Genomic DNA, 230,686 nt, shown 5'->3' with positions numbered 1-230,686 from the left:
ACCAACCGTCAATTCATAAGTGTAATCTTCCATAAAGCCAGTGGATTGGTTATGGCTCATCACTTTAAGCAAGCGATCGAGAGCTGCAGTCTTCCAATCTCCTTCTCCAGCAAAACCATAGCCTTGTGCCATCAGTCGTTGAACAGCAAGTCCTGGAAGTTGTTTCATTCCGTGTAAATCTTCGAAGTTCGATGTGAAGGCGTTGTAGCCACCTTGATCAAGGAAACGTTTAATAGCAATTTCATAGCTTGCTTGAACTCTCACGCTAGCTTCCCAAGCTTCTTTGCTGTTAGTCCCATAATCAAATTCATACAGCTCTGAATACTCAGCGAATAAGGCGTCGATCTCTTCTTCTTTAACTTCATTAATGATTTGTACTAGATCGCCAATACCAAAGTAGTCAACAGTCCATCCAAATTGAATTTGGGCTTCAACCTTATCTCCTTCGGTTACGCCAACGTTACGCATATTGTCACCAAAGCGAGCGACCTTGATATTAAAGCTTTCGTTATAAGCAACGGCTACGTCCATCCATTCTGCAATTTGCTTTTGGACTTCAGGACGTTCCCAGTAGCCTACTACCACTTTGTTTTGTTTGTTCAAACGGGCGTTAATAAAACCATATTCACGGTCACCATGAGCGGCTTGATTTAGATTCATGAAATCCATATCGATCGTTGCCCATGGGATACTTTCATTATATTGCGTAGCTAGATGTAGCAAAGGCTTTTGCAGCATTTTAGTTCCGCGGATCCACATTTTTGCAGGTGAGAAGGTATGCATCCAAGTGATAACACCGGCAACTTCATCGCGGTAATTGACTTCTTTCATGATGTTTGTGATTTTATCTGCGCTGACAGCCAAATCCTGTAACACTAGTGGGTAAGGTAAAACTCCGCTTTTATTCAAAGCATCTGTCATCGTTTGGGCATGCGCCTTAACTTCAGCCAATGCTTCTTCGCCATAAAGATGTTGTGAACCTACGACAAACCAAAATTCTTTTGCTACTGCTGTTGACATATTCATCCTCTTTTCGTAATTTTGTGGTTTAATTATTTTTGTCCGTAATAAGCGTCTTTTCCATGTTTTCGCAAGTAATGTTTATCTAAAATACGTTGTGGCAACTCCTCAGCAAAATGGTTCAGCTCTCTTGCAAACAAATTCATTTTGGATACTTCATCCAAAACTACACTGTTTATTACCGCCGATTTCGCATTTTTCCCCCAAGTAAAGGGTCCGTGTCCTTTAAGTAAAACACCAGGAACCGCCATAATATCAATCCCACGTTGTTCAAAGGTCTCGATGATTACATTACCCGTTTCCGCTTCGTAACCACGATCGACTTCTTCTTGCGTCAAGAAACGCGCACAAGGAATGGAACCATAGAAGGTATCAGCATGGGTCGTTCCCATGACAGGAACATCTAGTCCTGCTTGAGCCCAAATGGTTGCCCAAGTGGAATGCGTGTGAACGATTCCCCCGATCTCGGAGTAATGCTTATAAAGCACGGCGTGAGTAGGTGTATCGGAGGAAGGTCTCATATCTCCTTCAACCACATTGCCATCCAGATCAACAACTACCATATCGCTGGCTTTCATTGTTTCATAATCTACGCCACTAGGTTTGATTACGAATAATCCACTTTCACGATCAATTGCACTCACATTTCCCCATGTATATTTAATAAGTCCTTGTTTCGGCAATTCCAGATTGGCTTGAAAAACCTCTTCTTTAAGTTGTTCTAACATCTTGCCACCTCCATTTTCACACTAAATTGTCAACAGCGGACTGCTCAATCGCCAGACCCTTTTTATAACGTTCGATAAAAGTTTCAAATCCTTTAATGTCGGTTGCCTCTGGATGAACTTCTTCACCCTTAACATCTTTGAACACTTTTTGATCGAGGAAGTCTTCTAAACTTTCTTCCTGATTTTTATTCATCATGTAAGCGGCAAGAATAGCCATTCCCCATGCACCGCCTTCACCGGCAGTCGACATTACGGAAACAGGAACATTCATTGAAGCTGCCATCATTTTTTGACCCACTACAGGAGTCTTAAATAAGCCGCCGTGGCCTAAAATACTATCAATGGCTACATTCTCTTCCTTCGTCAAAATGTCCATTCCAATTTTCAAAGCACCAAAGGCGCTGAATAGATGTGTACGCATAAAGTTGGACAGATTGAATTTGCTCTCCGGCGAGCGGACAAATAGCGGACGACCTTGTTCTAACCCAGTAATATTCTCTCCTGAGAGATAACCATAGCTTAGTAATCCACCGGCATCAGGATCTGCTTCCAAAGCTTTATTTAATAGCACGCTGTACAATTTATTGGCATCCATTTTGTGTCCCATGGCTTCATAGAATTCACGGAATAACCCGAGCCAGGCGTTGAGGTCACTTGAACAGTTATTCGCATGAACCATGCCCACTGGACTTCCGTTCGGAGTAGTAACCATATCAATTTCCGGATAAACCTTGGAAAGTTCTTTTTCTAATACAATCATGGCAAAAACAGAGGTTCCTACAGATACATTCCCGGTGCGTTTTCTTACGCTATTCGTTGCAACCATCCCGGTTCCAGCATCCCCCTCTGGAGGACTAAGCGGAATACCTGATTGTAAATGCAGCGATGGATCCAGAATTTTAGCTCCCGCTTCGCTTAAAACGCCTGCTTGCTCTCCTGCAACATACACCTTAGGAAGTAAATCACTGGTCTTCCACGGATAAGCTTTGCTTGCAACCAGTTCATCAAACTGCTGTATCATGGAAGCGTTAAAATTCCTTGTAGTTTCATCAATTGGAAACATACCGGATGCATCACCAACACCAAGTGCTTTATTTCCAGTCAATAGCCAATGAATGTATCCTGCTAGTGTCGTAACAAAACGTATCTGTGGCACATGTTCTTCTTCATTCAAAATCGCCTGATAAAGATGAGCAATGCTCCAGCGTTCTGGGATATTAAACCCAAACAGATCGGTCAATGCTTTAGCAGCTGCACCCGTTGTTGCATTACGCCAAGTCCGGAATGGAACAAGCAGCTCATTGTGCTCGTCGAAAGCCATGTATCCATGCATCATTGCAGAAAATCCGATGGAACCAACCGTTTGAAGGGTGATTCCGTAATTTTGTGCAACTTCTTCCTTCATCTCGCGATAGGCGTCTTGCAGACCTTTGATAATATCTTCCAAGTTGTACGTCCAAAAACCGTCCTTCAACTGATTTTCCCATTCGTAACTTCCAGAAGCGATCGTGTGAAAGCTATGGTTAATAAGTACAACTTTGATACGCGTGGATCCAAATTCAATACCAAGCGAAGTTTCTCCCTTATTAATCGCTTGTTCGATGCTTAGTCGATTCGATATCACGTTTGTCACCTCTCTGAGAGCGCTTTTTTAAAAGGTCATGATAAGAATTTGCTTTCTTAATTGACAGCTTTAGTATAATTTTTTGTACGTACATTTGTCAATTGATTAGTTATATATACATACAAATATGGAGATAATAATGATTTAACTGTATAAAAAAAGAGCCCCTTTCTATTTTTTTTGTTGTCATGCTATAATTTGTACATACAAATTTACCGAATATACGAATAACTTAGCGAACAAGAATGGAAAGAGGAATTACATGAAACCAAAGTATCAAGTGATATTAGATGACATAAAAAGCAAAATCCTTTCGGGAGATTACAATGTTGGTGAGCAAATCCCTACTGAATCTGCCTTGCAGTCCATGTACGAAGTTAGCCGGCAGACTGTTCGAAAAGCAATTTTAGAACTTTCCAACGAAGGCTTCCTGCGAAGCGAAAAAGGTTCTGGTACTTATGTCAGCAACCAATATCGTTCGAAGACCGGCGGGAGTTCCCATAAGAAGACGATCGGTGTAATCACGACCTATATTTCCGACTATATCTTTCCTTCCATTATCCGTGGGATCGAGAGCCGGCTAAATGAGGATAATTACTCTCTACTATTAGCTAGTACAAATAACGATGTTGCTCAAGAAAAAAAGGCACTGGAAATGATGTTGTCCTACGGTGTAGATGGTTTAATTATTGAACCGACGAAAAGCAATCTATATAACCCCAATATTGCTTACTACCTTTCTTTTAAGGAACAGGATATTCCGATTATAATGATTAATGCCTTTTATGAAGAAATAGAACTGCCGTACCTTTGTCTTGATGACGTGCAGTCCAGCTATTTGGCAACAAAAGAGTTGATAACCAAAGGGCACACCCAAATAGGGCTCATTGCAAAAATGGATGATTTACAAGGGAAGTATCGGATGAAAGGGTATATTAAAGCACTCGGAGAATCCAAATTACGATTTTATCCTGAGCAGATTTTTTCATTCAACACGGAGACAAAACAGACGTTATCTACAGACTTGAAGGATTTTCTGAATAAAAATAGAGATACGCTCACTGCTATTGTTTGTTATAACGACGAGGTTGGGTTGGAAGTGGTTCATGCCTGCAGACAGCTGGACATCACTATTCCGGAGGAATTATCGATTATCGGACAAGACAATTCCTATATCGCCAAAAACGCGAACATCAAACTAACCACCTTGACACACCCACAAGAAGCCATGGGACGCGATGCAGCGGATTGGGTCATTAAGAAACTACAAGGAAAAAAAGACCTTCCAAACAACACTTATTATCAGCCTGTGTTAATTGAAGGTGAGACCGTTGTTGAGAGATAGGTTGTAACAAGGCAAGCAACCCACCAGTCATGGCTGGTGGGTTGCTTTTTTCATTTTGTCTCTACATTAAGCAGTCCGTCTCCAATTTCCGTGTTTGGAATATTTACTGGATTTCCAGATAATCAAGATAAGCATCCCATGTCCCGTTATCAGCTGTTACTACGAGCTGGATCTCTTGATTTCCGGTTCCATGACTGACATTGTTTAGAGTATAAACGGCGGGACTGCTTCCCCCGAAGTAAAAGGTGCCCTTGGTTACCCCGCCGATTTTCAAATCGACCCTCGCCATATTAGAGTTATTCGAAGCCCCGCGGAGTGAAAAATTATGGGTACCGGTCGTAAAATTCTGTGTGTATTTCACTAGATCATTGTTGGCGTATAAAGCCACTCCGGAGAATGGTGAACTTATATTGGAGGTATACTGACCACTTTTAGTCATGTTTTCAGCTTCTATTTTTGTGCTTGTGCCTGGATTTGGTGTGGAGGTTGGTGTCGGAGTTGGTGTTGTGCCTCCACCATCAGGTGCGACTGCCCTGCCTGTGCTCGTCGAGATCATGCCTGAACAAAGACCGCGGTTCTTGAGATTCTGTGCAATCTGTGGAATCGCTTGAACCGTAGTTTGGTACTGATCGTGCATAAGGATCACGTCGCCATTTTGCATTGTACCAACAGCATTTACTATCTGGGCGGTAGTGGCTCCATTCCAGTCCTGGGAGTCAACGTTCCATAACACTTCAGTAAGACCATTTTGGGCCTCGATGGACTTTAAAGTTGCGTTAGTCTCGCCATATGGCGGACGAAACAACTTCGGAGCCGTACCAGTTATAGACTGTAATGTCGTTTGTGTGTTTGTAACTTCTGACGACATTTGTGAGGTAGACAGTTGGGTCAAATGCGGATGAGACCAGGAATGGTTCCCAATCCACATGCCTGCTGACTTCTGCTGGTTTACTAGGGACGGATTATTTTGGGCATTCTGTCCAAGGTTGAAGAACGTTGCACGCAAGCCGTTTTGTTGAAGTGCATTAAGTAGTGTTACAGTATTGTTAGGGTTCGGACCATCGTCATAGGTTAATGCTACATAACCGTTCGAACAATCGGCCGCGAGCGCCTTGTCGCCAGTCATCGTCAGTGAGCCTGTGAATAAGAATACGACTAACGACGCAATGGCCGTCCATTTTATTACGTTGGCTCTAAACATCTTTTTTACCCCTCCCAGCAACTTTACCTCTTCAAATTTTTCCATTACCGCTACGTCTTATTAATTGATTTCCAGATAATCAAGGTAAGCATCCCATGTCCCGTTATCAGTAGTTACGACGAGCTGGATCTCTTGATTTCCGGTTCCATGACTGACATTGTTTAGAGTATAAACGGCGGGACTGCTTCCCCCGAAATAAAAGGTGCCCTTGGTCACTCCCCCGATTTTCAAATCGACTCTCGCCATATTAGAGTTATTCGAAGCCCCGCGGAGTGAAAAATTATGGGTACCGGTCGTAAAATTCTGTGTATATTTCACTAGATCATTGTTGGCGTATAAAGCCACTCCAGAGAATGGTGAGCTTATATTGGAGGTATACTGACCACTTTTAGTCATATTTTCTGCTTCTATCTTTGTGCTTGTGCCCGGATTTGGTGTGGAGGTTGGGTTTGGCGTTGAAGTCGGATTAGGCGTTGGCGTCGGATTCGTACCTCCGCTACCTCCGATCGTAATTGTATTGCTAGTCACGGTAGCTGTTCCACTACTTTGATAACCCTCTACCGTAAGCGAAGTTTCATACATCTTCCCCATTGACATTCCTCTGCTCTCCCATGCTTTAAAGTGTTCACTAACAGATATGGTTCCGCTTGTACGTTTGGTCGTCCGGACACTCCAATATTGTTTAAAGGTTGCTGTGCCTTTAATTGAAGGTTGGTTGACTCTGGTAGTCTCATATATGTCATATGTTCCCCCATCAACGGTAATGGTACCTTTAGACGTTCCACCAGGCGGACGCCAGCTCCCCCAGCTATCAACGATGTAATATTCGATTAGTGGATCAACGGTCCATCCGTAGACACATAAATACGAATTACCGTTTGGTTGGTAGTTGGCACTGTAGTTAACAGATATGTTTCCAATTTGCTGGTGTGTCTGGGTCTCATCGAACTTCTTACCTTTACGGAACAGAGCATTTCCGATGTTGCTCCACTGAGCACTGAATGTACCTCCACTATCAAGAGTCATACTCGTGGTACCGGAATCCTTCCATAGCTCATAATAGTAGCCGTCTTGGGTGCCACTTTGATTAGATGTGATCGTTGTTGCGGCATTTACGCTTACTGCAGGCAATGCAAGCATAAAACAAATAATGATTACTAAAAATAAACGCATTCTCTTCTGTTTCATTTGCTGTCCTCCTCTTGGTTATACTGCAACTAGTCTTACTAAGATGCTGTGCAACCCGTTTGATCAACCTCCTTTTTATTCCATATTTATTAATGTAAGCGGAAACAATTAGATTCTAACATTGTCCTATTTTTTTCATATGCATAAACTAAAGCTTATACCGTGAAAAGTTTAGATCTTTTGTAGTTGGAAATAAACGAAAATTAAATAAGCTGCTTCCGGTAGAGTACCGGAAGCAGCTTATTGGCTTGATCATTTTATCATTGCTTATGAAATGGAGTCTTAACTTAAAAGAGAATAACCTTCCCGCCATTTACTCACCACGACTCACACGAAAGCCTTGATCAGGTCCCATGCCATTTGCGTCGAACTTGCCTTGAAAAGATATCTCGTTGTTGGAGATGTTACCGATCCAACCGCCGCCCTTCACAACCCGGAAAGATCCGACATCGCTTCCCCTATCCCCGTACCAGTTCCAACACCATTCCCTTACATTCCCTGACATATCATAAAGTCCTAACTCGTTGGGCTGTTTGACACCAACAGATTTTGTTTTATTATTGTTGTTTTCAATGATAGGCCAGTTCCATTCTCCCGATAAGTATTTATCTCCAGTTTTTTTCCAATACCATGCTACCTCATCTGCATTATTGCTTCCACTGTAGGTGTAACTCTTGCTTAATTGACCTCCACCTGCAGCATATTCCCACTCTGCTTCTGTCGGTAATCGATAACCATTAGCACCTTCATTGATCGTTACGGTCCATTTTATATTATCGTTTTCGCTCTTATTATTTGTATCTATTTTATTCTTATCTATATTGTAATAGGGTGTTAAACCCTCTTTTATACTCCGCTTATTACAGTACTCAACAACGTCATACCAGCTAACCATTTCAACCGGCAAATTGTCGCCCTTGAATTCTGAGGGATTACTTTCCATTACCTCATTCCATTCTTTTTGAGTTACCTCATATTTACCGATATAAAAGTTCGATAGGGTTGCACCATTGTAGTTGGACTTTGTGTTTATAAAAGTCCCTCCCTTTACAAATACATTGTCATTACTCGTTTCAGGCTTTTCTTGTGAGCAAGCGCTGATAACAACTATTGTTGCTATGAATAGGAAACTCAATAGTTTTCTCATTGATTTATCTCCTTTGAACGGATAGGAAAATAATAAGTCGTGACGATGATCTTAGTAGTATGTAAGTCTTCTTTTGGAATAAATAAGGCCGCCGGTGGTGAGACCGGCAGTCCTTAGTATTATCATCGATTAAGAGGCTACAGTTTACCTGTTACCACACCGTTACGTTAGAGCTCCCACTACTTTGATATCCTTCAGTAGCTAACACTTGGTAAGCCCAACTACTTCCCAAATTCATTCCATATTTCTTCCATGCGTTAACGTGATTGCTAAAAGTGATAGCAACATTGCTCCCAGTCGCTCTCTTCGACTGTCTTACACTCCAGAACTGAGTGAAAGTTGCAGTGCCGTCAATAGAAGGTGCGTTGGTTCGGGTTGTCGTATAGATATCATATGTGCCACCATCACTGGTCACGGTACCTTTAAATGTTCCAGTTGGTCTATAAGTGCCCCAGCTATCAACGACGTAATATTCTATGAGTGAGTTTCTCGTCCACCCATAGAGTGTCAAATATCCATTACCGGACGGCGCCCAGACTCCGGCATTGTAGTTTATTGTCCTTGTTGGTGATCCGGTATTCCAGCCTTTACCGACAACAAAGTTCCCGGTGTTTGACCATGTAACACTGTAATTCCCACCTGATCCATTCGTAGCATTTACTGTTCCTCCACCATCAGTCCAATTTTGCCAATAATCTGTCGCCGCATTTGTAGTTGCTGCAAACAAGCTAAAGCTCATTGTAGCTGCGAATAATACAGTCAAGATTTTCTTATTCATCTTAAACATAATCTACCTCCTAAGATTTTTTTTGATTACATACTACTTGACTGACCTCTAGTATTCCAAGCAATCGTCTGTGGTTTTCTTTGTTGTTTGGTAAAACTCCCGAGATCACCACATCCTTCCATTTATATAATTGTAAGCGATTTCAAATAGAAGTTTATCATAGCTTACGTACAATTTAATCTGTTCAAATTAAAGGTTTTACCCCAAAAAGTATTGTTATTTTATGGTTACAATTGGAAATATAAAGAAAGAACATACAAAAAAAGAGGACTTAGCGTCCCCCCTTTTCTTGTCATACATCAGTTTAATTATGTTCCTTACAAGCCCCTCCACAATACTATAATATTTCACCAAAAAATTACTGAACATGTATTTCTGATTTGATATCATGTTGACTTAAAAATTTCATTAAATCATTACTAAGCTGCACAATCTCATTGTTAGCATTATTCGCATAATCCGGCAACATCATATCCCTAACCATTTTAGTTCGTAGCCATGTCATAAAGAAAAGGTCCAAAAATAAGTTTGGAAATTTAAGCACCATTTTAAGCATTGGTGGATCAATTGAAACGCCAGCTTTTTGTGTTGCCCTTAGATACGCTTTTAAAGTGAATGTTATTTTGCGTGCTGTCTTTCTAGTTCTGGCTGTTTTTTTGTCAATGATCTTATTCTCAGAATGCAAAAAGCTCAACATGGCAATGTCTGATACGGAATGTGTGATCAGATACGCTTGCATATCTTTTTTAATAACGTAGGGAAGCTTTGCAGTTTTAAACAATTTTGCAAGGTTTTCTATGCGTTCTGTCACTACACCATTAATTTCTCCAAATGCAGTTGCCGCTATAAACTTTGGTAGAAATCGAGCATGCAATACTCCATCTTTAATCTGTCCGCCGAAGCCGGGAAAAGCTGGTAAAAGTCTATCCCCTACGATATCCAGCCACGAAGAAAATCCAATTGAATTACTAGTCATCGTAACTATATTTTTGCTTTGATTATCTTTGAGCGCTAACAACGCTGCTTCGGACCGATCATAACGAACGGTAACGAAAATAAAATCGTATACATCGTCATTTTCGAGCGTATCAATGACATTCACTTGTATCGATCTAACTGTACCTTTTTCTATATACTGCAGGCCATTTTCTCTTAATGATTTATATCTATTCGAATGTGCAAACAGGCTAACGTCAAACCCTGCTTCAATAAGCTTAATTGCGTACATGCTCCCGATGACACCTGCACCAAAAATTAAAATTCTATCTTGTTTTGCTGACATATAAACCACCCCTACTTATTAATATTCCCTTTTGAATATCCGACAACGTGTTGTATGATGTGATTATAAATCTTCATTATCCCTTGATCAACCATCAGTTTTTTATGATTTGTCGGATGATATTCTTATTCACTAGTAGGAGGGAAACATGAAAAAGCAACCCCAAATAACGGAGAAAACAAAACAAAAGTTTGTAGAAGTTTTTTGTGAGTTATATAGCCAAAAGCCGATTGAGAAAATTTCGATTCAGGAAATTTCGAATAAGTCAGGATATAACCGCAGCACCTTTTATCAATACTTTACTGACATTTACGAATTGTTAGACTCTGTTGAAAATGACCTATTGAATGAAATGAAAAAAGAATTGGCAAATAAAGAGCTATCGTTGGATACGGTTCAAGACACGCTCTATTGTCTGGATAAAAAAGAACATCTCCTGGTTCTTAATGCCCTTTTGGGTGATTATGGAAGTGCCCGTTTTTTAAAACGCTTAAAAAAAGAAATCACTTTGAATCAATTAGAATTAAACGTTCCGCAAAACCAATCCTTAACGCCATACTTCATTGAGTTTTACCTGACAACTGCCCTTTCTTTATTTCGTCTTTGGCTCCAGCGTCAAAAGGATTTATCGTCAGAAGAATTTTTCAAGTTAGTAGAGAACCTATATTCAAAAGGGATTACACCCTATTTTAAAGAATGAGTCTGTCATTCAAACCAAATCCCCATAAGGGTCCGCATTCTGGTTTAAGAATTATTCTTCGGTAAAGAAAATCGAGACCATTCAATTGGATAAAAAAAACCACTGATCTAGTTGACTAGATCAGTGGTTTTCTATTTTTTTGTAGATTTTTATATAATATATCCTCTTTCCAAAACTCCATAACAGAAGACAATAAATCCCTAAATGATCACATATAATGGAAGTCCGTTAAACGATATACTTCTATGTAAGCGTTAACATTCCGTTGCAGGAGGTGGCCCTTAGTCGTGTATGCTCGTATCATCACTCTTATGAATAATCTAAGACTCAGAACGAAGTTATTTCTATCATTTGGCTGTGTCGTTCTAATCCCGGTCTTAATTGTAGGGCTGTTCCTTACAAATGAACTACGGAATATGGCAATGGCTAATGCGCTTGAGCAGATTACAGCCAACGTGGATCGAGTGAAAAAACGGACTGGCGAAATGCTCAACATCCCGCTTGATATTGCTTATCGCCTATCGAATGATAGCCGGCTTGAAGAGGTTGCCAATCATCGTTATGAGTCTGTCTATGATGTTGTTGAAGCTTACTGGAACTATCCTGATTTCCGTGATTTTGTTCGACTATACAACGAAGTTTCCAGTATCCGCTTATATATCGATAATCCAACGGTTCTTAACAACTGGGAGTTTCTACAGACGAATGAGAGTGTTACGCAGGAACAATGGTACCAAACCGCACTAGCCCAAAGGGGACTGGTCTGCTGGAATTATATTCGAGACAACCGTAATGGACAATATTATTTAAGTCTAATCCGAAAGGTCAATTTTTTTAAGGCGAGATCCACCGGTGTGCTAGTCGTGAATGTGAATACCAAAAAGCTCAATGCGATCCTCAACCAAGAATCTTTTGAAACTCTTATTATGGATGAGAACGACAATATTGTCGCCTCAAATCGTGTAGATACACAAGATAAATCACTGTCGAATATTGACCTAGCAACCTTATCCGCTACAGGGCAAGGTCCCCACGATGTAACCATTGATGGCAAACCCTTCAAAATGGTGATCGATCACTGGCAACCTGGAGGAAGCTTGAATAGCCTGCGTATCATTTCCATTTTTTCTGTAGCAAGCATCGTCGATGAGCCCAACCAAATTATCTTTCTAGCTTCAATTGTAATTCTTTCGGCAATGATTATGGCTATTCTGTTGATTTACTATGTCTCGCGGCTACTCACCGGAAGGATGCTACATTTGAGCAAACATATTTCTAAGGTCGCTGCGGGAAATTTAGGAGCCACGCTTGTTATTGACGGTAAAGATGAAATCGGTCAGCTTGCCAGACAATTCAATCATATGGTTCGGAACATTAATGAACTAATGAGTGAGGTACAAGAATCCAATCGACAGAAAAATGCGACTCAGCTTAAGCAAAATGAAATTAAATTCAAGATGATGGCCAGCCAGATCAATCCTCACTTCCTCTTCAATGCCCTAGAATCAATCCGCATGAAAGCTCTTGTCAGAGGACAAGCGGATATTTCTCAAGTCGTTCGACTGCTGGGAAAAATGATGCGTAAAAACCTTGAGGTCGGCAATGGGAGGATCAGTCTGCAAAGTGAGCTAGAAACCGTAAACAGTTACCTAGTCATCCAAAAATTCCGCTATGATGACAGACTCACTTATGAGCTACTTGTGGACCCAAAGGCGAATCCTTTTCAAATTCCCCCTTTAATTATTCAGCCCCTGGTAGAGAATTGTGTCATCCACGGATTGGAGAATCGAATTGAAGGCGGCATGGTCCGGGTGGAAATCCGCTTAGAAGACAGTTATCTAAAGGTTCAGGTATCTGACAATGGAGTGGGTATTTCAAAAACACGGATACAAGAAATTAGGAAGATGTTGAATAACAATGATGACTATGAAACTAATAATATTGGGATGCGCAATATTCATTTGCGGCTGCAGCTGACCTACGGTCCACAATTTGGGCTGACCTTAGCAAGTCAAATCGGATTCGGAACGCAAATCAGCTTTGCGATTCCATTAAGGAGTGATTCTTATGTATAGCGTGTTGATAGTGGATGATGAGCTGGCGATCCGTGAAGGACTAGTTGCTCTGCTAGACTGGGAGAGTCTTGGATATCAAGTCATCGATTCCGCCGCAAATGCCATTGAGGCTAAACATAAATATGAACTTTACTCCCCTGATTTAATGATCGTAGATATCCGTATGCCCGGTAGAGATGGTCTAGAGCTTGTTGAAGAACTGAGAGCACTTGATCCGGAAATGCACATCATCATCCTCAGTGGCTATGCGGATTTTAACTATGCTAAGCGAGCGTTATCCTTTGGCATTGATACCTATTTGCTCAAGCCTGTAGATGAAGATGAACTACAGCTATACTTGGAGAATCTGTCCATTGAGCTGGATGCACGTATTACTGATCGTAAGAAACAGGCCGCAGTCAAAGTATGGAACCGGGAAATGCTAGTTCAATCCTTGTTAATGGATCGAAGTGCGCAGACTCCGTCAATAATGGATTCAATCATTCTTGAAGCAGAACTACTATGGGATTCCTATCAAGTGGTTCTGATTAGGCTGATACTTCAGGACAATGCGGATCATGGACCTTCAACAGTCGTAAAGGCGAGACTTGCAAAAAGCTTTGAAGAAAATGACTGGGGCATAGTATTCTTGCTAGATTCTTATTTGGGGGTTCTGCTTCAGCCCTCATTTCAGAAAGAACTTGTACATAAGTTAATGGTCCAGAATATACAGAAAGTAGTATCTGACCATGAACTTGAATGTATCATCACCGCAGGTGATATGGTGAACTCTCTGGAGGATATCTCTGTCTCCCACCTATCGGCGCTGGCAAGGATGAAAGAGCATTTCTTCTATGACGAGACGGGGATGATTGGACCGGATTCCATGAAAATAAAGAATGGGCTGACAGTTAGTTCAGAGGAAATAGAGAACAGGCTGGAGTCCGTTCTAGAACGGATGTTTTTTTGTATGGATACCGGCAATTGCTCGTTACTCTTCACCCTGATTCAAGAAGCTGGAGAACTTATGATTACCGCCGATTATTCCGAGATGGCCGTGAAATCGCGTTATGTGCGTATCGTCTCTTATCTACTTAACAAACTCTCGTTTCAATATAAGGAGCTGAGTCCTATGCACAGCAACATGGATGAGCAAATTGAACAAATCTATAAACATACCTCTCTGCCGCAATTGCAGCGCTATGCCTCCACTCTTCTTGAGTATTATGCAAAAGGCATTACCCGCGACGATATGGAGGTCTTCCTAAAGCGGATGCTGGATCTCATCCATCGACATTATAATAAGAATCTTAAGCTCGACACGCTAGCGGATGTATTTAGTTATAGTAGCGCTTATCTAGGGAAGCTTTTTAAGAACAGCACGGGGTATTCTTTTAACAGCTATCTAGATAATGTCCGCATGGAGAAGGCCAAGGAACTGCTTACTCAAGGCTACAAAATCCATCAGGTTGCAAACGAAGTGGGCATCAGTGATGTAGATTATTTTCGTGAAAAATTTAAGAAGCATGAAGGTGTCTCTCCCTCCGACTACCGCAGAAAGAATTAAAAGAGACTCAACATTTTTCAGAAAACGCTTACGAAAATAACAGATATACCCCTGTTTTTTATATAAAATATTCGGGTGTTTCTTTCACTTTCTGTAGATTATGATTATGGCATATCGAAGGAGGGACATAAATGAAAGCGATTACCTCAAAAGATCAACTGGAGCTGAAGAAGCCTGTTTCACGCTTTTGGCCAACTTTTATACAGCAGAAATACCTCTATATGATGGCCTTCCCATTTGTGCTCTGGGCATTTGTATTTAATTATTTGCCTTTATGGGGCTGGACGATGGCTTTTCAGAAATACAAACCCGGAAAATCCTTTTTCGATCAAAAATGGGTCGGCTTACAGTACTTCAGAGAGCTTTTTCAAGATGATCAATTCTTTAATGCACTTCGTAATACCCTCGCTATGAGCATCATGGGCTTGTTGGCTGGATTCATTATTCCCATCATTTTTGCTATCCTTCTGAACGAGCTACGGCTTCAGTTTCTGAAACGGTTTGTACAGACAGTCTCCTATCTCCCCCACTTCGTATCTTGGGTAGTTGCTGCCGGAATTATTACCAAGATGCTCTCTACCGATAACGGTGCGGTAAACGACCTGCTGCTAAGTCTTCATCTAATTAGTGAACCTATACAATTCATGGCTAAAGGTCATTTATTCTGGGGGATCGTCACAGCTTCTGATGTTTGGAAGGAAACCGGGTGGAACACAATCATTTACCTTGCAGCTATCTCAGGTATAGGTCCAGAGCTTTATGAAGCAGCAAGAGTAGACGGTGCAAGTCGCCTGCAGCAAGTACGAAACATTACACTTCCAGGTATTCAGACAACCATCATTATTCTGCTCATTATTTCCATCGGACATTTAATTAGCATTGGGTTCGAGAAGCAGTTCCTGCTTGGCAATAACCTGGTGCGCGACTACTCACAGACGCTGGATCTCTACGCATTGAACTACGGGCTTGGCATGGGCCGCTTCTCCTTCGGTACAGCCATTAATATCTTCAATTCTGTGGTAAGTGTGATTCTGCTGTTTGTCGCCAACGGGATATTCAAAAAAATAACAAAAGAAAGCATCATATAGGAGGCCCTTATGCTAAGTAAAAAACTGGCCGCCGTGTCATGGTCGGACCGCATCTTCGATCTGGTAGTCTATATTGCGGTCACTGTAGTAACCATAGTTACGCTATATCCTTTTCTGAATGTGTTGGCAATTTCCTTTAACGACTCCACAGACAGCATTAAGGGTGGAATTACGATATATCCACGCGTCTTCACTATTAAGAACTATGAGACGATCTTTGCCTATTCCGGGCTGATGACCGGACTCAAAATCTCTATATTACGTACGGTGATTGGCACGATTCTTGGGTTAGTTAGTGCCTCCATGTTAGCTTTCACTCTGAGTCGGGTAGACTTCCAAGCCCGAAAGTTCGTCTCTACATTTCTCGCGCTTACGATGTATGTCTCAGGTGGTCTCATCCCTGGCTACATCCTGATTAAAGATCTTCATATGATAGGAACCTTTAGCGTGTATGTCCTCCCCGGTCTAGTCAGCGCATTTAATGTATTTGTCATCCGTTCCTTTATCGATGGCTTGCCCTATGCACTGCAGGAATCCGCTAAGTTGGACGGTGCTAATGACTTCACGATTTATTGGCGGGTTATTCTTCCGCTGACCAAACCTGCGCTGGCAACCATCGCTCTCTTCCTCGCCGTTGGCCAATGGAATTCATGGCTTGATACTTATCTTTACAATGGTTCCAAGGATGCGTTGACTACTCTCCAGTTCGAGCTAATGAAGGTCATACAGAGTACGACAACTAATGCGGACAATTTCCGAGGTCGCAATATGACAGAGGTTATGGCACAAATTTCTCCGGAATCAGTCAAAATGGCAATCACGATTGTAGTCACTGTGCCTATTCTAATCGTCTATCCGTTTTTGCAGCGCTACTTTGTTAAAGGTATGACTTTGGGTTCAGTAAAGAGTTAGTACGCTAATGGTATAAGCAGGCTCAGCCTGTATACACAATACATTTTTTGACCAGAAAAAGGGAGGGTTTCTATTCATGACAAGAAATACAGTAAAATCGCATGTGATGTTGATGGTCTTGACTTTACTAATTAGTGTGCTGGCAGGTTGTAGCGGATCAAGCAACAAAACGGCTGATAACAACGAAGGAACTAAACCAACGAATGAAGTTAGTGCCACTGCAGAGGCTACCGCGGAAGCAACTGCACAAGCCGAAGATTTAAGCCCGCTTACACTCTCCTTCTTCGCTGAAGATCCAAATCCGAACTGGAACAATATGAAAGACGACATCAGTAAAGTGATTACAGAGAAAACAGGCGTCACACTCGATGCGGAATTTGCGGTAGGTGATCCACAACAAAAAATCGCCTTAATCGCTGCTGGTGGTGATTATCCGGATATCATCTCTGCCAAAGCTGATATCGGTAAACTTGTAGATGCTGGAGCAGTCATCGATTTAACGGAGTTAATCGACCAGTATGCACCAAATATTAAACGTGTGCTTGGTGACAACCTTGCCCGGGCAAAATACACGAATGAAGACCAATCGATTTATGCCATTCCTACCTGGGCAGCGGTTGATGAGAAGAAATTCGTGGCTGGCGGTGGATTTGAGCTTCAACATCGTGTCTTGAAGGAAGCCGGATACCCTGAAATCAGAACAGTCACCGATTATGAGAATGTAATTAAAGCCTATCTTGAGAAACATCCAACTGATGAGAACGGCAACAAGAACATCGGAGTCTCCCTGAACGCGGATGATTGGCATATGTACATTTCCGTCACTAACCCTGCTGTTGCAACGACAGGCGGTTCGGATGACGGGGAATATTACGTAGATCAACAGACACATGAGGCGATCTACCACTTTCGCCGTCCGGAGGAGAAAGAGTATTTCCGCTGGCTGAATCATATGAATGATATCGGATTGCTAGATAAAGAGAGTTTCGTGCAAAAGTATGACCAGTACAAAGCTAAAGTAGCCACAGGACGTGTGCTTGGCTTGATTGATCAAGATTGGGATTATAATGATGCTCAACAAGCGTTGAAAACGGCAGGAAAGTTCGATCAAACTTATGGTCATTATCCGGTAACATTAACGAAAGAATACAAGGAAACTAGCTTCTGGCCTACCGGCTTCATGGGTGGTTATGGCATCTCGATCTCCAGCACAAATCCGGATCCGATTCGTACAATTAAGTTCCTGGATTTTCTCGCTTCTGACGAAGGACAAATCTTGAATAACTGGGGAATTGAAGGTAAGCATTACGTGGTAGAGAACGGCAAACGGATCGTTCCGACAGATGTACAAGATCGCATCAACAATGACAACACAGCCTTCACCAAGGAAACAGGAATCGGCTTCTACTGGAATATGATGGTTCATTACGGAGACGGCGCTAAGGATGCAAGTGGAAATTATTATACTAAAAACTTCCCGGAACAACTTGTACTTGGGTATAGCGATGTTGAGAAAGAAACTTTAGCTGCCTACAAGGCAACCACTTGGAAGGATCTATTCCCGAAAGAAGAAGAATTCACTGAAAAGGCCTATGGTGCAGCATGGAATATCGCGATTCCAGGTGAAGATGAGGTCACCATTTTAGGTAACAAAATGAGAGATATTACATGGAAACGTATTCCGGAAGCCATTCTTGCCAAACCAGCAGATTTCGATAAAATCTGGGCTGACTACATGGCAGCTCTGGAGAAAGCCGGAGTAGAAAAAATGGAAAAAGGCTACACCAAATATGTGCAGGATCGTGTTGCCTTATGGAGCGCTAAATAATAACACTTTGAGCCGAGCAGATATCCGCTCGGCTCTTTACGTTTTGCACTGCTCAATTCTCCAGAATAAATCACCTCCAAGAATGGCATTATAAGGTAGACGGTGGGTCCGGTTTATTTAGGAGGATGAGGAAAATCAAAACAAATATTACGTTTATTCAATCCATCATGATTATTATGCTGAGTACAGGCCTTCTAAATCATGTCATTATCATCCCCATCCTATTGGACGCGGCAAAGCGTGACGCCTGGATCTCAGTGCTGCTTGCTGGGGCATGTGCGCTAGTTTGGATCTTTATCCTGCACATTAGTACTACCAAAATCAAAAAACAGCATCTTTTCGCTTGGCTGGCTAAAGCTTACCCTCCTATCGTGAGCCGTATTCTTGCGGTAGTCGCTAGTGTATATTTGTTTGTCTTATGCATGATTACAACTAGAGACACTGTATACTGGGTGCATCTGACCTTCTCACCAGAGACACCCATACTGGTCCTTACGTTCGTATTACTTTTGATTTCTGTGATAAATGCTTATTTAGGTATTCACTCCCTCGCGAATACCGCTGCAATTTTGCTGCCTTTTGTTATTATATTGGGGTTTTTTATAATGTTCTCTAATACAACTCATAAAGATTATTCCTTATTAAGACCGATGCTTGAGCACGGTATGCAACCCGTTTGGAAAGGGAGCGTGTACGTAGGAGCAGGTTTTGTTGAGGTCATCATGCTTTTCTTTATGCAACATCACATCAAATCGCGATTGTCATATCTATCGTTTATGATCATGATCCTACTTATCTTAGGTCTAACCATGGGTCCGATAATTGGTGCAATTGTTGAATTTGGTCCGGATGAGGCTGATAAACTCAGATTTCCCGCGTATGAAGAATGGAGATTGCTGACGATTGGACGATACATTGAGCATCTTGATTTTTTTAGCGTTTATCAATGGTTCAGTGGTGCTTTTCTGAGAATTTCTCTAACTATGTTTCTAATTCTCGATATACTCCAAATTCAAAGCAAAAAAGCGAAAATGTTGGTTCTTGGAAGCATATCTTTTGCTATTGTAGTGTTCACAGCCATTCCATTTAGTGACCAATTTTTTCTGAGTATGTTAGCTCACTATGTACTTCCCTTTTCTTTATGGGGGGTACTCGCTTTTTCTGTAATTATTGCAGGGCTGATTAGCTTGGCTCAACGAAAGGGGAAAGCAACATCATGAAAGAGCCTGAGCAAAAGGAATCCAATACGTTCGAGGATGTGTTCACACGAGTATTTGGTTCAAGTTCAGACATAAAGAGACTAACTATCTCTTTGTCTGACTCGGACAATGTCGTTCAACTGGTGTATTGCCAGGGGTTGTGCGATGAAATCAAAGTGGAAGAATATATCATCCCGGAATTAAAAAAGATCCCGGAATCTATTCTCACATCGAATGAACTCGATCTTATGCAAAAGGTTCCGTTTCACATGACCCCCCTTCCATCAAAAGAGATTAATGCTTCAATGATTGATACTGTGCTTAATGGTGATCTTTTCCTTCTTTTTACGCCATCGAATCAATACTATGTTGTGAAATTGGCTGATCCACCTAAACGGCAACCTGAAGAACCCAATACAGAAGTGTCCACAAGAGGGCCTAAGGATGGTTTTACGGAAGAATCATTTACCAATATTGCCCTTATTCGAAAAAGACTTAAGACCGAATTATTGGCTGTTGAACAATTCAGTATTGGAATCCAAACCGCGACTGAAGTTCATCTTTTATATCTCAAGGAGACGATTAAACCTCATGTACTAGATGAGATCAAGTCAAAACTAACCGGCATTCAAATCCAGGGATTGGTGAGTAGCACCCAGCTTGAAGAAAGTCTGACTGGATTTTCGTTTTTTCCATTATTCGCATATACAGGCAGACCTGACTATGCTGCGAATTCACTGCTTCATGGCAAATTTGTGCTCTTGACGAATGGTTCGCCTACTGTGATTATAGCGCCAGTGAGCTTTAGCTTCTTGTTGAATACTTCGGAAGATGCACATATGGTAAACATCTTTGTTGCCTTTACTAGGTTATTAAGAGTCCTAGGGGTTATGCTTTCCCTGTTTTTGCCGGGCTTTTGGATCGCGCTTACTACGTTTCATCAAGATCAAATCCCCTTTACGCTGCTTGCAACGTTAGTAAATTCGAGACAAGGCGTGCCTCTTCCGGCTCCCTTGGAGGCGATTGTGATGCTCATTTTATTTGAGATTTTTCGGGAAGCAGGGATGAGATTACCTACTGCTTATGGCCAGACCTTATCGGTAGTTGGAGGTTTAATTATCGGTCAGGCAGCCATTAGCGCCGGCATTGCAGGTCCAGGTACGATTGTGGTAATAGCCATTTCAGTATTGGCTACCTTTACATTGGTGAACCAGTCATTAGTTAGCGTTGTTAGCTTGCTTCGAATTGCTATTCTCATCATTAGCGGGTTTCTGGGGTTGTTTGGTACGATGACATGTCTGCTTGCACTGATCCTCTTTATGGTCAATTTACGTTCTTTCGGCACCTACTACCTTTCCCCTCTATCCCCGCCTCACTGGAAGGATTTTTATAAAGTTATTTTCAGAATGCCGTGGGGAAAGGGAAAGTTCACGGACAATACGGGAAATAAAGGACGAGATCGATCATGAAATTGATCCGGTGCATGCTTGTTACTGCTCTTCTCTCCATGCTGCTTACAGGTTGTTGGGGATCAAAAGAAATTGAGCATATGATCTATGTGAATACATTAGGCGTCGATTATGTAGATAACAAAGTCGTTGTTTATATTCAAATGGTTAACTTTAGTGGCATTGCGAAAAAAGAGGCCGGGCAGAGCCAAGAACAAAAAACTTTCATAGGGAAAGCAGAAGGAGATTCGTTTGATGCGGCAATATTTAATTTATATGCCACTAGTCCACAAAGAATTATCTGGAGTAATGTGAAAACAATCGTATTTAGTGAAGCAGCGCTAAAGAAGGGTAGCGTCATCAATCAAGTATTGGACGTTTGGGATCGATATTATGAATTTCGATATACCGTTTGGACCATGGCAACCAACGAACCCATGGAAGATGTGCTGAATACCCCGTCGATCGCCGATCTGTCAGTGATCTACTCGCAGCTTAACAGTCCCATGCGAACCTATGAACAGAGCTCGGTTATCGCTCCGTTGTATCTGTACAAGTTTATATGGAAATGGAGAGAGAAAGCCGAAACGGTTCGATTACCTTTTCTTGAAATTGCGCCAGACTGGACGAGTAATAAGAAACCTTCCCCTAACATTAGCATGTCAGGGATCTGCTTTCTGCAAAATGAGCAATTTCGTGGTTGCCTGAAGTCTAAAGAGATATTAGGGGTTCGATGGCTTGAAAAAAAGACGCAACGAACGCCTCTGATAATCAAAGATGACAAAAAAGTACTTGCTGTGATCGTCATGAACAAACTTAAATTCTCTATTCAACCCAAGATGAAGCATGACAAGCCTGTCTTCGATATTAAAGTGTCTATGCAGGGCACTCTTCCGGAATTGAGCGCAAACCTTAATCGAAAAGATATTGAACTGAAAGCGATAAAAGTAATTGAAGATCAGATTAGGGAAACTTACTTGAAAGGTTTAGAAATAAATGCCGATGTATATGGACTTTCAGGCATATTCTATCGTAATCTTCCAAAAGAGTGGAACAAACTGAATGATAAAGGAATCTTACCGCTCGATTCAAGCAGCATCGAAAAAATTGATATCAAGGTGAATCTGACCAGTGGTGGGATATCTAAGATTGAGTAAACTCAGATGAAATGATCAACTAAAGGCTGAAGAACAACTTTTAATTACTAAAAGTTGTTCTTCAGCCTTTTTATTTGAAATGATTAAACGACAGGTTTCGCACGCACAGTATAATTCTTCCTGTATATGTAAATTTCTTCTCAATAGTTATGATTAGTGCCTTTACACCGCTCCCTCAGAAGGAGGAATTCATAGTCACAACGAATAAACAGTATATCAAATTATTTCCAAACTATCGGGAGGGCTAATATGCTGGATGTAAAGGATATTTTACTGCAATTATTGTTTGCCCTAACCCCTTTTGTCCTTTATACCATTTACTATCGTGACAAAGCCGTTAACTATTCAAAACAATTTATCACGATCACCTGCATGATATGTCTTTTTATGTCGATGACCTTTCCTGCTAGTATACAAGATGGAATCATATTCGACATTCGTTACGTGATCATGTTTTTCGGAATGGTGTATGGAGGCATAACTACTGGAGTTTTTCTTATCGTTGAGTTTCTAGTATACCGCCTCCTTATAGGTGGACAGGGACTATTTTCAGCGATAATTATTCTCTCCATCACTTTCTCCTTATCCGCATTGTTATCCAATCTATACCGTCGTCGTTCCGAGTACCGAAAGCTTATTACAATCATTGCAGGGATATGCTTTTCCATTATTCCAATAGGTACTATGTTTGCAACGGAATACCAATACACGATACAGCATTTAAAGTTCAATATCCTGGTTATGCCAGTACAAAATTTCCTCGGAATTTGGATATTGATTTCCCTTTTTAATAAAGCAGTTTCTGATAAGGAATTATATCTCAGGTATCTTCAAAGTGAAAAATCGGAAACGATTGCTCATGTCGCAGCCTCTCTAGCCCATGAAGTCCGTAATCCACTTACAGCGGTTATGGGATTTTTAAAATTAATGAAGGATGATTCGATCACAAGAGAAAAGAGTCAGAAATATATTGAAATTTGCCTTGAAGAGATTAAGCGGACAGAAGTTATTCTTTCTGAATATTTATCGATAGCCAAACCCAATCATTCAATAGTAGAGAAAATTGAACTTGTGCAGCAAATCTGCTCAATTGTAGATATCATAACGCCGTACGCCAATATGAATAACGTTACTTTGGAGATGCACCCCTTGGAGGATAAACTATATGTATCTGCAAATCCTACTGAAATCAAACAACTATTCATAAATTTCATCAAAAACGCGATAGAAGCTTGCACTGTTCATTCAACAGGTATTGTGAGCATCCGTATCGAGCGTCAATCCCAATTCGCAAAAATAATAATAATTGATAATGGGGTTGGTATGAGCAGCGAGCAGATGGATCGACTGGGAAGCATTTATTTTTCAACTAAAAGCAAAGGTACCGGATTGGGACTTACGCTTTCTTATCAACTGATCCGTTCGATGAACGGTGATGTAAATGTACGAAGTAAATCAGGAGAAGGAACTGAATTTATTCTCTCGATTCCATTAACTGACTGAGTACATAGATGCTCCAACGCAACAAAAAAACTCGGCTCAAACTTATCGTTTGAACCGAGCCTATTTAATATTACTTAATTCATAAACTTCAAATATTGCAAAATCTGTTTAATCATCAACGCTGCCTCAGCACGTGTTGCTACGTCTTGCGGTGCAAAAGTTGTTCCTGTTTTCCCTTTTATTAATCCTTTCTCTGCCGCTTCTGTTACCGCTTCGCTAGCATAATCAGAGATTTGGTCCTGATCGGCAAATGATGTGCGCAATTGAGCTTCTGATCTATGATCTCCTTGAACGAGCTGAACAGCGTTCATGATCATCACGACCATTTGCTCTCTTGTAATAATTGTATCCGGGCTGAATTTCCCTTCGCCTATGCCTTGAACCAACCCGAGTTTCGCAGCTATATTCACGTCCTCCGCATACCACGCCGTGGCACTAACGTCTGCAAATACATTCGATAATGACTCCGTAGTTAACCCTATTCCTCTTACCAACAATGCCGCAAATTGTGCACGTGTAACTTGGCCTGCTGGCGCAAACGTCCGATCCGTCATTCCATTAATGATCAGCTTGGAGGCTAAGGTCTCAACATCCTTTTGCGCCCAATGTCCAACCATATCATCGAATGTTTTCTTGTTCTGAACGATGGTGTATATGCCATTTAGTTGACCGAATATTGAGACTTCAGTCTTGCCGTTCTTCATAGTGAACACCGATGGCACGAATCGCAATTGTCCTGTAAGCGGATCGATCATAACTGCGGTTGCAGTCGAAGGATCTTGAATGACACCATTCATATACATAACGCGCGTCACAAAAGAATTCCCCAGATGTTGGATCTCCTCTTCTTTATCATTCGATTTAAGAATGACTTTGAATGCGATGATGTCACTTATCCGCTTAAAGCCTTTTTCTAATTTAGAGTGTTCGAACTTTTGATCCTGCTGTGAAGTCAAATTATCGATTCGAATGACTAAGGTAGCACCCTCAGCTTTAGCAGCCTTCTCCACATCCTCACGATTCAGAATGGAAAGCGGAAGGTCATAAGAACCCAAATGACTTCGTAAGGTGAAAATAGTTTCGCTACTTCCTTTCATACTGTTGTACAGAATTGGAAGAGGGAACTCTACAGCGTTCAAGTCATGCTCTCCTGGAATTTCAAAATGAAGAACCGAACGGTCCTTAGCTGCCATGAGATCAGCTAATTTCTGTGCCAATCGCTTGCTATCAATGACCGCCGTCACCGACGTGTGGCCGTCTTGCGTTGAGATCCGTAGTTCCGTTTCTTTCAGTTCATAGCGATTCGGATTTTCTTTGACTTGTGGCGTAGTTGTGTTTCCACTGCTGTTGTTAGTATTACTATTATCGTTACCGTTGCCATTTCCGTTTTCATTACCAGATTGATTGCTTTGTCCTGTAATGGTTATGGATTTTTCTCCAATTACTCCGGAGCCGTCATTTGCAGTTACAACCACTTTTACGATGCCATCCTTAGCAGCTGTCAGCAAACCATGAACATCAATGGTCGCTTTATCTGTAGCTGTTCGGCTATCAGCTTCGAATACAGCCCATGTTACCGACTTATTCGTAGCATTATCAGGCAGCACGATAGCGCCTAATTGCAGGCTTCCGTTCTTAGCAGTAATCGTAGACACATTACCCACACTAGTGATGTCAATCGTTCCAACATACACTGTTTCAGTACCCGGATCGATAATATCCGTTTGACCACTTATGGTTATAACCATTTCATCATGAACACCAGAGCCATCCGTTGCTGTGGCGACCACCTTCACGGTTCCATCTTTCACAGCCGTGAGCAAACCGGATACATCAATGGTTGCGATATCCGTTTCTGTTATACCATCCACTTCGTATACAGCCCATGTTACTGACTTATTCGTAGCATTAGCAGGTAGCACGGTAGCACCTAGTTTCAAAGTTCCATTCTTAGCAGTAATCGCGGACACATTTCCTGAGCTTGTGATGTTAATCGTTTCAACATTCACAAGCTCAGTGCCTGGATCGATAATGTCCGTTTGACCACTTATGGTAATATTCATTTCATCATGAACACCAGAGCCATCCGTTGCTGTGGCGACCACCTTCACGGTTCCATCTTTCACAGCCGTCAGCAAACCGGAGAGATCAATGTTCGCTTTGTCCGTTGCTGTTGTGCCATCTTCTTCATACACAGCCCATGTTACCGACTTATTAGCATGGGTAGGAAGTACGGTAGCGCCTAATTGGAGCGTTCCGTTCTTAGTCGTAATCACTGATGATTCACTTGTAATCGTGATCGATTGCACCATCTCATGATTGTTGATACTCTCCTCCATCGCTTGCAACGCAGCAGTTAAGTCATTCGCCGCTTGCTGCAATTGCTGCTGCGTAACAGATAAGCTGTCGCGTACTTTCTTCGCTTGATCAATGGCTTTTTGCAATGTTTGTTTTGAACCTTCTGGATACTGGCCATCTTCAGTCCCTTCAATAGCATTGTCGTGCATGCTTTGTGCACTCATGATAAGCACTTCAAGGTCTTGATAGTCTATATCCATTTCATTCTTCACGATGTTAAGCTCTGCCGCGGAAGCCAATCCACCATGACCATCGATAGCATTAAGTCTTAGGTATCTACTAGCGACCGGAGTGAATTCTGCGTTTTTCTCAGTGCTGTCATCATCCCAGCGTCCGCTAGTAACCGGTGTGAAGTTGACTCCATCCAAGCTTGTTAATAACTCATAAGAAGTAATATTTCCGTTTTGTGCCCCATTTTGCCTTGGCAAATACTTTAATTTCGAAATGACGTGTGTATTCCCAAGATTAAGGGTGATCGACTGTGGAAGCGGATTAGACAAATCCCACTTCGTATGCCAGATTGTCGCCGGGTTCCCATCGATGGCTTGCGAAGCATCATTATTATCACCACTTGTCTCTTCACTCGTTGCCGTAGCCGTCATTTGCGATTGCGGGATCAACGACGTATCAATCGGAACTGCGCCGTACACGTCAAATTCCCAAAAACTTGCCCAACCATCGGACATATCCGTCACATGAATTCGTACATACCTTGCGTGCGTATTGAAATAGTCGAACTGCACTTGCTGTGAGCTTGACTTTTCTACTACGGAAGCCCAGTTTACATCGTCTTCTGAAACCTCGATTTGATATCCATACTTTTTATTATCCATTTCCCACTTCACTCGAGTACCCGATAAATCGTAAATCCCCCCTAAATCTACCTTGTACCAATGTCCGACATCTCCGTCGGCCGCGCTCCAACGAGTCGTTTCATTCCCATCGTTACCAGCCGCTTCTGGGTTGTTGCTTTGATAGCTGTCTGCGGTAGCGGGCTTATTAAGCGCAACGTTCTGAGGATCACTAAAGACTTGAATTTCCTTGATCGCTGGTTTCTCTTTTCCACTGCCCCCTGCTAGTGAATCTACGGATACCCGTACATATCTAACCCCAGTTGCCGTATAGTTGTCTGGTCTCATATCTTGACCTGAGGCCGAGCGGCCCGCCATTTGTAACCATTCTTTACCGTTGGAGGAAACCTCTATTCTATAGGTGTAATAGATGTTATCCCTTCCCCAAAGGATTTTGCTGCCTGTTAAATTGTAGGAGGCACCTAGGTCCACTTGCCACCATCCAGGGGCATTGCTACTAGCCTCCCACCATGTGGCATTGATTCCGTCGTTTGCATGGATAGGCTCATTGCCAGTTACCGAACTGCTTGCGCTGACGGATTTATTCAATGCGACATTTACCAACTCTGGGCGCTGAGTCGCCTGATTTTGAAACGGAGCTACGCCAAACACTTTTAACTCGTTGAAACTAGCCTGACCGGTTTGCACACCCGTTAACGTTACGCGTACATACCGAGCATTAGCAACAAGCTTATCCCTCTGCTGTGCTGTTGCTATCGTATTTTTGGTTTTATCCAAAATGGTCGTCCAGTTCCCCTGATCTTCGGATACATCAATTTTGTACTGATTATAGGAGCTACTATTCGCCCAAACGATTTCAGATCCCGTAATGTTATAGGCTTCTCCTAAATCTACTTCCCACCATTGATCTGAATTGCTGTTTGTAGCTGTCCATCCAGTAGTGTCATCTCCATCATTTCCGTTCGTTCCTGGATTTTCGCTTTGCTCGCTGCTTGTTCTAACGGTTTTGTTTAAGGCAACATTCTCACCTTCAAACCAGTTGTCTCCTCCATCACTTCCACCGGGAACAAACATACTTTGATTTGGAACACTGGTAATTTCAGCACTTCCCGACAGCAATCCGCTCGCTGAGGCCGTTAATTTTAAAGTGCCATCCACAAGAGAAGATTTCACAAGCGCAGCGGCAACGCCACCTTCCACGGCAACCGGATTGGCAAAGGTTCGTGTCTCACCATTTCCGATGAGCCCTCCTGGGCCACTCAAGTTTAAAGAAACTGAAACATCATTTGTCGGAACTATATTGTTGTTAGCGTCCCGCACCGTAATATAAGCCATTACCAGATCGGAGCCGTCTGCAACAAGTTCCTTCCCCTTCTTATCGTACTCAACCGCCAAATGATCCGCCTGTCCCGGCGTATTCACGGTATGAGAAGCGACGACCTCACCGTCAATCAGTCCATCAGCCCGCAACGTACCTGCTGACCAAGGAACATTGTTGAAAGTAAATGTCGGATGGGCGACATACTTTAATCCGCTGTCAGGACTACGGGTATCAATCAGTTTATTATTCAAATAAAGTTTAATTTGCTGCGTATTGCTAGTTACTGTAACATTCCTAGATGAAGATGGTGTCCAATAATTAGCGATATAAACCATCGGTCCAGAGTCGATACCACTTAGCTTCACATCAGGATTACGCTGACTTTGGAAGAAATAATAATTAAATTTCGGATAACGATCCAGATCCACTAGGCCTGAATATGCCGGGTCAGAATCCATACCCCGGTTGTTGTCGCTAAAGCTCCAAACTGAATGTCCGGCTATACGTGGATTGGCATTGAGGCCCGCCCAGTCGAAGTATCCTTCACCATTTAGCGCCTTTTGACGCATGATGATGGAGTTGAGCATGTCGGTTTCGCCCACTTTGCGGACTGATCGATATCCCGTAGGACTTGTTGCGCTTTCCGACCAATCATCTCCCCATTCCCTCGTAAAGAGTGGTTTGAATGCTGTATCTAATTCTTTGTAGTTCACATCATAAACTTCTTTTCCGAAGAATCCGTATTCTGCAGATGTGTATGTCTGATCTCCTGGATATTCTTCATGGGTAGCATTATGAGCGTTTTGTGCATACTCAAGCGAGTAGAACGTTTCATTCAAGCTGGATTCCCACATAATAATACTCGGATGGTTTCGATCACGGCGTACCATATCCCGTATGGCTTGATAAGAACGCTCTTGGAAGACAGAATCTCCGAAGAACTGCCAGCCTGGCGTTGGGGCGATGACAGTCAATCCAAGCTCGTCTGCCGCATCCAGGAACGCAGGATCCTGTGGATAATGACCCGTACGCACATTATTGAAACCGCCTTCTCGAAGCTGCATAGCGTCTCTGTACTGTCCAGAGTTAGGCATTGCATTACCGACATACAAATACTCTTGGTGGCGATTTGCGCCATTTAACATTAATTTTTCACCATTGATAAGAAAACCTTGATCAGGTGTAAATTGAATGTGACGAATCCCGATACGGGTCTTATAGCTATCAACATAAGCAGCTCCATCATTCACAGCGGTATACACCGTATACAGATTAGGATGGTCAGGATGCCAAAGCTGTGGTTTGGATATCGTCGTCGATTGGACAAATGTATGATCGCTTCCCGCTCCTATTTTCTGTGGATCACTCACCATTGTGGCAACCACTTGATTATTGCTGTCTACAATCGTGGTTTTTACACTGGTGTTCTTAGCGCTCGTGTATTCATTGATGATATTTGTCTTCACCTGCACCGTCGCTTCCTCTTTGCTCACCTCTGGGTAAGTAACAAAGATGCCACCGTCCGCCACCTTATTTGCGTATATAGCATCGGAAACGTGTAAATTGTCCATGACATGCAGTTTAACATCTCGATAAAGTCCGCCGAAATATTGAAAGTCCAAACCGCTTTGCGGCTTGCCAGGTGGCGTTTGTGGGTCATCTCTGTTATCAAGCTTGACTGTAATGACGTTCGTTGCCCCCTCTAATTGAACATATTTCGTGATGTCGAATGTAAACGGGGTGTAGCCTCCGTGATGGACACCTAGATAAGTGCCGTTTATCCACACTTCAGCGTTGATCATCGCACCTTCGAATTCTATAAATAGCTTCTTGCCGCTGTAAGAATTGTCGAGTGTGAAATGTCTTCGATACGTTGCAAAGCCTTGGTAACTTTGATTAGAGCCGCCGCTAATCTTTGGCTCCAGACGCACGCTATGAGGCAGATTGACTCCCTCCCAGGTGCTATCGTCAAAACTTGCCACTTGGGCTCCGCTTACATCTTCACGTTTGAATAACCAACCCGTGTTGAAATTTAATTCCTCACGGTTCGTTGGATCAGTTGACGGGTTCTCATCATTTTGACCAGTGATGATAATAATTTTTTCACCGAAGAGAGAAGAATCATTCGTCGCCGTTGCAACAACTTTTACATTTCCATCCTTCGCAGCCGTCAACACACCAGCTGGATTGATTACCGCTTTATTTGTTGCAGTGCCATCCACTTCAAAGACACTCCAAGTCACTGGCTGATCAACCGGGAGTACGACTGCCCCTAAAGAAAGACTTCCGCCTTTAACGTTAATCCGGTTAGTTGTGCTTGTGATGGTGATAGATTTGGCATTCGAATCATTAATTTTGAGCGATTCAAAGGTTTGTAGCGCGGTATTCAAGGTATCGTAAGCCTTTTGTAACTGCTGTGATGTGATTGAAGTGCTATTAATGACTTGTTGTGCTGTTTTAATGGCCGCCTGTAGCGTTTGTTTCGAACCAGCCGGATATTGCCCTATGCTGCTTCCTTCAACGGCGCCATCATGCTTGCTTTGTGCATTCGCTATAAGCTTAACTAATTCCTGATACCCTACGTCACTAGCATCTTTGCTAACATGGAGCTCTGCCACAGATGCATAGCCTCCATGACCTTCAGTAGCAGTAAGCTTCAGGTATCTGCTTGTAATCGGAGCGAATGTTGCAATTTTCTCATTGCTGTCATCACTCCAGCTTCCGCTTGTAAACCGTGTAAATGATATTCCGTCCAAGCTTGTTAATAGCTCATAAGATGTAATATTTCCGTTTTGTGCCCCATTTTGTCTTGGCAAGTACCTTAGTTTAGATATCATTCTTGGTTTCCCAAGATCTAAAGTTATCGATTGTGGCAACTCCGCAATAGGTTCCCATTCTGTATGCCAGATGGTTGAGGGATCTCCGTCAATGGCATTTCCCGCTTCTTCTCCGCTGTGATGACTGGTAGCTTTCGCTGTCATTTCACTTTGCGGAATCTCAATAGCTTCTGAATCGTCAGGTGTATAATCATTCGTTCGCGTAACAACAAACCCTTGAGCCCCATCCACGGAGTCCTTGCCAGGAATCATGCGATTGAAGTTGATTTTTTTATCAACATCGCTTTCTTTGAAGCTGTTTCCCGCTATGGTAACATCCTTGGATGCATCCAAAGCAAGGTCAAAACCACCCTGATTCGCGGTATTGTTCGTAAACGTAAAGCCGTCTACACTCTTTGCATAAATCTCAGAGTTTCCGTCCGGTTTATTAAACTGGTTACCGTCAATCACGATATGACTGTGTACAGTCTTATCGGGATTCGTCAGAGACGTGCTCGGCTCAACGCTAATCACCGCATTCCCGTTATTATTAAACGTATTGTTGCGGATCAAGACATCCTTCACCATGCCAGATTCGTACCAGCTACTCGCATCATCAGCGATCAGAATCGCACTCATCTGCATACCATTAAAGGTGTTATTCTCGATACGAACAGGACCACGCGTTGTCACGAGGATGCCTCTGGTCGGAATCGTTTCAAACTTTGAATTTGTAATGGTAACCTTCGGTGTCCATGTAGCATTTTCCACCACATAGTCATTCTCAGTTATCGACGAAGGTACCGTCTTATCTAGAGTAAGGAGAATTTGAGTATCATTAATACGTGTTACGTTGGTGACCACAGCACTTTCCTTAGAAAGCAAAGTAGATTTATTGATGTACTCCATCGTATCCCCGACGGCAAATGCATCAAAGCCCCAGCTCTCCGGATGCATAAATTGGACCTTCACCTGATTGGATGCCGGAATCTGTACAATCTGCAGATGTGTACCATGAATATTAATGGCATCATCTTGTGCTCCAGCAAAATAGGAGTTCAACACCTGAATATCGCCTTTGCTTCCCGAAACTTGTAGGAAATCCGCCATCGATGCGTTTGTCCGTCCACTTCCTGCCTTAGGCGCAAAGCTCATCTTATCGATCGCTACATTCTCACTATATTGACTGACAATTCCAAGCCCCGGAGCAGCATAGAAATTGACATCCGACCAAACAATATCTTTGCTTCGATAGATCAATGCACCCTGTTCTCTTCTTGCTGTATCCCGTAGTTGGAAGGTGTTACCCACCGTCACATTCGGGCTCTTAGAGAAATTAAATTGCACCTCGCGTTTACCGAGATCCTTCGCACTTGTTGAGCCGTCCAGAGGATTATCTACTCTCCTGGTTTGTTTGGTGAGGGGATTATACTCTTGCACCGCACGTACATTTTGAGTCCCGTACTCAGTCCAGTTCTCTTCTCCGAACCATACTAATTGATTATTCTGAATAGAGTACCATGAGTCCTGATGTATGCTCGCTTTCATGAAGTTATTGCCCACTTCAGTAACGGTCATCTCCGACACTACAGGACGGTTAAAATCAATATTGATTCCGTTCACCTTGATATTGGTCGCATGGTCAAATACGATGGGTGTCATTACTCCATGGAACAACAAGGTCGAGCCATTCCCTCGAATGGTAAGGTCATCGATATCTTTGAATAGAAGACCTACTTTTCGAGTGCTGCTTGGTGTCTGCTGAATAGTCGATGTATTTGAAATAAAATATCGCACTTGATTGGCGGTTGATGCTTTAAAGTGGTAAGTTTCTGTCGGGAAGTCTAGAATAACTGGCTTCTGTGCCGTCTTGGCGGCCTCAATTGCAGCACTAACTGCATCCCCTGCGTCTTCCCCTTTATAATTCAAGGTGATTACACTATAGTCAACTCCGTTAATTGTTTCTTTCGTTTGTTTATAATAATCCTCGGATTTATTCACGCCCTTAACTACACGAGACTGAATATCCGCACGGTCGATTGAAATAAAGGTGTTACTTGCATTGGCATTCTTCTGATCTGTAACCCGGATATTGAGCACATGCTCCTGATTCAACATCTCCGAGCTTTCAAAAAGAAGCTGTTGATCTAAACGCGAAGAGGCGTAAGTATCAACCAGTTGTTCAGGACCATCGTCGATGGAAAACGCAACAATCCCCTGATTATCGTTCTTAGCTCCATACAATTGCACCTTTGAGCCAGTAAAACGCAAAAGTGCGTATGAACCCGCCTTGTTAGAGTAGTGGTTGTCACGACTGAATGCCCCTCCTTCGGAAGTAGTATAGTCCCAACCTGAACTGTATACAAACTGATCACTTCCTGATCCAGTTGCATTGTCGTTCACGGTTCTATCTAACGAAAATGCAAACTTCTGATTATTTCCTGTTCCGGCTTTATTTTGCACGAATTGTTCACCGTTTGATAAACGGTTATCGGGCATTTCAATGACTTTGCCACTAGCCCGGTTTTTCAATTGAAAGTAACCATCACCTACATCTACGACAGACCATTCATCTTTGTAGTTCGTATCACCGATGAAAGTGGCTTGAATAATTCCCGCACCATCTGCTGTTGAAGCATTCTCTACAGCCAATGCTTTTGAACTGCTCATTGAAATTATTTTGTAATAGCCTGGATCTGTCTTCATAAACATCCATTGCTGATTCCAGCCTGAACCTGCAGTCCATTGTATGATTGCGGCCCCGTCTGCTTTTGAATCTTCATTTACGTCCATACGAAGATTGCTGTGTTGAACCGTTAGATTGAACTTCTGCTGATCATATAAATCTCTTACAGGATCTATTTTCAATAATTGCTCATCTGAATCTGTTATTGAAGTTTGGATCAGCTGTGCCCCATTCTCTGTGTTGCCTGATGCCGTAAGTGCTTTATCGCTATTGCGATTAACCAACTGATAATAACCGTTCCCTTTATCTACGAGTAGCCATTCATCATTATATGATTTGTCTGATGTATAGGTTTGCTGTACGAGCTTCGCACCATCATCCTTTGACGAATCTAATACGGCAATCACTTTTTTACTCGTGTTATTAGTAATTTTGTAGTAGCCATCACTTACACTTTCTAAATACCACTGCTGACTGCTAGATAACGATTCTGGCATTTGAATAACTGCTGCTTGCTCTTGCTCCGATGCCCCTTCAATGTCCAGTAAATGACCGCTGTTCTTCATTGTCATCTTATACATTTGTCCGTCTTGAAGAGGAATTGAAATAATCGAGTAAACGTCTCCAACTTGTGTGTCGAAGGAAATTTGATTGTTATTATCTACAGAATAGTTTACCTTCTGTCCAACCTGATTCAGGACACTTGCACCTGCTATGTTTGGATAGGCAATCACTGCACGATTACCTTTATTCGATTTGACGCTGATATTTGAAGCTCTTGAATGGTTCCAATTCACACTGACCTCAAATCCCCCGCGGGCAACCAAGCCTGAATAACTTCCTTTCGGCCATGAAGCTGGGAGCGCTGGCAAAACATCAATATTGTCCAAATGACTTTGTAGCAGCATTTCAGACATGCCGGACGTAGCTCCGAAATTGCCATCGATTTGGAATGGCGGATGTGTATCGAATAAGTTGTTTAATGTACTTCCAGTAAGCTGACCCTCTAGAATCGTATGTGCATGTGTGCCATCTTGCGCACGAGCCCACATGTTAATTTTGTTAGCTTTGCTCCACCCGGTACCCTCGTCTCCGCGATGCTGTAATGACACTCTGGCAGCTTCCATAAGCTCAGGTGTATTTTTGTTAATTTGCTTGCCTGGATATAAGGCAACTAGTTGGGACAAATGCCGATGCTTGTTATTGGGATCGTCGATGTCCTCTTTCCATTCTTGAATTTGACCGTACTTTCCTATTTTGATTGGAGACACCTGATTTAATTTACTTTGTACTTCCTCACGAAAATCGGAATCGACAGCTAATGTTGTACTTGCCTCCAAGTAGTTAGTAAATAAATCTTGTACAAGCTGTTGATCATAGGCACATCCTGTACTGATCGTACCTTGCTCTGGTGAGTAACATGGTGTGGATACCAATGTCCCATCCGTATCTTCTACTAAATACTGGGTCCAAAATCGCGTCGTTTCCTTCAAAATTGGATAAACTCGTGACTTCAGTAGATCAATATCTCCAGAAAATTTATAACTCTCCCAAATATTATTTGCTATAAAAGCATTGGATGCCGGCGACCAGCCCCAATCAAAATCCCATCCAGGTGCAGTATATCCGAATGGATTATTCGCTACTCCAACCGACCACGCGCCAGAAATGCCATAATACTTCTCAGAAGAAACTCGCCCTGGAGTACGAAGCGAATCTATGTAATCAATCAGTGGTGTCATCGTCTCCGAGAGATTCGTTACCATCGCTGGCCAATAGTTCATTTGAATATTGATATTAAAATGATGGTCGCTGCTCCAAGGCGCTCTATTAGAATTATTCCACACGCCCTGTAAGTTGGCCGGTAGTGAACCGGGACGAGAAGATGAAATCAACAAATATCGGCCATATTGATAAAATAAAACCTCAAGTGCTTTACTTTTCGTTCCTGCATAGGTGGCTAAGAGCTCGTCTGTCGGAATCGTAGGCTTAGACTCTCCCAAGTCTAATTTCACACGATCAAATAATGACTTATAATCTTTCTTATGATTCTCAAGTAATGTTTCGTAAGATTTACTCTCAGCGGCATCTAATATCGCCACTTCCTCATTATGCGGATCAGTTCCTCTATAAGTTGGATAGCTGTTGGCATAGTTGGTGCCTAATGACGTAAGAATAGTTAGCGAATCTACATTCACTGCATGGATCATTCCGTTACCTGGTGTTATATTTCCACCTTGATTTAGGACGCGGAAGTTACCTTCATATAGCATATTGTTGTCTAGTACATTACCCCTAATATTAATGTTGTTGCCATTCGCCGTGACGGTCCCTCCCTGAGCACTTGTCGGGCGTACATCCAAGGACAGCTTACCCGGCTGATTGGCTGTCAGGCGAGTAACCATTACTTTATCTGGATAACTGACAAAGTATTCTCGTGTATACTCTACTCCATCCAGCGTGTATTTAACTCGAGATATCGCGTCTTCAAGATCAAGCTCCCGGCGATAATTCTCTACATTGGTTGTTGAGGACTTCTCAAAGTCCAGGTACAAGTCACCAAAGGTTAGATAACTTCCTAATCCTTCATTCAAGCCTGTAAGATTCTCATCCGCTTCTTTGTGAGCACCATCGATATCCCCCGCGCGGAGTTTAGCTCGGACACTCTCTAAATGATCTGCACCACCCTCGCGATTACCGAATGTATACGGGTTAGACGTTGTTGGTTCATCCGTGGAAGGCCAAGTATATACAAAAGAAGAACCTGGACCACCAGACCACAACGTTTTTTCATTTAACTGAATGCGTTCTTGCTCGATGCCACCGAAGATCATCCCTCCCATAAGGCCATTGCCAATTGGAAGCGCATCAGTTTCCCAATTTATCGCCGGTTGTCGGTACCATAGGGACAATTTATTCTCCGGAGCATCAGACATTCTATTGATTGCGCTTACAGGTTCTGCTTTAGCTATGGGAACTGATATAGGATTCTGAATAATTAAGCTCAATGATAAAGCGCTTACAGTCAAATGTTTAGCTAAAGGTTTGATTTTAATCAAGATCATTCACTCCTCCTTATAACTAGTTGATAATCATTGTGCTCGGTTCACAGTTCAGTGTGAGCCGAGCACAATTTTTAAACATTTATCTAGTTCATAAACTTCAAGTATTGCAAAACTTGTTTGATCATCACCGCTGCCTCAGCACGTGTGGCTGCATCTTGCGGAGCAAAAGCTGTTTCTGTTTTGCCTTTGATTAATCCTTGGCTTGCTGCTTCTGTTACGGCTTGGGTAGCGTAACCAGAGATACTAGCTTGATCGGCAAATGGAGTGCGCAATTGAGCTTCTGCTCTATCATCTCCTTGAACGAGCTGAATAGCGTTCATGATCATCACGACCATTTGCTCTCTCGTAATCCGTGAATCCGGACTAAATTTACCTTCACCAACGCCTTGAACCAAACCAAGTTTCGCTGCTGTGTTCACATCCTGTGCATACCACGCAGTTGTATTAACATCTGCAAACACATTCGTTAACGACTCCGTTGATAACCCCAGTCCTCTTACCAGTAGTGCCGCAAATTGAGCACGTGTAACTTGGCCTGCTGGTGCAAACGTCCGATCCGACATTCCGTTAATGATCAGTTTAGAAGCTAAGGTTTCAACATCCTTTTGTGCCCAATGTCCAATCATATCATCGAATGTTTTCTTGTTCTGAACGATGGTGTATAGACCATTTTCATGTCCGAAGATCGAGACTTCAGTCTTGCCGTTCTTCACATTAAACACCGATGGTACGAAACGCATTTGTCCTGTAACCGAATCGAATATAACAGCGGTCGCAGTCGATGGATCTTGAATAACGCCATCCATATTTATGACACGTGTCATAAACGGATTTCCGAAACGTTGAAGCTCTTCTTCTTTATCATTCGATTTAAGAATGACTTTGTACGCGATGATGTCGCTTACTCGTTTCATTCCTTTTTCTACTATGGATTGTTCAAACTTCTGCTCATGCTGTGAAGTCACATTATCCATTCGAATGATTAAGGTTGCACCCGCAACTTTAGCTGCTTTCTCAAGTTCTTCACGATTAAGATTGGCAAGTGGAAGTTCATAACTGCCTAAATGGCTTCTTAGTGTTATGATTGTTTCCTTATTTGCTTTCAAGCTGTTGTACAAGACATCCAATGGCAAATTGACTGCATTCCATGAATTCATTCCCGGAATCTCGATGTCAAGATTAGGGGTTCCTGTAGTTTTGTTAAGAGCTTCTAACTTCTTCGCTAAAGCTTCCTTATCAATGTTAATGGTCAGGCTCGTTATTCCGTTCTGTGCAGTTTCACTTTGTAGTTCTTTTCCTGCTGGAACATAACGATGTGGATCTTCTTTTGTAGGAGGGGTCGTTGGTGTAGGTGTAGGACTCGTTGATGTCGTTGGGTTGCCTGGATTTGTTCCTGGGCTTGGAGTAGGCTCTGGGCTGTCATTTTGACCGCTTATCATAATCTCTTTTATTCCGTAAACAGTGGTGTTATCAACGGATGTTGCAACGACTTTCACAACGCCGTTCTTCGCAGCCGTTAACAACCCATTTGTATTGATGATTGCTTTATCCGCTACAGTTTTTCCATCTGCTTCATAGACCGCCCACGTAACGGACTTATTCGTAGCATCAGCTGGTAGAACTTCCGCTTGTAACTGCAGAGTTCCTTTCTTCACTTCAATGGACGACGAAACGCTCGATATTGAGATAGACTGTACTTTAACATGTTGATTCTTTGAAGCCTCTAATACTTGAATTGCTGAATTCAAATCATTTGTTGCTTGTTCTAACTCAGACTGTGTAGCTGAATCATTGTCAAGCACTTGCTGTGCCTCCATGATCGAATCCATCAGTTTCTGTTTCGAACCTATTGGATACTGACCAACAGCCGTTCCTTCCACGACTAAATCATGAATGGCTCGTGCATCAGCGATTCGTGCGGCAAGTTGTGCTCTATTAACATCATCGCTTACGATCACATTCGCAACAGCTGGGATCACTGTGCCGTCTACCGCTCCACTTACGCTAAAGACACCCGCTTCGGCATACTGTGAAGGATCAATTACGTCCCATACAACTGATTTATTTTGGGTTGTTCCATCGCTGTATACAGCCGTTACAACTGTTGGCAGTACAGGTGGAGTTCCAATCACCGTAGCTACATTGACTGGCATGATATTTGTAATCACTGGTGCAGCTACAGGCTCCCATTTCGCATAGAGAGTAATATCATTTGCCGGAACTGTATCAACAGTAAAATCCCATACTGTATTCAAGGCTGCGTCTTGATACCAATTCACAAATTTAAATCCATCACGAGTCGGTTCTGTTGGCGCAGTAATTTTCGTACCGACTTCAACCCCATACAAGGAAGAAATCGAACTTCCTCCATTACTATTGAAGTTAATAGTCGCACCGGTATTGAGTTGGGAGATTTTCCACTCATCATGCCAACTTACCGCAACTCTGCGATTCTCGTTATCGAGTTCAATTGGAAGCCAAACATATCTGGAATCACTCAAATTATTCGGGTACCAGCGATCGGCCATAAAGATAAATTTATTCGGCACGAGAGCGCCATTACCATCCCGATAAGGCAGTACAAATGTGCTTTGACTTCTGAAGGTAGTACCATCATAGTCGTTAACCATAGGATCGCCTTTATCTTCCCACGGTCCAAGCATACCCTTAGTGGAGACGTGGTATTTGGCACGGTTAGGATTCCAACCAGTCAGCCAGGAAGTAATCATATAATAGGCACCATCTTGCTTAAAGATCGCTGGCGCTTCTCTCTGGTCGCTATGTGCTCTAACATAGTGAGTTCCTTCTAAGGTTTCACCCTTCTCATTCTGAGCTGGACCTGTGTAATCATCATTCAACATCATGATCACGGTCGTATTGTTTTCTTCAGAAGAATAAACCAAGTAGGCTTTGTCATCCGTTGCTTCATTACCATCGTCATCGACATACAAGGTCATATCCCGAAGCATTCCTTCATTGCCACCTTTATCACCTACATTTGGCAATCGGGATGTGCCGAGATATTTGAATGGTCCAGTCGGCGAATCGCTTACAGCAACACCACCTTCTGCTGTCCAATATTCGCCAGCAATCGGTCCGTCTTGATGCCACCACATCACATAATTGTTGTTCTTCTTGTTGTAGACGACTTTAGGACGCTCGACAACTTTATCCCAGTTGAAATCTTTATACATCTTTTGCTTCTCTTCATTCGAATAATTCGAATACAGCGCATTTAGCTCAGCGATTCGAGCTGGTGAATTATGTTTACTGAGCGTATTGTTTGGCGCTTTCATGTTACCTGTGTAATCTTCATCTTTACTTTTAATTTCTACTTTCCTATCCGGATCGTATGGAACCCCGCTATTCTTGTACGTTTCAGAATTTTCATCCAGATATAATGGCAGGTCATTTCCAGCCGGCACTACAGCTTCGCCAAGTTGAGGGTTATTGAAGACAGGCAATACGATGCCTTCATTTTGCCATTTGTACAAATCTTTGGACGAATATGCGTGAACTCCAGTAGGAAGATAACCTTCCGTCTTGTCTTCACCGTACCAGTAATATGTCTTATTCTTCTCGTTGTACAGAATGCCTCCGCCATGTGCTTGAATCGGTACGCCTTCCGTATCTAACCATACTTCACCACTCTTAATGGAGTTTCTGTTATTTACAGTCAAATAGAGATTGTATAAGTCTTTTATCTGTCTGGTGTATTGCGAAATGCTTTCTTCGGTTAAATCACTAAGATCACCGATCGTTGTAATTTGCTTTTCTATCGCAGCTTTCACTTTTGGACTAATGTCTGACAACGTACGCAATTGATCAATTGCTGCTTGTAGTTTACTAGTATCAAAAGTCGCTGTTTGTTTCTGACTAACTGCAATTTCTGCAGCGCTGAGTGTGTTACCGTCACCGCCAGTAGATATAGCCTGAATGGCGATATACCGAGCTTCAACGGATTTGAACGTTGCGGATTGAACACTCGTGCTATAGTCATCAAAAGAGCCATTTGCTGCAAATTTGAAATTCTCGTCCAAATAAGCTTGCGTACCGACAGCGTCAGCAGGTAAATCCTTCAGGTTCGCATCGCTGTAATAGATTTTGAACTGTTTGATGCGGCCATTCGCTTTGTCTAGTCTTGGTGTAACAAGCACCTTCCCAACGTCAGGAACGCTCTCTCCCAGATCTATAACGATATAATCGCCAGATTTGTATTTCCGTCCGTTCTTGTCCCAGTTAGATTCGTAGAAGGTAGAAATATCGTTATCCACCATTAGATTAGCAGGATTCGCGTGATAGGCTTCTGGTGTATAGAAAAGGCTCATTCCCTTAATATTTGGATTACTGTTTTGAATATTGGATATTTCAGTTAAGATAAGGCTGGCAAATTTCACGATCTCTTCTTGTGTCGCTGTTGCGCTATTTAGCAGAGTACTTGCTTGACTAAGGATCGCGTTCAGATTCTTGAAGTAAGACTCATCTTTCCCAGAATCTGTTTTGAATTTCTCTGCAGCTTGAATTGCGCTGTCTAAGCTGGAGAAATCCACTTTATATCCCTGCTTGTTAAAAATATTGATCTCTGCAGCAGATGCATATTGCTTACCTGCATCGCTTCTCGATTCAAGTGCAGTAAATCTAACATATTTAGCACCCTGCGCATTAAAGGTTGCTGATTTCTCTGTCTTATCGGCATTCCAAGTTCCTTCTGCAACTACTTTGGTGAATTTATCACCATCGTCACTTACAGAAACTTCGAACTTAGTGACTACACCATTCCAGTCCACATCCTGTCGTGGCAAATATTGAAGTTTGTAAATACCGTTATATGCTTTACCGAGATTATAAGTAATGGAATGCGGGAGTGTTGAATATTCGTTGTTATATGCAGTATGCCATTTAGTCCAAATATCGCCATCAATCGTTTTCTCCGGCCCATCCTCAGATGCGGAATTGTCAGATGTTGCCGTCATCTGGCTTTGTGGGATAAGTCCTTGGCCTAAAACGCTATATTCTACGTTCAGTTTGTAAACGATTTGCGTGATCTCTTCCTGTGTTGCTAAAGTGTTCTTTTGAACAACTTTGGCTTCATCCACCAAATCTTGCAATTCCGATACATTTACATTTGCGTTATTAGCTGAGATATAGTCTTCTGCTCTAGAAATTGCATTAGCGAGTAAAGTCGTATCCACTGTGAAATTGGACTTTCTCATAATATTTATCTCTGCAGCCGATGCGTACTGCGCTCCAGACCCATTACTTTCATCTACCTTTAACCTTACAAACTTCGCTTTTCGCGAAGAAAACGTTGCAGTTTTTTCAGATTTATCGTTCTTCCAGGTTCCTATCGCAACCGGTGTGAAGTTATCGCCATCCGAACTCACTTCGATGGTAAACTTCGTTGCGATACCGTTCTCATCTTTATCTTGCCGAGGCAAATAGCTCAGCTTGTTGACATCATCATATTGCGCTCCAAGATCATAAGTAATCGAATGCGGCCCCGCATCATAAGGTTCCCAAGAAGTGTGCCAATTCGTCCAATTATTCCCATCCAGTGTTCTTTCAGCTTCTTCACCAGACTGAGCACTACTTGCGGTTACCGTCATATCGCTCTGAGGAATAAGTAAGTTGCTTGTAAAGGAAGCTCCATCAATTACGAAAGTTGTAATAGATTTCGCGCCAACCTTCGCTTGCAGCATTTTATCCAAAACAGGAATTTTGTCCTTTTGTACGACATTCTCTGTCGCGGAAGAAACATAAGGCGTTGCATCCCCAGTGACTGTATCGAACTGTGACAAATCTAAAGAAATATTTTGACTGGTTACGTTAGGATTTCTATAAACAACATGAATTTTTTTAGTTGAAGGATCATAAGCGGCCAACGTGTTATCGTCGGTATCCTCTATGAAACGTGCACCCTGTGGAATAAATTTACTAAATTGCTGCATGGCGTAATACTTCTTCGTATACCACCATTCTCGCGTGTCGAAATCTGCATGAAGGAGACCCCAGTTCATGTTCTCCTTATCCTTCTGCATATTCTTCTCGCTTTCAAACGCTTGCCAAGTGATCCACGCCGTAGGTTCTAGCCAAGTAATGTCCGTCATAATTCTTTCTGCCAATGCTAGTGCTGGTTCGAAATCATCATGGTCGTGGGCAACCCCAGAAGGACCTAAATCCACTTCAGACATCCACAACGTCTTGTCTGCAGCTTTCGCGGCATCTCTGATCTCAGCTCGCTTTGAACCACCGTAGGAGTGGGTATTCATTTTACCAACATTAGCTTTAGTTGTCTCATCATAAGAGTTCCAGTTACTTACAAAGGTGTCCAGAATAGATTCATCCATGGCAGCTATTTGTACAGATTGTAGATTTGCTGCATCCAATTTAGCACGTGTCGTATTTATGATCTTCATTTGAGAACCAACATCCCAGTGGGAACCCTCTTGACCCCCACCGAATCCCCAGTAACTCGTACTAGGTTCATTCACTGGTGATAGATAATTGAAGTCAATATTCCAGTCATCTTTGAAATGCTTAACCACTTCTGTCAAATAATTAGCAAAGTTCTCGTACTCATCCGGCTTCAAGTTGTCTTTTCCCGAATCCCAGTGACCAGTCGTACTTCCGCTTTCCGTCATATAATACGGAGCAGAGTTCGAGAACGCTTCCAGAATGTTGGCACCTCGTTCTTTAGCCGCCTGCAGCCACCAACGCTGATTAGCATCTTGCGCCCAATCAAATACTCCAGGTGATGGCGAGAATCCGGGTACTTCCCCTCCTTGGCGCATCGTATTGTAAGCAGGATTCTCTCCGCCGCCTATATTATATCTAGCAATATTAAAATTCAATCCGTCTGGAGAATATAGTGCATCAGCCATTGCATTTTTGACTTTATCGTTCCAACCACCAGTGATATTACCAAACCAGGCAAGTGAGGTTCCCCACCCCTCCCAAGATTGCTTCATATGGTTTGGATCTAATTTAATCGTAGTATTCGCTGCCTCTACCTTCTGACCTGTTAAACCCATAAACATAGGTACGACTAAAGAAATAGAAAGAAAAGACATGGTCAACCTTCGTTTAACTGTAGTAATCATCCAGATTACCCCCTTCTCATAAAAATAATCATAGAAACCACTTCTTTACTATCTTCCGATCAACATTGCAAACTATTTTTTAGATTCCAAACACCTCCTCCATAAAATGTAAACGATTACAAATATGTATAAATAAACTATTACATCATTCACAAATAGGATTTGGTTGCCCCAACCTTATCCATTGAGGCAACTGCTATCCGTCTCTAATTATGCTCTGCGAATTGTAAATTCAAAATCCAAATCTATTGATGGATCAATTAAATATTCATCAAGAACTGGTGCTCCCCAGCTGTCATCACCGCCAACGCCCATTTGACGACCGGCAATCGTAACAACGGTATGATGAATGTTCGGCAGCTCATAATGATGCGTCGCATTCTCCAGCTCCATTGCCGAATATGGCGATATGTTGGCTTCAACAGGGGCTGAGAATGGTGAGGATATAATAATCCCTTGACCAAGATCGTTGGTTACGGATACTTCGCGCACACCTGTACGGTTGCCTGATTCCTGCGGTACCAAATAGGACGATACATTGTCCACCGCATGATTCTGAAAGCGACACAATCTCGCGCCAAACGAACGGTCAATATAATTTTCTTCTGGCCCATTCGCATACCAATTCAGCTGGTAATAATCCGCTGGCACCTTGAAGGTTAAAGCAAAGAGGGGAAACTTCGGTAAACCCGGCTCTCCATGGTAGCTTGATTTTACCTTTATGCTCCCATCGGAGAACACCGTGTAAGTTACACTTACTCGTACTTCCTCTGACACACTCAGTTTATACACGTAAGTCACAGTCGCTCGGTCTTCTTCTTCCATAAGCTCGAAGCTTAAGGTTCTTCGGCTCAAACTTGCAGCATACCAAATGGAAGAGTCGAAATGCATTCCCGCCCCCTTGTCGTTGTCTGTCATCGCTCTCCAGAAGAGCGGTGCCGGCGGCGAAGAGATCATTTCCCGTCCCGAATATTTGACAGATATTAGTGTACCAGCCTGCTTCGAGAACATTACAGAGAAGTCACGACCGTGAACGCCAATATTTACATCCCCTTCAACTACGCGAAAATCATTTACACTAGTGCTTACCTTAGGCTGTGTTGTAACCTCATCTCCTGACTTGTTCTCCACTTGAAATACATACTGTCCAAAAGCGATTTCATAACCAGCGCTTGCCCATAACGAATCTTCTTTGAGCACAAGAGAAACATCTAAACTATACTCACCAGACAGTTTAGTCTCTGGTAAATCAAGTTCTACATATCTTTCTTCTCCGGGTTTAACCTGGGCGAATACAATGCCACGATGGAATTCCTTGCCCTCATAATTCAGACAATAGTTCAATTTATAAGCATCCAAGCCAACAAATAAGTTCTCATTTCTGATGATAACCCCATAGCAATCAGGGGAAAGTTTGACGTTCTGATATAGAAATTTCACTTCCTGCATTTTCGGAGACCATCTGCGATCCGCATACACAATTCCGTTTCCTGAGAAGTTGTAATCGGTTGAACGGTCATCGAAGTCTCCACCATAAGCCATATAAGGTTTGCCATATCGATCATTTTTTACGATGACCTGATCCATGAAATCCCAGATAAATCCACCTTGATACATTGGATACTTCTGCTCTAGCTCTGTGTATTTATGCAATCCTCCAACGGAATTCCCCATCGCATGCATGTATTCGCAGCTAATATATGGCTTTAATGGATTCTCTTTTAAATACATTTCGATATCTGCTGCTTTCGCATACATCCGGCTTTCCATATCACTCGCATCATCATAATCCCGGTTATGGAACACCCCTTCGTAATGAACCAGACGCGTAGAATCCTTCTCACGAAAATAATTCGCTACGTTCCGAATAACTTCTCCGGCAAAAGACTCGTTGCCACAGGACCAAATCAGAATCGATGGATGGTTTTTGTCTCTCTCCACCATGGAAATCGCACGATCCATTACGATATCCTGCCATTCAGGCTTACTGCCCGGAATGTTCCAAGACGGTTCTACAACACCCATTTTTTGCCATGATCCATGCGATTCTAAATTCATCTCGTCAATAACATACACACCGTACTCATCACACAGCTCATACCAGAGTGTTTCATTCGGATAGTGCGACGTCCGTACAGCGTTGATATTCGCCTGTTTCAAAGTCTTTATATCCCACAGCATATCTTCTTTCGTAATACTGCGTCCGAAGCGCGAATTAAACTCGTGCCGGTTGACACCTTTGAATACAATACGTTTACCATTTAAGTGCATAATCTTATCGATCATCTCGAATTTTCGAAATCCAACCTTTTGCGGCACAACTTCCACAAGATCCCCGGATGCGTTGAAGACAGATACGTAAAGGGTATACAAATTAGGATCTTCTGCGCTCCACAGATGAACCTTTGATGCCTCAACCGTAAGCGAAACGGAATCTCCTGAAATTCCAGTCTCGCTACGAACTACAAGATTACCTGCCTTATCCTTAAGTTCAAGGACCACTTTCGAAGCAGGCTTACCCATCAACTGCAATACAGCCGTTAGCGTTCCCTGCTCAAACTTCTCATCCAGATCGGTCTGAACGTGGAGATCCCTCACGTGAACATCAGGCACAGTATATAGATACACATCGCGAAAGATTCCGGAGAAGCGCCAGAAATCCTGATCCTCCAACCAACTTCCGGTACTGCGCTGATAGACCTCAACCGCCAGCTTATTCTCACCTGCCGTCAAGTACGGTGTCAGATCAAATTCACTCGGCGTAAAGCTATCCTCGCTATAGCCAATAAACTCCCCATTTAGCCAGATATAAAAAGCGGATTCAACTCCCTGAAAAGAGATATACAGTGGACGTTGCTCCCAGCCTAAAGGCACTTCAAAATATTTAACATAGCTGCCTACAGGATTGTGATCCTCAGATATCATTGGAGGTCTAAGATGCTCATGACCATCCCATGGATACATCGTATTCACGTACTGAGGCTGCCCAAAACCCTGAAGCTGGATATGTCCAGGAACCTCAATATCATCCCATCCTCTACAGGACACGTTCTCCTTATAAAAATGCGCCTGTCGTTCCATAGCGTTGTGGGCGTAGCTAAATTTCCAGCTTCCGTTCAGGCTATGGCGCCAACGCATATCTCCAAGCCCTTCAGCCTCAAATTTCGTCTCGTAATACCGATGATCGGAGTGCGCATGTATTCTGCCTACTGCATAAATGGAAGGGTCTGACAACCATTCCAAACTTGGAGCGACGCCCCGTTCAACCTGCTGCTTCATCTAATTTTCCTCCTTCTGCTTTAAAATGATCATTAGCTTATTTAACTGAACCCGTCATCCCAGCCACAAATTGCTTTTGCATCATGAAGAATACAAGGGCAGTCGGCAGGGTCGTAATGACAATCGCGGACATAATCAGACCATAGTCAGGCGCATAACCCGATCCAAGATTCGATATTAGCAATGGCACGGTCATATTTTCTGGTGATTGCAATACGATCAAAGGCCATAAATAGTTGTTCCAGCTGTTAAGGAAGGTGATAATCGCCGCGGCAGCATAAGTTGATTTCATCGTTGGCATATATATGCGGAAGAATAAACCAAATTCCGAAAGACCATCGATGCGACCGGCTTCCATCATTTCTTTAGGAAACATTTTTGTATTTTGTCGGAAGAAGAAAATTAAGAATGCTGTTGTAAATGTCGGCATAATAACTGCTGCTGCTGTATCGATACCAAGGAACGGCACGACACTCGATACTTTGGCGAACATTTGAAATAGAGGTACCATGATTGCCGCGAACGGAATCATCATAGAGGCTAGTAAGATATTAAATACGATATCTTTACCACGGCTGCGGTACATTTCAAAACCATATCCAGCCGCCGATGCTACCAATAGTGAAAGTAAAGTAGTAACAACAGAGATTTTTGCAGAATTCCAAAGAGCCTGCCACATATCCACTGAACTAAAGAGATTGTCTATATTTTTAAAGAGATGCGTACCCGGAAGTAATGTCCCTTTAGTTACATCAACCGACTGATTTGTGGCACTAATAACCATCCAGATAAATGGAAAGATAGAGATCAGCGCAGCGATGACTAGAAACAGGTAAGTAAACATGCGTTTAGTTTTCATTATCTCTTGTCTCCTCCTACTTTGTTCTGAATCAGCGTCAGAATGAGTACCATTACAACAATCGAGTAGGAGACGGTTGCAGCGTATCCAAAGTCAGGTGTGTATTCAAAGGAAAGGTTGTAAATATATTGGGAAATCGACATGGTTGCATTGCCGGGTCCACCTTTCGTGATGTTAACCACCTCATCAAACAACTGAAGTGTTCCAATGGTCGATGTTATCGTCGTAAACAAGATAATCGGTTTCAGTAGAGGAATTGTGATTTTGAAAAATTGAGTAAATGCACTAGCGCCATCTATGTGAGCAGCTTCATATATAGATTTGTCTACATTTTGCAGGGATGATAAATAGAAAATCATATTATAGCCAGTAAAGCGCCAGGTGATAGCAATGATGATCGTAACTTTGGCCCAGAAGGGGTCAGTAATCCATTGAATCGGTTCGCTGATTAGATGAAAATTCACCAGAAATTTGTTAATGATCCCTTCGGCTCCAAACATGTACTTGAAAACAACGGAATACGCTACAAGTGAGGTTACCGTCGGCAGAAATATAGCCGTTCTGAAAAAACCCTTAAATTTCAGTCTATCGTCATTTAGCAGGACGGCGATAAAGAGCGCCAGTACCAGCATGACTGGAACCTGAATAATCAAATAAATAAATGTATTTTTGACGGCAGTAAGAAAAGTAGTATCGCTAAACAATCGAATATAGTTATCTAGTCCGGTAAAATGAAGATTGCTTCCTCTACCCGACTTAAAAGATAGAATTAAAGCTTGAATCATTGGATAAAAATAGAAAACGCTGATCATAATGACCGGCACAAGGACGAATAACCAACCCGTCAGACGGATCTGCCGTGACCCTTTAGAGCTCTTATGTTTTTGCGGGCTTAGCCCTGTCTTTATAGTTTCCACTCCACTCCGCACCCTTCTGTCTTATATATTAGAGATGAAAGCCCCTGCTACCTATCCTTCTGTATAAATCCAATTTACAGGAGAAGAAGGAGCAAGGGCATCGGTTGTACAGCCTAAGTGCGATTAGCGAATTTGAGTATCCGCTTGCTTCTGCGCATCTTTCAGAACAGTGTCTACATCTTTGCCACCTAGATAAGATTGTACTGCTACAACCATAATGTCCTCGATTGCGTAAGTGTTCATGCCATAGTTGACGTTAGGAATTTGCTCGGTCCATGCTGCAAAGTCTGATACGACCTTTTGGCCTTTGAAAAATTCATCCGCAGCTGAGTAAGCTTCACCGCTCGCCGCAGCTTTCAAGGTGCCGATAACACCAACTTTTGTATTCAACGTCTGATACAGTTCAGCATCAGAAGCAAAAGTCTTAGATAGGAACTCAGCTGCTGCTTCTTTACCATCTACATTCATTACGTACCAGGAACTACCTCCAAGGTTGGAAGCGTGAACAGAGCCTTCTGTTGCTCCTAACTTAGGTAGTGGAGCTACTGCCCATTTACCAGATTGAGAAGCTTCTGCTTTAATCGAAGGTGTAATCCAGTTACCTGTAGGTACACTAGCCACTTCACCACCATTGAATGCACCTACAAACTGACTCCAGTCTGAAATTACTTTTACGATCCCGGAATCCATCATTTCTTTGTACATCACAAGTGCCTCTTTCAAAGCAGGGTTGCTTTCTATAGTCGGAGTCTGACCATCATCTCCGGTATACCATGCGCCCGCCGATTGGATCATCACTCGGATAAGACCAAGATCGTTCGGATCAAGTGTTAGCATGCTTTTGCCGGTTTTCTCTTTTACAGCTTTACCGATCTCGATATATTGCTTCCAGTCGATATCCTGTAATGCATCCAGGCTGTAGCCTGCTTGCTCGAGATAGTCTGTCCGTACATACATTCCAGTTACTCCAGAGTCAAACGGAACACCGTATTGTTTGCCGTCAACACTGGTAGGGCCAATCTTATAATCCGCAAAGTCAGCAGCCTTTACAACATCCGTCAATTCATAAAAAGAATCTGGATAAGCTTGTAAGAAGCTCTGTGCACGATAATCTTCGATCAACACAATGTTAGGCAGACCCTTCGTGGAACCAGAGTTTAGCCCCGTATTCAGCTTTTGAACGATATCAGCTTGCGCGTTCTCAACGACGTTAACCGTTACGTCCGGATTAACTTTCGCATAAGCATCTTTGGCAACATTCATAGCGGCAATGTTAAACGCCGGGTCCCAAGCCCAAACTGTAATCTCTTTTGGCTTGCTGCTACCTTCGGCACCGGAGTTACCAGAGTTGCTCGTTTCATTTTTCGTTCCACCTGTGGAACATGCCGACAGTAGAACCACACTAGCTAGCATTACGGATAATAATTTTTTCACTACGTAAACCCCCTTGATAGTCTGAAAAATAATAAAGATGGAAGCGTTTTCTCTGCTACGCCTCCATCTTATCATTTTGTATTCGTTTTCTTTGGCAGTATCTTTGTTAGCTTTGGTGATATTATTGGGTCCTATTTTGATTCTCATATCGACTCTGGTACTTTTTTTAGATTCATGTAAAATTTTTAGTTTTTTAACAATGGAAGCGTAACAACGATTTGTGTACCTTCATTCCGTTTGCTTGTAATATTAATCCCGTATCTCTCACCGTATAACAATTTGATTCTGTCATCCACATTCCGTATACCGATCCCCGAGAATAGTTGGCGTTTGTGCTTCGAAGCTGGTAGCTGCTCCTCTTCCAGCAAATTCGGGTCAAGATCCATTCCATCACCGTTATCTACAACTTCACATACTAGTTGCTCTTCCTGCACGGAAATCATGATGAGAATTCTTCCCTCATCTTTAAGGTTGAATGCATGAAAGAAAGCATTTTCGATAAAAGGTTGAAGAATTAGCTTCGGCATATGATAATCCAAGCTCTCTGGCTCCACAAAGTAATTCACACGGATCTTCTCACCATATCTCACGTGATTGATATACACATAATGCTTCAACGACTCCAATTCTTGACTAACAGGAATGGTAGAATGAACATCGCTTACTGTATTTTGCAGGAGTGAGATTAGTGAATTTATCGTTCCAGCTGCTTTTTCCTTATTGCCCTGCTGCACTAGAAATTTGATAGAAGCCAGCGTATTATATAAAAAATGTGGGTTAATCTGCATTTGGAGTGCCGCCAGCTCCGCATTACGTTGTTGCTTTTGAGTCTCCATCAGCTTATCAACATAATCATGAAGTGAATCAAGCATAAAATTGAAGGCGTTACCTAACTCCTTAACTTCATAACTACTATTAGTGACATCTACATGATTATCGAAATCACCTGTAGGAATACTCGACATCTGTTTAACGAGTACACGCAAGGACTTCGTCATTTTTCGGGTAATCAAAAAAACAATAATGAGCGATATTGCCACGATAGCCATGATTGTCAGTGTCACCGCTTTGGCATTCACCATCTGTCCGGTCACGGCGTTCTTATCTATCAGGTTCACCATATAAAAATCAAATTCAGGTAAGTATTCCGAGAAAACAATTCGTTCATTCCCCATCACATAGGTAGAATCGCCATTTTTACCTCCATCCTCTACTTCTTGCAGCAGCTTTTTATCGCGGAGCCCAATCATTTCTGTCTTGCTGCTGGATACAATTAATCCCTTCTTATTCAGCAACACGACGTCATTACCCTCACTCGTAAAGTTAGCATAAAAGGGCTTGAAGTCTCGATCACGAATGGCTACATACATGGTGCCATAAATTCTTCCGGTCGAATGATCAAATAAAGCTTTGGAAGCTACCAGCATAGGCTCTTTCACGTTCTCTTTATTTTCCCTTAGATCGAGCTGGTACAGGATTTGATCAGGATGGGATATGGTTTCCTTCGTTATTGGGTGAGCCATTAGTTCATCTGCAGAAATGTCCCAATACCAAGGATCTGTTGAATAACTCCTGCCATTTACACCCACGATCATGATACCAACATCAACGGCGCTGAGGTTAGAGCGGATTGCCCGCATGCCCTCTGTCATGTGATATGTTTTGATCGCAAGATTCACTGCATCCGTCTCTCCGCTAGATAAATAATTCCGGATAGCTTCATTTTGAGCCATCATAGTAGCACCGGTAGCAATAATGTTGTTATACGATTCCAGGTTTGACTTCATCTGATTCAGCAGTTTGCCGTTTGTAATACTAAAGGTCTGTAAAAATAATTTCTCCGACATACTAATTGTAATAGCCAGCGTCAAGAGTGATACAGTTACGATGCTAATTAGGGTCACGAGAAACAGCTTGAGGAATAAGCCCTGCTTTCTAATATTGTTAATGAAATTTCCAATCATGGCTGCTCTACGTCCCGTCTCCGGTACCGGCTTGGAGAAATGCCAGTCTGCTTTTTAAATACCTTGGTGAAATAACTCTGATCTGAATATCCCACGCTTGCGCTAATATCAGAAATTGATTTTTCTGTTGTCTCGAGCAATTCCATAGCTTTTTCCAAACGGACTTTATTCAGGTACTCACTAAAGCCTTCTCCATTATGGGCAGTAAAATAACTCGATAAATAAGAAGCATTGAAGTGGAACTGTCTAGCTACCCCTGTCAGTGTGATCGGATCTGCATAATGATTCTGAATATATTCGAGTAGCTTTGTCATATTGGGGTTAACCGATGAATTCGTCTCACCAATCGTGCGCTCAACTTCTCGAATGAATGCTTCGGTAACAGCAATAGCATCACTTGCATACATTGCTTCATCTATTTTTCGGAAGTAGTCGTATTTGGTCTCCTCCAGACCTCCGATCTCACATTTCATTTTTCCAAGCGTGGTCGCTACGTTAAATATAAAGTTGCCCAATAGCGATTTAAATTCGAAAATATCAATGCGATAATCCATTGAACGCAGATGGACATATTCAAGAAACTCTGTAAATGCCTTCTGGAATTGCTTACGTCTCAACTGGTCCATTAATTCTCCCATATCAATTTCCTGATATGCACCCGGAAGACCCGGCAAATGATCATTCTCAATCAGACTTCGTTCTGGCAAGTAGAAACTGTATCGTGTAAGCTTCAAGTAATTGTCTCGATAAATCTCACCAAGTCTCTCAAAGTGCGCGAAGCTCTGACTGATAATAAAATGTGTTTCTCTCACACGATGTTCTATTTCTGAGATCAGATAACGGAGTTCAATCACAAGCTCGTCCCAATGTTCTGGATTAACGTTAAGCAAATAAATGACCGAGTCGTTAACAAACTTTAACCGAATAAACACAACATCGTCCAATGCTAACTTTTGAATTCCTCTTTCGATTTCATTTGCGAACGTTAACTTATCACCAGAATCTTTAATATGCTTCATATCTGCTCCGAAAAATGCGAATTGTGCGTGTGGAAACTTGGAATGAAGCAAAGCAGGTTCTAGCACTGACTCATATCCCGTCATGAGCTTCTCGATCGCGAACAAAAGCTGCTTTTCCTCTGGATCGGCCCCTGGGTCGCTTATCTTCATCCCTGCCATCTTAGCTGTAGTTTTATTTAGGATAGACAACAGATAATCGGCTTCCAGTTTCGGCTTAAGGATGTAATCCGCTACCCCACTCTGAAATGTGGAACGGACATAATCGTATTCACTGAAGCTGCTTAAGACGATTACTTCAATGTGTGGGTACTTCTCCTTAACGATCTTGACTAGCTTCTCCCCGCCCATTATTGGCATTACGATATCCGTAATAATAATATGAGGATTCAGCTCATCCATCATACTCAGTGCTTCAACACCGTTAGAGGCCTCCCCGACGATTCGATACCCTTCTTGTTCCCAATCCAAAAGATGTTTAATTCCCTGTCTAACCAGCATCTCGTCATCCACAATCATAATCTTAAATATTGGTTTCATATCTGCCCCCTTGCAGCTGTTCAACCTGTTATTATGTTCATTCACTGATTGAACAAATTTAAAAAGTCATACAAATGATCAGAACGCCGTTCCTCCATACTATCGAAGCATTGGATGTAACCGTTTTCTATTTATCTGTTACAGTTCAATCCTTCCGACTTGGAGCGACCTTCTATACAAATAAAGCCTTGAGACTTACTTAAATTTGTTTAAACCAAATAATAGTCCTCACCAGCAATTATGGTCAAGTCCCCATTTTCAAATCCAATTCCAAGCACAAGTTAATTCATATGATTTACAATAATGATATATCGAATTACAATAAATTAATGTTGATTCGCGAGTGTTTTTTGTGTATTATATGGTTATCAAGCAAAGGAGAATGTCATATGAAAAAGAAATATCTATTAGCCGCTTCACCATTATTATTAAGCATCATCAGTTTAATGATCTCACGTATGGTGGGTTCAAGCGTGGGACCGGATGGAATCTTGCATGAGCCGGCTTTCTTCTTAATTCCGCTCAGTTACCTATTTTTTTTCTGCAGTATTGTAGCATTTCTATTCGTAGGTCTCGGGTCAGTCCTCAATAATAGAAAAAAGATTTCGTAATAGCGTTGTGTGGGGACATTAACTTTCATAGCAAAAAGAAAGAAGCCGCAATCTATCGCGGCTTCTTCTGTGTTGGATGTTCATTTTAAATTTGACATGAACTCTATAAACTCAATTTCTGCTGGAGTAAGACTACCAGCTCTTCAGCTGTATCCCAAACGATTGGACGGATATTCTTCACTTGTACGAAAAGATCATTAGCATCGCTGCTGTTCACAGTCCAAATCACTGGAATGTTCAACCCGAGCGCATATCCTGCAGTAAAATACACTTCAGGGGATTGGCCGGTTAAATCAGCGATAATCAGTTTACTCTCCTCTATAAGCTCTAAGGAATACGGTTCACGGTTATGCATTGACGTATGCCTTAGTAACCGTGGTATATAACCAAACTGCTCGATTTTAGGAAGCAGCTTATCCACCCACTCCGTGTGCAAATCCTCTGCATCTGACAATAGAACGATACAGGGTTTTAATTTTTTGCCTCCTGCGATTGCGGCAGCTTCATTCCATCCCTTGTCCGTCAGCTTAAAGGTCATGCCTTCCCTGATCATAAACTGCTCGTTAATCAGCTTATCTATGATATATACCAGTTCTTGCAGATTAGGCGAATACGTTAGGTTATAGCTACTGGAGAGTGGCTGAATAACAACGGATTCCCCAGGGGCTTCAGAATGTCTGTATAAGTATTGCAGTAAACGGTTTCCTTTATCTTCAATCGTCACTGGAATTTTCGAGGAATTTACAATGGATTCTAAATCGTCGGCCGATAGACTGACCTTTTCTCCGCGATCTGTCAGCTCCCGTATATAAGCCGATATCACATGAAACATATCGCGTTTCTTTGGATGCGCGAGAGAATTTATAGGCTCATAGCTGTCTCTCAATAAGTTATAGAACCCGTCAGGAGAACAATTACAGCCTAAAAATCTATCGTAATCACCTTCCGATGTAATGGATACCATCTCATCACAGAACAAGCAGTATTTCTTAATCATTACAACTCATCACCTCTTATTCATTGATATCCCCTTACCTTACCAAGAATATCTTAAAAAGTAGACAAGAAGATATTTCCTTTAGCACTGAACAAAGAAGTGAAATATCATAAATGTCCACAAAAAGACACTGACTTGTATCCGTGTCTTTTTATGGTCCGATGAGTATTTTTTTGGTTTTTGATATGCTCATTTAAAGCTGTTGATAGTATTATTTTTATATAAATAGAGAAAAAAATCATATTGACTCATTATTTGAAATTAAAGTATATTCTTAGCAAATGAACCATTATTTATTTATATTTTATGTATTTACTTTTGAGGATAGAGTCCTTTTTCAGATTCTATCGAATGACATGCAATACATTTACTGATTTAGGAGGTGATTAAGTTGAATACATAAATCTTGCTTTTAAAATGGACAGGCGGCAGGTTAAGAAATTAATTAAAATTGAAGAAGGAGTGTATTTTCATGAAACGAGTTCAAATTAGGTACGGAGTGAAAATGTTTTTGGCACTTGTGTTAGTTGTATCTGCATCGTCACTCGCACTAACTTCAAAGACGCACGCTGGAGTGCCAATTCCTCTCAAAATTATCAATGAACACAGCAATAACGTGCTGTCAGTCAGCGGAGCGGATTCACAAGCAGACGGTGCGCTTATCGTACAATACATCGATCAAGGAGCAGAGTATCAAAAATGGTATCTCGAAATTGCAGAAAACGGATATTATAATTTCAGAAACATAGCTAGCGGAGATTTATTGGATGTCAACGGAGCATCTTCATCCGATGGGGCCAGTGTTATTCAATGGCCGAGCAATAACGGGTGGAACCAACAGTGGGAGCTTATTCCAACTGGTGAAAAAAACATGTATAAAATTAAAAACCGAGCCAGTGGCAAGTTATTGGATATATCGGGACAAGATAAAACCAGCGGTGCGCAGGCCATTCAATGGAGTGATAACGGGGGTCACAATCAGCACTGGTATATAGAATATATACGAAAAAATTAAGCTATTGCCAAATACAAGAAATGGCGGTGCAGGGAAACATCCCGAGCATCGCCATTTCTTAATTTAACATATTTTAGGATTGTTATTCCTTTTGATAGCGGAACCAATCATAATATGCGATTGTTCGGTTGATAGAGTAGTTATACATCCCAAAGAACACTCCGGTAAATCCGCCTGCCACTTCAGTAGAGATCAAGTGTGTCTCCGCTTCACCTAGTGGATGCCATAACTGATCTGCACCTCGATAAGAGAACAAATATTTCTCAGGTAATGCTTGAATCTTCAATTCTACGACTGTGTCTTCCAATGTAGAAGAATATTTCACATCACTTATGCTACCCACTTGTCTTCGCAGCGTAATCACATTTTCACCTTCTACCTGGGTTAGTCCGATTGCGTAGTGATACATCTGATCCATAAACACAACAAGACCCGCTTCATCACCATCTAGTGGGTTGAATTCCATTTTAGTGGAAATTTCACAATCCAAGTGGCGCTGTCTACAGCCAATAAACGCAGACGTTCCCTGTTCGCTTAATCTCACATCCGCTCCATGTAATGCTAGCCACCCTGGTCGCTCCTGCAAAGACCAATCGACTTTTTTAGCATTGCGAATAAAATTCCAGCTCATTCCTAAATCAGATGGATTAAAATCATCGGTCTCAGGCTCGTCTTCCCATAGCACTGGTTGTGGAGTGTCAGCTTCCATTTCTAATCCAACAACACCGTGATCTCCAATCATCGGCCATCCATCTTCACTCCAATGGACCGGAGCAAGAAATGTCTCTCTGCCAAGATGATGTCGATATGGATATCCTACTGGTCTAATCCCTAGAAATACCGCCCACCAGCTGCCATCCTGTGCTTCTACCAGATCGCCATGTCCCGTAGCTTGTATAGGGTAATCCGAGCTCCGGTGAGTCAAAATGGGATTCCGGGGTGAGGATTCATAGGGTCCATAGGGTGATTTACTTCTTGCTATGGTTTCCATGTGTCCATATTCTGTCCCGCCTTCAGCACACATTAAATAATAGTAGCCATTTATTTTATAAAGATGTGGTCCTTCAGGAAATTTACCGCCACTGCCTGTCCATATCAAACGAGAATCGCTCAGCTTATGGCCCGTTTCAATATCAATCTCACATTGGTAGATTCCCATACCATCCTTGGTGCCAGTGCTTGTAAAATATACTTTTCCATTGTCAAAAAATAGGGATGGATCAATTCCTTCCTGATCCACATAAATAGGATCCGACCACTCACCTGCTGGATCCACCGTCCAAACATAGAAATGTCCACCGCTATCCTGATTTGTCGTCACCATGTAGAATCGACCATTATGATGACGAATAGTTGGTGCCCACACCCCTCCAGACACGACCGATTTATCAAATTGAAGCTGGGAATCACGTGTTAAGCAATACCCGAGCTGCTTCCAATGGACTAAATCTTTACTATGCCAAATGGGTATTCCCGGAGAGTAAGCAAATGAACTGTTTACCAAAAAGTAATCCTCGCCTACTCTGCAAATGCTTGGATCTGGATAAAAACCTGGTAATATCGGATTGTTATATTTCATGAAGCATTCTCCTTTTGTTGAACATTTGAATCTATGTCAAGGATTATACTCCACTAGCTAAACGATAAACCTTGATTATCCAGTCGTAAAATAGCATGATATAGACATTCATCTAGACATGCTTTTGGAGGGTTACGAATTGAGCGAATTTTATTTGAATTGGTTTACATCAGATCAGAAATTCCCATTCTTTATTCAATACGGCTTTCACGACAATGATACTGATCTTCATAGACATGTGGACTTTTCAGAGCTTGTAATCGTCTTGAGTGGTACTGCTACTCATATTGTGAATACCGAAGAATCATTCATCAAGAAGGGAAATGTTTTTGTGATTAACGGTTCAACCCCGCATGCTTTTAAAGATCCTCAGGATTTTAAGATCTGTAATATTATGTACAAGCCTGAAATGCTGTCGACGGCTGGATCGGATCTGCGAACTTCGAACGGCTTTCAGGCGCTGTTTGTATTGGAACCGTTGTATCGTCATAAACATGCCTACACAAGTAAACTAAGCTTGCCAATTCCCATGCTGGAGTTTGTCACTGCACTCATTGCCGGTATGATTGAAGAATATAGCCACAAGCTTCAAGGATATCAGACGTTGCTCGTCTCACGGTTTATGGAACTGGTTGTCTATTTATCAAGGCATTATGAAAAACAGGATAAAGGCAGCCAGGATAATCATCTAATACATTTGGCGAAGTCGCTCTCTTTTATGGAAGACCATTATCTTGAAGCGTTGTCGCTGGATCAAATCGCCGCACACGCAGGGATATCTGTTAGACACTTAAACCGGATCTTTCGCTCTTACTATCAGACGACTCCTATCTCCTATCTCCATCGATTGCGTCTGGAACGGGCTTGCAGCTTGTTGAAGCATTCTAACTTCAGTATTACTCAGATCTCACATGAAAGCGGGTTTAGCGATAGCAATTACTTTACACGACAATTCACCAAAACCTACGGTATGTCTCCTAAGGCTTATCGGAAGAAGCTATAAAGGAACTGTTCACTCGCCCTTTTCAGAAGGAATTGTGTCGTTAAGTTCCTTGTTCCATAGAATAGCTTAATGATGTTTCTGGAGTTCTACTTGGCCAAAAGAGGTGAAACGATGAGTTTTTCTGTGAACGGGGGAGCGCCCTCTGGATATTACCGGAGTGTCTTGGAACTTGAAACAGAATGGGGACAAAAAAGAACTATCCATGAAGCTGGACAGGTTATTCCGTTTGATTTCGGTCAGGTGGCCGAGTTCACCGCTCCTAAAAGCATTGAATCGAGTATTCATCCTGCACTGACGCCTTATTGTTTACAGCCGTTTGGCGGATACTTAGCCACCATCTCGAGTGGAAGGGTATGGGGAGAATCTGGTGCTGTTCTATCTCCGGAGGGAAAGCTGATCTTTGATCTGTCACAGGAATATGACGCCGTTCAAAATAGAATGCTAGAAGCTGAGGAACACCCTGTGTTCCACCGGTGGAATGATCCAAAACTTCAATATTTAGAAGGAACCGTGGCTGTGTTGACGTTTTGCGGAAGCCATAACTATTTCCACTGGTTGTATGATGTGCTCCCTAGGCTGTCGATGCTCAAAACGAGTGGAATTCCTTATTACCTCTATCATCATGAATCCAAATCCATATGGACCATTTGTGGAACAAACCTGGGCTATGCTCGGTATATCAGAGTCTTCAGTAATCCGGACAAATCCTGAAGCTTACTTTGAAGCTGATCAGCTACTTGTCCCTTCTTTGATGATGAATTCCCACTATCCCCCGTGGACCACGGATACGCTACGTAAATTATTATTGCCTCACAGGGAATCAACACTCGCTACACCTGAGCGTATTTATATTTCTCGAAACAAAGCAAGCACCAGGCGCTTGGTTAATGAAGAGGAAGTTATACGCAGCCTTGAAAAATATAGCATTCAACCTATTTATCTTGAGGATTGGACGGTTGCCCAGCAAATCCAGTTATTCGCTTCGGCAAAGGTAATCATGGGAGCACATGGCGCTGGACTGGCCAATCTGGCTTTTTGTCAATCTGGAACACAAGTTATTGAAATTGTTCATGAACAGCATGTCGTTCCAACGTATTGGATGATCAGCAACCATAACGCTCTTGATTATTACTTGATGTATGGTCAAGGCTGGCCAGATCCTGCTATTCGTTTTCCGGGATTCGAAGATATCTATGTGGATATAGATCGTCTGAAGCAGATTTTGCATTTGGCAGGTTTGAATACTTAGCCCATCGTCATTAAGCTTGTCTACGCTTCTTAAAGAGAAATTTGCGGGTTTCTGGTTTTTTAAAGCGATGTGTGTGTTTTGTTCAATACTGAACAGGTCCTATAAATGTGTTCATTTTTTTTGAAAGTAAGGAGAAACTCAAATGTCTAAAGTGGATAGAAGGATTCTTAAATCGCAAGAAGCACTTAAGAAAGCTGTTATTGAACTGATGTCCGAGAAGAATTTTGACTACATTACCATACAGGATCTCTCCGACAAGGCAAATGTAAGCCGAGGAACCATTTATCTTCATTATCAGGATAAATATGATTTGTTAGACAAGCTTATCGAGGAACATATAGAAGTTCTTAGAGTACTTTGCGAATCGGCAGCAGAATTAGATTTCATCGAGGCCACGTTGAAGTGGACGGAATACTTCGATAATCATTATTCTTTTTTCTCTATGATGCTGGCGAGCAAAGGCGCCCCTTATTTCCGTAATCGGTTCTTAACCTTTCTTCAAAAAGAGTTTAGACATGAAGTAAATGTAACGGAAGGGATAAACCACGGATTAAATGAAGAGGTTATCATTAGTTTTGTGGCATCAGCTTATGCAGGGGTTGTGGAATGGTGGTTCAAGAATGAGAAGCCTGTAACACATCAAATCTTGGCTGAACAACTCGGGACTTTGTTGGAAAGGAACTTATAGCTCCACCATCGGAAAAACCGATTGATATACAAAGCACCGCCTGATAAATTCTTCAGGCGGTGCTTTACTTTTATTTTTCCGCAGAACGGTTCTTATTTCCGGTAATTCTTCGTTCTTTCATCCTCTATAACACCATTCCAATTCATTCCAAAGGCAAAATCATATACATTTCCTTCTGAATCCGCATGACAATCCATGTCATGTGCCACATCTTCCAGCTGCTCTTCTACCGTTTGCATACCTGATGGCATTTGTACTGGGAGCAATCCCGAAGGCTCCTCGGCACCCGTTAACACCTCCATAAGTGCTTGATCCTGTAACCCAAAATTAACAAGTATAGCATCAGCCTCTCCCTCAAATTCGGCAACAACCGAAGGATTGGACAATAACATCGACACAATTACCGGTTTGTCTTTCATCAGCTTGCGAGCTTCCAGGACACGATCCAGATCGCTCTCATTATGCGTAACAACGGTTTTTCCTTTATAAGAACGGTTAAGTACATCGTTATCTCGCGCATCTCCAGCTAAGCTCTGCTCCCGAGCATGTTCCGCAGTGTACGGTCTATATTGCAAGCTAATGGGCACATAGCCGTTATCGCCTTGCTCAGAATCTTCCTGACTAAAGCCTACTCCTGATTTAGGACTGCTTATGAAGACAAGAGCAAAGTCTGCTTTTTCCGGCTGATCTGTCACATGATAATATTTAGACACAACATCCAGGTTCACCGGATATTCTGTCTTTTCCGGCGTTGGGTTGCCGAACCAATCCTTTCCTGCTGGAGTATAACGCTTCGGAACATATACGGTTTGTTTCGCTGCCAACGGCAATACCCGATTTTTGTTTTTCAGCAGCACGATCGACTTCAGCTGTGCTTCATAGCCTGATTGCATAAACTCAGGATTCCCAACAATCTGAGCGCTCTCCTCAGGCTTCAAATACGGGTTCTCGAAGAGACCCAGACGGAAAATATTAAGTAGAAGCCGAACAGCTGACCGCTCAAAGCGATTCCGCATCCATACCTCTCCATGCTCAGCTACTCCCATTCGGTATGCTTCAAGGACGGGCTCCATCTCATTATTGCCGCCGAATTGGTCAACGCCTGCCATCAAGAGCTTGTAATGCCGTTCTGCGACGGACATACCCTCTACGCCCCAAGGTTTACCACTGAGAAAGGAATCCTTACTATCTGATTCGTCTGCTGTAATGAGCCAATCTGTGCACACAACGCCATCGTAACCGTATTTTTCCCGAAGCAGATCGGTAATAAGATAGGAACTATAAGAATTTCCGACATTCTCCCCGTTCAACTGATCTTGATCTGTAGAAATTGTGTAGTATGGCATGACCGCTGAAGCCTGCTTGGTTGGACCATCCAGCTTAAAAGCTCCTTCTGTAAAAGGAATAAGATGTTCATCAAAGTTACCGCCCGGATAGACAGCATATTTGCCGCAAGCATAATGTGCATCCCTTCCGCCTTCCCCGGAACCACCGCCAGGCCAGTGTTTTACCATAGCGTTCACGCTGTCATATCCCCAGCCTTCGTTAATCTCCCGGTCATCTTCCGAGCTCTGGAAGCCGTCGACATAAGCCTTTGCCATGTCAGCAGATACCTTCGAATCCTCGCCAAAAGTGCCGTTAAAACGAAACCATCGCGGATCTGTAGCAATATCGATTTGCGGCGATAGCGCCGTCCCTAGACCAAGTGCACGATACTCACGTGAGGCAACTTGCCCGAAACGATAGGTGATCTTCGGATCGAAGGTTGCCGCAAGGCCCAGCGTCTCCGGCCACATGGAGATTTGTCCACCAGCTCCAGCATTAAACTCAGAGCTAGAATCTGAGCCATGGCGTGGGTCGGAGCTGTTGTTGGCTGGAATCCCAAGGCCGGTTCCTTCTGCAAATGCCTGCACCTGATTGTTCCACAGAGCAGCTATTTCTGGACTCTCCACGGTGGTCACCAGAATATGTCTCAGGTGGTCCTGTGCCAGAAATGCTAATTGTTCATCGGTAAGCTCCCATGGCTTAGCTCCGCTCTCCTCATAGGATTTACCGTTATATGTTCCTGAGAACCAGCTGCTACTAAGTGCTGGGATGGATTGATGACGACTATACAGCATGAGTCCAGCAATTTGTTCAATACTCATTTGTGAAGCTAGATCTTCAGCCCGCTCTCGCGGTGTCAATCGCCAGTCCTCATATTTATCCAGCTTGCCATTACGATTCAGATCTTTGAAGAAAAGTCCGTCCTGCTCGAGAATCTGCACTCCAGAATCCGGGGAATAACCCAAGGTTGGACCGCCCTTATTGCTTACGTAAGAAATGGTATGAAGGCTTTTAGTGTTAATAGTCTCTCTCTGATTCATATGGTTTCCCTCCACTGTTTTCTTGTTTGTTTTTTCTTAGACCAGATTGGCTTTTTGTGATTGCGCTTCGACAGCTGTTAGTTCAGCAGTTTGAGCTCTTTTCTCTGTTCCCACTTCTGGAAGTGGCTTCACTGCCAGCATACCGAGTATAGTGCAGACGGCAAGGAAGATGTAAAAGAAGGTCCAGCTGCCAATGCCTAACAGCACAGGAGCGATTGCTGGAACAATGGACTGAGGCAACGCATTAGCTACGTTCATAATCCCGAAGTCTTTGGCGGAATCCTCTTTACTTGGAAGAATCCGTGCAACGAGTGCCATATCTACGGCTGAGAAGCAGCCAAAGCCCAATCCGATCACTGCAGCTCCGGCAATGTAGGCCGGATAACTTGGCACAAAGGCAAACAACAGAACCCCAATAGCAATGATGAACCCTGAAACAATCAGGAATGGTTTTTGCTTACCAAATTTATCTGACAACACCCCACCGAAGATACTTGTAATTGCAACACCCACTAACATAACGATATTAATCGTAGCAACCTTTGCGGTGGCCAGCTCTTCCGTAAGTCCCATCCGGTTTACCAGCATGACTGTGAGGTATAAAGTGCTACAATATTCCATCATGATCAGGAACTTGGATACGAAAGCCCAAGAGAATTCCGGGAATTTACGTGGACTAGGAAAAATCGTACTCAGCTTCTTACCCAGCGATATTTGATTATGTGTCTTGGGAACAAGTTCTACTTTACCTTCTTTAATAATCAACGTACTGAGAAGTGGACCTATGATGCCGATTACACCTAACAAAAGCCACTTAATTTCTGAAGAAACTGAGGTCATCACTGTCATCATGATCATCCCTACCGTCATAGCGATTGGAATAGTGAGACCGATTAATCCGGAGATTGTCCCTTGTTTCTCCTGAGGTACTTGGTCTGGAATGAGCGCTGTATAGGCTGCCATCCCTACATTAAAGAAAAATTGGGCGACTGCCCAGCTAATCATGATCTGCCAAGGCTCGTTGGCGAAACCAGTACATACCAGAGCAGCACAGCCAACTAGTGGACCTAGGATAATCCACGTGCGCCGCCGTCCGAACGAAAGATGGGTTCGGTCACTGAGTGCACCGCCAATCGGATTTCCGATAAGAGCAAAGAATGCGCCTATTCCTGCAACCAGCCCATAGGAAGAGGTATATCCATTCGGATCCACTTCAATCATTTTAAAGGTCAGCAGCAAGGTGGCAGGTGTCATCAGTGCCAGCATCATCATGCCGTACCCAAGCAGAATACCAAAGGTCAATCTACGAAAAGGGGTGTGAACCTGCCCTTTAGTCGATGCTCCAGTCATTGTAATTCCTCCTCGTCCTTTTAGAAAACGTTTACAATTTGATTATAAAATAAACCACCTCTTGGAGGAGAGGTGGTCAATTACACACTTTTAGGTTCATTTTTAATCTAAATGAAAGCGTTTCAATATTATTCATCAAGATGAAGCTTAAAAATTGACTCATTTTCTCAAAACAATGGAATAAGCTCAATGAGCTCTACGCTATGAGGTTCCATTCTAATGACAACAGAAAGCTCTTCACCTACTTCAAGAAGCTGAATCTGTCTACCTGGAAGAGAGGCAGCTTTTAGATAAGCAGTGTCCTCTACAGTCAGAACGGGTGGAGCCCCCATTTCTACCCACTTGTCAAAGCTGCTGCCATGTGCCCTGCTGATCGAATGGTTCACTTGCTTATATCTGCCAGATGGTAATCCAGTTAATGTGAGTTCAATTTTAAGATGCCTCTCGTTTTTGAAGCCATTATAACGACTAGTAGGTGTAATGAATGAAGTATCACCAAGCGCGTACAAATCATCAAAATGACAGTAATTATAAGCCAAAATCTGATAACCACCTCTTCCAGCCGCCACAATATAACACTCTTCATGTGCGACTAGCCGATCCCCCAGTTTAGCGAGCATTTCATAGGCATGCATAGCGGCTTTCGGAATTCCATACTGAGCCATAAGTCCAAGACCACCATGAAATATCCGGGATGAAGCCGCCGTTTCTTCAATATTGTCACTTAGTACCCAATATCCGAACCCGCTGATGCTGTCGAGATTTTCGATGATATTTTTTACGATATATGCAGCTTTATATAATGTGTCATTGGTCAGTTCACGATGAAATGCCGTTGAATTCCATTCGGTTAAATATAGCTCTTGTCCGTTAAGTCCCAACTCAGCGAGCAGTCCGATTTCACGCTCCAGTGATTCCTTCAAATAATCGGGGTTTGGGGACACTTTGTTGAACCCCTCTACTGTAAGTGGAGATATTTCTTTTTCACTTAATCGTTCTTTAGGCTCCCAATTTTTACTAAGCAGATCATCCATGTCCTCATGCGGATAAAAATGTAACGGGATAAAGTCTGGAAGACAACCCCGTTCTTTACAGAAAGCGAAAAACTGTTCACAAAACGCATTGGAGTTCAGAGTAATAATTCTACCAGGAGCGCCAATCTGAAGGTTCAGAGAGATGGCTTTGAGGGTATCGAACGTTCGGGCATACAATTCGTTGTACACTTCTTCCGTCGCAGGCCAGAACAAACCATATTCCGGTTCATTCCAGAATTCAAACTTCCAGCTTTCCACCTCTTCAAGACCATATCGATTGATACAATGGCGAATAAACCGATCTACCAATTCGCACCAGCGGTCCATGGATTTAGGCGGACTCACGTAACTCTTTTCATAAAACACATGTTTACTGCTGTCTGCTGCGAGATCAAAAGGCATAAACCCCAGTTCTATAAAAGGCTTCAAACCGATCGATAACAAAAAATCAAACAACTGATCTACAAAGCGAAAATTAAAATGTGCCTGCCCTTCGTAATCCTCCCGGTACACCATCATTGAATCATCAAAAATTCCATGAAAACGCAAATAGCGAAACGGACACCGCTCTTGTACATATTTCAAATGAGCTTGTACATCACTTTGGAGTCCTTCATTTGCTTTACTAATCGTAATGATATTTTTCCAGCTATGCTGGATTTGCCGCTGAATCCTGTTTAAAGGAATACTCGCAGACAGCTGAACAACCGCATGTACGGGTTCAAGCTGGTGCGACTGACTACGCCGGAGGAATTGCCGAACAATACCCAGTGCGCTGGATTGATTAAATGCTAAGTAGCCGGAAGCAGAACCTTCCTGTTTCGCATGAGTTTGAGGCCGATATTTTTTGCGATATTCATGTGGTGTAATATGATATCGGCTTTTGAATGCAGCGTAAAAAGATTTTGCGTTTGGAAAGCCCTGCTCAAGTGCCAGCTCAGCAAGCGAATGATCTTGATCTCTTAAAAGGGCTTCTACGGTATTTTTTAAACGAATGCTGGTTAAGTAAGTCTGGAAGTTGACCCCAATGTTCTCGCTAAAAAATTTGGACAAATACGGCACCGACAAATACTCTCGTTCTGCGATTGTCTGCAGCGACACCGGGTCTTTATAATGTTCATCTATATAAGTGATGATGCTCATCATTCGTTCCATATATTTTATATTCATCGCTTCACCGGAATTTGGCAGCTTGAACTGTTTGACCAAAACAGAGAATAACCCAAGCATACGTGCTTCCATCCCCAGTTCATAGGCTTCTCCGCCTTTGTACTTCAGCTGTACCATTTCAGCCATGAGCTGACGCATGTTATCTAAGCCATTTTGCTTCTCAGGACCGACTTCAGCAGAATAACATTCAAAGCTGATCTTCTCCACATTGTGGATATGCTGCTTAAGATAGGTTGTTGGGATTTGAAAGGTAGCGATGATATTCTGATCTAATCCGATAACTTCATGCACGTAACACTGGTTAATGAGTAGCATATCGCCTTCTTTAAGCCTATATTGACGGTTTCCGGTCGAAACCTCTAGATTGCCGGACAGCACAAAAATCAGCTCCACACTCATATGCCAGTGATTCGGCACAAAGTTGACACTATGTAAAGAAACATCAAACGGTAGTTTGCCTTCGGTCTCAAGCTGTTCATAGCTGGAATGGCTCAAATAATCACTTCCTTGTTTACATTATCTTGTAGTAGCATACAATGTAGCGTTTCGGCGGTCAATTCGATGGTCTGTGGTCACCTCGCTAACAAAAAAACACTGATCCAAGTCAGTGTTTTTTCATAAGCCATACAAATGTTTCTTTAAATCGCTCGTTTGAACTGGGTATTGTATAACTCGTAATAGGCGCCCTGCATCGCAAGAAGCTCCTCATGACTTCCTTGCTCAGCAATTCCTCCACCCTGGATCACGAGTATGCGATTGGCGTCCTGGATCGTACTAAGCCTGTGGGCGATTACAAAGCTTGTTCGACCCTTCATCAAATTCTTCATTGCTTGTTGAATGTGCATTTCCGTACGTGTGTCCACGCTACTGGTTGCTTCGTCAAGAATTAATATGGCAGGATCAGCTAAAATTGCGCGAGCAATCGTTAACAGCTGGCGCTGGCCATGACTCAGATTACTGCCTTCTGCATTGAGGAGGGTCTCGTAACCATGCGGCAATCTTTTGATAAAAGCATCCGCATTGGCTAGCTGAGCCGCCTGCTCAATCTCTAGATCGGTCGCATCGAGTCGGCCAAACCGAATATTCTCACGAATCGTTCCCGAGAATACATGCGCATCTTGCAGCACCATCCCTAGTTGACTACGAAGTGCGTTTTTATCCAGCTCTCGGATGTCGCGACCATCAATTCGTATGGAACCGCCATTCAAATCATAGAATCGGATCAGCAGGTTAACGATGGTTGTTTTACCTGCTCCTGTTGGGCCAACGAGTGCAATTTTCTCCCCAGGTTTTGCTTCAAACGTAACGCCAGACAGAATCGGGGAATCCGCTTTATAAGCAAAAGAAACGTCCTGAAAAACAACCTCCCCTGTTAATCTTGGGAGATCCTCACTTTCTTCATCCCCGTATTCGGACGGCATCTCCAAAACCTCAAACACACGCTCCGCACCGGCGATTGCAGATTGAATTAAATTGTACTGGTTAGCAAGATCAGAAATGGGTCTACCGAACTGTTTGGAATAGGTAAGGAAGCTAACGATTATACCAACCGTAGCCATGTTATGGAAAGCCATCCAGCCCCCAACCCCGGCAATGATCGCAAAACCAAGGTTATTAATCATGTTCATCACGGGTCCTACTAATCCTGATACGATTTGTGCCTTAATGCTGACCTTATTCAGTTCTCCGCTTATTTTTCGGAATCGTTTAACTTCTGACTCTTCCCTACTGTATTGTTTGACCACCTTTTGTCCGCTGATGGTTTCTTCGATGAACCCGCCAAGTTCACCTAAATGTCGCTGCTGATTTCTAAAATAAGTGCGGCTTAAACCAATGATTTTTCGACTAGCCAATAATACGAGCGGGATCGTGATTAATGAGACTACAGTCAACGGAACGTTCAGCATTAACATAATAACGAGGGAGCCGCTTAGTGTAATCAAACTATTTAACAATTGGGTTACACTCTGATTGAGTGTGCTGGATACACTCTCTATATCGTTAGTTGCCCGGCTCATCAATTCTCCGTTAGCCCGAGTGTCAAAAAATTTAATGGGCAGCTGCTGATACTTGCTGAACAGATCACGGCGCAGCTCAAAAACAGTATTCTGCGAAACAGATGTCATGACGTATGCTTGCACCCAGGCAACTACACTGCCTAGCCCATAAATGCCAATAAGGAGTATGCAAAACCGAATAAGACCCTGATAATCGTGTGGAATAACCACAGTATCAATCGCTTTACCGATGAGATACGGTCCGATCAATGAAAGAAGTGCATTCAACACAGTAAATACATATACAATGATTAACCCGAACCGCTGACGATTCAAATAAGTCCAGATGCGTTTAATCGTGCTCGCTTGATTTTTGGCGCGCACGATTGGCACAGCGCCGCCGCGTCCGGGGCCAGATCCCGGTCCTATTCCTGGTCCGAATCCGCCTGGTCTATGGATAGGGGGAGTGTTCATGCCGTTGTCATGCTTTGACATAAGGAACCTCCTCCCCTTTCATCTGTGATTTCCAGATGTCTCGATAAATTTCACTGCTACTCATTAGACCATCATGTGTACCTTGTACAGCAATTCGGCCGTTTTCTAGAATTAAGATGCGGTCCGCGTCAATCACTGATGTGACACGCTGAGCAATCATTATATTAGTGCTGCTACTCAGCCGTTTTTTTAACTTTTGCCGAATTCGTGACTCAGTCGCCGCATCGAGCGCACTCGTACTGTCATCCATGATGAGAATTGTTGGCTGTATTAACAACGCCCTTGCAATCGAAAGCCGTTGCTTCTGCCCACCGGACAAGTTGATGCCTCGTTGGCCAAGCACTGTATCATAACCCTGTGGTAGCTCTAAAATAAAAGGGTGCGCTTCAGCAGCTTTTGCTGCTTGTTCCACTTCTTCATCCGTAGCCTCCGGTCTGCCATATCGGATATTATCACGGATTGTTCCGCTGAACAGAATGGCTTGCTGCATAACGTAACCGATCTTGCGACGTAAATGTTCCAAAGAAATTTGCCGAGTGTCGGAACCATCAATTGTGATTGATCCAGAAGAAACATCGTAAAGGCGTGGAATGAGGCTCACCAAGGTTGATTTACCAGCGCCTGTGGCTCCAAGGATGGCTACAGTTTCACCTGGCTCAGCAGTGAAATTGATGCCATCTAACACGAGGTTCTCATCCGCAGGATCATAAGCGAATGAAACGTTGTCAAATACAATTCGACCGTTTTGTAGCTTATCTTTTTCAGCTTCGGTTACATCTGTAATCTCGCTGATCGTAGAAAACACTTCATTCTCCCGATCTGCGGAGACCTTTGCACGCGAGAAGAATGTGAGCATATTGCTCAACATCAGCATGGACATCAACAATTGGGTGATATAGTTAATGAAGGCAATTAACTGACCGACCGGCAGGGAGCCGTTCCAGCTCTGCAGCCCACCAAACCAAAGAACAGCTACGATACTGACATTGAGCACAAGCATCATGAGCGGCATATTTAACGACATTAATCGCACCGCTTTTATCGCAGTCTCAGTGTAATCCTTGTTCGCTGTATTAAACCGTTTCTGTTCATGCTTAGCACGGACGAAGGCTTTGACTACACGAATACCCGATAAATTTTCCTGCAATACTGTGTTGACGCCGTCTAATTTGACCTGCATTTTCTCGAACAAAGGGAAAGAAAGTCGAATTAACCCATATAATATTGCAACCAGCAATGGCACGGCAACGACAAGGATAAGGGTCAGCGAAGGACTAATCCGTATAGCCATTATCAAGCTGCCGATTAATAGCAATGGAGAGCGAATATTCCGCAAAATCATCTGAACAAAGGTTTGTAGCTGCACCACATCATTTGTTAGACGAGTAATCAATGAACCCGTCTTCAATTGATCCAGATTCTTGTTTGAGAATTTCTGAATATGTTCAAACAGGTTAATCCGTAAATCATTCCCGAAATTTTGTGAGGCGATACTCGAAAAAACGGTGCAGCCCACCCCACCAATTAGACCGACAAATGCTACTCCAAGCATGGTCAATCCCGTCGAATAAATATGTGATAAATCTTTCGTCATAATCCCATGATCCACAATGCTTGCCATTAGTGTAGGTTGAAGCAAATCCATAAACACTTCGAGCATCATCATAAGTGGTGCTAACACAGACCACAACCAATATGGCCTTAAGTAACTCTTAAGTTTCCACATTCCATCACCTTTTAAGATAAATATGTGATTTTTGATTTCATCGGTGTTCTTGGCTTAGCATTTGGAACTTCCTCCGGATATCCAATGCCAAATAGTCCAATCACATCGTAATCTTGCGGGACACCTAGAATTTCACGATTATGAGGTAAAGCACCTAAAGAAGCCCAATAGGCTCCAACTCCCACTTCATGTGCAGCTAATAAGAAGTTCTGTGCGAAACATGCGGCAGCCATAACATTCTCATCACGTTCAAACGCTGTTGCACCAGGTTTAGATAAGATAGCAAGAACGACAGGAGCGCTTCCAAAATTCGTCTTATGCTTTAATTTAGCTCTAGTCTCAGGCCCGATAAATAGGAGTTCCCAAGGTTCGTTCATACGATGGTTTGGAGCATAACTAGCTGCTTCCAGCCAATTCAATAAATCATCCTCATGAATCGAATCCGCCTTAAATTGCTTAATACTTCTACGGGTTTTTATAAGATCAATGGTTTTCATTTTTTTGATCATTCTCCTCTTTTTTAATTTCGCCAACAGTCTTATCTTCCGGCGTTACTTCATGAATCTGAAAAATATGGATAAACTCTTCAATGATCGCTTCCGTTGCCTTCAATTCACCGCTAATCACTTGCTTAATCGAATCCAGCTCCGGTGTTTGCAGCTGCCGCTGTAAAGTGGCTCGATTCACATTCAGCTTTTCCAAAAATGCTAGAGCTCTGCCGCGACGAAAAGTTTGAGCACTTTTTGGGGGACCATCCATAGAATCCATCCCATGTCTGCTCATATGCTCGCGATCTCTATGCTCTCCACGGTCTTTGTGATCCCCATGTTCTCTATGACCGCGTTTTCCGAAATGTCCATCACGCATATTTACTCCTCCTTTACTTTGTATACATATGTATACGTTTCGTTTATGTATACAAATGTATACGTCCGATAGTTTTCTGTCAAGTTATCTTTTTCATTAGCAAGATCCACAAAGAAAAAACCGCACAGAGTGCGGTCAGCTTGGAGAGATGCTATTCATTTTACTGACCAAGATTTTTTGCTATATCTCAACTATTGATTAACCTTCTTTAATCTTTGCGGCTCCTTAGGATCTAGTTGCTTCCAATATGATGCATCTCTGTCTGTGAAAATATAATCCGTATCTGGTTCATTAGCAAATCTAACATATACAGGGAACTTCGGCATTGAGCTCAGTTTAGCTTTAATACTCAGTAAATCAGATTCAGAGTATCCTTCAACAGTGATCAAATATTCTCTTAAGTTTTTCTCAAGTGAATTATATTTAAACTGAAGTGCTGCGTACATTCCTAGAACGAGCAGAGTAATAATTACAACGGAGATAGCTACAAACTTTCTAATTCTAGAAGCACCTCCTGTAGTAAGTCTATTTTAGGAACAATCATTTTCTGTGTTAATGTGAATTGATTAATGTAGAGACGAATTAATGTTATAAAGATCGAGCAAGACGAAATCCAAGATCATCCACACTAAATGTGGGATGGCTGCGACGACGACAGGTTGCTCCACAGCCCCTAGCGTCTTCAGCCCAGCTGCCTCCTCGAAAAATCCGATAGGAGCCGTACACTTGTTCATCATATAAATCCCAGCACCACTCCCAAACATTCCCTAACATATCATAAAGCCCCCATGCGTTCGGTTCTTTCGTACCTACTACATGGAGCTCACCATCTGAATTTTCATTGTACCAAGCTATCTTATCTAACTCGCCATATTGATAGCCAGTAGTTTCTGCTTTACATGCATATTGCCACTCTGCTTCTGTTGGAAGTCGATACCCATTGGATTCCCTATCCCAAATAATATGTTCTCCATCATCGCTGATAACATAAGCTTTTTTCAATCCGGACTTCTGAGAAAGCAGATTACAGAAAGAAATAGCATCATTCCAAGATACATTCACGACAGGTTTATGATTTTCGACGGATGACTTCGTTGTTTTATTAGTAATAGCATTGTATAGATCCACCGTTACAGGATTCGGTGCAAGAAGAAATGGTTTTATTTCAGTCTTCCATTTAGTTTTTATTCGATCGTCTCTTAATTCTATTGCTCCCCCTAGAATTTTAACCATTGGATTGTTCAAGTAGCGTTCAATTTCGTTTGACACTTTATCTCCTCCCATCTTTTTATCAAAATCCAACTCATGAAGATGTATGAATTCAAATAATACTAATCAAGTATTGACAGGGTATAAAGATTAGAACTATAATCTAAACAATTCCTAGAAAAATACTATGAATTACATAATGTTCAAAATATCTAATTATATTCAGGTTGTCCAGAAGAAGGAGTGTAGACAAATGCCAAATGTTCAAACTTTCAAAGCAACTGCCCATTTACAAGATGGGGTTAAAGTCATTACAAAAGCAAGACAATTCGAGCTCGTCATCGATGAACCACAAAATCTTGGGGGTACGGATACAGGAATGAATCCTGTTGAAGCTTTGCTTGCTTCTTTAGGGGCCTGCCAATCTATTGTGGCTCGAGTTTATGCTTCCAAATTTGAGGTAGAGCTTGAAGATTTCAGAGTAGATGTTGAAGGTGATCTGGACCTCGATGGATTTTTCAACCGTTCTGAAGTCCGTCCCGGCTATTCCGATATTCGATATACATTCTACATAAAGACCCTATCCCCTGCCGAGAAGGTCGAAGCATTCGTACAATTTTTAGAAAGCAAATGCCCTGTGGGTGACACGATTGCCGCACCGGTAAATCTCAAGCTGAACCGTATCGTGATTGAAAATTAACCGATTGATTAGCTAAATAGTATCAAGGGCTGAGAGGTTGCATCAAGCAACTTTACAGTCCTTTTTCATTTCAACCTCTCATCCATCATATAATACTAAAAATGAAGGACCTCGGAGGTACCTAAGGAATGAATCCTATACTGAGCACAGTAGATAATGAGATCGAGCGTTTAACGGCATTCCTGATTGATCAACAGCAGCAAGATGGATCTTGGCATTTTTGTTTTGAGAATGGAATCGTTATCGATGCCTATGTCATCATTCTCTTTCGTATTTTGAACGTACAGAATGAAGCCCTGATTCGACAGCTACATGATCGCATTCTTGCTGAGCAGCAATCCGCTGGATTCTGGCAATTGTATAGAGATGAAAAAGATGGTAACTTATCCACCTCGGTTGAAGCCTACTACGCCCTTCTCTATTCTGGGTACAGTAAGGTGACAGATGAGCCGATATTGCGCGCAAAGCATTATATTCAATCCAAAGGAGGAATTGGAAAAGTAACCAGCATCCTAACCAGAGTCATTCTCGCAGCTACTGGTCAGAGCAAATGGCCTTTATCGATCTCTTCGATTCCCCTAGAAGTTCTGTTGTTCCCGTCTTATTTTCCTATTAACTATTTTGAGTTCTCTGGCTACTCAAGAGTGCATCTCACGCTTATGCTTATTATGGCCGATCGACGTTTCTCGATCTCAACAGCGAATGCTCCTGATCTATCTGATCTCATAGACACACGCATTGAAGATGCTGAACCCGCTTCCCGTGGATATCATGAGCTGCAGGACGTTATTCAAACTGGCCTAAGCAGACTTCTTGGAAGCCCTCGCTACATTCACGAAGTTGCCCGAACCAAAGCAGAACAGTTTATTCTCCGGCGGATTGAATCCGACGGGACTCTATACAGTTACGCAACTAGTACAATTCTTATGGTCTATGCCCTTCTGGCTCTGGACTATGACCAGCAGCATCCTCTGATTACGAATGCCATAAATGGGCTTACCGCGATGCAATGCCGTTCTGAAAGTAAAACAACAATTCAAAACTCTCCGTCTACGATATGGGACACGGCTCTAATCGCTTATGCTTTACAGGAGGCACAAATTCCCGATCATCATCTCGCGATTCAACGTGCTACTTCGTATCTGCTGACCAGACAACAGCATAAAACTGCTGATTGGAGTATTCATAATCCGGATACGACTCCGGGGGGATGGGGTTTCTCAGAATCTAATACGATTAATCCGGATGTGGATGATACGACCGCTGCTTTACGAGCCATTCGAAGTTTATCAATAACTCAGCCATCCTATCTAGAGTCATGGAATCGTGGACTGAACTGGGTCCTATCGATGCAGAATAAAGACGGTGGCTGGCCAGCTTTTGAAAAAAACACCAATAAAGAAATGCTCACTTGGCTCGCAATCGATGGGGCTAAATCTGCTGCTATTGATCCCTCGGAGGCAGATCTAACCGGGCGCACCTTGGAGTATCTCGGGAACTTTGCCGACCTTGATACGCGAAACGAATTCATCGGGCGAGGTGTGAAATGGCTGATTCAGCATCAGGAGAAGGATGGCTCATGGTACGGAAGATGGGGCGTTTGTTACATCTATGGGACTTGGGCTGCCTTAACAGGATTGCAGGCCGTGGGCCTGCCACTGGAACATGAAACATTGCAAAAAGGAGCGAATTGGCTCCTAAGCATACAGAACTCGGATGGGGGTTGGGGGGAATCTTGTCATAGTGATCGGCTATTGAAGTATGTACCATTAGGCGAAAGTACGCCTTCCCAAACCGCATGGGCGCTTGACGCAATCATCACCATTCAGCCGAAATCAACAGCAGCGGTGGAAAAAGGGATTGAAAGATTAATCATGTCTATTCATGAAGAGGATTGGAAAACTTCTTATCCAACTGGTGCTGGTCTCCCCGGTAATTTCTATTCCAATTATCATAGTTATCGCTATATCTGGCCGTTACTCACACTGAGTCATTTTAGAAAAAAATACGGTCAAAGATAATACTCGGTAATAACTAGCGTAGTCCTGTTTCACTTCTAAAGTGTCTCATAAAAGCTAGATCGCGACTTTATGTAGTCCTCTTTTGGATCTAGCTCCCCTTTCCAATAGCCCGCTCCTGTATGTATTCATCAGTTCAAACAAAATTCGTAAAAAACATCAGAGCAGCGATCATCCGCTATTGGAGAATCGTTGCTCTGATGTTATGAACCGGGGGTTGAATACTTTTGTCCGTTACCTTCATCCGCCTTCATACTGTTACACAGAGGGTTGCATTACTCAATTTACTTTTTGGAGCACGACACCGAAATATCCCCTTTCAAGAAACAGGCGTAATCGTCGGCGGTTTCGGTGACCGTTCCCAAGCATGAGTTACCTGCAATGTTGCAGCATAGGTGATCAATGAAACGATTAGCGTTCCGGACAGTTCAATGATCTGCCCCAGGTCCATTCGTTGCAGAATACCATGAGCCGTCATCCCGCAAATTGTCATGATAATTCCTCCCGCACCCACCTTGAATACAATGCGAAAGTCAAAATAAAATCCGATCGTTCCTGCCACAGACATAAAATTCAGCAGCGTCAGCAGCAAAAGCCCCAGTCCGAACCCTATAGCAACCCCTTCGATGCCAATATTAGAACCGAGAACAAAGATCGCAATCACTTCAAAGATATTCGTAAGAATATGGTTCCACATGACGGTTGATGCTTTCCCCAAACCAAGCAGAATCGCTTGCAGTGGTGCTCCAAAATAATAAAGGAAAAATAAGGGGGCAATCAACCTTAGCAGCTCGCCCGCTTCTGGCGAATGATAGATCAAAGTAGTTAATGGTACAGCCCATAAGTACAGGATGATTGTACATGGAAGACCAACAATAAGCGCGGATCGCATAGCCATATCCATCCGACTATGCATAAGCTTGCTATTATTGCTCACACTTGCTTCGCTGATCGCCGGAATTAATGCAGTGGACAACGATTGTGTGAAGAAGCTGGGGAGAAACAACATGGGGAGAGCATATCCCGCTAAAAGTCCGAATTGCTTAGTCGCCATCTCAACCCCCACACCAAACAGGACTAGACTTTTCGTAATCAGCAATGGGAGAAACGCATGATAGAGAGAATGAATAAAACCGCTGCCTGTCATCGGTAAGCCGATGCGCAGCAGATCTCTCAACGTACTGTCTCCTTTGGGTGAAAAACTAGAATTAGGCGGTGAGGTGGGTTTGATCTTCCCTCGATTTGCCCATTTGAAGACAGCAAACAAATAGAGCAAACCAAAACCTTCGCCGATCACGGAAGCCGCCATAGCGCCCGCAGCTGCATAAGCAATCCCATAAGGCAGCAAAACGTTGACAACACCGATAATGACAATGATTTGCGCCAAATTCTCAATAATATCGGAAAAGGCCAGTGGGTTCATGTTCTGTTTTCCACGAAAATAACCTTTCAGTACAGCTGACATCGCAATAATTGGAATGATCGGCGTAATAGCGACCATAGCATAATACGCCCGCTGATCGGCTAAAAAAACCGACGCTATCCATTTGGAGCCAAATAGAGCCACTAAAGTTAGTATAATACTCAACGTACCCGTAATACTTAAAGATACTTTGAGAATTCGCTTTACTCGCGCTTCATCCTGCTTAACCTCAGCTTCTGAGACAAGCTTTGAAATCGCAACAGGAAGTCCCAGCTCTGTCAATGTAATAAACAAGGGAAGCAGTGGATGAGCAATCATAAGAAGCCCTACCCCCTCGGCTCCTAAGAAACGTGCCAACAATACGCCATTCAAAAATCCAAGCCCTTTTGTAAAAAATGATGACACGGTTAAAATGAACGTGCCACGAATAAAGCTTTGTTTACGCATCCCCATTTCTACGCATCTCCACCTATGGTTTGTCCTGGTCCTACTTTCTAACTTATTCGAACAAACACAAGTACATGCAGACAAGTATTTGTAAAGTATATAATCTGCAAAAAGCCCGACACACCATAGTTGGTGTACCGGGCAATTTCCTCATATTTTAGTATCCAATAAAGGACTCGAAATCACCCCTACATACTCATGTGGAGCAGTGGAAATGAAATATATGAACCCCCGCAACAATAAGTACAACAAAAAAAACCGCGAAAAATATCGCGGTTTTTAGAAATGGCAAATATTCTAACATTAACGCATGACACCTAGTCGATTTTATTGAATTCAATCCAATCGATCTGCAAGCCTGGTTTGATGAACTCCAATTTCATATCATAAAGACCTGCTTCGAGTTCAACTTTCACAAGCTTTTGTCTGATCCACTGACCTTCAGTACCATTAGTTTGAATGGTTGTCATCAATTGATCATTCACTGATACATTGCACGCACTTTGAGCCAGCTCAGGTTCCGTTGACATGATATGCACCAGGATACGGTACTGACCAGCCTGCTCCACTTTAAAGCTAGTCGATCCTTCTACGACAGGTTTAACCTGTGGATTCTGTGATAAGGATTGAGCTTGTTCTTCAGTAAGTGAAGGATTAGCTTTAAAGAACTCTACAGTTTCTACAATTTCCTGTTTTCTCGAGAATACAGGTGCATTCATGATAAAATCACAAATGTTTATGGCAGAACGTTGGAGCTCTCCACGGGTTAACGTGCCATTTTCCAACGACTCAATGGTGTTATCATTCCATCCGTTAATTTCTGAACCATAGTTAGGTACAACCATATAGAGGTCGTTTTGTGCACGAACCATCCAATTTGTAAATTTCCGATCTGCTGGTCCACCATTAACTACATCATTCATGATCGCCCACCAGTCAGTCATTACAATGCCTTTAAAGCCCCACTCTCCACGAAGAATCGTGGTGTTCAAATCATAATTCGAAGCCGCCCAGTGTCCATTAACTGGATTGTAGGAGGTCATTATAGAATTCGAACCGCCCTGCTTCACGGAGATTTCAAAACCTTTCAAATAAATCTCACGAAGTGCACGTTCAGACACCACGGCGTTTACTTTACTACGATGTTTCTCCTGATTGTTACAAGCGAAATGCTTCATCGTAGCGGTTGAGCCGCCTTTCAAGATACCGCGAGTACACGCAGCAGCAAACACCCCAGAGATCAAAGGATCTTCTGAAAAATACTCAAAGTTACGTCCATTAAGCGGACTGCGTCGGATATTAAGGCCAGGTCCAAGCAAGGAATCCACGTTATTTCTTAACAACTCTTGCCCTTCCATAACATAAAGCTCTTCTACCAAATCCGCATTCCAAGTAGCTGCAAGAAGCGTTCCGATAGCAACTTGAGTCGCCTTTGCTCCGCTGTCCATACGAATCCCTGAAGGACCATCAGCTGTACAAGCCACTGGAATTCCGAGATTAAATAAACTGTCACTTACGCCTCCAAATGCAGAAGCTGTGCCCGGTGTAACTAAAGGACTGCTCATCCCTTCACCACGTACAATTGCAGCCAAATCCTCATCACTGAGCTGTGCAATGAAAGCTTCCATGCTAACCTTCTGTTCATATACGTCTCTTAATTTATATCCTTTATTACCTGTTTGTGAGATCGTCTCTGGAAGATTAGTTTCAATTCGCTCAGCCAACGAAATTTTACGTTTAGGAACTTCAACATAAACAATCTCGTACGAACCGTCCGCCTTCTGAGCACCTGGCATCATTCTCGTAAAGCTTTCTGTAGGCGCGAGCGCTTCTTGCAATTGCTCCACATCTTGAAGAGCTTCAACGACATAGCCTTCATTACCCTCAACACCGACTGCCACCACTTGTTTAACACTAGTTCCCACATACAAGCGGTACGTTCCTTCTTCGAGAACATAGGCAGAAGCATGTCCTGTTACGCCTGCGTCATCATAAGAAGCCATAGAATGAGCTGAGAAACTCACGGTAAGGCGCTGTGCTTCACCCGGTTCAAGAACTTTCGTCTTACCGAATGACACCAGAGCTTTAGCTGGTTTACCAAGCTTACCTTGCGGAGCTTCATAATAGACCTGAACAACCTCTTTACCAGCAAAGGAAGTTCCTGTATTGGTAACGGTTACGCCGATTTCAATGAAAGACTCGCCTTCTTTGGTAATCAACTTGGCTTCTTCTGGCTCGATACTAAAAGTTGTATAAGATAAACCATAACCAAATTCAAATTGAACCTTATCTGGGCAAAATGTCTCGAAATAACGATATCCTACATAGATATCTTCCTGATACAAGTTCGTAAATTCATTGCCGTAATTCTGTGTTGATGGGTAATCATTGATGGAATAAGCGATTGTATCCGTCAGTTTACCACTTGGAGTTACCTCTCCAGACAGCACATCTGCAATCGCATTTCCGCCTTCCATACCACCCTGCCATGAATAAATCACAGTTGAAATTGGATATTTATAGCTTTCATCGTTCATCCAGTTCATATCAATAATGTTGGAGACATTCAGGACAACGATTGTTTGCTCAAAATATGTAGTTACCTGCTTCAGCATTGCCTGTTCATCATTTGTCAATTGGTAGCTGCCCGGTGCATCAGCATTATCCTGATCTTCCCCTGCCGTGCGTCCAATTACAAGAATGGCTTTATTCGATTTGTTTCTAGCTTCGGAAACCAATTCATTGCTCAAAGACATTTCCTTCTGATGCCAAGGTTCTGCAGCCCATGCGCCTCCACCATTATCAAATGGATTCTGTTCAATCCACTTTTCATAGACAGCAGCCAGCTCTTCGTTAACTGTAAAGTTCTTCTTAGTGCGAAGACCATCCAATAAATTGGTCGTATAAGTAACATGGACACTACCGCCGGAACCTGTACCACTGCGATAATAATTCACTTGGGATCTGCCAAAAATCGCAACATTATCGCCTTCGCCAAGCGGAAGTACCTGATTATCATTCTTCACCAGCACCGCACCTTCAGCGGCTACTGTCCGGCTAAATTCTGCAAAACCTTCTAATGGAATTCCCACATTCTGTGTGCTCAACTTATTTCCTCCTGTTGTTCAATTCTATAGGTTGTTTCTTGAAATCTTCATTCCTTTAATAACATGCTAACAATGCATCTATATCATTATAGTACATTGGAAAACTGGAATATATATAATAATTAACTTTATTAATATAATAATTTTAGTTTGGACCCTTCACTAATTTAATTACGAATAGTTTTGCTGTTGGATGTAAGACCGAAGGAAGAATATGATGTGGCACATATTCCAGGGGCTATATCTATTCCTATTGAAGAATTAGAAGAGAAGCTTGCTTCCTTACCCTCAAATTATGATGTAGTCGCTTATTGTAGAGGACCTTGCTGTTTAATGTCCGTGGAGGCAGTCGAATTAAAAACAAAAGCAAGAACATTAAGAAGTGTTGCTAGTAAGGCCGAAAATCTAATGTCGACGAAAGTTAGTGATTCTACAAGTATTAGCAATCAGGCTGAATGGTTATAAAGTTACCTCGTTTCTCCAGAAAAACAACGCCAATTATATCGGAAAACACTAATTATTGTCATCATTTCGCAAATTTTTGGAGGAGCAGGTCTTGCTGCTGCACTATTTACACTAGGATCTGCTGGGGCAGCATTATTTGTAGGACATCTATCTCAAAGATTCGGAAGGCGTAGTGGTCTTGCTACTGGCTTCTTAATAGGCGGATTAGGAGCAATCGGAGTCGTAATTTCTGCTTTAACTAATAATATTCTACTTTTAATGTTCTCATTGCTTATCTATGGAGCAGGCACTGCAACTAATTTGCAGACATGTTAAGCGGGTACATATTGGGCGGCCCCCACTCAACGAGAAACAGCGATTAGCATCGCAATGGTTTCAACTACATTTGGTGCTGTTGCTGGGCCAAACTTAGTTATTGTAATGGGGAAGTTCGCTGAATCTATTTGTGTCCCGGCTCTTGCAGGACCGTTCATTCTAGCTGCTGCAGCATACATTGTCGCTGGTTTAATCCTTCTAGCTTTGCTTAGACCAGATCCGCTCGTTGTTGCAAAAGCTCTTGCACAGGCACAAAGCTCCACTCCAAGTCATTCTGATCATTCAACAGGAAATGCAGCTTCTATCAACAAAAAGGGCGTTATTATTGGAGCCACAGTAATCAGTAGATGTCTTGATCGCGTTGGCAGGAGCATCTGGTGGAGCTTTATCTGGTATGATTTTAGCAAATTCCAGTTACGCCCTTTTATCACTTGGTGGAGGCTTCGTTGCATTATTGCTTATTCCAGTCGTTATTTCGTCTCGAAATTTGAATAACAATAATAACAAAGGTTGACCTCAAGAAAGATGTGAGATCAACCTTTGAATTTTAATAGTAATTTATTTTAAAAAATAGCGTACATTTCAATCCACAAGTGGGTTAATCGTCATTTGTATAATACTAATTTCACCTTGACCGCCCTTGATTCTCAGCGTATTAATAGCACCCGGCAATACATTGACGGTAATATTCGTACGGCCACTAAATTGTTGAGCTCCACCAGTGGAGAGGGCATTAAGGAGCGAGTAATCCTTATCATTGACGTATAAATTCACTTTTGCCAGACGTTCACTCGTAGCATAATGAAGTTCAATGGAAGCTCTGCCTCCCTCTCCTCCCTCTATATTATTGAAAATAACGTAGGAACCCTCTGTTTGTAAGTGGCTCACCACCTGTTGACCTGATTCTATCGTCTGTATTTCTGCTCCTCCAAAAACCATACAATCCGCAGCCGGATATGTCTTAAGATAAGGATTGACTTCCGGTGTAGTTCCAATCGATGAGACGCCCTCTTTTGTCTGAATAACCGGCTTGATCGTACCGTCTTCGTTGAACTCTAGGTAATCGATACACACGCTACGCAGATTGCCTTCTCCAGAAATGGCCTGATTATGATAGAACAAATACCATTGGTCTTTGAACTCCACCACAGAACCATGAGTTGTTGAACAGCCTGTCGGCTCTAGAAAGATCCCTCTGTACATCCACGGACCAAGCGGATTCTCACTGGTTGCGTATCTCATTCGATTATTGTCTTCTAAGTTATCCGCATAGGTAAGGTAGTAAAGACCGTTTCTTTTGAATACCCAGGCTGCTTCATGAAAATCTTCTAGTCCCTCCATTTCAGTCATCCCGTTCTTCAGAGACAACATATCTTCATTCAATTCCCCGCCAAGACATGTACTCCCTCCGCCGTAATACATATAAGCGCGATCATCTTCGTCCACTAACACACATGGATCGATCAAAGCGAACCCGCCAAGCCCTGGGATATATCCCTGATCGGTAAAATCACTTGCTGGCTTCTTGCTTGTCGCTACCCCAATTTTCCACGAATCATTCCAATTCGAGTCACTCGGATGAGGATAATAGAAATAGTAGGTTCCATTCTTGTACGCACAGTCTGGAGCCCACATGAAACCGCCTTCAGGTCTGCCCCAAGCGACATCGTCCGAACTAAGAATTTCACCTTCATCCACCCAATTCACCATATCTTGAGAGGAAAATACGTGGTATCTGTCCATAAGATCACAGCCTCTGGCTGGATCCATATCATGGGAAGCGTAAATATAAATCTTACCATCACTCCAGACATGAGCTGATGGGTCAGCCGTATAGATGGATGTAATTACAGGATTCAAAGATGTTCTCTTTTTTGATTCGACAATTATATCTTGATTGTTGTAAGACATGATAAGACCTCCTGAAGTATGCTTTTTTGATAGGTTGCTATTCTACTTCTGTTTTGACCATGAGTATTTAGGTTGCCAAGACAGGAGCTTTTTCGCCAGAGCATTACTGACAATAGCCTCTCTATCTTGGAATGTCTTACGCAAGTCTCCTACTTCAGAGTAAAAGCTCCTCAGCAGTTCTTCTGTTGTTCGGTCACTTAATGTATCATCTCCAGTGATGTTCAGGTGGATGGCTCCATTAAGTTCAGCATGAAGAGCGGCAATACAAGCCGTCACTGCATCCCGAATATCAATATAACTCCATAAAATAGGTTTGAAGGTCTCTGGTTTTGCAATCGCAAGATGTCGATAATCTCCAGGACCAGTAATCATAGAGAAACGTAGGGATGTCACCTGCATACCGTTTCTCCGGTGAAACATTTCAGCAGTCAGCTCGTTGACGACTTTGGAGAGTCCATAACATTCTTGCGGGAGCTGTGGATGGTCTTCGTCTACCGGAAAATAATGCGGTGAAAAGGGTTGTGGAGCCCAAGCAAATCCGTAGGAAGACTCACTTGAGCCCATTATCACTTTACGAATACCCAAGAGAGAAGCCGCTTCTAGTACATGATAACCAGCCACTGTATTGTTCGCATAAATATAAGAATGTGGATAATGAATCGGAGCAGGTATTGCAGCTAAATGTATGATAGCATCTACGCCTTCAAGCGATCCCACCACTTGCCCGAAATCATTCAGATCGACTTTAATCTGCTTGCAATGAATTCGATCTGACAGATGATTATCTAACGACACAACATCATATTTCTGCTCTTGGAGCATCCCGATTACTTGAGAGCCAAGTTTGCCCCCACCACCAGTAACGGCAATAGTGTTCATTTCAATATACCTCCTTGATCTGCGTTTATTTTAGTACTGTAATCTAAGGGCGCACCAATGTTCCGTCTGCTTTGCGGTCCAGAGGATAAGGTCGGTGATATTGACTAGAACTCCATTGTTCTCTGAGAAGAGATTTAGCCTGCACTTCATCGATATCAATACCTAATCCCGGTTTGTCAGAGGGGTACAGGTACCCACCTTGTCTGACGATATGTCCTGGAAAAGCTTCTAATTCTTCCTGCTTGAAATGATTAATTTCCTGGATGCCGAAGTTCCAGAGTGCCATATCTAGATGAACTGCAGCTGCCTGGTTCACTGGATCATTTTCTCCTCCTTCTTGCCAAGCCGTGCGGACACCGTAGATTTCACCCAATGCGGCTATTTTACGACAGGCACTGATGCCCCCTGCCTTAGAAACTCGTACCCTAATAAAATCAATCAGTTTCTCCTGCATAAGCCCTGTCCATTCCTGCGGGTTCACAAATAACTCACCCACAGCCTGCGGTGTTGCGCTCTGTTGCCGAAGCTGGCGGTACCAACCAATCTGCTCTGGTGCTATTGCATCCTCTAAGTAGAAAAGACTGTAAGGCTCTAAGCGTTTAGAGAGTTGAATCGCATGTATAGGCGAGAGGTGCTCATGAACATCATGAGTGAACTGAACGCTGGATCCAAATTCCACACGAAGCTTCTCGAACATGTCAGGAATGGCATTCAGATAAGCATGCTCGTCAAATACAGGACCACTGCTCCAAGGATGGACAGGAAGCTTCGCTTCCTTCCCGCTGACAAACCCACCGCCGCCGTATCCTCCCATCTGGACACGAATCACTGTGTAACCTTCCTCAATGAATTTATAGACATCTTCCTTGAGCTCTGTGATATCATTGCCACCAGCATGGCCATAACAAGGGACCGCCGAACGGCAGGCACCTCCCAGAAGCTGATAGACTGGCAGGTTCGCTTCTTTACCTTTGATATCCCACAAGGCCATATCAATACCACCGATAGCCGTATTAAGAATCGCACCGTTTCTCCAATAACCACTCATATGCATAAGATGCCAGAGGTCTTCAATATTTGCCGGATCACGACCCTTTAGAAGTGGTGCAAGCAGTTGTTCAACGACTTGAACTACAGCCTCAGGATTATACAAATCTGATGCGGAACCAATCCCATACAATCTATCCTGATCCGTCGTTACTTTCACAATTGTCCAGCTTCCATCATGTCTGGTGCGGATGCATTCTACTCCTGTTATTTTTGCCATGATTTCACCATCCCCTTTTGTGTCGCTTTTATTTTAATGCAATCATCGACACATCCAAACGGGACGTTATTAAACTTTCCACCGCATTTCTATCCTCTTCCTGTTGATGGGATAGAATGGAACAAAAAACGTCCCAGACTGTCGTAAAACGACAACTTGGGACGCCTTTTTATTAATCAAAAACCCTTATGATAATCACTTCAAATTATAAATCCGATACAGTAGGTCTGTGGTCTCCGCACGTTTCAGCATGCCTTCTGAATTCAGATTGACGTCACTTCCATGCAGTAACTCCGCAGCTTATTTTTTGGCAGCAAGATAAGCGTCTATTTGTTTCTGAGTTTCAGTAATAATTTTATCAAGTCCGTTTTTCTTTTGAGTCTCCACATAATCGGCTACAGCTTTGTTAACATCTTTCACCATACCGTATTCAATCGGTCTGCTGATCTCATCGGTGGCTTGATCGCGTTTAGCTAATTCATTCTTCATAGCATCTTCAGCAATAAACAGACCGTCAATCGGGGAATTCACATTGTACGGCTGATTAGCAAAATCGGCTTCTTTCACCCAGAAATCTTTAGCATAAGTTGTTGTTGGACGCATGTATTGAGGTTTCCAGAACGCCCATTGTCCACCCCACTCCATATAATTACTCGTAGAAGACTGCATGCCTTCCGGATAATCCGCAGCTTCACCATTCAGGACATAGGTTTTGCCTTCGATACCGTATTGCAACAAATCATATAGCGTTTGGTCAGTCTCCACCATATCAAGGAAACGAAGTACCCGATCTGGATTCTTGGAGTTTACATTGATGGCTACAACATTAGCAAGTGCTGTACGGTTGACATACTTTTTGTCTGGATACATGAGCGACATCCCTTGTTTATAGGAAGCATCAGAGAAGCCTGGATCAGCATAAGCCCATTCATGTGATGTTACAGTAAAGAGCAATTTACCGTTTCTCCACTGATCTTCTGCGCCTTCTTTATCAATCATGGCATCTCTGTTGATCAGTTTGTCGTCATACCATTTCTTTGCCAAAAGAGAAGCTTCGAGGAAGAAAGGCTGTTGTTCAACAGATTGAATAGTAATTTTCGGATCACTCAGATAGAAGCCTAAACCATGGAAGTTGAGATCTACCCATTCATCGCGGATATAATACAAAGATAGTGGTGTAGTACGGGAAAGCTTCTCGTTCGGATAAGCTTTTTTCAGCTCACGAAGCAGATTGTCGACATCTTCAATCGTTTGAATAGAATCCGGAGCGATGTTAATGCCTGCTTTTTCAGCCAGATCTGAACGCCATCCTGCAAATTTACGTTCATTCATTTTCATTGTCCATGGAAGCCCTACGATTTGTCCGTTAACCGTTGCAGCTCCTAACGTTCCTTGTTCTACATATTTCTTCTCAAGATTAGGCGCATATTTCGGGAGCAGATCATTTAAGGCCATGTAGGAACCTTTTGCAGCCATTTGTTTATAGGAGAGCCAATCTCCATCAAAGTTCATATCCCAGTTATCCCCGGACGCAGCCATCACGAGCATTTTTTCCTTGAAGTCGCCAAATGGTATGAAATTTACGGAGAACTTAACGTTTAGGCCTTTGGATTTCACGTAATCACTAATTTTGGACCAAACCTCGTCCGTGGCCGCCTTTTTGTCCCCACCGAAATAGAATTTGAGTGTAACTTCATCTTCACTTTTCGCAGGCTCTGTGTTAGAACCGGTGTTGCCCTTGTTTTGATTCGTTTCATTGGACGAAGTATTTCCGCCACTCGAGCTACATGCGGACATAATCAGTCCTAGCAATAGCATTGCTATCAGGACGATCTGAAATCTACCCATGCGTTTGCGCATCCTAATCTCCCCTTTTACCTTTAATTTATACTATACGACTTAAGTCGACATAGTTAACCTTTAACCGCTCCAACCATAAGACCTTTAACGAAATAACGTTGCAGGAATGGATACAAGAAAATAATAGGTCCAATGGTTATAACTGTTAGCGCCATTTTGATAGACTCGGAAGGAATCTGAGCTGAAATCCGCTGCATCGCTGCCGCATTTCCAGAGTTCTTCAAGAAATCGACATTAGAGATCAATGTTCGCAGAAGGAGTTGCAGGGGTTGAAGCTCTTGCTTATCCACGAACATTAACCCGAGGAACCAGTCGTTCCAATACCCGAGAGCTACGAACAAGCCAACAGTCGCTAGAACTGGTAGAGCCAGTGGCATGATCAGCCTAGAATAGATTCTGAATTCACCTGCACCGTCCATTTTGGCCGACTCATGCAGATCCTCTGGAATAGAGAGCATAAAGTTTCGAATAAGAAACATATTGAAGGCATTCCCCAGCGATGGAAGAATAAGCGCCCATATCGTATCTTTCAAATGCAGGTATCTAACGATAACGATATACCAGGGAACCAATCCCCCACTGAAGAGCATGGTGATGATGACAAAGATAGAAAGAATATTCCTATATTTAAAAGAACGTCTTGCCATTACATAAGCGCCCATGCTCGTTAAGAAGAGCGACAAAATAGTTCCGACAACAGTGACGAATGTGCTGACTCCGTACGCTTCAAAGATTCGATTAGAGCCAAGAAGTAAAATACGATAGGAATCAAATGTTATCGTCTTCGGCCATATAGAATAGCCGTACTGCATAATATCTTTTTCCGTACTAAGCGAGCCTGAGATCACCATGAGGAACGGGAACAGGCAGGCCAGACTGAATAGGCCGATGACCAAAGCGATTAGGAACTGGCTGAAAGAGAATTTTCTTGCTGACATCGTGTGGGATGACCTCCTTAAAGTTAGATGAGCTTGGCTTTAGAATATCGCTGAGTCTTTGTCGATTTTGCGTGCCGCATAGTTACTCCCAAGGACTAGGAAGAAGGCAACAAAGGACTGTAGAAAGCCCGCAGCGGAAGCCATCCCAATATCACCAGATTTACGCAGGCTCCGATAGACAAAGGTGTCAATAACATCTGTGGTCGGAAAGAGTAGAGAAGCGTCACCTACCATGGCGTAGAACATCCCAAAATCAGCATTCATAATTCTACCTACTGCTAGTAGCGTCAGGATGATAATCGTTGGCCGAAGCATAGGAATACTGATATACCTGATTTGCTGCCATCTAGATGCTCCATCAATGGAAGCAGCTTCATAATAAGAACTGTCAATAGAGGTTAACGCGGCCAAATAGATAATTGTGCCATAGCCAGTGATTTTCCAGCGGGCAGCAATGGTTAAGATTGCCGGCCACAGCTCGGCCCTACTATAGAAGTCAATCGGTTGAAGATTTAGGTACTCCAGGAAGCGATTTATCGCTCCGTTCTCATAGTTCATCAGATTATAAGCGAATACACCTACAACAATCCATGAGATAAAGAACGGTAAAAAGGTCAAGGATTGCGTAATTCGTTTGAAATACTTATTGCGCATTTCATTCAATAGGAGAGCAAACCCAACTTCAAAAACGAGCCCTATTGCTATAAAGAGAGCATTTAATAGGATCGTGTTGCGGATGGCCCGGAATGCCACCGGAGAAGAGAATACATAGTCAAAGTTGCTGAACAGCGGGTCCATCCAATCACTTCCAAAAATCCCTTTGGAGAAATCAAAATTCTTGAAGGCGATTACAAGACCAGCCAGCGGTAGATAGTTAAAGAGCAAGAACAGTACCCCGACGGGTAAGAACATGAGCAGCAAGGTGCGATTTTTGTACAGTTCCTTGAACACTCCGTTTAGTTTCATATCGATTTCCCTTTCGCTGTTTGGATAAATTAATTGTAAAAGAGTGGATGTGCACTTACTATGAGTCAATCTTGCACTTTGTTGATTCATTTTTATCCTGATCACGAGATATCCAATTTCCTGTGTAAAAATAAAAGTAGCGATTCTCTTAGATGCGAGAATCGCTACTTTATAAGACTTTTAACGATTTGATTGAGTCAGGCCATTAATGGGCCTCACCTGTTTTGGACAATTCTTCGTCTACCTTCATAGGGTGTCGCAATAAAATACGGGTCCCTCCTTGTGCTCCGATCTGAATCTGTAGCTTATAGTCAGACCCAAAATACAGCTTCAGACGGTCGTTCACATTGCGCAAGCCCACACCTCTCCGAGTAGTTGTATACATTTCCTCCTCAGGATCTTCATAATCCAGCTCGTCAATGATACTTTGTGGAATGCCTTTTCCATTATCCGCAATCTCGATGATCATATCTTCCTTTTCACGTCTCGCAGACACAATGATCTTCCCCTTCTCGAAGTCAGTCCGTACACTATGTTGGATTGCATTTTCTACTAGAGGTTGTAGCAGCAGGCGAAGGAATGGAAAATCCAGCAAATCTTCATCTATGGAATATAAAATCCGGATTGTTTTGCCCATTCGGGCCTGTTCGATCAGCACATAAGCTTTAACTTGCTCAATCTCACGCCGCAGCGTGGTGATCTCCTTCCCTTGATTCAGACTGAGCCGAAGTAGATTTCCCAGTGCAGATACCATTTCACTAATGTCGCTGCGGCCATGGTTTTCTGCCTTCCACCGAATAGATTCAAGCGTATTATAGAGAAAATGTGGGTTGATCTGGTGGCTGAGCACCTGAAACTCCAGAGCCTTCTTCTTCCGCTCGGAACGCCAAGCTTCCTGGATCAAAACGTCAATCCGCTGGACAAGACTTCCGACGCCTCGATACAACCAGCCTACTTCATCTGTTCTTGGCGAAGTTAACGCTTCTGTCTGGAAATTGCCCTCCTCCATTCTCCGCATAAGCCTTACCAGACGTGCGATAGGCTGGGTGAAATACACCGTAATGTAAAAAACAACTGCAAAGCAGCAGACGAGATAAATAAACAGAAAGATGATTAGCAGACGTGTCATTTCATCACTTGTTCCAGTCAGTTCCTTCAATAACGTCAGACTGACAATCGCCCAAGGCTCACTGTCTAAGCTGACATAAGTAGTAAGATATTTGTGTCCATCAATCTTGATCGTTTGTGAACCCGCCGGATTTTTTTGAAGATGGGTAATGAACGAATTCGAAGGAAATCGTGTACCAGCCCATTCATTAGATGATGAGTCATAATAAATAGTACCGTCACGATTCATGAGTAGCAGCTTCTGATTCTTCAATTGCTCAGTGGGTGAGAAGTAACGCTTCAAATGATCCTCTGAAACTTCTGTAACGACCATACCTCGGGGCTTACGGTCATAGAGTCCTGAGAAACGCTTAATATATCCTAGCAGAGGGCGTCCATATTTGCCTTGCTGTGGCATAAATAACTCCCACATTGGACCTACAGTCCCTTGTGACCGCGTAAACCATTCCTCTGAAGTTATATTCGCCGCTTCTCCCAATGTATTCATATAAGAAGGATACAGCGAAGGATTTATTGGATATACTCGCACTCGGAAAGCATCGATTTGTGGAGTGGCCTGATAGAGCACGGTAAGTAGATTTACAGTAAAATCCTCTTCTTCAACAGGATTGGCGGGCGGATCAATCAGTAGATCTTGCACACGTTTATTGCCGATAAGAGTGTTGACCTGATCATTAAGTGTATTAAGATAAATCTCAAAATTTTTAGCTGCTTGCTGAAGGTAGCTCAGTGAGATCTTAGTGTTCGTATTCGTGATGCCTTCAATAGACTTAATATGCGCAAAGTAAGCAAAGATGAGAAAAGGCACAATAATAATCATAAAAAATACCAATATGATACGGTTCCTTAACGATGCGCCCAGACGCAGAGTGAAACGATTCATAACAATCCCCCCAATCCTTACATGTCGACAATAATCCCCGCAATAATTTGCGATCCACTCATTGTGGCAAAAAATGCATTTTATATAATTAGGCTGTAGCATTCATCATCTTATGGAAAAGAGGAATCGTATTGACTGGAGCTAGTAAAACCGTTGTACATGTCATCTCTCATACTCACTGGGATAGAGAATGGTATATGCCCTATGAAGCCCATCACGTTAAGCTTATCGAAACTATAAATTCTTTGATTGAGACGTTTGAATCCGACCCGGATTTTAAGAGCTTTTATCTAGATGGACAAACCATAGTAGTGGAAGATTATTTGCAGGTTTATCCTGAGAAGCGTGAAATCATCCAGAGATTATGCGATGCTGGCAAGCTCTCTCTTGGGCCGTGGTATATTCTTCAAGACGAATTTCTGACAAGCGGTGAAGCTAATGTTCGCAATCTGCAAATCGGACATCGTGATGCAAGGACATTCGGTCCCATCTCTAAGATCGGCTATTTCCCGGATTCTTTTGGCAATATGGGCCAAGCTGCACAGATTCTTCAGCAAGCTGGAATCGATACAGCCATCTTCGGCAGGGGTGTGAAAGCTACTGGTTTCAACAATCGCGTGGTAGATGCCTCTGATCAGGAATCTCCTTACTCTGAGCTGATCTGGCAATCTCCTGACGGCTCCAAAGTGCTCGGTATTCTCTTTGCGAATTGGTACAACAATGGCATGGAAATTCCTGTTGATCCAGATACTGCTAAAAGCTACTGGGACCATCGCCTTGCACGTACCAGACAATATGCTTCCACCCGACATTTACTGCTTATGAATGGATGTGATCACCAGCCCATCCAAACCGATCTTTCTGAAGCTTTACGTGTTGCGCGTGAATTATATCCAGACTGCGATTTCATTCATTCTAACTATGATGATTATGTAAAAGCCGTTAAAAATGAGCTTCCCGATGACCTAACCCTTACTACAGGGGAGCTGCGTGGGCAACATACAGACGGCTGGTACTCACTAGTAAATACTGCTTCAGCGAGGGTATACATCAAGCAGCTTAATCAACAGAACCAGACTCTTCTAGAAAAAATAGCTGAACCGCTAGCCGCTATTGCACATGGATTAGGCAAAGCTTATCCGCACGGTCTAATGCAATATGCCTGGAAGACGCTTATGCAGAACCATCCGCATGACAGTATTTGCGGCTGCAGTGTAGATGAAGTCTACCATGAGATGAAGACTCGGTTTGCAAAAAGCATGGAGGTCGGATCAGCCCTCATAACTGACAGCGCCAGATTCATTAGTGCTAAGGTCGATACCTCTATCTTCGCACAATTTGGAGAAGACGCCACTGCGTTCGTAGTTTATAATACTAGCGGCTATTCTAGCAGCAGCGTTGTGACCTGTGAAATTGAGTGGTCTCATCGTTTCTTCATTCAAAGTGAAGACCCAAGTGCCGTGTTCAAGCAAGTCTCTGACAGAACGCATGGCGAGGGCTACCTGGTCAATTCCCAAGGTGATCGATTAGACTGCACTGTTGAAGATCTGGGGGTACGCTTCGGTTACGAGCTGCCACACGATAGATTTAGACAGCCTTATATGGCGCATGCATTACGGCTAACCTTTGAGGCAAAATCGCTTCCTGCCCTAGGACTGGCAACTTTTGCTTGGATTCCCGCAATGGACACAGCGATATCGAAATCTTCAAGTGACACACTGATTACCGATGACTTCACTATGGAGAATGAATTTATTCGAGTCATAGTGGCACAAGACGGCAGCTTTTCTATGTTCGACAAAAGCAGCGATGAGTTGTACAGCGGTCTTGGTGTATACGAGGATGTCGGTGACATAGGTAATGAATACATTTTCAAACAACCCGAGGGTGATGTAGCCATAACTACTCGCGGTATCCCTGCTGAGATTCACCTAACGGAGAATACCCCTTACAGAGCTGCTTTTGAAATCAGACACACCTTAGAAGTTCCAGCCTCAGCAGATGAACAGTTACAGCAGGAAGTAGAAACCATGGTTGAGTTCCGTAAGCGAAAGTCGGTCCGGTCACAGCAGCTTGTCCAACTAAATATTGTGACTCGAATCAGTCTGGAGCGTGAAAGCCATGCATTGCAAGTTAATACTCGAATCGACAACACCGCCAAGGATCACCGTCTACGTGTTCTGCTGCCAACTGGCATTAAGACGGCGCTTCATTACGCAGATTCCGTCTTTGAAGTCGCTGAACGCGAAACCATACCTGCACCGGAATGGGAGAACCCAAGCAACTGTCAGCATATGCAGGCGTTCGTGGATGTACATGCCGATGGACGCGGCTTGACCGCAGCCAGTAAAGGTCTTAATGAGTACGAGGTGTTGCAGGATGATGAAGGTACAATCGCCCTAACACTCCTTCGTTCCATAGGAGAACTTGGCGACTGGGGCGTCTTTCATACCCCTGATGCTCAGTGCCTTGGCGTTAATGTAGCAGAGTGGAGCCTTATCCCACATGGCGGAGGTGACAACCGCTTCGCGGCCTACCGTGAAGCCTATCGTTATGCTGTTCCCGTCACCACTGCTCAGACCGGTATTCATGAAGGTACACTTCCTCCTGTGCACAGTTTTCTGGCATGGGATGGTAAAGAAATGGCTTTTTCCAGTTTAAAAATCAATGAAGATAATGGAGATTTAATGGCACGCTGGTACAATCTTGCTTACACGCCTTCTAATCTGAGTATTAATACCAGCGAAAACTCCCTTCTATACCACAGTAATATCATGGAAGAAATGACCTCCGAGGTTCAGACACAGCCGATTCCTGTATGTAAGGCTGGGATTGTAACTATAGGAATCACGCCACTATAAATACTTGCATAGATCCAGGGTGCCAGGTTCTTCCGAACCTGAGCAACCTGGATTCTTTATTCTTCAGCAATTCCAAGCTGTCTTCTGAAATCCTTAGGGGTGCAGCCTACCTGTTTCTTGAATAGCTTTGAGAAATGCACCGGGTCTTTGTAGCCGACCTGATAGGAGATTTGATAAATTTTAAACTGCACATCGTATAGCATTTCTTTTGCCTTTTTAATGCGAATATCTGTTAAGTATTCAAGAAAGGTCATATGCAGTTCTTTCTTAAATAACTTACTAAGCCAAACCGGAGTTACGTGAACCGCAGAAGCTACAATTTGCAGCGTTAGGCTTTCAGCATAATCACGGTGTAAGATCTTCTCAGCTTCGCTAACAATTTGGCTAGGTGTATGCGAAAGCTTTCGAAAGTCGGCAGCAATCTCATGCAGAAAAACCTCTGTTTGTTCACGAAGCGCCTGCAGTGTATCGTATTGCTCCAACAGCTCCCAAACTGCGATCGGATTATTTTTCCAACTCTTAAGGACGGTTCCCTCCGCTCCTCGCCGGAACACTTCGAACAGCCATTCAAAAATTTTCTGCTGGATATCTCTAAGTTGTGTAAGCTGCCAAGACTGTATCATCTCGATAAAGGTATCCATCGCTCTTGTTATATCTTCATCCGAACCATATCGAACTAAATCAAGCATTTCTTCCGGGTTCTGAAGTGACAAGTTATCACTCTCCCCGTCGTAAAATAGCCCTTGCTCAGTGAATAATCTGTTGCCCCCATAAACCGCCTTTTGCTCCATTACACTCACTGCCTCAATATACATATGGTGCAAGTTTCTTGTATTCCCTGGTTTAGTCAGCATTCCTGCACTAGCAGTGATTTTGACAAAATCATTGATTCTTTGAATGAAGAGCTGTGCCATGCCCTGTGCGATATCCGTCTGCTCATGCGAAAGGCTTCCCAGCACGATAATCCAGCGGTTATAACGGTCCTTATAGAGAGCAGAAGGGTGGGCGTATTCCTCTTCAAGCGTCTGATGTAACACATTACTAATCCCGAATAGAATCAGTTCCTTCTCATGCGGATTCTTATTCTCTATCGCTTTTAAATTATCAGCCTCAACGACAATCAACATCGTAGGCTCCTTCAACATCCATTCAAGCTCCAATGTTTGAAGACGGTGGTATCTACGCATTTCAAGATTAGGATCATAAACCTGCTCAATCATTTCCTTTAATAATTCCTCACGCATTTTGGAGATGGCGAAGACCGCCTGATTCTTAAGCATCTGCCGGTTACGATGATCCATCTTCTTTTTATTAATGTTTTCTATCGATTTATCCACCATTTTACCCAGTTCATCCAAATTAATTGGTTTCAAAATATAATCGCATACCCCTATTTTCATGGCCTGCTTGACCAGTTCAAAATCATCATAACCACTTACAATAATCTTCTCAGGCTTATAGTCCTCTTCGGCAGATAAGGCGCTAAGGAATTCAAGACCAGACATGCGGTTCATCTTGATATCTGTAATAATCAGAGCGGGCCTGATCTCAAGTGCCGTACGTAAGGCCACATCACCATCATCCGCAACAAGAACCTCTGTAATATTGTAATCCTCCCAATGAAAGCGATTTCGCAATCCTTCACGAATCTCATATTCATCATCCACTATAAGTACACTAAGCATCTGATCTCCCTCCTGATTCACTTGGATGTACAACTGTTTCTTTTGGAGATTATAGTCTTTAATTTCATAGTACTCGACACGAGTTAGGATTGCACGGAGGTAATCCATAACTTTTATAGGGGGATATTAAATTGCTTTTTCAAATGTGCAGCGTTTGTAAAATAATACAAAAAAGCCGACAGATAAACTCTGTCGACTTCCCCCATTTCTTCATTTTAATTAAAGTTCAACGATCTTCGTAGCAACATTGTTGCAAAATTCCCGATCATGCTCCACAAAAACAAGAGTTGGCGTGTATTCAAGCAACAGCTCTTCAATTTGCATACGTGAAATGACATCAATAAAATTAAGCGGTTCATCCCAAATGTACAAATGAGCTTTCTCACTAAGACTTTTGGCAATCAGTACTTTTTTCTTTTGACCACCACTGTAAGTGGATATGTCTTTATCAAATTGGATTCTAGAAAAATCAAGCTTTCGTAGAATAGATTTAAACAGACTTTCATCGATTCCGTTGTCTCTGGCATAATCCGTTAAATTCCCCTGAAGATTAGAAGTGTCTTGGGATACGTAGGAAATGATAAGCTGATTATCCTTTGTGAGAGTGCCTGTGAAATCTATATCCTCACCACACATCAATTTGATGATACTTGATTTACCTGAGCCGTTTTTACCCGCCAGAGCAATACGCTCACCCTGCTCGATAGTGAAGCTTACGTCAGAACATACCTTTTTTTCACCGTAAAAAATCGAAATATTGTCTAGCTCAGCAAGTTGACGTTTGTGATAGTCAAGCTGTGTAATCTCTAGATTCTCAGAATTTTCGATGTTTTTAAGAAGCTTAGACTTTTCGTTGATCGCAGAATTTTGTCTTTGCTCAATGGCTTTAGAGCGTTTCATCATTTTAGCGGCCTTGTGTCCAATGTAGCCTTTATCGACCTTTGAGCCGGAATTTCTCGTTCCGTTTTTTGTTTTTTCCACTTCATGTGACCAGTTGCCTGTCCGTTTAGAAGAAGCAGATAAGCGTTTAATATCTCTTCTGAGTTTCTCGTCCTCTGCCAGCTCAAAGTTATCTTGTCTGACTTTGTTCTCCCACCAGCTTGAAAAATTGCCTTTTTGAATTTCTATATTCGTCTTATTTATAGACAAAATATGGTCTACACAATTATCAAGAAAAGATCTGTCATGAGAGACCAGAATATATCCACTTTTCGTATTGAGATAATCACTGACCAGCTTTCTTGCCGTCATGTCTAAATGATTGGTAGGTTCATCGATCAATAGGAAGCTATTTTCCTTAATGAAGAGAGTGGCTAACAGCACTTTCGTCTGCTCTCCGTTAGACAATGAGTCAAAGGGCCGATATAACACATCTTCAGAAACCTTTAATAATGAAAGCTCACGCATTAATTTCCAATGAATATAATCCGGAAAAATCCCGCTGATCACATCAATGGTATTAAGCGCCTTGTTATCCACCTGAAAAGGAAAATATTCAAAAGTGACATGGGCAGAAATATTCCCGCTGTATTCATATTTTCCAAGCAATAAACTCAGAAAGGTGGTCTTTCCTCTACCGTTTCTTCCGGTAAAGCCTAATTTCCAATCAGTATCGATTTGAAAGTTTACATTCTCAAAGATGTTATCGTAACTGCCTTCATAGGCAAAGGTTAGATTTGTAACATTTATTAATGACATATAAGTATCCTCCTGTATGAAAAAAATAAAAGCCACAAGAAAGTTACTTTCTTGTGACTCAAATAAATACAGCAAATCTAGCCCCAAATGGAGTTAGATAAGGATATATTGTTCGAGTGAAAAGAAGTAGTAACTTTCTTGCATACAAAAAATAAAACAAACGAAATAAACCGTTTTTGTTGTTTTATTCATCATGTGTCGCAAGAATAATTACTACACTATACTTTTCAACTCCGATCATCAATTTGTATCCATGTTATCATGCCGATTTGTTTTTTTCAACTTTCCGATCCTTAACTCATTAAGAAATTCATTTATTAGGCGTTCGCTAATTCATCTGCCGAGGGACCATACAAGCCCGGCACTTGTATATTAAGAAGGCGAAAGTATACCCCAAGCTGTGCCCGGTGGTGAATCATATGATTTAATCCGATGGTACGAAGCGCTACTGCCCGTGTCTGACGGCGGATCACCGCTGTGCCATTACGCAGTGTCCACTCCGCACCAAGCGTCTCCACATTGATTTGAGAAATTAATTCTTCAATCTTGCGAGCGCTCATATCGAACTCTTGAAGAACCGCGGCGGGGCTCTCCAGCGCTTCTCGACGATATGGCACAGATGCCAAATCAAACTCCGAGTGAAGAAGAATGGCTGATTGCCAGTTTAACAGATTGACGAGATGTGTGGATAGCCCACCGAGACTCATTGACTTTTCGTGTGGTTTCCATGTCATATGTTCCTGCGTCAGCTTCTCCAGCATACGACGCGTACCAGCTAACTCCTGCAAAACATCCCCGATGATCAGATCTTTATCCATTCCTCTATCTCCTCTCAAAAATGAAGTACCAACTAAAGTTTATCATAGAGAATCACCCGTGAGTTTTTCGACGATACCCTTCTTCAAAGAACACTCCCTATAAAAGGTCGACACTTGATATCCATCAGATTATATCATTTCCAGGAGGTGGAAAATAACTATAATTAAACTTTACCTTAGAACCTTCTTATTCTTACAGATACATAAAAAAACCTCCAATAAATTAAATGGCAGATCCGATATGGAATTTTCAGAGGAAGTAGTGACTTCGCTGTCTCTGTTGTTTAGATACTCTCTACTAATTGCATGGTCGTTACACATGTATTATCACTCTTAAAAGTGGAAAGTGCGGCTTTCGCTTTTACACCATCCTGTTCAATCGTTACATTATATTTCTTATCGCGAGGTAACCAAAGATCAATGAATCCGTTAGATTGGGACTTCATAGTTTGATCCACAATCACGTTGCCCGCAGTGTCCTCGACATATACATTAAACTCTTGTTCTGTTAATTCCCCTTGGCATCCGGTCAAGCTATGTGTTGCACACGGGTGTGTATTCTTAACATATGGTGCGATGGAAACAAAAAACTCATCTTTGGGTAAGTCATATTTGGTTGATTGATTGTTGCTGTCGGTCACAATAAGCTGCTCTGAAGTGATGGAAGCAGAGAGGTCTTTCATGCTGCTTGAACTATATTCCTGCACTAATTGTTTAACGTTAGATGTATCGGTTGCTGCGGGTGATTTTTTATCGTTCCCCCCCACAAATAAAACAGCCCCTAAAGCAACTACTACTACTGCACCAGAAGCCATCCAAATTTTTGTCCTCATTGATATACATCCCCTTCTCTTCGATTCAATCATTTTCATTACACCAATAGTTCACATATGTTTCCTATTATATCATTATTATTACTTCACGAAACCTTATCATTGATGTTAAAGATGCACAAAAAAAGACCCCTTCTGGTTATTCACCGAGAAGAAGCCTTGAATCTTGATATATTATTTAAGCTTGCAGACTATTTACAAGATCACTGATAACATCCGCTAACGGAGTGACTGGACGATTCAGTACTTTCTCTAGATCGCCACTTTCAATATCCAGCCATCCTTCGCGAATACCACGTTGAATCGCAACAACGAATGGCAGAGCAGCTTCTGGTACACCAACCTCAGCCATGATTTTCGCATAAGCTTCGTCGTCAACTTGCAGCACTTTAATTTCTTTACCAATTACGCCACTTATAATTCCAGTCAATTCTTCTTGTGTTAAAGGCTTGCCAGACAGTTCATAGACAGAATTCTCATGTCCTTCCCCAGCTAGAACATTAGCAGCAGCTTCTGCATAATCTCCTCGTGCTGCCCAGCCAACTTTACCACTACCAGCAGAAGTTACCCATGGGGCACCTGCTACGGCGCCTTGGATAGACCCAACCTCGTTCTCCATGTACCAGTTGTTGCGAAGGAAACTGTAAGGAATTCCGGTAGCTCGAATGGCTTCCTCGGTTACACGGTGTACTTCAGCAAGGAACAGCTCACTCTTCTCTGCATGTCCTACACTTGTATAGGCAATGAATCCAACACCAGCTTTAGCGGCTGCATCAATAGCTGCCTTATGTTGGCGAATCCGAGTCTCGTTATCTCCATCTGAAGATACAATTAGCAGTCGATCCACACCGGCAAACGCAACATCCAATGTTTCCGGCTTATCAAAGTCACCATGACGGACTTCCACACCACGCGCTTTAAGATTACTTGCTTTATCTGGATTCCGGACACTAACTACAAGGTCCCCTGCGGGTACAGTTTTAAGTAGAGACTCTATCACTAATGATCCGAATTGACCTGTTGCTCCTGTTATTGCTATTTTCATTTTAAAATCCTCCTCAAATTATGATAAATTTTATCCTCTTAATAATTGTTTACCTGTAACTATTGTAGTTACATTCAAAAAAGATGTCAACTCCTTTATTTTTATAGCCTTTACTCAACCTAATAAATACAAACAACCCTCGCGGTATCCGGTTGGAATACAGCGAGGGCTCGAATGAATATATCAGCTCCATATTAATTTAATAACCGTTCCCTTACCTATGTGACTTTCTACAGTAATCTGGCCACCCATACATTCAATCAGACCTTTAGAAATCGCCATACCGAGCCCAGAACCGTTGGAGGTAGACGCTGTATCCGTTCCTCGATAATATCGTTCAAATAGCCGAATCATTGTTTCTTCATCCATTCCATCGCCGTCATCAGCAAATTGAATGATAAATCCGGTCTCCCTTTCTTTATGAATAAGCGAAACGGTCAACTTCGTATCCGGTGGGTTGTGGAGCAGCGCATTCGCAGTTAAATTGTTGACAACCCTCTCTAGCCATGGCGTATACAATTGAGCTCTAACTTCGGTTTGTGCAGGTAGAAATACTATTCGCTGCTTCCCGTAGGCAGGATTGGCAGCAGCTTGTTCGAGAGCTTGTTGCAGCCAAGTGTTCAATTCAACTTCCATCGTCTCAGGTGGTTTAATTCCTGACTTTAGACGATAGGTCATTGCAAGATCACTGATCAGCATGTCCATATGGGCCGATTTATCTAGCATAGTCGTTGTAAACTTACGGACTTCCTCTTTCGACCAATCGTATTTTGGTTCTGCCAGTAAATGAGCATATCCTGTGATTGAGGATAATGGGGTTTTCAAATCATGAGTAACACCAGCGATCCATTCCTCGCGTAAGCTCTCCGTCTCCTCCCGCATGACTTGATCTCTCTTCAAGGTTGCCGATAATTTCTCAATTGAAACCATCACATCAGCAAAAACACGGTACCTTCTCCTCCATTTTAAGGCGGGTGTTCGACTGCGACGAAGTCCTTTACGATCCGTTGGCTCTGTATAAATGGCATTTCCGATGGAATCGAGCCATACGAGCATATGCAGCATTGGCGCACCAAAACGATGTGCTTGCCATAAGGAAAGCAACACAAACGCGATCAATAATGCGATAAGCATGGCAAATGAACCGATGATCACGACTTTAACTTCTTCTGGTACCCACATTTTTTTGCCTGGATCTGTCCCTTTGATATTGGGTTCTCCCACGATCCAAGTACGACCTGAGTCCTTATCAAAAGAAGAAAGAACATGGTACCCATATCGTTCACTGTACAGGGTGCGAAGTGCAAGCTCTTGAACGGAGTACTGAGTGGGTATCACATTAGGTCTATTATAAGAAACCACTTCATTGCCTGATGAATCTATAAGTTGAACAAAAGCTTGGGCCGATTTAATTTCTTTTTCAAGTTCATCAGGAAGTACTGGCTCCCCTTTCGCAGCAGCGAATGTCCCCTCACTCACTTTCTTTAATAGTGGACCTAATACATTAGGCGCACCATACACCAGTGCGAGCTGTTTACCATCCTTTTCTTGAATCCATAGTGCCAGATTATAAGGAAACGGCTGAGTGCCCGTCCAATAAGCAACTACTTCGCCAGGGCCATATTGAATGGGTACATCTTTAGGTGTATTATAGGCACTCTCAACTTGCCCATCTTCATTTAGACTTTGTAGCCAGCCATTATTTTTCTTCACTTGCTCCAGTAAACTCGGAGAAAAATGTATGCCATCCTTATCAATCTTAGAAGATTCTACCAATTGTTCAAGACCCACATTGGCAAAATCACGCGAGAGACTAATATCAAGAAACCGCAGCAAAATCCAAGTAAATGTTATGGCAGAAATAGCGAGTACTACCATGCCCGTAATTGCGAGCTGAAGAACAAACTTAAACGTTAACCGGCGCTTAATATTCATGGCGCAGACAACTCTTGACGTTCTACTTTAACCAGTTTGTACCCAAGACCTCTAACATTAACAATAAACTTCGGATCGGATGGGTCTGCTTCTATACGCTCTCTTATACGGTGAATATGCACCATGACCGTATTATCATCACTTAAGGCTTCTTCACCCCAAACCTTTTCATATAATTCACTTTTGCTGAATATTTGATTGGGGTGTTTACATAAGAACAGCAGCAATTGGAATACAAGTGCCGGACAAGAGACCGACTCACCCTCAACCAGCAGCTCCCCTGCCGTCTCATCCAGTTTAAATCTCCCGTAATCGTAAACGTTCGCAGATTTGCTGTGAACTGTCGCTGTGATCTTATCAGTATCTGATGGAGCAGGTGAACTTAAGTACCGCCGCAACTGCGCTCTTATTCGAGCGACAACTTCAAGTGGATTAAAGGGTTTAGTGATATAATCATCTCCACCTATAGCAAATCCGGTCAGCTTATCAAAATCAGAGGTTCGAGCCGTAAGAAACAGGATAGGTGCGTCCGTCGTCTGCCGGATAAAAGGACAGATTTCAATTCCACTGCGCCCTGGCAACATCACATCCAATACAATCAAATCATATTTTTTGGCTTCGCAGGCGCTTATCGCTTCTTCACCCGTCACCGCAGTATCAATATTTAAATAACCCTCTTTGCGTAATACAGTCTCCATAATCTCCAAAAGCGATTGTTCATCATCTACAAGTAAAATCGATGCTTCATTCATTGTGAAATTCCCTTTCCAAATAGCCCTTGTTTTTATCATCATAGCATGATTCTTGACGCTATCAATCGCACTTACCTTAACAGAAGCTTAATTCGTATTCGTCTACTACACCAAAAGTTAAGATCGTATTAATGCTGTGTTTCAGAAGAGCTAAGACTCATTTGCTATAATTTGACTAATGGGAGGCGATATTCTTGAAAAAAAGCTCTAAAAAAATAATCAGCATACCGGGAATGTCAGCAAAAACAGTTTTGGCAATAGGATCACTTGCCTTGCTATTAACAGCTTGTGGAGGAGGAAAAACGGATATGAACAATAATGCGAAAGTGGAGCAAACATCCAGTTCAGCTGTAGAATCAAACGAAACAATGTTCCTGCCTGATGATCTGCCAAATTTTCTGCTTAAAGGGAACTATAAAGAAATGTACGCCCACTTTAGTCAGCCTTTGAAAGATGAGGTTAGTGAAGCTGAATTAGCTGAGACCGCTAAGGAATTCACAAAGGATATCCAGACACTGAATAAAGCTTCTGATATGCAGCTTAATGGATTTGATCGACGTACTTGGGTGAGTGATGCAGGTAATAAAGGGCTTATCGGAATGTTTGATCCGGATGGAACCATTTCATTAATCCAGATTCAAGAACTGACATCCTCCCCTGAAACCGACTCGAAACTTAGCAAGCAGGAATACGCGTTGCCTTTCGAAGGTGACTGGTTTGTATTTTGGGGCGGAAAGAATATTCTCGTAAATTATCATTATGAAGTAGAGATCCAGCGATACGCTTATGATTTCATCAAAGCCAAGAATAACTATTCTTATAAAGGGGATCCGCTAAAAAACAAAAGCTATTATGCCTTTGGCGAAAAAATTCTCGCCCCTGCGGATGGTACAATCGTATCGGTTGTGAATGATATTAAAGATAATGAACCTGTCGGTGTCATGAATCCAAACCAGGCAACCGGCAATAACGTGATCATCGACCACGGTGGTGAATACAGCCATCTAGCTCATCTAAAGAAAGGCTCGATTACAGTTAAGGCGGGCGATATAGTTAAAAAAGGCGATGTCATTGGACTGACAGGTAACTCAGGCAACTCTAGTGAGCCCCATTTGCATTTCCAGATTTCTGACGGAGTAGATTTGTTCAACTCTCGTTCAATCCCTGTTAGGTGGGAGAACGGATTGAATCCAATCCAAGGCGAGACGATTACCGCCACTGAATAGCGATCATTTTGGGTTGATAAGGTTGTCTCTCCTAGGAGATATTCGGACGAGACAACCTATACCTAAGCTTGAATACATACAAATAGGTCGATTTACAAATATTAATAGGCCTATAGTGACTAAATACTGATCTCTTCTCTGAAGAAAGGAAGTGTTACACCAGATGACTTTACTCCTTGGGTCACATGTATCCATGACTGGACCAAAAATGCTCCTTCGAGCTAGTGAAGAGGCAGCATCTTATGGAGCGACCACCTTCCTAATATATACCGGAGCTCCTCATAATACTCGCCGTAAGCCCATTGAAGCTTTGAATATTGAAGCTGGACAAGCTCACATGAGAGATAATGGCATTTCAAATATCGTTGTACATGCTCCATTTATTGTTAACTTAGGGAATACGCTATCCGCTCAGGTCTTTGAACATAGTATTGAGTTTCTTCAATCAGAGATTATTAGAACGGAAGCTTTAGGCTCTACACAAATTGTCCTGCATCCCGGTTCCCATGTGGGTGCGGGTCCACAGGCCGGAATTTCTCGAATTGTAGAAGGCTTGAACGAAGTGCTGTCCGATAAACGAAATGTTCAGGTTTCATTAGAGACCATGGCGGGAAAAGGTAGTGAATGCGGAATTACATTTGAGGAATTAGCAGCGATCATTGATGGAGTTACTAATAACGAGCGCCTGTCTATTTGTCTGGACACTTGCCATATCCACGATGCTGGTTATAATGTGAAGGAAGATTTTGATGGCATATTGGATCAATTTGATCGCATAATTGGAATAGAACGCCTAAAAGTCATTCACGTAAATGATTCAAAGAATATCATCGGCTCGCGAAAAGACAGGCACGAAAATATCGGACATGGATATATCGGCCTTCAGGCGCTTCGATATGTAGTCCACCATCCACAGCTAACAACCATTCCCAAGCTCCTGGAGACCCCCTCCATCGGTGAAAAGAAATATGTCAACCCGCCCTATAAGCATGAGATTTCATTGCTACGAGGAGAAACGGATGAGCCGATAAAACAAGCATAAACGCCTTCGGCGTCCTTATTAGGACGGTAAGCGTTTATGCTATAAACTATAATCAATTTATCCTTTTGCAGGATCATTCGTAACAGGTGCGGTTTCGTTCACTTGGAGTTTCTTTAGCGAGTTTTTCTTTGCGGTTAATTCTTTTGACAGATCAGCTTGCATACGATTTAAGGTTTTTATCTCATCATTCAGCTTTTTGATTCGCGACATTTTACTGCTCAAATCTGTGTGAGACTTGCTAAATTTCATATCCTGTTCTAATTGATTAATTTTAAATTTAGATTTTTCTTTTTTGTTCTGTGTGCTCTTGATTTTGTTTTCGAGCTCGGTAATTTCTTGTTGTAATTTAGTGATCATTGGTTTAGTAAAATTAATTGCCATTCTTACACCTCATATCATATTGTGTTGCTGAGAGACTATTCTACTATAAAAAGAGCAAAAAAGCACACTCATTAGAGTATGCTTCAAAGGTTCACATATTTTAAAAATAATCAGAGAAATAAGGATGCTCTGGTCTAATCAGTCCTTCCAGCAAATGAATCGTGGCTTCATCCGTCTGAATAAGTCCGATGCGAGCCAGGTAGGTTGGCCGCTTATAGCCCATTAACAGGGTTGTTAAGGTAGGAATATCAATCGTAAGTGAAGGATTTAATCCCCCTTCTCGCAGGGTCCCCTTCCCTTCTTTATCTACAGTTAGTGAAAATGTCCCTCGATTCCATTCCAGCATCGGATCGCTTAAGTTGAAAATGAGCTCACAGTCTTTGTCCTGCCGTTTAAAAGGATACTGTTCGATAAATAAACGGACATCTACAATCCGTGCCATAAAGTATGGAGCGATCGTTTCCTTGATATCCCCATCATCTAATATGAATGACAACGGTTCTCCTTTATAAATATCCCCTTTAACCAGCTTAATCATTGAAAAGTGCGCACTAATAAAATTCCACAAGCCCGTTCGAGCCTCTTCAACAATGTATACCATCTCTTTGATATAAAATATTTCTTCGGCGACCCAATACAACAAGTACCCCATGGGTTCATCGTTGTTATTGTAATAAATACCTACCGTCATATCATCTAAATCCCACCGCAAATATTCTTCCCAAGCTAACTCATTACGAATCATCGCCCCATGATGCTGCACGGCAAACTGATCATAAATCACTTTGATATCTGGATGTTCAATGGATACACGTTCCACATTTCCTGGGACATTTCTCATTTTTGGCAACTGTGTATCCGGCACTTCAAATGAGATCTTATCAGTGATGATTTCCCAGCCTTTTCTTCTATAATAAGGGATTGAATACGGATAAAGATAAGATATCGATTGTTTACGATCCCGCATTTTAGTTAAAGCATGAAGCATCAGTTTATTCATTAAACCTAAATTGGCATATTCGGGATAGGTTCCAACACCCGTTAATCCACCCATCTCATAGATATGCCCAAAAATATTAACCTGAAATGGGTATACGGCTAACTGAGAGATGAGCTTGTCTCCATCAAACCAACCTACAACATCAGCATACTTAAGAACTGGCAACTTAGCCTGAGTGATTTCACGATTCTCCCAGCCAAAGATTTGCAGATCACGATTGGTCACTTGAAATACATAACGTAATAGATTATTAAATTGTTCTGCGTGCTTAGTCTCGACATTAGCTAATCTGATTCTATCCTGTAACTTACTGCGACTCACTGTTATTACCTCCGATAAATTGACCACTTTTTAAGCTTAGATCACTAGCTTGATCACATTGACTCAACGCATAGTATTCTTTATATACGTTGAATCAATGCATAAGGTGTCCTTTATCTTGAGATTTCTTGATCCTTACCCAATGAGTTCCTTTGTAATCTAGGGATCAACGCGTAAGCAAACGTGATGAATGGACTTAACCATAAGAAAGTTGCATAAGGCGCATATTCTATCACGGGCACACCCAGAGTCACTGCGAAGAAGGCACCACTGACACCCCATGGAATTAATGGATTAACGAGAGTGCCGCAATCTTCTAGCGTACGGGACAGTGTCTTCGCTGGAATACCACGGCGATTATATTCATCTTTGAACATTTGACCTGGCAAAAGAATCGAAAGATACTGTTCACCAGTCATGCCATTTACCGCTATGGATGACGCTCCGCTCATAAGTACAATGCTGCTTTTACGCTTGAGTGGTTGAATGAGTTTACGGAAAAAGGCCTCAATGACACCGCAATGCTGAATCAAACCACCTAAGGATAAGGCAATTAAGATTAGAGATACAGACCACATCATCGATTGCATTCCTCCGCGGTTCACGATAGAAGCAACCATTTCATTCGCGATATTACTGTTATATCCACTCTGCATTACACTAAACCAGACATCGATTTCAGTCTGCTGCTGAATCAAAGCCGTCACAAGAAGACCACTGACAATACCAACAACTAACGTAGGCAGGATCGGTATCCGCTTGATCGAACAAGCGATGACAGCTAGCGGAGATAGCAGCGTTAACCAATGAATATGGAATCCATCTTGTAACGCAAGCTTAATGTCTTTAATCGAGGATAAGTCGATCGAATTCCCCTTTGGAGCGAACAGAAAAAAGAGAGTGGTGATAACAAGCGCTGGCACCGTAGTGTATGCCATATTACGAATATGTGTAAACAAGGATATACCCGCTACTGCAGGTGCAAAATTCGTTGTATCGGAAAGTGGCGACATTTTATCACCAAAACAAGCCCCACTGATAATTGCTCCAGCAGCCAAAGTTGGGGAAATCCCCGTAGTTACTGCAATTCCCATTAAAGCAACGCCGATGGTGCTAACTGTCGTGAAGGAGCTTCCAGTGAACATCGAGACGATGATCGTGACATATAATGCGCTCACCGCAAAATAATTCGGATTAATATAATCCATACCATAATATAAAAGCGACGGTACAGTACCGCTCATCATCCACACAGCGATCAGAATTCCAATCAGCATGAGGATAAGAATTGGCATTATGGCCGTTTGTATCCCTTGAATAATGGCTGATTCGATCTTCTTCCAAGAGAAACCAAACATTCCTAGTAAGACGGCCGTGCCTATTGTAGTTACGAGAAGCGGTAGATGCGGCTCCGCTTTCAATAGAAAGATGGATACAAATAGAAGTGCTAAAATAAAAACGATGATGATCATGCTTTTTGAGAAACTAAGCTGTCGTTCCATGAAAATAATGCTCCTTAACATTGTATTGGGTATAAAAATAATGATCGAACGCTTCCGCACTTTTAAGCTTTTTTGCTTTTTGGCATTGAAGCGCAGAGGTAATCTTAACGAAAAGACTGAGAACAGTCAATGTAAAGAACATACATTGAAGGAATTTCCATAAAAAGTTCATAAGTATAGACGAGAAATAAAAAAAGTGCTGGCAATTATGCCAACACATTAGACTTGTTCTTAACCCAACTCACTACAATTTTAATTGCCAGTGTTTTTAGGTGTTCTCTGTTCTGATGAAACGTAATTTAACGGGTAAGACTGACTCCCTAGCAACATCCTATGACCCTGAAACTCATCATATAGATTTATACGAACGCTGCCTCCCCTTAATATTTTGTGGAAGTTACTATTAAATGAGGTTGAGTATGATTTATTCTTACCCATTGGCAAATCAGACCCCAGCTGCAAAGTCTTCTCCATGGATTGTCCGTAAGGGTCAATAATTTCTAAGACTAGCTTATGCTCATAGGCACCTGCTTCAAAAGCGTCTTTTTCGAATAAGCTATAATTCATAACAATATCTAATGTACCTTTCTCTTCAGTAATCGTACCCACTGCATTTGCAACCGAAAGGTTGTAAGGGAATAGATCGACACTTGTTAGATTATTCTGTGAGATTGCTGTCATAGGGGTAAGTGCTAATTTAACACTATTGATAAATCCAGTGGATGTTCCCCCTAAATCTGTAAGCTTACCGTCAGCAACCCCTTCCCCAATATAAAGCACAAGCTCAGACGTATTCACCCCTTGCGGAAGTTTACTCCAGATTGTAACCAGGTTTTTACCATTTGGGCTTGTTGGAGTTGTCGATTGGCTAACCACCGCCTTGAAAAATTGGTTGTCAGGTGTTTTGTAATAAGCCACAAGCTGTGCCTGTTTCGACTGACGTGGTTCTTCGTTAATCATTTCCAGTTCCGTATAGATCAAGCTAGAACTGTTTTCATTATAAGTGGTTGTCCAACGCTCGCGAACTTTTGCTTTTCTGCCTAACGAGCTCATTTGGTAAGATTCACCAGCAGCAATCGTATTGATCACATTATTTAGCGAATTTGTATTCATAGAGAGAAACTTCGTGATTTCATCACCAGAGGTATCTTGTAACACTATCTTTAGCTGATTGAAACTATAAGTATATGGAACTCTCGCTATCACATAGATCTCTGTCGCTTCATTGGGAGCAAGCATCAATTGCGTATTTGTGGTCACGATCTGGGCTGTACTGCTAAGATCACTCATTCCTGCTTTAACTATAGCTTTTAAAGAAGGTAGCTGTACTGAGGTTAAGCCGGTGTTACGGATGCTGATAGTAGTTACGATTTGATCACCATCATCCCAAGGCAAACGCTGATAGGATCCAAGTTTCACCATGAATTTCCCGTAGCTATTCTCGACCGAATACCCTTGTCCTATCAGATTATTGTTTTCTAGAGCATAAGGTATGTTATACAGCGCAGTTGGGAAAATAACTTTGTCGTCAACAGCAGGTTCCGTCCACTCTAGCTTTAACGTACCTTGATTAAGTATTAATGGCACATCCGCCCTGAGACTGACGATCTTCTCTTCAAGCGGTTTCAATGTTAAATTGGCAAGTGCTTTTGAGTCTACTGGAATACTAAGTCCTTCAGCTGCTTTAACCGTAAGCTCGTATGCAGGTAGAGTGATAGGTTTATTCCCAAGATTCTTAAGTCGGAATTGAAGATTCCATTTCGCGGAGTCATTCTCCGAATATACGGAAGCACTCTTCAATTGCGTTTCAACTGTATTATTCTTTACAGAAATCTTCTTAACAGCATAATTAGCCACAGCAAAGTCGACAGTTGTTAATGCAGGAAGCTTAAACGATTTAACAGGTAGCATTATTTTCAAAGTTTCATCTTCTTGCGCAAATTGCAATATCATATGTTCAGTCTTCATATAGGAAGGGACTTCTGTTAAATAGTAAACCGTCTTCTTCTCTTGGGACTGTACATTGATACTGCTTCTCGCATCCTCCTGCTTAAGTTCGAACACCGAGCCACCGGCTGATTTCAGGTAAGCAATATAAGTGGAGCCGCTTAGCAATTTTTTACCCAAATTCGTGAAACTAACGCCTACTCTCATATATACTTTTCCATTCCTTTTAAGCCTTTGTAGACTTTCCGCTTTGATGTTTACTAGCAGATTATCCATCGTGAGCTTCCTGCTCTGGCCTTGTGGAACGACAACTGAATAACTTGCCGGAATAGCGAATTCACCTAGCTTTTTCTGATAATCCTGGCTACTGAAATCCCACTTCAATAGGGACACTTTGGTGCCGTTTAATTTTGTAGACTCTCCAATATTCACGTAGTAAGTTACAATTTGACTACTCATTGAAGGAATATTTTTTTTAGTAACATCTCTCGTGACAGGTTTACCTTGTATGACTGTCCCCCCAGTTGTAGTAACCCTTGAGAAATAATCTACGTGAGCTACACTATTGGTACTACTATTGCTATAACTAAGTGTGTATATAAGTATATTACCGCTCGGTTGCTCTAAAATATCCATATCTATTAGCTTCACGTTGACATTGTTTTTTAAAGCGATCGACCCAAGTTTGTCAAGAGTGAATACCGCTGCAGTTGAAGCACTTGTCGGTGCTGCGTAAATGCTGTTTGCAAGAGGTTGGCTTAACATCATTGCGCTGAGCAGAACTACAGCATATGTCTTTAGTGATTTGTGCATGAGTCCCCCCTCCTTATACAAAATCCTGTTTAATACATCTATTCATTTAGAACGATTGTTACTCGATTCTGGATCAGCTTTGCAACAGCTTCCGCAGATTTTTGTCCACTGAAGAATGATGAGGACTCCTCTCCAATAATAGAAAGCACTTTAGTATCCAGTTCCGCATATTGATCTACCGTATGAATGATTTCTTTAAACTTAGTAAATTCTTCATCAGAAACCTTAGCTACTTTTCCGGTTGGAAGCTTATATGCACCACTTTTCATCTTTTCCTGAATATCGTTTAAATTCTTATCGTTCACGGATTGGAGCAAAGAAAATCCTTCTCTATCTTGCAAGGACTGTGCTTCTTCAGATAACAAGAAGGTCATAAACTTATAAGCTTCTTTTTTCACCGGAGTATTGGCTTGTATGGCGAGCGATGATGAAGGAATGATTCTCATACCACCAGTCTGACCTGCATGTGGCTTTTGAAGGTACACCGGATTTTCAAAGTAAGAATATGGACCATCGATAAAGTCTGTTGGTGACCATATAACGATGGAGTTAAAAAGCTGATTACCTATCTCCGCTGGCTCCGAAGTCATAACTTGTTCTTTATACATTTTCTTGACTTGTTCCAACAACTCCACAAAATCAGGCGAGTCGAACTTCGCTTGTTTCGCTTCACTATCAACAAACAAATTATAATTATCAATAGCCATTTCTTGGAGTGTCATTTCCGCTGGGTACTCCGTTAGGGCATAAAGTTTGTTTTTAGCGTCCTTCCCAGTCAGTTGTATAATTTCCTTCGATTGCTCCCCAAACTCTTTCCAAGTCCAATTCTTATCGTCAATCTTCACATTTGAGTTCTTAATCATATTTCCATCACCTATGAACGCTCTAAAAGCGAACCCGGTAGGAATGAAGTATAGACCGTCGCTCACCTTCATTGCGTCCAACACATTCATTTCTAAATCGCTCTTATTTACCGTTTTATCGTGTTCAAATATATCATTCATGTTCACAAGCAACTTTTTACTCACATAATCATTGATTGAAAAGGCGCTTACATCAAAAATATCTGCACCTTTTCCAGAGAGTAGGGCTGTATTTGTTGTTTTTTTATATTCTACATAACCATTCTCCCCCCACTCGTTTCCCTCTTCTTTATATGCCTTAATTTGTAGGTCGATATCCGGGTATTTCGCTTCAAACTTTTTCTCTAGCGCCTGATAGAATGCACTCGATTCTGCTAGAGATAGAGTTAAGATTGTCTTCCCCTCTTCAGTTGTCGTTTTCCCCTTACTTTCCACTTTCTCATTACCTCCGGAATTACATGCCGTTGTCATTATCAAAGCACCCATTAATAGTACAAAAATAGATCTTTTAATCATTTGATTTCCTCCTCCTATTTTCTCGTTTATTTGATTTCTTATTGCAGTCGAACTCGGTTCCCGTCTTCAAGAGGTTCATTACTTTCCAGAATAATTGAATCCTCCTCATAGAGAATATCCGATTGAATCATCGTTTCTTTCTCGTTCTTTTCACTAGAGTGAATACGGACTTTTTGAGCGACAAAAACATTGCCTAATGCCCCCCGCTGCTCGTCAACTTTATAGACAAACAAACCTTCGCGATCCTCATGAATAGCTTCATTGGAAAGGAGTAATCCTTCTTGGAGTGAATGTTTTTCGATTTTGATCCGAGCCTGTTCACCTCCTTTAAGTTCTGGATCAACGACTTTTATTCTCAGATTCTTTTGAGGAATGGTTTGAATCTTCCCGGACTCATTACTAGAGGGGCTATCAGTACGTGACTCTGAATTCGCAACTTCTTCAATGGAGCCGTTTAGGGTCCGGGCTTCTTGTCCATGATTCATATCAACCTCAACCTCTATCTTTTCTCCAGCAGAAATCCCTAAATTGGACAAATGCACGGAATCCATAATAATATCCAATCTGTAACCCCGACTACTGTTGGATACAATTACATCCGGTTCTCCCATTGGAGCTAACCCTTCGACGGCATTTAGTTTTGAAATCAGACCATCGAAAGGAGAAAATAGTTGTTTTTCAGTTGTTAGACGATTTTTTAGCCCACTAATCTTATTTTCCTGAGCTAAGATATCTAATTTACCTTTTTCGATATCACGTCTTGCATTTCTGATTTTGAATTCATCCTCCTCCAGCGCGGATTGGATGTACTGATCTTGCCTATTCTGTTGATCAATTTTCTGCTTTTCTAAATTCGTTATTTCATCTTTCAATTCTTGCTCAGCCGTTTTGCTCTCATAGATAATAAGTTTTTGTCCCTTTTTTACACGTTGTCCTTCTTTCACTAGAATTTGTTCGACCTTTAGTCCGGAAGTACTCGAAAGTTTAACTTCAGCAAGTGGCTGCAATATCCCACTACCTTCAATCGTAAATAAAAGATTTCCCTTTGTTGGTTTTTCGGTTCTAACTTTCGGCAAGGTCAAAGTTTGTATCGTGTTACTGAACAATGTAAAAAACAACAATAATCCCATAAAAACCATGAAGACGACTTGAATATTTCGTTTACGTCTACGATCAGCCGGCTCTATACCTAACTCCATATCCCGTCATTCTCCTCCAATCAACCTTTGATACCAGACAATTGAACGCCTTCAATAAAATACGATTCCGCATACAGAAACAGCATCACCATCGGAGCCATATAAAGTATGGATGCAGCAAAAGCAATGCCTCGCTCGCCTTCATTGATCCTCGATAAAAAGACTGACAATGGCTGTTTAAACGGATCATCAAGAAAAATAAGCGGCTGCTCCACCATATTCCAATAATCCACGAACAATAATATGACTAGTGCTGCCAGACCAGGTTTAATCATCGGAATTATAATCTTGTAGAAAATCAGAAAATGTCCAGCACCATCCATTTTGCTTGCTTCGATATACGCATACGGTATATCTAGCATGAACTGTCTGAGCATAAACACACCAAAAGCTGCAAAAATTCCAGGCAATATAATTGCATATGAACTATTTAATATTCCTAGCCTATCCGCCATAATATAGTTCGGTACTAGCGTCACTTGGAAAGGCATAAGCATCGTTAGGACATAAATAAGAAACAAAGGATCTCGTCCCCGGAATTTCAGCTTCGAGAATGCATAGGCAGCGAGTGCTGCTACTAATGTTTGTCCTGCAATGATGGGCACAACCATGAATACTGAGTTCCAGAACATCGTCAGATATTTAGGGTTGTCTAGGAGAACCTTAGTATACTGGTCCAAGGACACTTGATCCGGCAGCAATTTTAAATTTACAAAAGGATCTTCTCTCCCTTCAATCACCTCATTCATCTGCCCGATAGGTCCATAATTGATCTCAATTTCTTTCTCTGTCATAAGCGAATTTGTGAATGTGATCACAATCGGGAATAATAACAAGACTGCAATAACAGCCATGACGAGTGTTAATGCCCCTTTTCGCAACACTTTGACAACTGGCACAACCTTTTCACCCCTATTCCATGAATTGTCTATGCCTCCGTTCAAATGCAAACAATCCCAACACAATCAATAAAATACAACCAAACATCAAGGTCGCCGCGGCAGTCAGCTTCTGAACATCGAGCGACATGAACATATTGTTCATATAATGCTGCAGCATGTATATGCTGTCGTGCGGATAATCACCAGCGATTAAATACGTTTCTCGAAACACTTTGAATGAATTAATAATCGACATGATGATCACAAAAAACATCGAAGAGGTTAGATAGACAAGCGTAATACTGCGAAACTGCCGTAATCGTCCAGCACCTTCAATTTGAGCCGTTTCATAATAATCCTTTGGAATTTGCTGCAATCCCGCCAAGAATAAAATCACGTTATAACCGATGTTCTTCCATAAATAAACAACAATGATTACATTTCTAGCTGCATCCGTCTTCATCCAATCCACACGATCGATACCGAAGTTGTTCAGCCAGGCGTTAAGCGAGCCATTCCAATCGAAGAGCATCTGCCAGATCAGAATGATGGAGGCGACAGGTACGACAAGCGGCAACACGTATCCAGTCCTCAGCCAATTCCGAAAATATGTATTTTTATTCAATAACATCGCTAATCCTAACGAGAGCACAAGCATTAGTGGAACACTTATCACGCTAAAATAAAATGTATTAGATGCTGCTTTACGGAAAGAATCGCTATCTAGCAGCTCTCGGTAATTATCAAACCCTACAAAATGGCCCTCTATCGTGCTGTCCATAAAAGAATAGAATACTCCCATAACAAACGGTATAAGGTAAAACATCGCGAATCCGATACCGCTTGGTGCCAGGAACATTATTGCCGCTGAGACATCCTTTCGGAGCCATTTCTTCATAATTGGGTTTATCATTCTTTCAGTAACCTCCTTCCTGTACTTAGAATAGGTAAAACTTTTTAAAAAGAAGTACGGTATATATTAAGTATTTCTTAAATTTCAAAGAATGAATTCTCTGAGAACACAAAAAAACCGTTGATGAAATATCAACGGTTAATCGAGTACAGCTCCACAGCCTGCGTATCCATAATTGGATTTATATATCTCTCTAACGTAATCGTTAATGGCTGAGGATAGTTCTTCGCATCCGTGCCAAAATTATATCCAAACTCGTTCACGGCTGAGCCATCCTTAGAAGTCGTATAGCTGCTGAAGCTACTTGTGGAAGGTGCTTTATTATATACCTTCCCTTTTGCGTCAGTAAAAGTCTCAGCAAGTCTAGTAGAGCCTTCTAAATATTGAGCATTCTCAATATTACGAATTAGGAGGATTTCTCCTTCCTCTACGTTATTCTCTTGCTTTGGCGTGACTAACTCAAGTCCAGTTCCGGGCGCTTCAATAAGCTGATATTTGTTAAGATCCACGACAATTTTCATTTGATCCTTTTCGACTGCCGAAATTCCGAATGCTTTCAACGTCACAGAATCCGGCTGCTGGCTGCCCTTACTATTCTTGAACACTAACGTGAACTTGGAGTTGTCCGAGTAGACTTCGGAATTGTCAGAATTGATGATATCGGGGTAATACAACTTCTCAACTGTGTCCCCTTTTTTACTAATCAGTACTGGATTAATTAATTGAAAAATCTGTTTATCATTATTCTGATTATATTCCAGATCCACATAGGTGCTAAGCGGAGTATACTGCACTTGATTCACTCTAATCTTTTGCCCGTCCACTGTCAGTGTTCCGTCTGTATCCAGCATTCGTTCCTGTGCTTTAAGCATGTCAGGATCAAGCTCGAAAGCAACATCTAGGCTAGTCCGATACTTATTACTACTGGATAGGAGAGCCTTATCTGAAGTTTCGGTAAGAATTATATTATAGTTTACTTTCTTTGGATATTTTACCAATGGTGAAAGTTTAGTGGAGTATATAAAATCCATAGACTGCCCAGGTTGAATTCGGCTCTCACTAGCGAGCATACTTAATGATGCGCCTTTGTGAAGAGGCGACTCCTGTATCCCTTCAAATTTAAGCTCAAAATCCGCGTGTATAACTACTTCGTCCGTATTGTTCTGAACACTGTATAAAACATAAACCTTCCGTCCATCTGTAACGGCACCTGTCACATCTATCCGGTAACCCTTGTTTTCCGCACTTTGACCGACCGGCACAACGAGATTCTGCTCAAGGGCACTGGCTAATGCAGGCTCTAACCTTGAGAACGAGCGATAAGCTTTGAAATTATCCGTGTTTTTAGTGCTTGCTGATTGTACTGAAGGTTGTGCCACTCCCTTATTCGGTAATCCGATTGTTGAGTATGTAAACAGTAACGCAACCGCTGCAGCTGCAACCACGCCCATACCTGTAGTATAGATGCGTCGTTTTTCTCGCTTCTTCCCTTCCACAATTCCCTTTTTCATAGCGTTGTAGATTTTCATCTCCTGTATTGTTTCGACATTCTGTTGCATATCATCGATGTTCTTACGTAGAATACGTTCTTCTTTTTCTGTCATTCCATTCACCTCCAATATTGCTATAGATAACTTCGAAGCTGTTTGAGTCCTTCGCGCAGCCAAGTCTTAATCGTACCTTCTGGCCTTTTTAGTACTTTGGCAATTTCAACAGTGGTCATGTCATGGTAGTATTTCAGCGTTACGACATGCCGGTATTTAGGTTTTATCCGATTCATCGCACGCTCCAGGTCAATTCGGTCATTACTCTTCATTTCCTGTGCCGCTTCCTCCACCAGCTTCTCCGCTACAATCACACGCTTTTTGCGCCGTAGCTCATCCATGCAACAATTGATCGTTATTCGGATCAGCCAAGGTGTTAAGGACTGTTCATCCTTTAATTTTTTACGTTTCATCCATGCCCTGCATGACGCTTCTTGGATCACCTCCAGCGTGTCTGCCTCTGTTCGTAAATAACTGTAGGCAATAGCGTACATTTTTCGATGCTCCACATACAATCGACTAAAAAAAGCTTCTTCATCCATTTGCGCAAAATCTACCATTCTGACTTCATCCATTGTGTTTTCCACCTTCCACCACCCCCTCTATCTTCTATCAGGAAGATGCATCCACCTCATATATCTATAAGTAAGACGGAGTTGAACGTAAAAACGATTGATTTTTTTCAAATTCATTTCATATGTAGTAAAATAGTAACGTTAAGTACAACCTTTAGAGCATTTTGTGAAAAGAGGTGGATCAGTGCTAAAAGCTGACAGACAGGCGTATATCCTAAAAAAAGTAGAGACCGAAGGCCGCGTCGTTGTCCAAGAATTAACACAGGAATTAAATGTAACAGAAGATACCATACGAAAAGATTTACAAAGCTTGTCGAAGCTGGGACTTCTCAAACGAATTCATGGTGGTGCTCACAGCCTTATTAATGACATGAAAGATTTCAATTCACGTGTAGAATTTAATAGCCAGACCAAAGCTGACTTAGCTAAACGAGCTTGCACACTTATTGAGAATGCAAAGGTTATTTTTATTGATGGAGGGTCCACAAATTTAAAAGTAGCCGAGAACATCCCTGAGCATTTTGATGGAAGAATTATTACCAACTCCCCCTCTATTGCATTATCGCTGTGCCGATTGTCCAAAGCTAGTGTAACCTTGTTAGGTGGCGACCTCGATAAAAAGAACCAAGTGTTATTCGGAGCCGCAACGCTTAGAGCGATACAGCAAATCCATTTGGATCTAACAATCCTTGGCGTATCCACGCTGGATTCAAAGGTGGGCATAACTGTTCCCTCTTATGAGGAATCCATCATTAAGAATCAACTTTTTGAACAATCTTCCATGGTTATCGCCATAGCTACGAAAGAAAAGCTGGAGAAAATATCCACTTTTTTTGTAGCCAAGGTATCCGCGTTAGACTATTTAATCACTGAAGGTACAGTAGACAATAAAATTGTTGATACATATAACAAACTCGGCGTTAACGTAATTACAGTATAGATACTTTCTAAATTTGTACAAAAAAAGATGAACACCTTTGAAGCTTGTGCTCATCTTTCATTTAAAAAGTTCTCAATAGCCTCATAGGAATCTTGATTATGTTGCTTATTACTGATCGTTTTCGAAGTAATCTCAATAAATTTAGCGTTTGGGATATATTCTGAGAGTAATCTCCCGTAGGTGTATGGATGAATAGGGTCAAGTTGACTAGCAAGGATCAATGTGGGCAGCTTTAAGTTCTTCCAAGCCTCACGATCATGATTAGGACAATCCATTGGCAGCTTCACAAACTTCATCGAGGTTTCTTTTACATAAGGATATTTAAACTGCCCTAATAGGGATTCACCCGCATAAGTAGATAATGAATTTATGGATTTATAGACCTCTGAATTTTCGTATCTATTTTGGGCAGTCAGAGGATCTGTATCTTGCAGTACCTCATGAACTTTGGCGTAGGCTTCACGAATCAACGTCTCTTGCGGCTTATCCTTCCAGGCTGGACGTGACAAAATAAGCTTCTTAACGCTATCCGGGTACCTCAATGCCAAATGAAGCGACACCCCAGCACCTGTGGAAATCCCCCCAATATTGAATTGACTGATATGAAGGTATTCCGCTAAAGCCATCACATCTTCGGCGAATTGTTTAAAAGAAAAATCATCCGCATGGCCGAACGCCACAGTCTTTCCATGACCTCGAAAATCTAGTGAAACCCTTCGGATGTGATTTGATTGCTTCATTAAACCGAAAGTTTGATTAACGTCACCGCCCAGACCATGAAGAAAAATAAAAGGCTCTCCATCCCCTCCATCATCTTCATAATAAAATCGAATGTGCTCGTAGGTAAAGTACGGCATATTCTCCCCTCCTTTACAAAGGACCAGAAACGTCACTTAGATAAATCGTATTTCCGGTCTTCACCGATTCTTCAACAGCGAGCATCGCTCTCATCGTAGCAATCCCATCTTCAATCGTTGCACCTACACCTGGCTTATTATGCAGAATTGAATCTGCAAAACCTTCAATCTGCAATCTATAAAAATGACCATCTGCTCCAAGCGGTCTATGGTAGCTGTTATCACTAGCTTTGAAAATTTCTACATCGCTTGATTTTAATGTCCACGGGTTGTATGTCTTTCCTACTACTGATCCGAATTCACCATAAATTTGGAATCCTTCATGCCAATCCATCCGAACCGCAATGGTCAAATCCAATTGAGCTACAAAGCCGCTTTCAAACTCCGCAGTAATAAACCAACAATAGGCACCGAACTTTTGCGTATTCCATGCTTTCACACTTACAATATTTCCACCTAGATATCTTGCGGTATCGAACAAATGGCTTCCATGACCTAAAATATAATAGCGTTCCTTGTTCGCTTTTGGATCTCCAGCAGGTCTCTTTATATTTTTACCGGATATAATCACTGGCTGAACATTCTCGGTAACGGTATACCGATAGGTGGAATCACAATACCAAGCTTTTAGGCCAATAATCTCACCCATTTCATGATCTACAAACTCTTTAGCTGCTACTATACCGGGGTCAAATCTCTTCATATTCCCCACTTGCACTTTGAGATCGGTACGATCCACTAGCTCTTTTAATTCTTCCACTTCTTCGATGGATACACCTAGAGGCTTTTCTACCAAGACATGTTTACCTGCACGCACCGCTTGTTTAGCTGCCTCCACATGAAATTGATCGGCAATCCCAATAACTACAGCATGTACGCTAGGGTCCGACAGCATTTGATCATAATCCATATATACCTTGTCAGGTTCATAGATAGCATTCATTCTTCGAAGTAAGTATTCGTCTACATCGCATATTGCGTAAAGGTGAGCATTACGTGAACGCCTTATAGAGTCAAAATGCGCCGCTTGTGAAATCTGACCGCAACCTAATACGCCGATGTTCAACAATTGGTTTTCCTTTTTCATATTCATGTCCTCCTATTCTAGTTAAAGAAATTCAAAGCAAGTGCTACATCGTCCTCAGCTAACCCATGCATAATAACAGGACCGTCATAAACCTTACTTAATTCATTTAGATATTCCTTTAAGGGCAAGTTTCCTTTTCCTACCGGTGCAAAAGTGATCTTCTCTTCGGATACAAAAGCATCTTTGCAATGCGCAATGGCAATGTGCTTCTTCAGCGCTGTTAGCGTTTTTGAAATCTTACCTAAGAGGTCCTTATGATCCTGTGGGGTTACTAGATTTGCTGCATCATACAAAACCTTAAGATAGGGTGTGTCTAGATCTTGTAATAGTCTCAAAGCATCTTCTGCCGTATTCACCACATTGGCTTGTTCAGGTTCAAATATTAACGTTACTTGGTTGTCTTCTGCAATTTTCAGCATCCACGCAAGACTTTCATGCAATAGTGACCATGCCCTCACTGTATGATTGTCAGGATGAGAACTCCAGAAATCTTCTTGGTTCAAACTACCCGTAGAAATCGAAACATACGGAACAGCTAATGCAGCTGCAGCCACAACTACATTTTTAAAACACTGCTGATTTTTAACTTTCTTCTCCTCATTTAGCTCTAACGTATTAAACGTTCCTGAGATCACAGCAATGCTAACTCCACTGTTCATTACTGCTTCTCTGATTTGATGGATGGTCTCCTGACTAATCTTTTTAGGCAAGCTTTCCAGTCCTACATTAGCAAAATTGAATTGAACGCTACTCATGCCTTGCGCTTTGATTTTGTGTAAGGCGCTCTCCAGTTCATAGTTCAAGTATACTTTTGAGAAAATTCCTAACTTCACAAGTTACACCTCCTTTATCTATTTTCAACTTCATCATACACGTAATTTCGATTATAAACAATAAAATTCAATTACAAAAAAAGAACTAATAATCTGCAAAAAATATAAAAAAGCGCTGGCAATAATGCCAACACTTTAGAATCAATTATCGATTTCGATTAATCATGTAATTCAATAAATGCTTCAGAAAAGCAATATTACGAGGGATCTCCTTTAACGCTTCCATAGCGAGACAGTAGTGTTCCCACATCTCTTTTCTTGCGCCGTCAGCACCAAGGATAGATACAAACGTTGAATTGTTATTCTCCACATCCTGACCTATCGGCTTACCTAGTAAATGATGATCTCCTTCCAAATCGAGCAAATCATCTTTAATCTGAAAGGCAATCCCCGCATGATAGGCAAATTTTTTCAAAGCCAGAACTTCAGTTTTCTTAACCTGAGCCAGAATCGCTGGCATCACTAGTGAAGCTTCAAATGCAATTCCGGTCTTATAAAAGCAAATCATATTTAATTGCTCTAGCGTCAATGCTTTTCCCTTAGAATTCAGATCCATTGCCTGACCCATACATGTATCTTCTGCTTTTTGGGCTGAATATTGCATCAAGGCTAGCACCGCTTTTGCATCAAAAGAATGAAGTGACGCCTGTTCCTCGATCGACTTCTGAATCAGAAATAGTCCGGTTAATTCCGCCGTTGAACTAGTATACATTTCGTGTAGAGTTGCACGACCTCTTCGGGTTGAAGCATTATCCTGTGATGGAAGATCATCGAAGATTAGAGAAGCGGTATGCATATATTCCAAAGATCTTAGAAGCGGCACAATTGCGGATGCATCTAGACCATATTCGTTAACACCCATGACCCAAGTCAATATAGGTCTTATCCGCTTGCCGTCGCCTGCTAGACTATAATTAGCCGCATCAATAAGCAACTCTTTCATTTCTGGCGTCCCGTCTGGCTTGGCTATCAACAATTGTTTATTGATTTGATCGCGAACCTTTTGGATCGTATCTCGAAATTCCACTTTTTCCTTCTTGCTGTTTTTTAGATTCAAAAGCAACTGATCCCGAAGCAGTTTATCGAAAAAATCCACATCGTCCGCTTTCTGCACCATCTGCTGGACAAGCCGATTAAATGCTGGTTGACCAGAAGCAAAAATCTCCATGATCTCTTTATACTTCTCATTTCCTACACGTTCTTTACATCGCTTGAGTCCATTAATGGCGCGATCTAATATTACTTCACGGGTTTTAGGATCAGAGCGATACACAGTGTGTATTAAATGGGAAATGACCGTCCAGTATAATTCAAAAGGATTGATCAGATCTGTACGTTGACTACGGTATTTTAAATAATAAGTATAGGGGGTTACCGCTCCCGCTTTCATATCGTCAAACATATCCGCATAATCATCAGCCAGCTGATTATATAACCCATAGAAAAAGGTATGTTGATCAAATCCATCATCTGCTGGAGCACTAATTACGGATCGGACAATTAAACGGGAAGAAGAGGATTTTAAAATGATGGGTATGAAAAGCTCTTCATTGCTGTATTCAGAGTTAGAAAGATCCTTCATACGATCCAATTCCTGAGAATGGAAAAATACAAAAGACTGCTCGAAAAATGCATCCTGCATTTCTTCCCGCTGATACCCTCTAATATACTCAAAAGCCTCCTTGAGCTCCGAATGTACAAATCGAATGAACGGCATGTTCTCTCCAGACCATTCACCCAATTCCGGTACAACTCTATTAAGGATCGCAGTGCGTATCATATGAGAATACTGTTCTTTCTCTTGGTCGGTTAAGACACTGGAATCAAGGAGATCATCAATGAATGGATAAGTTAGGCCATATGAATAACCAAGTCTAATGGCTTCACCAATCCTCTTGGATCGCTCCACAGGTGGTACGTCATCGTCCATCTCTTCCATCACATGGAGAATCACCCCAATAATGATCTTGATTAATTTACGCTGTGCTTGCTCGGGATTCATTTCCTTCGGAAGATGTGCTGATACCCGCTTAAGTTTGTCTATCACCCAAATCGTGGCCGTTTCAACGCCTTCCTTCTGAGCCCAACGGTAAATCCCGGTGAAATTCATGAAATCTGACTGATCCTCCGAACTTGTGGAGCCTGGAAGAATCATCTGATTTCTAATATCGGCAACCATACGCTTAATCCGGAGCTGTGTATTCGGCGAATCCAAAGCTTGCCCCAGATCTCTCATATAAAGATAGGAAACACTTCGATCCAAATAATCATCCAATTTACCGGTCTGATTCAGCCATCCTAGATATCTATGATAATCCTGAGAATCAGGTTTCCTCTTGCCTCTTGATAAAAAGGACAACCATGAACGGCGATGAATATGGTTCTTCTTCCACAATTGAAAATCTTCAATCAAGGTAGACACATAAGTTTTTTCTTTGAATTGTTCACGAAGAGATGCAAAATACTGAGCTGCCTTCTGCTCAGCGATCGAATATCCTGTATCGGCGTAATCTGTAAATTTTTCATTCATAGGTGATGACCTCAACTTCTCTTTTTGTTAACATGACCCATTAGGGAAGAACAGAATTTCTTCCTGAATGAAATGTTCATCAGTTAATACGGTCAAAACTCTTTTGGGTTACGAAAAAGAAGCTTGACTAATCAAGCTTCTTTCAAAATAACTATACACAAATTATTCTATTTAGATTAATCTGCATTATGCTACTTTACTTGGATCTTTAGCGAGAGCGTCGATCCTAATTCCTTTTGTATATATGCTAAATCTGTTATCTGCTCGATATGATAAACGCCGCCTGGAAATGAAGAATCATAGAGGAGCTTTGATACTGCTGCTGTCACTATTGCAGTGATGATGGATTGATTCTTTCCTTGCAATATTAAATCAGCATGCATTGGCTTCCCCTCTCGATTTCTTCCACGAGCCTCAACCTTGATAGCGAACTGGTCGCTCCCAATATGCAGCCGCTCCATAGCACTAACCATCCACCTGTTCACCCAGCTTGTCTTTAACAAACGAACGGCTCCTGTTTTTTTGGCTATAGCCAGCATTTTAGTAACGAAAACTGAGTCCAGACAAAATCGTGTGGAGATGGACGATGCTTTGAGCGTTCGGGCAAGCGTCTGTTGATCTGAGAATGGGAAACGATAGGCATGGCGATTCCCTAAATCGTCACCAAAGTGATATGACTTTCTATCGGTGAAGCTCTCTACCTCTACCTGACGATTCTTCTGCTTAAATTCAAACTTTTCTCCTAAACTATTCACTGTCCATTCGATCGCCGCCTTACCATGAGAATCACCAAGTCCGAGCATAATCGCGATTTCGATGTCCTCCGTCTGTTCTATCAATCTTTCCGCTTCAAGAGCCATTAGATTGGTTATGCCGGGTGCAAGCCCTACACTAAGAACGGCACTAGATCCATGTCGTGCAGCCTCTTCGTATAACGCCTCAATTTGAGATAAAAACGGACCACTCGCTGATACATCCACATAATACGTACCGCTACGAAAGCAGGCTTTTACAAAATCCGTATTCGTTTGATCCAAACACATAATGATTAGCTTCACTTGATCTAGTAAATGTGGAGGTATCGGCTTATTAATATCTAACTGTAACGGCTTGATCCTGCCGTGGGTATATTGACTGAACCGCTCTGCTTTTTCAAGACTTCTCCCTGCAGCAAATACTTTCCCTGGATACTTCTTCTCTAATATTTCGCATATGGTACGCCCTACATGTCCATAACCACCAACGACAACAATATCTTCTTTTCCCTGCATTTTTATCACCGCATCCTATATAATAGAGTTGATTAAGAATCATTCTCAATTATACGGACTTCGCTTCCGTTCACTATCCCACAAATGTGGGAGTTGATATAATCCATTAAGGACTAGAGGGCTACTCAATGAATACCAATAAACAATTCATTCTAATAAAGAAACAAATCGTTAAACTAGGTATGGTTACTGATTCATCTCACAACTACCGTACTTCCTTGCTGACTCTTTTACGTGAAGCAGTTCCCTTTGATGCTGCCTGCTGTACTCATGTTGATCCACAGACATTGCTTTCGACAGGTGCGGTTACTGAAGACAATGTAGAATCCATTCATCCCCACTTGTTCCAGATCGAATACGGTCAGGATGATGTTAACACCTATGAGCAAATGGTTCAAAGCAAGCTCCTCGTCGCTACAATATATGAGGCGACCAAGCAGAAACCCGAGCGGTGTACACGCTATCGAAAGGTATTGTCTCCTGCAGGTTTTGGGGATGAACTACGTGCAGTCCTTATTCTTGGCGAATCTTGTTGGGGATATTTGACGCTGTACAGGAATACAGATCAATCGAAATTCTCACAAGAGGAATGTGATTGGATCACCTCGCTCATCCCTCTGATTGCAGCTAGAATGCGGGCTTTCAGTCTTGAGCTTCCAGAGAAAGATGAGACTTGGCTTGAAGATCATTACGGTTCCGGCATTGCAGTTTTATCTGATGACTTGGCTCTTCTCTCTTCCAATCCCACAGCGGATCGCTGGTTAGGCAAACTCCGCTCATTGGAAATGATTGAGGCTCATGTTCTACCTCGTCCCATCCGTGCTGTAAGCACGCAAGCGTTAAACAGCCCTTCCGAATCTATGGGGATAGCGAAGGCATGCATTCGTATGACTGAGGGGCCCTATTTAGTCGTTCGGGCAAGTCTTCTTAAGGCTTCCAACGGTCAGAACCAAATTGCCATTTCATTCGAACCCGCGCGTCCTGCTGACATGCTCCCCATCATTGCTGAAGCTTATGGTTTGACGGAACGTGAGCAACAGCTATTACACGGAGTAATTCGAGGATTATCCACTAAAGAATTGGCTTCTGCACTGCATATTTCTGCATACACCGTCCAGGATCATTTAAAGTCCATTTTTAGCAAAGCAAATGTCAGCAGCCGTAGAGAACTTATTTGGTATTTGCATTCACGCTACAATATTGCTCAAGCTTGAGTAATCCGAGATAAAGGATATACAAGTTGTATGTCCTTCTCTGTAATTAGTCCTTCATATAACGAATGATTATGGTCTGCACCTACAATACACAAGATTCTTTTCTCTGAGTGGCCTTTTATGGCATTTTTGATTCGTTGAATCATTATAAGATGTCTACACAACCACCTGAACTGATGCGCTTGAGGATTGATTCGTTCTAACCATTCATACTTCTGTCTTGTAATAGTGTCATATTCTAATGAATTAAAGGGAATTGCACTTGAATCCACTGTTGAAAGCTGTCTTTGAAACCATTGCTCTAACTCATATTCCAATTCTTTTCTCTGATCTTCTTTATAGCTATTAAAAGGATCAAAATCTGTCCAAACATCCAATTCAACCCAATCAATAGGGACAAATTCATAATTCTCTTCTTTACACAAAGGAAAAATGAGATCCCAATATTCACTTGCAGGTTCTCCCCAATATCCACGGTAATTACTGTCCTTCTTATAATGTTCCCAACTACTAGGAAGGACTTCTCCACAAATAATATCTGGATTAAACTCTAAAATTAAATCCTTTATGAACTCTAAAGAAAAATGATATTTTTGCCTAAGTTCATCATCGTGAACCACTCCCAAAATACCTACAATTGACACGAAAAATCCTCCTACCTTCAATTAATTCTAATATCATCTAATTTTACAATCGTCAAATTTGATAATATTACAATAGGAATATAATGTAAATAATTATTTAAAAAAATAGACTGAGCACCTATGAATAGAGGGCTCAATCTGTTTAAATGTAACATTTCACTAGTGCATTCGTTAATATTGCAAAGCAGCCATCCTTTAATGCGAAGCCGTATACTCTCCCAATTCAGAAGCCGGATCAAACTTTTCCTTACTCATCACAAATGCAGCCAGTAGAGCTATAACAGACGGAATAATTGCCCATGCAAAAGTGTGAACAAGCGATGAGGATAATCCCTCTGTAATCTTATCAAGAACTTCCGTAGGGATTTTCTCACGAGTATCCGGAGTCAAAATAGTACTTGGATCGCTTAAATTTACCCCTATAGGTGTTGCACCACTGCTACTGAACATGGATGCTAATTTATTCGAAAACACATGACTTTGGATAATACCGAATACTGTTATGCCGAGTGTCATTCCCAGCTCCCTTGTAAAACTAAGTGTCGAACTTGCGGACCCACGCTGCCTTGCTGTAAATCCATGAATGGCTGCGTTACTTAGAACAGAGAATGAAGAACCTATTCCAAGACCTACTAGAAACATAAATATGGTGACCATGAACCGTGAAGAATCTGGTGTTAATGTGGTTAGCAAGGCGATACCTAAAACAAGCAGTATTAACGTCGATATCATGATGGCGCGATAATTGAACTTCGAGAGCAGGAATCCGCCCCCCGCTGCAGTGATAACGGAGCCGAGCATCATAGGAAGTAGAACAAGACCCGAATTCGTTGCTGAGCCGCCAAGCACCCCTTGAATGTAGATTGGAATGTACACCGAGGCTGTAATAAATGCTGCTCCACTAAATATAGCCATAACATTACTCGTAGAATAAAGACGATTCTTGAACATGCCGAAAGTAATGATGGGTTCTTCTGCACGACGTTCGATAAAAATAAATCCCACGATAAACACTACAAAAGCTAAGAACAATCCTAAAATCATAGCAGAGTCCCAAGCATATTTTTTACCACCCAGCTCAATCGCAAACATGAGACATAGGATGGAAGCTACAAGTGTAAACGCACCTAGGTAATCGATCTTTTCCTTGGAATGCTCAACAGACTCTTTGTAGAAGAAAGCAATCAAAAAGAAGGCAATAACACCTATAGGTAAGTTGATGTAAAAGACCCAAGACCAATGAATGTAATCCGCTATGTAAGCGCCAATAAGGGGTCCGAAAATACTTGATATACCATAAGCTGCTCCGAATAATCCACCGATCTTCCCCCGTTTTTCCGGAGCAACCACATCGAACATGATGGTGAACGCAATTGGAACCAGTGCCCCTCCACCAATACCCTGAATCGCACGATAAATACTCAGCTGAACTATAGAGTTTGCGGTACCACATAAAGCAGATCCGATCATAAATACAATAATTCCGAAAATAAAGAAACGCTTGCGGCCATACATATCCGATAATTTTCCGAAAATCGGCATTCCTGCCATCTCAGCTATCATATAAGCAGAAGTCACCCACATCAGTTTGTCAAAACCGCCAAGTTCCCCTACGATTGTTCCCATTGCAGTTGCTAATATAGTGTTATCCATGGATGCCATAAGTGTGGCCAGTAATAGAGCCGCTATAATAATCCCTACATTATTTTTCTTCTCCAAGTTCTTTACCATTCTCTTTTGTTCCCTCCACTTTTCCTTAATTTCGAATTTAATCTTATCGTTATAAGATCGCACACCAACCTCTCTCTAAACTTCTTGATGCATTACCTTTTGCAAAACTTTAATAATTCCGATAAAATGAATTCAATTAATCGCACGTTTATCGAGTATCTTAATTGTCAAATATCTCGATTATCAAGATATAAATATTTTAAAAGGAGGGCTCTCTTTTGTCAAGAGATCGACACAATCAAGTGAAAAATCAGCAGGAAGACTTCACCTTGCGTATGCGGGGCCTAGGAAGTCGAACGATACTATATCAGCAAAATGTGGCAGCATCACTTGGGTTATATAATAATGATTATCTATCCATAGATATCCTCCATGAAAGAGGTCCCATCACCGCTGGTGAACTGTCCAAGCTAACCGGACTCGCTACAGGCAGTGTTACGGCATTAATTGATCGACTTGAAAATAACGGTTTTGTTCGCAGACAAAATGACCCCAGTGACCGTCGTAAGGTAATTATTGTCCCTTTGTATGAAAATAATGAGGTCGGGAATGCCTACCTTCCCCTGCATGCCGAGATGCTTAAATTAGCTTCCACCTACTCGGATGAAGAGCTTGAACTTATTACACAATTTGTTGGCATAGCAAGTGCGGTTCTGGAAGAGCAGATTCATCGTCTAAGCTCCGCAACAAACAATAATTCTTCCTCTTAAGCCTTAATTATTCATCAAAAAAGGACAATACCCATTGTCTAATTACAATGGGTATTGTCCTTTTTTTCTCACATTATTCGAATGTTACTTCGTATCTATGGAAATAGATAGCTTTCCATTGGATTCAATTAAAGAAATTTTGGCATTATCCGTCTGCCATACCCTACGAAAGTTTGTACCTTCGCCTTCTTTTTCTATATCTGCTGTGTTACCTTCACTCTTAGTCGTAAGCTCTCCAAGCTGTTGCGTTATCTCTTGCGTTAATTTTTCCTTGGTAGCTTCTTCAAAATGAATCGTCTCTCCAATCACTTTTCCAGTGTGATCATAGGAGACCTGAAGATTTGCTTCGTGATTCACAATCTTCTCGTTATATTCGCGGGATAAAAGAGTAGAATTCGTACCTTCATTACGATTAGGTGCGCCTTTGCCGAGAGCTTGGACAACTTGAGCATCCTCTTTTCCAATCAAAGTGGCAAGTTCCTCAAGGCTAAATCTTTCCTCAGCTCCACTTGGCACAACCGTTGGAGGTGGTAGCTGGGATTTATCTGCTACTGGTCTTGAGCATGCACTAAGTGCAAGGACCGTAAGCAGTAGCAAACAAGTTTGTTTTAATATCTTCATGGGTTTCATTCCCTTCATTGCTAGCTCTTGATGTATTTTTCACAATTTATTGAATGATTATGTATTGCTGGAGCCAAATTCGTCCAAAAAAGACGATATCCCATGAAGTCAAATGACTTTGAGATACCGTCCTACATCATGAATCTTGCAATTAAAGGGAAGCTGAGGATTGGCTGACCCAAGCCACTAATTGAGCCGTATCCACTGTATCCCCTTTTCGTAGTTTCAGTGTTTTTCTCTCCGGAGGGCCCTCGAACATTCCTTCTGGAAACTCAAGCTCATTCGTATTAAAAATAACAAAGCTTACCGCATCTTTTGAAGTTGAAATAGCTGCTGCGTACTTACCATTTTTCAAAAAATGAGGCTTCTTATACTGAATTCGTTCCTGTACATCTGGGATTGCTTGGTGAATAGCCTCTCGAAGATTTGTAGATAACTCCACCTGCCATGGTTCTTTTAATGCTTCAATAAAATCGATGACTTCTTGATTCATATTTTATCTCTCCTTTATGTACGTACCGGTTTAAAATACTATTGAATTAACTACGATGTTCCTAAGTTACACGCTGCCGCCCGATTCAGCAAAAGAATCCTTTCACGTTCATTCTCGGTTAAGGATGCGGCACGTTCGAACTCTGTACGCGCCTCATCATATCGCCCCAGCTTCAGCAGAAGATCACCACGAACGCTGGGCAGCAGATGATATTCCCTCATGGATGGTTCAGTATTCAGCTCATCCACTATTTGCAGTCCAAAGGTTGGGCCAAACGCCATGGATATGGCGACCGCTCGGTTTAATTCGACGATCGGGGAAGGCATGACTCTCGAAAGCGCTTCGTACAGTGCAGAAATACGGATCCAGTCTGTCTCTGCTGCAGTAGGCGCCTGTGCATGACAAGCAGAAATCGCAGCCTGAAGCGAGTAAGGTCCGGGCGGACGTCCAAGCTTTCGGCTACGCTCTAATGCAGTCAGGCCACGGCGGATCAGTAATTGATCCCACTGTGCCCGGTTTTGATCCATAAGTAGAATAGGCTCCCCTTTGCTATTAACCCTCGTCCTAAAACGCGAGGATTGAATCTCCATAAGGGCGACCAGTCCATGAACCTCAGGTTCATAAGGGGCAATCTCAGCTAGTACCCGTCCTAACCTCAGCGCCTCCTGGCATAACAGCGGACGGATCCAATCCACTCCAGAGGTTGCAGAATATCCTTCATTAAACATAAGGTAAAGGACTTCAAGCACCGTAGACAAACGGTCTTTAAGCTCTTCTTGAATGGGTACCTCAAAAGGAACCTTGTTAGCACTTAGGGTTCTCTTCGCCCGAACAATTCGCTGAGCAATCGTTGATTCGGCGACTAGAAAAGAACGTGCGATTTCATCTGTCGTCAATCCACATAATAGTCGAAGGGTCAGGGCTACTCTGGCATCTTGTGACAACACCGGATGACAGGTCATAAAGATCAGACGAAGGAGATCGTCACTGATCTCCTCATCTAACGCATCATCTATGTCTACCTCAGTGTATAAATCCATGCTATGTGCAACCTCTACGTATTTCTGATCTCGAAGCTTGGTCCTGCGAATAAGATCAATCGCACGCCGTTTCGCGGTGGTCATCAGCCAAGCACCTGGATGATCTGGAATCCCCGTCTCTGGCCATCGATTAAGGGCAATTACTAATGCGTCCTGAGCAAGATCTTCTGCGAGACCTACGTCCCGTACCATGCGTGCTAAACCCGCAATGATTTTTGCTGATTCCATTCGCCATATCGTATCAATCGTTCGATGCGTATGGGAGAAACTCACGTTTGCTTCTGCTCCTCAACCTGTTTACGAAGTGCTGCTTCTTTCGCCAATGTTTCGGGATCGTCCATTATTTCCTCCGGCTCGAATACCTGCCTTAGCTCAATCTCTCCTTGGCCAAATCCATGAGGGTCTGGCATACGTAAAGCCCATTCAATGGCTTCTTCTCTAGATTTGACCTCAATCAGCGTATATCCAGCGATCATTTCTTTAGCTTCTGTAAACGGACCATCCATAACTTTCGGTTTGCCGCCAGCTTCCGGATATGAAATTCGAATACCACTGGAACTCGGTTGCAATCCATCGCCAGCCAGCAACACACCTGCTTTCACCAATTCCTCATTATACTTCTGCATAGCATCAATCAGTTCTTGACTAGGCATAATTCCCGCCTCTGAATCTGTGGTAGCTTTAACAATCATCATAAATCTCATAGGTGTATCCCTCCTATTTTTAATTTCCCATAAAGAATGCAGTAAGCTCAGTTGAAATGATCCTTGTATTGAGTTTCTTCGTATGACCGAGCCCCTTTTTACTTAATAGTTTCGCATTAGGTAGTACTTTAGCTATTGCCTGAGCACCATGCCGTAAGCCAACAGGACTCTCCGTACCTTCGAGGACCAGCGTTGGAATGGTAACTGTGCTCCACAAGGTGGCAGGAAGCGGCTTTCCGTCCATATACCCATCCAATAAAACAGCATCATAGGGAAGAGTGTGCGCTACAGCCATTAGGTTAGACCATACACTTGGCATTAAGCGCATCAATTTAACTACAAAAGCAGGTGCTCCCATACCTTTAGTCATAAAATACTTAATTGCCTCAGATCGGCGATTTGTAGCAATAAGCTCAGTAACATTCATTACGAAATCTAGAGGCGGCTTGGGATCCGAAGCATTGACAACAAATGGAGGCTCATGTAGAGCTAATTTAGTAATATTTGCTCCATCCGCTGCTGCCTGTAGAGCAAGAACTGCTCCAGAAGACAATCCCCAGACATATGCCGATCCTCCGGCCGCATTAATTATAGCCTGCAGATCTTCGATCTCACGAGCTATTGCGTATGGCTGAGTGTCTCCGCTATCGCCACGACCTCGTCGATCGTAATTGAAGACTGTGAAATTCTCAGACAACAGATCAGCTAACTGTACTTGACTTGGGAATTTTCGGTAACTAAATGCACCTGTCACTAATATAAGTGCTGGCCCTTGACCCATTTTGTCATAGGCAATCTTAGTTCCATCCATTGAAGTTACTAAATGCATTTCATCTCTCCTTCGCTTTAACGTCTGATATCCGGACTTCTATTTAAACGACGAACGGAAGATGATGAAATCGACACATTACTAAAAATTTATTTCTTATGAGATAAATACTATATCCTACCATTTATTTCTTGCTCATCAAGTCAATATCCTTCTCCGTAGTTTTAAATTTTCACTATCCACAATATAAAAAAAGGGAAAAGTTCCGAAGAACTCCTCCCTCACACTATCGCTTAATGAATCGTCAGATTAAAACCGCTCTGAATATAATTCAGGTTGGGGTTAGCGATATTCGTAGTCGTCAGGTTGTTAAACGTTGCTGAACCATTGCCTGTGTAAGTATAGATTGCCGAACCCTGATGTGGCCCAGAGAAACGTGAAGTAGTAATACCATCAAGCCCAGTACCATTAATATTGATGTTGTTAAACACGATATTCTCAAATCCACCACCATAACCGAACTGGATTGCATCGCGTTGTGTATTGATGATATCGATGTTGGTAAAGGTGACGTTCTTGATGGCATCATTCGATGCCTCTAAATCGATGGCTCCACGTTCTCCACCATACAGATCTTTACTGGTACCACTTGTGATAATCGTAGTATCTGAGAAAACAATGCCCGCATTATTCTGGAAATGGTAACCAGGGAAAACGGTGTTCATACGAATACCAGAACCACCTACAGTGTCGATGATGTAGTTGTGATCAGCCTTATGACCGCCGCCTCCAAAGAATGCTATGGCTGCTGCACGCCAGTTATTCTCAATCGTGTTGTAGGAGAATGTGTTATTTACACCCGCCGGAGCACCATTGGTGTTACTAGTCCATACTGCAAGACCATCGTCACCGTTATTTCTTACGTTGGTGTTTCGAACAATCGAATTGCTAGTGCCTTGGGAGTAGTTGATACCATCGGCAAGATTGTTCCGAATCCGGCTGTTTTCAACCACAAGCCCACTGGCATAAATAGCAGGTGTATGAGCATAGTCGCCTACCCACATGCCACATTCAAAATGTTCTACCCAGACATCATGGATAATTGAATTAGTACCAAAGTTATCCATAAATCCTTTGTAAATTGCATTTTGTCCATAACGGGATCTCAAATTCGAATTCATGTATACATTACTAAAATCTAGCTTGCCGCTAATACGGAGTGAAATACCGCCTCCCGCCGCATTAGGATTAGTAAACTGGAGGTTCGTATGCCAGATTCCAGCACCCGTCACCGTAAAGTTGTTAATCATATTGCTGGCAGAGCCAATTTCCCACATGCTGCTAAGATTAAATGTTCCGGCAGGAATATACATGCTCTTACCACCTGCAACAGCTGCATTCACCGTTGCTTTAAAAGCTGCAAGGTCATCCTGACCATCATTTGCTACAGCACCATAATCTGTCACTGACACGGAGTTCGCCGGACGAGCGACTACAGTAGGAACAGGTTCGATTTCGAGGAAATCAACACCATATTCCAAGCTATCTCCATTGTTCTTCTGAATACGGATGATATCTCCAGGCTGGAGAGAAGTATCCAATTTCCAGTGGACTTCGTCAAATCGGAAGAGCGGACGCCCAGCACTAGGAGTATCACCAGGCATGTCGCCCGAAAAATACTGCCAGCTGTAGTAGGATGTCAACGATACCGTTTTGACTTTTACTCCATTCACATACACGTCAAGTGAACCATTCAGTCCCATACCATCCGAAGAGTCAGGCATAGTAAATCTCATAGTTACACCCGCGCCGCCTTGTCCTTGTCTGACTGTCCATCCCACGTTCGAGCCGTTTGTAGGAAGCGCTACATAACGCTGACCAGATGCTTCTGAAGCAGTTAGTGCTTGATCAAACGTAGGTGCTGATTTCAACGTAGCTCCACCACCGAGAGTAGCATCTTCGGTATCATACCGACTATAAGGCATGCTTGCACCACGTAGAGCATAGACCACCAGATTAGTTGTGCTTATATTGTTTGATTGCTTCGCTGTTACCTCATTAGCATCCACTTCAACAGTAGTGGTTACAGTGTAATTACCGTTGACCGCTGTCCATGTCCCTGGAATCGTGACGTTAACGGAAGCTCCAGCAGCAAGGGTCCCGGAATAGGATCCATTAAATGTTTGAATCGTGGTACCCGCTGAGTTTTTAAGAGCTACAGTAACACCATGAGAACCGCTTGCAGAAGCAATGGTTCCTTGATTCTTGAGATTTACGGTAAAAGCTACTGTACTATTAGCCACTGGATTACTTGGTGTCCAGGTAGTCACACCAACTAAGTCAGAGCTGGAGACTGGAGCGATAACAAGAGATGCCCCGTTTGTATAGCTGTTATTCCCTTCGTTCTGCTCGATAATCACATTGTTCTCATCTACTTTAGCGCTGAGAGCATAGGTCGCAGCGGTTTTGGCTCCAGCGTTTAATGTCATTGAGGCTGTTGTTGATGCGCCTGCAGTTAATAAACCTACTGGAGCAGATCCAACGAGCTCATTGTTTAAGTAAAAGTTGACAGTGGTTGCTGCGGAGCTAGCATTACCGTTGTTCTTAACAACTGCATTTAATGTAATTGCACTTGTCTCGACAGGAGTAGTAGGTGACCAGGACATACCCGTTATCATTAGATCAGGGTTCGCCCCTGGTGTACCGAATACTTGAAACTCCGCGATTTGCCCAGCAGGGGCACCAGAGTTCGAAGTGATATTCAACTGCAGACGTTTAACCGTTGCCGTAACCGGGATGGTTACTGTGTTGCCCGAAGCTGGATTAAACGTATAGGATTGAGCCGATACCAAATTACCGAAGGTAGTCGTGTCTTGATTGTGACCGAGCACCTGAATCGTTTGTGTGCGAGTACTCCATGCAGAGGCTGGATTCAGCTTCAAAACGATTGACGTAATGTTGTGGTTCGCCCCTAAGTCGAGGGTGAGCGAACTTGGATTGCTGCCACCTTCCCAGTACGTGCTTGTGTCATTATCGTTCGCATTTGTTGCTACGAACGTTTGTGTACTGGAAGAAGCGGTAATCGTCTTGCCGACAGCAATATTACTCCCAGGAGCAGGTGTTGGTGTGGTTGTTGGCGTTGGTGTGACCGTCGGTGTTGGTGTTGGTGTTGGTGTTGGTGTTGGTGTTGGTGTTGGTGTTGGTGTTGGTGTTGGTGTTGGTGTTGGTGTTGGTGTTGGTGTTGGTGTTGGTGTTGGTGTTGGTGTTGGTGTGGCTGTCGGTGTCGGAGTAGGTGTTGCAGGTGGTGGTGTTGTCGTCGACGCTACAGTGATTTGGTCAAGGTTAACATTGCCAGAATCACCAGCATCATATTTATATGCGATGGTGTTGTTACCCGCATTTAGATTAAGAACTTCTACTTTAGTGCTCCATGAATCCCAATTTGGTAAGTTAGATAATGAGGTCTGGCCAATTTTAGCACCATTGACATAGACACTTATTGTCTTTGCACTGCCACTTGCATTAGCGTATTTCAATGTCACCTCACGACTACCTGCTGCTGGCACGTTAACCGTGAATGTCGTTGTTGCACCTTGTGTCAAATATCCATCCACGAATCCCGCGCCGGAGTAACCGGCATGATCCGTGTTCACTTTAGCTCCTCCAGACAGTGAAGCAGATTCAGCTTCATAAGTGCCGGAAGGCGATGGAGTTGGAGTAGCAATAGGGCCACTAGCGCCGTAAATCTCGAATTCAGAGAGCTGAGCTGCCGGCCAACCTGTGTTGCTCGTTACATTCAGACGAACATAACGCGTACTGATTGAGGCAAAGTCGATGGTAACACTGTTCCCTGCCACTGATGGATTGAATTCATAATTCGCAGAACCTACAATATTCGTGAATGTCGAACCGTTTGTGCTACCTTGAACAGCCAATGTTTGCGTCCGCGTCTCCCAGCCAGAAGGGAGCTTTAGAACGATTTGATCAATATTCGTATTTGCACCTAAATCGACTTGAATCCATTGCGGGAATGCATTATTCGTACTTTCCCAATACGTGCTTTGATTACTGTCTTTAACATTGTCAGGACTATAAGTTTGTGATTGACCGCTCGCAGTTACATTTTTGCCGAGTGTCAGGTTTGGTCCTCCGGAGGCTGAAACAAAATTAAGTGGGCCCGCAGCCAAGAATAAACTTGAAATCAGCATGGATACTACCAGCGACCATACAACATACTTGTTACGCATTTTAATTTTAATCCTCCTTAAATATGTTAGATTCTCAAAAATTCACGAACCTATCAGAGTGCTCAAATGGTAGCGTTTTCAATAGAGATCATCCAGAGCACATTAAAAAGAACCACACCCTCCCTTCACTTTCAGACACACTCATTATAGATAAATAGTAGCTCAAACTATAAGATGTAATTCTACGGAAAAGGTAAGTGATACCATTATCGCGAAACTATGCGATTTATGGAATCTATGACATCCGTTTAAAAATAAAAAAAGAGCCTGATTTATCAGGCCCGTACTTTGTCTTCACCTTTGGCAGGAGAGTTTAATAATACCACTCCTCCTACTATTAATACTATTCCGGCAAAAGTAAGAATACCAAATGGATCTCCCCACACAACAATACCCACAATTGCAGTTAGAACAGTACCTACACCCGACCAAATTGCATAAGCTAAGCTTAACGGTAATTCTCTAAGGCTTATGGATAAACTATAAAAAGCAATAATAAAACCAATAATAACCCCTATAGAAGGGAGTAATTGCGTGAATCCTTCTGACATTTTCAACATTGTAGTCCCTACGACTTCGCTAGCAATCGCTATACTTAGAGCAATATATCCTACATTTCTTTTCATGCTGCAGCCTCCAAATTCTAATGAGCCCCACCTGAGAGCTTCATAATGATTACACCAACAATAATAAGTAGTAGACCTAGTAATTTCTTACGATTAAAATTCTCCTTATAAATAACTACGCCAATTATAGCTGTCAAAGCTGTGCCCACCCCTGACCAAATCGCATAAGCTGTACCTAATGGAATTGTTTTTAACGCTAAAGAAAGACTGTAAAATGCTAAGCCCATACCAAGGATCACGCCAATGGATGGGAATACCCTTTTAAACCCGTTAGACACTTTTAGCATTGAACTGCCAAATACCTCACAGATGATCGCTGTTGCAAGTAATACATATGAATTCAAAGATAACCTCTCCTTACTTCGTCATATTTATCAATTCTTGAATGACTTTCGTGCGTAATTCATCATCTAACACACCTAATCCGAACATTTCGGAATACCATAACCCATCTGCTGCCAACCTAATGATAGTGGAGCGTACAGGATCAATGCCATCGTTCTCTATGTTTTGTTGCCATGTTGCATATTGACTTTGAAATTTGTTAAGAATATCTGGATTTGTGAAAAGAGCAGCGAGAAGCGCGGTACCAATCTCTTTGCCCTCTTTAATATCATCATCCATGGCTTTAGTAATAGCACGACTCCACTTCCCTTTTTCAACCGTTTCGCTCATTGCTCTATCTTGAACATTGGTAAAAAAATGGTTCGTTAGATCTTCGACCATCCCTATGATCAAAGCTTCTTTATTTGGAAAATGGTGCAGTAGCCCGCCCTTACTGACCCCGGCTTCTTTAGCCACAGCTTCAAGCGTAAGCTTCTCTACTCCATTATTTTTAACAACTGTGGAAGCCGCCAATAAAATAGTTTTACGTTTAGAATTACTGTTCACATTGATCACCCCTGATATTTACTATACCGTCTGGACGGTTTTATTGTCAAATAAAAAATAAGCCTGCTAATCCAGGCTTACTAAACCATAATTAAATTAACTCTTTAATATACCAAGCATCACATGCGAAATGCTCTGAGCCAGCTAATGGGGCATCTAAAAGTTCGAAGCCGTTTTTCATATAAAAACGGTTAGCCGCATGCATGTTCTGTAATGTCTCCAAATAACATTTGTTGTAATATAGCTTGGCAAAATCCAGAGCCGTATTTAAGAGTTCGGAAGATATCCCTCTACCTCTAACAGACTGAGATAAGTACATTTTTTGCAACTCACATATGTCGCCCTCATTGCCGAAAGGCGCAATGCCACACCCGCCCAATATATTTCCATCTTCTTCTACAACCCAATAGGCCTGATTATCACTATGATTGTAATACTCATATAAATGATGCAGGCTGTCATCTTCCCACGCAAGCCCTGCCCTATTCCCGCCAAACTCAATCAGACAGCTCCTAATAATCTGTTCAATCGCACGATTATCGTTCTTATGTATTCTTCTGATGTTCATGATCAATCTGTCCCCTAACTTTTGAATATCAATCTATTGTTATACTATTGTACCACCTCAATGAAAGGATAATTATAAAGGATTTCATACATAATATAGGTGAATTTATAAAAGGAGGGACTTTAATGAAAGTGGCAGCTAAGCAGCTCTGGATTGCAGCATTAGGCGGTGTGAATGAAATTGGTAAGAATATGTATTTCCTGCAATATGCAGATGATATTATTGTCATTGATTGCGGTTCTAAATTTCCGGACGAAAGTCTACTGGGGATTGACCTCATTATTCCTGATGTTACGTATTTATTAAGTAATCTTGATAAGATTCGAGCATTAGTAGTTACACATGGACATGAGGATCATATTGGAGGAATTCCGTATCTACTCAAACAATTAAATCTTCCGATCTACGCATCTCGGTTAACCTTAGGTCTAATTGAAAATAAACTGAGGGAACACGGAATATTACGTCAGACCAAGCTTCATGTCATTGATTCTGAGTCTACTTTACAGCTAGGAGCGATTACTACAACGTTCTTTAATACCAATCATAGTATTCCGGATTGCCTTGGTGTTGTATTCGATACCCCAGAAGGGACCGTTGTTCATACAGGGGATTTCAAATTTGACATGACCCCTGTTAATAAGCAGTATCCAGACATACATAAAATGGCTGACATCGGGAAAAATGGTGTAAAGTTCCTGCTCTCAGAGAGTACCAATGCAGAACGCCCAGGCTTCACCCCCTCTGAAAAACTCGTTGGCGCTCATATTGAAGAAGCATTCATGAAAGCTGACCGTAGAATTTTTATCTCTACCTTTGCTTCAAATGTACACCGTCTACAACAGATCATTGAAGCTGCTCGTTTAACCGATCGTAGATTAACCTTACTTGGCAGAAGTATGGTTAATGTTGTCCGAGTAGCCCAGGAACTCGGGTACTTGAGCATTCCAGATAACATGCTGATCGAGCCTACAGAAGCTGCCAAACTCCCTCCAGAGCAAGTAACTGTATTATGTACAGGCAGTCAAGGAGAGCCCATGGCTGCGTTATCGCGACTGGCTAACGCAAGTCATAGGCAGATGGAAATTCAGGCAGGAGATACCGTTCTGATAGCAGCTAATCCCATTCCCGGGAATGAACGCAATGTATCTAGAATCGTCGATAATTTATACGTGCTGGGCGCTAAAGTCATCTATGGATCACGCAGCGAGCTTCATGTATCTGGGCATGCAAGCCAAGAAGAGCTTAAGTTAATGTTAACCTTGATGAAACCTGAATATTTCATACCGATTCATGGTGAATACCGTATGCTACATCATCACAGCTTGTTAGCAGAGGCAGTTGGTGTTAACCCCAATAATATCTTTATTCTGAAAAATGGAGATATCGTCGAGTCATCATCAGGTGTCGTCCGCCAATCTGGCCGAGTGGCAGCTGGACAAACCCTAGTGGATGGCCTTGGGATTGGAGATATTGGTAATGTTGTTCTTCGCGATCGTCGCCAGCTGTCAGCAGACGGTATTTTGATTACAGTGATTACATTAAGCCAAGAAGATGGACGTTTATTAAACGAGCCGGATACCATATCCAGAGGATTCATCTATGTCCGTAACTCAGAAACTTTAATGGAGGAGATCAACAAGCTGGTAACCTCCACCCTTCAAAAGATGAGTGAGGCTGACCTAGGCGAGTGGAATATCATCAAGCAGACCATCAAGGAGACCCTAAGTAGATTCCTGTACGAAAAAACGAAACGACGTCCAATGATTCTCCCCATCATTATTGAGGTGTAGCAAAAAGGAGCTCCTTTAATAGGGGCTCCTTTTTCATATCTAATGAGAATTAAGAACTATGTTATCCATAATTTCAATGTCTCTGCTTCTAGCGTCATTTTTTGATGAATAATAATGATTTGCTCTAGCCGATTAACCCGCTCCTGAAGATTAGCGTTTAACAGGTCAGATTGTAGCTGAGCATTTAGAGAAAAGTATTGTGGCACTTCCCAGACACTACGTAAAGCAGTGCTTAAACAATAACCATATCTTGCAAAGGATTCGTCCCCTTGCCATCCGCTAGCCTTTAATCCTTTGATATACGAATGGAATAAAGACTCTTTAAATTCCTCGTAACGATGGATAGGAATTACACCAAGACTCATATTTACGCCAAACATTTTACCAAGATCTTCACCTAAACCTGATAAGCTCATAAATTGCCAGTCTATCAAGACTAACTCTCCGTTTTGAGTTAACAGCATATTCATTTGACTGAGGTCCTGATGGGCTAATACTCGCGGCAAGCGATGGAGAGCATTCAAGTTACTGTCTATCCGCTTCGTGAAGTCTTGGAACCAAGCCCAAAGGCTTCGGTCATTGTCTCTATGTAATTGATGAATATATTCTTCAGGGTTAGGTGCATACATTTTACTTGCGGTAGTCCAAGATCTAAGCCAGCTTCTACATATCCATTGGTTATTAGGAGTGTTCTTTCCTGAAAGATAAGCTCCATTAAATCGGCCTAACCGTTCAGCGATAATATCAAACTGCTCCTTCGTATGTGCAAATTCCCCTTCAATTCGTTCCATCCATAACCATACGGTACCATCTACTTGTTCTTCAACAAGATAACACTTAGGAGCTTGGATTGAGCTAAGAAGCTCATCCAGAATCTTAGATTCAAAGACTAGGGCTTCTCGTCGCCAGTAATTGTGATGTGCTGGATCCTCTTTTTCTACACTATCAGACTTAATGATTTTTAATATGATTGACCATGGAAGCTGCTCGTTATTAATTAGTGCGATACCCTGAAGATGAAAGATACCCGCTGTTGTAAAGTTAGGTGTTTTATAATCTAAATCCTCGCATGTGAAATTGACTATTTCTATTTCTTGTTTTCCAAAAATTCGTTGAACACTGATGTTAAGCTGATCCATTTTATTCTCTAACACATAGACCCTCCCACTATCCATAAAAAAGCCTATAAAGCGTAACTGATTCGTTAACACCTCATAGGCTTGTTCAATAAAGATTTGCTTATTAGAATACTTTTGTTGTCCAATCTTCGCAATTCCAGATATCGGTCACAATGTCTTGATAAAAATCTGGTTCGTGAGAGATCATGAGAATGCTTCCCTTATATGCTTTCAGCGCACGTTTCAGTTCATCTTTGGCATCGATATCCAAGTGGTTCGTCGGCTCATCTAATACGAGAATGTTCGTCTCACTGTTAATGAGTTTACATAGACGCACTTTAGCTTTTTCTCCACCACTTAGAACAGCAATCTTACTTTCGATATGTTTCGTGGTCAGTCCACATTTGGCAAGGGCAGCACGTACTTCGAATTGTGACAGGGATGGGAATGTATCCCAGATCTCCTCGATACAAGTCTTGTAATTGCCTTCTTTCATTTCTTGCTCAAAGTATCCAATCTCTTGATGGTATCCACGTTCTACCGAACCGGACAATGCTTGGATTTCGCCTAAGATGCTGCGAAGCAAGGTGGTTTTACCGATCCCGTTCGCACCGACCAACGCGATCTTTTGTCCACGCTCCATTAACAAATTTAGTGGTCTGGACAACGGTGTGTCATATCCGATAACCAATTCTTTAGCTTCGAAAATCATCTTGCCGGCAGTTTTACCTTCTTTAAAGTTAAACTGTGGTTTTGGCTTCTCTTTTGCAATCTCGATGATTTCCATCTTGTCGAGCTTCTTCTGTCTGGACATTGCCATGTTACGGGTAGCTACGCTGGCTTTGTTACGTGCAACGAAGTCTTTCAGCTCTGCAATTTCTTGTTTCTGACGGTTATAAGCAGATTCAAGCTGTTGTTTTCTCATTTCGTAGACCTGTTGGAATTGCTCATAATCACCCACATAACGGGTCAGCTTTTGATTTTCCATATGGTAGATCAGGTTGATAACGCTGTTCAAGAAAGGCATATCATGTGAGATCAGAATAAATGCATTATCATACTCTTGAAGATAACGTCTCAGCCATTCAATATGCTGCTCATCCAGATAGTTCGTAGGCTCATCTAGGAGCAAAATATCTGGTTTTTCAAGCAACAGCTTCGCAAGCAGAATTTTGGTACGCTGACCACCACTAAGATCAGCTACGTCACGATCCAATCCAATATCTGTGATTCCTAGACCGCGCGCGGTTTCTTGTATCTTCGCATCGATCATGTAGAAATCTTGATTTGTAAGCGTATCTTGGATCGTACCAACTTCTTCAAGCAGCTTTTCCAACTCTTCAGGCGACACGTCACCCATTCTGCCGTACATATCATTCATCTCTTGCTCAAGATCAAAGAGGTATTGAAAAGCGCCTCTGAGTACATCTTGAATGGTCATGCCTTTGGTCAACACTGCATGCTGATCGAGGTAGCCAACACGCACCCGTTTGGACCATTCGACCTTACCTTCATCCGGTTGAAGCTTTCCTGTAACAATATTCATAAAAGTGGATTTACCTTCGCCGTTAGCGCCGAATAATCCGATATGCTCGCCTTTTAGAAGACGGAATGAAACATCCTTGAAGATCGCACGATCTCCAAAACCATGACTTAATCCTTCTACATTTAATATGCTCATTTATGGACACCTTTTTCTTATTTTTCTCGCTATATTATAAGCAGGATTACACAAAAACTCAATGGAGAAGCAAAAAAATATCATATTATGGACCGTAACGCGAAATATCTCAGGTTCTCAAATCCTACGGTAGATGAGGATTTTACGCTGGCGATTACTCATCTTCTTTTATATGATAATATTTAGAGATAGACTGTAGCAATGAATTGAGGTTCTAAGGAGAGACAATGATGAACAAACTTGTATTTTTTCTGGGGCCAGCTGGGGCAGGCAAAACGACATTAGCTAAAGTGATCGCTTCCCGGCGTAAAGTACCCTTCTTTGATATGGATATCCTATTACGTCCAGCGGCTGACGCCATCATGACCTTTCACGGATTGGACCCGGCAGATAGAGACTCTGCCGATTACAAAAGATTATGCCGTGATTTGGGCTACCGGATTACGATGGACGCAGCGCTAGACAATATAGGCCTGAATGTAGATGCATTTGTGGTTGGACCATTTACTAAAGAAGCTGCCAACCCTGACTGGATCAGCAGTGAGTTATCTCGAATCGGACGTTCGCTGCAAGATGTTGAGGTTAAAGTTGTCTTGGTCGAACTAGCCAATGAGGAATTGTATCGGACACGAATTCACGATCGACAATCACCATTAGATGAATGGAAGTTCCAGCATTGGGATGAATTTCGCAAATCATTTGGAAACCGCAGTGTGAAGTGGCCGCTTCCAAGTTCTAATGTGAAAGTGATCGATAATTCTGATCCAGACATAACTAAGACTGTGGCTGTGGTGGAGCATTTTATCTACGACTAGGAATTAATTAGCTCTTCAATGATCATTCGTTTACGAAAAAAAAAGACCGGCAAAGAGAGAGCTCTCTTGCCGGTCTATTAAAATATAATATCAAAAAGTTTGGAGATTCAATTAATTCTTACTTACTTTCCAAGGCTTTCGCAAGAAGTGAGGCGTAACACTTGGAGCCCTCTGGTTTAAGATGCACACCATCTTGGTAGAAATAATCGTCTTTTCCTTCACTTGCAGAGTACCAGTCTACTACGGTCGTATTACTATATTCACTGGAAACTTTTGAAATATTGTGATTCACATTATTCTCCCATTTTCTTGGAACCCGTGTATTGACCAAAAAAATCTGCTCAGCATCACTTAATGAATCCAGTAAATTACGTAATTGCTTTGAACTAAAGGATCCGTTAGTCCCAAGCTCGATTATAACCTTTTTACCCAGCCGGCCTTGAGCTTTAAGCTGATCCACTACCTCCTGAGCTTTAGCCATCTGCCGACCGATCTTTCCCTCGATGACAATGCCAGGTAATTCCTCTGAAAGGTATGGTGCTGCATCCAAAATGACAGAATCTCCAATGGCCGTAACATCCGTTCCAGCTTGACTCTTCTCAGCCACAGGTTTCTTTTCTTCAGGAACAGATTTTTTCACTTCTGATTCAGGCTTTGCTATTTCTGTATTTGTAGTTCCCACCTTAGTATCAGCTTTTTTCACTTCAGGTTCAGTTGTAGCTGTTGCCAAGGCTGGTATTGATGGTTTATCAGTTATATTTTCGTCTATCGCTTTATGATCTGCGGGATCATTCTTTCTTCCCATATCTTGTTGTTCTTGCTGCTGCAGTCGTTGTTCTTGCTGTTGCAGCTGTTGTTGTTCATACTGCAAATCTTCCGATTCGATCGCAGACGTATCCGATCCAGCGTTTAACAAATAACCTTTGCATGCGATTGGGATAAGAATCACAGCAATAATAGCCATTAAGAAGCCTGGACGAAGACCACCTCTCCGTTTTACACTGATGTTCTTCCAAGTTTCTTTAAATGAACCTCGACGAATGGGCTCCTCCACATACTTATATGACAATGCAGCTAGAAGAAAACTTACTGCTACCTGAATGATGATCCGAAGCATGCTGCTTTCTTCAGTACTCACATTAGGACTACTAAGGATAATGACTGGAAAATGCCATATGTACAAGCTATATGATCGCAGCCCGATCCAACGCAAAGGTTTACAGCCTACGATCGATCCCAGACGGCTAGCAGGATGAGCTAGAACGGCAATAACTACAGCTGCAATCAAAGAAATCACTAAAAACCCACCACGGTAAAGTAAATCATCGAACTCATTAACCTGATTAAAAAGTACCAACAATAGAATGAGTCCTAATCCCCCTACAATATCAAGCACACGCCGAGCCGGTTCTGAGACGTTATCATTAAGTTTCTGACTTGGCCAAGCAACTGCAAGTGCTGCTCCAATGAGAAGCGCAAATAAGCGGGTATCCGTTCCATAATATACTCTACTTGGGTCTGTCCCCGGTACGTAGATCAATGCCATGGCTAAAGCCGAGACTGCTGCGCAAGCCATAATCCATGCAATAAGCTTACCTCGCCGACGAGCGATTTTCATCACGATGATGAGAACTATTGGCCATAGAATATAAAACTGTCCTTCAATAGAAAGCGACCATAAATGTCCGATAGGAGATGGTGGGCCAAAGCTTTCAAAATAGGAAACATTATGAAATATTAGCCACCAGTTATTGAAATAAAATAAGGAAGACATAAAGTCACCCTTGAGCCCAAACAATCTTGATGGTTCTATAATTAAAAGCCATATGGCAACCACAAAAAGCATAACGGCCATTGCAGGCAACAGCCTCCGCGCCCTACGAACCCAAAAGTCTACAAGGTTCAGCCTTCGGTGCCGCTCCCACTGGCTAATGATTTGGTCAGTAATGAGATATCCGGAGATTACAAAAAATATTCCAACGCCGAGAAGTCCACCCTCAGCCCAATTCAGATTCAAATGATATGCGATTACAGCGAGTACTGATAAAGCCCTTAGACCATCAATTCCTGGCACATAACGCCTGCCGCCTACAGATTGTATAGAAGACTGGCTCCTCATATTATTTCTGAAAAGCTTCGTGTTGTCTTTCATAATGTTTCAGTCCTTACCGTCGATTTATCGTTCATAAGTAAGACGCTGTAAACGTATGAAAAGTTCTGTAATCAACTGAAAATGTTATAAAATAAAAAAAATGAATCTTTGTTGATTGAAACACTTGTCCATTGTGCTCCCTACATTAACTCAGATGTGTAATAATAATTTCTTCAACTTCTGTACCCCGTAACTCTACGTAAAAAGGCTGCACCTCATCATTTAGACAATACTCCAGCCGCAGTCTGAGGTTTTTCCATGTGACCATTTCCAATGCTTGTTCTATCGAGAAAAACCCAACTTCTAAGCTCTCGGAACTAGTAGCAGGTTCGCCGCCGATGGCTTTCCCTAGAAATAGGTTAGTACAAATAGATCGATCAACATTTTGAAAAACTCCGCAGAACTTATTAATCTCTATATCAATGCCCGATTCTTCTTTGGCTTCCCTGATTGCTGCTTCTATAAGGGACTCCTCCTCTTCAACCTGTCCGCCTGGCATCTCCCATCCTCTACGTGGACCTTTTATTAATAAGATTTCTTCTTGATCATTGAATACAACTGTAGCTGCTGAAAGAATATGTTTTGGGGGATTCATATCCATTGTTACCTCGCTCTAAATTTATTCTAAGCCCTAATTAATTCTGAATACAGGTCCTTTGGGTGAGAAAGGCAAGTCATTTCCCTTGGGCAAAATATAAGCATGGTCTCTTTTAATGGTCAGCTTGTCACAATAACCATCTGTAATAATTAGAAGCGGTCCTTTTTTCGGAAAATCCTCAGCTTGTTGAATCAAATCAATAGCTGGTTGTAAGATCGTTCCCCCTCTTCCCTTCACTTGTACTCGATCTGCGATAGCCTCGGGGGGCATGTAACCTGCATCATAAGGACAAGCATCACAAAAGATAATCCGTGCAAAAGGAACATCACGAGCCTGCGCATAACTTGAAATGGCCCCTAATGCTTTGGCCAGAAGCTTTTTATCCATTGAGCCTGAGGTATCTAAAATAACTCCAAAAGTGCGGCCATCATCTGCAGCACCGCTATGAACCCATTGTGGTCGAGGGATATCAGGCGTAGAAGATTGACGTCTGCTAATTCGTGAATAAGATCTGGTCTTCTCAAGCGGTGAAAAATAATGATCAAACCACCGAGCAAGCTCTACATCCCATTTAATAGGTGGCTGGCCCAGCGCTCTAATCTCTTCAACTAGGCCTGACGGCAAAAGACCGCGACTTTGCTCTTCATGATACATAAGTCCTTGTTGCATAGCATTTTTACAGAAATCATCTAGCGTCTGTCCTTCTCTCGCATCCCAAAAACTTGATGAACCGTTATCTAAAATGTCACCAAGTCCATTCCCTCTCAAGGTTGCCAGTTTCTTATAAGTGCGGATATCTCCGACCATACGATCATAAATCGTTTCAGCAGATAAACCTTTAAGCTCAGGATCTAATAAGAGTCCAATTCGCGGATACTCCCCTACACTCATTTCTACTAGCCATAGATTTATTACGTAGTCACAAGCCACATTCCAAAGATAATGATCCCGGCCAAGACATCGCTCGTGATGCTGAAGCCCCGCATGCAGAAGCTCATGCGCCATCACGAAAATACACTCCTCGTCGTTTAGTCCGGCTGCAGGGTTCATAAATATTTTGCGCTCAATAACGTCAATGGCAGCTATGGAAATATCAAATCGCCGACATATCGCTGGATCTTCTATAATCTCAAAGCCGGCGGCAAGCGCACCTAATAAAGGATATCTGTCCATAAACCATCGTTTTGCACGTTGTGGGGCGGTTAATGAAAGTGCAGGGTCACTAATAGTATTAGCATGGCCTCCAGCAACACTTACTGCATTCGTCACAGCATTAGATAACCCATAAGCAAAATAGGCTTCCCAATCCGGTGCTTTTCCCCAGTATCTTTTGGTGGTTTCTCTAACATTCATATCCAGTTTTGAAACACCCGCAGTGCCAAAATATCTGGAGGTGTCCGGAATTCCTTTTATCATAAATTGCTCGTAAAGCTGTTGTTCATCTTTAATTGTAAGATCAATTCGCGACTCCATATCTGCGGGTACTTTCCCAAGCTTCAAGTCATTTAAAAACTTTGCTATGTACACATCACATGCAACGTTCCACGCCACTTGATTCTCTTTACTCTTTAAATGTCCAAGACCTAAATGAAGAAAACAATGTGCCAAAACGTACATCCATTCAGCAACCTCGCCACGCCTTTTAGGATGAGTGTAAATATAACCGTTATTAGTGACAATTGCCCAGCCGTCTTCAGGATAGGGACTATTTTCATTATGAATAATCGAAGCTCGAACAGATAACGGTGCAAAAATAGGATGATCCGCGATTAATGAACATGCTTCATTAAAATTTTTCAAAGCGGGATTATCTGGAGTTGTTTTTTTAGCCATATTTACCCCCGCTCTTTTATTGCAAGACGTGGTAAATCACGTACAATTTCAACCATTAACCAATCTGGAATATTATCACTTTGCTCCTGCTTAGCAACTACTAGCTGTGCAATTTCAAAGCTAATGACGGACAGGTCTTTAATCAGCTTTTTAACAGTGTGTGCAAATTGGCGATGTCCATCTCGTACGTTATCTTTAATCGGAGGGAGTTCTTTGATAATCTGGGCACGCAAGGATTGCGCCAGGAAATACAGGAGATCCCGATCTTCTGGAGCCGTTGGAAATGAGGATTTACCATCTAAAATTTGATTAAGTTCATATTTTCCAGTTAGATTTTTATAAAAAGCCCTGAATTGTGTGGCGTGAGAAGGTGTCAGTGAACCATTCGCTAAAATCCCCACGGTATCCACATTTATATCATCCCCAAACTCATGTAGTGCATCACTAAGCATATGCCAAGAGCGTGGCGTGGAGAAAGGCTCTTCAGTCTTTGGAGGTGCACTCCACAGATGATCGGGACGCAATTCCAGATATTCAATAACCATAGGATGAATGCTATTCTCATATGCCCAAGAGATCCAATTCTGAAAAGATACATTTAGCTGTATATGGAACATCCGATTGATAAGCGCGGAGGACATAGGTTTAACAATTGCACTATCTTGTGCACGGTTACCAGCTCCTATTACTATAGAGCCCTCAGGTAGGTGATAATCGCCGATGCGGCGTTCGTGGATAAGACTATAAAAAGCTTTTTGCACCTCTTGAGAACAGGCATTAAGCTCGTCTAAGAACAAGCAATACGGTTCGTCCCGAGCAATCATTTTCGGAGGACAAAATTGGCTCTTGCCGTTAACGATTTGAGGTACCCCAATGATGTCTTCCGGTGCTAGTTGAGAACCCAGAAGAGAAACACATGGAAGACCCACCTGATCAGCAAAAGCTTCTACAAGAGAAGACTTTCCAATACCAGGCGCCCCCCAAATAAAAACAGGGCGGATCACAGAAACGTTTAGAAGTACTTGCATAAGTTGAATAGGTGTTACAGGAGTTGCTAGGTTCAAATAAATGCTCCTTTTTTATATGATATATCCTCATTATCTATTCTAAATATATTAAAAACTACTCAAAAGGATTTATTAAAGCTCTAAACAAGCTTTGTCATTTAGAGCATCGTGAATATTGCGGGCAAGCCACACTCTATTCTCTTCATGTTGTGTCTCCGCAAACTCTTGAAATAACAAAAGCACTAATTCCAGTCGACGCTTCTCAATAAAGAGCGGGAGCTCTTGTAGCCACTTATTGTCGAGTGCATACTCTCGATTATATCCCTTCATAAAGGACTTCAACATGGCTGCTGCAAGAATAGAAGTTCTACTCTGCTCTACCTCCAGTTTTCGCCAATCCCCAAAGATAGTCGAGTAATAAACAGCAATGGCAATATCATGCACCATATAGTCGTATCCGCAATCATCAAAGTCAAACACGGTGATCTGCCCCTCATGCACGAAGAAATTACCTGGATGCAAATCACGGTGACATAGTCCATAGCCTTCTCGATTCCGCGGCAACTGGTTAATCCGATCATTTATTTGAAGCAACTTTTCAAAAAGCTGATGTTCAACAGTACCAAAGTTAGCAAAGTCAAACTCTAGCTTACCCTGATGTGGTCTTGCCAGAACAGTCTCCGGACGCTCATATTGCAGAGCTAAAGCATGCATTCTTCCTGTTACCTCACCCCATTGCTCAAAAAGCTCCGTTCCCCAATAGGGATCGGAAGCATTAACATGACCACCTGGTGCTTTCTCCATCACACAGATCATAAATCTTTCTTGATCTTTGACTAACGTTTGTACCAAACTGCCATCCTGAAAGGGAATGGGGGGAGCCAGTTGCACGCCATGCTTTGCAAGATGGTCCATAAAGTCAAGTTCAGAGATAACCATCTCCAGCTCCTGATGAGACTGATGAGATACACGTAAAATAAATTCATGATCATCTTTTGGAAAGCTATAGACAACATTTTCAAAACCACCAATATACTTTATCGCTGTCCAATCGACTTGAATCTGTTGTGCAGCTTGCTTAAGCATCTCTTCATCGAATTTCACCTGCCAGTTAGGCATTTCAATCACGCTCCTACCTTCTAAGAAAACATCAATTAAAATGGTATATTTTGTATATCGGTATTTTATAAAGATATCTTAACACTTCTCTACCAATAAAAGAAGCAATCAAAAAGGTAGGAGCAGCCTAGAACTTTAACAAAGTCCATGACTGCCCCTACCTTAATCATCTTTCATTACTTTTGAGCTTATATTTCTATTGGTTACTTTATTGCTGAAAGCTCATCTTCCGTTACCCATTTATGATTTTTCACTTTATCTCCACCCGTAGTAGGTGTGTAATCAATCATATATACCGTAGTATGTTCAGCTGAGTTAATTTGAGCCGTTGCACCTTTCATATCTTTCATATGGTCAGCTTCCATTACGACTTCTGAGCCGGATTCATAGGGTTTATCGGCTGCTTTTTTGATTTCTTCATGAATAATCCACTTATGATTTGTAACTGGAAATCCGCCTGTTGCGGGCCTATAAGAAACGATATACGCAGTGGTATCAAAAGCTCCAACTATCGTTGCTGTTGCCTCTTTCATACCTTCCATATGGTCCGCTTGGATAATCGCTTTACTTCCTATTTTAAAAGTAGGATTCTCTGACACCTTCAAATTTTCGGGTACGTCACTTGAACTAGAGTGTGAGGAATTTTCCATTATCTTATTGCCATAACTATTATCATTACCACATGCGCTTAGAGTGAGTGCGGCTACGATTATGAATAGATACAATTGCTTTTTCATATATAAAACCTCCGAAGTTGATGTGCCTCTGATTATTCATTTACCCATTTCATAGGATCACAAACCTAATGAAGTATTTTCGAAAATGTAAAATGGATTATTAGATTACCAATAAATGAGTGTTGTCTCAGTTATTGAAGGTTATTTATAATGTTTTCAGAAAGGAGGCTACTACAATGAAGACTAAAATATTCACTTTGTTGCTTCTTTTGGGTCTGGTAAGTATGGCTACTATGATTGGTTCTGCTAGTGCTGCTCCGGTATTAACCGTAGGGAGTTCTTCTGGAGATGTGTGGGATCTTCAGTATCGATTAAAAACTCTGAATTTCTATACTCAGCCTTTAGATGGTGTATATGGAGCACAAACGAAAGCTGCCGTTGCTAAATTTCAAAAGGCCTACGGATTAAGTGCCGATGGAGTTACTGGTACAAAAACTTGGAATGCTCTAAAAAAATACACGCTTAATATTGAGGAAATGGATATTTTGGCGAAAGTAATCTACAGTGAATCGCGCGGTGAGCCTTATAAAGGACAAGTCGCAGTTGGTGCTGTAGTTATGAATCGCATACAATCTAGTCAATTTCCAAACAATATAAAAAACGTTGTATTTCAAAAAGGCGCATTTACAGCCGTATCTGACGGCCAGTATTGGCTTACTCCAAACCGGACTGCCTATTTAGCTGCTCTTGATGCTGTCCGAGGTTGGGACCCAACAAACAATTCGATCTATTATTTCAATCCAGATACAGCTACTAGTGCATGGATCTGGACTCGTCCTCAGAACTTAAAAATTGGTAAGCATATATTTGCGAGTTAACGCTTCAAATAAATGTAATAGCCGGTCAACCATTACGGTTGACCGGCTATTTTTTACTATAAAGGATTTTCTTAATACTATCCTTAGAAAGACAGTATTCACTGAGGGCTGGTCGACGGTTGCACCAGCAGCAAACCTCAGGCAGATCTCAATCCATAGTGATCAAACAGGCTGTTTTTATAGAAAGCTTACTATTGAGCTACCGAGCCTTACAAGGATACAAATATTTCTTCTAAATGGAAACAAAAAGACCCCTCGTCCGAAAAGGGACGAGGAGCCGCGGTACCACCCTAAATTAGAACTATTCTGTACAACAAACAGAAATGTTCTCACTTAAATATTTAACGGTTAACACCGTTACACCTCTACTTGCCAACAATGGTTTCAAGGGACTGCTCCGGAGTGAACTTCGATCAACCCTTTTCTCTAGAAACGCTCTCAATCTCCGGCGTTTCCTCCCTGTAAAGAGGTATTGAACTACTTTTCTCCATCAAAGCATTTGTTTTGATATATAATTTTTCTAATTGTAAGCCTTAATCCACTATAAGTAAATAGAAGAAATAATTCCCTCATTTCGATTTGATTAGCTTTATCCATTGCAAAAATTAAAAATCATCTTTAATTCATCATCAAAAGACTTCTTACATTCTTCTTGAAAGCTATTACCAGTATATTCTTTTAGTGTTTTTCTCCAAAAATGCTGGGCTCTCCTATTTGTAGCTGTGGGATTGGTTTGTAGCTCCCATTTTCCAATATGAAGATTAAATACCTCCTTAGCCGCACGTTCAGCGATTCCCGTACCTCGGAAGGGCCGCAGGATAAAGAATTCGTTTAAATAAAATTCACAACCTGGTGGTGTATGAGGTGGTGTGGCTACTAATGCAAAACCAGCAGGAATTCCATCCTCTTTTATTAAATAAGGATATAAAATCCCCGGCTTCTCCCACCATATGTCGAAGACTTTATTCTGTTCATTCAGCGTCTGTGTTTCATTATCCTCGTATACCCCGTATTGATTAGGAAGATTCCCCCATATCTCTGATAGATCGTGTAAGTATAGTGGGTAGAGATTGTTAATCATAAACTTCGTTGTGCTGTCAGTTAATGTTACGGTGATATTCATTTCGTTCTCCCCCTTCTATCGAATGCTTGAATATATTTTTGGAGATCACTCAAATAACGTTCTGTATAGTTGTCTTTTGTATAATCCTTAAGAACTTTTCGCCAGAATGCTATGGCAGATTTATTATTTTCCATTTGAGCTAGTTTCCATTTAGCTTCTTTAAATAGATCAAGTGTTTTTATTGCGGCAGCAGTACCTATTCCATTTCTCCTGTATTTCTGCAAAATCATAAAGTCATAGATCACATGAGTTGGATCTGGGTCTGTATCTAAGTTTTCAAAAAGAACAACCACAAATCCAGCTACGTTTCCTGAAACCTCAATCAAATATGGATTCCATCGATGATCCCCTTCCCAAAAATAATCAATATTCACCTCGAATTCCCCATGCTGGTTTACGTCTTGATCTGTAAATAAACTGAAATCATAATTGTAAAATTGATATAGATTAGTCAATACCTCTTTATCTTCAAACGTTACTGGAACAAGATTAATTTCCATCATACCTCCACGTTTTTTCTCTAATTTCACTTCTATACTCAGTATAATTACGACCACACACTTGTAATATGCCATGTTCAATTAGAATTAAATTTTATATAACGTCATTATTCTTCTAAAATAAAAAGAGTTCACCTGAGTTTTACACTCAAATGAACTCCAATATAATTACCTGATGATTAAGTTAGATCTACAATAACCTTGATCGTTTCTTTTGCTGCAATGGCTTTATCGAAGGCGGCTTGAATATCCTCTAATTTATAAGTCTGTGTCACCATTGTAGAGATATTCGTTTTCTTGTCGTTTATATGTTCAATTACCTTTACAATATCTTCATGTGTGTATCCACTAGCTCCAACTATGTTAACTTCTTTACTCATCACTTGAGCAAGGCTTATAGGTACTTCATTTTTATAAACGGCAATGATTGCTATTCTTGCTTGTGGCTTTACAATCTGCATCACTTGTTCAAATAAGATTGGAGCGCCCGCTGCGTCCACAAAAGCATCTACATTCGGTACACTCACACCGTATACGTTCACTTCGCCGAAGTGTTTGATTAAACCCTCTGCTAATGTTTCAGTCGACGTATTAACTGTTAATGCGCCTAATTCTTTTGCTTTATCCAAACGCCAGTTGTCAATATCCACTACGCAAACATCTTTAATACCTTCACCAATTAATCCTGCAGCTGCAGATAAGCCAATAGGACCAGCACCAAGAACTACGATTTTGTCTCCATGTTTGGGCAGTACGCTAAAAGCGCCATGGAAGCCTACGCTCATGGGTTCCATTAATACGGCCTCTGTTGCCGAAACGGAATCATCAAATTCATAAAGGTTATAATTAAGTGCTGCATCTTCAATTAAGACATATTGTGAAAAGGCTCCTACCTCCAACGAATAACGACGACCTGCACGTTTTGCAGTAATTGGATTCACACCTACACGCATGCCAACTGCCAAATCGGTTTCCGCATCAGAACCTAATTCGACGATTTCACCAAACATTTCATGTCCAAACTCTGAGCCGAAACGGATACCCATTTCTGAGCCTGCTTTTACTATATTGATATCTGTACCACAAATTCCACCAGCTAAAATCCGAACCAACGCATCTTTTGCTCCTACTTGAGGCATCGGACGCTCTTCTATCCCCACACAATTTTGACCGTGATAAATGCCGACTTTCATCATTCATTAACACTCCTTATTACTATCTATTACTTTCATGGTAGTAGTTATTAAGGAGCTAAGCAATCTACAATAATACTGAAAGCGTTAATAAAGCAACAGTTGATAAATATGTGTTAATTAAAATTTAAATAGTGAAACAATTCACTATATCTTTTTATTATTTGCAGGTATAAATGGATTTAACTGTATGATTCGTTCTGCTAAATATTTAGGTGTATAAGGCATATCATTGCCTAGCCACATGGAAATTGTACCAATGATAGCCGATGTTCCATACCAAGCTGCAATATCAGATGGAGTATCGACGGTTAAGAAATCCTCTGTTTTTTGAATCGATTGTTGTTCTGTTGTTGTTAATATCAATTCATATAACAGATCCATCAATTTCGGTGTGAAATAAGGAATATTTTTGGTTACAAGCAACACCTTATACATATGAGAATTCTCTGCAATATGCTCAAGCAATAAAATCAGCGAGGTAAGTTCATCCCCTGGTTTATAGGATTCTTCAAATTTATCAATGAGTATTTTCTTTAAATCTGCTAATAAATCATCCAAGATACTATCAATCAAATCATTAATATCTTTGTAATGTAAATAAAATGTGGCTCGATTGATTTCAGCCTTTAGCGTAATAGCGTTGATCGAGATCTTATTCAGTTCTTTCTCTGCTAATAAATCTATAAAAGCATTCCGGATTGCTTTTCTTGTCTTTCTTATCCGTAAATCTAAGTATGTTTTGTCTGCCATGTATCTTCCACCTCGTAGTTAATGAACATACTGTCAATTATAATACAAAAAGCCACGTCAGAGCTTCCTCTAACGTGGCTTTTTGGGATTATAGCTATTTTTTTGTGTAAACAATCTTCTTAATACTGTCCCTAGATAGGCAGTATTCATCCGAAAGCTGGTCAACCGTTGCTCCAACGGCAAACCTTAAACAAATCTCAATATTTCTAGATCTTAAGTATTTTCTGCTCCCTGACTTCTCGCCCCATTTTACATGTGCTTCTTCAGGCTTAGGGATATACACCAAACCACCGTTAATATATTTCTGAATTTCCTCTAATAATTCTTTTGGAAAAATCGTATCTGCATTTACATATTTCATAGTCGCTCTGCTCCTTAAACTTTTTTTGAGTTTGAAGGTAGCAAAGTCTATTCTAAAAACAACCCTGCACAGTGCACTGGCGGTAAATCAATTTTTATTCGCTCTATACAAACAACCGCCGTTGTTTATAGTCTAGACTTTGCATAGAGCTTATCGCTAATTTTCTCACTATTGTCCGCCCTCCTTTGTTTAATGTGTAATTACTTGTTCCAAAATGCGTTCCGCTGTCTTCTCTCCATTTGCAATACAATCAGGAATACCCACACCATAATAAGAACATCCAGCAAGGATTACATTCGGATAATGATCTGCAATCTTCTTCTCTAAGGATACTACAATCTCGTGATGGCGTTTGTGGTAATTTGGCATAACATCATGCCATTTGGTCACATCGTGGGTAACTGGATGTCCAGTAATTCCAAGACTGGTCTGTATATCATTCAACGCCACCTTTAATAATTCCTCTTCTGAAAGCTTAATCAAGGACTCATAATGCGGTCCTGAGCTTTTATAAAAGAGTCTGACAAGCAGACGTTGTTGACCAGACGTGTGCTCCCACTTGCGACTTGTCCACGTACAAGCATTACAAAGAACATCGTCACTGTTGGCTGTTATAAACCCTGTACCGTTCGCTGGCAGTTGACTGTCAGGGATATCAAATCCTATATACACACTAATCATAGAGCTGTTAAACAACTGTTTGAAATCTTCATTCAGCGCTTCGTCTTGAAGTAATGCTTGTGCAGTAGAATGCATCGTTCCTAGTACGGCAAAATCGCTCTCCAAGATTCGTCCATCTGCCAGTGTTACCCGGTACCGTTCTCCATCCTTTGCAATGCGCTCTGCCCGAATCCCTTTGATGATCTCAACATCGGACAGCTGTTCTTCCATGGCATCAATCAGAGCAGATACGCCACCCTTAAAAGACATAAACTTCTTATCGCCGTTCCCCTGGAATTTAGCCTTATTCGCGGACAATCCCTGAATAATACTTCCATATTCATTTTTATAATCAATCAAATAAGGAAGGGTCGAGGCAATGGTAAGTTCGCTCAATTTCCCGGAATATACACCTGATAGGACAGGTGATATTTGCTTCTCGACAAGTTCTTTTCCAAAGAAAGCTTCCAGAAAGTCACCTACAGAATCGTTTTTCGTAAAACGATCATTCGGAGTATAGAAATCTTTAAGTGCTTCAACTTTACCTTCAGCAGAGATCAAATCTGTAGTAGCAAGCGATTCAATACTGAGAGGGATGCCAAAGACTGCATCTTTAGGAATTTGCTTCAGCTTACCTTCTGTGTAGATGTATGATATTCCTGTCGCGTTATATACAACCTCATCCTGAATGCCTAATTCTTCAATCAATGGTGCTACATTTGTCTTGCGAGTGACAATTGAATCAGCACCAGACTCCATGATGAAGTCATCATGCTGAAGTGTTCTGATTTTGCCGCCCAGTCTATCGCTGGCTTCAACCAAAATGATTTTTACATCCAACTTATTATGCTGTATAGATTTCTGTAGATAGTAAGCGGTAGACAATCCAGTAATTCCCCCGCCAATCACGACGACCGTTCTCAAGCGTTGACACCTGCCTCTAAAGTTATAATCTGTTAAATTCAATTGAATACATTATATCATAGGGATTTATATGTAATAACATACCGTTCGTGTCATATATGACACAAAACACCCCCCAAAAATATAAACCTTCAGAAAAGTCAAAAAAGCCGCGATTATCGCGGCTAATCCTTATATATTCTCCTGTTTTAAAGCATCAATAATATTTTCCTTCTTCACTTTTGAACTGGAGTACAGCATAGCTGAGCTAACGATGATAAATACAGCGACTATGACATACAAGATACTCATCCACGGAAGTGCGAATTCATAGGAGAAACTACTCATCATGGATCTAAAGATCAAGTACATCACGACTATGCTAATCGGAAGCCCGTAAAGTAGTGATTTTATCCCATAGAAGATACTTTCATAATTAATCATTTTATTAAAACCGTTTGGCGTCATCCCTACAGACTTCAACATCGCAAACTCTCTTTTACGAAGTGATATGCTAGTTGATATCGTATTGAAAATATTCGCAATCGATATTAATGTAATCAAAGCAATAAAACCATAGGTAAAAATAGACATTAACATGATCATCTGCTCACTATTTTGTCTATTTTGAAACACATTTTGAACATAGACATTCCGCTCTTTCATCTCTTCAATGGCTTGTTGTGTCGCTAATGGATCAGAGCTGTTCAGGTTTAGTCGGCTTTGTATATCGTTACTCATCGTATCATTTGTTAATTGATCGAAGACTTGGTCAGAGACAATGATGTTTAATCCACCAACTTGTGCTGAATGAACACCCATAGGGCGTTTATCAGTTAATGCGACGCTTTCTACTGGTGGTAATTTCGTCTCTTTCTCTGTGTTCCAATCCGTATAAATTAAATCAAGCTTCTGACCTATTTCCGAATGAAGAGCTTTGGTCTCAATAATTTTTTTGGCGTTTTCATCCTCAAAGGTGACGGTATCATTCACAATAGCTGACATCTGATTGAGATCCGTTAATTGTTCATAACTTACACCGACGGATTCTGCATAGGTTCTCAAACTCTGTTCATTTAGGGCATGGATCTGAATGTAGTAAGGATATTTCCCATTCTTTAAAATACTGCTATCCTTCTCCACGATCTCTTGCAATTCTTTTGCCATATCTTTTTCATCAATCCATGAACTCAAGCTTAGTTCCCTGACCACATTATATTCCGTTATATTAGGTAAGGCAGATATCGATTTCGTCAGCCGAGCTACTTTTTGAGCGTCCTCAGTCCCCATATAAACTTGGATATCATAGTTCAAACCATCCTGTGAGAGTTCTACCGACTTTCTCATATTAGTAGTGAACGAAGATACGGATAAAAACAGAACAATACTAATGACAAGTGAGAACACGGTTGCTTGGTACCTGCGTTTATTTCTCTTTAAATTCTTCAAACCAATTTCTGCTTCAATTCCAAACAAATTGCGAACGAACTTGGAAGTTTTCACCGCTTTACCAGAGAGCTTAACATCGGTTGTTTGTCTGATTGCATCAATCGCCGAAATCTTGGAAGCTTTTCTGGCTGGAAGATAGGTGGATATAAAAATCGTCAGTATCGAAACTACACAAGCGGTGAATAGGGACAGAGGTGTAACAACCAATGTTAATTTTTCAGTTATCCCTAGTACATCTTGAATCATCGAATTGATAAACATAAAAGTGATCCCGATTCCTGTAATTCCGCAAAGGATCCCAATAGGTATACTAATTAAACCGATGATCATCCCTTCAAAAAACACTGAATTCTGCTTCTGCCTCTTTGTAGCACCTACGCTGGAGAGCATTCCTAAATGGCGTGCACGTTCCGAGACAGAAATTGCGAAAGCATTATAGATTAAAGAAACGGAACCAATGATAATCACAGTCATAACGATGACTGACAATGAAAGAAGTGTATTACGTAAGCCATCGTTATTCGTCACACCATAATAGCGGAGCAAACTATTATTATAAGAGATTGACTCGATATTGTTTTCTTGTGCCAATTCCTCTGCATGCTTGTATATGGAGCTATCCACCTTATTTAATACAACCGTCGCTGTGGTTTTTTCAGCTGCTCCAATCAAGCTTTCATCCATATAACTTAGAGCAGTATAACCCGGGGACCATGTTGGTTCCCAAGTAGGGCGCTTTATCACTCCCACAATCGTGTAGTTCATTGGTTTTTTATGAATGATCTCTTCATTCAGGGTATCCTCTTCAGTCCGTAATCGTTCGTTCTGAGATAAGGGCTGCCCACTATTTTTAACATCCCTAGTGACTCGCTCTCCGACATCGAGAGTTAAAGTTTCACCAATCTTGTATGTTACTTTAGCGTTTTTTGCAATTTCTTCAGAAATGACTACTTCATAGTTAGTCTTCGGGAGTCTTCCATCCAGAAGTTCAATCGGAAATTGTTTAAAACCAGCTAAATTATATTCCTTAATATACCAATAGGGCTTGTTCTCATTCTGTCCCCCCTCTAAAGGGGCATAGCCACGATCATTTGAGATGACTAGTGTTTTCGTTGCATCATCCGCTTCTATCGCTTTAAGCTGAGCTTTAGTAACATTTTTATATTGGACATGCCATTCTCCATTTGTTGAGATACTCTGCTGCCTCATTAATTCCATAAATGAAAAACCAAGCGTTGCCACAGCCGTCACCATAGCCACAGAAATGATGACTCCAATGATAGTAACCAATGTTCTTCGTTTATTTTGCTTCAAATGTCTAAGCGTTAATTTATTTACGATATTCACGGACGAATCACCTCATCTTTGGCGATCCTTCCATCTTCAATGGTAATCACTCTATCCGCTTGTAATGCAATCCGTTCATCATGAGTAATGACAATCAGTGTTTGATTATAGGTTTTATTAAACATTTTTAATAAATCTATAATTTCACCACTGTTCTTACTATCCAGATTACCGGTTGGCTCATCCGCCAGCATGATTGCGGGATTACTAATTAACGCTCTACCAATAGAGACCCGCTGTTGTTGCCCGCCTGAGAGCTGATTCGGGAGATGGTTTAAGCGATTCTCCAAATTTAACGCCTTTACAGTATCCGCAAATTGTTTCTTATCTACCTTGTGCTGATCAAGGAGTAAAGGAAGTGTGATGTTCTCTTCGACCGTTAAGACCGGTATAAGATTATAGAATTGATAAATCAGCCCAATTTGTCTGCGTCTAAAGATTGCCAGCTGTGTTTCATTCAATTCATAAATATCCGTGTTATCTACGAATACTTTGCCGCTTGTCGGTCTATCTACTCCGCCTAATAAGTGCAGAATGGTCGATTTCCCGGAGCCAGATGGCCCGATAATCGCTACGAATTCACCTTTTTTAATTGAAAAAGATACATCATCCAGTGCCTTTACCGCTGTTTCGCCTTTTCCATATGTTTTAGACAGATGTTCAATCTTTAAAATGTCCATTGTTAGACCTCCATTTGTTGATGAGATCAGTATATCTGTCTACAATGACTATCCAGTGACTCTAAAGTGACATTCTAGTCACTAAGCTACAAGTGCTAAATGACTTGCTTATAAAATTTAATCTGAAATTGTGTACCCTTTCCCACTTCACTCTTCACATCGATCGTTCCGTTTTGTCCTGTGATAATGCTTTGTGCCAAGGCAAGTCCAATCCCTACACTATCTTCGCTTGCATTCTTACCTTTATAGAATCGTTTGAAGATATAGGGGAGCTCTGCCTTTGGGATTCCTTTGCCGTTATCTGTAATGATAATTTCCGTAAACAGTGCATTTTCTGCAAAAGAAATCGAAATTTCTCCCCCAGCAGGTGTGTGCTCTACACAGTTTTTCAGAATATTAATGATCGCCTCAGTTGTCCAATTGAGATCGCCCGTAAATGTGGTGCTATCATCTCCATCAATCAAGATCCGTTGTTCTTTAATATCCATTGGAATTAACATGGGCTCCAAAGATTTTTGAACTAGCTTGTTCACCAGAACAAGATCTTTTTTAAAATGAATGGTTCCTGCATCGATCTTGGAGAATTTTAATAAAGAGGAGACCAGCCAGCCAATTCGTTCGAGTTGGATCGTAATTTTCCGGGTAAACTCCATTCTCTTCTCAGTTTGCAGCTCAGGATCACTTAATAAATCTGCCATCACAGTCATGGAAGTAAGCGGGGTTTTGAGCTGATGAGAGATATCCGAAATCGCATTAGTAAGCTTCATTTTATCTTCTTGTAATTGCGCACTCTGCTCGGATAACATCAGCGTCACTTTATAAATGTCATTCTTCAGGATACTAAGCTCACCTTCCTGATTATCACGAACATCGAGCGAATAATTCCCACTACTGATTTGGCGTAGATACCCTGAGAGCTTTTCAATTTCACCATATCTCCAGCGGGTAAACAATACACTGCAAGCTATAAGCAAAGCTGAAGTCCCAGCTATGAGCCCTACCGCCTCTAACGATATAAATGTCGCCACCGCTGTAGCCACAAGACTGATCAAGCACATCGTAAACAATAACCATCTAAATTCTCTATTACGAAGCATCCTAATCACCAACCTTGTAACCCAACCCTCGAACTGTTTTGATCAGTGTGGGTTCTTGGGGGTTATCTTCTAACTTTTCCCTAAGTCTTTTTATGTAAACCGATAATGTATTGTCGTTCACGAATTCACCTGCCACATCCCAAATCCGTTCTAACAATTGATTTCTTGAGAGAACCTGACCAACATGGTTAGCAAAGATCAGTAATAATCGATATTCTAATGCGGTCAATAGCACTTCATCGCCGTTCTTATAAACCTTTCCTTCAAGTGTGTTAATCCGTATATTCTCTAATTCGATATTGGATTGGGTCTGAGCCTGCTTGTTATATCTCCTTAAGACGGATTTAATCCGCGATAGCAGCTCCCGAATCCGAAAAGGCTTGGTTATGTAATCATCTGCCCCCATATCGAGTCCCATCACCACGTTGACCTCATCATCAATCGCCGTTAAAAAAATTACCGGTATATCACTTTGCGCTTTCACGATCTTGCACAATTCATAACCGCTGCCATCCGGCAGTGAGAGATCAAAGATGCATAAGGTGAGCTCTGATAACTGCTCAGATAACACCGCTTTGGCTGAGCTGGCGTCATAACATAGAAGGGTTTCAAAATGATCCTGCTGTAATGAATATTCAAGCCCTGATGCTATCGTTCTATCGTCCTCGACAAGAAAAATTTTCATGGATGATCATCCTAACCTTATAATATATTCTATCGTTCCATTCGTTCCGATGATCATTCTCTCATAATTATAGAGTTATACCAAATTACAATTCATATTATAGTATTTACAACTCCACGGTAAATATAATAAAAACGTCTACTCCATGGAATAGACGTCTCTAAAAGGATTATATTGCAAAAGCACCACACTTATATTGATGTATCTGTTGAAACCCTAGCCGTAGTGCCGATTTTTTCGAAGCTTCATTATCAGTAGAACAATCCCAATAAGGAATAAAGCCATTGGCGAGCACATCTTCAACAACTAGCGTTGCTAAATGTGTCCCCACTCCTTGTTTCTGATATTTAGGAAGGGTTTCAATTCCGATTGCGTGTGTATCCTGTGTAACAAAACTAGAATAGCACACCCCCATAATTTCAGATCCCTCAACTGCAGCATATCCGTAGCCTTTTTCGGCAAAGTCTGCTTTCGATGACCAGAATAAATCAATATTTTCATGTACAAATTCTATATTCTTTAGATCTGAGTTCTCCCAATCCAGCATTTTAAGATTTATAGTTCTAGTCCCATTAGTCTGCGTCGTAGGCGGCTTGTGAAGTAACTTGAACACCATCTGTTCAAACGGATATAGCTTCCTAGAAGGAAACATCAATTCCAGATTCCATTCATCATGTTGACCAGAAACTTCGAAATGTTCCATCCCGAGTTCCTTCATTCTAGGTACAATATGATCTGTTACATAACTGTCCAGTGCATGGATAAAGGCTTGGTTGGTGTGATCGCCAATAAGATAAAACCCTTCAATCCCCTGACTCCATACTAACGCACTCTTTGGTGCTGTAAGTTGATCGACAAAGATCCAACCAGGATTATTGCCTTCAATCACAGAGAGAGTTTCGGGATGGATATGCTCGCCTTGAAGTAGTGGCTTCACTTTATAATAATCCTCATGAGGTATTTCATGCATACAAACACTCCCCTTATTTTCCTTACAGATGCTGTATACATAAGTATAAAGTAATCGTCCTTCATCGGCTGGTAAAGTTCATTCATAACTGAAAATTACTGTCCACGTATAACTGTTTTTCTAGCCTTAATTATTAAAAATGAAGGTCTCCTTCTTTCATTTATTAATTTGGGCATCTTCTCAAGACCCTCAAGGCTGGATTCAGGTTCAACAATTCCTTCAATAGTCAGTCCATTTTGGATCAAAGTATTAAGTAATGTTGAAAGTTTTCTATGATATTTTATGACACCATCGATTCCCCAAAACTGTGATCTGAGACCTTCTTCTCCATAATTATCAATGGGCCAATGTAGGATATTTTGATCGGAATCTTTAACCCACCCACTTTGAATCTTATTTGATAAAACAACAGGATGCTCTGTTGAGAATACCAAGTAACCATTGGGTTTAATCCATTCTGAAATCCTACTAATGAGTGTTTTATAATCCTCGACATAATGAAAAGCTAACGAACTTACAACCAAATCAAATTCATTTCGATTAAATTCGATTTCTTCCATTGAGCCCTGTATATAACGGATCTCAGGTCGTTTCCTTGCCATAGCTAACATCTTCTCTGATATATCTACACCTGTTACCTGTGAAGCATTGTTATCAATCATATAGTTTGCCATTTCACCAAAACCACAACCCAGATCGAGAACATTTAAATCCTGTAGGTCTGGAAGTAACCCTCTTATTGCAGGTTGTTCAATAAAGTCATTGTATGTAATTCTTGACTCCCTTAAGTTCTTATACATTTGGAAAAACTCAGGGTTGTCATAAATGTTCTGTTGCATCATACACCTCCACGATATTATTGATGATGTTTACGAAGTCGGTTGTAATATAGCCAAGTCCGACTAACATATGATCCAAACATTAGAATTAAGATGGCGTACAAGATCATATTTATGATCTGCAATCGATCCAGGTTAGAATAAGTCGATAATCTTACATTTATACCAATGATATACATATATAAAATAGTGAGGGGTAAGAACATAGCAGAATACGTTAAAGCTATACGTCTAGCTAGTTTCAACTGATTTAACTTATCGCTGTATATTTGCGGTTTGGCTTTACCTGCTACATATTCTTGGCCCCATAAAACCCATTTCTGACTCCATGAACTCGAATGATACAGACATATCCAGCCAGAATCCGTATGAATGTTGAAGTAATTGGTATCAGCAGTATTTTGTAAGTCCGCACAATAACACATCTTACGAGGCTTCCCTTTTTTAAAATAAAAGGCAGTTCCTGTTTTGCCAACGCTGTACAGATTATATCCCTTTTCTTCCATTCCCTCTAGCCACTCTTCAAGCCGATCCGGCGAATACATCCATCCAATCTTCCACTTCAAAACAAGTTGACCTGAACTTTTCAAACGCTTCTCTTCATTCTTACTTAACCTGTCTTTCAGAGGGGATGTCCCCTGACCATTTTGCTTGTTTGGTTGTATGAATTCCCCTGTTAATCTTTGGTTCGTCTTGTTTAATGTGATCAGCGAATATACGGTGAAAATGCATAAGATAATGCTAAACCCTAATGCAGTAGCGGGAATAAAACCAAAAGGTCCGTTGAAGACATTAAAATGACCAGACTTGGAAACACTCAATGCTATCGTACTTAATAAAATTACATTGAGTAATGCAACCATTAAATAAATCAATATCCCCATAAAAATATACATGATCTTCTTGTTATGCTTTACGATTCCCTCTCGATCAGGGAGAGCTTTAATCTGTTCTAAAGGCAACCGATTCATCGTCACAACCCATTTGCCGCTCTGTAACACCTTCGTCCATCCGAAATTTAATAGACCCTTAGAGAGAGATTGGTTGGGAACTTTATCGAATACGATTCGATAGTTTGCTGCTTTCGGTTCGCCCTGCTGAAAGTAAAAATATCTATTTAAACGGTTGATTCGGATAAGTTCGTAGCCTTTTTGGGCCATAGAAGCTAACCATTCTTCAGTTTTCTGAACATCATAACTCCAAAGGGGTCTAAATATTTTGATAATCATCTATGTCACCTCCATATTTTGTAGCATTCTCATGTAGCTCTTTAAGTCTATTAATCTCCGTAGCAAGAATTAGCATCCCTATGTCTGTTCTTTCATAAACTGTTTTTCTCTCCTCATCAGCAAAAACAGTAATCATCCCATCTTTTTGCATCTTCGTTAACGTGCCATAAACTGTACCTGAACCTAACAAAAGACGTGCTTTCGTGATTTTCTCCACATGCTTCACTATTCCATATCCATGACGTGGTTCATCTAAGGATAAAAGAATATAGAATGCTGTTTCAGTCATGGGTACGTATTTCTTCAATACTTTCTCAGGGTTCAACATGCCCAGCTCCCTTTATTTATACGTCGCATTTAAATATGTCTTAACGTGACTATATCACGTCGTGACATAGTCTACAATATTAATGCTCGAAAAAAATAAAAAAAGTGTGTAGAATCGCTTCATCAGCCATTCTACACACTCTACATTTAACTGCTCCAACCTGCCTAACGAATATCTTTTACACGAATATTACTTCCTAACAGACTCGAATCACTACTTAATCGGAATGACGGGTAATTCTCATCTGCTTCAAGTCGCATCTGTTCATCAAATAAAGACTCCTGTTGCCGGTCAACAAAAAAAGTAAAAGGCTTTTTCTGAACTTCAATATCTGTAGCATGAGGTTCACTAATGACCTGAATTACGATCACGCCATTACAACCACAGCCCTCTGTATCGAAGAATAATTTAAAATATCCTGGTCGTTCACAAAGGCTTTTTTCTAACTTTTCAATAGTGTGGGAGTTCAATTGTATGAACATAGGATGATCTACTCCTTTATAATTGAGCTATTACTTTCCCAAAGTATAATTTGCTTTTCTTCCATCCTCGTGTGACTGCCATCACTTCTATTTTGACAGACATGCGACTGAGGGGAAGGCTAAACCGCCTTCTGCGTCTCCCGTTCACCACCTAGCTTAAACACGAGAATACCTCCAACAATAACAATCACTCCGACCAACTGCTTCCAAGTAAAAGGAACCTTCTCCAAACCTAACCAGCCTAGTGAATCCCAGAGCAGTGCGAACCCAAGCTGAGAGATTAATACGATCGAAATCGCATACGTAGGGCCCAATCGCTTAGTTCCTTGCACAAGGCATATTACTACCCCAACCCCGATCAAACCACTGATCCAATACCAAGGCTCCATATTTCTCAAAGTAAATATACGGTTTCCTTCAACGATAAGACTCATGATAAATGAAGCTAGGAATCCCATCCCTAACACTAAAGTTGTCGTGGCCCAAGATCCAACCTTTTCATTAACTTTTGTATTAAATATATTTTGCAGACTCACTAGTGATCCCGCGATAAGCGCTAATATCAAACCAATAATCATAACTTAACTCCTCCATTTATCGACTTTACGCAAGGCCATTAGAATTTCAGTATCACTACGCCAACGATCATCAACCCGATGCCGATGAACTGCGGCAGTCTCATTTTTCTTTTTTCCATTCCAAACCAGCCTTTAATATCAATTAAGAACGTCAGACATAGCTGAGCAATCAACAATGAGGATATCGTAAACGTAACACCAATTTGCTGAATGGCCGTTACTTCACTGAAAATAATAACAGCCGCAAAAGCGCCACCGATCAAATATAAGGGTTTTACTTGCTTAAAGCCTCCCCTTTTCCCATCTCTAACGAACAAAAGAATGAGAAAGGACATGATGAACCCTGTTAATTGTGTAATTGTAGCCGCCTGCCAAGTCCCGATATCTTGACTAATTCGAGCATTTGACACGCCCTGTAGCGTAATACAAGCCCCCGCTAAAAATGCAAATATAATTCCTCTCATTTCTCTCTCTCCTCAACTTCGATCTCTTCCATATTAAATAGCATATCGGGGGTTTAAAAAAGGACATCTGTCCTTAATGAGAAGAAACGTTGCTAACGCCCAACAATGACCTTTGGCTCATAGAAATAAAAAGACCGTCTCAAGCCAACTTGCTGGCTTAAAACGGACTTCAAATGCTGTATATGGTTGATTATGAGAGCAAATTCTTCTCATACAATTGATCAAAAATAATTTGGGTAACAACAGACACGCGATCCCGATCCTTATAGCTTAACCAAGATAATTCCTCGATTTCGGACGCTGGCGTTAATGTCCCTTCATAATCCGCAATATAACAGGTCATTTTGACTGTAACACCCTCTGCTTTCCCATGAGCTTCTGCCTCAAACGTTCCAAAATAAGAGACAGTCTCTTTCTTGATCTGAACAGAAATCTCTTCCTCGATTTCGCGCACGAGTGTCTCTTCGTCTGTTTCTCCGACTTCTCTTTTTCCTCCAGGTAAATAATACATATCTTTCCCTTTGGAACGCGCACATAAGACTTGTCCATTCTCGATATGAATCCAGGCGATTTTATCAATAATTGTAGTCATATTGTTCTCCCCATGCCTTTTTTTCAACAATTATATCATACAGCTGAACGTATACATTTATGCAACGTCAGCTTTAGATTTTTGAACGCGAAGCTTAGATTGAGGAAGGTGATGAAGCAAATAGTATACAGCAACTGAGATAAGCGTCACGAACCCTGCAACTTCGTACATCATACGGTAATCTGTATAAGAAGCAACTACACCCATAATATAAGAACCCGCTCCATACCCCAAATCAAATAACAAGAAAAAGGTTCCATTGGCGCTTCCTCTACGTTCTTTATCGGCTAATTTAAGTGCAAGCGTCTGAAAGCATGGCATAAGTGCGCCATACCCAACCCCCATGATGATGCCTGAGAACATCAGCATGAATCCGGATTTAGCTTGACTTAAGCTAAGCAGACCTACAGCGAAGATCAGAATTCCGGGATAAATGAGAATATGTTCATTATATTTATCGAATACTTTACCGATTAGCGGTCGAAACAGCACAATCATAATCGCAAAGGCCACAAAAAAGTAACCGGTAAGCTGTGATTGGTTAATTTCTTTTGTAAAAGAAGCGATAAAACCAGATAAAGAACTATAGGAGAACGCAAGCGTAAATCCAACAAGCGAGATGGGCAGTGCTTTGGGTTCAATGACGTCACTCCAGCGAAGACCCTTTCGGATCTTCACAGGTTCCTTAACGGCTTCTTTAACCGTATCCTTCTCTTCTTTGGGCATACGAACGCCTAATGTGAATAACAGCGAAAGCGCAGCAATCACACATACACCTAACAGCAATACATGAATGTTCTCATCTTTCCATAGAAAAAGACCCAAAGCTGGTCCAATGACCATCGCAATGCTCATAAACATACTGAAATAACCGATACCTTCTCCTTGGCGTGAGAAAGGGATTAACGTGGAAGCTATTGTACTTGTCGCTGTCGAGGCAACCGCATAACTCATACCGTGAATGAAACGAATCACCAGAAACAATACAATTCCATTAGCTCCGAAGTATCCTATACAGGCGAGTAGAAATAAGACCAGCCCAATAACCGCCATTTTCTTTTTACCGAATTTATCAACCCATTGTCCTGAAAAAGGACGGATCAATACACCTCCGAGGACATAGATGGTAATGGCTAACCCCATTTGCTGCTGATTCCCGTGCAAGCTTTCCTTCACGTATAACGGGAATGCAGTCGCCAGAATGTAAAAGGTCAGAAACATAAAAAAACTACTCAAACAAACAACAATAAAATTCCGGGTCCATATCTTCTCTCTAATCACAGCAGACTCTCTCCATCCTACCTAAATCTTTTTATATGTTACAATAGTATAGGACCGAAAATTAATTAAGTAAAATACATATTATATGATGGATATATCACATTAGAGTTATGAATAAAGAGAGGTCAATGTTATGGAATTCCTTCAGCTTCAATATTTCCGTGTAGTTGCTCGTCTTGAGCACATGACTAATGCCGCCAAAGAATTAAATGTATCTCAACCCTCACTTAGCAATTCCATCCAACGTTTAGAGAAAACCTTAGGTTTTCCCTTATTCGAACGCCAAGGCAGAAATTTAAAATTGAACGAATTCGGAAAAACATATCTTCGTCGTGTGGAGCAAGCATTTCTGGAACTGGATGAAGGTCAGCATGAGCTCACGGATATGGCTGGACTTGAACATGGAGTAATATCTATAGCAGTAACACTACCGTATGTATTGCCCACTTTACTAAAAGAGTTTCTTACCCTTCACCCGCACGTTCGGATCATTCAGCGTCAGCTTGGCTCAGCATTAGAAATGAGAAACGATCTGGAGAGTGCGGTGATTGATTTTTGCATATCTTCGACACCTGTCACCGGACCAGACATCGAATGGTTTACCTTAGCAGAAGAGGAATTATGTTTAAGTGTGCCGAAGAATCATCGTTTTGCCAATCGCGAAAGTATTTCTTTGATTGAAGCTGCTGGTGAGAATTTCATTTCTTTGTCTTCTAGATCTAATTTCCGTGAAATTACAGATGCATTTTGCCGTCAAGCTGGATTTGAACCGCTAATTGCTTTCGAGCTCGAAGAAGTAAGTGCCGTTCAAACCTTAGTTGAGATGGGGCTGGGTATCACCTTTACTCTCCCTTTAGCCTTAAGCAGGAGAAGTAAAAACACAGAAATCGTTCAATTGAAAATAACCGATCCGTTTTGTCAGCGCACTTTTGGCATCGCTTGGAGCAGAAAACACTTTTTATCACAAGCGGCTATACAATTTCAAAAATTTGTTGTGGATTTTTTTAGTAAACCTCATGAGTATAGTTAAGGAGAATATGCCATCTTATATCAACCGCAATCACATCTAATAAGCTACTTATACCAAGAGGATTGTAAAGCGTACATGTTTGCATAAATCCCATTGTGATGTACTAAATCTTGATGGTCTCCTACTTCAGCAATTTCTCCATGATACATAACATAGATCGTATCAACATTCTTCGCCCAACCCAAGCGATGTGAAATAAAAATAGCTGCTTTATCTTGGCAGATTTCTAATAATTTCGAATAGATCTCCATCTCGGCATTCGGGTCAATTGCAGAAGTAGGTTCATCGAATACTATAAGTTCCGCATCATTGTATAACGCGCGCGCAATCGCCAGCTTTTGCCATTGTCCCCCTGATAGCTGCCTGCTTCCTTCTACTATTTGCCCCAAATTCACATCTAATCCGCCTAATTCATGGAGCAAATCTATCAGCTCACATTGTTCTAGAACCCTTAGTATTTTAGCATCATCTGAAGGTGTATTCGCATCGCCCAATAGGATGTTTTCTCTTAGTGTCAGTTCAAACTTCACAGCATTCTGAAATACAACGGACACCTTACCGTGAGGTTCTAAATGATCCTTCCAGCAAATCGTTCCGGAGCTTGGTCTATATTGACCTAATAACATTTTAATCAACGTAGATTTCCCTGCTCCATTTTCCCCGACGATCGCTATTTTCTCACCCGGCTTTATGGTCATATTGATGTTAGATAAGACATTCTTGTTCGATTTGGCGTATTTAAAATAGACATTTGAAACGGTAATTGGGAGCATAGAATCAGTCGAATTATTTATGTTATTTTTGCGAAAATCCCTGTTCTTATATGTAAGTACTTCATTTAAGTCATATAATTTGCTACTGCTGATGTAAAGCTTGCTTAACGGCCAGGTCAAACTCATAATTTTACCACCACTCGATAACAGCGCCAGAAACAACACCGAAATTGTTCCAATTGTAACTGTATTAGACTCCCCCATTTTGTTTAACAGGTACACTAGAACTACAAAGATAGCACTCGTCTGGACCATAGCCACGACCATCCCTGTTTTGATCTCGAATTTTCTGGCGCTAAATCTTTTAATATGCTGCTTCTTCATAATCATTGCCCAGAGATTTGTAAAATAAGAGATGGAGTTATAAATTCGCATTTCTCGAATCGCATTAGGGTCTTCCAAAGTGTTAGCAACATAGTCTCCCATTCTTCCATCGAAGGTGAGTTCTCTTCCTGTTCTTCTCACTTTAATTTCCGTAAATAATCGAATGGTTAAGGTAGTCACGATCATTAGTGTTACTACGAATGTGACCAAAAAATAACCACTTGTCGCAGACAACCAGATGATGCTTATTAGTCCTGAAATAATTCCTACACTCGATACCAAAAAACCTGTAATCCCCTCTAAATCTTCTCCAACTACCTTTTTAGCTCTTTGCAGTTTATTTCCAAACTCTTCATCATCAAAATCCTCAAAATCAACCCGGTTTGCAATATCTATCAGTTCGGATTGAAAAGCGAGGGTTAGTTCCGCATTCATTCGATTCTTCATCATGTTGGTTATGCTTAATGAACAAGCTTGTACGCCATGAATCACAACAAACCATAGAATAGGGAGCAGCGTCATAACACCGCGAGCCACACCGTTAATGATATTCACTTGGACAGCGTAAGAATAAAAAGTTAATAAACCACTGATTATAGGGACTATGATAGTGATTGTTGAGATCATCGGACTTTTTCTAACCATTCTCACGAGTATCATTACAAGATTAGTGATGTCAGACTTCAGCATGGATTTCTCCTTTCTTATACATATAAAGAGGACTGGCGATTAAACATCTTTTTGTATTTACCATCCACCCTCATTAATTCTTCATGCGTTCCACTTTCCACGATTTCTCCTTGCTCAAACAGAAAAATTCTATCGACGAATTTGGACATATACAGCCGATGAGTCACTATAATGGAAGTCTGCTGTTCTCCTAATTTCATAAAAGTATCAAACGCCTGTTGTTCCGCATAAGGATCTAGGGCAGCAGTCGGCTCATCAAAAATCATAAGAGCGCCGTCATTGAGATAGGCTCGTGCAATCGCAAGTCTTTGCCACTGTCCCCCAGACAAATCTATCCCTCCAAACTGAGGACCTACTAAGGTATCCAACGCAACACCATAATTATCAGCTTCTGCTTTTTTCATCACGGCTAATAACCTTGAATCGTCATGAATAGTAGCCATATTACCTAATGCAATGTTTTCTCTAATTGGTCTTTGTAACTTAATGAAATCCTGAAAAACAACTCTGGTATCCTGTGTCACGTTATGCGCTAAGACTTCATTCTCACCTTTAAACCACTGGATGTTTCCAGCTGTTGCAGGATACAACCCTAAGATCAACTTAACAAGCGTAGATTTACCCGAGCCATTCTCACCTACAAAAGCAATTCGATCACCTGGATGAATAGTCATGTTTATATTACTCAGGGTGTTCTTAGCGTTGGTCGGATATCTAAAAAACAGCTGATGAACTTGGACCTTCATCGGATCGGTGTTCCTATTGGAATTCACCTCCTGATCTCTAAGCACCTGCTCTTCCAAATCTAAATAAGACGTATAATCCTCGTACCGTAAACGACTCTTCGCTAAGTCAGCGTAAACTCTTGTTAATGCAGGAATAACAATGAATAATTGACTGGATATCTGAAGTAATAACACAAAAAGCCCAGCGCTCTGTCCGCTACTTCCAATCGTGATCGCCAAAATGGCAATCGTTGTCCCATTTAATAAGATCATGATTAGACTTTGGGAGAAGTTGAGGGTTTCAGAATAAATAACCTTACGGTGCATTTGTTTGAAGTTATTCGTAAAGCTCTCTTTCATTGAGGAAAACAAATAGGAGGACATTCTGTACATTCTTACTTCCGGAATGGAATTTCTGTTAATCAACAAATCGACTAAATAGTTGATCATTCGCACAGAGGAGGTTTGATTCGCTGAAATGGACTCTACTTTCTGTGACATTCGCTTCATAAGATAAAGCTGTAGAATCTGCACCCCTAAAATAATCAAAGCCAGAATATAGAAGTCATAAACAGATAAGACAACCATTAACACAACAAATGTTATTAGGTGAACTGTCACACCTGTCCATTGGTCTAACAGATCAATCAAGGAAAGTCGTTTTGCTTTTTCTCTTTTAGTTTTTGTAGCGGGGTCCTCCAAAAGTGCCGTAGATAATTTAGAAGTCTTTTCCAAAATGCTATGTTCCAGTTCATATATACTGGTGGATGTTAAATTGGTGATAGAAATGGCTCGAAGAGAACTATTAAGGCCCGCGAGATATAACATTACCATAAGCAAACTTACTAATAACAAGATATGTTGGTAGGTGTTAGGATTGAAGTTCTGAATGAGGTCAACCACATATTTCGTTGTGAATAATTCTGCAAAAAGGATTGGGGCACTCAGTAAGTTAGTGATAAAATATAAAAGTGAGTTTCTTCTGTCTTTCACATATAATAGTTTTACAACATAGAGAATGTCAGGCAGGCAGCATCTCTCCTTATAAGTGTATTCCATTCTGTAAACACTTTCATTGTTTAGACGTGGAAACCGATTATAACGTTTAATGTTTATAATTGGAAGAGGTAATTTTCGAAATGACCAAACGAACAGGAGTGTACATTCATGAAACTTCAATTTAACTTATTCCCGGGCGGATTGCCCAAGGCGCTCACCATGAGCTATGATGACGGACAGAAACACGATATTCGCTTGGCGGAGATTTTTGATCAATATGGGATTAAAGGTACTTTCCATTTAAATAGCGCAATGATAAACGCACCCGGATTCTTATCATCCGCTGATGTTAAACATTCGCTCAGAAACCATGAGGTATCTGCCCATTCCGTTACCCATCCACATCTAGAGCGTCTACCTTTACCTATGGTAATCGATGAGCTGTTCGAAGACCGTAAGCGACTGGAGAAACTAGTGGATTATCCGGTACGAGGCATGTCCTATCCATACGGTACATACTCTCAGGAAATCATTGCTCCTCTACAGTCTGTTGGGATTGAATATAGCCGAACTGTCCATTCTACCAAACAGTTTGATATGCCTTTGAATTTCATGGAGTGGCATCCAACATGTCATCACATAGAAGATCTGCATCACGTATGGGAGCGATTTACAACGGAAGGGCCATCCCAAAAACTGAGACTCTGTTATGTTTGGGGTCATAGTTATGAATTTGCACAGCAGAACAATTGGGAGCTTATCGAATCCTTTTGCCAACAAGCAGGTGGACATTCGGATATTTGGTACGCTACCAATGTAGAGATATATGATTATGTTGCTGCGCTATATTCACTGAAGATGAGTGCTGACAAAACGATCATCCGGAACAACTCTGCTATAGATGTCTGGGTATCCTTAAATGATCAACCTGTTCAGATTAAAGGTGGAAGTACGATGATGATGAAATAATCCAAAATGCAAAAAAGAGCGATTTTAAACATCGCTCTCTTTTTGCATTTTACATAAAAGTGATTGAAATTACTTTTTTTGAAGTGTAAATGTCACTGTTTTTGCTTTTTCCTCAAGGATTGGAGTATAGGTGAATGTCATTACATTCCCTTTGCGACTCTTCAATACTATCATTCTGGTCAATACATATGGATCTCTGCCATCATTTACTCTATCCCATTCCTTACGATCCTCACTAGTAATTAGTTTTTCATAGAGATTAATGATTTCACCGGTGTTGCTATAAACTAAATATAAGTGTGTCGTATCTAATAAACGAACGAGCACAACGTCTTCCGCAGCATACTCCACTATGAAATCTCCGGTTGCTCCGGTTAACTTTTCCATCTCAAATAACTTGCCCAAACCGCCATCCTTAGTAATATATTGAACGTTCTTCCCATCGGTCATATACACCTGAGTGGAAGGCACTTTTGGTGCATGGATATAAGCCGAGTTATTGTAATGATAGTCCATTTGCTTGAGAAAAGTGCCCGCTTTGACCAATACTTGATAGCTGCTATTGAAATCGGTGAACATGGCATAATGATTGTCCGTTAACTGGAGTAAGTCCGTACCATTGCCCACTTTTTCAATCTCAAAAGCGTAGTTGTACGCAGATTCCTTAAAAGGTAGTCGACCAATAATTACTGGTTTCCCAGTTTCCGTTGCACGGTAATACAAATCGCCGTTTTTTTGAGATATCCAATAGGATCTTCCATCTACAGAAGCAGAAACCAATCTAGCTTCATCTATAATTTGGATAACCCCATCCGTTTTATTAAGCCCCGCTTTACCTCCAAGTAGACTGACCGCTGAGATCAATGGCACGTACACCGAGCCTTTTATAATACGTGGGGATTTTGTTAAAGTCACCACGGCCTCGTTCACTTTTGACTTTACAGTACCAGCCGTGAAGATAACCTCACGCTCAGGACGAACCAGTTTGGCCGTTTTGGACGGTTGATCCCAAGATAATGTATACCCCATAGCATCTGCGAGTGATTTCAGGGGTACAAAAGTTGTATTCTCCGTGATCACCTGTTTACTGCTGATTCCGATTTCTTTATAGTTGAATTGAATTTGGTTTTCTGCTTGGGCTGATACCGATCCATACCCCGTACTTAAAATCAAAACAGTCAAGATTCCTAGCGTTACCTTCCATTTATTCATTTCTTTTCGTCTCCCTTGACTCTATAGTCATATGTAATTAGACGACAGGATTTGGAAAAAGTTTCTTGTTTCCGTTTTACGTATAAAAAAGACCTGATCCACGGTAGACTACCGCAGTCAGGTCTTCTGTCTTTTATAAAGTAATCTTAACTTCTAGCAAACTCATAAAACGCCAAAGCGTCTCCCCATGTGGGGAATCCTGCTTGCGCTAGTTTATCACTGCCTCCGCCTTTTCCATTGTAGGTACTAAGATGCTCTTTGAAAAAAGCTCCACAGGAGATCTCCGCGCTGCCATTCTGTGCAAATACAACCTTATTCTCAGCAGAACTAGCCAATAAAACCGGAACATCGCATTTCGCGGTAAGCTTGTTAGCTAAACTTTGTAAATCTTTCAGCGATTTATCCTCGAACACTTTTGAGATCAGCTTTCCTTCTTGCTGTGCTAAAAGCTCCTGTACGACATAATCATCATTCTTCTCTTTAAGTAGGGTAATTTCAGCTTGCAGCTGCTTTTGTTCATTCTCCCATTTTTCAATGCGATCGATAATTTCATCTTTTCCCGTATTGAACTTGGAAGATAGAGCTCCAACAATTTGCAGACTGCTATTAAACTCCTCCAAAGCACGGTATCCACATTTAAAATAGATCCGCGTATTGCCTTTTTGTTTCTCCGCTTTCAGAAGCTTAATTATACCAACCTCACCTGTTGAAGATACATGCGTACCACCGCAAGCATTATATTCTATATCTTTAATTTCTACAATCCGGATGTTCTCCGTCACTTTAGGTTGTTTGACCAATTTAAGCTGTGAAGCCTCTTCCCCTGTTACAAAATAGCTCAGGATACTATGGTTCTGGTAAATCTGCCGATTAACCTCCCACTCTATGGAATGAAGTTGTTTAGGCGACAGTTCTGGCACTTCTATATCAATGGTGCAATAATCCTCACCTAAATGAAAGCTTAGAGTCATAAACTGGTACAAATTGAGACAGATGGCTGAGAGCAAGTGTTGTCCACTATGCTGCTGCATATGATCAAATCTTCTCTTCCAATCGATCTGACAAGTGACGGATAAATCATCAGGCAGACGTTCCAGCTTATGCAGGACAAGATCTTCCTCACTGATTACATCAAGTACCGGGATATCCCCAATAGTCCCTAAATCACAAGGTTGCCCACCGCCATGCGGATAAAAAGCGGTCTCCTCCAAAATAACATAGAGTCCATCTTCTCGTTCTATGGTTTCAGTAATACAGGTCTCCCAATCAGTAAGGTATGTAGAATTGTAGTATAGTTTGTTGGTCATATATGTATCCCTCTCTTTTATACGTTTTCGGCACATTAAGCTTATAGTATCATATCGGATTTCAAAGACAAACTGCACAATGAAAAACGCCTTGCGGCGCTTTTGGAAGGAATTCACTCTGTTGTTCTACTTTCAGTTGTCTTCTACCTTGTACATCAGTAATCCTGTACTCTCATCCAAGAATTCCGCTGTCATACTCTTGAACCATTACCCCTGTTCAAGGAAAATAATGCCCTAGCCGAGCAAGCGCTTCACAGTGTCATTTGGACTTTCTGGCACCACCGTAGACATGGTTTGAATTTCCACAACGTGGTTCGCGAGCCAAGGTCCCACCTGTGGGGATATGGTTGGTTTAGTGCGAATGATATTGAACTGCTCTTATTAATCAGGACGAGTGGGATCAATTATGGAATAGTAATGATTATCTATGTAAGCATCAAAAGCATCTATGCCTTCTTGTAAAATTATACGCGATTCTTTGGGGGTAATTGGTACTACCCACAAGACATTAATTATTTCTTCACCTATTTTTATTTGTTCTAAATCCTCACTTTCTCCTCTTAGTTCATCAATCAAGAGGGCTTTTGTAGTCCAATTTTCAGGTGCGAGTGCGCTCTCAGTCATTACTCGTGGTACTTCCGAAGATTGGATATGTTCAATATTATGGGCAATTATGTCACAGAAATATGAGAATATGCGATCAATGTTTTCTTGTCCCAAATCGGGTTTTAAAGCTATCATCCATTCATTCTCAATAGGTTTTCCAGTTTTCCGAATGGAATTAGATAGGCCGACTGTTGCGAATCTTGCAGGATTATTAACGTCAATTGATGGAAAATAATATAACTCAATATATACGCCAATCTCCGGTTTTGTCATTATGGCTCTATATTCTGGCATAGACCATTCTTTAATATATAAATTGAGAATAATTGTTCTCCTAATGTCGAATTCCAGAATGATCCCTCGGCATGACTCTTTATTGATTTGCACATCCATCACCTTTTTTCAATATTGGTTTTTTGGTTTAGAATTTGGGCTGGTATCATCGTCCTCCTTCATCGTTCGCGGTATGCCATTTCAGTAATTGAAAGGGCAGATCTCTCCAATTAAGAAGTTATTAATCTCTTTTCGATGAATGGTGCTTCATGACTGCTTCCTGAGCTTTAAGGACAATATCATCTACTTCGGAAAGCTGACGCTCAATAGAGGCTAGAGCCTTTAGTAAAAATAAGCCAAGACTTTCATCCCCTAAGGATAATTCCAATTCGGCGAAACATTCGATGTCTTGGAGTTTTTCTATATTTTTTTTGTTATTGATTTTTTTAGGGTATTCGATGTATTTATAGAGGGTTAAGACTGCTTCTTCCCCCTTGGTTTTAAAGTTGTGAACAGTTCCTTTGAATAGGGTGTCTTTGAATCCTTCCTTAAGCCTACCTTGTTCATTCAAGGCATCCAGATGAAAGGTTGCTAAATATTTTTCGTTTCTTACGGCATGATCATTAATGCTGTAGGATATATTCTCTTCGTCAAGAATCTTTATTATTTCATCAATTGACTTGAACTTCAGTCTTGCAAATCTCGCCGGAGAAAATTGCTTGCGCAAAGAATCTTCATTATTTGAAAGGTATGCCTTAAAAGAAATTTCAGCATTTCCTTCCAGGAGTTCTTTGAAATAAACAAGATGCCTTTCATCTACCATATCTGCCTCCTGCAACTCTTGAGCTTTTGGGTATATTATGTTTACGAGTTATTTTTTTGACTCAGGATTGGAGATCATATTGAAAAATGTGGCCCAGAGATAGTGTATGATGCCGGAGAACTGATATTTTGAAGCGATTAATCCAGATCTCTAGCCCAGCTAACTAACTCTTCATCGTCGAAGTTATATGGATATTCGTAAATATTAGAGTAATAGTACTCCGATTCTAATAAATCTCTAATTATATTGAAAACCTTATTGGTGGCATGAAATCCATTCCTGATGGGCGCGGTGAAGGCAAGCGAGCCATTATGAAATCCATCTAAAGAACCGGAAAGCTCTCGTTTGACTATAGATTCAGCTGTCTCTATCTTTTCTTTAATAAGCTCCTCTTTGTAAATTTGAATGCAGAAATTTCCACCATGTTTTATTAATTCAAACTCTCCATTGGGATGGAGTTTTATTGTATCTCCTTTCGCAAGCCCTAGAGCCAGCCCAGGAGATGCACATAATTTGAATATTTTATCGCTTATGCATTCTGCAGGAAGCTCTTCAAAGACTGCTTCCTCTGAATTTATGCCGGCAAAAACATTAATTAAGGTTAATTTATGTTCCATACGAATACTCCTCAAAACTGTCTTTTTAATGTATGAGATTTGAGATTACATCCTTCATGTATCCGCTATCGCTTGTAATTCAACGGGTCGATAATAAAGGAGGTTCCTCTTTTTTGAAAGGGGTTACTTCAAAATGCTTTCAAGGCGGCAATGTCATGTGCCTTGTTAATAATTTGGGCGTTGCTGGCCCTGTTTTCTCAAATCTAGGAAAGATATTCAAGAAATCATAGCAGGTACTAAAACGCCTCGTCAAGTGCTAGAAGCGGTAGACAAGTCTTCGACGCCGGATATACTCGGATAACGAGATTCCGGTAATGAACGGAGACCCAACAAATCCGATGTATAGTAACATAGAGCTTTACTGCCAGTATGTAGATTGAGAATCACCAAGGATTGTGCAAGTAATTCAACAAAAGAAAAGTTCAAGTGGTATCTCTGCTTGAACTTTAAATGGTTATATTGAGGTGAATCTGGCGTTAAATCAATTCTTTCTCACTATTTCGTAACTCTACTTTCCGCTGTACCAAACCAAATACGCTATACGCATTTTACCAATAAAGCGAACGAATAAAATACTTATTTTCGGAGCGAGGCATTATATAGGTGAGTGTATACAAACCATGTAATGCTTGCTGTTAATAATGTCGACGAAATCAAAGCTGTAAGAATACTATATGTTTGCCAAATAAGTATCGTTGGCCAATCTAATGCACAGCACATTATACATAGGGCAATCGTAGCAATCAGCAAAATAGCTGTTACGATTATTCGCTTTTTTGTAATTGGCTGCCGCTCATTCGTTTTCCTTCTGCGTAATCCTAAGATAAAGAACAGAACAGCCAATAGGCAAAGAATAATTGTGATAGACGATAAAATGATGTCCAAAAGCTGTGTGCCGCTTATTTCATATGACTGCGTTAGATTGCCGTCTAATATATCTTTAACTTTTAGTACCATGCTTCTATTGATATTTGCGCCGTTGGTCAGCAAGCAGACGGCTGTTCGTTCATTTGGCAGTATGGCCACTTCGGTTCCGAAATTGGGATTGCCCCCTGGGTGTTCTATAATCGTTTGGTTGGCGTTTACCGACCAGCCCGCTGCATAATACATTTCGTTGACTGCCGGAACAGACATATCGCCCTGATGTGACTTTTCGATAACCGTATGGAATATTTCGGGTATGTCCTGCACAATACCCATCTGTATGCCCATCCAACGCGCCATATCTTTTGTACAAGAAATGATGTAGCCTGCGGGTTTATTCCCGGAATAATCCGGCGCGTTATATGGAGTTGTCATAAAAAAGGAAGAACGGTAGCCCTGTGCCAACTGTCCGGTGGCTTGAGCATCTTCTTTATAAACATACGTCTGGTGAAGACCTAACGGCTGAAATACCTGTTCGCTCATAAAGTCTTCATAGCTTTGTCCCGACACAATCTCAATAACCAAACCCAATACGTCATAATTAACGGTTCCATAGCTATACTGTTCACCGGGAGGGAACGCCAACTCAGCATCTACCAGCATTTCCACAGTCTTTTGCAGCAAATCTGGTGTATTGCCTTGTGGAATATTTTGAGAATGCCTACTATTTGTTAGGCCGCTAGTATGGTGAAGAAAGTTATTGAGTGTAAGGCTTTGCATATCAACAGGTTTGCCTTGATATTTTAACGTAAACCAAGGTAAATATTTTTGGACAGTGTCAGTCATTGACAGCAGCCCTTGCTCCTCCAACAGCAGAATACCCATGCCGGTAAAAGCTTTACTGACCGAGGCCAACTCATATAGTGTATTTTCACTTGCAGACAACCCACTTTCACGGTCTGCATACCCGGAAGAAAAGTAGAACACTTCATCATCAGCAAGTATTGAGATCGACATTCCCGGCACACCTGATATACGACGGGCATCATCCAGCAACGCCTGTATTGCCGCAGATTGCGTATCTGACAACGACGCATAACTTTGTGTTGCGAATCCTGAGAATAATATAAGTATTGATAATACAAAAACAATAGTCTTTTTCATAAACTCTCCATTTCGAAAAAATATAAACAACGGAGACTAACCAATATGGCTAGTCTCCTTTCTTTTATAAAAATTTCCCTATTATGATAAAGCTCAGTGTAGGCAAGTTTCATTAATCTTTCCATGTTACCTGCCATCCATATGACTGAAGTTTAAAGTATTTATTAAACTCCGCGACTACGGACTTTGCGTTCTCTTTCGATGTTGCATGAAATATAGTTATATCGACTATATTACAGTCTGAAATTTCCTCCAACCCTTTAAGCTTTGATGCATCTACTCCAATCTGTTTTAGACTCATACAATTTTTGAGTATTGTTAAATCTCCAACCGGATAAGTGAATTGCTTTAATTTCTTCAATTCTCTTATAACCTCTATATGTGATTCATCTATTGCACAGCTATCCGTCTCAAAAAACGTTAGATTCTTTAAACCTTTTAAGAATGATAAATGTGGTATAGTCACTTGTTTGAGTTCTAGTTTTATTAACTTACTAAGGTTTGAAATATAAAGCAGGTCGCCAACCTCCATTTCTTCTAAACTTAGTTCCTTCAAATCTTTTATAGTTCCTAATAATCCCCTATCAATTGAATTCATTCTACATAATCTCAAACTCTTTAATTTCTTTATATCTTTCAGTTTATGTATATCTTTTAATGGAAGTCCTATTAATGTTAGCTGCCTTAGCCCATCTAAAGAAACTAAGTACTCCAAATCAGACTCTTTAAAGGCTTCTGATCCTATCACAAGTTCTGCTAAAGAAGGCAACCGTTTAAGTACATCGAAATTAGTAATTTCATCCGCATGTATGATAAGTTCTTTAAGATTAACCATATGGGTTAAAATATCCAAAGATATTGCTCCGTATTTTTGAGCTTGATCAGCTCTAATAAATACCATTCTCTTTTTTTTCAATGTTTTTGAAGTTACAAAACCACTCTCAACATCGTCTTTAAAATACTCTTCCCAAAATCCGCTTACAGGGATAAGGCGGTTCTCTTTGATATCCATTTTAGTCAAAGCCAAAATATCATCCAACAAACTTCCACTTTCACGGGATAATATGATTACATCATCTTCTTCACGAATACCAATACTACTATTTCTGAGGCTCGAATCAATAAATTCAAAGAAATGTCCCAAACTTTCCGCAATAACATATGAAAAACTAGAATTGTGATCTATCGTTATAATTTGCCCATAAACGCCCTTTTCTCCGGGGTCTAAATCAATTGCCAAATATGAGCCTCCACCATCTTCGGCAAAAGGAATCCAGCCTTCTCTGTAGTTCCCATCTTTTATTATATCTGGTTTGCTGGATATAATATCGTATGCTGATTCCAAAAGGGACTTCCAGTTGCTTACTATCGATTCAATGTTCATCCAACCAAGACCAGCCATAACACCAAAAATCTGCTCTCCTTCTCCATTAGAATTCATGTATAACTTTCTAAAATCTTCTGGAAATTTGCAGTTCATCATGCTCTCAAAAAGGTTTATTTCTGATTCCTCAACTGCTGGATTCAGTAATTCCTCTACATTTGGTATATGTGATTTTAATGTCTCGATCAGTAAACACTCTTCTTTTTCATTAACTAATGACATATAGTGGCCCCCATTCTACAGAATCATAATAGTTTCAGTAAACGTCCTTGGTTGATCATCAATCATTTTGTTATGAACCATCTTCAACAGTTCCATCAATAATTAATTCTATCTTACATATGGAGCATCTATTTCCTGATTTAGCAATATCGTATCATGAATTTGTAAATATTGTTGTATTAAGTCATATAAAAAAACTAAGAGTCATCTTAGGGGCTAAACTCTATTATGATACTTTTTCCCGCGTTTGAACTTCAACTATCCTGACCTTTTGCTGAATAAAGGCAGCCGATCACATTGACTGACCGGCTGCCTTATCGTGTTTATTGAGCTATCGTTACCCGTCAGATCAATAAGAAAGAAAAACAGTATCCTCCTAATGTGACAGGAAAAAGCTTTACTTTGATCGTTGATACAAGGATCAGAAGGTCAACGAATTAACAAGCACAAGTAACGTCTTTTAAATTTCGTATAGCAATAGCATTGAGTCGGAGCGCTTCTACGATTGAATCTCTTACTGCTAACAATTCAAATCTTTCACGACTGCCAATAGGCAATCTGCAAAGCAATGCTTCAATTCTTTTAAGGCTTTCTTTCAGAACCACTCTTTGCTTACGCAAAGCATTCAAAGCTCTTTGAATTCTTCTCTTCTCTGCAGCAGTCATAAACTACCACCTCTTTTCGATTGTGATAGTATATGAGATGCGACAGAGCTCCTATCTGCTTGTACATTCCGGAAGGTAAATGAATGATTTTACTGCTTTTTGCTAGCTTCCATGATAGGAACGGACCAATCTACATTGGTGTACAATCGGTTGACTATCGTGCGTATTAATTGAAGCTGATCAGGGATCGTAGTAAGGCCAATTGCACGGAACTCAAAAAAATTCTTTTTGTTATTTGACTGCGATTCAACGATTACGATATAACCATCTTTCCATCCGGACCCATCAGTAGAATAAGCTCCTCGTCCTGAGAGAGGATACTCTTTACCCTCAAGATCCTTAAATATCCACTCACTGTTCATAAATTCATTTCTCAATCTTCCGCTAAAATGTAATGAACCTTCCTTCGTTGATCCATTGGTATCAGGCGGTGATTCCACAGTAAAATCATTTAACATCAGCTCATCTCCATCAAATGCAAAGGGGATCGGATGCTCCTTCAACTTGGATGGCTCAAACTGTACCATCGAACCATCCTTTTCTAGAATGAAATACCCATCGAGCACAAAAGTATACGGCGTATCCTGAGGCAAATATTTAAACGTATAGCTCCAATGCATAAGTCCAGGTTTATCACCAGGTGTCGAAGATCTTGACATTACACTATCCTTACTCGGCAATTTCCTCGCATTAACACTGTGAATCTCTTCACCCGCGCTATCCTCAAAATGGAACTTCACCCCTTGCTGCTTCCATAATTCACCTGGAGAACGGTTTAGCGCCTCATCACTCAAATCCGTATCAAATTCAAAACGGACACCTTGTACCATATGAGTTAATTTTTTCAAGGTGACTGTTAAACCATCCGGAGAAGTGTAGCTACCCGTTAGGGGAGTTGAAGTTGTTTGTTCATTCGCTTTTGTCATATCCATCGAAAAACTAAAGTTCCAATCGCCTTGAAGTGCAGGAATATTTCTGTCCTTGCTTCCCAACTCAGTAATATGACCTTCGACTGTAATTTGATCGGTTTGCAGTGGCTCCGAGAAATTAGCGATCATATAGTAAAAATCATTGGTAAATCCAATATCGTATAATTCTCCTACGATCTTTCCTTGATCATCTTTAACTTCAATCTTATTTCCTTCACCAAAACCCAAGCGATGTCTGTCATGCTTTCCATCCGGTCCGAACAACTGTAGAGCGACAATCACACGAGTAGGATCCGCTACAGCTTCATCTATTTTTATCGTATAGCCTTTATCCTTCACCTTAATATTAGGATGTTCTACCAATCCAAATTCTTGCGCTCGCAAAAGGCCAATGTCCACATTATCTTTTACAAAAAGAGAACGTAAAGTCTCTGCCAATGTGGGCACAGAATATAAAATCACGGCACTCAGAACAACAAGTAACAAAGCCGCTCCCATGGCTATTCTTAGTGACTTAAGTATCTTCGGATTCTTTCGCTTCCTGTCAGGTACCGTTACTTTCTCTAGTTCTACGTATTCTATTGAAGCCATAACTTGAGCAGTAAAAGAATCTGGCAGCTTCTCTTCAAACAACGCTTGCGACCACTCCTCTTGTTCTTCTAATAGTGTATGATAGATTAAATTGCAATGGGCACAAGCAGCGATATGATCAACAACTTCAAATGGTCGGGAGGTGGGTGTACTTAGGATGTATTGCTCGATCTCAAATGGACTTAAACACTTCATCGCTCTTCACCTCCTGGTGTGTCATGATATGTTTCAATCGTTGTTTTGCACGATAAAGGTCATTTTGGATCTTACTTAAAGGGACCTCTAAGAGCGTACACATTTCTTCATAGCTTAAATCATTGGTATAACGAAGCAGCAAAGTCGTACGATAATTAGGCGGTAGCTTCTGCATTAACTGATGCAGCTCTGTGCGATGCTCCGATCGAATGAATTCTTCTTCTGGATTATCTGAAAGAGATAGTTCAGCAAGATCGTCTGGTAAGCTCGCTATAGGACGAGTTTTTTTCCACAGATCCTTCAGTACATTAGTCGCGATCGTATACAGCCAAGCCGCAAAGTTTTTATCCAAATCATGTGAGGCTAGCTTACGATAAGCTTTTATAAAAGTCTCCTGAGTGATGTCTTGTGCGTCTTGGTGATCGGCCCCCAATCCTCTCAAAAGGCCATAGATTTTATTCTTATATCGATTCACAAGATACGAATAGTCTTCCTTATGACCATCCAGAACGTTTAGGATCCATTGCCTTTCTTCCTCTTTTTCAACTTTCGGTACATGTCCCTTCACCTTTAAGCCTCCTTGAAGCACGATACTATATAGACGATCCCTAACAGAAAAACTCTCACTTCATACAAAAAAAGTAGATCTTCAATTGTATTGAAGACCCACTCTGTTATCTAACCTCGAACATGCCCCATCTGTAGCCCAAATAGGCTCACCCCAGTGCTAGTGATACAAGTCTACTCCAATATATAAGCTCTTCATCCTGCCCGTAAGCCCCAATACATTGAAATCCTAAAGGCATGTTATGAATAGTGGCTGAAGGAATGCTCACAGTTGGCGCTCCTGCGTATGACCAAATGGCCGTCATTCCAGCCCATCCTGTCCGTGTTCCCCACAATGGAGCAGTTCCTGCTTGAGCGGGCGAGACCCAAATATCAATCCCCTCTGTCTTTTGAACATAAAGTAGATCATATCTCAATTTGATTTGTCCTCTACGATATCGCTCCAGTTCTTCCTCTTTGATGGTTTGACCTGATTCAATACCAGCACGCATCGCCGAACCATAGTAATCTTTATATTTTTCAAATCGTACGGCATGCACTTGAGCCATTTCCCCTTGTACTAATCTCAACATTGCATCCCCATAGATGAAACTATCTTCCCATGGCATCTTAACCGTTTTTATGATGAAGCCCGCCTCTTCCAACTTCTTAATCTGGCTCCAAAAAGTATGTTTAGCGTCCTCTTCCAATAAAGTCATGAATACCCCTTCTGGAATACCAAGCACTGGTTTACGGTTAGATTCGAAAGGCCTCCATTCCGAGATGAGTTCTGAAGAGATCCGCTCCATGCTAACCATATCCTGTGTGAAAAATCCCATCGTATCAAATGAAGGGGACATCAACTGAACACCATCCAAAGGGATACGTCCATAGCTTGGCTTAAATCCAACAACACCACAGAAAGAAGCAGGTGCCATAACAGAACGCAAACTTTGTGTGCCTATCGCAAATGGACACATACCCGTGGCAACTGCCGCTGCAGACCCTGCACTAGAGCCGCCTGGTGTATGATCCAAATGATGAGGATTACGAGTTGGGAGATGCCCGGCATATGCGAACTCTTCGGTCACCGTTTTGCCTGTGAACCATACTCCTTTTTGCCGCAGCTTTTTAATAAAACTACCTTCTGAACGCGTTAATTCCTGTGGAGGAAGATTTGAACCGGCACGAGTGGGCAAGCCGTCTATATGAATTAGATCCTTAACTCCTACTGGAACTCCGTATAATGATGGTTTTGGGAGCTCATGATAGGTTTGTCTTAGCAGCGCTACTTCACTCATGATTCTATCTGTTCTTTTCTCTTCCGATACAAAAGCATGGATGTAAGGCTCCAACTTATCATAACGATCTAAATGCTGATTAAGGAATAGCTCGAGTGATGAGTCAATTGGCTCTAATCCTTGGAACTGTGTTAAAGAAGATGTATGGATATACATACCTAACCCCCTCCACAATTTACCGAACTAAGATCCCTTGGACTATGATTGTATTTTTTTGGAATAACTTCATGTTAATCGTAGTCCTTTGCTAAGGCAAGAAGTTTAATCATTGCATACAAGGCGCACATAATCACTGTAATACCAGCGAGTAAAAGAATTGTCTCCACTTGGATACTATCAGCTAGCGGACCGGTGCGATTCTTTTTGTTCGTCGCATGTGCCGAATGAAGCATGAAAACAGGTTTCTTAGATCGTTCCTTAGATTCTTAAGATCGTTCACCGGTCAATAATAGGATCTTGCAATTATCGAATTGACGAACCCAATACGCATAAACGTCTCTTTTCATATACGAAGTGCAGAAACAGCAGCTAGAGTCTGGAAACATTTTACGGTTCCGAATTCTCTCTTCTAAACTTAATTAACCCCATATAACAATTAAGGGAAGATCAAGTTTTTCGCTTAAGTACAGAAGATATACATCAGTCTGCGGCCAAAAAAATTGTCTATTAGTCGTACCTTCTAAATCTCTATCGACACGCATATGGACAAGCTTGATTTTTCCTTTGGGAGTATGATAATCGTGAAGGCTACAAGCACCGTCGCGTCAATATCTACCCTACCCGATACATTGATATGAACTTCATCATATTCATGTAACGGGAGCATTTCTGAATGCAACACAGCAAGTACTTACTCAGCTGCTCGACTAATATCAACCATATCCACTTTATCTCCTCCAATAGGTACAAAAAAGCCATGGAGACGATAGACAGCAAACAGGTGTCTATCGTCTCCATGACAAAATAAGCCCTATGTTTATGAACTGGGTGTGTCCCAGTACAAATCCAACTCTGTCGTATCACTAACGACAATAGAAAATTTGATTAATCATAACATAATATATTTACCACATTTACAGTTTTTCATCAATAAACTGCAATTTACAACATAAAAATTAATTTTTTAGATTGAGTTTCTAAAACTATAATCTTTAAGATCTTTTTAGAATGTCTCAAATATTATTCTCACTTTTCTTTACTTAAAAGATCAGCTAGCTCTACCGCATTCTTATCTTTTAAATTCAGCATCTTTTCGCTATTGCTATTTTTAATCAGAAAGCCATTTTTAGCTTTAAGATCTATATAAAGGCTAAAATCAACAACCTCAGAATCAGCGTAAGTAACAGTCATTCGATAGGATGGTGGCCCCACATCGACAGCCCCGCGTACTTTTTTAACAGTTCTTATAGCATCTTCGAAGATTCGAATGCTTTCACTGTCAGTGTAAGTGATTTCCGTTGTTTCCGATACAAGGCTAACGCTAAGGATCTCTTGCGTTGGTCTGATTAATACAAATATTAAAATCAATAAAATTATCAGTGAAATTGAAATGATGCTAATTTTTTTCATAACTACCTCCTTACTGAAGAAAGATGGAGACTGATCATTCAGTCTCCATAATAAATTTATAACTCATTTGAGTATGCGTTGGCAATTTCATTAAGTAAATTATCCCTAACATTATTATCTCGTGTTATAAAAGTTCCCAGTTTATTTGTAGTTGCAGAATTTACCTCATCCAGAGTAAAGGTTCCTTCGTTTCTATTTATTATTTGATACTGTCCTTGTGAATCCTTCTTTAAAAATAATATATATTCTAATCCTTTTTGAGTTTCTTTATATCCATCATTTATCATCTTTATTTGTTGTGCTCCAGATTCAACTAAACCATTTGATTCAATAACTTCTAAATTTTCTACTATGTTTGACGAATCTCCTGCTAATACTTTTTTAATACTAAGATTATTTAAAGTGTAATAATCTTGTAAATCGCCTGTATCGTAAAAAGTTGCTATATGTTTTCTATTTTCAAAATCATCTGTTGGTGATGCAATAACTACAAGGTCTGAATAATTTGATAATTCCGATAATGTGGCATAGCTTTCATATTGCGTTTCAACATTAATCTCATTTTGATTAGAAGTATCTGTGTTTAAGGAAGCCATTAATGCAGGTCCTCCATAGAGGGATCTTAACTCACTGAGATCGTAGCTTGAAGGAGTGTTGATGTCTCTATTGAGAGATGGATTATTCCCTTCAGTCATTAGCGATGTACTAAGTTGAGCACTTGCAGTTGTGTGTGCTAACCCAAGTGAATGTCCCAGTTCATGAGCAGTAGTATGTCTAATTCTTGTTGACGTAAAATTAACACCATTATTGTGATTTTGTAATTGATTATGATATACCGAAACAACAGAGCGGCTATAGGAAAACCAATCTGGATCTACATTTATACCTAGATCATTATACCAAAGATTCCGTCCATATAAACCTATTTCCGTTGTAGTTCCAACATAATACCTGTCTACCTGACCAGAATTATTTAGTGTCTTGGAAATCGAGACATTTGCATTTCTTCCATTCCAAGTGGATACAGCGTGATCGAAATGACTTGTATAACCATATGATGATATAGATGAATCGTACCAAGCCTGAATACGACCATTGTCATTGCCACCTCGTGGGCTATGAGTGTCAGCACTGACAATAGAAGAGAATAATAACGACGTACTTACAATAGATAAACCTGCAATGATTTTCTTCATTTTTACCTCCATATGTGGAATTATTTAACTGCAGTACCAATATAACATATAATCAAAATAAAATGAGACTTTCGAACATAAATGGTTAATAATACCTATAAAGCGTAATCTATAGGATTTAATTCGTGAACCAGGGAAATGATTTTGATTCATAATTATTAGATGTTCGATAATTTGATTTTCGATTACTCCTTTTTTTAAAAATGTTGAGTGTACAAATATAGCTAAAATTTGCTATTTTTCTTGAATCTTGCAATCGTTATATTACAGGATACAAAGTTTTTATTACCTTACCGGGTAAACCTCATCTTCATAGATTGGACAGCAACTGCCGTAACGAGCGTTAAAATTATTAATATGAACGACAATACTATTAGATTCATACAACTCGTTAAGAACAGTTGAGATCTGAAAGCTACCATTTCATTTGCATTCATTTACTGCGGTTGATACGGCTTAAGCTCACAATTATGAAAAGGTGAAAGAGCATACTTCGCTTCGATAGGGTATACCGAGTTAATAGCTAATAAATGACTTCTCCTGCTTTTTTAAGATCTACAACGACTTGACCTGAATACCCACTTTCCAAATTGTCTAAGACTTCTTCTGGAGTCCGTTCTTCCTCCGTCTTATCCACTGGAATAAACACTCCTTCAATACCGGCATCGATGTGGATCAAATCGACGGTTTTATTGAAGTACTCATTCATGATGTTTCGTGATTATTCGTAGGGTAAGCCCCAAGCGCCTTGTACACACTAATGTACAGGTTTCTCTAGCCTCCCCTTGAAACCGGACTTGAAGCTTTCACCTCATCCGACTCTTCAGATGGTAACATCCTACATATTGCCCAAGTGTTACTTTGTACAAGTTCACGTGGCAGTTCAGTTCCTAGATAAAGCAAGAGTCTTACGCTTTCTAACGATCATTACCTTTTCTCAAAGTCCCTTACCTTTCAGATCCTTTAACTTAAGTATATGGTGCATTTCCAGTTCAACACGGGATGCTCTACACCACTGGCAAGTATCTGCAGCTAAACTCGCCATAATACTACCTCTTCCAGTATAGACAAGCTTATTCGGTACCAGATCTACGTTCACGTCGGAGAATGTCTTTTCCTATCTTTGAAAAGATCCGTTGAAAAGCTTCTTGATGACTAATTCTCCTTTGTTTTTCTTATAGGTAACTGCAAGAGAGCCATTGATCCTACTATTGGCGAATCTTACTTGTCGAGGTCCTCTATTTATTGGCAAGTTGATAGTAGTTATAGAAGTCTCAGACAGTTGCATTATATTTTCTTATATTTCCGAGTTCATCCAAGTTAATCAGGGGTTTGTTATGTCTAGCTTTCCAACGGCCATCAATTCCAATTAACATGTACCCGTTGTTGAGAAGAAAATCTCTTACTCTATCGTGAGGCATTCGCAGTACATTCCCATTGAGTTATTTTACTAAGCCTCTCTTTGTAGGAATGGATGCGTCGCTTCGCGCTATTTCAATCTCATAACCAAGGAACCCACATCATACCGATCCCAATAATTGCAGTCATCACATCGATAAAAAAGGCAGTTTCAATGGTACTAATCGACAGGATCACGCCACCTGCAGCTGGAGCCAGAAACATCATCAAGGATGAAATACTGCTGTTTACTCCGTTTACCTTCATAAGCTGATCTTTTGGAACAATTTGAGTTATAAGTGCGTTCACAGCAGGAACCTGTATGCCCGTACCTGCTGCTCGGATCAGCAAAATTAAATATAGCAACCAAATATTGTTATAACCCAACAAAAACATCACAGCGAGAATAAGTGTAGCAATCGCAATCATACCATCTGCTAGCATGATCATTTTTTTACGATTATAACGGTCGATCCATACCCCAGCAAACAGCGAGATGGCCATCTGCGGGAGAAATCCACAGACGGTTGATATCGTCATCATCACCCCTGAGGTAGTTGTTAGAGTGATATACCAAATAATCGCATATTGAACAAGCGAAGATCCAAATAAAGATATGGTTTGAGCCGTTAGAAATAGGGTTGTTTTTCTTTTCCAATGATCATTATTGGTTTGCATTAGTACTTAACTCCTTTATTGCTGGTTTCATCTCCTATGTTGAGCACACGATCAACCCATCCCTTATAAAATTGTTCTTCATGAGAAACAAGAATCACAGTTCCACCAAATTGGATTAGAGCTTTCTGTAAAGCATCTTTTGTTTCAGCATCTAAGTGATTGGTCGGCTCATCCATGATTAGGAAGTTGTATTCTGAAAGCAGTAATAGGCACAGCTTAACTTTAGATTGTTCCCCGCCGCTGAGTGTACGTATTGACTGTGTTACAAGGTTATCTTTAACAACACACTGCGCTAGATAGCGACGTATTTCCTTTACAGTCAGTTTGGGATCATAAGCTGAAATCACCTGAATAGGCGTCATTGTATCGTCTTCCCAAGTTAAATCTTGCTCGAAATAACCCACTTTAACTTGTTCTGCGAACTGAAACCTGCCGGTAATCCCTTGGATCTCTCCAACCAACGTCTTTAGTAAAGTTGATTTCCCGATTCCGTTGAAGCCCGTAATCACGAGCTTTTGTCCACCGCGAATGGAGAACTTCAATTTAGGCAACAAAGGCTTATCGTAACCTACGACTAAGTGATCCACTTTAAGGACTACTTGTGACATGCACGGAAGCTCCTTAAAGCGAATAGACGCTTTGGAGACAAATGTCGGAGCAGCGATTCGTTCCATTCTATCCAGCTGTTTCTGGCGACCACGGGCAATTTTGGAATTAACACCTGCACCGTTTTTTCGAATGAATTGCTCAGTGGTTTCGATTTTTTTCTGCTGTGCATGATATTGCCGGATATGACTCTCTCGTAAATGTTCCTTCTGCTTCACAAAATCCGAGTATTTCCCGTGGTATTTTTTAATCGTTTCGCCCTCAATATCGCAAATACTAGTGGATATTTTATCGAGAAAGGCATAGTTGTGAGACACTACAATGAACGCTTGATTGAATGCAATCAGATACTCAGCGAGCCAGTTAACATGTTCCTTATCCAGATAATTGGTTGGTTCATCGAGTAATAACACATCAGGTTGTTCAAGTAAAAGCTTGGCCAGAATGACTTTCGTCCGTTGCCCCCCGCTTAACTGCTCGATGGGACGGTCGATTCCAATCGCGTTGATCCCTAGACCGGTAACCATCTTACTGATGTTGCTCTCCATTGAATAATAGTCTAGCGCTTCTAATCGTTCCTGGTAGTCTGCTGCCTTTTGTAATAACGTTTCGTTGCCAGTTACAGCGCACTCTTCATAGAGCTCATTTATTTTTCGTTCTAGTTCATATAATTCTGAGAAAGCCTGTCTTAAATAATTATGAACCGTACGGTTTCCATCCATGACAGCATATTGATCGAGATAACCGATTGTAATATTGGACTGCCACTTTATCATTCCTTCATCCGGGATCACTTCGCCTGTCAAAATGCTAATAAACGTACTTTTCCCCGTTCCATTCTGGCCAACCACACCGACATGCTCACCCTTGTACAATTCCATAGAAACATTCTTGTACAGAACCTTATCGCCAAAAGCATGTGATAAATTAGAAACCTCAAGTAAACTCATTTCCTATTCCTCTTTTCTAAAATTAATTAAGAACGCAAAAAAAGCAGAAGACACTGCACCCTTAGGTGCAAGCCTTCTGCTTGTCAGTACACGAATGAACGGCACAAACATATAAATGTCAGTGTAGAAACTGAGCAATATAACACAAAAGGCTGTAGACGAAAATTGTCTACAGCCTCTTAATCATTAACATCGGAAGATGGCGCAATCAAATAAGCATGAATAATCACACTAAAATGACCTAGCTATCTTTCGATGATATAAAAAGCGATTCGCTTTTCGATTAAGCTCCGGACAACGTTTCATCGTTTGTATCCGATTGTTCGGAGCAGCCTCTGGTATATAACTTTACAGTTTCTACATGAATCATGTTAAACCATCCCTTCGTTTGGTAACAGTTTAAAACGCATGCCGTTACTTGTCAACTTAGAACGGGAAATGTTGTTATTTTTTGCGAGGTCGTTTAACATTACTTATTCTAGTCCCTTGAGGAATTGAAATGAACTGGCTCTTCGATACACCAATAAGCTGTGAAGTATAAATACTACTATGTCCGGAGAATAAATAACTCACTACACAAGCGATGAACATGTATACAGCCCCCTCTGACCCGAACAGCTCAATCCCCATTAAAAAGCAAGCGATAGGCGTACTGGTAGCTCCACAGAAGACAGCAATGAATCCGAGAGCTGCCAGAAACGGTCCATATACATGTAAAATTCCAGCCAAAGCATTACCTAATGTGGCTCCAATCGCAAATAGCGGAGTAACCTCACCACCCTGAAATCCTGTTCCTAATGTAAAGGCGGTAAAGATCAGCTTCCATAAAAAAGCGAAAGGAGAGACATCTCCCTCAAAAGAATCCTTGATTAATGGAATTCCGAGGCCTAAGTAATCACGGGACCCTACAAGGAATACTAACGCTATGATAATCAAACCACCCACTGCACCTTTTATCATAGGATTGCTTATCATGGCGGTGAAGATTCTTTTTAGTAAATGAGTCAGTTCACTGAAAAGCATACTCACGAGACCAAAAATTACAGAGGCCAATACCACTTTTAGAATAATCATTAAACTTAAGGTTGGAAATTCATTCACGACATAGTGAGTATGATGAACGCCCCACAATCGAGTGGTGACCAGATCACCAACAAAGCTAGCCACAAAACATGGAAGTAATGCCTGTTGGCTAATAAGTCCAATGGTTACTACCTCTAGACCAAATAAGGTTCCAGCCAGCGGTGTTCCGAAAATAGAACCGAAGCCCCCGCTAATCCCGCACATTAACAGTATTTTGCGATCTAACGGGCTGATTTTGATTAATTTCCCAAACCACTCCGCGAGGCTTCCTCCCATTTGTACAGCTGTTCCCTCCCGTCCGGCAGATCCACCAAACAAGTGAGTGACCAGTGTTCCTAACAATACTAAGGGTGCCATGCGTAATGGAATGGTCTCTGTACCATCCTGAATTTGTTCTATAATAAGGTTATTTCCTTTAGCGCTGTTTTTTCCGTAACGCATATATAAGAAACTAACAAATACTCCCCCAAGAGGCAGCAAATAAAGTAGCCATGGATGCTCTAAACGTACATCTGTTACATAGTCTAAGCTTTTCAGAAAGAAAGCCGAGGCAGTTCCCGATAAGAGTCCAACCACACTTCCGAGTACAATCCATTTGATAAATGTACTCCAAAGTGCAAAATGACTTCTTTTCTTCGCGAATTCATGCCATCGTTCAGACCATTGATTCATAACAGCAACTCCCAAAGTCAGTATAAATTAGTCTCTGGCAACAAAACAGACTCCTACCAGTGAAGCTTACTCTGGTAGGAGTCATTAGTCTAAGAGACGGTTGTGGCGAACTCCATCGCCTTGTTATATGTTATTCTTAGTCCTCAGAATCTACGTTATGATACACTTGTTGAACATCTTCTAAATCTTCTAAGGCATCAATCAATTTTTCGAATTGAGCTTGTGCATCTTCAGGAAGTGTTACATAGTTCTGTGGAAGCATGTTCAGCTCAGCAACCGTAAACTCAGTGATTCCTGCATTCCTGAACACTTCTTGTACAGCATGGAACTGATCAGGTTCAGCGTACACGATAACCGCTTCATCCTCTTCTAGAACATCACGTACATCAAGTTCTGCATCGAACATCATCTCAATCACTTCATCGGCAGTTTTACCTTCTACACCGATAACAGCCGTTGAGTCAAACATGTAGGCTACAGATCCGCTTACACCCATATTCCCGCCATTCTTACTGAATGTAGAACGGATCAAAGGCGCTGTACGGTTAACGTTATTCGTAAGTGCATCGACGATGATCATCGAACCGTTAGGTCCAAATCCTTCGTAACGAAGCTCTTCATAATTCTCATCACCGCTACCTTTGGCTTTATCCATTGCGCGGTCAATAATGGCTTTTGGTACATTGTAAGTTTTTGCACGTTCTAATACAACCTTCAAGGCCCGGTTTGCTTCTGGATCGGGTTCACCTTTCTTGGCTGCTACATAAATCTCAACACCAAACTTTGCATAGACGCGACTTGTGTTGGCGTCTTTGGAGGCTTTCTTTTCCTTAATATTATTCCACTTACGACCCATATTGTTCCCGCTCTCTTTCAACATGAATTAAAAACAATTGTTACTTATTATACCCTTGATTAATAGCTCTAGTAAAGTGCGCTGGTAGGTTAATCCTCTAAGCTGTTACAATACACGCATAAAAAAGGCCCCTAAATCAAACAGGAGCCTTCTAAAAACTTATTTTGTTTATACCCAAACCTCTTGGGCTGTTTCAATTACGAGGCGTATTTTATCCCACTGCTCTTCTTCGGTTAGGATATTTCCTTCCTCGGTGGAAGCAAACCCACATTGAGGACTTAAGCAAAGCTTCTCAATATCTACATATTGTGCCGCTTCTTCAATACGCGCTTTGAGCTGCTCTTTGCTCTCAAGACCACCATGTTTCGTAGTTACTAGTCCCAATACCACAAATTGATCTTTAATAAATCGTAAGGGCTCAAAATCGCCCGCCCGCTCATTATCATACTCCAAGAAAAAAGCATCCACTTTAGTATTCGAAAAAAGTTCTTCGGCCACAGGCTCATAACCACCAGCTGCGAACCATGTGGAACGGAAATTACCTCGGCATACGTGAAGCGCGATCGTCATATCACCTGGACGATTGGCAATGCTCTCGTTAATCAGCCTAACATAATCCTTAGCCAACTGATCTGGATCTGTACCTCTGCTTCGTAAATGCGCCCGATGTCTACCACTACACAGCGTTCCCCAAGTTGTATCGTCTAACTGGAGGTAACGGCAGCCTGCATCATAGAACGCTTGGATTGCAGTTCGGTAAACAGCAATAATATCTTGGAATAGGGTTTCTTGATCCGGGTAAACTTCATTCCCGTTAAAGTCCTCCACAAAGTGAAATAAAGCGGGTGAAGGGATCGTCATTTTCGGAATTCGGTCTCCGGCCATTTGTTTCAAAGCGATAAATTGGTCGATCATTGGATGATCTTCAAAGGCAATCCGGTCCACGATTCGAAAAGATTCCGCGCGCTGAACCGCTTCCGCTCTTCCTTGATTTAAGTTAATCTTCTCAGTTCCTTTAATCCCTACAAAGAAATCGAGATGCCACCAGGAACGGCGAAATTCCCCGTCTGTGACCGCCAATAAACCCACTTCTTTTTGCAGTTCCAGTAGTTTGGCGATTTCAATATTCTCAATTTCATGAAGCTGACTGCCCGTGATTTCACCATTGTCATATTGGAGGCGGGCTGTTTTTATCTCATCCGTTCGTAAGAAGCTGCCAACGATATCGTAGCGAAAGGGTGGAGCATTTCTCTGGGTGCCAATTACGGGTCTAATCATACCGATCCTCCTACTGCTATAGTAAAAAATGATTTAGATCAAAATAACTTCCTGAAACCAGGTCATTCAAAATCTCGATATACTTAGATGCCATTACACTCGGTCTGCGATCTTTATGCGCTATCCAGCCAACCGTAAATACTTCATTGCTCTCAAAAGGAATCGTCTTCAGTCCATCACCATTTAGATCAGACGCCAGAATTCCTGTGCCTACCGTATAGCAATCCGTACCCATTAATAAATTGGTCAGTGTCGCTCGGTCATTCACCTTAATATTCTTCTCAATTTGTGAAAAACTTAACATTTCCTCTGAGAAATGCAGTGAATTGTTCTCCCCCTGTTCAAAAGTGATATAAGGGAATGGCACAATATCATCCTGAGTAATAACTTCCTTATGAGCCAGCGGGTGTCCGGTTCGAACATAAAGATGCGGATCGGTATTAAAAAGTGGTGTGAATTTCAGATTGCCATCACTAAACAGTTTATTCATATGCTTATAGTTACTCTCGTTAATATAAAGAATTCCTAAATCACTACGCAAGGTACGTACATCTTCGATAATCTCGTAGGTTTGCGTCTCTCTCAAGCTAAAGTTGTATTCTGAGACGTCATTGTGCTTCATGAGATTTACAAAGGCGTCAACCACAAAGGCGTAGTGCTGCGTAGAGATGGAAAAATAGATCGGACTACGCTTTTTCCCCGTATAACGATTCTCCATAAGCTCTGTCTGTTCAATAATTTGGCGGGCATAACCCAGGAATTCCATTCCCTCAACGGAAATACTGATTCCACGGTTGGTCCGCTCAAAAATCGTAATCCCCAGTTCACTTTCTAACTCTTTAATGGCATTGGACAGGCTCGGTTGAGAAACAAAGAGCTTCTTTGCCGCCTCATTCATGGAGCCACTATTTGCAATTTCGATAGCGTAGCGGAGTTGTTGCAACGTCACTCCTATTCCCCCTGTTCCAGACCTGTTAGTTCTGTATTCTGTTTCATGCTAGGTGATATCGTAGCATATTTTCATATGGCAATCCAAGATAATCCTTATCTTATTTACGTATTAAGAGTGCTTTAGCGTGTACGCTTCTTAGCAGCATCAATTTTGGAGGGGTCAAGTCCCTTCCAAATATTCGGCATATCGACTTGCTCAGGGTGCTCAAACACAAGAAAAGCCGTAGGTAAATATCGTTCCCCATATTGAGAAGATGGCTTGTTCATAATCTCGTTGTCTTTTACCAGTACGGTAGAAGAACCCCCATCCAAATTGGCAGCAATCACTGCTCCATGCTTAAGAAGGATTTGCTGCACATCGTATAGATTTGCACCAATACTATAAGTAGGTTGTCTTCCATCAATAACAACAAATATAATCGCTCCGTCAGCTCGCTGGCCCATCGCTGTTCTTGGTGCAATTCCCCAACCTTCAGCCGCGTTCTTAATCAATCCTTTTCCATTGACGATTAAACGAGGGCTAAAAGTCACTGCCTCCTGAACACCCATTTTACTAATCTCGTCTAAAGAATAATTTCCAGCAACCATCTTCCCTTGTTTATCAAGACCTACGATTTGCGTGGATTTCTTGCCACCGAGACCGTTGTAATATAACTTACCTTGTGAGATCACAATACCGATAGGTTTAAATCCGTTACCTTTCCAGTTGGGGTCAGCGAATCCACCACCGTTAACTCCAGCGATAGCACCTGTGCGCTTCACCATACTAGTCACTTTCTCACCTGACCCTATTTTATCCGGAATTCCCAAACGGACTTTAGTAGGATCATTAACGATCATGACATATCCTGAATATCCAGTACCTGAGACGTTTTCTATCTCGACCAGTGGTTTCTCTTTTACTTCAGGTTCAGGAGTGATGGTATGTGTATCCTTTTCGACCCCCATCTCTTCAAATTGGGCACTATATTCAGTCACTCTGTTCTTTAATCCGTCCTCACCAATAATATATTTAGCCATGTAGCGGTGCTGTGTTGTAATCAGTGTATCAGCGATTGAATAGCGCAGATTTTTAGCCGAAGGTGCAAAGTAAAACCAACCGCCTCCAGCAATCAACAAAATTAAGCAGAATAAAAACACTTTGGATAGTGTTCGGAAAAAACTCCGTTTCTTACGTTTTTTTGTTGGCTTCTTTTTACGTACGGTGGAACGTTGAGGTAATGATGAAGTGCTCACTTCTTTTTCCTCCCTGACTATTACGGAATTTGAAAATAAATGTCTAACTTTATCATAGACGATAAATTTTATGAAAAGTTTCTGTTAAGGGAATTACTAGTTATACGTAAGTTTCTGAGCATACACAAAAATATCGCCGTACGATCCTCATCATACGACGATTGTTAGTTCTCTTTTATAATTTTGCCATTATTTGTGGTCTCTTTATTCGCTGCAATACATAACAAATGAAGAATAGATTTATTCCCAGCAAAATAATCATAATCCCTGCTGACCATTCTAATGGATGCTTTACACCAAATGTAACCAGTAAAGAAGGTACCATCGTCAAGAAGCTTAGTGCTGAAGCAATATGTAATCCTTGTCGTGGCTTTTGCATTACCATGGATAATATTCCAGTTATAAAGATCATGAATATGCAAATCAGAAGATTATCAAAGATTAATATACTTTGTGCTGTTGAGAACCAAATGAGGCTGGTTTCATGCATGAAAACATATTGGATGAAGTTTGCGCTCAGCCAAGTAAACAATGACGACACTACCAGCATTACTAATGAAATCAGGATTGCAATCATACTCTTCCCAATGAACATTGACTCTGTTCGTATTGGCGTTGACAATAAAGATTCAAAGGTCTTATATACTTTTTCTCCTCCAATCGAATATGAGATCATATTTACTGTTATTCGAGGCACACCTAGAGCCATAATGATGATTGGATAATAAAAGTTCAATTTGCCAAAATAAATATAGGCTAGCATCGTAAAGATGGCTGGTGCAACGATTAAGAAAAGCATGCTAAACCGAAATCGCTTTAAAGCTACGAAATATTTCCATTCATGATGAAGAACACTAGACATTTGTGATTTCATCAAAAACACCTACCTTCTTATATGACTCTGCAAGAAAATACGAACGATCCATTTTCTTAACTCTTATAAAGATAAAATAAGAGTTAACCCCTACCAAAACGACTAAAAATACTGCTGATAGTAAATAAGTAGCCACCATCAAATGCTGAGTAAATAAATTAAAAAGAATAACAATATAAATATAAATCGGATAAAAAACTACGCTTAGCTTACTATTCGCCTTCTGGATATCATCAGAAGTAATGGATCGATCTACTCCTATTAAAGTGACGGCTAATAAAATATGAAAAAATAGAATCAACATACCTACCCATTCCCAAAAATTGTTTTGAAAAGGCTTGTATGTGAAACTCTTCACTAATAGCATTAAAATGAATATGGATAAATAACAAACTCCACTGCTAACGATGCAAAACATACATTTTCCATAAAATAGGCTTCTGCTCTTAATTGGTGAGGATAATAATGTTTCTATCGTTTTCATTTCTTTCTCACCCGCAAAGCTATTGGCTGTCCATTGCTTTAACAGAGTAAGTGGAAATAAGATTGATCCGCTCAACAAAACAGTATCGTTCATTTGAAACACAGGAGCTACGATCCCTATGAGAACTACAGCACATAAATGAAAGATCAGAGCGCCTTTATCCTTGAAATACTCTTTTATCTGCATCCTAAAGACGGTTTCTATTTCATTCATTTGGTTTCTCACCATTTTCTACCTGCATATACAGCTCTTCGAGGTCAAATTCCTTAGTTTCAATATTCTTCACATCTATCTCTAATGTGGCTAACACTTTGATCAACTTCGAAATCGCAATATTTTCTGTTAGTTCAACGATAATGGTGTTTTGCTGTACCTTGTATTCAATATTTATTTCAAGACTAGACAGCGCCTTATGAAGACGTTCCAAATCAGCGGACAAATCTTGGTTGCAGATAATACGGACTTTACTATTGGCTTGCTCTTTTAATGCTGCCATTGTGTTAGTATATACGTTTTTCCCATGTCGCATTATTGTGATCTTATTACAGATCTTTTTTACTTCTTCTAAATTATGTGTGGTCAAAATAATGGTGGTCCCGTACTTTTGTGCTAAATCATGCAGCATTACTCTTAAATGATCGATGCTTACTGGATCTAGTCCATTCGTGGGCTCATCTAATAAAAGGATTTTAGGTTTGTGAAGTAAGGCTCTAGTTAAAGCAACCTTCTTCTTCATCCCTGTAGAAAAGCCCTTAACAGGCAAATGCTTCTTATCTAGTATTTCAAAATCACTCAATAGCTCGTCTATTCGTTTGTCGTAATCACTACGTTTCATACCATATATTTGAGCAAAATAACTTAAGTTATCATATACACTCAAAGGCTCATATAACCCAACGTCTTCTGATAAAACACCACACATTTTACGAACAGTGTCACCCTCTAGATTAGGATTACAACCAAATACAGATACCTCTCCCTCATCAGGCTCTAAAAGTCCTAATAAGAAACGAAGAGTAGTTGTTTTCCCAGCTCCATTATGTCCCAATAAGGCGTAAACATCTCCCGCCTGAATGGAAAGGCTCAATCCATTGATAGCATCTACACGCCTGAATGTCTTTTTTACATCTTTCAGTTCAATTTTCCGCATCGCACAATCCTCCTTAATAAACCCAAAATAAGTATAGCAGACTATACATATATTGTATAGTTAACTATACTTATTTGATTGTGATAAATTTTTTTATTGATATAATAAGAAAGTACGACGTTGTCGTTTTCGGTTTTCATCATGAAAGCAATTTTCGATATTATTTAATACATGGGAGCATGACATGAAAACAAGAATAAGAGAATTGCGAAAAGAGCGAAAAATATCTCAAGAGGAATTAGCAAAAGCGGTTCGTGTCACTCGGTTAACCATTATTTCAATTGAGAATGAAAAATACACAGCTTCTTTAATCCTTGCTTATAAAATAGCTAAGTATTTTGGATTAACGATTGAGGAAGTATTTGATTTCTCTGAGGTGGAGGAAAATGATGAATCAAAAATATAAAGCGAGGATTCAAAAACGTTTACGTACCAAAATAATTATCGCTGTTATTGGTGGACTTGCTGTAATAGGTACCTATATTATTAAATTGCTTAATACCACGGCAGATTTGGCTTCTATTGATGCGTATATCACAGGATTTTTCTTTGGTATTGAAGGCGTCTGTATAATGAACATAATACAGCTTAGAAAGCTGCTTAAAGACGAGAATGCGCTTGAAGAAATGGTGATTTATGAAGAAGATGAAAGAAATCAAAGTATCAAATTAAAAGGTTACAACTCCACTATAAATTTAATGATTTGGTTGCTTTCATTTGGAAGTATTATCTCATCTTTCTTCAACCAGGTTATCTTTTTCACATTGGCAAGTGTTCTTGTGGTCTTGTTAGTCGCGTCTTCATTATTCAGATGGTTTTATACTAGAAACTGAGTGGGGTACATAAGCTCCCTCCTCCAATTAAAATAGCTGTCTCAGTAGTAGAATTTCCACTTGTGAGACAGCGCCTTTGCACCTCTTATTAATTGCATGATTTATTCAGTGTCTACCCGCTCCGCCACCACTGCTGGCGCTACCTCCACCACCTGATGATCCACCACCGCCGGAATAACCTCCTCCACCGGAAGAGCCACTATCATTGTTAGAGTAGCTGCTGCTGGAAGAGCTAGAAGAATGTCTACCTGCACCTCCGCCACTACTCGAGCCTCCGCCCCCACGATTCTCGTTGCTTGAGGAATATCGTCCTGCTCCGCCACCTCTAGTAGATCCGCCTCCACCACTGTTTCCCCAGAAGCTTGACTGTGAGTTATTGGATGGTGTGTTTCTATGATGATGATGGTGATTATTATAGTGATTATTATAACGTCTGTGCCAACGTCTACCATAACCGTAATCCGCTTGACCGTACCAATTCCCATACCGCCGAATATTTCTTGGGCTATACGGATTAAATGGCAAACCGTACATTTCAATATATTTATTGCGTCGTGAAAGACCATATCCGAATAGTATGAGCGGAGCAAATATCAACAAGTAAATTAGAAGGCCTTTTCCTACACTAACACTAGTCTCCTTTGCTGAAGTGGTTGTTGAGGAAGAATTGGCGGCTGTAGTGCCTCCACTGTTTCCCGTCGCTCCAACGGATTGATCCGCTCTAGCCAATAAGAAGCTGTACAAAGCATTAGAAGTTGCCGTAGCTCCCGTTCCGTAATCTTTTTTCACAAATTGGGGCTCAAGTACAGTATCCAAAATATTGCTGATTGCATCATTAGTTAGAACCTTGTCGATGTCCTTCCCTTGCAGAACATGATAGTTGTCTCCACCTATGTCTAGCACGAGCATAACATCCTTAGGGCCAGCAGCAACGGAGGCAAACTTCATGTAGGTATAATCCTGAAGTGTTTTATCTCCTGCGTTCTTTACAGTAACCACATAAATTCCGCTTCCAGTTGTAGTTTTATATCTGTTGCTAGATTCGTTCAAATAATCCTTTGTTACTTTTTTGAGTACACCGGCATTATCGGATACATAGTTTTTGGTGCCGACATTTTCCACCCAGGTCCCACCCATGGCTTGAATAAAAGCGCCATAAGTTTTACGTGCACCGTTACTATATGTTTTAGCTGCAAAATCCGGCTCAAGATATTGAGAGAGAATATCTTTAATCTTACTGTTAGGCAACGTGTCCTCAATACCCTTACCTTGTACCGCCCAGTAGTCATCATCTTTTATAGAAAGAAGTAGCAAAAGCCCGTTATTCTTATCCGCAGAGCCTACACCCCAGCTATTGAATAGCGAAGTTGCATACTCTTCCATCGAAACTCCATTTGTAGAATCGACTGTCACCACTACGACTTGAGCACCCGTATCCTGATGTAATCGAATTCCATAGTTCACCATGTAATTCTCAGCTTTCTCGTCGATCACATTCGCAAAATCATTCACATAAAATGACCCAGTATGCTTAGGTACAGCTGTCTTGGCTGAAGTTAAAACCGGAAGAAGCAAAACACTTAACATCAGGGTGGCAAGTGTGGTAAGAAGCATCTTTCTAAAAATTCTGTAGTTCATATGTACCTCCTGCTCTATCATAATCTCTTTTATTTATCGGTTACGCATGGCTTAAGCAATAGTTCCATTTTATTCTATTCTGTGTATTACACAGCGAAGAATGAACTGAGAAACTTTAGTCCCAATTAATCTATTCATATTCTTTCTCCTTTATCTTCCTAATCCAAAAAAGACAATCCACTTCTTAATTCTACTAATCCATATGTACTTATTTCACTATCGTAAAATCTTTCTCACTCTCATTAAGAGGCAGATCACTCATAGTTACTTTCTTTACAGATGCCCGTTTCAATGATTTCATGCAATGGACTAGAAAAGAGATTCGCTGCTCTTCTCCTTGTACTTCTACCTCTACACTTCCGTCGTTTAAATTTTGTACCCTACCCGTTAATTTCATTCTTTCAGCAATCGTATATAATTCCAAGCGGAATCCTACGTTTTGAACTCTACCCGAAAAAACCACTTTCTTTCTAACGACAGGACTTGAAGGAAAATCCAGTAACTGAATACGATTTGCATGCCAAATCACATAATTATTTCTAACTTTTTTGAACACATTCACACGTTTCATACTCCTTTTTTAGAACTACTACGATTTATGCTATATTGTACCATAGCCATTGGTAAAATAAGGGGCTGAATTGATCACTCTTTAGTTACTAAATGCACAAAAAGACTCAGCATTCCGCTGAGCCTCCAAATTTGTATCAACTTCAAGTCATAGGTTGGTTCAAGCTATTCATTAAAATCAAACAGAGTAGTTGTTAAATAACGTTCACCAGTATCCGGCAAAATCACCACAATCGTCTTCCCTTTATTTTCTGAACGTTTAGCAATTTCTGTAGCTGTGTATACCGCCGCACCAGACGAGATCCCTACAAGTAACCCCTCGGTCTTGGCAATTTCACGCGCTACATTAAATGCGTCTTTATTCTTCACCTGAAAAATCTCATCGACAACCTCTTTATTGTAAATCTCCGGAATGAAGTTAGCCCCAATCCCCTGAATTCCATGCGCACTAGGCCGGCCACCAGATAATACCGGTGAATCAAACGGTTCGATAGCGACGATCTGTACCGAAGGGTTCTTAGCCTTCAAAGCTTCCCCAACCCCTGATATGGTGCCTCCAGAACCAACACCCGCAATAAAAATATCTACATTTCCATCAGTATCCCGCCAAATTTCCTCTGCAGTTGTCGTTCTGTGAATTTCAGGGTTAGCTGGGTTGCTGAATTGTTGTGGAATGAAAGCATTTGGAATTTCCGCTGCCAATTCCTCTGCCTTTTTCAGAGCACCGCTCATTCCTTCAGCTCCAGGTGTTAATACAAGCTTAGCACCAAGTGCAGCCATCACCTTACGGCGTTCAATACTGAATGTATCCGGAAGTACGATAATCAACGGATAGCCAAGGCTAGTAGCAGCCATTGCAAGGCCAATGCCGGTATTGCCACTTGTTGGCTCAATAATTACAGAATCTTTGTGAATTAAGCCTTTATCCTCAGCATCTTTGATCATCGCATACCCTATACGATCCTTGACGCTACCTCCAGGATTAAAAGACTCTAACTTGGCAAGGATTTTTGCTTCAACGTTCTGAGATTTACTATATTTCGAAATTTCCAATAACGGTGTATTACCAATCAAATCTGTTACGCTTTTATATATTTTAGCCATAATAATCTCCTCATTTCATATTCCCCCATCAACTTACTTAGTATTAAGTCTAACAGGATTTAGAGGATTTTCAACCTGTCGTACTACGCTTAACCGAAACACTAGACTCTCGCACAATTAAACGCGGATCAAGCTGCACCCTTTGGTAGTCGCCCGTAATATTATCCTGAATGCGTTGCAACAGAAGCTGAGTAGCCAATCGGGCGACTTCATCGCCCATGATCGAGACCGAACTAATCTGCGGACTTGTAATGGTTGTCCATGCGTTATTATCCACCCCTACCACTGCCACATCCTCAGGAACACGAACGCCTAACTCTTTAAATCGGTTTACGATCCCTATAGCGACCATGTCATTTACAGCATATATTGCATCTGGCATATGGGTCAGGCTATAGAAATAATCTGCAGCTTGTACCCCCGTTTGCAAGGAGAAATCCTCGCCAAAATAAACCAAAGAAATATCCACTTGATTTAACGCCTGCTGATAGGCAAGATAACGATCTTCAATGAGATCCTTCTGAGCTCCTGCGTAAGCAATTCTGGTTCGGCCAATATTGCTTAGATGTTCCATGATTAGCTGGCCCTCAAAACGTGACAGGCTTACGATATCCGCTTTCACATTCTCTGTAATGCGTTTCCCGTAGTTAATGATCGAGACAGGAACACTCGATTTATTAATTAGCTCTACCATAGTCTTGGGATAAGCAAGAGGCATGATAATGAGTCCATCAACATGTAATTTCTTGATCTCACGAATCGTTTCGAGCTCTGTCCGCGGATTTCCGGAAGTATTAATCTGAATGACTCGATAGCCGTCCTGTTTAGCTGCTTGCTCCACGGACCAGGCGATATCTGGAATAATGGCATTTCGAATGTCGGGAACGGCCAGAGCGATTTGCTTCGTTTGGCGAATCTTCAGACTTTGTGCAGAGGTATTAGGTGTAAAACCCATCTCCTCAATCACTTGCAGTACTAATGCCTTAGTCTTGGAACTAATTCCCTCCGAATTATTAATCGCTCTTGAAACAGTAGCAATACCTACTCCCGCTCGTTTCGCTACATCCTCTATGGTTACTTTGTTTTTATTAGCCAAGTTGATAGTCCCCTCATTTTCGGAATCGTTTCCGTAATCATAGCTATTATTAAATCTATCCGTCTCATTCAAGCCGTTTTCCCAATGTATTTATTATAACATATATGGACTTATAAAAGCACTTATAGCAAGTATCACACAGTCTATATATGCCTGCTATCGCTAAGTTTAGGTGAAAATTTTCACTAATTTTCGATATTAATATTTTAGTATTTAAATTTGACAATATGAAAATTATGTGACATATTTGTTCTCGGAAACGTTTCCTCTTTTCCAGGAAAAAAACACTTTTTATTATCAATTAATTAATCTAGGAGATGAATGATATGCAAGCATTAAGATGGCATAACGTCAAAGATCTACGGTTAGAAACGATTGAAGAACCAGCAGCACTTGAAGGGAAAGTGAAAATCAAAATAGAATGGTGCGGGATTTGTGGCAGCGATCTTCACGAATATGTAGCCGGTCCTATTTTCATTCCCCAAGGTACAGATCATCCCCTTACTGGTGAAAAAGCGCCAGTCGTAATGGGACATGAATTCTCTGGACAAATCGTTGAAGTAGGTCAAGGCGTTAACAAGTTTAATGTTGGTGATCGAGTTGTCGTTGAACCAGTTTTTGCATGTGGTGAATGTGTAGCTTGTCGACAAGGCAAATACAATCTTTGTGAAAAAATGGGCTTCCTAGGTTTGGCTGGAGGCGGCGGTGGATTCTCAGAATACGTTGCAGCAGACCAACATATGGTGCACAAAATTCCTGACAGCTTGTCCTATGAGCAAGGCGCTCTAGTAGAACCTTCTGCAGTTGCTCTGCATGCTGTTCGTTCCAGTCAATTGAAGGTTGGAGATAAAGCTGTTGTATTTGGCGCTGGCCCAATCGGTTTGCTTGTTATTGAAGCATTGAAAGCATCCGGCGCAGCTGAAATTTATGTTGTTGAGCTCTCAGAAGAACGTAAGAGCAAAGCTGAGGAACTTGGTGGTATTGTAATCGATCCTAAACAATATGATGTGGTTGAAGAAATTCAAAAACGCACCGAGGGTGGCGTGGATGTTGCTTTTGAAGTCACAGGTGTCCCTCCCGTTCTAACACAAGCTATCAATTCCACTAAATTAAGTGGTCAAATCATGATCGTTAGTATTTTTGAAAAAGATGCTACGATTACTCCAAACAACATCGTACTTAAAGAACGTAATTTAACTGGTATCATCGGATACCGTGATGTATTCCCAGCAGTAATTAGTCTCATGGAACAAGGTTACTTCCCTGCAGACAAACTGGTGACTAAAAGAATCAAATTGAACGAAGTGATTGAACATGGGTTCGAGGCGCTTTTGAAGGAAAAAAATCAAGTGAAAATTCTTGTAAGTCCTAAACAATAACCATAAGCAGCCAAATGGCTGATCTATAGAGCAAGAGTCCTTCTCCATAAGAGAGGGACTCTTGGCTTCTTTTATATAATTATGAGTACTTCTCATTTAATAAATAGTGCAGATTCTCTTTTACCGATGGCCATTCTTTATCCAAAATACTAAAGACAACATTATCATGAATCGAACCGTCAGATCTGATTCTATGCTGGCGTAGAACCCCTTCTTTTACAGCCCCTAATCGTTCTACCGCTCTTTGTGACCTCAAGTTAGTCTTCACCACTGTAAATTCTACACGAATCAGCTTTAGCTCTTCAAAACAATAATGAAGCAGTAATGACTTAGCCTCGGTGTTCACACTCGTTCTCCAATATTCAGGTGAGATCCACGTACATCCGATTTCAGCATTGCGATGAACCAAATCCGGATGCATGATTCGAGTGGTACCGACGATTTGTCCAGTAGCTTTTTCAATGATGACGAAGGGAATTTGCGATTCATTGTTTTGATTTGCGAATGCGGTTGTGATTAAATCCTGTACCTGCTCGTCCGACGTTATTTTTCGCCAAGTAAATTCCCAGATGTTTGGATTTCTTAATACTCTCGCTAGCCCTTCTACATGGCTGTCATCCATTGGAACCAGCTTGACTGTATTGCCCTCCAAGATTGAATTACGAGGTTGGATCATTTCGCACACCGCTCTCTTAATGATATATGTTGGATGATATCCGCAATTTCTTCTACTCGATAAGCGATATGATCTGCCCCAGCATTCTCCAGTTCTTCTTTAGGTCCGTAACCAAACGTCACACCAATAGATTCTACTCCACAACCTATAGCACCAATAATATCATGCTCTCGGTCCCCAATCATCACAGCTTCCTCCGGAAGAATAGCATTCTGATCGAGTACGTACTGTATCACATCTTTCTTTTTAGAACGGGTGCCATCCAGATTACTACCACCGATATGCTCAAAATAATGATCTAGTTTATAATGCTTAAGAATTTGTTCTGCAAAAACAGTAGGCTTGGAGGTAGCTACATACAATGAAAATCCTTTATTCTTGAGGTCTTCCAGTAGTTGCGGTATACCTTCAATCACCATGTTCTCAAGCATTCCAACGGTGCTGTAACGCTCACGGTAGAATACAACTGCTTGTTGCGCTTGTTCCTCTGAGAACTGATGCAGCTCGATAAATGAATCATAGAGAGGTGGGCCTATGTAAGGAAGAAGTTTATCCAAATGCTCGATCTGTATATCAAATTTGTTCAATGCGTATTCTACGCTTTTTGTTATGCCTTCTTTAGGGTCCGTTAATGTACCATCCAAATCAAATAAAATACTTTGTAGTCCTCTTCCCACTGCTGTCTTGCTCCCCTCAATTGATATTAATGGATGTATTTATAATACCTTCGTTTCAAGATACTTTCCACATACTTCTCACATATAAAAACATAAAAAAAGCAGATCAAGGCTAAGTCCTTGGTCTGCTTTTCTAATGTGATGCGAAGGTTATCCCGCACTTTGAACAGAAATTACACTACGCTTCTTGCGCAATAAAAACATAAGTGGTAATCCAAACAACACGATGATAGAGCCGACTACGAATACATCATTCACACCCATAGTGAACGATAATAATCTTATCGAATCTGCATTACCTGCACCTGAACTGATCAATTCTTTAGAGTGCAATATGGATCTTGTGGACAAAATAGAAGTGAACACCGCAATCCCAAGTGAGCTTAACACATTCCGAACCCAGTTGTTGATCGATGTGGCATGACCTGACCATTCGACTGGAATTTCCTCCATAGACGCTGTGCTACTCGGAACGTTAGCTAATCCAATACCTAAATTCCGAACCACCATTGCCCACATAATGAAGCTGTAAGAAACATTTGTATGCAGCCGACTCATCATGAATAAACCGATGAAAATAAATAAAATACCAGCAGAAATTAACTTCACAGGCCCAAACTTTGGATACATCTTACCCACGATAGGACTAAGTAAAGCCAGCAGAATCGAAGATGGTAATAAGATAAGCCCCGTTTTAAGTGTTGTTGCTCCTTCTACCGTTTGTAAGAACAATGGAGTTAAGTAAGTTCCAGCATACATTGCTATCGTCACCAAACTATAGATACTAAGCATGGCAGTAAAGCGCCGATTTCGAAAGACACGCAGATTCAGCAATGGTACTTCCGCCTTCAGCTCGTGCAAGACGAAGAAAACTAAAAGTACGATCCCCATAAGTATTAAGGATAGGGTCTTCCATGAGCTCCATCCCCAGCTATTGCCTTGGCTAAATGCGGTTAATAAAGATAAGCTGCCCAGTACAACAGTTAGGAAGCCAGGAATATCAAATGATTTCGGAACATTCATTCGATAGTATGGAATTAACGTTACGGTTAGAATAACAGCAATGATCCCAATGGGAATGTTAATTAAAAATAACCAGTGCCAGCTAGCATACTGAAGTAACCATCCGCTAAATGTCGGACCTATGGCTGGGGCTACCATCGCGGATAGCGACCATAGGCTCACGGCGAAAGGTCTGCGTTCAGCTGGAATCACTTGGAATATAATCGTCATCGTACAGGCCATAATCAGCCCGCTGCAAGAGCCCTGAAGCATTCGAAATACAATCAAAGAGGTTGGATTCCAAGCTATTGCACAGAGTAAGGAGAACATGGTGAATCCCATCAAAGCGAATAGATACAGTCGCTTATAGCTAAATCTGCCTCCCAGATATCCGGCAAGTGGTGCAGTTACTCCCGTTGCTAGCATAAAACCTGTAACCATCCATTGCATAGTGTTCAGGTTCGAATGGAAATGATTCATTAAAAGAGGAACAGCTATGTTGATGGTCGTTGTACTTAAGACAGAGACGAAGTTTCCGAAGAATATGGCAATCATTATAGGCCAAAAATGAATTTTACTTTCTTGTTTAACGTCCATGCTACCCCTCCTCATCTTTTTTATATGTCTACTTTTACATATATAATTCAACTTAAATAATGTTATAATCGTATGGATAATATGTCAATGATGACATATCGCCAAAAATCACAATGAAAACGGATTTATAATAACTGGAGGGCTTCATAGTAATGAATACACTGTCTTATGGACTTCTTGCTTTACTAAGTGCTAACTCGTTGTCTGGATATGAATTAACACAGAATATAAAACCGTTATGGCGAGCAGGACATAGTCAAATCTACCCTCTTCTTATGAGCATGGAGCAGCAAGGTTACATTTCATATCAGCTCATTGAGCAATCGGATAAGCCGGATAAAAAGGAATACTCCATTACGGAAGCAGGACTTGAGCAATTGCGGAATTGGGTGGAAACTCCAGCTGAGCCTCCAGTCCTACGGGACGAGCTACATTTTAAGCTGTATAGTCTATGGCTCTCCAAACCCGAGGAGGCAAAAGAACTTCTACAAAAACGAGCGGAGTTTTGTAAAAGTGAGCTAGAACGATACAAGGTCTTGCTGAAAGCTAACGAAGTCTTACGTGATGAACGAAGTGAGAGTCGTGAATTAAAAGCAACGACTTTTGGACGCTATTTACTCATTCGGAAACGTGTGCTCGATATGGAGAGCTCTATACAATTTTGCGAGTGGGCACTTGAAGAGCTTGAGCCAGCAAAATAGCGTTAGCTGACAACAATTAAAAAGAGACTTCGCGTACATACGCAAAGTCTCTTTTGGCTCTTACTTTTCGGATTTTGTTAATCTAGGCAGCCGTACCTCGCATCGGGTTCCAACTCCAGGCTGACTTGTAATTCGAATCTTACCGCCGTGTAATTCTACAAGCTTTTTAACAATGGATAGTCCAAGACCTGTACCACCATATTGCCTGGATCGTGATTTCTCAACTCTGTAAAAGCGTTCAAAGACATAGGGCAGTTCTTCCTCAGGAATACCTATTCCGGTATCCTCTACAATAAATAAAACGGTATCTCCGTCGACATCCTCATCTACATGGACGGTAATCTCACCTTCATCCGTATAACGGATCGCATTCTCCAGAAGATTCATCATAATCTGTTCCATACGCTTTTCATCTCCACGAACCCTATACGAAACTCCATGATACATAATCTTCAGCTGAAGTCCCTTTTCTTTGGCTTTCAATTCCACTCTGCGTACCGCTTGTTCTGCCATGTGCTTAAGATCTATCCAGTCCAGCGTAAGTGAGATTTTACCTTCTTCCATCTTTGCCAGTTCAAATAAATCTTCTACCAGATGCTCAAGCCGATGCGCTTCCTCGTGAATAATATCCAAATACAGATCTCGTTCCCCTTCGGTCTCATAAAGCCCATCCTTTACGACCTTAGTATACCCCTTCAAATAAGTGATGGGTGTTCGTAGTTCATGAGAAATGTTGGCTAAAAATTCCTGACGCGTGTCTCTATATCTTTGCAGATCTATAGCAAGGTCGTTGATAGCTCCTGCCAAAAATCCGATTTCATCGTTACTCCGTATGGAAAGTCTCGTTTCCAATTCACCGGCAGCAATTTTTCTAGTCGCCTTCTGCATCTTGATCAGCGGCCTGGATAACAACAAACTAATTATTCCCGTGATCCCTAGTGCCAATATAAAGGCCCCAATTCCTGCGAGCAACAATAGATTACGGATAGAAGCCAAGGATTGCTTCATATTCTCTGTAGAGGACATTACATATAGTGCAGATTGGATGGTTTGACCATTTGAAATTGGTTTCCCAGTGATGAAATATCTGTGTCCAGTAGGATCTGTATACTCAAAATTCACACTTTTTCCGGCAAATATCCGACTAATATCCGAAGCATTTATGAATGAACGATCTGCGCGGTCATGAATACCCGAATGGAGAATGACACTACCGTCTTTTGAAATATTAAATATACTCACGTCCGAAAACTCTGCAAAAGTACTCATCATCTGCTCATTTGAACTATCCGGTGATTCAGCCATTACGATAAAATGCGAGGTTAGCTCCTCAGTTTCTTTTTGCATCTCGTTGTAATAAAAACTGGTAAACATTCGGTCTATCGTTATCCCAAGAATAAACAAAACAACTAAAAAAACAGACATAATAACTGACCCGAGCTTCAGTCCGATCATATTATTCTTCATAGATGATTACCTGGGATCTCAAATTTATAGCCTAACCCCCATACCGTTTGAACAGGATTATAAGACAGACCCGCCTTATGTAATTTCTCGCGAATATTCTTAATATGTGTGTCGATGACACGGTTCTCACCCTCATAATCATTACCCCATAAACGCTCCACTAGTTCTTCTCTCGTAAAGACACGGTGCGCATTTTGCGCCAAGGCCGTTAGCAGATCAAATTCCTTGAGTGTAAACTCAACTGCTGTATCCAGAATATGTACCTCACGAGCATCCGGGTAAATCGCTAGCTCAGGGTAGCTCAGAACTTTTTTCAGAGGTTGTTGGGTCGATGTAAGCATTGAACGCCGTACCAAAGAATAAATTCTTGCCACTAATTCCTCTGGCTCGAACGGTTTGGTGAGATAGTCATCCGCTCCTATTCCGAGGCCACGAACCTTGTCCTTAGTTTCTGAGCGAGCTGTTAGCATTAGAACGGGGACAGAGCTTACCTCTCTAACGGCTTTACAGACCTGCCAGCCATCCATATCTGGCATCATCACATCCAGCAGGATTAGATCAAAGTTCTGTTGTTTCAGCAAAGTGAGTGCCTCATGCCCCGTTGACGCTTCTCTAGTCGTTATTCCTTCTCTTGTTAAATAAATCCGAATTAAATTCCGCATGTTCCATTCATCGTCAACGATCAGTACCTGAAGCTTATTCAAGTTGTTCACCCTCTTCGTGGCCTAGTGACCGGAATGTGGATTGCCTCCTGCCGCCGGTGAGATTTCCAGCATATCATCGATTTCGCTTTGGGCACTTTCTTTTATTACGTTGATGTCCCCAGTTAACCAAGCATGATTATAGGGGCCTTCTGCTGGTGAATCTTGAAATTTAGGTTGAAGGGTCATCATATATTCCATCACGGAATCTGGCAACCCGTCTTTTTCCGTAAAGATAAGCGGTGCATGTTTCCCTAAATGCGAAAAAGGTGCAGCGGCGATCGCCAGCATCGTTGAATCGGTAGTCAACAAAGACAAGTTATGTCCAGGTGTCGTTATGCCCCAGCCGAAACCGTTGCTGGCGTCCTTAAAAGTAGCAAAAGCAATGGCATTCTCATAAATGTCTTTTCCAGCTATACGGGTTACGGTGCCGAATTCCTGTAATTGCTTTTCTACTGCTGTAGATACAACTTTTTCAGGTCCTAAGATATAAATCGTAGCCGAACCTCCACGCTCTTTCAAAGCATTAACGGTAGGGTCTGGAATTTCATCTTTTGTTACATAGAGAAGCGGCTCTGGCATATGGGCGATCCAATTCACTGCAGGCAGTGTGTACTCAGGACTATCCATAGAACCTACAATGACTGCCTTTGGAAGTTCACCAGAAGCTTTTGCATAATAAGTATCAATGGCTTGTGCTATAGCTGCCGGCTCGTCCCCTTCAATTCGATCTACTTTCAGATCCATTGTCTTTAATTGTTCTTCGACATTGGAAGCCATGGGTCCGACGAGCACTACTTGTACACCATTATTACCTTCTGCACCTAAAGGATTCAATCGCTTAAGCTCTGCTAACGTTGCCTCAGGGACACCCTCTTTAGTTGTAAAAAGAATAGGGCCATTATTCGGATGATGGATCAAATCCGCACTAACCGCGGCAATCTGCCAATTGCTTACATCCGTTAATACTACACTTGAAGGTCTGTTGTTCTTCGTCTGTGCAGTCCATAGGGTTTGTGAAACGATAACTGCTGCCGCAGTCGGGTCAGAAGTGTTTATACGAGTTGTGTTTTTTGATGCGATCCATGGTTGATCCACTGACGATATAGAAGCTTGCTTATCTGATCCAGATGGGGCATTATTGCCCGATTGACAGCCAGCTAACACTGCACTTAGAAGCAATGTTACAGCAACTATGGGTATGATTTTTTTCATCTTAAACCCTCCATTTTAATTTCTCGCTTAATTTAGAGTAGTTTAGTCTATAAATGTGTAGAAAGTATGTAGAATTTAAAATATATAAAATTTGTATATGATGCAAAAAAAGCACCTGTAAGCCATGAACGACTTAGGATGCTCTTTTACTTTAGAAATTCCGTTTCTACAATTACCAGTATTTAGCGATAAAGGTATCCCGTCCGGATTGCTCACGATCCTCTTTATAATGCTTGGGGTTCTTGTGATGATAGTCCTGATGATATTCTTCCGCTCGATAAAAGGTTGGCGCTGGAAGGATTTCCGTCACAACGGGTCCTGAGAATCTGCCACTCACAGCAACTTGCTCCTTCGAGGCAAGGGCTGCTAAACGTTGTTCTTCGTTATAGTAAAAGATGGCTGTCCGGTATTGTGTTCCTCTATCCTGAAATTGTCCACCATCATCCGTGGGATCAATCTGAGGCCAATATAATTCAAGCAGCTTCTCGTATGAAAAAAGCGCTGGATCAAACGTAATTTGTACCACCTCGTAATGTCCTGTTGTTCCTGTTTTGACTTCTTCGTAAGTTGGGTTCTCGGTTAATCCTCCAGCATATCCCGATACAATCCCTTGGATACCTGGTAACTCCTCGAACGGTGTAACCATGCACCAAAAGCAACCACCTGCAAACATTGCTTGTTCCATATGTTCAAGTCTCTCCCTATCCATCATCATCTAGTAAATAACATATGCTATGACGATAATGCTTCTAGGTTATAATGTCAAAGGAAATCATTCATTTACATTCGAATTCGATGCTTTAAGGCGTTATAATATAACAAACAACGGAATTAGAAAGGAACAACCTATGAATAAAAATCGTTTGGGTCAGTCCGATTTATATGTAAGTGAAGTAGGACTCGGCTGCATGTCCTTAGGTACGGATGAGGCACAAGCCATTTCCATCGTCCATGAAGCGCTCGATCAAGGCATTAACTTTTTAGATACAGCCGATCTGTATGATGAGGGTCGTAATGAAGAGATCATTGGTAAGGCGATTCGCCACCGCCGCGGTGAGGTAATATTGAGCACAAAAGTGGGTAACCGCAGAATTCCAGGTCAAGAAGGCTGGAGCTGGGATCCATCAAAATCCTATATTAAATCCGCAGTCAAAGACAGCCTAAGACGCCTCCAAACGGATTATATCGATCTGTATCAGCTGCATGGCGGAACGATCGATGATCCGATGGATGAGACCATTGAAGCCTTTGAAGAACTTAAGCAAGAGGGTCTAATCCGATATTATGGGATCTCTTCTATTCGACCTAATGTCATTAGAGAATATGTAAAAAAATCAAACATAATCAGTGTAATGAGCCAATACAGTATTTTAGATCGACGTCCTGAGGAAGAAATCCTCCCTCTGCTGGCCGAGCATGGGATCAGTCTAATAGCCCGGGGTCCTTTGGCGGGTGGCATCCTTTCGGAGAATGGCCGCAGCAAGGCAGCGAAGAAGTACTTAGATTACAGTAGTGAGGAGATTTTGAAGTTGCATGATCAGCTTGTGCACGCAACGAGTCACACTCGCCCCCTAGCACAAACTGCGCTTCATTATTCGCTTGGTCATCCGTCTGTAGCGGTTATTATTCCTGGAGCGAGTAGTATGGAGCAGTTGAAGAATAATGTAACGGCTGCTAAGTCAGCCCCACTGTCTTCGGAGGAAATCGAAATGATCCGCGGGTTGAGTAAAGCGAACCGCTACACACTACATTTGTAAAGTAGTCTGTCATTTATAAAATTAAGAGCGCCAGTTAAGAAACTGGCGCTCTTTTTTATTTTCTTTTACCGATGTATAACAAATGGGATGAGATGCCCAAGATTGAGGGATCATTTGCTTTGGATATGAGAAAGTTAATCAAGCTCTCTTCCCCCTCTTGGTGAGTCCAATACTGTTGCTGCTCTGCAGATAACATGGCTGCAATACTTGATGAACCAATTAAATCTATCGACTCAAATCCATTCCTTTCCATGAAAGGCTGAATCTCATCAATGTTAAAATAATATGCACCTGTAAATCGGCCCTTGTCACTATGATTAAAGATTCCGCTCTCATAGAATTCATTGATGGTGTTCATATTATCGTTCGGTTTCCACTGCTGCGGAGATTGTAACGAATTAATGGTCATTCTCATTCGACTTTGAAAAGCCACGAATACTAAGCCATCTTGCTTGGTCACGCGGTGCAACTCTTTTACTGCTAAAATTCGTTCCTCTTCCTTCTGCAAATGATACAAAGGACCGAGCATCAATGAAACATCATAATTCTCATTAGGTATTCCTTCTAAATCAATAGCATTTAAGTTATGAAACCCGTCAAATTGCTCAGTTAATTCTAGTTCAGCTGCCTTTTCCGTTGCTACTTCAACTAATTTAGGTGTGATATCTGAAAGGGTTACTGTATATCCGAGCTTAGCCAGTTCGATCGCGTATTTACCGGGTCCCGCGCCATTATCCAGCACCTTCCCAGCTGATGGCATATATTTCTTGATATAATGGAGATTAATAATGAACTCTAAGGGTTCTCTATCCAGCCTGCCCCACTCATCAAAGCTAGAGTAATAATCAATAATATTGCTCATCAACATAACACCTACCTTCTTTTAAAATATATTCTCTTCGATATGTCGAAATTTTTCTATAGTTCTCTCTTACATTTTACCATTAAAAAGTTTATCGACGGTTTATTGATCATGTCCTTGTGCGGCTCATCAATTTCAGAGAACTCAACTAGTCCATAGGTTTCAAACTCTTGTGTAATGGATTCAGCATCATAAAAAAATATTTTCACGCCATAATCTGTCTCATAGTAATTTTTATCCAATAGAGTACCTTTTCCAAACATAGGAGCTTTTTTCGAAACTGTTGTAAAAATCATATAACCACCTGGCTTTAACTGGTTGTAGCAATCCTTAATGAACTTTTCTCTTTCACTTTTATTCAACAGATGAATAAGACCATGGCAAAATATTCCCTCATAGAGGTTATTATCATACGGCATGTCATTCACTGAACCATGAAAAATGCTAATATCAATTCCATTTTGCCTCGCCAAATCAATTGCTGTTTGAGAAATCTCAATACCCGTTACATTTATCCCACTCTCTATAAAAACCTTTGCATTTCTGCCATATCCAATCCCTGGTACCAATATGTCTTTAACATTCCTCTCAAGGAAAAAGTCCTTAGTGGCGATCGCAGAGTCTGTAGGTTCAAATCCCCACATCGTTTGTTTTTCTATAAAGCTTGATTCCCAGAATTCCGTCATATTTCATTCTCCTTTATATTAAAGTCATTACGGACTTATATTATCTTTAATTATATTCAAAAAAGAACGGATCTTTACTCCGTCTTCATTGTTTTCGCCAAATCTGCAATTTTCTTGTTTTCCAAGTACTGCTCCATCTGTCTTTCAGCGTCAATCACAACCTGTTGAATCAGACACTCGCTACCGTGATCCAGGCTACATTCGAACAAAGATGCAGTCCCTTCGATCGCATGGATAATATCCAGAAAAGAGATCTCTTCGGACTTCCGTCTGAGACGATACCCACCGTTTGCTCCGGGTGCAGATTGAATCAATCCAGCCTTGACTAGCTTGGTCATCATTTTGGACAGATAGGTTTGCGAAACACCCAGCTTCTCAGCAAGTAATTGAACACCTACAGGCTTATCGGACGCCGCCGTCACCAGATAAAGCATTGCATGAAGCGCATAGTCTGTCGCTTGGGAATATTTCATTCAGCACCTCCATTAACGACTTTGAAAATCCATAATAACTCTAATCGTTAAAAAAGACAAGCATGTGCAATCAGCTGCTTTCTTCTATACTCTGGAAAGAAATTCAGATCTATATAATTTCCTTTACTACTGGTTCCAATGTTGAAATAATATCAACGACATGGTCAATACAACAGATCCCATAGTGCTTATATGGTTTTGGAAAATCCTTTGATGCAAATATTCCATTAGAAATAAAATCAAGATACCTTGATTTCTTATAAACCCTAAATGTTCTTCCGTCAAATTCCTCGTAATCATCCCAAGAGGTAAAGAATTCATTTCTAATCGAATATGCAATATAGGAGTGAAAATCAACTTGTATTATGGGAGAGCTTTTCTCACCATCCATAAGAGGCTCAGCTATATCACTAGCTTTGCTTTTACAAAAAGATAACCTTAGTTGATTTACCTCTGGCTCTATTAGACCAAAGAAAAACACATCCTGCAATTCTTTTAAATCTGTATATTCCATCTCATCTCCCCCTCATCACTAATTTGTTCTTACTCCATGTACTACTATTTCCTTTGAAGACAATACTCTACTCTTTCGCGTTACGGTTAGCTTTAACATGTTTAAGCTGAGCAACTATAATGACACTAATAATGACCAGAAGGAACCATGAACTGATCTTACTGACACTAACCACATGCCATACCTGATTCTGATCAGGATATTTCCAAGCATTAAAGAATGTAGCGATATTCTCAGCTAACCAGATAAAAAAACCTACTAAGAAAAAAGCCAGTGTCAAGGGCATCCGATAAGTAGTGTTTCGTACCCGATAAATGATCCAAGTTTTCCAAAAAACAATGAGTACAAGCCCCTTTAGCCACCAGCGAAAATCAGGAATGAAGTGATGCGTGAAAAAGTTCAGATAAATAGCTGCTCCGAGCGATCCTGCAGCAGCAAGTCCCGGCCAGCCCGTCATATCCATTTTCAGTCTACGCCAAATTTGACACATATAGCTCGCGACGCTCGCGTACATAAACCCGCTATACAGTGGCACTCCAAACACCTTGGTTAGCCCGGGTTCAGGGTATGACCATGACCCCATTCTTATCTTATAAATTTCCAACAGCAAACCAATAATGTGAAATACACAGATGACTTTAATTTCATCTAGCGTCTCTAATCCAGTACGGTACATAAGGTATTGAACGGTAAGTAATATAATAAGAATGGCATCATATCGGTAAATGTAAGGCAGATCTATTACGTTAGAGAGAGCTAAAGTCCCAAAGATCGCAACAGGAAATATGCAACTCATCGCCTGATGATAGCCAAAATGCAGAAACTGCGTTGTTGATTTCAATGATGCGCTCTCCTTTCCAGGCAATGCTGTTCTTTTCAATCTGCGGAGTCGATTACTCATTACGATTTAAGCATCCTCGTCCATTAGGTATTCTAAAATATCTCCAGGCTGACATTCTAAAGCTTTACAAATCGCATCAAATGTTGATAGTCGAATCGCTTTTGCTTTTCCATTTTTCAATATAGAAAGATTGGCCATTGTTATTCCAACCCTTTCTGTAAGCTCTGTAACGCTCATTTTTCTTTTAGCTAACATCACGTCAATATTCACTATAATCGCCATTATTTTCACCTCAGACTGTTAAGTCATTTTCTGATTTAATTTCTATGGCATTTTTCAAGAGCTTTTGAAGAACAGCAGCAAAGACCGCAATCACAATTGGAGCACAAGTCATGACAAGTCCAAGTACGATTAGACCTGGTGCATCGGCTTCCTGTGCCATTTCGTAAATAAGTGGCATACCTGCCGCATATAAGATACTGATGATGATTGCACAGTAAATTATATTTTTTAAAGCCTTAATGGATAGTTCTGAGAACGCTTTGTTCTTGTCAATATAGCTTAGAAGTCTTAACGCCTGATATAAAGCTACGAAATAGGCTATCACTGTTACATACACCCCTATAAGAACGGGATAAACCAAATACACCGGATAATCTCCAGCTGCCTTGTTAGGTATCGTAGGTAACCAAAAAATACACAAAGCAAGAACCGGAATTCCAATAAGAATTACAACTATCTTTAAAAAGAGTGTTTCACGTTTCATAAACTGCACCTCACAAAGTTAATAATCTGGATTCAATTTATCACATAATTTATCGTTATTCAATATATATTGATTGTATTACAATTATTTTTTATCATTAATATAACCCCCTATTATTTCACACCTCCAATTATTGCACATCAAAAAGGCCCCCTCCTCATAAAGATTGAGAAAAGAGCCCTGCCTCTACTATTCATTTATTTCTTAAGTCTCCTCGTCACTTTTGTATTCTAAAATATCTCCAGGCTGACAATCTAAAGCTTTGCAGATCGCCTCTAATGTTGATAATCGAACCGCTTTCGCCTTTCCATTTTTCAATATAGACAGATTAGCCATTGTTATTCCAACCCGCTCCGAAAGCTCGGTCACGCTCATTTTTCTTTTAGCCAGCATCACGTCAATATTAATAATAATCGCCATTGTTTTCTCCTCAGACCGTTAAGTCATTTTCTGATTTTATATCAATAGCTTCCTTCAAAAGCTTTTGGAGCACCGCAGCAAACACTGCAATCACCATGGAAGCAAAAATCACAACCACCCCAATGACAATGAACCCTGGGGCATCATCTCTCTCCGCGACGAGATAGAAAAGGGGCAATCCCACTACATAAATTCCACTGATTGCAATTGCACAGTTCCTGATATTTTTTAATACCTTTACAGATAATTCTGAGAAAGCGTTGTTGTTGTCAATATACCCTAACAGTTTGATCGCTTGATACAATGCAAAGTAAAAAGGTATCGCCGATGCATACAAATCAATGTACAAGAGATATTTAATATAGGTTTGATCAGGGTATAATTCTGCTGCATAATTCGAAATCGCAGGCACAAAAATTATACACAAGGCAAGAACTGGAAGTCCAATAAGAACAACAGCTATCCTTAAAAAAAGCGTTGATCCAAGTTTCATAAAACACACCTCACAAAGTTATTTTCAAAATTGAATCTAACATATAGTTTATCGTTTTACAATATATTTTAATCGAAAAATAGTGTTTAATGACTGTTTTATATTTCACGACTAAAAAGGCCGAGCTAATCGACTATTAAAAGTCATTAGCCCGGCCTTTGTCACCTTTTTATATCTCTTTATGTCTCTTTATATCTAATTTTCTATTCTAAAAATAATTCTAGAACTGACCGAGATCGATAAAATTCAAATCCATGTTAGCTTCATCTTCAGCCTGCTTGGCGGCCTCTGTTGATATTACTTTTCCTTCGTACTCAAGGTTACCGCTTATCAAATTGAATACATATAGACGATTACCTTTGAAATTCTTATACCCCATAATATAGAGATGGTCTTGTTTAAAAGCATAGGTAATGTTTTCACTTAAATCTATATTTGTATTCTTCAGAGTAGTCTCATATTCTTTACTCACGAGATCGTAAGAAATAACAGTGAATCCTATATTTTCCTTACTCGATACAGCTTTTTGCAGGAAATAAATTTTCTGTCCATAGGCGTACATAATATTATTCAATAACATTTCATGCCCTTGGAATTTGAGTGGAGAGATTTGTCCTGTCTTAACATCCACTTGATATGCCTTTCTATGATTATCTCTACTAATCCTTAAAATCCATTGCTCAGTGTGCTCCAGATTTTGATTGGCTAGCCATGCATATTGAGTATCCCCGTCTGCCGCTACAGATTTACCACCTGGTAACGCGAGCGGCTCATTCTTAATCTCTTTTGTGGTTAGATTGACACGGAGGATCTGCGGTTCAGATACATAACCTTTGGCACTGTGATTCATAAACACCATAGCAACAAGCTGCTGATCAATAAGCTGTACATTTTGTACATACATATCTGAAATATCATGATCTACATTGATATCGGATGTGATTTCCAGCGTATTGTTCTTTTCCTTGTTAAGCACAGAAATACTGAGCTTAGCATTCTTCTTCGCTGATGAATCATTTGATCGCTTCGTATCTACTGTCGCCTTAACATAAGCAAGCATTTCCTCATTCTCATAGAAACCAGATGTGTTTGTCTTACCGCGCATGAACTGACGATGCTCTTCAATCCACTGATCCAATTGCGTTTTCATTGGTCTTCGATTTAAGCTTTGGCTAATCGCAGACTTTTCATCTGGATAATCTGTACCATTTGTCGTGATATAAGCTCGTTTGATGCCAAAAGTACTATCCTTAATCATGTAGTTTCCGTATACAGCTATACCTTCAACGAGGGAAGCATCCCCTTGAACCGTCGTCAGCTTATAATTAGGTGGTGTCTCTTGTGAAGCTTGTACATAATACGTCCCGATTGTAACGACAGCGAACACTACAAGAACGGCGGTAACCATATATTTTCTCATTCCTTAACTTCCATCCCCTTCAATTAAACCGATATTTTCTTACGCAATAGATACAAGCTGTACCAAAGTGAACCTCCAACAATGATCACTATTAATCCGAGACAAACGCCTATGATTTCACCTGGATAGAAGTAGCTATCGTAACTGTTATAACCCATAAGAAATGGTATTAAGGCTAGTCCAGCCAGAACCGCTAAATATAGTACGATAAAGCCAATCCCTTTCAGTCTGTAGCTCCGCTCGATTAGAATCACTGTGAACAAAACAATCAAGCCAATAATGCCCAGTCCATAGTATAGTACAAACTCAGAAAAGTAGGGCGGAACCAGAACTTTAAGCACAGTAGGATACTTCAAAAAATCAAATACCGAGATGTTCCGATATATTTCAGCAGGAAGAATCGACTGTGCTATCAAACGCTCCAGTGGAACAAGGAGAATTTGCAGGGCGACAAATCCAAATGCGAATAACAAGATCGTAACCAGCTTGGCAAAATACAAATTCGCCCGATTGGATGGCAACGTGAGCAGGCGATATACTACCGTATTTTTACCTCTCCAGTCACGGTACCAGATGAAGCAGCTATATATTAGCAACACTGTGATGCTCAAAAATATGGGTCCGAAATATAGAAGTCCATTATAGCGAGCATACATCATACTGTTTAGCTGAATATATCCAGTCACATTGTGATATTGCTCAAGGGTCCATTGATTCACTCTCATTGCCTCATTCGCAGAATCCAGCCAATGATTAGCACCGATGGTGACTGCTACAAGTTGCAAGGCGACTGTCAGCACGATGAGTCCAAAATATATTTTGGCAAATCGGTTCAATTCAAAATTCAATAGCTTCACAAAGGCTCTCATTTCTTGTACACCTCTCTCATTACGTCCGTAATGGACTTACCTTCCTGCTCACGTACTTCTTCACAGTAGAATTCACGTTCTACCTTCCCATGTTGTAGCAAGACCGCTTTATCAATTAAATGCTCAATATCGTTAATTTCATGAGTTGTAATAATCACACCACGATCCTCGATCAATTCACTCGTGAACACATCAGTAATTTGCTCGCGGCTGAACATATCAATCCCCGAGAACGGTTCGTCCATTAGGATGTAATCACAATCCAAGGCAAGTCCGAGCAACAAATTTAACTTTGCAGCCATCCCCTTCGACAATGAAGACACGCGATCTTTTGAACTCAACTGGAAGAACTTAAGCAATTCCTCTGCACGTTCAGCGTTCCAATTCCGATAAAAATCAGCCATAAAGCTGAAGCAATCAGCAATTCGCATATTGGAGGGCATCGTTAACGAATCTGGAATAAAAGTCATTTTCTCATACATCGCAGGTGTTAGTGATGCATTATCGATTAAGACTTCACCTTTGTATGGTGTCAGTCCCATGATGGACTTCAGCACCGTTGACTTTCCGGCACCATTGATTCCGATCAGGCAGGTGATCTCTCCCTTGGCAGCAGTGAAGCTAACGCCATTTAGTACCTTCTTGAATCCGTAATTCTTCACCATCTGATTCACTTGGATCATCTTGTGTCACCACCCTCTGGAGATCGCTCTGATGTATATTTTGTCTTTATGATGTCTACCAGTTCTTCAACTGGAATTTGAATATTCCGAATGGAACCGATGAATATATCCACTGCACTTTCGATTAATTCAGCACGAATCGAGCTTAGTATTTGCTGATCCTGTGTAATTCGACTTGGGGAATTTCCTTCTGTTACGATCAAACCCTGTTCCTCCATTTCCTTATATGCCTTCTGTGCCGTGTTCGCATTAATCTTCATTACTGATGCCAGCTCACGACGTGAAGGAATCTTGTCTCCTGCTCCGATTTGCCCTGTAGCAATCTGTTCTTTAAAGTAACGGACAACTTGAATATATACCGGTTCTCGAATATTAAAGCTGACACCTGATTTTTGTTCTTCTGTCATACAACCAACTCCATATACTAAGTGTGTGTACTAAGTGGTTCATACATCTTATTTATGTACTATACGTGTAATACACTTTTGTGTCAATAGTTCAGATTTGAGCTTAGACTTGGCATACACACGCAAGGGAAATGGGTTTATTTAAAGTAAACTCATAAATATATTGACGTTATTAAGTAAAAAGCACGAGGATATACATAAAATAAAGGCGAATTCTTACTCGAAATGGAGTGAGAATTCGCCTTTATCTAATTGTTATTCAGCAACCTTTTTATCGAGCTCATGCTTCTAATTTTAAAAAACGATAGTTATTTCTTATGTAGTTAAATCCTGAATAGATAGTTATGACTAGTGAAATATAGATTAGGATTTGATCGATAGGTATATTCGTAAAAAGGGTGAATGGATGGTTTGTAAACATAACTGCAGTAATTGCTACAACTTGCGATACCATTTTAATTTTTCCGTATCGATCAGCTTGCAACACTATTTTCTGAGTGACAGCAACAAGTCTAATCCCTGTAATGATCACTTCCCTCGCTACAATAACTAAAGCAACCCATGCGTATAACATCTGCTAACTTACCAGTAGAATCAACGCAGCAGAAATGAGCAACTTATCCGCTAATGGATCAAGTAACTTTCCAAGGTTCGTAACCTGATTATACTTCCTAGCAATATAACCATCTAGTTTGTCAGTGGCTGAAGCGAGTAAAAAAACAATAGTTGCATAATAAATCCCCTCTGGCCAATCAGGATATTTTGAGAAAAGTACTATAAAGATGGGGATTAATAATATTCTGGCGATTGTTACTTTATTTGCAAGATTCATAATTTCCTCCTGAATTCATTTTCAAGAATATAACCTTCATTGGAATTTTTTATAATAATATCAAAGTTTCGATGAAAAGGATGCATAAATAACTCATATTGAATTCTACGGTCTTCATGAGATTTCCTTAAATATTTGATGTCCGTTCCTCTTTCAGAGACATCACGTATACTCCTTCTCATCAATTCAGTGTCTCCATCCGTATATAAGTACACCTTCAGATCAAACAAATTCGGGTCTGCAAAAGCAACGCTCATGCCCTCTACAATATTCACTCTGTTTTGTGAAGCTATCAATGTACTCTTTAAATAATTGGTGTCTATTGTATAAAATTCTAAACCATCTCGCATCATTCGGATGTCTCTCTCTAGAGCAGATATATTATGAGCAGAAGGATGACAAGCTGTCATTTTATTACGATGACGTTCATTGTTATAATCATAATCGATTACAGTGTACTTTCTAAGATGAGAGCCGATAATATAGGGATCAGTATTCATATAATTCACCTTCTCATGACCCAGAAGCTTTAAAAGATTATGGGCAAATGTTGTCTTTCCAGATGCACCATGACCCGAAATCCCAATAGTAACTCTTTTTTCCTTACTGCTTATCAAATTGGCTATTTCATTTAATATTTTATCCATAGTTTCCACTTCCATCCTCCAACTCCGTTTCGGTTCTAATAAACCATGTATTGCCTAGACCAAATTCAATATATTTCATATATCTAGCACACTTTCCTCCCAAGAGATTAGATGAGCCCATTCATATTATCATACTAATTAGGATTAATCTGGTAAATAACAATTATTGTTAAACTACCTTAACTGATAAAAGAACAGGCTGCCGAATATTTGCGGCAGCCTGTTGTGATTGTGTTATGATTTTATTTCTCTTAGATAAAACTCATATAATTGATCAATCGATGAACTTGAAAAGATAGGCGTAGCTTGTTCAATTTTCTCACGTTTCCAATCAAACCAACGCATTTCCTTTAACTTTTCGATTTCACGATCTGTAAATCGTTTTCTAATCTCTTTAGCAGGATTGCCACCTACTATTGTATATGGTGGAACGTCTTTTACAACAACCGAGCCTGCCGCAACAATAGCACCTTCACCTATTTTCACACCTGGCATAATCATTGCATTCATCCCAATCCAAGCATCACTTTCTATGATCGTATCACCTTTAGGTACGTAAGAGGTTTCAATCTGGTCCACAAAAGGATACACGGTAATCCATTCAGGATGATGATTGTGATTTCCACCCATTAAAATAATTACACCACTTGCAATACAAACATAATTTCCTATAATCAATTTATCTAAATGCCACCCAAAATCTTCGATCGGGTTAAATAACTTTCTTGACGGTTCGTCTCCCCAAAGATATCTGACGCACCCGTCTTCAAAATGATGACTATCGTAATAACCAGAGTAGTACGAGTAATCCCCTACCTCAATCATTGGGTTGGTGACAATATCCTTTAAATACTTCGTTTCTGACCAGTGGTTAAACAGCTGTTGTTTCATTATTTTCCCTCGCTTCTAAGTAATTTATAGCATTTATACTTAGAAGCTTGATACAGTAGCGACATTCTTAAACCGTTTCAAACGACGAACCATCGTCCTCATCCTTTTCCTAATTGATGGGGTCATTGTAACAAATGAATGATTTATTCGTCAAATCAACCTTACGGTTTCCTTCTACCATACTGATAATCTTGTTCTGAAGTCATTCTCATTCGTAATGTACTGAACATCTTCATATCCATTTGAAATTGCGTTATGGCACAGCGCTTCAAGCTTTCCTTGGTCTTTACAATAAACTGTAGCATATTCACTATCGACGACTAAAAGTACAAGCTGGCAATCACTATTTAAGAACTCCTC

At 41.2% G+C, this 230,686-nt stretch carries 183 protein-coding genes, 5 pseudogenes, 1 riboswitch and 1 other annotated feature (2 of these 190 cut by a window edge); of the genes and pseudogenes, 37 read left to right on the top strand and 151 right to left on the bottom strand.

What is annotated here, in order from left to right; all coding sequences use genetic code 11:
• The 3 genes in view from araA to NSS87_RS15015 are tightly spaced (at most 32 nt apart) and all read right to left on the bottom strand, a layout consistent with a single transcriptional unit that may run on beyond the window.
• Positions 1-1,020: the 5' portion of an L-arabinose isomerase gene (gene araA, locus NSS87_RS15025; RefSeq protein ID WP_149645589.1), read on the bottom strand. The gene continues 405 nt to the left of window position 1, outside the view; only the first 1,020 of its 1,425 coding nucleotides appear in the window; the start codon lies at positions 1,018-1,020; its stop codon lies beyond the left edge, outside the window.
• Between the two features lie 32 nt (positions 1,021-1,052).
• Positions 1,053-1,748 (bottom strand): L-ribulose-5-phosphate 4-epimerase, encoded by a 696-nt coding sequence (locus tag NSS87_RS15020; RefSeq protein WP_042188210.1) that lies wholly within the window; start codon positions 1,746-1,748, stop codon positions 1,053-1,055.
• A 16-nt stretch (positions 1,749-1,764) separates the two neighbouring features.
• Positions 1,765-3,372, bottom strand: coding sequence for an FGGY-family carbohydrate kinase (locus NSS87_RS15015; protein ID WP_339248208.1), 1,608 nt, complete (start codon positions 3,370-3,372; stop codon positions 1,765-1,767).
• A gap of 262 nt (positions 3,373-3,634) precedes the next feature.
• Here NSS87_RS15015 and NSS87_RS15010 point away from each other — a divergent pair, with 262 nt between their 5' ends.
• Positions 3,635-4,717 carry a GntR family transcriptional regulator gene (locus NSS87_RS15010; RefSeq protein ID WP_042188207.1) on the top strand — a complete coding sequence of 361 codons (1,083 nt, stop codon included), beginning with the start codon at positions 3,635-3,637 and terminating at the stop codon, positions 4,715-4,717.
• A 103-nt stretch (positions 4,718-4,820) separates the two neighbouring features.
• Here NSS87_RS15010 and NSS87_RS15005 read toward each other — a convergent pair whose 3' ends face one another.
• The 5 genes from NSS87_RS15005 to NSS87_RS14985 all read right to left on the bottom strand — a co-directional run bounded on the left by NSS87_RS15005 (position 4,821) and on the right by NSS87_RS14985 (position 10,322).
• Entirely contained in the window at positions 4,821-5,918 is a 1,098-nt protein-coding gene (locus NSS87_RS15005) for a polysaccharide deacetylase family protein (protein WP_339248205.1), read from the bottom strand.
• A 60-nt stretch (positions 5,919-5,978) separates the two neighbouring features.
• Positions 5,979-7,106, bottom strand: coding sequence for a glycoside hydrolase family 11 protein (locus NSS87_RS15000; protein WP_339248202.1), 1,128 nt, complete (start codon positions 7,104-7,106; stop codon positions 5,979-5,981).
• 313 nt (positions 7,107-7,419) lie between these two features.
• Positions 7,420-8,253, bottom strand: a complete 834-nt coding sequence (locus NSS87_RS14995; protein WP_339248199.1) for an SUMF1/EgtB/PvdO family nonheme iron enzyme — start codon at positions 8,251-8,253, stop codon at positions 7,420-7,422.
• A 151-nt stretch (positions 8,254-8,404) separates the two neighbouring features.
• Positions 8,405-9,040: a glycoside hydrolase family 11 protein gene (locus NSS87_RS14990; protein ID WP_042188200.1), complete on the bottom strand. Its 636-nt coding sequence runs from the start codon at positions 9,038-9,040 to the stop codon at positions 8,405-8,407.
• A gap of 358 nt (positions 9,041-9,398) precedes the next feature.
• On the bottom strand, positions 9,399-10,322 hold the full coding sequence (locus tag NSS87_RS14985; protein ID WP_339248195.1) for a 2-dehydropantoate 2-reductase N-terminal domain-containing protein: 924 nt from the start codon (positions 10,320-10,322) through the stop codon (positions 9,399-9,401).
• Positions 10,323-10,470: 148 nt separating this feature from the next.
• On the opposite strand from NSS87_RS14985, the gene NSS87_RS14980 reads away from it, so the two are divergent.
• The 10 genes from NSS87_RS14980 to NSS87_RS14935 all read left to right on the top strand — a co-directional run bounded on the left by NSS87_RS14980 (position 10,471) and on the right by NSS87_RS14935 (position 23,778).
• Positions 10,471-11,022, top strand: coding sequence for a TetR/AcrR family transcriptional regulator (locus NSS87_RS14980; protein WP_339248192.1), 552 nt, complete (start codon positions 10,471-10,473; stop codon positions 11,020-11,022).
• A 287-nt stretch (positions 11,023-11,309) separates the two neighbouring features.
• Entirely contained in the window at positions 11,310-13,097 is a 1,788-nt protein-coding gene (locus NSS87_RS14975) for a sensor histidine kinase (RefSeq protein ID WP_339248190.1), read from the top strand.
• Positions 13,090-14,643 carry a response regulator transcription factor gene (locus tag NSS87_RS14970; RefSeq protein ID WP_339248188.1) on the top strand — a complete coding sequence of 518 codons (1,554 nt, stop codon included), beginning with the start codon at positions 13,090-13,092 and terminating at the stop codon, positions 14,641-14,643. Before NSS87_RS14975 ends, NSS87_RS14970 begins: the two co-directional genes overlap by 8 nt.
• 131 nt (positions 14,644-14,774) lie before the next feature.
• Positions 14,775-15,731, top strand: coding sequence for an ABC transporter permease subunit (locus NSS87_RS14965; RefSeq protein WP_339248186.1), 957 nt, complete (start codon positions 14,775-14,777; stop codon positions 15,729-15,731).
• Between the two features lie 9 nt (positions 15,732-15,740).
• Positions 15,741-16,643, top strand: a complete 903-nt coding sequence (locus NSS87_RS14960) for a carbohydrate ABC transporter permease (RefSeq protein ID WP_042188188.1) — start codon at positions 15,741-15,743, stop codon at positions 16,641-16,643.
• Between the two features lie 76 nt (positions 16,644-16,719).
• The gene (locus tag NSS87_RS14955) at positions 16,720-18,471 is read left to right on the top strand and encodes an ABC transporter substrate-binding protein (RefSeq protein WP_339248183.1); all 1,752 of its coding nucleotides are present in this window, start codon (positions 16,720-16,722) and stop codon (positions 18,469-18,471) included.
• A 125-nt stretch (positions 18,472-18,596) separates the two neighbouring features.
• On the top strand, positions 18,597-19,691 hold the full coding sequence (locus tag NSS87_RS14950) for an endospore germination permease (RefSeq protein WP_339248180.1): 1,095 nt from the start codon (positions 18,597-18,599) through the stop codon (positions 19,689-19,691).
• On the top strand, positions 19,688-21,139 hold the full coding sequence (locus NSS87_RS14945; protein WP_339248177.1) for a spore germination protein: 1,452 nt from the start codon (positions 19,688-19,690) through the stop codon (positions 21,137-21,139). Before NSS87_RS14950 ends, NSS87_RS14945 begins: the two co-directional genes overlap by 4 nt.
• Complete coding sequence (locus NSS87_RS14940; protein WP_339248174.1) at positions 21,136-22,275, top strand: Ger(x)C family spore germination protein; 1,140 nt, start codon at positions 21,136-21,138, stop codon at positions 22,273-22,275. The genes NSS87_RS14945 and NSS87_RS14940 overlap by 4 nt, the downstream gene beginning before the upstream one ends.
• Positions 22,276-22,524: 249 nt before the next feature.
• Positions 22,525-23,778: a HAMP domain-containing sensor histidine kinase gene (locus NSS87_RS14935; RefSeq protein WP_339248172.1), complete on the top strand. Its 1,254-nt coding sequence runs from the start codon at positions 22,525-22,527 to the stop codon at positions 23,776-23,778.
• A gap of 74 nt (positions 23,779-23,852) precedes the next feature.
• Here NSS87_RS14935 and NSS87_RS14930 read toward each other — a convergent pair whose 3' ends face one another.
• The 8 genes from NSS87_RS14930 to NSS87_RS14895 form a co-directional block, all read right to left on the bottom strand.
• Positions 23,853-36,836: a discoidin domain-containing protein gene (locus NSS87_RS14930; RefSeq protein WP_339248170.1), complete on the bottom strand. Its 12,984-nt coding sequence runs from the start codon at positions 36,834-36,836 to the stop codon at positions 23,853-23,855.
• A gap of 83 nt (positions 36,837-36,919) precedes the next feature.
• Positions 36,920-43,936, bottom strand: coding sequence for a discoidin domain-containing protein (locus NSS87_RS14925; RefSeq protein WP_339248168.1), 7,017 nt, complete (start codon positions 43,934-43,936; stop codon positions 36,920-36,922).
• Positions 43,937-44,146: 210 nt separating this feature from the next.
• On the bottom strand, positions 44,147-47,215 hold the full coding sequence (locus tag NSS87_RS14920) for a glycoside hydrolase family 2 TIM barrel-domain containing protein (RefSeq protein ID WP_339248166.1): 3,069 nt from the start codon (positions 47,213-47,215) through the stop codon (positions 44,147-44,149).
• A 37-nt stretch (positions 47,216-47,252) separates the two neighbouring features.
• The gene (locus NSS87_RS14915; protein ID WP_042188171.1) at positions 47,253-48,074 is read right to left on the bottom strand and encodes a carbohydrate ABC transporter permease; all 822 of its coding nucleotides are present in this window, start codon (positions 48,072-48,074) and stop codon (positions 47,253-47,255) included.
• A complete protein-coding gene (locus NSS87_RS14910; RefSeq protein ID WP_042193893.1) occupies positions 48,074-48,982 on the bottom strand; it encodes a sugar ABC transporter permease in 909 nt (302 codons plus the stop codon). Before NSS87_RS14910 ends, NSS87_RS14915 begins: the two co-directional genes overlap by 1 nt.
• 132 nt (positions 48,983-49,114) lie before the next feature.
• Entirely contained in the window at positions 49,115-50,425 is a 1,311-nt protein-coding gene (locus NSS87_RS14905) for an extracellular solute-binding protein (protein WP_042188169.1), read from the bottom strand.
• Between the two features lie 185 nt (positions 50,426-50,610).
• Positions 50,611-52,389: a sensor histidine kinase gene (locus tag NSS87_RS14900; protein ID WP_149644523.1), complete on the bottom strand. Its 1,779-nt coding sequence runs from the start codon at positions 52,387-52,389 to the stop codon at positions 50,611-50,613.
• On the bottom strand, positions 52,386-53,945 hold the full coding sequence (locus NSS87_RS14895; RefSeq protein ID WP_339248160.1) for a response regulator transcription factor: 1,560 nt from the start codon (positions 53,943-53,945) through the stop codon (positions 52,386-52,388). Before NSS87_RS14895 ends, NSS87_RS14900 begins: the two co-directional genes overlap by 4 nt.
• 389 nt (positions 53,946-54,334) lie before the next feature.
• Between NSS87_RS14895 and NSS87_RS14890 the strand changes: the two genes are divergently transcribed.
• The gene (locus NSS87_RS14890; protein ID WP_076299053.1) at positions 54,335-54,556 is read left to right on the top strand and encodes a DUF3955 domain-containing protein; all 222 of its coding nucleotides are present in this window, start codon (positions 54,335-54,337) and stop codon (positions 54,554-54,556) included.
• 103 nt (positions 54,557-54,659) lie between these two features.
• On the opposite strand, the gene NSS87_RS14885 is transcribed toward NSS87_RS14890, so the two are convergent.
• The gene (locus tag NSS87_RS14885) at positions 54,660-55,553 is read right to left on the bottom strand and encodes a hypothetical protein (RefSeq protein ID WP_042188161.1); all 894 of its coding nucleotides are present in this window, start codon (positions 55,551-55,553) and stop codon (positions 54,660-54,662) included.
• Positions 55,554-56,025: 472 nt separating this feature from the next.
• Here NSS87_RS14885 and NSS87_RS14880 point away from each other — a divergent pair, with 472 nt between their 5' ends.
• The gene (locus NSS87_RS14880; RefSeq protein WP_339248156.1) at positions 56,026-56,568 is read left to right on the top strand and encodes an RICIN domain-containing protein; all 543 of its coding nucleotides are present in this window, start codon (positions 56,026-56,028) and stop codon (positions 56,566-56,568) included.
• 82 nt (positions 56,569-56,650) lie between these two features.
• Here the strand turns inward: NSS87_RS14880 and NSS87_RS14875 are convergent, their stop codons facing one another.
• Complete coding sequence (locus NSS87_RS14875; protein WP_339248153.1) at positions 56,651-58,147, bottom strand: glycoside hydrolase family 43 protein; 1,497 nt, start codon at positions 58,145-58,147, stop codon at positions 56,651-56,653.
• A gap of 139 nt (positions 58,148-58,286) precedes the next feature.
• On the opposite strand from NSS87_RS14875, the gene NSS87_RS14870 reads away from it, so the two are divergent.
• The 4 genes from NSS87_RS14870 (at position 58,287) to NSS87_RS14855 (ending at position 61,087) form a co-directional block, all read left to right on the top strand.
• Entirely contained in the window at positions 58,287-59,150 is an 864-nt protein-coding gene (locus tag NSS87_RS14870) for a helix-turn-helix domain-containing protein (protein ID WP_339248149.1), read from the top strand.
• A 111-nt stretch (positions 59,151-59,261) separates the two neighbouring features.
• Entirely contained in the window at positions 59,262-59,861 is a 600-nt protein-coding gene (locus NSS87_RS14865) for a hypothetical protein (protein WP_339248146.1), read from the top strand.
• On the top strand, positions 59,800-60,399 hold the full coding sequence (locus NSS87_RS14860; protein ID WP_339248143.1) for a glycosyltransferase family 61 protein: 600 nt from the start codon (positions 59,800-59,802) through the stop codon (positions 60,397-60,399). The genes NSS87_RS14865 and NSS87_RS14860 overlap by 62 nt, the downstream gene beginning before the upstream one ends.
• A 142-nt stretch (positions 60,400-60,541) precedes the next feature.
• A complete protein-coding gene (locus NSS87_RS14855; protein ID WP_339248142.1) occupies positions 60,542-61,087 on the top strand; it encodes a TetR/AcrR family transcriptional regulator in 546 nt (181 codons plus the stop codon).
• 92 nt (positions 61,088-61,179) lie between these two features.
• Here the strand turns inward: NSS87_RS14855 and NSS87_RS14850 are convergent, their stop codons facing one another.
• From NSS87_RS14850 to NSS87_RS14815, 8 genes are all read right to left on the bottom strand, one after another.
• Entirely contained in the window at positions 61,180-63,453 is a 2,274-nt protein-coding gene (locus tag NSS87_RS14850; RefSeq protein ID WP_339248139.1) for a glycoside hydrolase family 3 N-terminal domain-containing protein, read from the bottom strand.
• A 36-nt stretch (positions 63,454-63,489) separates the two neighbouring features.
• On the bottom strand, positions 63,490-64,803 hold the full coding sequence (locus tag NSS87_RS14845; protein WP_339248136.1) for an MFS transporter: 1,314 nt from the start codon (positions 64,801-64,803) through the stop codon (positions 63,490-63,492).
• A gap of 167 nt (positions 64,804-64,970) precedes the next feature.
• Complete coding sequence (locus tag NSS87_RS14840; RefSeq protein ID WP_339248133.1) at positions 64,971-67,502, bottom strand: helix-turn-helix domain-containing protein; 2,532 nt, start codon at positions 67,500-67,502, stop codon at positions 64,971-64,973.
• Between the two features lie 143 nt (positions 67,503-67,645).
• Positions 67,646-69,499 (bottom strand): ABC transporter ATP-binding protein, encoded by a 1,854-nt coding sequence (locus NSS87_RS14835; RefSeq protein ID WP_339248131.1) that lies wholly within the window; start codon positions 69,497-69,499, stop codon positions 67,646-67,648.
• On the bottom strand, positions 69,486-71,225 hold the full coding sequence (locus NSS87_RS14830) for an ABC transporter ATP-binding protein (protein WP_339248128.1): 1,740 nt from the start codon (positions 71,223-71,225) through the stop codon (positions 69,486-69,488). Before NSS87_RS14830 ends, NSS87_RS14835 begins: the two co-directional genes overlap by 14 nt.
• 11 nt (positions 71,226-71,236) lie before the next feature.
• Complete coding sequence (locus NSS87_RS14825) at positions 71,237-71,722, bottom strand: nitroreductase (RefSeq protein ID WP_076285740.1); 486 nt, start codon at positions 71,720-71,722, stop codon at positions 71,237-71,239.
• Positions 71,709-72,092 carry a hypothetical protein gene (locus NSS87_RS14820; RefSeq protein WP_339248126.1) on the bottom strand — a complete coding sequence of 128 codons (384 nt, stop codon included), beginning with the start codon at positions 72,090-72,092 and terminating at the stop codon, positions 71,709-71,711. The genes NSS87_RS14825 and NSS87_RS14820 overlap by 14 nt, the downstream gene beginning before the upstream one ends.
• A 588-nt stretch (positions 72,093-72,680) precedes the next feature.
• On the bottom strand, positions 72,681-73,376 hold the full coding sequence (locus NSS87_RS14815) for an SUMF1/EgtB/PvdO family nonheme iron enzyme (RefSeq protein ID WP_339248123.1): 696 nt from the start codon (positions 73,374-73,376) through the stop codon (positions 72,681-72,683).
• A gap of 178 nt (positions 73,377-73,554) precedes the next feature.
• Between NSS87_RS14815 and NSS87_RS14810 the strand changes: the two genes are divergently transcribed.
• A complete protein-coding gene (locus NSS87_RS14810) occupies positions 73,555-74,001 on the top strand; it encodes an OsmC family protein (protein ID WP_339248120.1) in 447 nt (148 codons plus the stop codon).
• Positions 74,002-74,129: 128 nt separating this feature from the next.
• Entirely contained in the window at positions 74,130-76,022 is a 1,893-nt protein-coding gene (gene shc, locus NSS87_RS14805; protein ID WP_339248117.1) for a squalene--hopene cyclase, read from the top strand.
• Between the two features lie 316 nt (positions 76,023-76,338).
• On the opposite strand, the gene spoVB is transcribed toward shc, so the two are convergent.
• Entirely contained in the window at positions 76,339-77,895 is a 1,557-nt protein-coding gene (gene spoVB, locus NSS87_RS14800) for a stage V sporulation protein B (RefSeq protein WP_042188132.1), read from the bottom strand.
• 311 nt (positions 77,896-78,206) lie between these two features.
• The gene (locus NSS87_RS14795; RefSeq protein WP_339248115.1) at positions 78,207-80,996 is read right to left on the bottom strand and encodes a glycoside hydrolase family 3 C-terminal domain-containing protein; all 2,790 of its coding nucleotides are present in this window, start codon (positions 80,994-80,996) and stop codon (positions 78,207-78,209) included.
• 180 nt (positions 80,997-81,176) lie between these two features.
• Between NSS87_RS14795 and NSS87_RS14790 the strand changes: the two are divergent.
• Positions 81,177-81,353, top strand: a pseudogene (locus NSS87_RS14790) (rhodanese-like domain-containing protein); the annotation flags it as partial.
• Positions 81,354-81,404: 51 nt separating this feature from the next.
• Positions 81,405-82,290 (top strand): annotated as a pseudogene (locus NSS87_RS14785) (MFS transporter).
• Positions 82,291-82,358: 68 nt separating this feature from the next.
• Here NSS87_RS14785 and NSS87_RS14780 read toward each other — a convergent pair.
• From NSS87_RS14780 to NSS87_RS14750, 7 genes are all read right to left on the bottom strand, one after another.
• Entirely contained in the window at positions 82,359-83,687 is a 1,329-nt protein-coding gene (locus NSS87_RS14780) for a family 43 glycosylhydrolase (protein WP_339248112.1), read from the bottom strand.
• A gap of 42 nt (positions 83,688-83,729) precedes the next feature.
• The gene (locus tag NSS87_RS14775) at positions 83,730-84,566 is read right to left on the bottom strand and encodes an NAD(P)-dependent oxidoreductase (RefSeq protein ID WP_339248108.1); all 837 of its coding nucleotides are present in this window, start codon (positions 84,564-84,566) and stop codon (positions 83,730-83,732) included.
• A gap of 43 nt (positions 84,567-84,609) precedes the next feature.
• Entirely contained in the window at positions 84,610-85,833 is a 1,224-nt protein-coding gene (locus NSS87_RS14770; RefSeq protein ID WP_339248106.1) for an enolase C-terminal domain-like protein, read from the bottom strand.
• Between the two features lie 300 nt (positions 85,834-86,133).
• Positions 86,134-87,693, bottom strand: a complete 1,560-nt coding sequence (locus NSS87_RS14765; protein ID WP_339248104.1) for an extracellular solute-binding protein — start codon at positions 87,691-87,693, stop codon at positions 86,134-86,136.
• A 53-nt stretch (positions 87,694-87,746) separates the two neighbouring features.
• Entirely contained in the window at positions 87,747-88,631 is an 885-nt protein-coding gene (locus NSS87_RS14760) for a carbohydrate ABC transporter permease (RefSeq protein WP_042188123.1), read from the bottom strand.
• A 39-nt stretch (positions 88,632-88,670) separates the two neighbouring features.
• Positions 88,671-89,597 carry an ABC transporter permease subunit gene (locus NSS87_RS14755; protein WP_042188121.1) on the bottom strand — a complete coding sequence of 309 codons (927 nt, stop codon included), beginning with the start codon at positions 89,595-89,597 and terminating at the stop codon, positions 88,671-88,673.
• 205 nt (positions 89,598-89,802) lie between these two features.
• On the bottom strand, positions 89,803-91,608 hold the full coding sequence (locus NSS87_RS14750; RefSeq protein WP_339248102.1) for a sensor histidine kinase: 1,806 nt from the start codon (positions 91,606-91,608) through the stop codon (positions 89,803-89,805).
• 131 nt (positions 91,609-91,739) lie between these two features.
• Here NSS87_RS14750 and NSS87_RS14745 point away from each other — a divergent pair, with 131 nt between their 5' ends.
• On the top strand, positions 91,740-94,469 hold the full coding sequence (locus NSS87_RS14745) for an alpha-mannosidase (RefSeq protein WP_339248100.1): 2,730 nt from the start codon (positions 91,740-91,742) through the stop codon (positions 94,467-94,469).
• A 56-nt stretch (positions 94,470-94,525) separates the two neighbouring features.
• Here the strand turns inward: NSS87_RS14745 and NSS87_RS14740 are convergent, their stop codons facing one another.
• The 7 genes from NSS87_RS14740 to NSS87_RS14710 all read right to left on the bottom strand — a co-directional run bounded on the left by NSS87_RS14740 (position 94,526) and on the right by NSS87_RS14710 (position 103,235).
• Positions 94,526-96,154 (bottom strand): response regulator, encoded by a 1,629-nt coding sequence (locus NSS87_RS14740; protein ID WP_042188117.1) that lies wholly within the window; start codon positions 96,152-96,154, stop codon positions 94,526-94,528.
• A 219-nt stretch (positions 96,155-96,373) separates the two neighbouring features.
• On the bottom strand, positions 96,374-97,852 hold the full coding sequence (locus NSS87_RS14735) for an Lsa family ABC-F type ribosomal protection protein (protein WP_042188115.1): 1,479 nt from the start codon (positions 97,850-97,852) through the stop codon (positions 96,374-96,376).
• 317 nt (positions 97,853-98,169) lie between these two features.
• Positions 98,170-98,670, bottom strand: coding sequence for a DinB family protein (locus NSS87_RS14730; protein WP_339248098.1), 501 nt, complete (start codon positions 98,668-98,670; stop codon positions 98,170-98,172).
• A 284-nt stretch (positions 98,671-98,954) separates the two neighbouring features.
• Positions 98,955-99,503 carry a CueP family metal-binding protein gene (locus tag NSS87_RS14725; RefSeq protein ID WP_042188111.1) on the bottom strand — a complete coding sequence of 183 codons (549 nt, stop codon included), beginning with the start codon at positions 99,501-99,503 and terminating at the stop codon, positions 98,955-98,957.
• Positions 99,504-99,681: 178 nt separating this feature from the next.
• Positions 99,682-100,548 carry an SDR family oxidoreductase gene (locus NSS87_RS14720; RefSeq protein ID WP_339248091.1) on the bottom strand — a complete coding sequence of 289 codons (867 nt, stop codon included), beginning with the start codon at positions 100,546-100,548 and terminating at the stop codon, positions 99,682-99,684.
• A 183-nt stretch (positions 100,549-100,731) separates the two neighbouring features.
• Positions 100,732-102,483 (bottom strand): HAMP domain-containing sensor histidine kinase, encoded by a 1,752-nt coding sequence (locus tag NSS87_RS14715; protein ID WP_339248088.1) that lies wholly within the window; start codon positions 102,481-102,483, stop codon positions 100,732-100,734.
• Positions 102,480-103,235 (bottom strand): response regulator transcription factor, encoded by a 756-nt coding sequence (locus tag NSS87_RS14710; RefSeq protein WP_042188104.1) that lies wholly within the window; start codon positions 103,233-103,235, stop codon positions 102,480-102,482. Before NSS87_RS14710 ends, NSS87_RS14715 begins: the two co-directional genes overlap by 4 nt.
• Before the next feature lie 194 nt (positions 103,236-103,429).
• Here NSS87_RS14710 and NSS87_RS14705 point away from each other — a divergent pair, with 194 nt between their 5' ends.
• Positions 103,430-104,461, top strand: a complete 1,032-nt coding sequence (locus NSS87_RS14705; protein WP_231573449.1) for a M23 family metallopeptidase — start codon at positions 103,430-103,432, stop codon at positions 104,459-104,461.
• A 163-nt stretch (positions 104,462-104,624) separates the two neighbouring features.
• Positions 104,625-105,503 (top strand): deoxyribonuclease IV, encoded by an 879-nt coding sequence (locus NSS87_RS14700; protein WP_076285752.1) that lies wholly within the window; start codon positions 104,625-104,627, stop codon positions 105,501-105,503.
• Positions 105,504-105,560: 57 nt separating this feature from the next.
• Here NSS87_RS14700 and NSS87_RS14695 read toward each other — a convergent pair whose 3' ends face one another.
• From NSS87_RS14695 to NSS87_RS14650, 10 genes are all read right to left on the bottom strand, one after another.
• Positions 105,561-105,884: a hypothetical protein gene (locus NSS87_RS14695; protein ID WP_042188099.1), complete on the bottom strand. Its 324-nt coding sequence runs from the start codon at positions 105,882-105,884 to the stop codon at positions 105,561-105,563.
• A gap of 100 nt (positions 105,885-105,984) precedes the next feature.
• Complete coding sequence (locus tag NSS87_RS14690; protein ID WP_339248084.1) at positions 105,985-107,205, bottom strand: GNAT family N-acetyltransferase; 1,221 nt, start codon at positions 107,203-107,205, stop codon at positions 105,985-105,987.
• Between the two features lie 113 nt (positions 107,206-107,318).
• Positions 107,319-108,707 carry a Na+/H+ antiporter NhaC gene (nhaC, locus tag NSS87_RS14685; RefSeq protein ID WP_042188094.1) on the bottom strand — a complete coding sequence of 463 codons (1,389 nt, stop codon included), beginning with the start codon at positions 108,705-108,707 and terminating at the stop codon, positions 107,319-107,321.
• Positions 108,708-108,959: 252 nt separating this feature from the next.
• Positions 108,960-111,467, bottom strand: a complete 2,508-nt coding sequence (locus NSS87_RS14680) for a hypothetical protein (protein ID WP_339248081.1) — start codon at positions 111,465-111,467, stop codon at positions 108,960-108,962.
• A 38-nt stretch (positions 111,468-111,505) separates the two neighbouring features.
• The gene (locus NSS87_RS14675) at positions 111,506-112,846 is read right to left on the bottom strand and encodes an ABC transporter substrate-binding protein (RefSeq protein WP_339248078.1); all 1,341 of its coding nucleotides are present in this window, start codon (positions 112,844-112,846) and stop codon (positions 111,506-111,508) included.
• A gap of 38 nt (positions 112,847-112,884) precedes the next feature.
• A complete protein-coding gene (locus NSS87_RS14670; RefSeq protein ID WP_339248075.1) occupies positions 112,885-114,045 on the bottom strand; it encodes a biotin/lipoyl-binding protein in 1,161 nt (386 codons plus the stop codon).
• Positions 114,046-114,065: 20 nt separating this feature from the next.
• Positions 114,066-114,944, bottom strand: a complete 879-nt coding sequence (locus tag NSS87_RS14665) for a carbohydrate ABC transporter permease (RefSeq protein WP_042188085.1) — start codon at positions 114,942-114,944, stop codon at positions 114,066-114,068.
• A gap of 13 nt (positions 114,945-114,957) precedes the next feature.
• Positions 114,958-115,824: a sugar ABC transporter permease gene (locus tag NSS87_RS14660; protein WP_042193877.1), complete on the bottom strand. Its 867-nt coding sequence runs from the start codon at positions 115,822-115,824 to the stop codon at positions 114,958-114,960.
• A 146-nt stretch (positions 115,825-115,970) separates the two neighbouring features.
• Positions 115,971-117,443: a DUF4179 domain-containing protein gene (locus tag NSS87_RS14655; protein WP_339248072.1), complete on the bottom strand. Its 1,473-nt coding sequence runs from the start codon at positions 117,441-117,443 to the stop codon at positions 115,971-115,973.
• Between the two features lie 20 nt (positions 117,444-117,463).
• Positions 117,464-117,958 (bottom strand): RNA polymerase sigma factor, encoded by a 495-nt coding sequence (locus tag NSS87_RS14650; protein WP_339248069.1) that lies wholly within the window; start codon positions 117,956-117,958, stop codon positions 117,464-117,466.
• Between the two features lie 184 nt (positions 117,959-118,142).
• On the opposite strand from NSS87_RS14650, the gene NSS87_RS14645 reads away from it, so the two are divergent.
• A complete protein-coding gene (locus NSS87_RS14645) occupies positions 118,143-118,898 on the top strand; it encodes a DeoR/GlpR family DNA-binding transcription regulator (RefSeq protein WP_042188080.1) in 756 nt (251 codons plus the stop codon).
• A 50-nt stretch (positions 118,899-118,948) separates the two neighbouring features.
• Here NSS87_RS14645 and NSS87_RS14640 read toward each other — a convergent pair whose 3' ends face one another.
• The 5 genes from NSS87_RS14640 to NSS87_RS14620 form a co-directional block, all read right to left on the bottom strand.
• Positions 118,949-119,755 carry an alpha/beta hydrolase gene (locus NSS87_RS14640; protein WP_339248066.1) on the bottom strand — a complete coding sequence of 269 codons (807 nt, stop codon included), beginning with the start codon at positions 119,753-119,755 and terminating at the stop codon, positions 118,949-118,951.
• A 13-nt stretch (positions 119,756-119,768) separates the two neighbouring features.
• On the bottom strand, positions 119,769-120,842 hold the full coding sequence (locus tag NSS87_RS14635) for a Gfo/Idh/MocA family oxidoreductase (protein WP_339248064.1): 1,074 nt from the start codon (positions 120,840-120,842) through the stop codon (positions 119,769-119,771).
• A gap of 17 nt (positions 120,843-120,859) precedes the next feature.
• Positions 120,860-121,675 (bottom strand): sugar phosphate isomerase/epimerase, encoded by an 816-nt coding sequence (locus NSS87_RS14630; RefSeq protein ID WP_339248061.1) that lies wholly within the window; start codon positions 121,673-121,675, stop codon positions 120,860-120,862.
• Positions 121,676-121,820: 145 nt separating this feature from the next.
• A complete protein-coding gene (locus tag NSS87_RS14625; RefSeq protein WP_339248059.1) occupies positions 121,821-124,205 on the bottom strand; it encodes a polyprenyl synthetase family protein in 2,385 nt (794 codons plus the stop codon).
• A 191-nt stretch (positions 124,206-124,396) separates the two neighbouring features.
• A complete protein-coding gene (locus tag NSS87_RS14620) occupies positions 124,397-125,476 on the bottom strand; it encodes a saccharopine dehydrogenase NADP-binding domain-containing protein (RefSeq protein WP_339248057.1) in 1,080 nt (359 codons plus the stop codon).
• 128 nt (positions 125,477-125,604) lie between these two features.
• On the opposite strand from NSS87_RS14620, the gene NSS87_RS14615 reads away from it, so the two are divergent.
• Positions 125,605-126,690, top strand: a complete 1,086-nt coding sequence (locus tag NSS87_RS14615) for a helix-turn-helix transcriptional regulator (RefSeq protein ID WP_339248055.1) — start codon at positions 125,605-125,607, stop codon at positions 126,688-126,690.
• On the opposite strand, the gene NSS87_RS14610 is transcribed toward NSS87_RS14615, so the two are convergent.
• Together NSS87_RS14610 and NSS87_RS14605 are read right to left on the bottom strand one after the other, a co-directional pair.
• Positions 126,681-127,334: a hypothetical protein gene (locus tag NSS87_RS14610; RefSeq protein WP_339248053.1), complete on the bottom strand. Its 654-nt coding sequence runs from the start codon at positions 127,332-127,334 to the stop codon at positions 126,681-126,683. The genes NSS87_RS14615 and NSS87_RS14610 overlap by 10 nt on opposite strands.
• Before the next feature lie 195 nt (positions 127,335-127,529).
• The gene (locus tag NSS87_RS14605; protein ID WP_076285763.1) at positions 127,530-129,065 is read right to left on the bottom strand and encodes an MDR family MFS transporter; all 1,536 of its coding nucleotides are present in this window, start codon (positions 129,063-129,065) and stop codon (positions 127,530-127,532) included.
• 275 nt (positions 129,066-129,340) lie between these two features.
• Between NSS87_RS14605 and NSS87_RS14600 the strand changes: the two genes are divergently transcribed.
• Positions 129,341-129,775 (top strand): MarR family transcriptional regulator, encoded by a 435-nt coding sequence (locus NSS87_RS14600; protein WP_339248575.1) that lies wholly within the window; start codon positions 129,341-129,343, stop codon positions 129,773-129,775.
• Between the two features lie 84 nt (positions 129,776-129,859).
• On the opposite strand, the gene NSS87_RS14595 is transcribed toward NSS87_RS14600, so the two are convergent.
• From NSS87_RS14595 to NSS87_RS14550, 10 genes are all read right to left on the bottom strand, one after another.
• On the bottom strand, positions 129,860-130,396 hold the full coding sequence (locus tag NSS87_RS14595) for a hypothetical protein (RefSeq protein WP_339248051.1): 537 nt from the start codon (positions 130,394-130,396) through the stop codon (positions 129,860-129,862).
• Between the two features lie 151 nt (positions 130,397-130,547).
• Entirely contained in the window at positions 130,548-130,889 is a 342-nt protein-coding gene (locus NSS87_RS14590) for a DUF1801 domain-containing protein (protein ID WP_076299006.1), read from the bottom strand.
• Between the two features lie 50 nt (positions 130,890-130,939).
• Complete coding sequence (locus NSS87_RS14585; protein ID WP_339248048.1) at positions 130,940-132,202, bottom strand: RNA polymerase sigma factor; 1,263 nt, start codon at positions 132,200-132,202, stop codon at positions 130,940-130,942.
• Positions 132,199-132,633 carry a YciI family protein gene (locus NSS87_RS14580; protein WP_339248046.1) on the bottom strand — a complete coding sequence of 145 codons (435 nt, stop codon included), beginning with the start codon at positions 132,631-132,633 and terminating at the stop codon, positions 132,199-132,201. Before NSS87_RS14580 ends, NSS87_RS14585 begins: the two co-directional genes overlap by 4 nt.
• A gap of 19 nt (positions 132,634-132,652) precedes the next feature.
• A complete protein-coding gene (locus NSS87_RS14575) occupies positions 132,653-133,462 on the bottom strand; it encodes an alpha/beta hydrolase (RefSeq protein WP_339248043.1) in 810 nt (269 codons plus the stop codon).
• Positions 133,463-133,695: 233 nt separating this feature from the next.
• Entirely contained in the window at positions 133,696-137,649 is a 3,954-nt protein-coding gene (locus NSS87_RS14570; RefSeq protein ID WP_339248042.1) for a discoidin domain-containing protein, read from the bottom strand.
• Between the two features lie 275 nt (positions 137,650-137,924).
• Positions 137,925-138,275: a multidrug efflux SMR transporter gene (locus tag NSS87_RS14565; RefSeq protein ID WP_042188045.1), complete on the bottom strand. Its 351-nt coding sequence runs from the start codon at positions 138,273-138,275 to the stop codon at positions 137,925-137,927.
• Positions 138,276-138,292: 17 nt separating this feature from the next.
• Complete coding sequence (locus tag NSS87_RS14560) at positions 138,293-138,619, bottom strand: multidrug efflux SMR transporter (RefSeq protein WP_339248040.1); 327 nt, start codon at positions 138,617-138,619, stop codon at positions 138,293-138,295.
• A 13-nt stretch (positions 138,620-138,632) separates the two neighbouring features.
• Complete coding sequence (locus NSS87_RS14555) at positions 138,633-139,166, bottom strand: TetR/AcrR family transcriptional regulator (protein WP_052404282.1); 534 nt, start codon at positions 139,164-139,166, stop codon at positions 138,633-138,635.
• Between the two features lie 91 nt (positions 139,167-139,257).
• A complete protein-coding gene (locus tag NSS87_RS14550; protein WP_339248038.1) occupies positions 139,258-139,734 on the bottom strand; it encodes a GNAT family N-acetyltransferase in 477 nt (158 codons plus the stop codon).
• 125 nt (positions 139,735-139,859) lie between these two features.
• Here NSS87_RS14550 and NSS87_RS14545 point away from each other — a divergent pair, with 125 nt between their 5' ends.
• On the top strand, positions 139,860-141,527 hold the full coding sequence (locus NSS87_RS14545; protein WP_042188039.1) for a ribonuclease J: 1,668 nt from the start codon (positions 139,860-139,862) through the stop codon (positions 141,525-141,527).
• Between the two features lie 56 nt (positions 141,528-141,583).
• Here NSS87_RS14545 and NSS87_RS14540 read toward each other — a convergent pair whose 3' ends face one another.
• Both NSS87_RS14540 and NSS87_RS14535 read right to left on the bottom strand, forming a co-directional pair.
• Complete coding sequence (locus NSS87_RS14540) at positions 141,584-142,681, bottom strand: phosphotransferase (RefSeq protein ID WP_339248033.1); 1,098 nt, start codon at positions 142,679-142,681, stop codon at positions 141,584-141,586.
• Positions 142,682-142,769: 88 nt separating this feature from the next.
• Positions 142,770-144,326, bottom strand: a complete 1,557-nt coding sequence (locus NSS87_RS14535) for an ABC-F family ATP-binding cassette domain-containing protein (RefSeq protein WP_042188035.1) — start codon at positions 144,324-144,326, stop codon at positions 142,770-142,772.
• Between the two features lie 230 nt (positions 144,327-144,556).
• Here NSS87_RS14535 and NSS87_RS14530 point away from each other — a divergent pair, with 230 nt between their 5' ends.
• Positions 144,557-145,141, top strand: coding sequence for an AAA family ATPase (locus NSS87_RS14530; protein WP_339248573.1), 585 nt, complete (start codon positions 144,557-144,559; stop codon positions 145,139-145,141).
• A 118-nt stretch (positions 145,142-145,259) separates the two neighbouring features.
• On the opposite strand, the gene NSS87_RS14525 is transcribed toward NSS87_RS14530, so the two are convergent.
• From NSS87_RS14525 to NSS87_RS14500, 6 genes are all read right to left on the bottom strand, one after another.
• A complete protein-coding gene (locus NSS87_RS14525; RefSeq protein ID WP_339248571.1) occupies positions 145,260-147,260 on the bottom strand; it encodes an acyltransferase family protein in 2,001 nt (666 codons plus the stop codon).
• Positions 147,261-147,438: 178 nt separating this feature from the next.
• Positions 147,439-147,888, bottom strand: coding sequence for an NUDIX hydrolase (locus tag NSS87_RS14520; RefSeq protein WP_339248032.1), 450 nt, complete (start codon positions 147,886-147,888; stop codon positions 147,439-147,441).
• 36 nt (positions 147,889-147,924) lie between these two features.
• Positions 147,925-149,724 carry a peptidase gene (locus tag NSS87_RS14515; protein WP_339248030.1) on the bottom strand — a complete coding sequence of 600 codons (1,800 nt, stop codon included), beginning with the start codon at positions 149,722-149,724 and terminating at the stop codon, positions 147,925-147,927.
• Between the two features lie 2 nt (positions 149,725-149,726).
• Positions 149,727-150,788 (bottom strand): MoxR family ATPase, encoded by a 1,062-nt coding sequence (locus NSS87_RS14510; RefSeq protein ID WP_339248027.1) that lies wholly within the window; start codon positions 150,786-150,788, stop codon positions 149,727-149,729.
• Between the two features lie 75 nt (positions 150,789-150,863).
• Positions 150,864-151,850 (bottom strand): phosphotransferase, encoded by a 987-nt coding sequence (locus NSS87_RS14505; protein WP_339248024.1) that lies wholly within the window; start codon positions 151,848-151,850, stop codon positions 150,864-150,866.
• 203 nt (positions 151,851-152,053) lie between these two features.
• Positions 152,054-152,587 (bottom strand): YdhK family protein, encoded by a 534-nt coding sequence (locus tag NSS87_RS14500; protein ID WP_339248023.1) that lies wholly within the window; start codon positions 152,585-152,587, stop codon positions 152,054-152,056.
• A gap of 224 nt (positions 152,588-152,811) precedes the next feature.
• Here NSS87_RS14500 and sleB point away from each other — a divergent pair, with 224 nt between their 5' ends.
• On the top strand, positions 152,812-153,405 hold the full coding sequence (gene sleB / locus NSS87_RS14495; RefSeq protein WP_256716267.1) for a spore cortex-lytic enzyme: 594 nt from the start codon (positions 152,812-152,814) through the stop codon (positions 153,403-153,405).
• 262 nt (positions 153,406-153,667) lie between these two features.
• Positions 153,668-153,908 (bottom strand) — a binding site (T-box leader).
• Positions 153,909-153,994: 86 nt separating this feature from the next.
• Here the strand turns inward: sleB and NSS87_RS14490 are convergent.
• From NSS87_RS14490 to NSS87_RS14400, 19 genes are all read right to left on the bottom strand, one after another.
• Entirely contained in the window at positions 153,995-154,528 is a 534-nt protein-coding gene (locus NSS87_RS14490; protein WP_339248020.1) for a GNAT family N-acetyltransferase, read from the bottom strand.
• Complete coding sequence (locus NSS87_RS14485) at positions 154,525-155,058, bottom strand: GNAT family N-acetyltransferase (protein WP_339248018.1); 534 nt, start codon at positions 155,056-155,058, stop codon at positions 154,525-154,527. Before NSS87_RS14485 ends, NSS87_RS14490 begins: the two co-directional genes overlap by 4 nt.
• A 149-nt stretch (positions 155,059-155,207) precedes the next feature.
• Positions 155,208-156,224, bottom strand: a complete 1,017-nt coding sequence (locus NSS87_RS14480; protein ID WP_339248016.1) for a zinc-binding dehydrogenase — start codon at positions 156,222-156,224, stop codon at positions 155,208-155,210.
• Between the two features lie 144 nt (positions 156,225-156,368).
• Complete coding sequence (locus NSS87_RS14475; RefSeq protein ID WP_042188018.1) at positions 156,369-156,974, bottom strand: TetR/AcrR family transcriptional regulator C-terminal domain-containing protein; 606 nt, start codon at positions 156,972-156,974, stop codon at positions 156,369-156,371.
• A gap of 94 nt (positions 156,975-157,068) precedes the next feature.
• Positions 157,069-157,335: a CD3324 family protein gene (locus NSS87_RS14470; protein WP_042127555.1), complete on the bottom strand. Its 267-nt coding sequence runs from the start codon at positions 157,333-157,335 to the stop codon at positions 157,069-157,071.
• Between the two features lie 189 nt (positions 157,336-157,524).
• The gene (locus tag NSS87_RS14465) at positions 157,525-158,919 is read right to left on the bottom strand and encodes a protoporphyrinogen oxidase (RefSeq protein ID WP_042188016.1); all 1,395 of its coding nucleotides are present in this window, start codon (positions 158,917-158,919) and stop codon (positions 157,525-157,527) included.
• Between the two features lie 171 nt (positions 158,920-159,090).
• Positions 159,091-161,694 (bottom strand): FtsX-like permease family protein, encoded by a 2,604-nt coding sequence (locus NSS87_RS14460; RefSeq protein ID WP_339248012.1) that lies wholly within the window; start codon positions 161,692-161,694, stop codon positions 159,091-159,093.
• A complete protein-coding gene (locus tag NSS87_RS14455; RefSeq protein ID WP_042127549.1) occupies positions 161,691-162,374 on the bottom strand; it encodes an ABC transporter ATP-binding protein in 684 nt (227 codons plus the stop codon). The genes NSS87_RS14460 and NSS87_RS14455 overlap by 4 nt, the downstream gene beginning before the upstream one ends.
• 95 nt (positions 162,375-162,469) lie before the next feature.
• Positions 162,470-163,471 carry a HAMP domain-containing sensor histidine kinase gene (locus NSS87_RS14450; RefSeq protein ID WP_339248007.1) on the bottom strand — a complete coding sequence of 334 codons (1,002 nt, stop codon included), beginning with the start codon at positions 163,469-163,471 and terminating at the stop codon, positions 162,470-162,472.
• Between the two features lies 1 nt (position 163,472).
• Positions 163,473-164,156, bottom strand: a complete 684-nt coding sequence (locus tag NSS87_RS14445) for a response regulator transcription factor (protein ID WP_076285781.1) — start codon at positions 164,154-164,156, stop codon at positions 163,473-163,475.
• A gap of 169 nt (positions 164,157-164,325) precedes the next feature.
• On the bottom strand, positions 164,326-165,126 hold the full coding sequence (locus tag NSS87_RS14440; RefSeq protein WP_339248004.1) for a GNAT family N-acetyltransferase: 801 nt from the start codon (positions 165,124-165,126) through the stop codon (positions 164,326-164,328).
• A gap of 95 nt (positions 165,127-165,221) precedes the next feature.
• Positions 165,222-165,965, bottom strand: a complete 744-nt coding sequence (locus NSS87_RS14435) for a class I SAM-dependent methyltransferase (protein WP_339248569.1) — start codon at positions 165,963-165,965, stop codon at positions 165,222-165,224.
• Between the two features lie 17 nt (positions 165,966-165,982).
• Positions 165,983-167,194 carry a DUF2812 domain-containing protein gene (locus NSS87_RS14430; protein WP_339248003.1) on the bottom strand — a complete coding sequence of 404 codons (1,212 nt, stop codon included), beginning with the start codon at positions 167,192-167,194 and terminating at the stop codon, positions 165,983-165,985.
• Positions 167,175-167,519: a PadR family transcriptional regulator gene (locus NSS87_RS14425; protein ID WP_179086676.1), complete on the bottom strand. Its 345-nt coding sequence runs from the start codon at positions 167,517-167,519 to the stop codon at positions 167,175-167,177. The genes NSS87_RS14430 and NSS87_RS14425 overlap by 20 nt, the downstream gene beginning before the upstream one ends.
• Before the next feature lie 167 nt (positions 167,520-167,686).
• Positions 167,687-168,004 carry an iron-sulfur cluster biosynthesis family protein gene (locus NSS87_RS14420; protein WP_339248001.1) on the bottom strand — a complete coding sequence of 106 codons (318 nt, stop codon included), beginning with the start codon at positions 168,002-168,004 and terminating at the stop codon, positions 167,687-167,689.
• Between the two features lie 119 nt (positions 168,005-168,123).
• Positions 168,124-168,582, bottom strand: coding sequence for a DMT family transporter (locus tag NSS87_RS14415; RefSeq protein ID WP_042187996.1), 459 nt, complete (start codon positions 168,580-168,582; stop codon positions 168,124-168,126).
• Between the two features lie 38 nt (positions 168,583-168,620).
• Positions 168,621-169,046: a DMT family transporter gene (locus NSS87_RS14410; RefSeq protein WP_076285787.1), complete on the bottom strand. Its 426-nt coding sequence runs from the start codon at positions 169,044-169,046 to the stop codon at positions 168,621-168,623.
• A 190-nt stretch (positions 169,047-169,236) separates the two neighbouring features.
• Complete coding sequence (locus NSS87_RS14405; RefSeq protein WP_339248000.1) at positions 169,237-169,638, bottom strand: NUDIX domain-containing protein; 402 nt, start codon at positions 169,636-169,638, stop codon at positions 169,237-169,239.
• A gap of 57 nt (positions 169,639-169,695) precedes the next feature.
• The gene (locus NSS87_RS14400) at positions 169,696-170,919 is read right to left on the bottom strand and encodes an MFS transporter (RefSeq protein WP_052404281.1); all 1,224 of its coding nucleotides are present in this window, start codon (positions 170,917-170,919) and stop codon (positions 169,696-169,698) included.
• 133 nt (positions 170,920-171,052) lie between these two features.
• On the opposite strand from NSS87_RS14400, the gene NSS87_RS14395 reads away from it, so the two are divergent.
• Positions 171,053-171,949 (top strand): LysR family transcriptional regulator, encoded by an 897-nt coding sequence (locus NSS87_RS14395; protein WP_339247997.1) that lies wholly within the window; start codon positions 171,053-171,055, stop codon positions 171,947-171,949.
• A 44-nt stretch (positions 171,950-171,993) separates the two neighbouring features.
• Here the strand turns inward: NSS87_RS14395 and NSS87_RS14390 are convergent, their stop codons facing one another.
• A complete protein-coding gene (locus tag NSS87_RS14390; protein ID WP_339247995.1) occupies positions 171,994-173,736 on the bottom strand; it encodes an ABC transporter ATP-binding protein in 1,743 nt (580 codons plus the stop codon).
• Between the two features lie 14 nt (positions 173,737-173,750).
• Positions 173,751-175,196: an ABC transporter ATP-binding protein gene (locus NSS87_RS14385; RefSeq protein WP_339247993.1), complete on the bottom strand. Its 1,446-nt coding sequence runs from the start codon at positions 175,194-175,196 to the stop codon at positions 173,751-173,753.
• 432 nt (positions 175,197-175,628) lie between these two features.
• Here NSS87_RS14385 and NSS87_RS14380 point away from each other — a divergent pair, with 432 nt between their 5' ends.
• The gene (locus tag NSS87_RS14380) at positions 175,629-176,429 is read left to right on the top strand and encodes a polysaccharide deacetylase family protein (protein ID WP_339247991.1); all 801 of its coding nucleotides are present in this window, start codon (positions 175,629-175,631) and stop codon (positions 176,427-176,429) included.
• A 69-nt stretch (positions 176,430-176,498) separates the two neighbouring features.
• Here NSS87_RS14380 and NSS87_RS14375 read toward each other — a convergent pair whose 3' ends face one another.
• The 24 genes and pseudogenes from NSS87_RS14375 to NSS87_RS14260 form a co-directional block, all read right to left on the bottom strand.
• Positions 176,499-177,641, bottom strand: a complete 1,143-nt coding sequence (locus tag NSS87_RS14375) for a copper amine oxidase N-terminal domain-containing protein (RefSeq protein WP_339247988.1) — start codon at positions 177,639-177,641, stop codon at positions 176,499-176,501.
• Between the two features lie 146 nt (positions 177,642-177,787).
• On the bottom strand, positions 177,788-178,948 hold the full coding sequence (locus NSS87_RS14370) for a DHHA1 domain-containing protein (protein ID WP_339247985.1): 1,161 nt from the start codon (positions 178,946-178,948) through the stop codon (positions 177,788-177,790).
• A 234-nt stretch (positions 178,949-179,182) separates the two neighbouring features.
• Positions 179,183-179,275 (bottom strand): annotated as a pseudogene (locus NSS87_RS14365) (SDR family NAD(P)-dependent oxidoreductase); the annotation flags it as partial.
• A gap of 54 nt (positions 179,276-179,329) precedes the next feature.
• Positions 179,330-179,941: a suppressor of fused domain protein gene (locus NSS87_RS14360; RefSeq protein ID WP_339247982.1), complete on the bottom strand. Its 612-nt coding sequence runs from the start codon at positions 179,939-179,941 to the stop codon at positions 179,330-179,332.
• A gap of 127 nt (positions 179,942-180,068) precedes the next feature.
• Entirely contained in the window at positions 180,069-180,650 is a 582-nt protein-coding gene (locus tag NSS87_RS14355) for a hypothetical protein (protein WP_339247979.1), read from the bottom strand.
• A gap of 137 nt (positions 180,651-180,787) precedes the next feature.
• The gene (locus tag NSS87_RS14350) at positions 180,788-181,267 is read right to left on the bottom strand and encodes a DUF4265 domain-containing protein (RefSeq protein ID WP_339247977.1); all 480 of its coding nucleotides are present in this window, start codon (positions 181,265-181,267) and stop codon (positions 180,788-180,790) included.
• A gap of 576 nt (positions 181,268-181,843) precedes the next feature.
• Positions 181,844-183,295 carry a serine hydrolase domain-containing protein gene (locus NSS87_RS14345; RefSeq protein WP_339247975.1) on the bottom strand — a complete coding sequence of 484 codons (1,452 nt, stop codon included), beginning with the start codon at positions 183,293-183,295 and terminating at the stop codon, positions 181,844-181,846.
• Positions 183,296-183,407: 112 nt separating this feature from the next.
• Complete coding sequence (locus tag NSS87_RS14340; protein ID WP_339247973.1) at positions 183,408-184,901, bottom strand: SMI1/KNR4 family protein; 1,494 nt, start codon at positions 184,899-184,901, stop codon at positions 183,408-183,410.
• 437 nt (positions 184,902-185,338) lie between these two features.
• The gene (locus NSS87_RS14335) at positions 185,339-185,566 is read right to left on the bottom strand and encodes a hypothetical protein (protein WP_042187971.1); all 228 of its coding nucleotides are present in this window, start codon (positions 185,564-185,566) and stop codon (positions 185,339-185,341) included.
• An 89-nt stretch (positions 185,567-185,655) separates the two neighbouring features.
• Positions 185,656-187,281, bottom strand: a complete 1,626-nt coding sequence (locus NSS87_RS14330) for a DUF4179 domain-containing protein (RefSeq protein ID WP_339247969.1) — start codon at positions 187,279-187,281, stop codon at positions 185,656-185,658.
• Positions 187,259-187,849 (bottom strand): sigma-70 family RNA polymerase sigma factor, encoded by a 591-nt coding sequence (locus NSS87_RS14325; protein WP_339247967.1) that lies wholly within the window; start codon positions 187,847-187,849, stop codon positions 187,259-187,261. Before NSS87_RS14325 ends, NSS87_RS14330 begins: the two co-directional genes overlap by 23 nt.
• A gap of 148 nt (positions 187,850-187,997) precedes the next feature.
• Entirely contained in the window at positions 187,998-189,284 is a 1,287-nt protein-coding gene (locus NSS87_RS14320; protein WP_339247964.1) for an amidase, read from the bottom strand.
• Between the two features lie 1,029 nt (positions 189,285-190,313).
• Entirely contained in the window at positions 190,314-190,697 is a 384-nt protein-coding gene (locus tag NSS87_RS14315; RefSeq protein ID WP_339247963.1) for a hypothetical protein, read from the bottom strand.
• Positions 190,698-190,753: 56 nt separating this feature from the next.
• Positions 190,754-191,893 (bottom strand): hypothetical protein, encoded by a 1,140-nt coding sequence (locus NSS87_RS14310; RefSeq protein ID WP_339247961.1) that lies wholly within the window; start codon positions 191,891-191,893, stop codon positions 190,754-190,756.
• A 1,512-nt stretch (positions 191,894-193,405) separates the two neighbouring features.
• Positions 193,406-193,969 (bottom strand): annotated as a pseudogene (locus tag NSS87_RS14305) (MFS transporter); the annotation flags it as partial.
• Positions 193,969-195,525: an ABC-F family ATP-binding cassette domain-containing protein gene (locus tag NSS87_RS14300; RefSeq protein ID WP_339247958.1), complete on the bottom strand. Its 1,557-nt coding sequence runs from the start codon at positions 195,523-195,525 to the stop codon at positions 193,969-193,971. The pseudogene NSS87_RS14305 and the gene NSS87_RS14300, both read right to left, overlap by 1 nt.
• Positions 195,526-195,969: 444 nt before the next feature.
• Entirely contained in the window at positions 195,970-197,280 is a 1,311-nt protein-coding gene (locus NSS87_RS14295; protein WP_339247956.1) for a voltage-gated chloride channel family protein, read from the bottom strand.
• A 68-nt stretch (positions 197,281-197,348) separates the two neighbouring features.
• Positions 197,349-197,409: riboswitch (Fluoride riboswitch) on the bottom strand.
• Between the two features lie 7 nt (positions 197,410-197,416).
• Positions 197,417-198,136 (bottom strand): YebC/PmpR family DNA-binding transcriptional regulator, encoded by a 720-nt coding sequence (locus NSS87_RS14290; protein WP_042187963.1) that lies wholly within the window; start codon positions 198,134-198,136, stop codon positions 197,417-197,419.
• A 168-nt stretch (positions 198,137-198,304) separates the two neighbouring features.
• Positions 198,305-199,414: a 5-methyltetrahydropteroyltriglutamate--homocysteine S-methyltransferase gene (locus NSS87_RS14285; RefSeq protein WP_339247953.1), complete on the bottom strand. Its 1,110-nt coding sequence runs from the start codon at positions 199,412-199,414 to the stop codon at positions 198,305-198,307.
• A 16-nt stretch (positions 199,415-199,430) separates the two neighbouring features.
• Positions 199,431-200,363, bottom strand: coding sequence for a LysR family transcriptional regulator (locus NSS87_RS14280; protein ID WP_339247951.1), 933 nt, complete (start codon positions 200,361-200,363; stop codon positions 199,431-199,433).
• Positions 200,364-200,485: 122 nt separating this feature from the next.
• Positions 200,486-201,601, bottom strand: a complete 1,116-nt coding sequence (locus NSS87_RS14275; protein WP_149644427.1) for a phosphodiester glycosidase family protein — start codon at positions 201,599-201,601, stop codon at positions 200,486-200,488.
• Positions 201,602-201,776: 175 nt separating this feature from the next.
• A complete protein-coding gene (locus tag NSS87_RS14270) occupies positions 201,777-202,478 on the bottom strand; it encodes a hypothetical protein (RefSeq protein WP_339247948.1) in 702 nt (233 codons plus the stop codon).
• Complete coding sequence (locus NSS87_RS14265) at positions 202,456-203,172, bottom strand: ABC transporter permease subunit (protein ID WP_339247947.1); 717 nt, start codon at positions 203,170-203,172, stop codon at positions 202,456-202,458. The genes NSS87_RS14270 and NSS87_RS14265 overlap by 23 nt, the downstream gene beginning before the upstream one ends.
• A complete protein-coding gene (locus tag NSS87_RS14260; RefSeq protein WP_339247945.1) occupies positions 203,165-204,109 on the bottom strand; it encodes an ABC transporter ATP-binding protein in 945 nt (314 codons plus the stop codon). The genes NSS87_RS14265 and NSS87_RS14260 overlap by 8 nt, the downstream gene beginning before the upstream one ends.
• Before the next feature lie 184 nt (positions 204,110-204,293).
• On the opposite strand from NSS87_RS14260, the gene NSS87_RS14255 reads away from it, so the two are divergent.
• Together NSS87_RS14255 and NSS87_RS14250 are read left to right on the top strand one after the other, a co-directional pair.
• A complete protein-coding gene (locus tag NSS87_RS14255) occupies positions 204,294-204,515 on the top strand; it encodes a helix-turn-helix transcriptional regulator (RefSeq protein ID WP_042127498.1) in 222 nt (73 codons plus the stop codon).
• Complete coding sequence (locus NSS87_RS14250) at positions 204,496-204,942, top strand: hypothetical protein (RefSeq protein ID WP_339247941.1); 447 nt, start codon at positions 204,496-204,498, stop codon at positions 204,940-204,942. The genes NSS87_RS14255 and NSS87_RS14250 overlap by 20 nt, the downstream gene beginning before the upstream one ends.
• Positions 204,943-205,047: 105 nt before the next feature.
• Here NSS87_RS14250 and NSS87_RS14245 read toward each other — a convergent pair whose 3' ends face one another.
• The 4 genes from NSS87_RS14245 to NSS87_RS14230 all read right to left on the bottom strand — a co-directional run bounded on the left by NSS87_RS14245 (position 205,048) and on the right by NSS87_RS14230 (position 209,350).
• A complete protein-coding gene (locus tag NSS87_RS14245; RefSeq protein ID WP_339247939.1) occupies positions 205,048-206,580 on the bottom strand; it encodes a TPM domain-containing protein in 1,533 nt (510 codons plus the stop codon).
• 208 nt (positions 206,581-206,788) lie between these two features.
• Positions 206,789-207,151 carry an acylphosphatase gene (locus NSS87_RS14240; RefSeq protein ID WP_339247937.1) on the bottom strand — a complete coding sequence of 121 codons (363 nt, stop codon included), beginning with the start codon at positions 207,149-207,151 and terminating at the stop codon, positions 206,789-206,791.
• A 164-nt stretch (positions 207,152-207,315) separates the two neighbouring features.
• Positions 207,316-208,254 carry a cysteine synthase A gene (cysK, locus tag NSS87_RS14235; RefSeq protein ID WP_339247935.1) on the bottom strand — a complete coding sequence of 313 codons (939 nt, stop codon included), beginning with the start codon at positions 208,252-208,254 and terminating at the stop codon, positions 207,316-207,318.
• 70 nt (positions 208,255-208,324) lie between these two features.
• On the bottom strand, positions 208,325-209,350 hold the full coding sequence (locus tag NSS87_RS14230) for a LacI family DNA-binding transcriptional regulator (protein WP_339247931.1): 1,026 nt from the start codon (positions 209,348-209,350) through the stop codon (positions 208,325-208,327).
• A gap of 326 nt (positions 209,351-209,676) precedes the next feature.
• Between NSS87_RS14230 and NSS87_RS14225 the strand changes: the two genes are divergently transcribed.
• Positions 209,677-210,729 (top strand): 2,3-butanediol dehydrogenase, encoded by a 1,053-nt coding sequence (locus NSS87_RS14225; RefSeq protein WP_339247928.1) that lies wholly within the window; start codon positions 209,677-209,679, stop codon positions 210,727-210,729.
• 79 nt (positions 210,730-210,808) lie between these two features.
• Here the strand turns inward: NSS87_RS14225 and NSS87_RS14220 are convergent, their stop codons facing one another.
• The 3 genes from NSS87_RS14220 to NSS87_RS14210 all read right to left on the bottom strand — a co-directional run bounded on the left by NSS87_RS14220 (position 210,809) and on the right by NSS87_RS14210 (position 213,681).
• Positions 210,809-211,405 (bottom strand): GNAT family N-acetyltransferase, encoded by a 597-nt coding sequence (locus tag NSS87_RS14220; RefSeq protein WP_339247925.1) that lies wholly within the window; start codon positions 211,403-211,405, stop codon positions 210,809-210,811.
• Positions 211,402-212,082, bottom strand: a complete 681-nt coding sequence (locus NSS87_RS14215) for an HAD family hydrolase (protein ID WP_339247922.1) — start codon at positions 212,080-212,082, stop codon at positions 211,402-211,404. Before NSS87_RS14215 ends, NSS87_RS14220 begins: the two co-directional genes overlap by 4 nt.
• Positions 212,083-212,232: 150 nt before the next feature.
• On the bottom strand, positions 212,233-213,681 hold the full coding sequence (locus NSS87_RS14210; RefSeq protein ID WP_339247919.1) for a DHA2 family efflux MFS transporter permease subunit: 1,449 nt from the start codon (positions 213,679-213,681) through the stop codon (positions 212,233-212,235).
• Between the two features lie 152 nt (positions 213,682-213,833).
• On the opposite strand from NSS87_RS14210, the gene NSS87_RS14205 reads away from it, so the two are divergent.
• Positions 213,834-214,382, top strand: a complete 549-nt coding sequence (locus NSS87_RS14205) for a PadR family transcriptional regulator (RefSeq protein WP_076285812.1) — start codon at positions 213,834-213,836, stop codon at positions 214,380-214,382.
• A 60-nt stretch (positions 214,383-214,442) separates the two neighbouring features.
• Here the strand turns inward: NSS87_RS14205 and NSS87_RS14200 are convergent, their stop codons facing one another.
• The 4 genes from NSS87_RS14200 to msrA form a co-directional block, all read right to left on the bottom strand.
• A complete protein-coding gene (locus NSS87_RS14200; protein ID WP_339247916.1) occupies positions 214,443-215,849 on the bottom strand; it encodes a HAMP domain-containing sensor histidine kinase in 1,407 nt (468 codons plus the stop codon).
• Positions 215,846-216,553, bottom strand: coding sequence for a response regulator transcription factor (locus NSS87_RS14195; protein ID WP_179086671.1), 708 nt, complete (start codon positions 216,551-216,553; stop codon positions 215,846-215,848). Before NSS87_RS14195 ends, NSS87_RS14200 begins: the two co-directional genes overlap by 4 nt.
• Positions 216,554-216,574: 21 nt before the next feature.
• Complete coding sequence (locus NSS87_RS14190; RefSeq protein ID WP_339247913.1) at positions 216,575-217,765, bottom strand: cell wall-binding repeat-containing protein; 1,191 nt, start codon at positions 217,763-217,765, stop codon at positions 216,575-216,577.
• Positions 217,766-217,937: 172 nt separating this feature from the next.
• Positions 217,938-218,450 carry a peptide-methionine (S)-S-oxide reductase MsrA gene (gene msrA / locus NSS87_RS14185; protein ID WP_339247912.1) on the bottom strand — a complete coding sequence of 171 codons (513 nt, stop codon included), beginning with the start codon at positions 218,448-218,450 and terminating at the stop codon, positions 217,938-217,940.
• Between the two features lie 163 nt (positions 218,451-218,613).
• Here msrA and NSS87_RS14180 point away from each other — a divergent pair, with 163 nt between their 5' ends.
• Positions 218,614-219,522, top strand: coding sequence for an aldo/keto reductase (locus tag NSS87_RS14180; protein WP_339247911.1), 909 nt, complete (start codon positions 218,614-218,616; stop codon positions 219,520-219,522).
• A 55-nt stretch (positions 219,523-219,577) separates the two neighbouring features.
• On the opposite strand, the gene NSS87_RS14175 is transcribed toward NSS87_RS14180, so the two are convergent.
• The 18 genes and pseudogenes from NSS87_RS14175 to NSS87_RS14090 form a co-directional block, all read right to left on the bottom strand.
• The gene (locus NSS87_RS14175; RefSeq protein ID WP_076285850.1) at positions 219,578-220,384 is read right to left on the bottom strand and encodes a class I SAM-dependent methyltransferase; all 807 of its coding nucleotides are present in this window, start codon (positions 220,382-220,384) and stop codon (positions 219,578-219,580) included.
• Positions 220,385-220,440: 56 nt separating this feature from the next.
• Positions 220,441-221,070, bottom strand: a complete 630-nt coding sequence (locus tag NSS87_RS14170) for a class I SAM-dependent methyltransferase (protein ID WP_339247908.1) — start codon at positions 221,068-221,070, stop codon at positions 220,441-220,443.
• A 74-nt stretch (positions 221,071-221,144) separates the two neighbouring features.
• A complete protein-coding gene (locus NSS87_RS14165) occupies positions 221,145-221,543 on the bottom strand; it encodes an Rrf2 family transcriptional regulator (RefSeq protein ID WP_042127470.1) in 399 nt (132 codons plus the stop codon).
• A 109-nt stretch (positions 221,544-221,652) separates the two neighbouring features.
• Positions 221,653-222,057, bottom strand: coding sequence for a hypothetical protein (locus NSS87_RS14160; protein ID WP_339247907.1), 405 nt, complete (start codon positions 222,055-222,057; stop codon positions 221,653-221,655).
• Positions 222,058-222,124: 67 nt separating this feature from the next.
• A complete protein-coding gene (locus tag NSS87_RS14155; protein ID WP_339247905.1) occupies positions 222,125-222,898 on the bottom strand; it encodes a DUF817 domain-containing protein in 774 nt (257 codons plus the stop codon).
• Between the two features lie 66 nt (positions 222,899-222,964).
• Positions 222,965-223,180, bottom strand: coding sequence for a helix-turn-helix transcriptional regulator (locus NSS87_RS14150; RefSeq protein ID WP_042187934.1), 216 nt, complete (start codon positions 223,178-223,180; stop codon positions 222,965-222,967).
• Positions 223,181-223,190: 10 nt separating this feature from the next.
• Positions 223,191-223,664, bottom strand: coding sequence for a DUF2975 domain-containing protein (locus NSS87_RS14145; RefSeq protein ID WP_042187933.1), 474 nt, complete (start codon positions 223,662-223,664; stop codon positions 223,191-223,193).
• A gap of 204 nt (positions 223,665-223,868) precedes the next feature.
• Positions 223,869-224,084: a helix-turn-helix transcriptional regulator gene (locus tag NSS87_RS14140; protein ID WP_042127458.1), complete on the bottom strand. Its 216-nt coding sequence runs from the start codon at positions 224,082-224,084 to the stop codon at positions 223,869-223,871.
• Positions 224,085-224,094: 10 nt separating this feature from the next.
• Entirely contained in the window at positions 224,095-224,577 is a 483-nt protein-coding gene (locus NSS87_RS14135) for a DUF2975 domain-containing protein (RefSeq protein ID WP_076298949.1), read from the bottom strand.
• Between the two features lie 220 nt (positions 224,578-224,797).
• Positions 224,798-225,997: a hypothetical protein gene (locus tag NSS87_RS14130; RefSeq protein ID WP_339247901.1), complete on the bottom strand. Its 1,200-nt coding sequence runs from the start codon at positions 225,995-225,997 to the stop codon at positions 224,798-224,800.
• A 23-nt stretch (positions 225,998-226,020) separates the two neighbouring features.
• Entirely contained in the window at positions 226,021-226,866 is an 846-nt protein-coding gene (locus NSS87_RS14125; RefSeq protein ID WP_339247899.1) for a hypothetical protein, read from the bottom strand.
• Positions 226,863-227,549, bottom strand: coding sequence for an ABC transporter ATP-binding protein (locus NSS87_RS14120; RefSeq protein ID WP_042187925.1), 687 nt, complete (start codon positions 227,547-227,549; stop codon positions 226,863-226,865). Before NSS87_RS14120 ends, NSS87_RS14125 begins: the two co-directional genes overlap by 4 nt.
• A complete protein-coding gene (locus NSS87_RS14115; protein WP_042187923.1) occupies positions 227,546-227,956 on the bottom strand; it encodes a GntR family transcriptional regulator in 411 nt (136 codons plus the stop codon). Before NSS87_RS14115 ends, NSS87_RS14120 begins: the two co-directional genes overlap by 4 nt.
• Before the next feature lie 280 nt (positions 227,957-228,236).
• Positions 228,237-228,788: pseudogene (gene pgsA / locus NSS87_RS14110) on the bottom strand (CDP-diacylglycerol--glycerol-3-phosphate 3-phosphatidyltransferase).
• Entirely contained in the window at positions 228,785-229,435 is a 651-nt protein-coding gene (locus tag NSS87_RS14105) for a phosphoribulokinase (RefSeq protein WP_339248567.1), read from the bottom strand. The pseudogene pgsA and the gene NSS87_RS14105 overlap by 4 nt, the downstream one beginning before the upstream one ends.
• On the bottom strand, positions 229,428-229,514 hold the full coding sequence (locus tag NSS87_RS14100; RefSeq protein ID WP_149644592.1) for a DUF3977 family protein: 87 nt from the start codon (positions 229,512-229,514) through the stop codon (positions 229,428-229,430). Before NSS87_RS14100 ends, NSS87_RS14105 begins: the two co-directional genes overlap by 8 nt.
• Positions 229,515-229,669: 155 nt before the next feature.
• Positions 229,670-230,326: a CatB-related O-acetyltransferase gene (locus NSS87_RS14095; protein WP_339247897.1), complete on the bottom strand. Its 657-nt coding sequence runs from the start codon at positions 230,324-230,326 to the stop codon at positions 229,670-229,672.
• Between the two features lie 174 nt (positions 230,327-230,500).
• A protein-coding gene (locus tag NSS87_RS14090; protein WP_339248562.1) for a DUF2691 family protein crosses the window boundary here: on the bottom strand, positions 230,501-230,686 show its 3' portion. It continues 87 nt past the right edge of the window; 186 of the gene's 273 nt are visible here — the last part of the coding sequence; its start codon lies off the right edge, out of view — the gene reads right to left on this strand; it ends in the stop codon at positions 230,501-230,503.

Origin of the sequence: Paenibacillus sp. FSL F4-0243 (genome assembly GCF_037963295.1) — a bacterium.
In the GTDB taxonomy this organism is placed as follows: Bacteria; Bacillota; Bacilli; order Paenibacillales; family Paenibacillaceae; genus Paenibacillus_AQ.
This window is presented reverse-complemented; position numbering and strand designations above follow the sequence as displayed.

Bases quoted from the DNA above. Each gene is read 5' to 3' on its own strand.
- NSS87_RS14885 (WP_042188161.1), bottom strand. From the start codon at position 55,553: ATGATTAAGAAATACTGCTTGTTCTGTGATGAGATGGTATCCATTACA.
- nhaC (WP_042188094.1), bottom strand. From the start codon at position 108,707: ATGGAACGACAGCTTAGTTTCTCAAAAAGCATGATCATCATCGTTTTT.
- NSS87_RS14605 (WP_076285763.1), bottom strand. From the start codon at position 129,065: ATGGTAAAGAACTTGGAGAAGAAAAATAATGTAGGGATTATTATAGCG.
- NSS87_RS14675 (WP_339248078.1), bottom strand. From the start codon at position 112,846: ATGATTAAAAGATCTATTTTTGTACTATTAATGGGTGCTTTGATAATG.
- NSS87_RS14775 (WP_339248108.1), bottom strand. From the start codon at position 84,566: ATGAACACTATTGCCGTTACTGGTGGTGGGGGCAAACTTGGCTCTCAA.
- NSS87_RS14390 (WP_339247995.1), bottom strand. From the start codon at position 173,736: ATGCTGAAGTCTGACATCACTAATCTTGTAATGATACTCGTGAGAATG.
- NSS87_RS14915 (WP_042188171.1), bottom strand. From the start codon at position 48,074: ATGAAAACTAAACGCATGTTTACTTACCTGTTTCTAGTCATCGCTGCG.
- NSS87_RS14145 (WP_042187933.1), bottom strand. From the start codon at position 223,664: ATGAAACGTGAAACACTCTTTTTAAAGATAGTTGTAATTCTTATTGGA.
- NSS87_RS14820 (WP_339248126.1), bottom strand. From the start codon at position 72,092: ATGCGTGATGGACATTTCGGAAAACGCGGTCATAGAGAACATGGGGAT.
- NSS87_RS14875 (WP_339248153.1), bottom strand. From the start codon at position 58,147: ATGAAATATAACAATCCGATATTACCAGGTTTTTATCCAGATCCAAGC.
- NSS87_RS14530 (WP_339248573.1), top strand. From the start codon at position 144,557: ATGAACAAACTTGTATTTTTTCTGGGGCCAGCTGGGGCAGGCAAAACG.
- NSS87_RS14330 (WP_339247969.1), bottom strand. From the start codon at position 187,281: ATGAAGTGTTTAAGTCCATTTGAGATCGAGCAATACATCCTAAGTACA.
- NSS87_RS14340 (WP_339247973.1), bottom strand. From the start codon at position 184,901: ATGTCATTAGTTAATGAAAAAGAAGAGTGTTTACTGATCGAGACATTA.
- NSS87_RS14815 (WP_339248123.1), bottom strand. From the start codon at position 73,376: ATGGGAGGAGATAAAGTGTCAAACGAAATTGAACGCTACTTGAACAAT.
- NSS87_RS14480 (WP_339248016.1), bottom strand. From the start codon at position 156,224: ATGATGAAAGTCGGCATTTATCACGGTCAAAATTGTGTGGGGATAGAA.
- NSS87_RS14930 (WP_339248170.1), bottom strand. From the start codon at position 36,836: ATGATCTTGATTAAAATCAAACCTTTAGCTAAACATTTGACTGTAAGC.
- NSS87_RS14375 (WP_339247988.1), bottom strand. From the start codon at position 177,641: ATGAATAAATGGAAGGTAACGCTAGGAATCTTGACTGTTTTGATTTTA.
- NSS87_RS14355 (WP_339247979.1), bottom strand. From the start codon at position 180,650: ATGGTAGATGAAAGGCATCTTGTTTATTTCAAAGAACTCCTGGAAGGA.
- NSS87_RS14405 (WP_339248000.1), bottom strand. From the start codon at position 169,638: ATGACTACAATTATTGATAAAATCGCCTGGATTCATATCGAGAATGGA.
- NSS87_RS14520 (WP_339248032.1), bottom strand. From the start codon at position 147,888: ATGAATCCCCCAAAACATATTCTTTCAGCAGCTACAGTTGTATTCAAT.
- NSS87_RS14565 (WP_042188045.1), bottom strand. From the start codon at position 138,275: ATGAAAAGAAATGTAGGATATATTGCTCTAAGTATAGCGATTGCTAGC.
- NSS87_RS14255 (WP_042127498.1), top strand. From the start codon at position 204,294: ATGAAAACAAGAATAAGAGAATTGCGAAAAGAGCGAAAAATATCTCAA.
- NSS87_RS14920 (WP_339248166.1), bottom strand. From the start codon at position 47,215: ATGAAGCAGCAGGTTGAACGGGGCGTCGCTCCAAGTTTGGAATGGTTG.
- NSS87_RS14955 (WP_339248183.1), top strand. From the start codon at position 16,720: ATGACAAGAAATACAGTAAAATCGCATGTGATGTTGATGGTCTTGACT.
- NSS87_RS14435 (WP_339248569.1), bottom strand. From the start codon at position 165,965: ATGCAACAGAACATTTATGACAACCCTGAGTTTTTCCAAATGTATAAG.
- NSS87_RS14835 (WP_339248131.1), bottom strand. From the start codon at position 69,499: ATGTCAAAGCATGACAACGGCATGAACACTCCCCCTATCCATAGACCA.
- NSS87_RS14285 (WP_339247953.1), bottom strand. From the start codon at position 199,414: ATGATTAGACCCGTAATTGGCACCCAGAGAAATGCTCCACCCTTTCGC.
- NSS87_RS14165 (WP_042127470.1), bottom strand. From the start codon at position 221,543: ATGAAATATTCCCAAGCGACAGACTATGCGCTTCATGCAATGCTTTAT.
- NSS87_RS14450 (WP_339248007.1), bottom strand. From the start codon at position 163,471: ATGCTTCGTAATAGAGAATTTAGATGGTTATTGTTTACGATGTGCTTG.
- NSS87_RS14300 (WP_339247958.1), bottom strand. From the start codon at position 195,525: ATGAGTTTACTTGAGGTTTCTAATTTATCACATGCTTTTGGCGATAAG.
- NSS87_RS14545 (WP_042188039.1), top strand. From the start codon at position 139,860: ATGAAAGTGGCAGCTAAGCAGCTCTGGATTGCAGCATTAGGCGGTGTG.
- NSS87_RS14615 (WP_339248055.1), top strand. From the start codon at position 125,605: ATGAATACCAATAAACAATTCATTCTAATAAAGAAACAAATCGTTAAA.
- NSS87_RS14245 (WP_339247939.1), bottom strand. From the start codon at position 206,580: ATGAACTACAGAATTTTTAGAAAGATGCTTCTTACCACACTTGCCACC.
- NSS87_RS14150 (WP_042187934.1), bottom strand. From the start codon at position 223,180: ATGGCGATTATAGTGAATATTGACGTGATGTTAGCTAAAAGAAAAATG.
- NSS87_RS14335 (WP_042187971.1), bottom strand. From the start codon at position 185,566: ATGACTGCTGCAGAGAAGAGAAGAATTCAAAGAGCTTTGAATGCTTTG.
- NSS87_RS15005 (WP_339248205.1), bottom strand. From the start codon at position 5,918: ATGTTTAGAGCCAACGTAATAAAATGGACGGCCATTGCGTCGTTAGTC.
- NSS87_RS14985 (WP_339248195.1), bottom strand. From the start codon at position 10,322: ATGTCAGCAAAACAAGATAGAATTTTAATTTTTGGTGCAGGTGTCATC.
- NSS87_RS14410 (WP_076285787.1), bottom strand. From the start codon at position 169,046: ATGAGAGGAATTATATTTGCATTTTTAGCGGGGGCTTGTATTACGCTA.
- NSS87_RS14095 (WP_339247897.1), bottom strand. From the start codon at position 230,326: ATGAAACAACAGCTGTTTAACCACTGGTCAGAAACGAAGTATTTAAAG.
- NSS87_RS14490 (WP_339248020.1), bottom strand. From the start codon at position 154,528: ATGAATATCACCGTAACATTAACTGACAGCACAACGAAGTTTATGATT.
- NSS87_RS14295 (WP_339247956.1), bottom strand. From the start codon at position 197,280: ATGAATCAATGGTCTGAACGATGGCATGAATTCGCGAAGAAAAGAAGT.
- NSS87_RS14430 (WP_339248003.1), bottom strand. From the start codon at position 167,194: ATGATTATCAAAATATTTAGACCCCTTTGGAGTTATGATGTTCAGAAA.
- NSS87_RS14850 (WP_339248139.1), bottom strand. From the start codon at position 63,453: ATGAATCAGAGAGAGACTATTAACACTAAAAGCCTTCATACCATTTCT.
- NSS87_RS14620 (WP_339248057.1), bottom strand. From the start codon at position 125,476: ATGCAGGGAAAAGAAGATATTGTTGTCGTTGGTGGTTATGGACATGTA.
- NSS87_RS14175 (WP_076285850.1), bottom strand. From the start codon at position 220,384: ATGAGCAATATTATTGATTATTACTCTAGCTTTGATGAGTGGGGCAGG.
- msrA (WP_339247912.1), bottom strand. From the start codon at position 218,450: ATGGAACAAGCAATGTTTGCAGGTGGTTGCTTTTGGTGCATGGTTACA.
- NSS87_RS14730 (WP_339248098.1), bottom strand. From the start codon at position 98,670: ATGGATAAAGATCTGATCATCGGGGATGTTTTGCAGGAGTTAGCTGGT.
- NSS87_RS14680 (WP_339248081.1), bottom strand. From the start codon at position 111,467: ATGCACAAATCACTAAAGACATATGCTGTAGTTCTGCTCAGCGCAATG.
- NSS87_RS14160 (WP_339247907.1), bottom strand. From the start codon at position 222,057: ATGGAATATACAGATTTAAAAGAATTGCAGGATGTGTTTTTCTTTGGT.
- NSS87_RS14205 (WP_076285812.1), top strand. From the start codon at position 213,834: ATGAATACACTGTCTTATGGACTTCTTGCTTTACTAAGTGCTAACTCG.
- NSS87_RS14135 (WP_076298949.1), bottom strand. From the start codon at position 224,577: ATGAAACTTGGATCAACGCTTTTTTTAAGGATAGCTGTTGTTCTTATT.
- NSS87_RS14740 (WP_042188117.1), bottom strand. From the start codon at position 96,154: ATGCTTAGTGTACTTATAGTGGATGATGAATATGAGATTCGTGAAGGA.
- NSS87_RS14760 (WP_042188123.1), bottom strand. From the start codon at position 88,631: ATGTCAGCAAGAAAATTCTCTTTCAGCCAGTTCCTAATCGCTTTGGTC.
- NSS87_RS14945 (WP_339248177.1), top strand. From the start codon at position 19,688: ATGAAAGAGCCTGAGCAAAAGGAATCCAATACGTTCGAGGATGTGTTC.
- cysK (WP_339247935.1), bottom strand. From the start codon at position 208,254: ATGGCTAAAATATATAAAAGCGTAACAGATTTGATTGGTAATACACCG.
- NSS87_RS14710 (WP_042188104.1), bottom strand. From the start codon at position 103,235: ATGAATGAAGCATCGATTTTACTTGTAGATGATGAACAATCGCTTTTG.
- NSS87_RS14735 (WP_042188115.1), bottom strand. From the start codon at position 97,852: ATGTCATTAATAAATGTTACAAATCTAACCTTTGCCTATGAAGGCAGT.
- NSS87_RS14950 (WP_339248180.1), top strand. From the start codon at position 18,597: ATGAGGAAAATCAAAACAAATATTACGTTTATTCAATCCATCATGATT.
- NSS87_RS14445 (WP_076285781.1), bottom strand. From the start codon at position 164,156: ATGAAAATTTTTCTTGTCGAGGACGATAGAACGATAGCATCAGGGCTT.
- NSS87_RS14415 (WP_042187996.1), bottom strand. From the start codon at position 168,582: ATGATTATTGGTTTGATATTAGCGCTTATCGCGGGATCACTAGTGAGT.
- NSS87_RS14965 (WP_339248186.1), top strand. From the start codon at position 14,775: ATGAAAGCGATTACCTCAAAAGATCAACTGGAGCTGAAGAAGCCTGTT.
- NSS87_RS14655 (WP_339248072.1), bottom strand. From the start codon at position 117,443: ATGACAGAAAAAGAAGAACGTATTCTACGTAAGAACATCGATGATATG.
- NSS87_RS14770 (WP_339248106.1), bottom strand. From the start codon at position 85,833: ATGGCAAAAATAACAGGAGTAGAATGCATCCGCACCAGACATGATGGA.
- NSS87_RS14980 (WP_339248192.1), top strand. From the start codon at position 10,471: ATGAAAAAGCAACCCCAAATAACGGAGAAAACAAAACAAAAGTTTGTA.
- NSS87_RS14925 (WP_339248168.1), bottom strand. From the start codon at position 43,936: ATGATTACTACAGTTAAACGAAGGTTGACCATGTCTTTTCTTTCTATT.
- NSS87_RS14600 (WP_339248575.1), top strand. From the start codon at position 129,341: ATGCGGGGCCTAGGAAGTCGAACGATACTATATCAGCAAAATGTGGCA.
- NSS87_RS14960 (WP_042188188.1), top strand. From the start codon at position 15,741: ATGCTAAGTAAAAAACTGGCCGCCGTGTCATGGTCGGACCGCATCTTC.
- NSS87_RS14970 (WP_339248188.1), top strand. From the start codon at position 13,090: ATGTATAGCGTGTTGATAGTGGATGATGAGCTGGCGATCCGTGAAGGA.
- NSS87_RS14825 (WP_076285740.1), bottom strand. From the start codon at position 71,722: ATGAAAACCATTGATCTTATAAAAACCCGTAGAAGTATTAAGCAATTT.
- NSS87_RS14765 (WP_339248104.1), bottom strand. From the start codon at position 87,693: ATGCGCAAACGCATGGGTAGATTTCAGATCGTCCTGATAGCAATGCTA.
- NSS87_RS14890 (WP_076299053.1), top strand. From the start codon at position 54,335: ATGAAAAAGAAATATCTATTAGCCGCTTCACCATTATTATTAAGCATC.
- NSS87_RS14190 (WP_339247913.1), bottom strand. From the start codon at position 217,765: ATGAAAAAAATCATACCCATAGTTGCTGTAACATTGCTTCTAAGTGCA.
- spoVB (WP_042188132.1), bottom strand. From the start codon at position 77,895: ATGGGGATGCGTAAACAAAGCTTTATTCGTGGCACGTTCATTTTAACC.
- NSS87_RS14830 (WP_339248128.1), bottom strand. From the start codon at position 71,225: ATGTGGAAACTTAAGAGTTACTTAAGGCCATATTGGTTGTGGTCTGTG.
- NSS87_RS14370 (WP_339247985.1), bottom strand. From the start codon at position 178,948: ATGACCAACAAACTATACTACAATTCTACATACCTTACTGATTGGGAG.
- NSS87_RS14715 (WP_339248088.1), bottom strand. From the start codon at position 102,483: ATGAATATTAAGCGCCGGTTAACGTTTAAGTTTGTTCTTCAGCTCGCA.
- NSS87_RS14100 (WP_149644592.1), bottom strand. From the start codon at position 229,514: ATGAAATATATTGAATTTGGTCTAGGCAATACATGGTTTATTAGAACC.
- NSS87_RS14700 (WP_076285752.1), top strand. From the start codon at position 104,625: ATGACTTTACTCCTTGGGTCACATGTATCCATGACTGGACCAAAAATG.
- shc (WP_339248117.1), top strand. From the start codon at position 74,130: ATGAATCCTATACTGAGCACAGTAGATAATGAGATCGAGCGTTTAACG.
- NSS87_RS14395 (WP_339247997.1), top strand. From the start codon at position 171,053: ATGGAATTCCTTCAGCTTCAATATTTCCGTGTAGTTGCTCGTCTTGAG.
- NSS87_RS14500 (WP_339248023.1), bottom strand. From the start codon at position 152,587: ATGAAAAAGCAATTGTATCTATTCATAATCGTAGCCGCACTCACTCTA.
- NSS87_RS14525 (WP_339248571.1), bottom strand. From the start codon at position 147,260: ATGAGGAGCCAGTCTTCTATACAATCTGTAGGCGGCAGGCGTTATGTG.
- NSS87_RS14865 (WP_339248146.1), top strand. From the start codon at position 59,262: ATGAGTTTTTCTGTGAACGGGGGAGCGCCCTCTGGATATTACCGGAGT.
- NSS87_RS14515 (WP_339248030.1), bottom strand. From the start codon at position 149,724: ATGGCTAAAAAAACAACTCCAGATAATCCCGCTTTGAAAAATTTTAAT.
- NSS87_RS14350 (WP_339247977.1), bottom strand. From the start codon at position 181,267: ATGGAACATAAATTAACCTTAATTAATGTTTTTGCCGGCATAAATTCA.
- NSS87_RS14550 (WP_339248038.1), bottom strand. From the start codon at position 139,734: ATGAACATCAGAAGAATACATAAGAACGATAATCGTGCGATTGAACAG.
- NSS87_RS14810 (WP_339248120.1), top strand. From the start codon at position 73,555: ATGCCAAATGTTCAAACTTTCAAAGCAACTGCCCATTTACAAGATGGG.
- NSS87_RS14455 (WP_042127549.1), bottom strand. From the start codon at position 162,374: ATGGACATTTTAAAGATTGAACATCTGTCTAAAACATATGGAAAAGGC.
- NSS87_RS14505 (WP_339248024.1), bottom strand. From the start codon at position 151,850: ATGCCTAACTGGCAGGTGAAATTCGATGAAGAGATGCTTAAGCAAGCT.
- NSS87_RS14310 (WP_339247961.1), bottom strand. From the start codon at position 191,893: ATGAAGAAAATCATTGCAGGTTTATCTATTGTAAGTACGTCGTTATTA.
- NSS87_RS14640 (WP_339248066.1), bottom strand. From the start codon at position 119,755: ATGCCGTACTTTACCTACGAGCACATTCGATTTTATTATGAAGATGAT.
- NSS87_RS14695 (WP_042188099.1), bottom strand. From the start codon at position 105,884: ATGGCAATTAATTTTACTAAACCAATGATCACTAAATTACAACAAGAA.
- NSS87_RS14380 (WP_339247991.1), top strand. From the start codon at position 175,629: ATGAAACTTCAATTTAACTTATTCCCGGGCGGATTGCCCAAGGCGCTC.
- NSS87_RS14200 (WP_339247916.1), bottom strand. From the start codon at position 215,849: ATGAAGAATAATATGATCGGACTGAAGCTCGGGTCAGTTATTATGTCT.
- NSS87_RS15010 (WP_042188207.1), top strand. From the start codon at position 3,635: ATGAAACCAAAGTATCAAGTGATATTAGATGACATAAAAAGCAAAATC.
- NSS87_RS14440 (WP_339248004.1), bottom strand. From the start codon at position 165,126: ATGCATGAAATACCTCATGAGGATTATTATAAAGTGAAGCCACTACTT.
- NSS87_RS14180 (WP_339247911.1), top strand. From the start codon at position 218,614: ATGAATAAAAATCGTTTGGGTCAGTCCGATTTATATGTAAGTGAAGTA.
- NSS87_RS14120 (WP_042187925.1), bottom strand. From the start codon at position 227,549: ATGATCCAAGTGAATCAGATGGTGAAGAATTACGGATTCAAGAAGGTA.
- NSS87_RS14115 (WP_042187923.1), bottom strand. From the start codon at position 227,956: ATGACAGAAGAACAAAAATCAGGTGTCAGCTTTAATATTCGAGAACCG.
- NSS87_RS14590 (WP_076299006.1), bottom strand. From the start codon at position 130,889: ATGAATCAAGAAGTCATCGATTTTATTGAAGCATTAAAAGAACCATGG.
- NSS87_RS14420 (WP_339248001.1), bottom strand. From the start codon at position 168,004: ATGTTCATACAATTGAACTCCCACACTATTGAAAAGTTAGAAAAAAGC.
- NSS87_RS14105 (WP_339248567.1), bottom strand. From the start codon at position 229,435: ATGGATAAAATATTAAATGAAATAGCCAATTTGATAAGCAGTAAGGAA.
- NSS87_RS14625 (WP_339248059.1), bottom strand. From the start codon at position 124,205: ATGAATGAAAAATTTACAGATTACGCCGATACAGGATATTCGATCGCT.
- NSS87_RS14470 (WP_042127555.1), bottom strand. From the start codon at position 157,335: ATGAAATATGTAAATGCAGATACGATTTTTCCAAAAGAATTATTAGAG.
- NSS87_RS14750 (WP_339248102.1), bottom strand. From the start codon at position 91,608: ATGAATCGTTTCACTCTGCGTCTGGGCGCATCGTTAAGGAACCGTATC.
- NSS87_RS14475 (WP_042188018.1), bottom strand. From the start codon at position 156,974: ATGGCAGACAAAACATACTTAGATTTACGGATAAGAAAGACAAGAAAA.
- NSS87_RS14855 (WP_339248142.1), top strand. From the start codon at position 60,542: ATGTCTAAAGTGGATAGAAGGATTCTTAAATCGCAAGAAGCACTTAAG.
- NSS87_RS14935 (WP_339248172.1), top strand. From the start codon at position 22,525: ATGCTGGATGTAAAGGATATTTTACTGCAATTATTGTTTGCCCTAACC.
- NSS87_RS14170 (WP_339247908.1), bottom strand. From the start codon at position 221,070: ATGACGGAATTCTGGGAATCAAGCTTTATAGAAAAACAAACGATGTGG.
- NSS87_RS14900 (WP_149644523.1), bottom strand. From the start codon at position 52,389: ATGATTGGAAATTTCATTAACAATATTAGAAAGCAGGGCTTATTCCTC.
- NSS87_RS15000 (WP_339248202.1), bottom strand. From the start codon at position 7,106: ATGAAACAGAAGAGAATGCGTTTATTTTTAGTAATCATTATTTGTTTT.
- NSS87_RS15020 (WP_042188210.1), bottom strand. From the start codon at position 1,748: ATGTTAGAACAACTTAAAGAAGAGGTTTTTCAAGCCAATCTGGAATTG.
- NSS87_RS14240 (WP_339247937.1), bottom strand. From the start codon at position 207,151: ATGAAACGTGTGAATGTGTTCAAAAAAGTTAGAAATAATTATGTGATT.
- NSS87_RS14990 (WP_042188200.1), bottom strand. From the start codon at position 9,040: ATGTTTAAGATGAATAAGAAAATCTTGACTGTATTATTCGCAGCTACA.
- NSS87_RS14650 (WP_339248069.1), bottom strand. From the start codon at position 117,958: ATGGATGAAGTCAGAATGGTAGATTTTGCGCAAATGGATGAAGAAGCT.
- NSS87_RS14580 (WP_339248046.1), bottom strand. From the start codon at position 132,633: ATGAGATTTATGATGATTGTTAAAGCTACCACAGATTCAGAGGCGGGA.
- NSS87_RS14320 (WP_339247964.1), bottom strand. From the start codon at position 189,284: ATGTATATCCATACATCTTCTTTAACACAGTTCCAAGGATTAGAGCCA.
- NSS87_RS14780 (WP_339248112.1), bottom strand. From the start codon at position 83,687: ATGTCTTACAACAATCAAGATATAATTGTCGAATCAAAAAAGAGAACA.
- NSS87_RS14725 (WP_042188111.1), bottom strand. From the start codon at position 99,503: ATGAGGACAAAAATTTGGATGGCTTCTGGTGCAGTAGTAGTAGTTGCT.
- NSS87_RS14125 (WP_339247899.1), bottom strand. From the start codon at position 226,866: ATGAGAGCCTTTGTGAAGCTATTGAATTTTGAATTGAACCGATTTGCC.
- NSS87_RS14570 (WP_339248042.1), bottom strand. From the start codon at position 137,649: ATGCGTAACAAGTATGTTGTATGGTCGCTGGTAGTATCCATGCTGATT.
- sleB (WP_256716267.1), top strand. From the start codon at position 152,812: ATGGCTACTATGATTGGTTCTGCTAGTGCTGCTCCGGTATTAACCGTA.
- NSS87_RS14290 (WP_042187963.1), bottom strand. From the start codon at position 198,136: ATGGGTCGTAAGTGGAATAATATTAAGGAAAAGAAAGCCTCCAAAGAC.
- NSS87_RS14140 (WP_042127458.1), bottom strand. From the start codon at position 224,084: ATGGCGATTATTATTAATATTGACGTGATGCTGGCTAAAAGAAAAATG.
- NSS87_RS14130 (WP_339247901.1), bottom strand. From the start codon at position 225,997: ATGAGAAAATATATGGTTACCGCCGTTCTTGTAGTGTTCGCTGTCGTT.
- NSS87_RS14635 (WP_339248064.1), bottom strand. From the start codon at position 120,842: ATGAAAAAGGAAAACCAATTGTTGAACATCGGCGTATTAGGTTGCGGT.
- NSS87_RS14895 (WP_339248160.1), bottom strand. From the start codon at position 53,945: ATGAAACCAATATTTAAGATTATGATTGTGGATGACGAGATGCTGGTT.
- NSS87_RS14250 (WP_339247941.1), top strand. From the start codon at position 204,496: ATGATGAATCAAAAATATAAAGCGAGGATTCAAAAACGTTTACGTACC.
- NSS87_RS14995 (WP_339248199.1), bottom strand. From the start codon at position 8,253: ATGAGAAAACTATTGAGTTTCCTATTCATAGCAACAATAGTTGTTATC.
- NSS87_RS14260 (WP_339247945.1), bottom strand. From the start codon at position 204,109: ATGCGGAAAATTGAACTGAAAGATGTAAAAAAGACATTCAGGCGTGTA.
- NSS87_RS14575 (WP_339248043.1), bottom strand. From the start codon at position 133,462: ATGCATTTAGTAACTTCAATGGATGGAACTAAGATTGCCTATGACAAA.
- NSS87_RS14535 (WP_042188035.1), bottom strand. From the start codon at position 144,326: ATGAGCATATTAAATGTAGAAGGATTAAGTCATGGTTTTGGAGATCGT.
- NSS87_RS14265 (WP_339247947.1), bottom strand. From the start codon at position 203,172: ATGAATGAAATAGAAACCGTCTTTAGGATGCAGATAAAAGAGTATTTC.
- NSS87_RS14210 (WP_339247919.1), bottom strand. From the start codon at position 213,681: ATGGACGTTAAACAAGAAAGTAAAATTCATTTTTGGCCTATAATGATT.
- NSS87_RS14670 (WP_339248075.1), bottom strand. From the start codon at position 114,045: ATGGAGTTAGGTATAGAGCCGGCTGATCGTAGACGTAAACGAAATATT.
- NSS87_RS14940 (WP_339248174.1), top strand. From the start codon at position 21,136: ATGAAATTGATCCGGTGCATGCTTGTTACTGCTCTTCTCTCCATGCTG.
- NSS87_RS14595 (WP_339248051.1), bottom strand. From the start codon at position 130,396: ATGAAGATATTAAAACAAACTTGTTTGCTACTGCTTACGGTCCTTGCA.
- NSS87_RS14755 (WP_042188121.1), bottom strand. From the start codon at position 89,597: ATGAAACTAAACGGAGTGTTCAAGGAACTGTACAAAAATCGCACCTTG.
- NSS87_RS14720 (WP_339248091.1), bottom strand. From the start codon at position 100,548: ATGAAAATAGCAATAACAGGAGCAACAGGTCAATTCGGATCATTAGTG.
- NSS87_RS14315 (WP_339247963.1), bottom strand. From the start codon at position 190,697: ATGAAAAAAATTAGCATCATTTCAATTTCACTGATAATTTTATTGATT.
- NSS87_RS14225 (WP_339247928.1), top strand. From the start codon at position 209,677: ATGCAAGCATTAAGATGGCATAACGTCAAAGATCTACGGTTAGAAACG.
- NSS87_RS14880 (WP_339248156.1), top strand. From the start codon at position 56,026: ATGAAACGAGTTCAAATTAGGTACGGAGTGAAAATGTTTTTGGCACTT.
- NSS87_RS14845 (WP_339248136.1), bottom strand. From the start codon at position 64,803: ATGACTGGAGCATCGACTAAAGGGCAGGTTCACACCCCTTTTCGTAGA.
- NSS87_RS14660 (WP_042193877.1), bottom strand. From the start codon at position 115,824: ATGAAGAAATGGCTCCGAAAGGATGTCTCAGCGGCAATAATGTTCCTG.
- NSS87_RS14220 (WP_339247925.1), bottom strand. From the start codon at position 211,405: ATGATCCAACCTCGTAATTCAATCTTGGAGGGCAATACAGTCAAGCTG.
- NSS87_RS14345 (WP_339247975.1), bottom strand. From the start codon at position 183,295: ATGAAAAAGACTATTGTTTTTGTATTATCAATACTTATATTATTCTCA.